Source organism: Marinomonas sp., assembly GCF_039940335.1.
Classification (GTDB): Bacteria; Pseudomonadota; Gammaproteobacteria; order Pseudomonadales; family Marinomonadaceae; genus Marinomonas.
This window is the reverse complement of record NZ_JBDVGW010000012.1, coordinates 1-230,686: the sequence shown is the minus strand read 5'-3', so window position 1 is coordinate 230,686 and position 230,686 is coordinate 1. Positions and strand designations below refer to the sequence as shown.

The 230,686-nt window shown below is 44.5% G+C and carries 214 protein-coding genes, 1 tRNA gene and 1 other RNA gene (1 of these 216 cut by a window edge); 146 read left to right on the top strand and 70 right to left on the bottom strand.

Features of this window, described 5'->3' with window-relative positions; translation table 11 throughout:
* The 3 genes in view from ABJF92_RS08485 to ABJF92_RS08475 are tightly spaced (at most 2 nt apart) and all read right to left on the bottom strand, a layout consistent with a single transcriptional unit that may run on beyond the window.
* Positions 1 to 445, bottom strand: partial view of an RluA family pseudouridine synthase gene (locus ABJF92_RS08485; protein WP_446815357.1) — the 5' portion only. 194 nt of this gene lie to the left of the window's left edge; the window shows 445 of its 639 coding nt (coding positions 1-445); its start codon is at positions 443 to 445; its stop codon lies off the left edge, out of view.
* Positions 446 to 447: 2 nt separating this feature from the next.
* Positions 448 to 3,276, bottom strand: coding sequence for an RNA polymerase-associated protein RapA (gene rapA / locus ABJF92_RS08480; RefSeq protein WP_446815356.1), 2,829 nt, complete (start codon positions 3,274 to 3,276; stop codon positions 448 to 450).
* Positions 3,277 to 3,278: 2 nt separating this feature from the next.
* Positions 3,279 to 3,896, bottom strand: a complete 618-nt coding sequence (locus tag ABJF92_RS08475) for a YigZ family protein (RefSeq protein WP_446815355.1) — start codon at positions 3,894 to 3,896, stop codon at positions 3,279 to 3,281.
* A gap of 66 nt (positions 3,897 to 3,962) precedes the next feature.
* Here ABJF92_RS08475 and rmuC point away from each other — a divergent pair, with 66 nt between their 5' ends.
* Positions 3,963 to 5,276 (top strand): DNA recombination protein RmuC, encoded by a 1,314-nt coding sequence (gene rmuC, locus ABJF92_RS08470; protein WP_446815354.1) that lies wholly within the window; start codon positions 3,963 to 3,965, stop codon positions 5,274 to 5,276.
* 1 nt (position 5,277) lies between these two features.
* On the opposite strand, the gene ABJF92_RS08465 is transcribed toward rmuC, so the two are convergent.
* The 5 genes from ABJF92_RS08465 to ABJF92_RS08445 form a co-directional block, all read right to left on the bottom strand.
* Positions 5,278 to 6,450, bottom strand: coding sequence for a cation diffusion facilitator family transporter (locus tag ABJF92_RS08465; RefSeq protein ID WP_446815353.1), 1,173 nt, complete (start codon positions 6,448 to 6,450; stop codon positions 5,278 to 5,280).
* An 11-nt stretch (positions 6,451 to 6,461) separates the two neighbouring features.
* Positions 6,462 to 7,373, bottom strand: a complete 912-nt coding sequence (locus ABJF92_RS08460) for a recombination-associated protein RdgC (protein ID WP_445975930.1) — start codon at positions 7,371 to 7,373, stop codon at positions 6,462 to 6,464.
* A gap of 2 nt (positions 7,374 to 7,375) precedes the next feature.
* Positions 7,376 to 7,954 (bottom strand): thymidine kinase, encoded by a 579-nt coding sequence (locus ABJF92_RS08455; RefSeq protein WP_446815352.1) that lies wholly within the window; start codon positions 7,952 to 7,954, stop codon positions 7,376 to 7,378.
* A gap of 62 nt (positions 7,955 to 8,016) precedes the next feature.
* A complete protein-coding gene (gene ybfE / locus ABJF92_RS08450) occupies positions 8,017 to 8,307 on the bottom strand; it encodes a LexA regulated protein (RefSeq protein WP_446815351.1) in 291 nt (96 codons plus the stop codon).
* 84 nt (positions 8,308 to 8,391) lie between these two features.
* Positions 8,392 to 10,440, bottom strand: coding sequence for a carboxy terminal-processing peptidase (locus ABJF92_RS08445; RefSeq protein ID WP_446815350.1), 2,049 nt, complete (start codon positions 10,438 to 10,440; stop codon positions 8,392 to 8,394).
* A 123-nt stretch (positions 10,441 to 10,563) separates the two neighbouring features.
* Between ABJF92_RS08445 and ABJF92_RS08440 the strand changes: the two genes are divergently transcribed.
* Positions 10,564 to 11,868, top strand: coding sequence for a M18 family aminopeptidase (locus tag ABJF92_RS08440; protein WP_446815349.1), 1,305 nt, complete (start codon positions 10,564 to 10,566; stop codon positions 11,866 to 11,868).
* Positions 11,869 to 11,940: 72 nt separating this feature from the next.
* On the opposite strand, the gene ABJF92_RS08435 is transcribed toward ABJF92_RS08440, so the two are convergent.
* Both ABJF92_RS08435 and ABJF92_RS08430 read right to left on the bottom strand, forming a co-directional pair.
* Complete coding sequence (locus ABJF92_RS08435; RefSeq protein ID WP_446815348.1) at positions 11,941 to 13,260, bottom strand: TolC family outer membrane protein; 1,320 nt, start codon at positions 13,258 to 13,260, stop codon at positions 11,941 to 11,943.
* A gap of 182 nt (positions 13,261 to 13,442) precedes the next feature.
* The gene (locus ABJF92_RS08430; RefSeq protein WP_446815347.1) at positions 13,443 to 14,690 is read right to left on the bottom strand and encodes a hypothetical protein; all 1,248 of its coding nucleotides are present in this window, start codon (positions 14,688 to 14,690) and stop codon (positions 13,443 to 13,445) included.
* A gap of 106 nt (positions 14,691 to 14,796) precedes the next feature.
* Here ABJF92_RS08430 and xni point away from each other — a divergent pair, with 106 nt between their 5' ends.
* Both xni and gltX read left to right on the top strand, forming a co-directional pair.
* Complete coding sequence (gene xni, locus ABJF92_RS08425; protein WP_446815346.1) at positions 14,797 to 15,588, top strand: flap endonuclease Xni; 792 nt, start codon at positions 14,797 to 14,799, stop codon at positions 15,586 to 15,588.
* Positions 15,589 to 15,759: 171 nt separating this feature from the next.
* Entirely contained in the window at positions 15,760 to 17,241 is a 1,482-nt protein-coding gene (gene gltX / locus ABJF92_RS08420; RefSeq protein ID WP_446815345.1) for a glutamate--tRNA ligase, read from the top strand.
* A gap of 343 nt (positions 17,242 to 17,584) precedes the next feature.
* Here the strand turns inward: gltX and ABJF92_RS08415 are convergent, their stop codons facing one another.
* From ABJF92_RS08415 to ABJF92_RS08375, 9 genes are all read right to left on the bottom strand, one after another.
* Positions 17,585 to 19,471: a methyl-accepting chemotaxis protein gene (locus ABJF92_RS08415; RefSeq protein ID WP_446815344.1), complete on the bottom strand. Its 1,887-nt coding sequence runs from the start codon at positions 19,469 to 19,471 to the stop codon at positions 17,585 to 17,587.
* Positions 19,472 to 19,612: 141 nt separating this feature from the next.
* Positions 19,613 to 19,927: a DUF3301 domain-containing protein gene (locus ABJF92_RS08410; RefSeq protein ID WP_446815343.1), complete on the bottom strand. Its 315-nt coding sequence runs from the start codon at positions 19,925 to 19,927 to the stop codon at positions 19,613 to 19,615.
* A 258-nt stretch (positions 19,928 to 20,185) separates the two neighbouring features.
* Positions 20,186 to 20,722, bottom strand: a complete 537-nt coding sequence (locus tag ABJF92_RS08405) for a flavodoxin (RefSeq protein WP_446815342.1) — start codon at positions 20,720 to 20,722, stop codon at positions 20,186 to 20,188.
* A gap of 20 nt (positions 20,723 to 20,742) precedes the next feature.
* Complete coding sequence (locus tag ABJF92_RS08400; protein WP_446815341.1) at positions 20,743 to 21,618, bottom strand: helix-turn-helix domain-containing protein; 876 nt, start codon at positions 21,616 to 21,618, stop codon at positions 20,743 to 20,745.
* Positions 21,619 to 21,737: 119 nt separating this feature from the next.
* A complete protein-coding gene (locus tag ABJF92_RS08395; RefSeq protein WP_446815340.1) occupies positions 21,738 to 23,111 on the bottom strand; it encodes a sigma-54-dependent transcriptional regulator in 1,374 nt (457 codons plus the stop codon).
* A gap of 1 nt (position 23,112) precedes the next feature.
* The gene (locus ABJF92_RS08390; RefSeq protein ID WP_446815339.1) at positions 23,113 to 25,185 is read right to left on the bottom strand and encodes a sensor histidine kinase; all 2,073 of its coding nucleotides are present in this window, start codon (positions 25,183 to 25,185) and stop codon (positions 23,113 to 23,115) included.
* 50 nt (positions 25,186 to 25,235) lie between these two features.
* Positions 25,236 to 26,186, bottom strand: a complete 951-nt coding sequence (locus tag ABJF92_RS08385; protein WP_446815338.1) for an AEC family transporter — start codon at positions 26,184 to 26,186, stop codon at positions 25,236 to 25,238.
* Between the two features lie 23 nt (positions 26,187 to 26,209).
* Entirely contained in the window at positions 26,210 to 26,887 is a 678-nt protein-coding gene (locus ABJF92_RS08380) for a response regulator (RefSeq protein WP_445975947.1), read from the bottom strand.
* An 18-nt stretch (positions 26,888 to 26,905) separates the two neighbouring features.
* Positions 26,906 to 28,315, bottom strand: coding sequence for an ATP-binding protein (locus ABJF92_RS08375; protein ID WP_446815337.1), 1,410 nt, complete (start codon positions 28,313 to 28,315; stop codon positions 26,906 to 26,908).
* Positions 28,316 to 28,533: 218 nt separating this feature from the next.
* Between ABJF92_RS08375 and ABJF92_RS08370 the strand changes: the two genes are divergently transcribed.
* The 3 genes from ABJF92_RS08370 (at position 28,534) to ABJF92_RS08360 (ending at position 30,602) form a co-directional block, all read left to right on the top strand.
* Positions 28,534 to 29,439: an acyltransferase gene (locus ABJF92_RS08370; protein ID WP_446815336.1), complete on the top strand. Its 906-nt coding sequence runs from the start codon at positions 28,534 to 28,536 to the stop codon at positions 29,437 to 29,439.
* A gap of 149 nt (positions 29,440 to 29,588) precedes the next feature.
* Entirely contained in the window at positions 29,589 to 30,305 is a 717-nt protein-coding gene (locus ABJF92_RS08365) for a YebC/PmpR family DNA-binding transcriptional regulator (RefSeq protein ID WP_446815335.1), read from the top strand.
* Positions 30,306 to 30,416: 111 nt separating this feature from the next.
* Positions 30,417 to 30,602, top strand: coding sequence for a DUF1289 domain-containing protein (locus ABJF92_RS08360; RefSeq protein WP_446815334.1), 186 nt, complete (start codon positions 30,417 to 30,419; stop codon positions 30,600 to 30,602).
* An 8-nt stretch (positions 30,603 to 30,610) separates the two neighbouring features.
* Here ABJF92_RS08360 and ABJF92_RS08355 read toward each other — a convergent pair whose 3' ends face one another.
* Positions 30,611 to 31,831 carry a glycosyltransferase gene (locus tag ABJF92_RS08355; RefSeq protein ID WP_446815333.1) on the bottom strand — a complete coding sequence of 407 codons (1,221 nt, stop codon included), beginning with the start codon at positions 31,829 to 31,831 and terminating at the stop codon, positions 30,611 to 30,613.
* Positions 31,832 to 31,990: 159 nt separating this feature from the next.
* On the opposite strand from ABJF92_RS08355, the gene fabV reads away from it, so the two are divergent.
* Positions 31,991 to 33,193 (top strand): enoyl-ACP reductase FabV, encoded by a 1,203-nt coding sequence (gene fabV, locus ABJF92_RS08350; protein ID WP_446815332.1) that lies wholly within the window; start codon positions 31,991 to 31,993, stop codon positions 33,191 to 33,193.
* 104 nt (positions 33,194 to 33,297) lie between these two features.
* Entirely contained in the window at positions 33,298 to 33,855 is a 558-nt protein-coding gene (locus ABJF92_RS08345) for a hypothetical protein (RefSeq protein WP_446815331.1), read from the top strand.
* A 56-nt stretch (positions 33,856 to 33,911) separates the two neighbouring features.
* Here the strand turns inward: ABJF92_RS08345 and ABJF92_RS08340 are convergent, their stop codons facing one another.
* Both ABJF92_RS08340 and ubiG read right to left on the bottom strand, forming a co-directional pair.
* On the bottom strand, positions 33,912 to 34,655 hold the full coding sequence (locus ABJF92_RS08340; RefSeq protein WP_446815330.1) for a YciK family oxidoreductase: 744 nt from the start codon (positions 34,653 to 34,655) through the stop codon (positions 33,912 to 33,914).
* A gap of 21 nt (positions 34,656 to 34,676) precedes the next feature.
* Positions 34,677 to 35,399, bottom strand: a complete 723-nt coding sequence (gene ubiG, locus ABJF92_RS08335) for a bifunctional 2-polyprenyl-6-hydroxyphenol methylase/3-demethylubiquinol 3-O-methyltransferase UbiG (RefSeq protein WP_446815329.1) — start codon at positions 35,397 to 35,399, stop codon at positions 34,677 to 34,679.
* 323 nt (positions 35,400 to 35,722) lie between these two features.
* On the opposite strand from ubiG, the gene gyrA reads away from it, so the two are divergent.
* The 6 genes from gyrA to rpsA all read left to right on the top strand — a co-directional run bounded on the left by gyrA (position 35,723) and on the right by rpsA (position 45,476).
* The gene (gene gyrA / locus ABJF92_RS08330) at positions 35,723 to 38,389 is read left to right on the top strand and encodes a DNA gyrase subunit A (protein ID WP_446815328.1); all 2,667 of its coding nucleotides are present in this window, start codon (positions 35,723 to 35,725) and stop codon (positions 38,387 to 38,389) included.
* Between the two features lie 91 nt (positions 38,390 to 38,480).
* Positions 38,481 to 39,560 (top strand): 3-phosphoserine/phosphohydroxythreonine transaminase, encoded by a 1,080-nt coding sequence (gene serC / locus ABJF92_RS08325; protein WP_446815327.1) that lies wholly within the window; start codon positions 38,481 to 38,483, stop codon positions 39,558 to 39,560.
* A gap of 5 nt (positions 39,561 to 39,565) precedes the next feature.
* A complete protein-coding gene (gene pheA, locus ABJF92_RS08320) occupies positions 39,566 to 40,684 on the top strand; it encodes a prephenate dehydratase (protein WP_446815326.1) in 1,119 nt (372 codons plus the stop codon).
* A gap of 47 nt (positions 40,685 to 40,731) precedes the next feature.
* Positions 40,732 to 42,927, top strand: coding sequence for a prephenate dehydrogenase/arogenate dehydrogenase family protein (locus ABJF92_RS08315; protein ID WP_446815325.1), 2,196 nt, complete (start codon positions 40,732 to 40,734; stop codon positions 42,925 to 42,927).
* Positions 42,928 to 42,945: 18 nt separating this feature from the next.
* Positions 42,946 to 43,629, top strand: coding sequence for a (d)CMP kinase (cmk, locus tag ABJF92_RS08310; protein WP_446815324.1), 684 nt, complete (start codon positions 42,946 to 42,948; stop codon positions 43,627 to 43,629).
* Between the two features lie 164 nt (positions 43,630 to 43,793).
* Positions 43,794 to 45,476 carry a 30S ribosomal protein S1 gene (rpsA, locus tag ABJF92_RS08305; RefSeq protein WP_446815323.1) on the top strand — a complete coding sequence of 561 codons (1,683 nt, stop codon included), beginning with the start codon at positions 43,794 to 43,796 and terminating at the stop codon, positions 45,474 to 45,476.
* A gap of 145 nt (positions 45,477 to 45,621) precedes the next feature.
* Here the strand turns inward: rpsA and ABJF92_RS08300 are convergent, their stop codons facing one another.
* On the bottom strand, positions 45,622 to 45,897 hold the full coding sequence (locus tag ABJF92_RS08300) for a hypothetical protein (protein ID WP_446815322.1): 276 nt from the start codon (positions 45,895 to 45,897) through the stop codon (positions 45,622 to 45,624).
* A gap of 231 nt (positions 45,898 to 46,128) precedes the next feature.
* On the opposite strand from ABJF92_RS08300, the gene ABJF92_RS08295 reads away from it, so the two are divergent.
* Positions 46,129 to 48,030 (top strand): PhoX family protein, encoded by a 1,902-nt coding sequence (locus tag ABJF92_RS08295; RefSeq protein WP_446815321.1) that lies wholly within the window; start codon positions 46,129 to 46,131, stop codon positions 48,028 to 48,030.
* Between the two features lie 51 nt (positions 48,031 to 48,081).
* Here the strand turns inward: ABJF92_RS08295 and tsaA are convergent, their stop codons facing one another.
* Entirely contained in the window at positions 48,082 to 48,807 is a 726-nt protein-coding gene (tsaA, locus tag ABJF92_RS08290) for a tRNA (N6-threonylcarbamoyladenosine(37)-N6)-methyltransferase TrmO (protein WP_446815320.1), read from the bottom strand.
* A 118-nt stretch (positions 48,808 to 48,925) separates the two neighbouring features.
* Here tsaA and ABJF92_RS08285 point away from each other — a divergent pair, with 118 nt between their 5' ends.
* The 17 genes from ABJF92_RS08285 (at position 48,926) to bfr (ABJF92_RS08205) (ending at position 66,261) form a co-directional block, all read left to right on the top strand.
* Positions 48,926 to 50,185 carry a glutamate-5-semialdehyde dehydrogenase gene (locus ABJF92_RS08285; protein WP_446815319.1) on the top strand — a complete coding sequence of 420 codons (1,260 nt, stop codon included), beginning with the start codon at positions 48,926 to 48,928 and terminating at the stop codon, positions 50,183 to 50,185.
* Positions 50,175 to 50,852, top strand: coding sequence for a nicotinate-nucleotide adenylyltransferase (gene nadD, locus ABJF92_RS08280; RefSeq protein ID WP_446815318.1), 678 nt, complete (start codon positions 50,175 to 50,177; stop codon positions 50,850 to 50,852). Before ABJF92_RS08285 ends, nadD begins: the two co-directional genes overlap by 11 nt.
* 14 nt (positions 50,853 to 50,866) lie before the next feature.
* Positions 50,867 to 51,220: a ribosome silencing factor gene (gene rsfS / locus ABJF92_RS08275; RefSeq protein ID WP_446815317.1), complete on the top strand. Its 354-nt coding sequence runs from the start codon at positions 50,867 to 50,869 to the stop codon at positions 51,218 to 51,220.
* A 10-nt stretch (positions 51,221 to 51,230) separates the two neighbouring features.
* The gene (gene rlmH / locus ABJF92_RS08270) at positions 51,231 to 51,698 is read left to right on the top strand and encodes a 23S rRNA (pseudouridine(1915)-N(3))-methyltransferase RlmH (protein WP_445975969.1); all 468 of its coding nucleotides are present in this window, start codon (positions 51,231 to 51,233) and stop codon (positions 51,696 to 51,698) included.
* 9 nt (positions 51,699 to 51,707) lie between these two features.
* On the top strand, positions 51,708 to 53,588 hold the full coding sequence (gene mrdA / locus ABJF92_RS08265; RefSeq protein ID WP_446815316.1) for a penicillin-binding protein 2: 1,881 nt from the start codon (positions 51,708 to 51,710) through the stop codon (positions 53,586 to 53,588).
* Positions 53,581 to 54,702: a rod shape-determining protein RodA gene (gene rodA, locus ABJF92_RS08260; protein ID WP_446815315.1), complete on the top strand. Its 1,122-nt coding sequence runs from the start codon at positions 53,581 to 53,583 to the stop codon at positions 54,700 to 54,702. The genes mrdA and rodA overlap by 8 nt, the downstream gene beginning before the upstream one ends.
* Positions 54,699 to 55,769: a lytic murein transglycosylase B gene (gene mltB, locus ABJF92_RS08255; RefSeq protein WP_446815314.1), complete on the top strand. Its 1,071-nt coding sequence runs from the start codon at positions 54,699 to 54,701 to the stop codon at positions 55,767 to 55,769. Before rodA ends, mltB begins: the two co-directional genes overlap by 4 nt.
* Positions 55,759 to 56,706: a septal ring lytic transglycosylase RlpA family protein gene (locus ABJF92_RS08250; RefSeq protein ID WP_446815591.1), complete on the top strand. Its 948-nt coding sequence runs from the start codon at positions 55,759 to 55,761 to the stop codon at positions 56,704 to 56,706. Before mltB ends, ABJF92_RS08250 begins: the two co-directional genes overlap by 11 nt.
* A gap of 77 nt (positions 56,707 to 56,783) precedes the next feature.
* Entirely contained in the window at positions 56,784 to 57,932 is a 1,149-nt protein-coding gene (locus ABJF92_RS08245; RefSeq protein ID WP_446815590.1) for a D-alanyl-D-alanine carboxypeptidase family protein, read from the top strand.
* Positions 57,933 to 57,954: 22 nt separating this feature from the next.
* The gene (locus tag ABJF92_RS08240; protein WP_446815313.1) at positions 57,955 to 58,260 is read left to right on the top strand and encodes a YbeD family protein; all 306 of its coding nucleotides are present in this window, start codon (positions 57,955 to 57,957) and stop codon (positions 58,258 to 58,260) included.
* Positions 58,260 to 58,904 (top strand): lipoyl(octanoyl) transferase LipB, encoded by a 645-nt coding sequence (gene lipB, locus ABJF92_RS08235; RefSeq protein WP_446815312.1) that lies wholly within the window; start codon positions 58,260 to 58,262, stop codon positions 58,902 to 58,904. Before ABJF92_RS08240 ends, lipB begins: the two co-directional genes overlap by 1 nt.
* 1 nt (position 58,905) lies before the next feature.
* A complete protein-coding gene (gene lipA / locus ABJF92_RS08230; protein WP_446815311.1) occupies positions 58,906 to 59,865 on the top strand; it encodes a lipoyl synthase in 960 nt (319 codons plus the stop codon).
* Between the two features lie 98 nt (positions 59,866 to 59,963).
* Positions 59,964 to 61,862, top strand: a complete 1,899-nt coding sequence (speA, locus tag ABJF92_RS08225; RefSeq protein ID WP_446815310.1) for a biosynthetic arginine decarboxylase — start codon at positions 59,964 to 59,966, stop codon at positions 61,860 to 61,862.
* A gap of 55 nt (positions 61,863 to 61,917) precedes the next feature.
* On the top strand, positions 61,918 to 62,805 hold the full coding sequence (locus ABJF92_RS08220) for a GNAT family N-acetyltransferase (protein ID WP_446815309.1): 888 nt from the start codon (positions 61,918 to 61,920) through the stop codon (positions 62,803 to 62,805).
* A 104-nt stretch (positions 62,806 to 62,909) separates the two neighbouring features.
* A complete protein-coding gene (gene parC / locus ABJF92_RS08215; protein ID WP_446815308.1) occupies positions 62,910 to 65,210 on the top strand; it encodes a DNA topoisomerase IV subunit A in 2,301 nt (766 codons plus the stop codon).
* A 103-nt stretch (positions 65,211 to 65,313) separates the two neighbouring features.
* The gene (bfr, locus tag ABJF92_RS08210; RefSeq protein WP_445975981.1) at positions 65,314 to 65,787 is read left to right on the top strand and encodes a bacterioferritin; all 474 of its coding nucleotides are present in this window, start codon (positions 65,314 to 65,316) and stop codon (positions 65,785 to 65,787) included.
* 9 nt (positions 65,788 to 65,796) lie between these two features.
* A complete protein-coding gene (gene bfr / locus ABJF92_RS08205; RefSeq protein ID WP_446815307.1) occupies positions 65,797 to 66,261 on the top strand; it encodes a bacterioferritin in 465 nt (154 codons plus the stop codon).
* Between the two features lie 4 nt (positions 66,262 to 66,265).
* On the opposite strand, the gene ABJF92_RS08200 is transcribed toward bfr (ABJF92_RS08205), so the two are convergent.
* The 3 genes from ABJF92_RS08200 to ABJF92_RS08190 form a co-directional block, all read right to left on the bottom strand.
* The gene (locus ABJF92_RS08200; RefSeq protein ID WP_446815306.1) at positions 66,266 to 66,466 is read right to left on the bottom strand and encodes a (2Fe-2S)-binding protein; all 201 of its coding nucleotides are present in this window, start codon (positions 66,464 to 66,466) and stop codon (positions 66,266 to 66,268) included.
* 168 nt (positions 66,467 to 66,634) lie between these two features.
* Positions 66,635 to 67,273 (bottom strand): DsbA family oxidoreductase, encoded by a 639-nt coding sequence (locus ABJF92_RS08195; RefSeq protein ID WP_446815305.1) that lies wholly within the window; start codon positions 67,271 to 67,273, stop codon positions 66,635 to 66,637.
* A gap of 40 nt (positions 67,274 to 67,313) precedes the next feature.
* Complete coding sequence (locus ABJF92_RS08190; protein ID WP_446815304.1) at positions 67,314 to 67,988, bottom strand: DNA-3-methyladenine glycosylase I; 675 nt, start codon at positions 67,986 to 67,988, stop codon at positions 67,314 to 67,316.
* A gap of 142 nt (positions 67,989 to 68,130) precedes the next feature.
* Between ABJF92_RS08190 and ABJF92_RS08185 the strand changes: the two genes are divergently transcribed.
* Genes ABJF92_RS08185 through ABJF92_RS08165 form a run of 5 tightly spaced genes read left to right on the top strand, consistent with a single transcriptional unit; the run spans position 68,131 to position 72,404 of the window.
* Positions 68,131 to 68,856 carry a pyridoxine 5'-phosphate synthase gene (locus tag ABJF92_RS08185; protein WP_446815303.1) on the top strand — a complete coding sequence of 242 codons (726 nt, stop codon included), beginning with the start codon at positions 68,131 to 68,133 and terminating at the stop codon, positions 68,854 to 68,856.
* Positions 68,857 to 68,864: 8 nt separating this feature from the next.
* Complete coding sequence (locus tag ABJF92_RS08180; protein WP_446815302.1) at positions 68,865 to 69,455, top strand: DTW domain-containing protein; 591 nt, start codon at positions 68,865 to 68,867, stop codon at positions 69,453 to 69,455.
* Between the two features lie 13 nt (positions 69,456 to 69,468).
* A complete protein-coding gene (locus ABJF92_RS08175; protein ID WP_446815301.1) occupies positions 69,469 to 69,765 on the top strand; it encodes a DUF1244 domain-containing protein in 297 nt (98 codons plus the stop codon).
* Entirely contained in the window at positions 69,737 to 70,444 is a 708-nt protein-coding gene (locus tag ABJF92_RS08170) for a transglutaminase-like cysteine peptidase (RefSeq protein WP_446815300.1), read from the top strand. Before ABJF92_RS08175 ends, ABJF92_RS08170 begins: the two co-directional genes overlap by 29 nt.
* A gap of 10 nt (positions 70,445 to 70,454) precedes the next feature.
* Positions 70,455 to 72,404 (top strand): EAL domain-containing protein, encoded by a 1,950-nt coding sequence (locus ABJF92_RS08165; RefSeq protein ID WP_446815299.1) that lies wholly within the window; start codon positions 70,455 to 70,457, stop codon positions 72,402 to 72,404.
* A 48-nt stretch (positions 72,405 to 72,452) separates the two neighbouring features.
* Here the strand turns inward: ABJF92_RS08165 and ABJF92_RS08160 are convergent, their stop codons facing one another.
* Positions 72,453 to 72,818: a hypothetical protein gene (locus ABJF92_RS08160; RefSeq protein WP_446815298.1), complete on the bottom strand. Its 366-nt coding sequence runs from the start codon at positions 72,816 to 72,818 to the stop codon at positions 72,453 to 72,455.
* 160 nt (positions 72,819 to 72,978) lie between these two features.
* Here ABJF92_RS08160 and ABJF92_RS08155 point away from each other — a divergent pair, with 160 nt between their 5' ends.
* The 14 genes from ABJF92_RS08155 (at position 72,979) to mobA (ending at position 91,701) form a co-directional block, all read left to right on the top strand.
* Positions 72,979 to 75,261 (top strand): type I secretion system permease/ATPase, encoded by a 2,283-nt coding sequence (locus tag ABJF92_RS08155; protein WP_446815297.1) that lies wholly within the window; start codon positions 72,979 to 72,981, stop codon positions 75,259 to 75,261.
* 1 nt (position 75,262) lies between these two features.
* Positions 75,263 to 76,588, top strand: coding sequence for an HlyD family type I secretion periplasmic adaptor subunit (locus ABJF92_RS08150; RefSeq protein ID WP_446815296.1), 1,326 nt, complete (start codon positions 75,263 to 75,265; stop codon positions 76,586 to 76,588).
* 106 nt (positions 76,589 to 76,694) lie between these two features.
* Complete coding sequence (locus tag ABJF92_RS08145) at positions 76,695 to 77,336, top strand: helix-turn-helix transcriptional regulator (protein WP_446815295.1); 642 nt, start codon at positions 76,695 to 76,697, stop codon at positions 77,334 to 77,336.
* A gap of 195 nt (positions 77,337 to 77,531) precedes the next feature.
* Positions 77,532 to 78,146: an ANTAR domain-containing response regulator gene (locus ABJF92_RS08140; RefSeq protein ID WP_446815294.1), complete on the top strand. Its 615-nt coding sequence runs from the start codon at positions 77,532 to 77,534 to the stop codon at positions 78,144 to 78,146.
* A complete protein-coding gene (locus ABJF92_RS08135) occupies positions 78,139 to 79,323 on the top strand; it encodes a CmpA/NrtA family ABC transporter substrate-binding protein (protein WP_446815293.1) in 1,185 nt (394 codons plus the stop codon). Before ABJF92_RS08140 ends, ABJF92_RS08135 begins: the two co-directional genes overlap by 8 nt.
* Before the next feature lie 389 nt (positions 79,324 to 79,712).
* On the top strand, positions 79,713 to 81,026 hold the full coding sequence (locus ABJF92_RS08130; RefSeq protein WP_446815589.1) for a CmpA/NrtA family ABC transporter substrate-binding protein: 1,314 nt from the start codon (positions 79,713 to 79,715) through the stop codon (positions 81,024 to 81,026).
* 83 nt (positions 81,027 to 81,109) lie between these two features.
* Positions 81,110 to 82,081 (top strand): ABC transporter permease, encoded by a 972-nt coding sequence (locus ABJF92_RS08125; protein WP_446815292.1) that lies wholly within the window; start codon positions 81,110 to 81,112, stop codon positions 82,079 to 82,081.
* Positions 82,082 to 82,095: 14 nt separating this feature from the next.
* The gene (locus tag ABJF92_RS08120; protein ID WP_446815291.1) at positions 82,096 to 82,944 is read left to right on the top strand and encodes an ABC transporter ATP-binding protein; all 849 of its coding nucleotides are present in this window, start codon (positions 82,096 to 82,098) and stop codon (positions 82,942 to 82,944) included.
* Positions 82,945 to 82,953: 9 nt separating this feature from the next.
* Positions 82,954 to 84,186: an NAD(P)/FAD-dependent oxidoreductase gene (locus tag ABJF92_RS08115; RefSeq protein WP_446815290.1), complete on the top strand. Its 1,233-nt coding sequence runs from the start codon at positions 82,954 to 82,956 to the stop codon at positions 84,184 to 84,186.
* A gap of 59 nt (positions 84,187 to 84,245) precedes the next feature.
* The gene (nirB, locus tag ABJF92_RS08110) at positions 84,246 to 86,804 is read left to right on the top strand and encodes a nitrite reductase large subunit NirB (protein WP_446815289.1); all 2,559 of its coding nucleotides are present in this window, start codon (positions 84,246 to 84,248) and stop codon (positions 86,802 to 86,804) included.
* Positions 86,805 to 86,815: 11 nt separating this feature from the next.
* Entirely contained in the window at positions 86,816 to 87,139 is a 324-nt protein-coding gene (gene nirD, locus ABJF92_RS08105) for a nitrite reductase small subunit NirD (RefSeq protein ID WP_446815288.1), read from the top strand.
* A 299-nt stretch (positions 87,140 to 87,438) separates the two neighbouring features.
* Complete coding sequence (locus ABJF92_RS08100) at positions 87,439 to 90,117, top strand: nitrate reductase (RefSeq protein WP_446815287.1); 2,679 nt, start codon at positions 87,439 to 87,441, stop codon at positions 90,115 to 90,117.
* Complete coding sequence (locus ABJF92_RS08095; RefSeq protein ID WP_446815286.1) at positions 90,114 to 91,112, top strand: glycosyl transferase family protein; 999 nt, start codon at positions 90,114 to 90,116, stop codon at positions 91,110 to 91,112. The genes ABJF92_RS08100 and ABJF92_RS08095 overlap by 4 nt, the downstream gene beginning before the upstream one ends.
* A gap of 7 nt (positions 91,113 to 91,119) precedes the next feature.
* On the top strand, positions 91,120 to 91,701 hold the full coding sequence (mobA, locus tag ABJF92_RS08090) for a molybdenum cofactor guanylyltransferase (protein ID WP_446815285.1): 582 nt from the start codon (positions 91,120 to 91,122) through the stop codon (positions 91,699 to 91,701).
* Here the strand turns inward: mobA and ABJF92_RS08085 are convergent.
* The 3 genes from ABJF92_RS08085 to purM are packed head-to-tail and all read right to left on the bottom strand — an operon-like array spanning position 91,688 to position 94,138.
* The gene (locus ABJF92_RS08085; RefSeq protein ID WP_446815284.1) at positions 91,688 to 92,416 is read right to left on the bottom strand and encodes a DUF3108 domain-containing protein; all 729 of its coding nucleotides are present in this window, start codon (positions 92,414 to 92,416) and stop codon (positions 91,688 to 91,690) included. The two genes, mobA and ABJF92_RS08085, sit on opposite strands and share 14 nt — an antisense overlap.
* 13 nt (positions 92,417 to 92,429) lie before the next feature.
* Positions 92,430 to 93,083 (bottom strand): phosphoribosylglycinamide formyltransferase, encoded by a 654-nt coding sequence (gene purN, locus ABJF92_RS08080; RefSeq protein WP_446815283.1) that lies wholly within the window; start codon positions 93,081 to 93,083, stop codon positions 92,430 to 92,432.
* Positions 93,080 to 94,138: a phosphoribosylformylglycinamidine cyclo-ligase gene (purM, locus tag ABJF92_RS08075; protein WP_446815282.1), complete on the bottom strand. Its 1,059-nt coding sequence runs from the start codon at positions 94,136 to 94,138 to the stop codon at positions 93,080 to 93,082. The genes purN and purM overlap by 4 nt, the downstream gene beginning before the upstream one ends.
* 115 nt (positions 94,139 to 94,253) lie before the next feature.
* Between purM and ABJF92_RS08070 the strand changes: the two genes are divergently transcribed.
* Both ABJF92_RS08070 and ABJF92_RS08065 read left to right on the top strand, forming a co-directional pair.
* Positions 94,254 to 95,345 (top strand): DUF2066 domain-containing protein, encoded by a 1,092-nt coding sequence (locus ABJF92_RS08070; RefSeq protein ID WP_446815281.1) that lies wholly within the window; start codon positions 94,254 to 94,256, stop codon positions 95,343 to 95,345.
* 7 nt (positions 95,346 to 95,352) lie between these two features.
* Positions 95,353 to 95,577: a hypothetical protein gene (locus tag ABJF92_RS08065; RefSeq protein ID WP_446815280.1), complete on the top strand. Its 225-nt coding sequence runs from the start codon at positions 95,353 to 95,355 to the stop codon at positions 95,575 to 95,577.
* 217 nt (positions 95,578 to 95,794) lie between these two features.
* Here ABJF92_RS08065 and gltA read toward each other — a convergent pair whose 3' ends face one another.
* The gene (gene gltA / locus ABJF92_RS08060) at positions 95,795 to 97,078 is read right to left on the bottom strand and encodes a citrate synthase (protein WP_446815279.1); all 1,284 of its coding nucleotides are present in this window, start codon (positions 97,076 to 97,078) and stop codon (positions 95,795 to 95,797) included.
* A gap of 569 nt (positions 97,079 to 97,647) precedes the next feature.
* Here gltA and sdhC point away from each other — a divergent pair.
* The 11 genes from sdhC (at position 97,648) to lhgO (ending at position 110,847) form a co-directional block, all read left to right on the top strand.
* Positions 97,648 to 98,025 carry a succinate dehydrogenase, cytochrome b556 subunit gene (gene sdhC, locus ABJF92_RS08055; RefSeq protein ID WP_446815278.1) on the top strand — a complete coding sequence of 126 codons (378 nt, stop codon included), beginning with the start codon at positions 97,648 to 97,650 and terminating at the stop codon, positions 98,023 to 98,025.
* The gene (gene sdhD / locus ABJF92_RS08050) at positions 98,019 to 98,366 is read left to right on the top strand and encodes a succinate dehydrogenase, hydrophobic membrane anchor protein (protein ID WP_445976012.1); all 348 of its coding nucleotides are present in this window, start codon (positions 98,019 to 98,021) and stop codon (positions 98,364 to 98,366) included. Before sdhC ends, sdhD begins: the two co-directional genes overlap by 7 nt.
* 3 nt (positions 98,367 to 98,369) lie before the next feature.
* A complete protein-coding gene (gene sdhA / locus ABJF92_RS08045) occupies positions 98,370 to 100,142 on the top strand; it encodes a succinate dehydrogenase flavoprotein subunit (RefSeq protein WP_446815277.1) in 1,773 nt (590 codons plus the stop codon).
* Between the two features lie 13 nt (positions 100,143 to 100,155).
* Positions 100,156 to 100,860 carry a succinate dehydrogenase iron-sulfur subunit gene (locus tag ABJF92_RS08040; RefSeq protein ID WP_446815276.1) on the top strand — a complete coding sequence of 235 codons (705 nt, stop codon included), beginning with the start codon at positions 100,156 to 100,158 and terminating at the stop codon, positions 100,858 to 100,860.
* A gap of 371 nt (positions 100,861 to 101,231) precedes the next feature.
* Positions 101,232 to 104,069, top strand: coding sequence for a 2-oxoglutarate dehydrogenase E1 component (locus tag ABJF92_RS08035; protein ID WP_446815275.1), 2,838 nt, complete (start codon positions 101,232 to 101,234; stop codon positions 104,067 to 104,069).
* 33 nt (positions 104,070 to 104,102) lie between these two features.
* On the top strand, positions 104,103 to 105,605 hold the full coding sequence (gene odhB, locus ABJF92_RS08030; protein ID WP_446815274.1) for a 2-oxoglutarate dehydrogenase complex dihydrolipoyllysine-residue succinyltransferase: 1,503 nt from the start codon (positions 104,103 to 104,105) through the stop codon (positions 105,603 to 105,605).
* A 104-nt stretch (positions 105,606 to 105,709) separates the two neighbouring features.
* Positions 105,710 to 107,149 carry a dihydrolipoyl dehydrogenase gene (lpdA, locus tag ABJF92_RS08025; protein ID WP_446815273.1) on the top strand — a complete coding sequence of 480 codons (1,440 nt, stop codon included), beginning with the start codon at positions 105,710 to 105,712 and terminating at the stop codon, positions 107,147 to 107,149.
* A gap of 90 nt (positions 107,150 to 107,239) precedes the next feature.
* Complete coding sequence (gene sucC / locus ABJF92_RS08020; protein WP_445976018.1) at positions 107,240 to 108,406, top strand: ADP-forming succinate--CoA ligase subunit beta; 1,167 nt, start codon at positions 107,240 to 107,242, stop codon at positions 108,404 to 108,406.
* A 2-nt stretch (positions 108,407 to 108,408) separates the two neighbouring features.
* Positions 108,409 to 109,281, top strand: coding sequence for a succinate--CoA ligase subunit alpha (gene sucD, locus ABJF92_RS08015; protein ID WP_446815272.1), 873 nt, complete (start codon positions 108,409 to 108,411; stop codon positions 109,279 to 109,281).
* Positions 109,282 to 109,375: 94 nt separating this feature from the next.
* Positions 109,376 to 109,570: a cysteine-rich CWC family protein gene (locus tag ABJF92_RS08010; protein WP_446815271.1), complete on the top strand. Its 195-nt coding sequence runs from the start codon at positions 109,376 to 109,378 to the stop codon at positions 109,568 to 109,570.
* A gap of 65 nt (positions 109,571 to 109,635) precedes the next feature.
* A complete protein-coding gene (gene lhgO / locus ABJF92_RS08005; protein WP_446815270.1) occupies positions 109,636 to 110,847 on the top strand; it encodes an L-2-hydroxyglutarate oxidase in 1,212 nt (403 codons plus the stop codon).
* An 86-nt stretch (positions 110,848 to 110,933) separates the two neighbouring features.
* Here lhgO and ABJF92_RS08000 read toward each other — a convergent pair whose 3' ends face one another.
* The gene (locus ABJF92_RS08000) at positions 110,934 to 113,087 is read right to left on the bottom strand and encodes a TonB-dependent siderophore receptor (protein ID WP_446815269.1); all 2,154 of its coding nucleotides are present in this window, start codon (positions 113,085 to 113,087) and stop codon (positions 110,934 to 110,936) included.
* Between the two features lie 231 nt (positions 113,088 to 113,318).
* On the opposite strand from ABJF92_RS08000, the gene ABJF92_RS07995 reads away from it, so the two are divergent.
* Positions 113,319 to 114,194, top strand: coding sequence for a helix-turn-helix transcriptional regulator (locus ABJF92_RS07995; RefSeq protein WP_446815268.1), 876 nt, complete (start codon positions 113,319 to 113,321; stop codon positions 114,192 to 114,194).
* 23 nt (positions 114,195 to 114,217) lie between these two features.
* Here the strand turns inward: ABJF92_RS07995 and ABJF92_RS07990 are convergent, their stop codons facing one another.
* A complete protein-coding gene (locus ABJF92_RS07990; protein ID WP_446815267.1) occupies positions 114,218 to 114,703 on the bottom strand; it encodes a MarR family winged helix-turn-helix transcriptional regulator in 486 nt (161 codons plus the stop codon).
* A 139-nt stretch (positions 114,704 to 114,842) separates the two neighbouring features.
* On the opposite strand from ABJF92_RS07990, the gene ABJF92_RS07985 reads away from it, so the two are divergent.
* From ABJF92_RS07985 to ABJF92_RS07965, 5 genes are all read left to right on the top strand, one after another.
* Positions 114,843 to 115,694 (top strand): EamA family transporter, encoded by an 852-nt coding sequence (locus ABJF92_RS07985; RefSeq protein WP_446815266.1) that lies wholly within the window; start codon positions 114,843 to 114,845, stop codon positions 115,692 to 115,694.
* Between the two features lie 133 nt (positions 115,695 to 115,827).
* Positions 115,828 to 116,424: a DJ-1/PfpI family protein gene (locus tag ABJF92_RS07980; protein ID WP_446815265.1), complete on the top strand. Its 597-nt coding sequence runs from the start codon at positions 115,828 to 115,830 to the stop codon at positions 116,422 to 116,424.
* Positions 116,425 to 116,445: 21 nt separating this feature from the next.
* The gene (locus ABJF92_RS07975) at positions 116,446 to 117,390 is read left to right on the top strand and encodes a D-2-hydroxyacid dehydrogenase family protein (RefSeq protein ID WP_446815264.1); all 945 of its coding nucleotides are present in this window, start codon (positions 116,446 to 116,448) and stop codon (positions 117,388 to 117,390) included.
* 112 nt (positions 117,391 to 117,502) lie between these two features.
* Positions 117,503 to 118,264, top strand: a complete 762-nt coding sequence (locus ABJF92_RS07970) for a diguanylate cyclase (protein WP_446815263.1) — start codon at positions 117,503 to 117,505, stop codon at positions 118,262 to 118,264.
* A 92-nt stretch (positions 118,265 to 118,356) separates the two neighbouring features.
* Complete coding sequence (locus ABJF92_RS07965; RefSeq protein WP_446815262.1) at positions 118,357 to 120,651, top strand: EAL domain-containing protein; 2,295 nt, start codon at positions 118,357 to 118,359, stop codon at positions 120,649 to 120,651.
* A 44-nt stretch (positions 120,652 to 120,695) separates the two neighbouring features.
* On the opposite strand, the gene ABJF92_RS07960 is transcribed toward ABJF92_RS07965, so the two are convergent.
* Positions 120,696 to 121,112: an RbsD/FucU family protein gene (locus ABJF92_RS07960; RefSeq protein ID WP_446815261.1), complete on the bottom strand. Its 417-nt coding sequence runs from the start codon at positions 121,110 to 121,112 to the stop codon at positions 120,696 to 120,698.
* Positions 121,113 to 121,646: 534 nt separating this feature from the next.
* Here ABJF92_RS07960 and ABJF92_RS07955 point away from each other — a divergent pair.
* From ABJF92_RS07955 to ABJF92_RS07925, 7 genes are all read left to right on the top strand, one after another.
* Positions 121,647 to 122,900, top strand: a complete 1,254-nt coding sequence (locus tag ABJF92_RS07955; protein WP_446815260.1) for a sarcosine oxidase subunit beta family protein — start codon at positions 121,647 to 121,649, stop codon at positions 122,898 to 122,900.
* Positions 122,901 to 122,912: 12 nt separating this feature from the next.
* Complete coding sequence (locus ABJF92_RS07950; protein ID WP_446815259.1) at positions 122,913 to 123,233, top strand: sarcosine oxidase subunit delta; 321 nt, start codon at positions 122,913 to 122,915, stop codon at positions 123,231 to 123,233.
* A complete protein-coding gene (locus tag ABJF92_RS07945; protein WP_446815258.1) occupies positions 123,230 to 126,247 on the top strand; it encodes a sarcosine oxidase subunit alpha family protein in 3,018 nt (1,005 codons plus the stop codon). Before ABJF92_RS07950 ends, ABJF92_RS07945 begins: the two co-directional genes overlap by 4 nt.
* Positions 126,240 to 126,911, top strand: a complete 672-nt coding sequence (locus tag ABJF92_RS07940; protein ID WP_446815257.1) for a sarcosine oxidase subunit gamma — start codon at positions 126,240 to 126,242, stop codon at positions 126,909 to 126,911. The genes ABJF92_RS07945 and ABJF92_RS07940 overlap by 8 nt, the downstream gene beginning before the upstream one ends.
* A gap of 94 nt (positions 126,912 to 127,005) precedes the next feature.
* Positions 127,006 to 127,872 (top strand): formyltetrahydrofolate deformylase, encoded by an 867-nt coding sequence (purU, locus tag ABJF92_RS07935; protein WP_446815256.1) that lies wholly within the window; start codon positions 127,006 to 127,008, stop codon positions 127,870 to 127,872.
* Between the two features lie 155 nt (positions 127,873 to 128,027).
* A complete protein-coding gene (locus ABJF92_RS07930; protein ID WP_446815588.1) occupies positions 128,028 to 129,509 on the top strand; it encodes a carboxypeptidase M32 in 1,482 nt (493 codons plus the stop codon).
* Positions 129,510 to 130,113: 604 nt separating this feature from the next.
* Positions 130,114 to 130,626: a hypothetical protein gene (locus ABJF92_RS07925; RefSeq protein ID WP_446815255.1), complete on the top strand. Its 513-nt coding sequence runs from the start codon at positions 130,114 to 130,116 to the stop codon at positions 130,624 to 130,626.
* On the opposite strand, the gene ABJF92_RS07920 is transcribed toward ABJF92_RS07925, so the two are convergent.
* Together ABJF92_RS07920 and ABJF92_RS07915 are read right to left on the bottom strand one after the other, a co-directional pair.
* On the bottom strand, positions 130,623 to 130,913 hold the full coding sequence (locus ABJF92_RS07920; RefSeq protein WP_446815254.1) for a type II toxin-antitoxin system RelE/ParE family toxin: 291 nt from the start codon (positions 130,911 to 130,913) through the stop codon (positions 130,623 to 130,625). The two genes, ABJF92_RS07925 and ABJF92_RS07920, sit on opposite strands and share 4 nt — an antisense overlap.
* Entirely contained in the window at positions 130,906 to 131,127 is a 222-nt protein-coding gene (locus ABJF92_RS07915) for a TA system antitoxin ParD family protein (RefSeq protein ID WP_446815253.1), read from the bottom strand. Before ABJF92_RS07915 ends, ABJF92_RS07920 begins: the two co-directional genes overlap by 8 nt.
* A gap of 357 nt (positions 131,128 to 131,484) precedes the next feature.
* Here ABJF92_RS07915 and ABJF92_RS07910 point away from each other — a divergent pair, with 357 nt between their 5' ends.
* Together ABJF92_RS07910 and ABJF92_RS07905 are read left to right on the top strand one after the other, a co-directional pair.
* Positions 131,485 to 131,829 (top strand): hypothetical protein, encoded by a 345-nt coding sequence (locus tag ABJF92_RS07910; RefSeq protein ID WP_446815252.1) that lies wholly within the window; start codon positions 131,485 to 131,487, stop codon positions 131,827 to 131,829.
* 56 nt (positions 131,830 to 131,885) lie between these two features.
* Positions 131,886 to 132,773, top strand: a complete 888-nt coding sequence (locus tag ABJF92_RS07905; protein ID WP_446815251.1) for a DMT family transporter — start codon at positions 131,886 to 131,888, stop codon at positions 132,771 to 132,773.
* A 135-nt stretch (positions 132,774 to 132,908) separates the two neighbouring features.
* Here the strand turns inward: ABJF92_RS07905 and ABJF92_RS07900 are convergent, their stop codons facing one another.
* A complete protein-coding gene (locus ABJF92_RS07900; RefSeq protein WP_446815587.1) occupies positions 132,909 to 133,253 on the bottom strand; it encodes a DUF2938 family protein in 345 nt (114 codons plus the stop codon).
* Positions 133,254 to 133,809: 556 nt separating this feature from the next.
* On the opposite strand from ABJF92_RS07900, the gene ABJF92_RS07895 reads away from it, so the two are divergent.
* Entirely contained in the window at positions 133,810 to 134,253 is a 444-nt protein-coding gene (locus tag ABJF92_RS07895) for a TM2 domain-containing protein (RefSeq protein WP_446815250.1), read from the top strand.
* Between the two features lie 89 nt (positions 134,254 to 134,342).
* Here the strand turns inward: ABJF92_RS07895 and ABJF92_RS07890 are convergent, their stop codons facing one another.
* Positions 134,343 to 134,834 (bottom strand): DUF2938 domain-containing protein, encoded by a 492-nt coding sequence (locus ABJF92_RS07890; RefSeq protein WP_446815249.1) that lies wholly within the window; start codon positions 134,832 to 134,834, stop codon positions 134,343 to 134,345.
* 77 nt (positions 134,835 to 134,911) lie between these two features.
* On the opposite strand from ABJF92_RS07890, the gene ABJF92_RS07885 reads away from it, so the two are divergent.
* The 3 genes from ABJF92_RS07885 to ABJF92_RS07875 all read left to right on the top strand — a co-directional run bounded on the left by ABJF92_RS07885 (position 134,912) and on the right by ABJF92_RS07875 (position 136,616).
* Positions 134,912 to 135,352: a helix-turn-helix domain-containing protein gene (locus ABJF92_RS07885; protein ID WP_446815248.1), complete on the top strand. Its 441-nt coding sequence runs from the start codon at positions 134,912 to 134,914 to the stop codon at positions 135,350 to 135,352.
* 105 nt (positions 135,353 to 135,457) lie between these two features.
* Positions 135,458 to 135,883, top strand: coding sequence for a GFA family protein (locus ABJF92_RS07880; protein ID WP_446815247.1), 426 nt, complete (start codon positions 135,458 to 135,460; stop codon positions 135,881 to 135,883).
* Between the two features lie 310 nt (positions 135,884 to 136,193).
* Complete coding sequence (locus ABJF92_RS07875) at positions 136,194 to 136,616, top strand: GNAT family N-acetyltransferase (protein WP_446815246.1); 423 nt, start codon at positions 136,194 to 136,196, stop codon at positions 136,614 to 136,616.
* Positions 136,617 to 136,766: 150 nt separating this feature from the next.
* On the opposite strand, the gene ABJF92_RS07870 is transcribed toward ABJF92_RS07875, so the two are convergent.
* The 4 genes from ABJF92_RS07870 to dctP form a co-directional block, all read right to left on the bottom strand.
* Positions 136,767 to 137,504 (bottom strand): helix-turn-helix domain-containing protein, encoded by a 738-nt coding sequence (locus ABJF92_RS07870; protein WP_446815245.1) that lies wholly within the window; start codon positions 137,502 to 137,504, stop codon positions 136,767 to 136,769.
* A 121-nt stretch (positions 137,505 to 137,625) separates the two neighbouring features.
* Positions 137,626 to 138,948, bottom strand: coding sequence for a TRAP transporter large permease (locus ABJF92_RS07865; RefSeq protein WP_446815244.1), 1,323 nt, complete (start codon positions 138,946 to 138,948; stop codon positions 137,626 to 137,628).
* On the bottom strand, positions 138,945 to 139,454 hold the full coding sequence (locus ABJF92_RS07860) for a TRAP transporter small permease subunit (RefSeq protein WP_446815243.1): 510 nt from the start codon (positions 139,452 to 139,454) through the stop codon (positions 138,945 to 138,947). The genes ABJF92_RS07865 and ABJF92_RS07860 overlap by 4 nt, the downstream gene beginning before the upstream one ends.
* Before the next feature lie 78 nt (positions 139,455 to 139,532).
* Complete coding sequence (dctP, locus tag ABJF92_RS07855; RefSeq protein WP_446815242.1) at positions 139,533 to 140,594, bottom strand: TRAP transporter substrate-binding protein DctP; 1,062 nt, start codon at positions 140,592 to 140,594, stop codon at positions 139,533 to 139,535.
* 531 nt (positions 140,595 to 141,125) lie between these two features.
* Between dctP and ABJF92_RS07850 the strand changes: the two genes are divergently transcribed.
* Positions 141,126 to 142,082 (top strand): ornithine cyclodeaminase family protein, encoded by a 957-nt coding sequence (locus tag ABJF92_RS07850; protein WP_446815241.1) that lies wholly within the window; start codon positions 141,126 to 141,128, stop codon positions 142,080 to 142,082.
* A 473-nt stretch (positions 142,083 to 142,555) separates the two neighbouring features.
* On the opposite strand, the gene ABJF92_RS07845 is transcribed toward ABJF92_RS07850, so the two are convergent.
* The 4 genes from ABJF92_RS07845 to zigA all read right to left on the bottom strand — a co-directional run bounded on the left by ABJF92_RS07845 (position 142,556) and on the right by zigA (position 146,070).
* Positions 142,556 to 143,431 carry an MYG1 family protein gene (locus ABJF92_RS07845; RefSeq protein WP_446815240.1) on the bottom strand — a complete coding sequence of 292 codons (876 nt, stop codon included), beginning with the start codon at positions 143,429 to 143,431 and terminating at the stop codon, positions 142,556 to 142,558.
* Positions 143,432 to 143,737: 306 nt separating this feature from the next.
* Positions 143,738 to 144,154, bottom strand: coding sequence for a phosphoribosyl-AMP cyclohydrolase (gene hisI, locus ABJF92_RS07840; RefSeq protein ID WP_446815239.1), 417 nt, complete (start codon positions 144,152 to 144,154; stop codon positions 143,738 to 143,740).
* A 39-nt stretch (positions 144,155 to 144,193) separates the two neighbouring features.
* Positions 144,194 to 144,871, bottom strand: coding sequence for a DUF1826 domain-containing protein (locus ABJF92_RS07835; protein WP_446815238.1), 678 nt, complete (start codon positions 144,869 to 144,871; stop codon positions 144,194 to 144,196).
* Positions 144,871 to 146,070 carry a zinc metallochaperone GTPase ZigA gene (gene zigA / locus ABJF92_RS07830; protein ID WP_446815237.1) on the bottom strand — a complete coding sequence of 400 codons (1,200 nt, stop codon included), beginning with the start codon at positions 146,068 to 146,070 and terminating at the stop codon, positions 144,871 to 144,873. The genes ABJF92_RS07835 and zigA overlap by 1 nt, the downstream gene beginning before the upstream one ends.
* Positions 146,071 to 146,291: 221 nt before the next feature.
* Here zigA and ABJF92_RS07825 point away from each other — a divergent pair, with 221 nt between their 5' ends.
* From ABJF92_RS07825 to eutC, 9 genes are all read left to right on the top strand, one after another.
* Complete coding sequence (locus ABJF92_RS07825; RefSeq protein ID WP_446815236.1) at positions 146,292 to 147,257, top strand: transposase; 966 nt, start codon at positions 146,292 to 146,294, stop codon at positions 147,255 to 147,257.
* Positions 147,258 to 147,747: 490 nt separating this feature from the next.
* Positions 147,748 to 148,146, top strand: a complete 399-nt coding sequence (locus ABJF92_RS07820) for a GFA family protein (RefSeq protein ID WP_446815235.1) — start codon at positions 147,748 to 147,750, stop codon at positions 148,144 to 148,146.
* Between the two features lie 171 nt (positions 148,147 to 148,317).
* A complete protein-coding gene (locus tag ABJF92_RS07815) occupies positions 148,318 to 148,869 on the top strand; it encodes a DUF3455 domain-containing protein (RefSeq protein WP_446815234.1) in 552 nt (183 codons plus the stop codon).
* Between the two features lie 90 nt (positions 148,870 to 148,959).
* Complete coding sequence (locus ABJF92_RS07810) at positions 148,960 to 149,532, top strand: sigma-70 family RNA polymerase sigma factor (protein ID WP_446815233.1); 573 nt, start codon at positions 148,960 to 148,962, stop codon at positions 149,530 to 149,532.
* Positions 149,529 to 150,257, top strand: a complete 729-nt coding sequence (locus tag ABJF92_RS07805) for an anti-sigma factor (RefSeq protein ID WP_446815232.1) — start codon at positions 149,529 to 149,531, stop codon at positions 150,255 to 150,257. Before ABJF92_RS07810 ends, ABJF92_RS07805 begins: the two co-directional genes overlap by 4 nt.
* Before the next feature lie 508 nt (positions 150,258 to 150,765).
* The gene (locus ABJF92_RS07800) at positions 150,766 to 151,287 is read left to right on the top strand and encodes an adenylate kinase (RefSeq protein ID WP_446815231.1); all 522 of its coding nucleotides are present in this window, start codon (positions 150,766 to 150,768) and stop codon (positions 151,285 to 151,287) included.
* Between the two features lie 64 nt (positions 151,288 to 151,351).
* Complete coding sequence (locus ABJF92_RS07795) at positions 151,352 to 151,891, top strand: DinB family protein (RefSeq protein WP_446815230.1); 540 nt, start codon at positions 151,352 to 151,354, stop codon at positions 151,889 to 151,891.
* 23 nt (positions 151,892 to 151,914) lie between these two features.
* Complete coding sequence (locus ABJF92_RS07790; protein WP_446815229.1) at positions 151,915 to 153,318, top strand: ethanolamine ammonia-lyase subunit EutB; 1,404 nt, start codon at positions 151,915 to 151,917, stop codon at positions 153,316 to 153,318.
* On the top strand, positions 153,318 to 154,169 hold the full coding sequence (eutC, locus tag ABJF92_RS07785) for an ethanolamine ammonia-lyase subunit EutC (protein WP_446815228.1): 852 nt from the start codon (positions 153,318 to 153,320) through the stop codon (positions 154,167 to 154,169). The genes ABJF92_RS07790 and eutC overlap by 1 nt, the downstream gene beginning before the upstream one ends.
* Positions 154,170 to 154,277: 108 nt before the next feature.
* Here the strand turns inward: eutC and ABJF92_RS07780 are convergent, their stop codons facing one another.
* Positions 154,278 to 154,766 carry an Lrp/AsnC family transcriptional regulator gene (locus ABJF92_RS07780; RefSeq protein ID WP_446815227.1) on the bottom strand — a complete coding sequence of 163 codons (489 nt, stop codon included), beginning with the start codon at positions 154,764 to 154,766 and terminating at the stop codon, positions 154,278 to 154,280.
* A gap of 138 nt (positions 154,767 to 154,904) precedes the next feature.
* On the opposite strand from ABJF92_RS07780, the gene ABJF92_RS07775 reads away from it, so the two are divergent.
* The 3 genes from ABJF92_RS07775 (at position 154,905) to ABJF92_RS07765 (ending at position 156,484) form a co-directional block, all read left to right on the top strand.
* Complete coding sequence (locus ABJF92_RS07775; protein WP_446815226.1) at positions 154,905 to 155,840, top strand: DMT family transporter; 936 nt, start codon at positions 154,905 to 154,907, stop codon at positions 155,838 to 155,840.
* Between the two features lie 68 nt (positions 155,841 to 155,908).
* Entirely contained in the window at positions 155,909 to 155,998 is a 90-nt protein-coding gene (locus ABJF92_RS07770) for a DUF1330 domain-containing protein (protein WP_446815225.1), read from the top strand.
* 177 nt (positions 155,999 to 156,175) lie between these two features.
* On the top strand, positions 156,176 to 156,484 hold the full coding sequence (locus ABJF92_RS07765) for a DUF1330 domain-containing protein (RefSeq protein ID WP_446815224.1): 309 nt from the start codon (positions 156,176 to 156,178) through the stop codon (positions 156,482 to 156,484).
* Positions 156,485 to 156,533: 49 nt separating this feature from the next.
* Here ABJF92_RS07765 and ABJF92_RS07760 read toward each other — a convergent pair whose 3' ends face one another.
* Positions 156,534 to 157,439 carry a DMT family transporter gene (locus tag ABJF92_RS07760; protein ID WP_446815223.1) on the bottom strand — a complete coding sequence of 302 codons (906 nt, stop codon included), beginning with the start codon at positions 157,437 to 157,439 and terminating at the stop codon, positions 156,534 to 156,536.
* Positions 157,440 to 157,567: 128 nt separating this feature from the next.
* Here ABJF92_RS07760 and ABJF92_RS07755 point away from each other — a divergent pair, with 128 nt between their 5' ends.
* Positions 157,568 to 158,491, top strand: coding sequence for a LysR family transcriptional regulator (locus ABJF92_RS07755; RefSeq protein ID WP_446815222.1), 924 nt, complete (start codon positions 157,568 to 157,570; stop codon positions 158,489 to 158,491).
* Between the two features lie 12 nt (positions 158,492 to 158,503).
* On the opposite strand, the gene ABJF92_RS07750 is transcribed toward ABJF92_RS07755, so the two are convergent.
* A complete protein-coding gene (locus tag ABJF92_RS07750; protein WP_446815221.1) occupies positions 158,504 to 159,214 on the bottom strand; it encodes a hypothetical protein in 711 nt (236 codons plus the stop codon).
* 121 nt (positions 159,215 to 159,335) lie between these two features.
* Positions 159,336 to 160,559: a hypothetical protein gene (locus ABJF92_RS07745; protein WP_446815220.1), complete on the bottom strand. Its 1,224-nt coding sequence runs from the start codon at positions 160,557 to 160,559 to the stop codon at positions 159,336 to 159,338.
* A 184-nt stretch (positions 160,560 to 160,743) separates the two neighbouring features.
* On the opposite strand from ABJF92_RS07745, the gene ABJF92_RS07740 reads away from it, so the two are divergent.
* From ABJF92_RS07740 to ABJF92_RS07695, 10 genes are all read left to right on the top strand, one after another.
* Positions 160,744 to 161,439 carry a VC0807 family protein gene (locus ABJF92_RS07740; RefSeq protein ID WP_446815219.1) on the top strand — a complete coding sequence of 232 codons (696 nt, stop codon included), beginning with the start codon at positions 160,744 to 160,746 and terminating at the stop codon, positions 161,437 to 161,439.
* A gap of 260 nt (positions 161,440 to 161,699) precedes the next feature.
* Positions 161,700 to 162,677, top strand: a complete 978-nt coding sequence (locus ABJF92_RS07735) for a dipeptidase (RefSeq protein ID WP_446815218.1) — start codon at positions 161,700 to 161,702, stop codon at positions 162,675 to 162,677.
* Between the two features lie 70 nt (positions 162,678 to 162,747).
* The gene (locus tag ABJF92_RS07730) at positions 162,748 to 163,293 is read left to right on the top strand and encodes a DUF5943 domain-containing protein (protein ID WP_446815217.1); all 546 of its coding nucleotides are present in this window, start codon (positions 162,748 to 162,750) and stop codon (positions 163,291 to 163,293) included.
* A 127-nt stretch (positions 163,294 to 163,420) separates the two neighbouring features.
* Positions 163,421 to 165,484 carry a dimethylglycine demethylation protein DgcA gene (gene dgcA, locus ABJF92_RS07725; RefSeq protein WP_446815216.1) on the top strand — a complete coding sequence of 688 codons (2,064 nt, stop codon included), beginning with the start codon at positions 163,421 to 163,423 and terminating at the stop codon, positions 165,482 to 165,484.
* 66 nt (positions 165,485 to 165,550) lie between these two features.
* Positions 165,551 to 167,521, top strand: coding sequence for a (Fe-S)-binding protein (locus tag ABJF92_RS07720; RefSeq protein WP_446815215.1), 1,971 nt, complete (start codon positions 165,551 to 165,553; stop codon positions 167,519 to 167,521).
* A gap of 1 nt (position 167,522) precedes the next feature.
* Positions 167,523 to 168,758: an electron transfer flavoprotein subunit alpha gene (gene etfA / locus ABJF92_RS07715; RefSeq protein WP_446815214.1), complete on the top strand. Its 1,236-nt coding sequence runs from the start codon at positions 167,523 to 167,525 to the stop codon at positions 168,756 to 168,758.
* A gap of 2 nt (positions 168,759 to 168,760) precedes the next feature.
* Complete coding sequence (gene etfB / locus ABJF92_RS07710; protein WP_446815213.1) at positions 168,761 to 169,555, top strand: electron transfer flavoprotein subunit beta; 795 nt, start codon at positions 168,761 to 168,763, stop codon at positions 169,553 to 169,555.
* A gap of 16 nt (positions 169,556 to 169,571) precedes the next feature.
* Positions 169,572 to 169,808, top strand: coding sequence for a hypothetical protein (locus ABJF92_RS07705; protein ID WP_446815212.1), 237 nt, complete (start codon positions 169,572 to 169,574; stop codon positions 169,806 to 169,808).
* A 216-nt stretch (positions 169,809 to 170,024) separates the two neighbouring features.
* Positions 170,025 to 171,653, top strand: a complete 1,629-nt coding sequence (locus tag ABJF92_RS07700; RefSeq protein WP_446815211.1) for an EAL domain-containing protein — start codon at positions 170,025 to 170,027, stop codon at positions 171,651 to 171,653.
* A 302-nt stretch (positions 171,654 to 171,955) separates the two neighbouring features.
* Positions 171,956 to 173,578, top strand: a complete 1,623-nt coding sequence (locus tag ABJF92_RS07695) for an EAL domain-containing protein (RefSeq protein ID WP_446815210.1) — start codon at positions 171,956 to 171,958, stop codon at positions 173,576 to 173,578.
* Between the two features lie 46 nt (positions 173,579 to 173,624).
* Here ABJF92_RS07695 and hpxO read toward each other — a convergent pair whose 3' ends face one another.
* Both hpxO and uraH read right to left on the bottom strand, forming a co-directional pair.
* Positions 173,625 to 174,797, bottom strand: a complete 1,173-nt coding sequence (gene hpxO / locus ABJF92_RS07690) for an FAD-dependent urate hydroxylase HpxO (RefSeq protein WP_446815209.1) — start codon at positions 174,795 to 174,797, stop codon at positions 173,625 to 173,627.
* Between the two features lie 297 nt (positions 174,798 to 175,094).
* Entirely contained in the window at positions 175,095 to 175,451 is a 357-nt protein-coding gene (gene uraH, locus ABJF92_RS07685) for a hydroxyisourate hydrolase (RefSeq protein WP_446815208.1), read from the bottom strand.
* 244 nt (positions 175,452 to 175,695) lie between these two features.
* Here uraH and puuE point away from each other — a divergent pair, with 244 nt between their 5' ends.
* Positions 175,696 to 176,607, top strand: a complete 912-nt coding sequence (gene puuE / locus ABJF92_RS07680; protein ID WP_446815207.1) for an allantoinase PuuE — start codon at positions 175,696 to 175,698, stop codon at positions 176,605 to 176,607.
* Between the two features lie 13 nt (positions 176,608 to 176,620).
* Entirely contained in the window at positions 176,621 to 177,148 is a 528-nt protein-coding gene (gene uraD / locus ABJF92_RS07675) for a 2-oxo-4-hydroxy-4-carboxy-5-ureidoimidazoline decarboxylase (protein ID WP_446815206.1), read from the top strand.
* Positions 177,149 to 177,244: 96 nt separating this feature from the next.
* Here uraD and ABJF92_RS07670 read toward each other — a convergent pair whose 3' ends face one another.
* The 5 genes from ABJF92_RS07670 to ABJF92_RS07650 all read right to left on the bottom strand — a co-directional run bounded on the left by ABJF92_RS07670 (position 177,245) and on the right by ABJF92_RS07650 (position 181,414).
* Complete coding sequence (locus ABJF92_RS07670) at positions 177,245 to 178,237, bottom strand: isopenicillin N synthase family dioxygenase (protein ID WP_446815205.1); 993 nt, start codon at positions 178,235 to 178,237, stop codon at positions 177,245 to 177,247.
* A gap of 148 nt (positions 178,238 to 178,385) precedes the next feature.
* On the bottom strand, positions 178,386 to 178,862 hold the full coding sequence (locus ABJF92_RS07665) for a nucleoside deaminase (RefSeq protein WP_446815204.1): 477 nt from the start codon (positions 178,860 to 178,862) through the stop codon (positions 178,386 to 178,388).
* A 6-nt stretch (positions 178,863 to 178,868) separates the two neighbouring features.
* A complete protein-coding gene (locus ABJF92_RS07660) occupies positions 178,869 to 179,660 on the bottom strand; it encodes an ABC transporter permease (protein ID WP_446815203.1) in 792 nt (263 codons plus the stop codon).
* Positions 179,638 to 180,426, bottom strand: a complete 789-nt coding sequence (locus ABJF92_RS07655; protein WP_446815202.1) for an ABC transporter ATP-binding protein — start codon at positions 180,424 to 180,426, stop codon at positions 179,638 to 179,640. The genes ABJF92_RS07660 and ABJF92_RS07655 overlap by 23 nt, the downstream gene beginning before the upstream one ends.
* A gap of 4 nt (positions 180,427 to 180,430) precedes the next feature.
* The gene (locus tag ABJF92_RS07650; RefSeq protein WP_446815201.1) at positions 180,431 to 181,414 is read right to left on the bottom strand and encodes an ABC transporter substrate-binding protein; all 984 of its coding nucleotides are present in this window, start codon (positions 181,412 to 181,414) and stop codon (positions 180,431 to 180,433) included.
* Between the two features lie 437 nt (positions 181,415 to 181,851).
* Here ABJF92_RS07650 and ABJF92_RS07645 point away from each other — a divergent pair, with 437 nt between their 5' ends.
* From ABJF92_RS07645 to xdhC, 4 genes are all read left to right on the top strand, one after another.
* The gene (locus ABJF92_RS07645; RefSeq protein WP_446815200.1) at positions 181,852 to 182,739 is read left to right on the top strand and encodes a DMT family transporter; all 888 of its coding nucleotides are present in this window, start codon (positions 181,852 to 181,854) and stop codon (positions 182,737 to 182,739) included.
* Positions 182,740 to 182,892: 153 nt separating this feature from the next.
* Positions 182,893 to 184,389 carry a xanthine dehydrogenase small subunit gene (xdhA, locus tag ABJF92_RS07640; RefSeq protein WP_446815199.1) on the top strand — a complete coding sequence of 499 codons (1,497 nt, stop codon included), beginning with the start codon at positions 182,893 to 182,895 and terminating at the stop codon, positions 184,387 to 184,389.
* Positions 184,382 to 186,703 (top strand): xanthine dehydrogenase molybdopterin binding subunit, encoded by a 2,322-nt coding sequence (gene xdhB, locus ABJF92_RS07635; protein WP_446815198.1) that lies wholly within the window; start codon positions 184,382 to 184,384, stop codon positions 186,701 to 186,703. Before xdhA ends, xdhB begins: the two co-directional genes overlap by 8 nt.
* Positions 186,703 to 187,575, top strand: coding sequence for a xanthine dehydrogenase accessory protein XdhC (gene xdhC / locus ABJF92_RS07630; protein ID WP_446815197.1), 873 nt, complete (start codon positions 186,703 to 186,705; stop codon positions 187,573 to 187,575). The genes xdhB and xdhC overlap by 1 nt, the downstream gene beginning before the upstream one ends.
* Positions 187,576 to 187,631: 56 nt before the next feature.
* Here the strand turns inward: xdhC and ABJF92_RS07625 are convergent, their stop codons facing one another.
* Positions 187,632 to 188,117, bottom strand: coding sequence for a YHS domain-containing (seleno)protein (locus ABJF92_RS07625; protein ID WP_446815196.1), 486 nt, complete (start codon positions 188,115 to 188,117; stop codon positions 187,632 to 187,634).
* Positions 188,118 to 188,316: 199 nt separating this feature from the next.
* On the opposite strand from ABJF92_RS07625, the gene ABJF92_RS07620 reads away from it, so the two are divergent.
* Positions 188,317 to 189,150 (top strand): AraC family transcriptional regulator, encoded by an 834-nt coding sequence (locus ABJF92_RS07620; protein WP_446815195.1) that lies wholly within the window; start codon positions 188,317 to 188,319, stop codon positions 189,148 to 189,150.
* Positions 189,151 to 189,217: 67 nt separating this feature from the next.
* On the opposite strand, the gene ABJF92_RS07615 is transcribed toward ABJF92_RS07620, so the two are convergent.
* Positions 189,218 to 190,486, bottom strand: a complete 1,269-nt coding sequence (locus ABJF92_RS07615) for an aromatic ring-hydroxylating oxygenase subunit alpha (protein ID WP_446815194.1) — start codon at positions 190,484 to 190,486, stop codon at positions 189,218 to 189,220.
* A 279-nt stretch (positions 190,487 to 190,765) separates the two neighbouring features.
* Here ABJF92_RS07615 and ABJF92_RS07610 point away from each other — a divergent pair, with 279 nt between their 5' ends.
* Together ABJF92_RS07610 and gbdR are read left to right on the top strand one after the other, a co-directional pair.
* A complete protein-coding gene (locus tag ABJF92_RS07610) occupies positions 190,766 to 191,893 on the top strand; it encodes an FAD-binding oxidoreductase (RefSeq protein WP_446815193.1) in 1,128 nt (375 codons plus the stop codon).
* Positions 191,894 to 192,402: 509 nt separating this feature from the next.
* Positions 192,403 to 193,509: a choline metabolism transcriptional regulator GbdR gene (gene gbdR, locus ABJF92_RS07605; protein ID WP_446815192.1), complete on the top strand. Its 1,107-nt coding sequence runs from the start codon at positions 192,403 to 192,405 to the stop codon at positions 193,507 to 193,509.
* Positions 193,510 to 193,563: 54 nt separating this feature from the next.
* Here the strand turns inward: gbdR and ABJF92_RS07600 are convergent, their stop codons facing one another.
* Both ABJF92_RS07600 and ABJF92_RS07595 read right to left on the bottom strand, forming a co-directional pair.
* Positions 193,564 to 194,997, bottom strand: a complete 1,434-nt coding sequence (locus tag ABJF92_RS07600) for an ArnT family glycosyltransferase (RefSeq protein ID WP_446815191.1) — start codon at positions 194,995 to 194,997, stop codon at positions 193,564 to 193,566.
* 3 nt (positions 194,998 to 195,000) lie between these two features.
* Complete coding sequence (locus ABJF92_RS07595) at positions 195,001 to 196,074, bottom strand: glycosyltransferase family 2 protein (protein WP_446815190.1); 1,074 nt, start codon at positions 196,072 to 196,074, stop codon at positions 195,001 to 195,003.
* Between the two features lie 158 nt (positions 196,075 to 196,232).
* On the opposite strand from ABJF92_RS07595, the gene ABJF92_RS07590 reads away from it, so the two are divergent.
* The 3 genes from ABJF92_RS07590 (at position 196,233) to ABJF92_RS07580 (ending at position 199,309) form a co-directional block, all read left to right on the top strand.
* Positions 196,233 to 196,913, top strand: coding sequence for a response regulator transcription factor (locus tag ABJF92_RS07590; protein WP_446815189.1), 681 nt, complete (start codon positions 196,233 to 196,235; stop codon positions 196,911 to 196,913).
* Complete coding sequence (locus ABJF92_RS07585) at positions 196,910 to 198,175, top strand: sensor histidine kinase (protein ID WP_446815188.1); 1,266 nt, start codon at positions 196,910 to 196,912, stop codon at positions 198,173 to 198,175. The genes ABJF92_RS07590 and ABJF92_RS07585 overlap by 4 nt, the downstream gene beginning before the upstream one ends.
* Positions 198,176 to 198,298: 123 nt before the next feature.
* Positions 198,299 to 199,309 (top strand): pirin family protein, encoded by a 1,011-nt coding sequence (locus ABJF92_RS07580; RefSeq protein ID WP_446815187.1) that lies wholly within the window; start codon positions 198,299 to 198,301, stop codon positions 199,307 to 199,309.
* On the opposite strand, the gene ABJF92_RS07575 is transcribed toward ABJF92_RS07580, so the two are convergent.
* Entirely contained in the window at positions 199,282 to 199,746 is a 465-nt protein-coding gene (locus tag ABJF92_RS07575; protein WP_446815186.1) for a GtrA family protein, read from the bottom strand. The genes ABJF92_RS07580 and ABJF92_RS07575 overlap by 28 nt on opposite strands.
* Before the next feature lie 125 nt (positions 199,747 to 199,871).
* Here ABJF92_RS07575 and ABJF92_RS07570 point away from each other — a divergent pair, with 125 nt between their 5' ends.
* The 3 genes from ABJF92_RS07570 (at position 199,872) to ABJF92_RS07560 (ending at position 201,830) form a co-directional block, all read left to right on the top strand.
* Positions 199,872 to 200,399 (top strand): NADPH-dependent FMN reductase, encoded by a 528-nt coding sequence (locus ABJF92_RS07570; RefSeq protein ID WP_446815185.1) that lies wholly within the window; start codon positions 199,872 to 199,874, stop codon positions 200,397 to 200,399.
* Positions 200,400 to 200,577: 178 nt separating this feature from the next.
* Positions 200,578 to 201,465, top strand: a complete 888-nt coding sequence (locus ABJF92_RS07565) for an EamA family transporter (RefSeq protein WP_446815184.1) — start codon at positions 200,578 to 200,580, stop codon at positions 201,463 to 201,465.
* 14 nt (positions 201,466 to 201,479) lie between these two features.
* Positions 201,480 to 201,830 (top strand): VOC family protein, encoded by a 351-nt coding sequence (locus tag ABJF92_RS07560; RefSeq protein WP_446815183.1) that lies wholly within the window; start codon positions 201,480 to 201,482, stop codon positions 201,828 to 201,830.
* A 33-nt stretch (positions 201,831 to 201,863) separates the two neighbouring features.
* Here the strand turns inward: ABJF92_RS07560 and ABJF92_RS07555 are convergent, their stop codons facing one another.
* The 3 genes from ABJF92_RS07555 to ABJF92_RS07545 all read right to left on the bottom strand — a co-directional run bounded on the left by ABJF92_RS07555 (position 201,864) and on the right by ABJF92_RS07545 (position 202,994).
* Positions 201,864 to 202,484: a hypothetical protein gene (locus ABJF92_RS07555; RefSeq protein ID WP_446815182.1), complete on the bottom strand. Its 621-nt coding sequence runs from the start codon at positions 202,482 to 202,484 to the stop codon at positions 201,864 to 201,866.
* Between the two features lie 132 nt (positions 202,485 to 202,616).
* Complete coding sequence (locus ABJF92_RS07550; RefSeq protein ID WP_446815181.1) at positions 202,617 to 202,820, bottom strand: DUF2986 domain-containing protein; 204 nt, start codon at positions 202,818 to 202,820, stop codon at positions 202,617 to 202,619.
* Between the two features lie 89 nt (positions 202,821 to 202,909).
* Positions 202,910 to 202,994: transfer RNA gene (locus tag ABJF92_RS07545), tRNA-Leu, on the bottom strand.
* Positions 202,995 to 203,151: 157 nt separating this feature from the next.
* Here ABJF92_RS07545 and queA point away from each other — a divergent pair.
* From queA to ABJF92_RS07515, 6 genes are all read left to right on the top strand, one after another.
* Positions 203,152 to 204,213 (top strand): tRNA preQ1(34) S-adenosylmethionine ribosyltransferase-isomerase QueA, encoded by a 1,062-nt coding sequence (queA, locus tag ABJF92_RS07540; protein WP_446815180.1) that lies wholly within the window; start codon positions 203,152 to 203,154, stop codon positions 204,211 to 204,213.
* A gap of 32 nt (positions 204,214 to 204,245) precedes the next feature.
* Positions 204,246 to 205,367, top strand: a complete 1,122-nt coding sequence (gene tgt, locus ABJF92_RS07535) for a tRNA guanosine(34) transglycosylase Tgt (protein WP_446815586.1) — start codon at positions 204,246 to 204,248, stop codon at positions 205,365 to 205,367.
* 67 nt (positions 205,368 to 205,434) lie between these two features.
* Complete coding sequence (gene yajC / locus ABJF92_RS07530; RefSeq protein WP_445976121.1) at positions 205,435 to 205,761, top strand: preprotein translocase subunit YajC; 327 nt, start codon at positions 205,435 to 205,437, stop codon at positions 205,759 to 205,761.
* Between the two features lie 71 nt (positions 205,762 to 205,832).
* Positions 205,833 to 207,686, top strand: coding sequence for a protein translocase subunit SecD (gene secD, locus ABJF92_RS07525; RefSeq protein WP_446815179.1), 1,854 nt, complete (start codon positions 205,833 to 205,835; stop codon positions 207,684 to 207,686).
* A 9-nt stretch (positions 207,687 to 207,695) separates the two neighbouring features.
* Positions 207,696 to 208,610 (top strand): protein translocase subunit SecF, encoded by a 915-nt coding sequence (gene secF / locus ABJF92_RS07520; protein ID WP_446815178.1) that lies wholly within the window; start codon positions 207,696 to 207,698, stop codon positions 208,608 to 208,610.
* 95 nt (positions 208,611 to 208,705) lie between these two features.
* Entirely contained in the window at positions 208,706 to 209,680 is a 975-nt protein-coding gene (locus ABJF92_RS07515) for a serine hydrolase domain-containing protein (protein ID WP_446815177.1), read from the top strand.
* Positions 209,681 to 209,732: 52 nt separating this feature from the next.
* Here ABJF92_RS07515 and asd read toward each other — a convergent pair whose 3' ends face one another.
* Positions 209,733 to 210,596, bottom strand: a complete 864-nt coding sequence (gene asd, locus ABJF92_RS07510) for an archaetidylserine decarboxylase (protein WP_446815176.1) — start codon at positions 210,594 to 210,596, stop codon at positions 209,733 to 209,735.
* Positions 210,597 to 210,611: 15 nt separating this feature from the next.
* Positions 210,612 to 212,078 (bottom strand): HDOD domain-containing protein, encoded by a 1,467-nt coding sequence (locus tag ABJF92_RS07505; protein ID WP_446815175.1) that lies wholly within the window; start codon positions 212,076 to 212,078, stop codon positions 210,612 to 210,614.
* A gap of 128 nt (positions 212,079 to 212,206) precedes the next feature.
* Between ABJF92_RS07505 and motA the strand changes: the two genes are divergently transcribed.
* Positions 212,207 to 213,088 carry a flagellar motor stator protein MotA gene (gene motA / locus ABJF92_RS07500; protein ID WP_446815174.1) on the top strand — a complete coding sequence of 294 codons (882 nt, stop codon included), beginning with the start codon at positions 212,207 to 212,209 and terminating at the stop codon, positions 213,086 to 213,088.
* 12 nt (positions 213,089 to 213,100) lie between these two features.
* Positions 213,101 to 214,015 carry a flagellar motor protein MotB gene (locus ABJF92_RS07495; protein ID WP_446815173.1) on the top strand — a complete coding sequence of 305 codons (915 nt, stop codon included), beginning with the start codon at positions 213,101 to 213,103 and terminating at the stop codon, positions 214,013 to 214,015.
* Here the strand turns inward: ABJF92_RS07495 and rsgA are convergent.
* Positions 214,012 to 215,046 carry a small ribosomal subunit biogenesis GTPase RsgA gene (rsgA, locus tag ABJF92_RS07490; RefSeq protein WP_446815172.1) on the bottom strand — a complete coding sequence of 345 codons (1,035 nt, stop codon included), beginning with the start codon at positions 215,044 to 215,046 and terminating at the stop codon, positions 214,012 to 214,014. The genes ABJF92_RS07495 and rsgA overlap by 4 nt on opposite strands.
* A 75-nt stretch (positions 215,047 to 215,121) precedes the next feature.
* Here rsgA and orn point away from each other — a divergent pair, with 75 nt between their 5' ends.
* Complete coding sequence (gene orn / locus ABJF92_RS07485) at positions 215,122 to 215,670, top strand: oligoribonuclease (protein WP_446815171.1); 549 nt, start codon at positions 215,122 to 215,124, stop codon at positions 215,668 to 215,670.
* Positions 215,671 to 215,724: 54 nt separating this feature from the next.
* On the opposite strand, the gene ABJF92_RS07480 is transcribed toward orn, so the two are convergent.
* Positions 215,725 to 216,474 carry a sulfite exporter TauE/SafE family protein gene (locus tag ABJF92_RS07480; protein WP_446815170.1) on the bottom strand — a complete coding sequence of 250 codons (750 nt, stop codon included), beginning with the start codon at positions 216,472 to 216,474 and terminating at the stop codon, positions 215,725 to 215,727.
* A gap of 139 nt (positions 216,475 to 216,613) precedes the next feature.
* Between ABJF92_RS07480 and tsaE the strand changes: the two genes are divergently transcribed.
* The 14 genes from tsaE to rnpB form a co-directional block, all read left to right on the top strand.
* Positions 216,614 to 217,084, top strand: a complete 471-nt coding sequence (gene tsaE, locus ABJF92_RS07475; protein ID WP_446815169.1) for a tRNA (adenosine(37)-N6)-threonylcarbamoyltransferase complex ATPase subunit type 1 TsaE — start codon at positions 216,614 to 216,616, stop codon at positions 217,082 to 217,084.
* A 149-nt stretch (positions 217,085 to 217,233) separates the two neighbouring features.
* Positions 217,234 to 218,499, top strand: coding sequence for an N-acetylmuramoyl-L-alanine amidase (locus ABJF92_RS07470; protein WP_446815168.1), 1,266 nt, complete (start codon positions 217,234 to 217,236; stop codon positions 218,497 to 218,499).
* 49 nt (positions 218,500 to 218,548) lie between these two features.
* Positions 218,549 to 220,471: a DNA mismatch repair endonuclease MutL gene (gene mutL, locus ABJF92_RS07465; RefSeq protein WP_446815167.1), complete on the top strand. Its 1,923-nt coding sequence runs from the start codon at positions 218,549 to 218,551 to the stop codon at positions 220,469 to 220,471.
* A gap of 1 nt (position 220,472) precedes the next feature.
* Positions 220,473 to 221,405 carry a tRNA (adenosine(37)-N6)-dimethylallyltransferase MiaA gene (miaA, locus tag ABJF92_RS07460; protein WP_446815166.1) on the top strand — a complete coding sequence of 311 codons (933 nt, stop codon included), beginning with the start codon at positions 220,473 to 220,475 and terminating at the stop codon, positions 221,403 to 221,405.
* Positions 221,406 to 221,496: 91 nt separating this feature from the next.
* A complete protein-coding gene (gene hfq / locus ABJF92_RS07455; protein WP_445976136.1) occupies positions 221,497 to 221,739 on the top strand; it encodes an RNA chaperone Hfq in 243 nt (80 codons plus the stop codon).
* Positions 221,740 to 221,774: 35 nt separating this feature from the next.
* Positions 221,775 to 223,064, top strand: coding sequence for a ribosome rescue GTPase HflX (gene hflX / locus ABJF92_RS07450; RefSeq protein ID WP_446815165.1), 1,290 nt, complete (start codon positions 221,775 to 221,777; stop codon positions 223,062 to 223,064).
* Positions 223,065 to 223,109: 45 nt separating this feature from the next.
* Positions 223,110 to 224,357 (top strand): FtsH protease activity modulator HflK, encoded by a 1,248-nt coding sequence (gene hflK, locus ABJF92_RS07445; protein ID WP_446815164.1) that lies wholly within the window; start codon positions 223,110 to 223,112, stop codon positions 224,355 to 224,357.
* Complete coding sequence (gene hflC / locus ABJF92_RS07440; RefSeq protein ID WP_446815163.1) at positions 224,357 to 225,226, top strand: protease modulator HflC; 870 nt, start codon at positions 224,357 to 224,359, stop codon at positions 225,224 to 225,226. The genes hflK and hflC overlap by 1 nt, the downstream gene beginning before the upstream one ends.
* A gap of 116 nt (positions 225,227 to 225,342) precedes the next feature.
* Entirely contained in the window at positions 225,343 to 225,540 is a 198-nt protein-coding gene (locus ABJF92_RS07435; RefSeq protein WP_445976140.1) for a DUF2065 domain-containing protein, read from the top strand.
* A gap of 13 nt (positions 225,541 to 225,553) precedes the next feature.
* The gene (locus ABJF92_RS07430; protein WP_446815162.1) at positions 225,554 to 226,729 is read left to right on the top strand and encodes an ATP phosphoribosyltransferase regulatory subunit; all 1,176 of its coding nucleotides are present in this window, start codon (positions 225,554 to 225,556) and stop codon (positions 226,727 to 226,729) included.
* 34 nt (positions 226,730 to 226,763) lie between these two features.
* On the top strand, positions 226,764 to 228,065 hold the full coding sequence (locus ABJF92_RS07425; RefSeq protein ID WP_446815585.1) for an adenylosuccinate synthase: 1,302 nt from the start codon (positions 226,764 to 226,766) through the stop codon (positions 228,063 to 228,065).
* Positions 228,066 to 228,279: 214 nt separating this feature from the next.
* Positions 228,280 to 228,978 (top strand): response regulator transcription factor, encoded by a 699-nt coding sequence (locus tag ABJF92_RS07420; RefSeq protein WP_446815161.1) that lies wholly within the window; start codon positions 228,280 to 228,282, stop codon positions 228,976 to 228,978.
* A 5-nt stretch (positions 228,979 to 228,983) separates the two neighbouring features.
* The gene (locus ABJF92_RS07415) at positions 228,984 to 230,297 is read left to right on the top strand and encodes a sensor histidine kinase (protein WP_446815160.1); all 1,314 of its coding nucleotides are present in this window, start codon (positions 228,984 to 228,986) and stop codon (positions 230,295 to 230,297) included.
* Between the two features lie 73 nt (positions 230,298 to 230,370).
* An RNA gene (gene rnpB / locus ABJF92_RS07410) (RNase P RNA component class A) lies at positions 230,371 to 230,686 on the top strand; the annotation flags it as partial.

Below are 230,686 nucleotides of genomic sequence, written 5' to 3'. Positions count from 1 at the left end.
AGCGCACTCGAGTGAGATCATTTTCGTAACTCAAATGCTCCCATAAGGTGATGGAATCTTTGCTCCACTGGTCAGTACAAACGATTTGACGTGGACGATTAGGCCAGTCGCATCTTAAGGGTTTGCGCACTTCACCGCGTTCTCCCATGAGCCTGCCGCGTACTAATGCACGGTAGTCTTTTTGTACTTCCCGTTCTCGAAAGTGAGCATACATACGCTTTTGGCATTCGTGGGTTTTTGCCACCAAGATAAGGCCAGAGGTGGCTTCATCCAATCGGTGAATCGCAAAAGCCTCGCCAAAAACGAGTTCAGCACGATGCAAAATAGAGTCTTGCTTATCTGGCCCTCTACCGGGCACAGATAAGCAATTAGCAGGCTTGTTGATGACCGCGAACCAGTCATCTTCATACAGAATGTCTAACATTGAGAGGTTAGTTTTACTCAAGGTTATTCCGGCTTAGTGGTCAATATGATGCGGATCGCATCCAAACGAATTTGGTGCTCATCGATACGTACTAAACCTTCTTGCATGTTTTTCTCAAGTTGCAGAATGTCTTCATTACTGATGGCGCTGTTATAAGTTTGTAACTCAGATAGACGCTCAATCTCATTTTGGCAACGATGCTGATAAGCCGCTTTGGCTGATTGCACAATAGGGCGAGCTTGATCTTGTGCATTCAGCTGGTGAGCTTGCAAGACTTCAATAAGGTCTTTTCTTAGGGCTGCAACCCATTGTTCTGCTACGCGGTTGGGGACACCTTTGAGCTTTTCTGCCCATTTATCCGCCGTAAACTGCTGATGGAGGAACTTACCGTTCGCATCCGACAATTGCCACATAGGGGTCATAGGCAGAGATTGCGCAAGTTTTAACCTTGGGTGGGCCGTGGCTTCAATGATAAACATGCTCTCCACCAGCACTGTACCCTCTGGCAGTGCAGCGATAGGTAAGATGGCCGAAGTTAGTTTGCCTGAATCAAAGCCCTGTACTTCATCCATTAGCATGGTGATTAACGGGTGCTCCCAGGTAGCAAAGGCAACATCTTCTCTTTGGCTTGCTTGACGGCGATCCAGCATCAGCATTTTGCCTTCCTCTTCGATGCCAGGTAAGGCTTCGAGCATCATGTCACTGGAAGGGCGTAAGAACCACGCACTCTTTTCAGGGTCATCGTTAATACAGTCTGCATAGATATTGAAAGCGTGAGTTACCTGTTCAATATAGTGATGCAGGCCTTTAGTGGCTTGGTCATTGATTTGATCGATCAAGGCTCGGGCTTGCTCAGGACGACACGAACTCATTTCGAGTAGACGATTGCGGCCTTCTTCCATTTGCTTAAGAAGGGCTTCATGGTAGAGATTAGCTTCTTGCAGTAAATCTGCATCGTCATCTTGGCCATGTAGGTAAGCATGCAAGCTATCACCGAAAGCTTCTTCTACTTTGTCACCGGAACCTGTAGTGCGACAGAAGGCATTTAGGGCATCGTGGTACCAGTGGAATAAACGTTGCTGGACACTTTCTTTAAGGTAAGGCACATGAATTTGTACGTCATTAAGCTGACCAAGACGATCCAAGCGACCAATACGTTGTTCTAAAAGGTCTGGGTGTTCAGGTAAATCGTACATTACCAGATGATGACTAAACTGGAAGTTTCGGCCTTCACTGCCTATTTCGGAACAGACTAGAATTTGCGCGCCTTCTTCATCGGCAAAATACGCCGCAGCTCTGTCTCTGTGTATTAATGGCATTTGTTCATGGAAGTCGGCACTTTGAAAGCCTGCAAAGGTCAGCTGATCGTTTAACCATTGGGCCATGTCGGCAGAGTGACAAATGACGAGCACTTTATCCGCTTGGCATTCCAAAAACTCTTTTAACCAAACCCAGCGTGGGTCTTGTTCCCATAAGCCATCTGCTACCTCAGATTCAGGCTGAACATGGTGATTCGCCGACACAAAGTGTTCGTTGTTATCCAGCGGGTAAGAATGCAAATGACGACTCGGGAAGCCACCCACTGCCGCACGGGTGTTACGGAACATTTCACGCCCCGTACCATGGCGGTCAATCAACCAGCTAATGGCTTCTGTAACCGCTTCACTATACTGACCAGTGCTGGCCGTTGTTAAACTGATAAACCAATCTTTGCTTTTTACTTCTTCTAAGTAGGCAGCAAAGACTTCAGGCCAATTTAAACCGGCTGCTGGACCATTTTGTTGAGTGTATGGCAGTAGCAATTCTGCAAGTTCAGCCGCTTGTTTAAACTCTTGTTGCTGGGCTTGGTAACGCTCAAAGCTATGGTAATGATCCGCGTCCAAAAGCTGCAGGCGAGAGAAATGCTCACGCTCACCCGTTTGCTCTGGAGTAGCACTTAGTAGTAATAATGACTCACTTGTGGCCGCTAGGCGTGCCACCACTTGGTAGCCAATGCTAGGCGTTTCAGGGTGCCAAGCTAGATGATGCGCTTCATCAACGATAACCATATCCCAACCGGCTTCTAGCATGTGCTGAGTAGCATGTGGGTGTTGGCTGGCCCAATCAATTGGTGCGATGACAAAAGGTTGCTGTTCAAAAGGATTGTCATCCCCTTCCATGTAGTCTTCGTAGACAGCTTCATTGATCAACGAAAACGGCTGATGGAAACGACGTAGCATTTCGACTAACCATTGGTGTTGTAAGTTAGTTGGCGTCAAGATTAAGGCACGCTTACATAAACCATTGAGCAGGCGATGGTGCAGTATTAAGCCTGCTTCTAGGGTTTTACCCATACCGACTTCGTCACACAACAGTGCTCGTGCTTGTGGGCGATTAGCAATGTCATGGGCTAGATAAATCTGATGAGGCAGCAACTCGGCTTTTAAGCCCATTAAGCCACGGACATCGGAAGCTGCATGGGCTGCTTGGTGCTCAAGAGTGTAACGACGTAAGTCAAACCACATACGACGTGCTGGGGATAAAGCCAGCAAGGAATCGAGTTCATTTTTGTCGTTGCGTGGGAATTGGATGATGGACTCTTCAAGCCAGTCGTCGTCATCACTAATGCGGTATTCGATTAAACCGTCAATTTCTTCTACTTCCAGAACGGTGTAAGTTTCGTCTTGGAAGTGCAGTTGATCACCAACGGTAAGGGTACGGCGTACTAAGCTGGTTTGCGTATTAGCATATTGACGATCGGCTTCAGCATCCGGGAAATGTAGGGTGAAAGACTTACCTTGTTTTTCGATAATCATGCCAACGCCGAGATCTGGCTCGTTGCGGCTACTCCATCTTTGTCCTGTTTGATACATGGTTATGCTTTATCCGGTTCAATTAAAGTTAAGCTACCCTGGCATAAGTCGATAAGTGCGACTTTTTGTTGGGGCCAGGTGCGTTCAATAACAGCAAGATCAATGACGATGCTGTCGCTGTAGGTTTTATTGTCAATTTCGATATCACTCTGTTCTAACCAATATTCCACTTTGCCCAATAAAGAGTAGGCGATTTTTAGTTGAACAGGTGATCTGGGGTAAATTTTTTCACTTAGGGTCTGACTCAACGCCTCTTGCACGGCTTGGCTATAGGCTCTCACTAAGCCACCTGCACCGAGTTTTATGCCACCAAAGTATCGCGTCACCACAAGCGTAGTTTCACCAAACTCTGAATGTTGTAAGACATTCAGCATGGGTTTTCCGGCGGTGCCTTTAGGCTCCCCATCATCACTTTGGTCCCACAAATGGGCGTTGTTAGGTACGCCTGCGGCAAAACACCAGCAGTTATGGTTGGCGTCTGGATATTCTTGTTTGATTTGATGAACAAAGGCTTTGGCCGCGTCACGACCCTTGGTGCGTGCAACATGGGTAATAAACTGACTATTTTTGATTTCAAGATCAAAGCGCTGAGTGTGTGTTGGGCTTAGATAGTAATCCATGTAAACTTATTAACTGAATCCCAGAATGATTGATTTCATTATAAAAAATAGTAGGTTGTTAAATATATGACAGATTGGCAATGGCAAGCCGCGTTAGTGTTGTCCGGCTTTTGCGTGAGTGCAATTTTGCTGTCGGGTGTTGCAGGTCTAATTGTACAGGCTATGCGTCGTCAGTGGCACCTCAGCGAAGCAAAAATGCTGCAACAAAATGAGGAATTACAGCGCCTTTTACAGCAATCTAAGGATCAGGTTCATTATTTAGAGAAAGAATCGCTAACCTTGGAGCAACAGTTTGCCGCGGCCCAAAGTGTCTGGCAAGAAAAGGAAGCCTTTTACCGAGAGCAAAAACGTCAAAATGAAACGGAGTTTAAGCAATTGGCCCAAGAGATTATGAGCCACCAAGGGCAACAATTAGCGAAAGAAAACGAGCGCCAGCTAGGCACCTTATTGACGCCTCTGGGCAGTCAGATTCAAAAGTTTCAAGAAAGTGTCGAGAAAAGTTACCAAGAAGAAGCCCGGGAGCGTTTCTCTTTAGTGAAGGAAATAAAAGGCTTACAACAGCTTAACCAAAAAATCAGTGACGATGCGCTTAATTTAACTCAGGCGTTAAAAGGGCAAAACAAACTGCAAGGAGGCTGGGGAGAGGTGATTCTGGAGCGCATTTTAGAGCGTTCTGGTCTGGAAAAAGGCCGCGAATATGAGGTGCAAGGCTCTTATAAAACCGAAGCCGGTAAACGCTTACAACCGGATGTGGTGATCTATTTGCCAGAAGGTAAACAGGTCATTGTTGACTCAAAAATGGTCTTGATCAGTTACCTTAGCTACATGGAAGCCCAAACCGATGAGCAAAGAGAAAAAGCCTTAAAGCAACATTTAGAAGCTGTTCGTCGGCATATGAAGGAGCTTAGTGGTAAGTCTTATCATGACTTACCTGGGATTACTTCGTTGGATTTTGTATTACTGTTTATCCCTATTGAAGCGGCGTTTGGTTTGGCATTACAAGGGGATAATGGTTTGTTTAGTGAAGCGTTTGAGCACAATATCATTATTGTTGGGCCTTCTAATTTATTGGCTACCTTACGCACCATTCAAAATATTTGGCGGAATGAAAAACAGAGTCAAAATGCGATCGAGATCGCGCGCCAAGCGGGCGCCATGTACGACAAGTTTTCTGCCTTTGTGCAAGACATGGATGAAATAGGCAGCAAGTTATCCGCGGTAAACCGTAGCCATGATGCGGCCTTGAAAAAACTCACCACTGGGCGTGGAAACCTGATGGCAAGAGCGGAGAAATTGCGCGTCATGGGAGCGAAAACCAGTAAAACCTTGCCTGACCATCACCGTCAAAATGCGTTAGGAGAATATGATCAAGAGGAGTGAGTTATGGGCTCGGATAACGCCAAAGTATTTCCACACCACTAAGGTAATGAGCCCCTTGTAGATCCATCATAATGCCCGCGTTTGCTTGCTGTTGGCTGGTCCGTTCAGCAAGCTTATTGCTGTTGGCAATCAGTTCAATGCTCAGCGTGTTGCCTAAATAATGCAACCGAGTTTGAGTTATGTCTAAATATTGGCTGTGTTGGCGTAATAAAAAACCTAGGTCCGCCATCACTTGGTGACGTGCTGGTAATTGTAAGTGCTTTGGTCTGACAGATGGATCCGTGGGACGAAAGCTATCCTTCTGAATACGATCATCTGTATCTATGTGTACCAAGACATCTTCCACTTGAGGGTGGGATTGTTTAATGGTGTAGGCCACTAGATCACCTAAATAGTGTCCTTCACTGACGCTTGCATGGCTAGGTACATGGATATGCATGTCTAAATAAATCTTACCTGCCATGGAGCGCGCTCGAACATCATGGGGCGCCACCACATTTTTTAAGCTGTCTGCCGTCGCTTTAATCTGCTCTATTAACTCTGGGCCGGGTGCCGTGTCTACCAATTCGGCAAGGTTATCCCAGATCATGGTGACGGCCATTTTTCCGATCAAAAAGGCCACAACAAGAGAGGCGACCATATCTGCCCACGGATAGCCTAGGTATACCCCGATGAGGCCAATTAATACGGCAATGGAAGACAAGGCGTCGCTACGACTGTGCCAAGCATTGGCTAGCAGTAGTTGGCTGCTAATTTTCTCACCAGCACGCTTGGTGTAGTGGAAAATGGCTTCTTTCACCGCGATGGTGGCAATCAGCGCAAGAATGCCATACCAAGTGAGCTGTGCTTGCTGGTGGCTATTAAAGGCTTCGTAACCTATGCCAATGGCCACTAACATGAGTACAAAGCCTAGAAACACCGTTGTGAGGGTTTCAAACCTTAGATGGCCGTAAGGGTGGTTTTGATCTGGGCCTTGGCGAGCATTGCTGGCCGCAAAGTAAACAAAGACATCCGTGACTAAATCCGATAGAGAGTGAATGCCATCGGCCATTAAGGCTTGCGACTGGGAAAAATACCCCGCAAGTATTTTCACAACACCCAGTACGGCGTCCCAAAATGCGCCAATGAGCGTGACTCGTTTAGCAATACTTTGTTCTTCTGCTAGCTTAGACATAGTGCTTTGGCCTAGGCCTCATGGGCGGCGTTAATTTCAAACCATAAGGAGTAAGAGGCAAAAAATTCTCTCAGGGTGAGGGACATCAATGAGAAGTTGGCATCCATATCTGCCAAACCACCCCCTTGGGAGTCATTGAAAGCCGCATCTTTTAGGGTGTCGTCAAACTTGATTTTGCGCAGGGTCAGATCATCATGGAGTACAAAGCTCAGCTTATCCGCCCAGCGTAAGGCAAGATTTTTTACCGCCATGCCGTCTGCTAGATGGCGAGTAACATCGTCAGATAAGGGCTCTAAGGCTTTAAAGCGAATCTTAGCTTTATCTTCGGAGCTGTCTTGGATTTCACATTCATCACCCGTTTCTAAGCTAGCAGGTACTTCATTTTTAACCAGCCAATCCGTCATTAAGGAAGCTGGAGAAACTTGTGCTTGCAGAGGCATCATTTGGAAGCTGCCTAAGGTTGTTTGCAGATGTTTGAAAAGCTCTTCCGTCATGCTTGCGTTGGTGCTGTTTAAAACAATGATCTTGGCTTCTAGATCAAGGTAAGCCCATATGTCGGTACGTTTTGCAAAGGCTCTAGGGCGTAGCGTAAAGACAAGTTCGTCTTTTAAATCGGTCTTTTCTTTACGACCTACTTTACGACCCTCAACCAATTCTATTTCGGCTACCTTGCTTTCTAATTCTTCACGGACCACAGCAGAGGGTAGGACTTTTTCTTCTTTGCCGGCGCGGAGCAAGATGCAACGATTGTTAACCAAGCTCCATTGTTCGCTGTTGCGGATAAGTGGCATCCAACCAAATGAAAACTCGTCTTGAGAGCCACATTCTTTTAGTGGGAAATCCGCTAAGCTGTCAATCAGCTTGTTGGTGTCCAGTGATTCAGTGTCTTTTAGATGGAATATTTGCGCGTTGTTGAACCACATAATTAGTTTCTCACAGCTTCTTTAAAATGTTTTCGACAAACAGAAAGGTAACGGTCATTACCACCTATTTGTACCTGATCGCCTTCTTTTACGGGCTTACCATCACTGTCTAGGCGGATAACCATGGTGGCTTTGCTACCACAATGACAGACGGTTTTTAATTCGATAAGTTTGTCCGATAGCGCCAACAAAGCTTGGCTGCCAGCAAACAGTTCACCCTGGAAATCCGTACGGATACCAAAAGCTAAGACGGGAATATTTAACACGTCGACAACGTCAGACAGGGCATAGACTTGTTCTTTTGTCAGAAATTGTGCCTCATCTATCAATATACAACTTAGTTCACTGTTTTGACTTTCCAACAGAACGGTTTGCATTATGTCGGTATCATTAGTGAACAAGCTGGCTTGGGCGCTAATGCCTATGCGAGAGGTGATCTGGCCTTGGGTAAACCTGTCATCTATGGCGGCAGTTAATAATAAAGGTCGCATACCGCGTTCTTTATAGTTGTGAGCCGATTGTAACAATACCGTGGACTTGCCTGCGTTCATTGCAGAGTAATAAAAATACAGTTTGGCCATAAATCCGTCTGTTCTGTCTATGCATTATGGGTTAGCAGGTGAGTATATCAAATTGGATTTGGCTAAGCGGTGACTTTTTTGTTTTTAATTTTTGAGTAACTTAACGCAATTTGCATGGTAAGCCACTCGGCACGTTTTATGTCGTTGCGTTCACATAGTTGATCCAGTTTTGTAATGGTTTCTTGATCCACCACTAATTCCAGACGTTTTAAGCCTTGAGCTTTTTCTTTTTGTCGCTGTACACGCTTATTAACCTTCAATTGATCTTTTCGAGTTAAAGGGTGCTTACGAGGACGACCTGGTGAAGTCGTAAATAAATCAATGGTGTTTCTATCGGATGACGCTTTAGCCATGGTGCTGTTGGTTCGCTGTTAAAATGAGTATAGGGGAAGTGATGCCCTAAAGGAGGTGAGTCCTTTAGGGCTTATGGTTCACATTTAATTTGCTTGCTCTTGCTGAGCTTTTTCTTGCTCGGCTAATTGGTTGGTGGCAATAAAGTCCAACAGAATTTCTGCCGCCTCTTTGCTGTAAACCAGCTTGTCGGTAGGTTCAATATCGTCAACAGACGCTATAGCTTCGAGACCTAAAGCTGCACGACGAGCATTCTCTCGGTCCAATTCACGCTTTTCTGTCTCTTCATTGAGTTGAATGCGGGTGTTTTCATTTAAAGAGAGCGTTTTGTATTTGTCCTCATTTTCTTTAAATTCTGCAATTTGATCATTCAACGCAATAAAGTCGGGGTCTTTTGCCATGCGTGTTTGGTGGCGAGGCTCAAGAATAGGCAAATAGGCAGGTATATCCCAATAAATAGGGTAACGAGTCTCGTGAATTTTATCCCATGGTAGAGGTCTGTCTAAGGAGCTTTCACCGACTTTTTCTGTGTCAAAAACACTAGGGAAAATAATGTCTGGTACAACGCCTTTGTGTTGCGTCGTTTCCCCTGATACACGGTAAAATTTTGCCTGAGTGATTTTTAATTGGCCTTTATCTACTTCTTGCAAAGCTTGAACTGTGCCTTTACCAAAGGTCTGTCCTCCTAAAATAAGAGCTCTACCATAATCTTGCAGTGCCCCTGCGACAATCTCAGATGCCGAAGCACTCATTCGGTTGGTCAGTACCGCCAATGGGCCACTGTAGGCAATTTTAGGATCACGATCGCCAAGGGGGGTAATGCGACCATTTTGATCTTGAATTTGTACCGTTGGGCCAGAAGGAATAAACAAACCTGTTAAGCTGTTGGCTTCTTGCAAAGAGCCGCCGCCATTGTTTCTAAGATCCAAAATTAGCGCCACGATACCTTCTTTACGTAGTTCCTCGATCAGTTTCTTAGTGTCTTTAGTCGAGCTTTTGTAGTTCTTATCTCCTGCCTGTTGGGCGGCAAAATCAGAATAGAAAGTCGGCAGTTCAATCACACCAACTTTATAGGTCTCATCGCCGCGAGTGACTTCGACAACTTCTTTTTTCGCGGATTGATCTTCTAACTTAACTTTTTCACGGACGATTTGAATGCGTTTACTGGTTTGCCCTGTTCCTTTACTTGGGATGATTTCAAGTGTGACGGTAGTACCACGCTCGCCACGAATCTTATCGACTACATCATCTAAGCGCATACCAACAACGTTAATCATCTCTTCGCCTTCTTGGGCGACACCGACAATCTTGTCATTTGGGGACAACTCGCCTTTCGCTGAGGCTGGGCCACCTGGGATCAGGCGGACGACCTTAGTGTAGTCATCTTCCATTTGTAATACAGCACCGATGCCTTCAAGGGATAAGCTCATATTGATGTTAAAAGTTTCTGAAGCTCGTGGGGCAAAATAGCTGCTATGAGGGTCTAAAGCCGCAGTAATGGAGTTCACAAATATTTGGTAAACATCCACAGCATCGGTTTGGTGAATACGTTTTAGCTGGTTCTTAAAACGGCTAGTGAGTACTTCACTGATGGCCTCGGCTGTTTCACCATTCAGTCTTAAAGTAAGAGCACGGTTTTTTAAGCGCTTGCGCCAAGTCTCATCCTGCTCTTGCTTGCTCTTTGCCCAAGTGTAGTGCTCTGAGTCTAAATCAAGGGATTCGTCTAGAGTGTAATCAAATCCTTCCAGCATAGCTGGTAGGTTATTTTCGAGATTGGTGAGCCTTTCCTCCACACGTTTTAAGTAGAGGTTGTAAATGGTGTAAGCGACCTGAGTGTCACCAGATTTTATGGCATCATCAAAACGCTGCTTATATACGGAAAGGGCGTTAATATCATTTTGTAAAAAGAAACTTTTCGTTGGATCGAGAGCATCGAGATAATCTTCGAAAGCTAATTCGGAGATTTGATCGTTAATACTTGGTTTGTTGTAGTGAGTGCCCTCAAGTATTTCTACGATTTCTTTGGAAACTTGTACATAATCATCTGAAGGTTGTAATTCTTGAAAAGCGAACGCCGGCGATGTTGCGACCGTGAAGCCAGTGAATAGGCAAAATAATAGACGTTTATAGTTCATCCGATAGGGGTTCTCTTGGTCTGTTGGTCAATCATAGGTAAAATCATATTAGACGTGGCGCATTAAGGCCAGCTTAACTGTTAAAAAGTCACTTTTTTTAAGGCATTGTCCTACTAGGAATTTATGGAAACTTCTAAGTTTAACGATCAACTCTTGTCTTTCTTACAGGCTTCACCAACGCCGTTTCATGCGACAAAAACCATGAGCGATGAACTGCGAAAAGCAGGTTTTGTAGAATTGTCCGAGAATGACAACTGGATCATTGAAGAGGGCGGCAAGTATTTCGTCACTCGTAACGCCTCTTCATTAATTGCTTTTACAACCCCAACCCTTGATGTCAGTCAAACTGGTTGGCGAATGATTGGTGCCCATACGGATAGCCCTTGTTTAAAGCTTAAGCCCAATGCCCACGTAGAGCGCTTTGGTTACCACCAACTTGGTGTCGAAGTGTATGGTGGGGTATTGCTGCACACTTGGTTGGACCGAGATTTATCCATCGCCGGTCGTGTCACCTTTAAAGATAACTCTGGTGCAGTCACTAGCCGATTGGTGGACTTTAAAAAGCCCATCGCTGTGGTACCTAACTTAGCAATTCATATGAACCGTGGCGTGAATGATGGTTTTTCAGTGAATCCACAAGAAGAGATTCTGCCGATTCTATGTGGGGTTGAAAACACCTTCGAATTGCATGCCTTATTGGTTGAGCGGCTTAAGAAAGAGCATGAAGGTTTAGACATTAGCCACGTTTTAGATTTCGAATTAAGTTTATACGACACTCAAGCGCCTGCTTTGGTGGGCTTGCATGAAGAATACATTTGCTCGGCTAGATTAGATAATTTATTGAGCTGTTTTGTGGGCTTACAGTCACTTATTGATTCAGACTTCCAGCGTCCTAGCTTACTTATCTGTACCGACCATGAAGAAATTGGCAGTTTGTCCGCATGCGGAGCCAACGGTCCTTTCCTTGATGACGTGCTGCGCAGGCTATCTCCTAATCCTGAGCAATTCGTACAAGCTATTCAACGCTCTATGTTGGTTTCCGCAGATAATGCGCATGCTTTGCACCCTAACTATGCGAATAAACATGACAAACTGCATGCACCGGGTATCAATAAGGGGGCTGTGATTAAGGTGAATGCGAACCAAAGGTATGCAACCAACAGTGAGACAGCCAGTGTGTACCGTGACATTGCCGCAGAGGAAAATTATGACGTACAGTGTTTTGTGGTGCGCAGTGACATGGCCTGCGGTAGCACTATAGGTCCTATTACTTCGGGTGAAATTGGGGTGCCAACCATAGATATAGGCTTGCCTACTTTTGGGATGCACTCTATTCGAGAGTTGGCCGGCAGTAAAGATGCATTTGGCTTGTACAAGGTGTTAGTTCGCTTTACCCAGCGGGATGCTTTAATCTCACGCCCCGCTTAAGTTCATGTCCATATATAACAAATAGGCCGCTTCTAAAGCGGCCTATTTTTTTGGACTAGATGGGAAGTACTGTTATTTCAGGACTAGCCATTTATCCAGAGCTTTGATTTCTTCTTCTGTCAGTTCGCCTGTTACCTCTAAAAGATTTAGGCGTTGCAGAATAAAGTTGTAACGGGCGGTTTCATAAGAGTTTTGTGCATCGTAAAGATTTGATTGAGCATCTAGTAACTCTACCAAGTTACGTGTTCCCACATCGTAACCCGCTTTGGTGGCTTCAAGGGCACTGGTCCTTGAACGAATTAACTGTTCTTGAGCGGCTATCTGGGCAACAGAAGTTTGTAACTCAAGCACTAAGGAGCGAATGTTTAATTCGATACTTTGTAACGCGCTGGCTCTCAATTCTTCTGCAGCGGTCGCGCTGGATTGAGCTTGTCTAACCGATGCATTGATTGCGCCACCGCTGTACAGTGGAATACTGACACCAAGGCCTACCGATGCATATTCGGTGTTACCATTCGTCGAAGTGCGGTTAGGAGAGTAGTCGTAGTTGGCGTGGGATAAGGAACCCGTTAATGACACAGTTGGAGTACGGCCACTGGCTTTTTGGATGCTGATATTGTTTTGTGCTGATTGAACATCAATATCTAGAGCCTGAATGTCTTTATTGTTACGACGTGCTTTATTAATGAGTGAATCAACCGTCATGTCAGCATTCAAACGAATTGGGAAATCATCCGCCAATTCTGGGATGCTACTAATAGTGCGCCCTGTTCTTTGGTAAAGGGCTTGCTGAGCATAAGCGACATCTGAGCGAGCGCTAAGTTCGGTTACACGTACAGAATCGTATTCCGCTTGGGTATCTTGCAGATCAGTGATAGACGCTAGACCAACTTCGTATTGTTTTTTTGCTCTGTCCAGTTGACTCTCTGTGGCTTTCACTTGTGCCTGAGTGGTTTTTAACGTGGCCTGAGCAATCAATAATTGAAAGTATTCCGTTAACGTTGTTAAGGCTAAGTCTTCTTCTGTGTTTTCAAGGGATAATTCAGCGCTTTGTGAACCAAGCTTTACACCGTCTACCGCATAAGTTAGTGCTGGAGAGTATATTGGGTAGTCCAAATCAAGGGACAGAGATTGAGCAAGACCAGTATCGTCGTAAGCTGGGCTGTTGGTTTTGTCGTAAGTTAAGCCGCCACTGAAGGTTAGGCTTGGATACAAATTACCTTCGCTGACTGTAACGCTTTCTTTTTGCGCTTGATAAGTGGCTTGAGCGGCTCTTAGACCTGGGTCACTTTGCTTGGCAAGTTTATAGACTTCGAAAAGAGTTTCTGCATGGCCAGTTGTAGTGTTCAATACGGCAGCAGTAATCAGTGAGGTTAGAATATGCTTTTTCATGGATATTAGTCGGCTCTTAGTATGAAATACAGTTATACTACCTTAGTTAACTAACCTGCGGCAGTGAGACATTGCTATATCTGTTATGAATATTGACAATATCATAACGTAACTTTTTGCATCTGCTTAGAATAGGAAATCATATTGTTCTAGTTTCCATATTTCTTAAACTTTTGATTGGTTTATTTTTGCTGTTGGAGAGTATATCGCCAAACACGCTTTTCATTAGCATTTAACGTACCAGTTATTTCAACACTGTTGGCAGTATTTTGTTGTAATCCCGTCTTTCCCTTCTCAATGCTTAACAAAGCATTACTACTTTGAATGATTTTATAGGCTTGGCGCTGACTTGAATGATTTTCTAGGGAAGCTTCCCAGATTTGTCTATTAGGTAAACTGGTAGAAGTGGAACTTATCAATTTCAGCTGACCACTAATATCTTGACTGGTGTTGGTGCTAATACTTGTTGTGGCACCATTACGCAGTTTATCTAGGGCAATAGGATTTGCTGGAATTAATAAGCCGTCATCGGTTTGCCAAAATACCTGATACACACCGGGCATAGAATCTTGGTTAACGGTGAAACTCAATTCACTGTTAAATTTCAGCTCTATGTCGCCACGACTATTGGCGTGAGTGAAAACTTGTGCCGAATGTTGCTTCTTATCGACCTGACTATGCCCCGTTTGCAAAGGGTATAAAGTATCTGAGTAAGCGGGTAGGGTAAGTGCCTGAGTTAAAGGGTAGGTCACTTCATTTTCATTGAATTGCACGGAGGCAGGTTGCGCGTCATTAAGCATTACTGCTTTGCCCATGGCTGCGCGTTCCGTTGGTCTTGCTGTATTGGAGTAATGCAGTAGGCTATTGTTTAGATCAATTGGTTTATCTGCATTGTTGTGGATCAGCGCTCGCTGGAAAAAGGTAAGCTCTTTTCCTTCAATAATTAGACTGAGCTGGGGTGTCCAAGAAAGTTGGTTGGTCTGATAGCTAATGCTTTGAGGGTATTTATCTTGTTGTGGTGTGAGGATGGATTTATCCAGAGGAACCAAATAGAAATCATTGATGGGTAATTCAACGATACGATTTTTTACCATCAATAAAAAATTCCCAGACTGGGGAGAGACTTTTTTCAGCACACCTGTGTAACTAAGCGTTTGTAAGCGACTATCTACACGAACTAATCGCTCAACCTCTTGTAACCAATAATTAAAAGGCGTTTCCTTGGAGAGAGGCATGCTTGAGAAATTGTCTTGTAAGGGCATTAGGGTATTGCGATTGGCCTCTAAGGTCAGTTTACCTGCTTTGGTGGTGTCGATAACTTGGCTGGAATTAAGGCCAATCACAGCTTGAATAGGGGCAGCGTAAATACTCTGTGCTGAGCAACAGATAGTCAATAAAGTGGCATAGGTAGTTAAAGGCCGAAACATCATTTAAATTCCTTTTCTCGGCTAAGTAAGACAGTTAGCCAGTTTCTAGTGGAAAACAGTTACAATAAACTAGTATCAAATAATTGTGACAAAAAGATAAGGTCTTGGGGTGGAAAAAAAGTTTTTAATTATCGACGGCATGAATTTAATTCGCCGACTGTATGCTGCTCTCGAGTCAGAAACGGATGCGGTCCGTAGAGTGGAGCGCTGTCAAAGCATTACCGTGGATGCGCTGGCCAAACTTAGTCAGCAATTTAACCCAAGTTATGCGGTGATAGTGTTTGATTCGAGTGGACAAACTTGGCGCCACAAACTATATCCAGAATACAAGTTGGGTCGTGTTCCCATGGACGACACTCTTCATGATGCCATTCCAAGTTTTGCGAAATTACTGCGCTTTAACGGCTTTCCTTGTTTACGGATGGAAGGCTGGGAAGCGGATGATTTAATCGCCACCTTAGCGGTAAAGGCTGCCGCGAACCAGATTAAGTCCTACATCATTTCCACCGACAAAGGCTTTACCCAGTTGTTAGAGAATGAACATATCTTGCAATATGACTATTTTGCCAAACTGGGGTATGACAAGGCTTGGGTGCCCGGCAAATATGGCGTAGAACCTCACCAATTATTGGATTATTGGGCTTTAGTGGGGGATACCACTAATCGTATTCCTGGAGTGAAAGGTATTGGGCCTAAAACAGCGGTGACCATTATTCAGCAACAGCCTACCTTAGAGGCGATTTATGCCCACCAAGATGCGTTTACGCCTCGCATTCAAGGCTTGTTAGCGGGTGGCTACGAGCAGGCGATACAATCCAGAAAGTTGGTTCAACTCAAAGTGGATGTCGACATAGGCGTGCGATTATCTCAATTACGTTATCACCACAAAACGGCAAACTAGCAGGCTCTATAAGCCTGCGCCTTGGCTTCTCGTTTTAATCTAATCGATTTACGCCCTCCATAGGGCGTTGCTGGGCAGTAAATCCCTAAAAGAGCGGTGTTTACCCCTTACCGAGAAGATCTCTGGAGACTATAATAGCGGCATTTGTAGAAACGGATAGATGAGATCAATATGTCTGAGGTTAGAACTCGTATAGCACCATCGCCTACTGGTGACCCACACGTAGGTACGGCATACATTGCCCTGTTTAATATGGCTTTTGCTCGTAAAATGGGCGGTAAATTCATTTTACGCATCGAAGATACAGATCAAACTCGTAGTACCCCAGAATCGGAAAAAATGATTCTTGATGCTTTACGTTGGTTAGGTCTGGATTGGGCAGAAGGTCCTGATGTGGGTGGTGAATACGGTCCCTACCGTCAGAGTGAACGTGGTGACATTTACGGTCAATACGCGCAACAGCTGGTGGAACAAGGCCATGCATTCTATGCCTTTGAAACCTCAGAAGAATTGGATCAGATGCGTATTGAGCAGAAGGAACAAGGTCTTCCTCAGAAATACGATGGCCGTGCTTTGACGCTTTCTGCCGAAGAAGTTCAAGCTAAGCTAGACGCTAATGTGCCTTATGTTATCCGTATGAAAATACCGGAAGAGGGCACTTGTGTTGTGCAGGATATGTTACGTGGCACCATCGAGATTGATTGGGCTCAAGTAGACATGCAGGTGCTTTTAAAAGCCGATGGCATGCCTACTTACCACCTTGCCAATGTGGTTGATGATCACCTAATGAAAATTACCCATGTGATCCGTGGTGAAGAATGGATCAACTCTGCGCCCAAGCATATCTTGCTTTATCAATACTTTGGCTGGGATATGCCGACACTTTGTCATATGCCTTTGTTGCGCAATCCAGATAAGTCTAAGTTGTCTAAGCGTAAAAACCCGACCAGTATTTTGTACTACCAACGTATGGGCTATATGTCTGAAGCCGTCATTAACTACCTAGGTCGTATGGGCTGGTCTATGCCGGATGAAAGAGAGAAATTCTCTTTGGATGAAATGATCGAGCATTTCGATATTCAGCGTGTATCTCTAGGCGGCCCGGTATTTGATGTGGAGAAACTGAGTTGGTTAAACGGCATGTGGATCCGCGAAAATCTTAGCCCTGAAGCCTTCGCTCAAAAATATGTTGAGTGGGCGCTAAACCCTCAATATCTTATGCAAATTCTACCTTTGGTTATGCCTCGGGTTGAAACCTTTTCCGATGTGGCGGACGTAGCAGGATTTTTCCTTAAGGGCATGCTGAACATTAGCAAAGAAGACTTTTCCAGTATTAAAATGGAAGAAGATACCTTGCGAAAAGCAATGCAATTCTCCTTGTGGCGTTTAGAAGCTCTCAATCAATGGAACAAGGATAATATCTTTGCTGAGCTTAAAGCCTTAGCGGTAGCGATGGAAATTAAGCCAAAGGACTTCTTTGCGCCTTTGTTTGTGGCTATTTCAGGTTCCACTGCTTCCGTTTCCGTGTTTGATTCTATGGCCATTCTTGGTTCAGATATTTCGCGAGCACGTCTACGTACGGCTGTGAATGTTTTAGGCGGGCCGTCTAAGAAAGAAGCTAAGCGTTGGGAAAAAGAGTATTCCGCGCTGTAATAACGTTAAGGAAGGTATGAACAAGTCCACTGGCTTCAGCGTGTGGATAAAACTTTATTATTCGAGGCAAGCTTCGCAGTCCAATATTGAACATATTGGCAAGAAGTTTAACAAAGAATAAAAAGTGTTTGGCCCATGCCCTTCGGGTCTTTCAGAGAAACGGCCTCTCTTTGTTAAGAGTGATTGAAAGGTATTAACATTCCTGCTCACTCTTGCCTTGATAGACCATTTCTCTGATAAGACTGAAGTTCAGAAGACTTAATCGTACCTTCCTTAAGTAGTTACAAAAAAAACCAATCTTGGCGAAAGCCAAGATTGGTTTTTTTATGACTATCAGAGCAAATTATGAAGTCGTAAAGACTCGAGTCTTATCATCTAGACTGTTGACCTGTTCATGGATATGACGAGTGTTTCCTTCAATACTATTGATGTTCGAGTTATCTCTTTGCAGTTGCTGAGCAATCTTGTCCATTTCTTCACTCATATGAATCGCTGTCTTCGCAACTTCTTGAATAGAGCGGGCCATATCAATAGAGGAAGTTGAGCTTGTTTGAGCGTTAAGTTCAATTTCGCGAATGGCTTGTTCGGCCTTTTCACTGTACTCCTCTATAGCATGTAAGCTGGTTTGGCCGTTTTCCATCGTTTCTATGGCGGTCTGTGTAGAGGTTTGAATAGTGCTAACGATACTGGTGATCTTAGCCGTCGCGTCTACTGTTTTTTCAGCAAGGGAACGTACTTCATCTGCCACCACAGAGAAACCGCGACCAGCTTCACCTGCCCGGGCCGCTTCAATGGCAGCGTTTAACGCTAAGAGGTTAGTTTGATTCGCTAAATCGTTGATCATGCCGATGACATTATCAATGTCTTTAGACAGCTTGCCCAGTTCGTTAAGTTGCACACTGGTTTGGTTAACGATGGTAATGGTGCCAGACAAGTTGGACAAAGCACCTTTGATGGTTTCTGCGCCGACTTTCGCTGAGTCGTAAGTATTTTGAGACTGCGAGCTGAGCTCTTCTGTTGTATTAGAAATACTGGTGATGGTAACGGAGATTTCTTCGGTTGCTGCGGCCACAGAGTTCGTCTGTTCACTCACTGAGCGGTTGCTGTTGGCGATATTGGTGACTGCAGAATTTAGCTCAGAGACCATGCTGTTAACATCTTGAGTGGTATGAACCACGTCACCAATAACAGAGCTAAGGCCTGTGGTCATTTCATTCACAGAAGAACACAAGGAATCAAACTCATCATTACGCTTGGTATTGACATTAAGTCGAGCGGTTAAATCTCCCCCTTTGACTTTTCCAAGGTCAGTGATGATTTGATTAAGCGTTTTATTAACACTGCGACCGATACCAAACATAAGCAAAGAAGCGATGGATGCAACTAGAATACTTACCAAAATCAAGCTGATGCTGGCCTTTTGTGAACTGTCCGCTGCTTGTTGCTGGGCTGCAGTGACCGCATTTTGCATGAATTCAGTGGCAGAAGCCGTGGTTTGTAGAAAATTAATTCGAGTACTTTCAAAGACTTGTTGAGCGTCTGTTAAGGCGAGATTTTCACTTGAAAAATTGTTAACAGAGGCAAGGTAAAGCTCAATGTTTGAACCAAAGCGCTCTTGTAATCCAAAGTTCACCACGCGCTCATTAAAACGTTCAAAGCGGGTCATGAATTGAGCTTTATTTTCGTTAGTAGGTTCGAAAATATAATTTTTTTCGGCTTCTCGTACAGGTAAGAATTCTTGCTTGATTAAGCTTAAAAATGAAATCTCTTCTGCTACCACCTCACCGGATGATGAAATCTTCCCTTTTAACCCAGATGAGCCACTGAAACCAACTTTGTGTTGCTGTGCGACCAGTTGCTGAAGAGATTCGCTGTATTGGTTCACGGCATTTTTTACATCAAGCATTTTTTGTCGACCTGCTTGGTCACTGAAGCTTTGGGTGTTGGCTTCCAGTGTTTGTAGTAATTCACTGTGATTGGTCTCGACTTTACCTATGAATTCATCATATAAGCTGTCATTAAGATTATTAATGGATTGATATTCTTCCATCAAAGTAATGATTAAAGAGGCGAGGTCTTTATCGACCTTTGTGAGGCTTTGGAATTTTTGTGAGGCAATGGTTTGATCTTTCAAACCACCTAGGGCAACTAGGGTAACCACAATAAAGCCCAAAATAGCAGAACTTAGAAGGGCAATAAGTTTAGTGCGAAAGCTTAGATTCTCTAGCATAGGTTTACCTATATTATTTTTTTTTAGAGTATTTAAAACCTAACAAATACGGACTTACAAAAAGTAACGATATTACTAATAATTTAACTATAACACTTTTTATTGATTTTACATCCCTGAAAACTATGTGGATTTTGGTGTTTAGAAGTGATGGGGGCTAACCCAAATGTCGGTTTGATAATTTCCGATATAGGTAATGGTTCCAGAATAGCGAGCCATACCAGTGGAGGTGAATTCAAATTGGTAGATACGCTTAATGCAAGGTTGGCCATATTGCCATGTTGGTCGCCATTGTTTTCCGGCGACGCTGCCGTCTAATAACTGTAAATTTAGATTTTTACAATGTTGCTTGGCTGTCTGCAAAGCTCTTTCACGAATGCTGGCGTTACGCCACCAAAAATAAACGACACAAGCTAAACAAAGAACGATAAACAGATCGGAAAGTTGTAGATTCATTTTTTGATCTCAAAACGCGGTCAGCCTCTATCATAACCAACTTGACGTTAAGTCACTACTAAGAATAAGTCCTGCAACTATAGAAAATACGTGGCTACTCCCAAGCAGGAGAGAAAGGAGGAGTAGCCACGGTCTTCACGCAAAAGGCAAATGTTATAATGATCGCATTGTGTTCGGTTAAATTTGGTCATTCGGGGCAGCGAATGAGTGGAAATCCAAATTGAGTCAATAACCTAAGCAATGGCCAGTCAGTGATCATTATGCCAATTCAACCGCCTTTTCTGCGTAAAGTTGGATGACCCACTGTTCAACACGTTGATCAGTTAGGTCGAATTGTTGGTCTTCATCTATCGCAAGACCGACGAAATGTTCTTTATCTTTTACACACGCTCTAGAGGCCTCAAAATCGTAACCTTCAGTTGGCCACTCACCGATAAAGCTGGCGCCTGTTGGCAAAAGTTTTTCATACAACCAACCCATGGCGTCGACGAAATAATCCCCGTAACCGAACTGATCTCCAAGGCCATATAATGCAATGGTTTTATCTTTCAGAGACAGCTCACTTAGGGCATCGCCTAAATCTTCCCAATCCGACTGAATACCACCAAAATCCCAAGTTGGAATACCTAAAATAAGCATGGAATACTGTTCTAATAGGCTAGGTTCAATGTCTTTTATGTTGAAGAGCTCAACTTCTTCGCCTAGTTCTTCCCATTGCTTCGCAATTTTTTGCCCAATTTCTTCCGTGTTATTGGTATCTGTGCCATAAATAAGGGCGATTGACGATTGCTCCATTGGTGCTATGTTCCTACTACTTAATGAATTTGTTTGTATTGCTGGCTGGTTACGCCAAATTGTTGCACGAATGCGGCTTCAAACTGGGCTTCTGAAAAGCCACTTTGAGCCAATACATGATCTTTTGCTGTCGGGTCTTCTCGTAATAAAGCTGCGGCGAGTTTAATGCGGCTGTTCAAGCAATATTGTTCAATAGGCTGACCGACTTGCTGATAAAAGCCGATCGCCAAGGCTTCTTTGTTGAGGCCTACGCGCTTCGCTAGTTGAGCTAGGTTAAAAGCGTCTTGATTTGGCACTTCCAAAAGGTTTTGCGCTTGAAATAGTTTACCTTGACAGTCTGGGCATTCTGCTAAATGGCTGGCCATTTGCAGTTGCTCGATTAAGCTGAAAATTAAGGTGTAAAGGTGTCCTGCTAGGCTAATGGAATGTCCAGAGTGGTCTAAAATGTCCTGACAAACCTTAGCTGTCTTGTGAGTGAAGGCGAGATTGATCACCCCTGATTCAGGCGCCAGTTTTTCACCCATGGTGACAAAGTGTTGAATGATTTGTTCTTCACTTTCCCCCAATACCCCAGCGAGATGCTCGCAGCTAATATGAACTTGTAATAAACTGCGCTGCTCATTTTCTGCCATCATAAAGTCGCCACTGATGTCCCGTGGCTGATAGCAAATTTGTACGGAGGTAACGTCATTCACACTGCGAATGGCCTGCTTGCCAACAAGCGTAAAATACAGACCTTTACGGGCACTCTCGTTGAAAGAAATAGCGGTTTTGCTGTGAATGTGCTGATCTATAAGCTCAAGGTTGGGCAGCAAAGTGACATGCTTTTTATGACCTGCTAAACAATGGCGTATGCTGCTGTTTACTTGGCCTTGCTTGTCATATACATCGTGCATATTAAAGTGCATCTCTTGCATCCCTTAACTTGATAATGGTTATCATTAAAAAGTATTTATGGGATTGATGCAAGTGATTCTCATTAATTTCTTTGAAAATATTTTGTCAACCTTCCGGGTTACTCTAAATAGTCTGCACGATTCAGTCCGTATTTCTGCATTTTTTGGTTAAGTGTGCGTCTAGGGAGTTGTAAGTGCTCTAAAACAGCCTGAATGTTGCCTTTTTGTAGGCGAATACTGCTTTCAATAAGGCTACGTTCAAACTCCTGAACTTTAACGCTCAGTGGAAGAGGGCTTAGGGTGTCTACATCATCTTGTGCTTGGTAGCCTGCAAGGATTTTCGCCACGCTGGTGTTGGGCTCCAAAGCATAGCGTAGTGCCACATTTCGTAATTCTCGAACATTGCCAGGCCAGCCGTAGAGAGTTAGAGTCTCGTGGTCAATGGGGCTGAGGGGTTTAAAATTACCGTTGCGTTCTTCAGCCGCAAGACGGCCAAAATGCTCAAATAATAGGGGGATATCAGCCCCGCGATGACGCAAATCCGGTAAATGGATTTGTGAGACGTTTAAACGAAAAAATAAATCTTGGCGAAAGTCTTCTAGTGTCTGCAAGTCAGTTTTAGCGGCGGCTACGACCCTAAGATCGATCTCAATGGTACTGTTGCTGCCAATACGTTCTAGTTGATTTTCTTGCAAAACACGAAGTAGTTTGATTTGCATGGGCAATGGCATGCTTTCTATTTCGTCTAAAAAAAGCGTGCCACCACTGGCATGTTCCAATTTACCGACTCGTTGCTTACTTGCTCCTGTAAAAGCGCCTGCTTCGTGCCCGAATAGCTCACTTTCAAACAGGTCACTGGGAATGGCGGCGCAGTTGATGGCAACAAAAGGTTGCTTAGATCTTGGGCTACAGTCATGTAGGGCTTTGGCAACCAGTTCTTTACCACAGCCGGTTTTTCCATACACGATGACATGAGTGTCCATGCCTGCAAAGGTTTGAATTTGATGGCGAACGCGAATTATTTGGTCGTCTTGACCTATGATAGTTTGTTCCAAGCCATGCAGTTCTCCTAAATATTGAGATTGGTTGGCTTGTTGATATTGCATTTTTCTTAGATGAATGGCTTTCTCTACCGTTTGAGTTAAGCGGTTAGGGTTGAAAGGCTTTTCAAGGAAGTCAAAAGCACCATCCCGTAAGGCATTTACGGCAGTGTCCACATCACCATGTCCAGTGATTAGCAGAATGGGGAGGTCTTTTTCTAACTTTAAGCATTCGTGCATCAAGGTTAAGCCATCGATAGGGCTCATACGGATATCACTGACAATAATACAGGGCAAACCTGCTGAAAATTGCTCTAACAACGTCTGGCCATCTTGAAACTCTCGCACATCGTAACCTGACAAACGTAACCACTGGGCTGTTGTTGAGCGGACAATGTCATCGTCATCTAAAAGCCAAATTTCTATAAGGGTATCCGCTGTTTTTGTGGTCATGTTATGCCTTTAGCAAAGTGAGTTGAAATGTCAGTTGTGCGTTGTCACTAAGGGTTGCGCTGAGGGTGCCGTTCATATCTTTCGCAAGGTTGGCGCTAATGGCCAAGCCAAGCCCCAAGCCTTTTCCAATGGGCTTGGTGGTATAAAAGGGTTCAAATAAATGTGGTAATTTGTCTTTCTCAATGCCACCGCCATTATCTGAATAGGAAAGCTGTATAGATCCCGCATGAGTAGTGGTTTGCATGCTAATGCTAGGGGCGATGTTGCGTTCAGCACAAGCTTGTAAAGTATTGCTAATAAGGTTTGCCAGAATGCGTTCCAACCTAGTAGGTTCAGCCATAACAAAGATGTCATTGTCTAGTTGGTGGTGCCATTTGATGTCTTCTGTGGTGTCACCAAGGCTCTTAATCGCTTTATTTAAACAATCTAACAGTGAAGTTGGGCTTAATTGTTCTGGCCTTCTATAGGCCAGTACTTTTAGCTCACTGGTGAGATCTTGCATCCTGTTGACGAGTGATTCGAGGTCATTAAGCGTTTTAATCGCCTGTTCAGTCTGCTCTCTTTTCAATAAGAGTTCTGCGGTGAAGGCTAGGGTACGAATGCCCGTAAGAGGCTGGTTCAATTCGTGGGCGATAGCGGTAGACATTTGCCCAATAGCCGCCAGCTTCTCGGTGCGTAATAACTCCTTCTGGGCTTTTTCTAATGCTAAGGTTCTTTCTAATACTCTCTCTTCTAAACGACTATTAACTTCTTTCAGTCTAAGTTCTGCTAGTTTACGTTTACTGATGTTGATAAGAGTGACTAGGTAGCCTTGGGAAGCACTCCATTCCAGTGACGATATAGAGAGTAAAGCTGGAAAGGTTTCACCATTGTCTTTCTGCAATATGACTTCTTGTTCCAAAAAGTGGTTCTCGTCAATTTGCTGATGAGATAACTGCTCTATAAAGCTTAATGCGGCGCTGTTTTCTGCGCGAGTGGGTAACAGGTCATGAAGGGATTGCCCTTCAAGGTGGATTTGATTACCAAAGTAGCGCATGCCCATAGGGTTTACAAAGGAGATTTTACCCTGACAGGTAAGTTGTAATAAGCCGACATGGGTTTTTTCTATCAGGGCTCGCTGTAATTGTGCGCTTTTAGCAATGAGGGCTTCATTTTCCAGTTTAGAGGCAATTTTTAACGATCGCTCTCGGCGGTAAAGCCAGAATACAAAAATAAGAATACAGATGCCAAGGCTCGAAAAAGCAATGTTTTGGGCGGTTTTTTCAATGCTTTTAAGGCCTGAGAAATAATGGATCTGCCATTTTAGGTCATCCAATATAACGTTTTGTAGCAGGTAGTTTTCATCGTTGTAACGATAGGTTTTAGCCCGGGTAAAATTTAGGAACTCAACATCTTTTGCCTCTTCAAACCAGTGCAAGTTAAAGGCATTGTTTAAACGATTGGCAAGAAAGACTAGGTTATTCTTATCTGTCATGATGACAAGATCCCCAGAAAGGCTCCAGCGCTCAATAATTTCACTGACGTTAATGCGAACGGCCACCGCCCCACTGAGTCCCTTTTGGGTATAAACAGGCGCAAGCACAAGGTGCACAGCTTCACTTAAGGTTTGATTGTATCCCGAAACAAGGATAGGTTCTCCCTGCTGTTCTTGAAGAATGTTTGCTAAGTATTGATCATCAAAGTAGTCGCTAAGTTTGAAGTTTGGGCTTTGCTCACTGGACAGTAATAGCTTGCCTTGCTTGGACAAGATTAGCCAGTCACGGGTTTTGGAAACATGCGTTAAATCTTCTAGATGACGCTGTAGTAATTGGCGGGTGTGGTTTTGCTCGTAGGGCGCTTCCATAAAGGCCAATAAAGTCGCGTTATCCGCTAAGGCATAAGGAAGAATTCGATAGTTTTTGAGTTCATTTCGTAGCTCAATCACATAGTCCAATAAACGGTTTTGGCCGGTGGCGTGGCGCTCGATAATGAGGCTTTGGTAGGCAAGGGTGTTAACGCACCAATATAAGAGAGTGAGTATAAGTAAGCCAATGGGTATGGAAAGAAAGCGTTGTCTTCGAAGGAGCTTATTCAAGAGTTTGATCCGTTGCAAAAAAGGTCAGTACCCAGCCTGATAACTCGGTACTACATTAAATTTAAGCCACGTAACAAGGTAACGCCAATACTGGTGGTTAGCAAGGAAGCAATGGTGGTTAAAACTATAATGTTAGCGGCCAACGCAGAGTTACCATTGATAGCGCGAACCATCACGTAGCCTGCTGATGCAGAAGGTGCTGAGGCCATCAAGAAGAGTACCCCAAGTTCCATCCCCCGGTAGCCTAGTAAATAGCCTCCTAGCGTGAGGACAACGGGAATAAAAACCAGTTTGCCTGTGGCGGCCAAAGCCGCTATGAAAATATCGTTTTTCAACTCGCTAAAGCGTAAGGAGGCTCCGGCACATAATAACGCTAAAGGCAGTGTCATTTGACCGAAGTAATTACCGGTTTTAAGTAGTGTGCTTGGTAAAGTTAAGCCGCTGGCTGAAAAAGCTAATGCTGCGATAATGGCTATTATTAGCGGGTTTTTGGCAAGACCTTGAATCGTTTTTAGTAAGCTGTTGTTTGTTCCCATCGCTCGATTCAGAGAGATAACAGACAGTACATTGAACAGCATGGTAACCCCACCTAGATAGATAGAAGCGATGGAAAAAACTTCATCTCCATAGGCGTTAACACAGTAAGCAAGCCCAATGATGCCCATGTTTGAACGAAAGGCACCTTGTACAAAGACCCCTCGATCGGTTTTTACTTTCACCCAATGATTGGCAAATAATTCAAGTAATAAGTAGGTAGCCACTACCGCCAGCATGGCATAGATGACTAATGAAAAATTAGCGTTTCTATCCAGACTTGTTTTAGAAATACTAATAAAAAGTAGGGCAGGTAAGGTAACGTTGAAGACGACCTTAGAAGCGCATTCAATGAAACTATCATTGATGATACGTAATCTATACAACACAACCCCCAGCGCAATAATGATTACGATGGGGGCAGTGATAGAGAAGGAAAACGCGAGCACGTCAAAAAAGTTACTCAAACTGTGAGCCTACTAAAATAGTGTTAGTCGTTGTTTTCGAAGCGGTAACCTGCGCCGTACACAGAGTGAATAACATTCAGCTCAGGTGCTACCGCAGAAATCTTCTTACGCAGCTTTTTGATGTGACTGTCAATCGTACGGTCACTTACCACGCGACTGTCAGCATAAATGCTCTTCATAATTAAATCACGACCGAACACACGACCAGGCTCTTTGATTAGAAGTTGAAGCAACTGGAACTCTACTGTCGTTAAGTCGATCAGTTCGCCTTTGTAGGTAGCACGTAAACGATCTACGTCTAGGTCGAAACCATCGGTGCGTGGTGATTCAGTTTGGTCAAGTTGTACACGTCGTAAGTTGGCTTTGACACGAGCAACAATCTCACGTGGGCTAAAAGGTTTGCACACGTAATCATCAGCGCCCATTTCTAAACCGATTAAACGGTCGATCTCTTCGGCTTTTGCAGTCACCATAATGATGGGTACACCACTAAATTGACGAACCTGCTTACACACTTCGATGCCGTCTAAACCCGGTAGCATAAGGTCTAGTAGAATAAGGTCAACTTGGTTGTTCTTAACATAGTTTACAGCGAGATCGCCACGGTCTAGGTGGTGATTATCGTATCCCGCTTGTGTCAGATAGGCTGACATTAATTCGGCTAATTTTGGTTCGTCTTCAATAATGAGTACATTGCTCATAATAATTATACTTCCATCTTAATTAATAGGGAGTTCGATTCTTATGCCTAGACCATTATCAGGTGAGTGATAGGCACTAATTTTACCTTGATGGCCGGCGACAATTTTAGAACATATTGCCAGACCAAGGCCGCGACCACCAGTAGCACGGTTACGAGAATTCTCAATTCGGAAGAAAGTATCGAATATTTTCTCTTTATTTTCTTCGCTCACACCCGGCGCTGAATCTTCAAAAAGAATCACGGCAGTTTTCTGAGCTTTGCTCAGAGTTACCGTTAATTTACCTGGTGCGTCTGTGTATTTTAATGAGTTATTCATTAGGTTGACAAATAGCTGATGCAATCTATCTGTGTCACCATTAATAATGATAGGGTTCCGGTTACTTGCTTTCATAGAAAGCTCAAGTCCCGCTTCATTGAAAGGCAAAACCATGGATTGCACTGCACTTTCAATAAGTTCATTTAAGTTCGCAGGCTCCATACTGTAGTCAATATTACCTACATCATGCATAGAGAGTTGGTTTAAATCGTCAATTAGGCGAGCGAGATGTAAGGTTTCTTGTTGAAGGGAGCCTAAACTGTCTGGCGTAACAGGAATGATACCATCCTGCATTGCCTCAATTTCACCTCGTAATATTGCCACAGGGGTGCGTAGTTCATGGGCAGTATCGGCAATCCAACGTTTTCGAGCTTCTCGAGTACTTTCCAGCGCACTGGCCAGATGGTTAAAGTCACAACTAAGGTGCGACAATTCATCTGAGCCTTTTACTTCAATTCGGGTTTCAAATTGCCCTGCTGCCAGTTTCTTGGTGGCATCCCGCATCACACATATTGGACGACTTAACCATTGGGCCAGTGGCCATGTAAGCAGAGCGGCAATGGTCAGCATAAAGGCTGAAATCAATAAGAAAGCTTCACCCTGTTGGCGAACAAAGCGTAAGGTTTGATCTTGAATTAACTCTTTTATTGAACGTAAGCCAACATAGCCAACGGTTTTTTTATTGACGATGACCGCTTCAGTTTCAGCATCTTGAAACTCTGTGGTGCCGATAATAGGAGCCTTGTCATGATCAAACAAAAGAAAGCGTTTACGGTAATATTGGGATGGATAAATCATATCCAAATTCGGCGTGCGCGGTGGTGGCGCTAGACTGTTGTAATTTTCAAGTTTGGCTTGAATCCAATCTTTTTCCATATCGTGCTCGCGAATAAGGAATGCCCAACTGTCGTAGTAGTGGTATAAATTCGCAGATCGATTTGACATCTGAGAGAGGAAATCTCGGTCACGTTCCGTCGCATAAGACACAAAGCCACGATCGAAGCTCCACTGAAATACCTGCCACATAGAACCGATCAGTAGAATGTTGCTTAATACAAACACCAGAAAGAGTTTATGGCGTATTTTAAACCCTTTGGCAATCGACATCATGTGAGTGTGTTTCCTATGGTCTTTGATCCGCGATTTGAACGGGAATAATTGAGTAAATGGCCAAGCTAATTAGATGTTTGACTTCTAGCTTATTTTATCAAGTCACTATAACGCTTTTTAGTGAAATATGGCTACGCCTTTCCGGTGTAAATAATGAGGATTTCCAATCCTTTAAGGCCTTTAGTACTATGATCAAAAATATAATCAGTAGGCTGAGTATGTCAGGTGTTTTTTTTCTTCGAGGGTTAGTGTCCGGCTTTATATTGGTATTCAACACCTTGTTTTGGTTTGTGCCCATAATGTTATTGGCGGTGATCAAAGTTGCGCTTCCTTTTAATTTTATTCGTGTCCCAATAAATAAAACCCTAGACGGCTTTGCGACTGTTTGGATAACCGTTAATGGTTTTTCTCAGCGTCTCCTTGGGTGTAGTCATCTCTTGGTCAGTGGTGGCGGTAAGTTAAACTTGAAAGGCTTTTATATGGTCACGGCGAATCACCAATCGTGGGTGGATATTTTAATCTTGCAGCGAGTATTTAACCGTCAAATTCCATTTATCAAGTTTTTCCTAAAGCAAGCGTTAATCTGGGTGCCTTTTATTGGTCTTGCTTGGTGGGCGTTAGATTTCCCTTTTATGAAACGCTATAGCCAAGCGCAGCTAAAGGCGCGGCCAGAATTAAAAGGTAAAGACATAGAGGTGACTCGCAAGGCGTGTGAAAAATACCAGTATGCTCCTGTCGCTATTATGAATTTTTTAGAGGGAACACGTTTCACTCGACTTAAACATGAGCAACAGGGTGATGGTTTTCAAGCCCTCTTGAAGCCCAAGGCTGGAGGCTTGTCCTTTGCTCTCACCGCCATGGGAGGCAAGCTAGAGCAGTTAGTGGATGTGACGATTGTTTACCCCGGTGGTATTCCAACTATGTGGGACTATCTTTGTGGTCGAGTGTCTCAGGTAAAGGTTCATATTCGATTGCTGCCAATTTCATCTGATTTGCTGGGCGACTACCAGCAAGATGCTGAATATCGAGCTAAATTTCAGGCCTGGGTAAATGATCTGTGGAAGGAAAAAGATCACAGGATCCAGTTATTGACAGAGGGTATGGGCAAAGTTGACCATAACTAGGCTTGCTTTGGGAACTTTTGGTTCAAAGGGGTTGTTTTGTTGCTGATGCTTAACGCTTTTATAGCCTTTATATGGGTCAAGCAGTTCCTTCTTTTGGGGTGACACGTTAGAATTGTTGCTTTCAAAAATGAATAGAATAGGAAAACGTAATGGGCAGAGCCTTTCAAAACCGCAAAGAGTCCATGGCAAAAACCTCTGATCAAAAAGCCAAGGTGTACAGTAAATACGGTCGTGAGATCTATGTGTGTGCTAAATCGGGTGGTATAGACCCTAATGGCAACCTTGCTTTGCGTGGCATGATTGAGCGCGCGAAAAAAGATCAAGTGCCAACTCATGTTATCGAAAAAGCCATAGATAAGGCGAAAGGTGGTGGCGGAGAAGATTTTGATACGGCTCGCTATGAAGGTTTTGGCCCAGGCAGCACCATGGTGATTGTGGACTGTTTGTCCGACAACCCAAACCGTACTTTTGGTGATGTGCGTACCTGTTTTAACAAGGTGAAATGTAAAATCGGTACCCAAGGCAGTGTGAGTCATATGTTTGATCACAGTGCTATTTTGGTATTCTCTGGGGACGATGAGGAGGCTGTGCTTGAAGCCTTGATGATGGCAGATGTCGATGTGGCCGACATTGAGCTTGATGACGGCAAAGTAACTGTTTTTGCGCCTAACACAGAATATAACAAGGCAAAAACCGCCTTGCTAGATGCCTTCGGTGAAATGGAGTTTGATGTGGATGAGATTCAGTTTGTGCCACAAAATACGCTAGAAATTAGTGGCGAAGATGCTGAGCAATTTGAGCGTTTCCTAGATTTATTGAACGATTTAGAAGATGTTCAGCGCGTTTACCACAACGCTGAATTCTAAGTGGTTTAGTATTGTCATCACGCCTCGATGGAAATTCTCTGTCGGGGCGTTTTGTTTTTAAGGCTGACGACGCGTGGTCGTTGGTGCTTGCTTTCCATCTAGGTATTTGTCATGAAGCAGACTATAAAGTCCCCCTGTGTGAACTTATGCTCATTAAATGATGAGGATATCTGTATTGGCTGTTTTCGTACCGGCCGGGAGATTACCCGCTGGGGCCGCCTAACCCAGCGAGAGAAGCGTGATGTGTTAATAAAAGTGCGCAAGCGAGAGTCTCAAAGCCCGTTTGTGAGCAAATAATGCCCCCGTTACTTGTTCTTCAACTCTATCCATTGAGACATATACTGGCTGCTTTTCAGGCTGTGGTGTCTTAGCATACTTCCCCAAAAATGGCGTTTGCGTAAGGCATCCTTCAATTTAAATTGATTTTCCAGTCGACGGATGAAGATAGGCTGCCAGTGACTGGCTAAATAGCGCTGGGAGAGAATTTGTGTGCCATTGTATTGCATCAGCTCCCAGCTGGTTCTGTCTTCGTAAAGGGAAACCGCTGCGTCACAAAACTCTTGTGCATCGTCTGTAGTTACGCCGTTCCAAGGTAGTGGTCCATGCATGGATTCCGCTCCCACCTTAGTTGTAATGCTGGGAGTGCCCATTTGCATAGCTTCCACAAGTTTACCTTTAATGCCGGCGCCAAAGCGTAAGGGTGCAAGACAAATTCTTGCTTCCTGCATGACGGTGAGGGCATTTTTAGCCCAGCCTTTAATCAGAAAGCCTTGATTTGGATTATGCAATTGAGTGGCTTTCGGAGGAGGGTAGGCGCCGTAAATGTGAAGCTCTGCTTGCGGGAGTTGTTGGCGAATCATTGGCCAAAGGGTGTTTTTCAGATATAGCACCGCATCCCAGTTAGGGGCGTGACGAAAGTTACCAATGCTAATAAAATGCTGGCGGTCTTCAAAGCTGGGTAATGCCTCCAAGTCTTGCGGAGTTGGTAGCATGAAGGGTAAATGCAGTAGGTGGCTTTCAGGGACGTGAAACTTATCGATTAGTAATTGCGTTTCAACCTCGGATATCATCAAGGTTAGGTCGCAGCGATGAATGGCGGCGACTTCTCGAATGGCCAATTCTGAGTGTAAGTCGTCCTCTTGAAATTCGCGATTCTGCTTCAGTGCGCTATGCCTTGCATTCCTTAATGAGTGTAAATCCTCGGTATTGAGTACTCGTAGGGCTTCTGAGCAGTGTTTTTCTACTCGCCAAGCAAATTGCTCCTCCATCATGAAGCGATCAAATATCACTATGTCGGGTTTGAGTTGCTGAATGAACTCATCAAAACTGGTGCAGTTTAACTGGATGGAAGTGCTGTGAATGCCCAATGAGGAAAGGTCGCTCATATGTTCGGTAGTTTGTGCTGGGCTGGCAAAGGTGACTTTCCAGTCTTGTTGTCTAAAGCATTGCAGTAGCTGCATCATGCGGCTGCCCGCTGCGGAAGAGTTAGGCTCTGGCCAGACGTAACCAATAACAAGTAAATTCACAGGATTCTCTTTAACTGAGGATTTTAATGGCGCAATGTTACGAGAATTGGGACATATTCATCAAGCTATTGTATCATGCCCGATAGATTTGTGTTGCCCGCCCGTCTGGATAGGCGTGAGGGTAGGACGTAAGCAAAACATGACGTTGAGAAAAAGATTATGATCATAAAACCTAAGATTCGCGGATTTATTTGTACAACCACTCACCCAGTTGGCTGTGAGCAAAACGTAAGGGATCAAATCGCCTTTACTAAAAGCCAAGGTGTTGTTCAAAACGGCCCTAAGAAAGTGCTTGTGATTGGTGCGTCGAGTGGTTATGGCTTATCTTCGCGTATTGCTGCGGCCTTTGGTTCGGGCGCGGCAACAATCGGCGTGTTTTTTGAAAAGCCAGGTACTGAGAGAAAAACCGGTACCGCAGGTTGGTACAACTCTGCAGCGTTTGATAAAGCGGCAAAAGAAGAAGGTTTGTACGCCAAAAGTATTAATGGCGATGCTTTCTCTAATGAAGCTCGTGATACAGTGATCAATCTGATCAAAGAAGATCTAGGTCAAATCGATATGGTGGTTTACTCTTTGGCATCACCTGTTCGTAAGTTGCCAGACACGGGCGAAGTGATTCGCTCTGTGTTGAAACCTATTGGTCAGCCTTATCGCTCGACCGCCATTGATACTAACAAAGATGTGATCATTGAGGCGGAGATTGAGCCTGCAACAGAAGAAGAAGTTGCGGCGACGACGACTGTAATGGGTGGTCAGGATTGGGAATTGTGGATGTCTGCTTTAAGTGAGGCGGGCGTGTTGGCAGAAGGTGTTCGTACTGTTGCCTATTCTTACATCGGTTCTGATATAACTTGGCCAATCTATTGGCATGGTGCGCTAGGTAAAGCCAAAGAAGATTTGGATCGTGCCGCCAGTGCCATTGATACTCAGTTGGCGCCACTTAATGGTGGAGCGAATGTGGCGGTTCTTAAGTCGGTTGTTACCCAAGCCTCTTCAGCTATCCCTGTTATGCCTTTGTACTTGGCGATGGTGTTCAAAATCATGCGTGAGAAGAATTTGCATGAAGGTTGTATGGATCAAATTTACCGCATGTTCTCTGAGCGTTTATACAATGATTGCAACATTGCAGAATTGACCGACGATAACAACCGTTTACGTCTTGATGATTGGGAATTACGCGAAGATGTTCAGCAAGCTTGCCGTGATTTGTGGCCAACAATCAATGACGAGAACTTGTTTGCCGAAACAGATTACCAACTTTACAAAGATGAATTCCTGAAGTTGTTCGGCTTTGGTGTGGATGGTGTAGATTACGAAGCAGAGGCTGACCCAGTCGCTGAGTTTGAAGTGATAGCTCTATAATTCAGGAAAATTTAGAATAAAAAGGGGCTGCATAATTTTTGTGTAGGCTCCTTTTTTATTGTCGTCATATCTCTTATAGTGGAGGTATGTTTTCTGAGGTGGCTATGAAAAAGTATCTTTTAGGCTTAGTTTTGTTTTCCACAGGTGTTATCGCTCAAACGGTCGAAATTCAAGCTGTGGATATCATTTATGGGGATCAGATTATTCGTGGTCGTCATCAGGTGGTGCTAAGTTCCCCAGAAGAAGTTACCGTGATTCCGGTTGAGCAAACTGCCGGCCCAATTGTTGCTCCTAATGTTGTTGTCTCTGCTTCCGGTCAGCAGCTTTCGTATTTGGAAGAGTCGCGATTGGCAGAAAATGAGCAGGCGATTTATGATGAGGTGAATCGTCGAACAGAAGAAAACCCCTTCACGGTACTGTTTACAGGCAGGATTCCAGACGAAATCCAAGAAAAACGTGTGCGCATGATGTCTGATGTGGGGGTATTTGCTGATCATCTAAACGAAGATAAAGCTAAGGTGGAAGAGTCTGTCCAGACAAGTGCTGTAGACCCGGGTGATTTTTCGGAAATAGCGCCTGCTACTGAGGTGCAGCAGCCAGAGACAGGGCAAGTTGATCAGCTATCAGAAGAAGAGCGTCTTGAGCGTTTAATTGGCGGTTAACTATCTTATGAGAAAGTGAGAGGGCACTGGATAGTAAAGCTATCCAGTGCCTTTTTTTATTGCTGTGCGTCGATGGATTGGCCGTTGGTGTTTTGGCTGTCTTGTCCCATTAGGAAAAGATACAGAGGCATAATGTCCTCGGCTGTGGCAAGTGTTAATGGATTTTCATCGGGGTAAGCATTGGCCCGCATGGCGGTACGAGTTGCCCCCGGGTTAATAGCATTGATGCGTGTTTGGCTGCTTTCAGGTGCTTCTGAGGCAAACAGTTGCATCATGGCTTCAGTGGCAAACTTGGAGACGGCATACGCTCCCCAATTGGGTTTGGCGGTGCGCCCAACCCCAGAAGAGGTGAAAATGATGCGCCCTTGCTCTGCTTTGTTAATCAGTGGCAATAAGGCTTGGGTGAGTAGAAATTGGCTGTGCACATTTACCCGCATGACCTGTTCAAATAGGTTAGGGTCATAATCCGCGATCGGGGTGCGTTGGCCAAGCAAGCTGGCGTTGTGTAGCAAGCCATCTAGGCGACCAAACTCGGCTTCAATGGTGTTGGTAATCTCCAGAAAGTCGTGCTCAGTGGCGCTTTCTAGATTGAGTGGGATGATGGCCGCTTGCGGGTAGCCTAGTTGATCAATTTGATCGTAGACGCTTTCAAGTTTTTGCGTGGTGCGGCCAAGCAGAATAATGGTGGCGCCGTGTTGGGCATAGCTAAGGGCGGCAGCCTTGCCTATGCCGTCCCCAGCGCCAGTGATGAGAATGACCTTGTCTTTTAGGAGTGTTTCAGGTGCTGTGTAGTCAAACATAATCTCTCCTGATGTGTCGGTTTATTCGGTCTCGGGGCGTTGTGTATGCATCATATAGTTAACAGAGACGTCTTTGTCGTTTAGTTTGTAGATTTTCGTTAAAGGGTTATAGGTAAGGCCTGTCATATGGGTGACTTCTAGCCCAGCATTGCGAGCGTAATTGTTAAGCTCGGCAGGTTGGATAAATTTTGCGTAATCGTGGGTGCCTTTAGGTAGCATATTTAGAATGTATTCTGCCCCAATAATGGCAAATAAATAGGCTTTTGGATTACGGTTAATGGTAGAGAAAAAAACGTGGCCGCCAGGTTTTACGAGCTTCATGCAGGCGTTGATGACAGAGGCTGGATCGGGGACATGTTCCAGCATTTCTAGGCAGGTCACCACATCGTATTGAGCGACTTCGCGGTCGGCGATTTGTTCCGCGGTAATGCGCTCATAGTCGACTTCTAAGTTGGACTCTTTTAGATGAAGACGTGCGACTTCTAACGGGGCTTCACCCATGTCGATGCCTTTTACCTGGGCGCCGAACTGCGCTAATGACTCCGATAGAATGCCACCACCGCAACCAATGTCGATTACCTTTTTTCCTTCTAATGAAGCACGCTCGTTAATGTAGTTGGCGCGTAAAGGGTTTATCTCATGCAAGGGTTTGAATTCACTGTTTTTGTCCCACCAGCGGCTTGCTAGCGCCTCAAATTTAGCAACTTCATCTAGATCTACATTCTTGTTCGCGGCGTCTGTCATGTTGATTTTTCCATTGGATTGTTAGTGGGCCTACTGTGTTCGATGTGCTGAATCGCGCCCGTGAATTGTTTGCTGCATTGGTGCAATGGTGAGTTATTGCACCTCATTATAGCGCTATCCAAGAGGGTGACCAACAGTAAACTTGTTTGTCTTAGGTGTTTACGAGATGAGCTACGGATTTGTATCACTTAGATGGGTGAGAATTGGCTACAAAAGCACTTAGTGTTAGAGGTTTATTTATTTCATTATGGTACAATGTAGCGCTTATAAAAAAGATATTAGGATGTCTCTCAGACTCCGACGCATAAGGATCGGTTGTATCTATGGGTGAATTAGCCAAAGAAATTATTCCCGTCAGTATCGAAAATGAACTAAAAGGCTCTTATCTAGATTACGCGATGAGTGTAATCGTAGGTCGAGCATTACCAGACGTTCGAGACGGTTTAAAACCTGTGCATCGTCGCGTTTTGTTTGCGATGAATGAACTTAAAAACGATTGGAATAAGCCATACAAAAAGTCGGCACGTATCGTTGGTGACGTAATCGGTAAATACCACCCTCATGGTGACTCTGCTGTTTACGATACAATTGTCCGTATGGCTCAGCCTTTTTCCATGCGCTACACCTTGGTGGATGGTCAAGGTAACTTCGGCTCGGTAGATGGCGATAGTGCCGCGGCGATGCGTTATACCGAAATCCGTATGGAAAAGATCTCCCACCATTTGTTGATGGATCTTGAGAAAGAAACCGTTGATTTTGTGCCTAACTATGACGGCACAGAGTTTATGCCGGAAGTTCTTCCTGCACGTGTTCCTGGCTTGCTAGTAAATGGCTCGGCAGGTATCGCAGTAGGTATGGCAACTAACATCCCGCCTCATAATTTAGGTGAGGTAATTGATGGTTGTCTTGCGGTTATCGATAACGCAGATATTTCCATTGAAGACTTGATCGAACACATACCAGGACCTGACTTCCCGACAGGGGCCTTCATTAATGGCCGTGCTGGTATCATCGAAGCCTACAAAACTGGTCGTGGTCGTATCTACATGCGTGCTCGACACCACTTTGAAGATATGGAAAAAGGCAATCGTCAAGCGATTGTGTTTACCGAGATTCCATATCAGCTAAACAAAGCCAAAGTGATCGAAAAAATCGCAGAATTGGTCAAAGATAAGAAGCTAGAAGGCATCAGTGAATTACGCGATGAGTCTGATAAAGACGGCATGCGTATCGTTATTGAACTGCGTCGCGGTGAAAACCCAGAAGTTGTCGTAAATAACATCTTCTCTCAAACCCAGCTTCAATCTGTGTTTGGTATGAATATGGTGGCTTTGGTGGATGGTCGTCCACAGCTGCTAAATTTAAAACAAATCCTAGAATGTTTTGTTAAGCACCGTCGTGAAGTGGTGACGCGCCGTACTATTTTTGAATTGCGTAAAGCCCGCGAACGTGGCCATATTCTAGAAGGTTTAGCGGTTTCTCTAGTCAACATAGATCGTGTTATCGAGCTGATTCGCACTTCGCCAACGTCTGCTGAAGCCAAAGAAAAATTGGTGACAGAATCTTGGCAGCCAGGTGATGTAATGGCCATGTTAGAGCGTGCAGGGGCGGATGCTTGTCGTCCTGATGATCTAGATGCTGCCTTTGGCTTTGTGGATGGGGCGTATCATTTATCTCCAGAACAAGCTCAAGCAATCTTGGATCTTCGATTGCATCGCTTAACCGGCTTGGAGCATGAAAAGCTGCTAGGTGAATACAAAGCCTTGATCGAGTTGATTGCTGAGCTGTTAGAAATCTTATCGAATCCTGAGCGTCTAATGGCTGTTATTCGTGATGAACTAGAAGAAGTACGTGATAGTTTTGGTGATGAGCGTCGCACAGAAATTCTGACGTCGCGTCAAGACCTGACCATCGCGGATCTAATCGATGAAGCGCCAATGGTAGTCACCATTTCCAATACAGGTTACGCCAAGTCTCAGCCACTAGAAGAGTACCAAGCTCAGCGACGTGGTGGGCGTGGTAAGTCTTCGGTAAGTATGAAAGATGAAGACCATATTGAGCACTTACTGGTAACAAGTAGCCATGACACCATCATGCTATTTAGTAATTTTGGTAAAGTTTACTGGTTGCGTGTTTTCGAAATTCCGGTAGCAAGTCGCAATGCTAAAGGTCGCCCAATTGTTAATTTATTGCCGTTGAGTGAGGGTGAGTCGATTTCTGCCTTGTTGCCTTTGGTGGCACCAGAAAAAGAAACAGATAGCGAAGATGCTGATGTTGAGCAAGAGGAATCTGGCGAAGAAGCATCAAGCTACATCTTTATGGCGACAGCAAATGGTACGGTGAAGAAAACCGCCATGTCACACTTTGCTCGCCCGCGTTCAACAGGTTTGATTGCGTTAAGCTTAGATGAAACAGATGAATTGGTTGGCGTGTCCATGACCAATGGCGATAACGACATTATGTTGGTCTCTTCATCGGGTAAAACAATTCGTTTCAAAGAATCTGACGTACGCGCCATGGGTCGTACTGCTGCGGGTGTTCGTGGTATTCGCCTTGCGGACGACGCAAAAGTGGTTTCTCTGATTGTGCCTCAAGAAGGTGCCGCGGTACTGATGGCATGTGAGAACGGCTACGGTAAGCGTACCCTAACGGATGACTTCCCAGTTTACGGACGTGGTGGTCAGGGGGTTATTGGTATTCAGGTTTCTGAGCGTAATGGCCCTGTGGTTGGTGCAACCCAAGTCGATGAAAGCGATGAGATTATCTTGATCACGGATCAGGGCACGCTAGTGCGTACACGTGTTACAGAGGTCTCTTGTCAAGGTCGTAACACACAAGGCGTGACCTTGATTCGTTTGACCAATGATGAACACCTAGTCGGAGTAGAGCGCGTTGTAGAAGACGACGAGACCGATGAGGTTGAAGGTGAAGAAGGCGCAGTAGAAACCAATGATTCTGCTGCACCAGATGCGCCAAGTGATGATGCCTAACAGTGTCAAATGAAAGCGGCGCACCCTAGGTGCGTCGTTTTTCGTTGTAGTATTTTGATATGGGTCTTAAATAGTAGAGGAATTAAGCGGCATGAGCCGAGTATATAATTTTTGTTCTGGTCCAGCGGCGCTTCCTGAAGCGGTATTGAAAAAAGCCCAAGCCGAGTTATTAGACTGGCATGGTACAGGCACTTCCGTGATGGAAATGAGCCATCGCAGTGCTGAATTCATGTCTATCCTAGCGTCCTGTAAGGCGCGTTTAAGTCGTTTGTTGGATATCCCTGAAAACTACGAAGTCTTGTTTGTACAGGGCGGTGCATCGACATTATTTGCCCAGATTCCTGCTAACCTTGCCAATGGCTTTGAATCTGCCAGCTACCTTGATACCGGTACATGGTCAGCGAAAGCCATTAAAGAAGCACGAAAATACCTAAAAGTAGACGTGGTCGGCTCTTCTAAAGAGGGTGGTTACCTAACAGTACCTGACATGCCAGCAGACACACTGAACACTGAAGCGGCTTACTTGCACATTACTCCTAATGAAACCATTGGTGGGGTGGAGTTTGACCACTTGCCTGATACAGATTTGCCAATAGTTGCCGATTTATCATCGACTATTTTGTCTCGCAAAATTGACGTCAGTAAGTATGGTTTGATTTACGCTGGCGCGCAGAAAAATGTCGGCCCTGCGGGTGTGGTTATTGTCATTGTTCGCAAAGACTTGTTAACGCGAAGCGCTGATGATTTGCCGAGCACTTGGAATTTTGCCAACTTGGCGAAGAATGATTCCATGATTAACACACCGCCTACCTTTGCTATTTATTTAGCAGACTTGGTATTTGAGTGGCTAGAAGCTCAGGGTGGCGTTGCGGCCATCGAAAAAGTGAATGAGCACAAAGCACAATTACTGTACGACTTTATCGATCAAAGTGCTTTCTACTCCAACCCAATTGATGTGGCCTATCGTTCACGTATGAATGTGCCCTTCATCTTGGCGGATGAGTCTTTAGAGACTGCATTCTTGGCTGAATCTGAGGCGGCTGGCCTGCGTACACTGGCTGGACATCGTTCAGTAGGTGGCATGCGCGCCAGTATTTACAATGCTATGCCATTAGAAGGTGTGCAGGCGTTGATCGCATTTATGAAAGCCTTTGAAGAAAAACACGGATAACGAGTATGTCAGATTCTACAAATAAAGTGCCGCAGACTTTGCCTTTATTGCGAGACCGTATTGACGCGATTGACTCGCAAATTCAGTCCTTGATTAATGAGCGCGCCCGCTGTGCTGAAAAAGTAGCGGAAGTGAAGATGGCGGATCAAGGGGATACTGCGGTGTTTTATCGTCCAGAGCGTGAGGCGCAAGTCTTGCGTCGTGTGATGGAACGAAACGAAGGGCCTTTGGGTAATGAAGAAATGGCGAAAATCTTTCGTCAAATTATGTCTTCTTGCCTAGCGCTTGAAAAGCCTATGCGCATTGCTTTCTTAGGGCCTGAAGGTACTTTTACTCAGCAGGCGGCCTTAAAACACTTTGGTAAGTCTATTGTCAGTGCACCGATGGCAGCGATTGATGAAGTCTTCCGCGAAGTGGAATCTGGTGCGGCTAACTATGGTGTGGTACCTGTAGAAAACTCTACCGAAGGAGTGGTAAACCACACTCTCGATAGCTTCCGTGACTCGAAACTAAAAATTTGTGGTGAGGTGGAAGTTCGCATTCACCACCACTTACTTGTGAGCCCAAATGTACGCTCAGAAGACGTCACCCATATCTACTCTCACCAGCAGTCGTTGGCCCAGTGCCGAGCTTGGTTAGACCGCTACTGGCCCCATGCAGAGCGCATTGCAGTGAGCTCTAATGCTGAAGCCGCTAGATTGGCGGCAGAGGCAGGTCTTGCTGGGCGAGCTGTTGCTGCGATAGCGGGTGAAGTGGCAAGCGAGTTGTATGGTTTAATCGCTGTTTCAGCCAATATAGAAGATCGTCCTGATAACACCACTCGTTTCTTGATTGTTGGTAATCAGGATGTGCCTGCTAGCGGTAAAGATAAGACCTCCTTGCTAATCAGTGCTAAAAACGAACCGGGTGCCCTTTACAATTTGTTGGAAGCATTCCAGCGTCAAGGAGTGGACATGACCCGTTTGGAAACTCGTCCATCTTTAATGAGTCGTTGGGGGTATATCTTCTATATCGATTTCCTAGGGCATCATCAAGATCCATTGAGCCGTGCTGTGATTGAAGATTTGCAGGGCAAAGCTTCAGAAGTCAAAGTGCTGGGTTCCTATCCTGTTGCTGTGTTGTAACAAGCTGACTGGCTTTCGGTGAGATGTATAAAAGGGTTGATGATTCGGTGAGTAAGTTTGGCAATGTCATGATTATAGGTCTTGGCATGATAGGTGGTTCCTTCGCAAAAGCACTAAAAGAAAAAGGTCTTGCTACCTTATATGGTGTTGATCGACGCAAAGGTGAGTTGGCGTTAGGTGTGTCCACTGGCGTGATTGATTATCCGGCAGAGTTGACCGCTGAATTCGTTTCTAAAATGGATGTGATTATGCTCGCCACACCTGTGCGTGCCATGTCCTCTGTTTTAGCGGAATTAAAACCTTTATTGTCTGCTAAGACCTTGCTGACAGATGCTGGCTCAACAAAAGGTAGTGTGGTGGCGTCGGCTCGTGAAGTTTTTGGTGAAGTGCCAAAGAACTTTATCCCCGGTCATCCCATTGCAGGGGCTGAAAAAAGTGGTGTGTTGGCAGCCAACCCAAAACTTTTTGAAAATCACATGGCCATAGTGACTCCACTGGTAGACAGCGACCCAGTGTTGTTAGATCGTTTGCATCAGTTATGGTCAGCAGTCGGTGCAGATGTTGTCAGTATGGAGGTGGATCATCATGATCATGTGCTGGCGTCATCCAGTCATTTACCCCATTTATTGGCTTACACCTTGGTAGATTCCTTGGCGAACAGTGAGCGCAGCCAAGATGTGTTTAAGTTTGCAGCAGGTGGCTTTAGAGATTTTACCCGTATCGCTTCCAGTGATCCGGTTATGTGGCGCGATGTTTTTATGGCCAATAAAGACGCTACTCTAGCGACCCTTGATCAGTTTACGGCGCGCCTTGCAGATATGCGCCAAGCGATTGAAGAGGGTGATGGTGCGACTATGTTTGGTGTATTTACCCGAGCAAAATCTGCCCGCGACCATTTTTTACGTCTATTAGAGCAGAGAACGGTAGGCTTAATCCAAGACACACGTCCAGTCTCTGTGACCGTTGCTGCGGCCTCTGCTATTAAAGGTAAAGTTTATTTGCAAGGTGACAGATCTTTGTCACATAAAGCCATTACAATGGCTGCCCTCGCTCAAGGGGTTAGTAATATCGACAACATAGAGCTGTCCGGTGAGGTGCGTATAACGTTGCAAGCTTTCCGTGACATGGGAGTGGTGATCGAGGAGCTGTCGAGCGATCGATTGCGTATTCATGGGGTAGGTTTACGCGGTTTAAAGGCGCCAATAGCACCGATTAATGTCCATACCTCGATGGAGAGCTTGGCCATTATGGTGCCTGTGCTGGCTGGGCAAGATTTTTCTGTGGTGATTAGTGCTGAGCAAGATTTATTAACTCAGCCGCAACCGGAGCTCATAGCCTTAGCGAGAAGTATGGGTAAGTTGGTTGAGTCGGCAGACGCGGATTGTCTGCCATTACGCTTTTCGCCGAATCCTTCAGTACAAAGCGATAATGTAAGTGTTGAGCTTGCGAGTCATGGTGCTTTTTCTGTGTTGCTGGCAGATTTGTATAACGCCGTTTCAGGCACGCCTTTGTCTATTCGAGGTGCTTTGACTCAAGCAGATACTTTGTTACTTGAAAGCTTTGCTGGCGCGACAGCAGAAGAATTGGATGAGTCATGTTTGCCGCAAGAATTAATAGGGCAGAATCTTGTCCTACCTGCGGATCTTGATCAAAGTGCATTTTTGGCCTTGTTAGCGACTTTACTCCCAGGTTCTGATTTGCTGCTTGAGAACGTGGCGAGTCATGAATTAGAAGCGGGCTTTCTGGGTTTTATGAATTCAATTGGCGCCAACATTGTCAAGAAAGAAAATAGTGTTGACGTCCTAGGTTGTCAGTCTGTGGTGGTGAGTTTTACCGCCTTAAAAGGTTTTGTTGTAACACCTGAACAAAGTATGGCCATGGCGAATAGCTTGCCTTTGCTATGTGCCGCAGCGGTATATGCTCAAGGTGACACCTGTATTCAGGGTATTAATTTACTGCCTTATTATTGTGAGGATCGTATTTTAGCTTTGGTAGATGCCTTGGGCTCTATGCAGGTGAACTGCTCATATGCGAATGGCGAGTTGAATATTTCCGGAGGCGTACCCCAAGGCGGTGAGCTGGACTGTGCAGGGGATGTTCCAATGGCTCTAGCTATGTTGGTTTTAGGTGTTCGCAGTCGTCAAACCACAAGAGTGAACGACTGTCAGAAATTATTAGAAGAATTTAATGGGTTAGAACGTGTCGTCATGCAGTTAGGTTTTCACTGCACAGTCACACAGTAGATTTTAAGAGGAAAAAATATGTTAAACCAAGCCCCGGTGATTGCGATTGATGGTCCAAGTGGAGCCGGTAAGGGGACAGTAAGTCAATTATTGGCTGAAAAACTCGGTTGGCACATTCTGGATAGCGGCGCATTGTACCGTCTTTTGGCATTGGCTGTATCCCATCACGGTATGGACAACGACGATGTGGATACTTTAAAAGTATTGGCAGAGCATTTAGATATTCAATTTCAGCCAACGGCGGATAATAAAGTTGAAATTATTTTAGAGGGTGAAGCGGTTACCCAAGCTATTCGTACCGAGGAAGTGGGCAACAGCGCATCAAAATTGGCCGCTATTCCTGAAGTACGCGAAGGCTTGCTATTGCGCCAGCGTGACTTTGCCCAGCAACCAGGCTTGGTAGCGGACGGTCGTGATATGGGAACCGTCGTGTTTCCTGATGCACCGATTAAAATCTTCCTAACAGCTTCTGCAGAAGAGCGTGCGCAACGTCGTATGCAGCAATTGCAGCAGAAAGGGGAAGCTGTTAATCTTGAAGAACTTGTTAAAATTATCAAAGAAAGAGATGAACGCGATGCTAACCGTAGCGTTGCTCCTCTAGTGCCAGCTGCTGGTGCCTTGGTAATAGACAGTACAGAGCTCACAATAGAGCAGGTTGTCGACATGGTTTTTGCTGAAACAGTAAAAGCCGGTTTCGCATAGCCTGTTCTTTTTTGCGTGAAATTTGTGCTAGAATAAGCAAAATTTTTTCAAAGTCGGTGAAGAGTCAGCAGGTCTTCACCGCAACATTTTTAAAATTGACCCGCATTTGCTGACAATGTGGTTATGGCTTAGATCTTTATTAAGCCAACTATATAGGAAATACAATGACTCAAAGCTTCGCAGAACTGTTTGAAGAAAGCCTGTTAACCGTCGAAATGGCGCCAGGTTCTATTGTTACTGGTATTGTTGTTGATATCGACAGCGAATGGGTAACTGTTCATGCAGGTCTTAAATCTGAAGGCGTAATTCCTCGTTCTCAGTTCCTAACGGAAAGTGGTGAGTTCAACGTTAACATCGGTGACGAAGTTAAAGTTGCACTTGATGCTGTTGAAGATGGCTTCGGTGAGACTAAATTGTCTCGCGAAAAAGCGAAACGTGCTGAAACTTGGGCTGTTCTTGAGAAAGCCTACGAAGAAAGCGCCATTGTTCACGGTGTTATCAACGGTAAAGTGAAAGGTGGTTTCACAGTTGATATCGCAAATATCCGTGCTTTCTTGCCTGGTTCTTTGGTAGATGTTCGCCCAATCCGCGATACTTCTCACCTAGAAGGTGTGGATCTAGAGTTCAAACTTATCAAGCTTGATCAAAAACGTAACAACGTTGTTGTATCTCGTCGCGCCGTTATGGAAGCGACTAACAGCGCTGAACGTGAAACACTACTTGCTTCTCTTGAAGAGGGTCAAGAAGTTAAAGGTATCGTTAAGAACCTTACTGATTACGGTGCGTTCGTTGATCTTGGTGGTGTTGATGGTCTTCTACACATCACTGACATGGCTTGGAAACGCATCAAGCACCCAAGCGAAATCATCGCTGTTGGCGATGAAATCGATGTTAAAGTACTTAAGTTTGACCGCGAGCGTAACCGTGTGTCTCTAGGTCTTAAGCAATTGGGTGAAGATCCATGGGTAGCTATTAAAGCTCGTTACCCTGAAGGTACTAAAGTAACGGCTAAAGTTACTAACTTGACTGATTACGGTTGCTTCGCAGAACTTGAAGAAGGCGTAGAAGGTCTAGTACACGTATCTGAAATGGATTGGACTAACAAAAACATCCACCCATCTAAAGTTGTTCAGATCGGTGATGAAGTTGAAGTTATGATCCTAGACATCGACGAAGAGCGTCGTCGTATTTCTTTGGGTATCAAGCAATGTACTATGAACCCATGGGAAGAGTTTGCTACTTCTTTCAACAAAGGCGACAAGATCTCTGGCGCAATCAAGTCTATCACTGACTTTGGTGTGTTCATCGGTCTTGACGGCGGTATCGACGGCCTTGTTCACCTATCTGACCTATCTTGGGACGAAGCAGGCGAAGAAGCAGTACGTCAATACAAGAAAGGCGATATGCTTGAAACAGTTGTATTGTCTATCGATGCTGAACGTGAGCGTATCTCTCTTGGCGTTAAACAGCTTGAGGAAGATCCATTCCTAGCTTACGTTGCTGAGAATGATAAAGGTGCTGTTGTTACTGGTACGGTTTCTTCTGTTGATGCAAAAGCAGCGGTTGTTGTTCTTGCTGAAGGCGTTGAAGCGACATTGAAAGTATCTGAAATCAGCCGCGAACGTACTGAAGATGCAAGTACTGTATTGAAAGAAGGTGACAGTGTTGAAGCTGCGATCATCAATGTTGATCGTAAAGCACGCACAATCGCTCTTTCTATCAAGCAGAAAGATGCAACTGAAGAAAAAGCTGCGATGAAGTCTCACTCTGAGAAACAGCAAACTGAAGCGAACGGTCCTACCACTATCGGTGATTTGATCAAAGCTCAGCTAGAAAACCAAAACTAAGTTTAGTTTTCTAAATGTGATTTAAAAAGCGGGCCTTGGCCCGCTTTTTTTTGTCTTTTTTTTATATCAAGTGATCTCAAACGATTGACAGAAAAACTATACATATAACATGTGGATAACCATGGGTATAGGCTTGGAGTATGTCTTATCTTAACGACTTTAATAGGGTTTGAATGTCATCTTCATCCCAGTCGGGTTTTTCTATTAACAGTTTAAGTTCTTCATTTTCATGAAGGTTTTCCTGATTTTTCTGAAATTTAGCAAAGTGCAAATCTTTAATGAGCCTTTCGTCTTCAGGTGAGCGATAAAGAGGCTTTGGGCTGGTGTTAGTCTCTTTCGTTTCTGGCTTGTTTTCAGTTCTGCTGGGGGCGTTTAAGTGGCTGACTTTTCGATAAGTGTCCAAAAATTGTTTTTTGTTCATAATAATACTGGCCAGTCAAAAATGGTTAAGAGCACTAATAGATTAGGTGCTTTACAGTGAGATTACCAGTGTCTACTTGTCATGATAGTGTCATCAAATTGTCTTAACTTGATCATCTAAATGCAATGAAAGCTTGGCTTAATAGCTCTACTTTAAAAAACATCATTGGTGCGCTTGTGGAAAAGTAAACCAATGTTTATTGATGATAATTTAAGACTTGAGGATATTACGATGCCAGTTAAGCAGGATCAGGTGTTTGGTTTTGACGAGCACGATGAGTTAGTAAGACCCGCGCCAGAGATGGTGGAATTTGAAGAAACTGCTAAGCGTATGGTTTCTCGTCGTGGCTTTTTATCAGGTGGTGCTGCTGTTGGTGCCTCCGCTTTTGTAATGGGCTCTACAACACTTGCTGCCAGTAAAGCTTTAGCGGGCGAAGAGATGAAAATGTCTCGCTTAGCGTTTGACATGGTCAAAGCAAATGCTGAAGACACAGTAACCGTTCCTGCAGGTTATAAGTGGGAGGTGTTGGCATCTTGGGGTGAACCATTATTCTCCAACGCTCCAGCATTTGATTCTACAAGTGGTGGAACCGGAGCTTCTCAAGAGGTGGCATTTGGTGACCACTGTGATGGGATGGCGCTATTTTCACACCACGGCCGTCAGATCTTATGTGTAAATAATGAATACACTAACCTTAAAACGCTACATGCTAACCGCGCTGACGGTGTGCCTACTTCTGCGGATGATATTCGTAAAAGTAAAGCAGCTCATGGTGTGAGCGTCGTAGAGGTTGCTCGTACAAATGGTAAGTGGGGGATCGTAAAAGACTCTGAATACAACCGTCGTATCACAGCAGATACTGAAATGGATATTACAGGCCCTGCTCGCGGTCATGATCTGCTTAAAACTAAAGCCGATCCTAAAGGTGTCATCGCGAAAGGTACTTGGAACAACTGTGGTAATGGTCAAACGCCTTGGGGTACTTACTTGACCTGTGAAGAGAACTTTAATGGTTACTTCTCTTCAACAAATGATAATGCGCCGTTAACACCGCAAATGAAGCGATACGGTATCAGTCATAAGGATTGGGGCTACAAATGGGCGATGGCAGATGCTCGTTTTGATATTTCTAAAGATCCACAAGAACCAAACCGTTTTGGTTACATTGTTGAGATTGATCCATTAAACCCTAATGCACGCCCGAAAAAGCGTACCGCACTAGGTCGCTTTAAGCATGAGAATGCAGAAGTAGAAGTGGCCGCAAATGGTCATGTAGTGGTTTACCTTGGTGACGATGAGCGTGGTGAGTTCTTGTACCGCTTTGTGTCTAAACACAAGTTTGTTGTGGGTGGGGATAACAGTGAATTGTTGGAAGAGGGTACGCTTTATGTGGCGAAGTTCTTCGATAACAACACAGGCATGTGGATTGCATTGACGCCAGAGTCTACTGGTATGACTGAGGCTGAAATTGCTATTTATACTCGTTTAGCAGCTTCTAAAGTAGGTGCTACGACTATGGATCGCCCAGAGTGGGTTGCCTCTAACCCTACTAAGGCTGAGGTATATTGCGCTCTAACAAACAATAAAAACCGTGGTGTTAAGCCTAATGCGGGTGGTGATGCAACGCCACCTCACGGTGCAAATCCACGGGTAAAGAACAACTTTGGTCAAATCGTTCGCTGGCGACCAGAGAATCAAGATCACACCTCTGTTAACTTCTCTTGGGACTTGTTTGTCTTGGCGGGTAACCCAGCGGTTTATGATGATGCCAATGCAGGTTCGAGCAATGTTAATAAAGACAATATGTTCAACTCTCCGGATGGTTTGAAATTCGATAAAACAGGTCTGCTATGGATTCAAACAGATGGTAATTACTCAAACGCGAAAGGTTTTGCGGGTCAGGGTAATAATCAAATGTTGGTTGGTGATCCTGAAACAGGTGAAATCAAGCGTTTCTTGGTTGGGCCTAAAGAGTGTGAAATCACCGGTGCTGCATGGAGTGCTGATCGCACTACTATGTTCATCAGTGTTCAGCACCCAGGTGAAAAAGGTAATTCTAACTGGCCTAATGGCGGCACACCACGCTCAAGTGTGATCGCGATCTCACGTGAAGATGGTGAAATTATCGGCTAATCGCTTACTTTAGCAATAAAAAAGGCACCCTAGGGTGCCTTTTTTATTGGGTTATGCAGGGTTTAAAGTAAGTATTTCAAGGTGTTCTTTTCTTGCGCACCACTTAATGTCTAAATCCCATAATAGGGTGCCATGCTCTCTATCGAGTTGGTCTTTAAGATAAGAGGGGCGGGGATCTTGTCCGATGACCTGTTCAATTAAGTCTTTAATGTTTCTATTGTGTTGCTGCTTGTAAGACTCGCATTGCTCTAGTGCTAACGCCGAAAAAAACACAGGTTTGGTTTCGGCTGCTTCTGGGGCAAAGCCGCCAGTTGCGTCCGGTAGGCTGTCTGCATAAGGCAGATAAGGCTTGATGTCTAAAATGGGGGTGCCGTCTAATAAATCGGCACCATGTAGATCTATGAAGACTCTTTTACCTTGTTGATGAATTTTGCCTAGCTTTATTACGGATAAGCCTATCGGGTTAGGTCGATGGGTTGCACGAGTTGCAAATACACCGACTTTTTTCTTTCCGCCCAATCTTGGTGGGCGCACTTTTGCCTTCCATTGTTCAGATAAACAAGCGTGAAAAATAAATTGCACCCAAATATGGGAGAAGCCTTCAAGGCCGTCCAGCGTGTCTAGCCTGTTATAGGGGGGGAGGAGTTCTATATAAGCGGTGGCTTGGTTTACTAAACCAGGTTGTCTTGGTATGCCAAATTTTTCTTTGTAACAAGAGTGAACCTTGCCAATAACGGACAAATTGAAAGTGTTTTGTAAACTTGAGGAGGCAACCATTTTACGCGAATCTACACTAAATCAATAAAAATAATATGTTAGTATACTGGCAAAGTAAGGCAGTCTGCGACTGTTTTGCATTCACACTGTGTTGTTTAACTTTGTTAGAGATCAAACTATGTCTTTAGAGTCCTATATGAATCAAATTGGTCAACAGGCTAGAGCAGCGTCTCGCCTACTGGCTAAAGCTTCAACTGCGCAAAAAAATGCTGCGCTAATGGCAATGGCAGAAGCCTTAGAAGCAGAACGACCTCGTTTGATAGCAGAAAACTCTAAAGACATGGAGAATGGCCGCGCCAAAGGCTTAGACGCAGCGCTATTGGATCGTTTGTTACTGAATGATGCTCGTATCGATGGCATGATTGAAGGACTTAAACAAGTCGCCACTTTACCTGATCCAATTGGTGAAATTTCCAATATGGTGTTTTTGCCTTCTGGCATTCAGCGCGGTCAAATGCGTGTGCCGTTAGGTGTGGTTGGTATTATTTATGAGTCGCGCCCAAATGTGACTATTGATGCGGCCAGTCTTTGTCTTAAGTCCGGTAATGCCACGATTTTACGTGGTGGTTCAGAGGCATTTCATTCCAACCATGCTATCGCTCAAGCGGTGTGTAAAGGTTTGGAAAAAGCAGGCTTACCGAGTGATGCAGTACAGGTGCTTAATACCACAGATAGAGAAGCGGTGAGCAAGTTGATTGGCATGCCTGAATATGTTGATGTGATCGTGCCACGCGGTGGTAAGGGGTTGATTGAACGTATTAGCCGTGACGCCAAAGTCCCTGTTATTAAACACCTTGATGGTAATTGTCATGTGTACATTGATGACGAAGCTGACATGGAAAAGGCCTTTAGAATTGCCTTAAATGCCAAAACTCGACGTTATGGTGTATGTAATGCCATGGAATCCTTACTGATACATCAAAATGTTAATAAGCAAGAAATATCAAAGCTGATTGCCGCCTTCGAAGAAAAAGGTGTGGCGTTGGTGGGTTGTACCCAAGTCCAGCAATTTGCCGATAGCATAGGCGCTGCCACCGAAGAAGACTGGTACACAGAATATCATGCCCCAAAGCTTTCTATTAAAGTTGTTGCGAGTATGGATGAAGCCATTGCCCATATTAATAAGTATGGCTCTCATCATACTGATGCTATTGTGTCGCAAAACTACACCAAAACCCGAGCCTTTATGACGGAAGTGGATTCTGCGTCCGTTATGGTGAATGCATCCACCTCATTTGCGGATGGTTTTGAATATGGTTTTGGGGCTGAGATCGGTATCTCAACCGACAAAATTCATGCCCGCGGTCCAGTTGGCCTGATTGGTTTGACGAGTCAAAAATACATAGTGTTTGGGGATGGTCATACCCGTGACAACTGAGTTGCATAAGCCGCTTGTGGATCACAAAAAAAACTCTGGCGTGGCGATTATGGGGGGCACCTTTGATCCTATCCATAATGGTCACTTACGTTCAGCGGTAGAAATACTCGATCGTTATGGTTTTGCCCAACTACGTTTAATTCCGTGTTATCAGCCAGTTCATAAGAGTCAGCCCAGTGTGTCTGCACAGCAGCGCTTGGACATGGTGGAAATGGCGGTGTCTAGTGATGAGCGATTAACGGTGGATCGTCGTGAAATAATACGCACAGGTCCTAGTTACTCACTAGATACTTTGCGTTCTATTAGGGAAGAGATAGGCGAAACCGAGCCCTTAGTGATGGTGTTAGGGATGGACAGCTTTTTGTCTTTACCGACTTGGCATGGTTGGCAAGAACTGATCAAGTATGCCCATATCTTTGTTGTCTCAAGGCCCGGTTGGGAGCCAGACCTAATTAGTGAGCTTAGCGAGTTCTGTGAAAACTATCGTGCCGCTTCGCCGCATGAGTTACAATGCGCGCCCTCAGGTCTGGTCTGCTTAGAAACACTAACACCTTTAGGGATTTCTTCTAGTTTGATCCGCTCTTTATGTCGCCAACAAGCGTCGATTGCGTATTTATTACCAGAGCCCGTACAAACATATATACAGAAACATCAATTATACCAATAGGAAAACGTAATAATATGAGTCAACCAAACCTCACAGCGGATCAAATTTTAGCCTTGGCTGTCGAATCACTAGAAGATGTGAAAGGTGACAAGATCACTGTGTTAAATGTGAGTAATCATACTGACATGATGGACTTTATGGTGATATGTACGGGTACTTCGAAACGCCACGTACAGGGCCTTGGACAAAATGTGGTTGAGCACCTTAAGCAAAATGGTCTGCAACCTCTAGGAGCAGAAGGGCGCGGTACCGCAAGTGACTGGATCTTGATCGACCTTCATGACGTGGTTGTTCATGTGATGACGGAAGAAGCGCGTGCTTTCTACGACTTAGAAAAGTTTTGGGACATTAAACCTGAAGTTTTATAAGGTTCTCTAGATGCGTGTTCGTTTAATTGCAGTCGGTAGTAAAATGCCTAAGTGGGTAACACAGGGCTATGATGATTATGCCAAACGCCTACCAAAAGATTTCAGTTTAGAGCTGATTGAAATTCCTATGGCGCCTCGTGGTAAGAATGCCGACATTGCCAAAGCGATTCGAAAAGAAGGGGATGCCATGTTAGAGGCTATCCCAGATGGCGATAAAGTCATTGCCATGGAAGTGTTAGGCAAAGAGTGGTCCACCGAACAGTTAGCCGACCAAGCTGAGCAGTGGCGCATGGAAGGCTTTAATGTCAGCTTATTGGTGGGTGGCCCCGATGGACTGGACCCAAGATGTACGGCACGAGCCGATCAAGCTTGGTCTTTATCTCGCTTAACCTTGCCACACCCTATGGTACGTATCATTTTGGCTGAGCAGATCTACCGTGCTTGGACGCTTATGAACAATCACCCGTATCACAGATAAGGAACACTTGTGAGCCTTAGGCATCGTAACTTTCGTAATTATCGTCAAGAGCGGTCACTGACTCAGTTTCGAGTCGTTGTGGCCGCTGTTGTGGTAGTGCTGTTAGTAGGTGTGCTCATTGCTCGTCTGTTTTATCTGCAAGTTCTTGAATACGACCTTTACCAGACCAAAGCTAACGAAAACCGGCTTATGTTGGTCACAGAGCAGCCCCCACGAGGCTTAATCTATGACCGGCATGGTCTAGTGCTCGCCGATAACCGACCTATCCACAGTTTGACCGTGATTCCTGAGCGAATAAAAGACTTCACTGAGCTAAAAGACGTTCTGTCAGGCATTATCGACATCAGTGATGCGGAATGGCGGCAGTTTGATAATAAGCGTAAAGAGTATCGTCGTCCTTACCAATCCATTACCTTAAAATCTCAGCTTAGTGATGAAGAGTGGGCGCGAGTCAGTGTGGATCTTTATAAATTGGATGGTGTACAAGTTGAGGCACAATTAACTCGTTATTACCCTTATGGGGAGGCCTTTGCTCATGCTATTGGTTATGTGGGGCGTATTACCGAAAGAGACCTAGAGCGGGTCGATAAAACCGCTTACCAAGGGGCGCTTTTTATTGGTAAAACCGGCATCGAAGGCTACTACGAAGATGTGTTGTTTGGCAAAACAGGGTTGAGCACAGTCGAAGTAAATGCCCGTGGCCGCATCATGTCGGAAGTGGACAGGCAAAATCCCACCCCAGGCAAGGACTTACACCTGTATCTTGATGCCCGTTTACAGCAGTATGCTTACGATCTCCTAGGAGAGTATCGAGGGTCCGTCATTGCGATTGACCCTGATACAGGGGGTATCTTGGCGCTGGTGTCAAAACCAGGTTTCGATCCAAACTTATTTGTGCGTGGCATTTCAGTAAAAGATTATTCTGTGTTACGGGATTCGAAGCAGTTACCACTTTTTAACCGTGCCCTACGTGGTGGCTACCCTCCCGCTTCTACTATTAAGCCCTTTATGGCCTTGGCTGGTCTTGAATACGGTTTCTCCTCATGGACAGAGCGTTATTACGCCCAAGGGTATTATCAAATTAATCCCGGTGGTCGTCGTTATCGCGATTGGCTAAGGGGAGGGCATGGTTGGATTAACCTAGAGCGCTCCATCATAGAGTCGGTGGATACCTATTATTACCAACTGGCTAATAAAATGGGTATTACACCGATTCATGACTTCTTGACACGTTTTGGCTTTGGTCAAGGTGTACTGTTGGACTTACATGGGGAAAGTAAGGGCTTGCTGCCCTCAAATGAATGGAAGAAAGCTAAGTATAAAGAGCCTTGGTATCCGGGAGACTCTGTCAATGTGGGGATAGGTCAAGGCTTTATGGTGTCCACACCTATGCAGGTCGCCACCGCAACGTCCATTCTTGCGAATCGTGGTCATTACTATCGACCTCGTATGACTCAGAGCATTAATGATGAGCCTATGCAGTTTAAAGACGGCACAGGGGATATGCATCAGGTGGTGCTCAAAGATCAACGTAACTGGGAAAAGATGGTTAATGCCATGCGTAAGGTAATTACCGATTCAAAAGGTACTGCCAGACGCTTGCGTGGCACGGATTACACCATTGCCGGAAAAACCGGTACAGGTCAGGTGTTTAGTCTGCAAGAAGATGAAGAATATGAGGCCGATAAACTGGCCCAGCGTCTTCATGATCACGCTTTGTTTATAGGTTTTGCTCCTTCGGATAAACCTAAAATTTCAGTGTTTGCCATCTTTGAAAATGGTGGCAGTAGCTCCAAACCTGCGGATTTATCTCGGCAGTTGTTTGACGCCTATTTAAGCGGTGAATACCCTGAAAAGTACGATTATTTAAAAGGTAAGTCTGATGAGTGATAGCTTATACCGACGCATAATCTCTTTCACCAATGCCCGACTCTGGCAATTGGTGCATATTGATGTGCTCTTGCTAAGCTCGTTATTAATACTCATAACAGGCGGCTTATTCGTACTTTATTCTGCTTCAGGCCAAGATATAGCGACGGTAGAGCGACAAGTTTTTCGACTGGCCATCGGCATGGGAGTATGTGTTGTTTTAGCGCAGCTTCCGCCTAAGTATATGCGTCGCGCCTCTCCCTTACTTTTTGTTGGCCTAGTTCTGTTACTGGTAGGGGTTTTACTGTTTGGGGTGGGAGCAAAAGGGGCTCAGCGATGGCTAGCGCTGCCAGGTGGTTTGCGCTTCCAGCCTTCGGAGATAATGAAGGTGGTGATGCCCATGATGGTGGCTTGGTATTTTGCGGATAGACAGCTGCCGCCAAGCTTAAAGCAAATTGCTATCGTACTGATCATTATTGTTGTACCTGTGTTGATGATTGCGAAGCAGCCCGATTTAGGGACGTCACTGCTGGTGGCTGTTTCAGGGATTTTTGCCTTATTCTTAGCAGGTTTGGGGTGGCGCTATATTATTGGTGCGGCGGCATTAGCGCCAATAGCGGGTTATAGTTTATGGCAAGTAATGCACGACTATCAGCGCCAACGTGTGTTGACCTTTCTTAACCCAGAAAGTGATCCACTGGGCTCTGGTTGGAATATTATTCAGTCTAAAACCGCCATAGGCTCTGGTGGAATGTATGGTAAAGGTTGGCTAGAGGGCACGCAGGCACAATTGGATTTTCTTCCTGAAAGCCACACGGACTTTATTATTGCTGTGCTGGCCGAAGAATTTGGTCTAGTAGGGTGTGGCGTACTCTTGCTGGCTTATCTACTGGTGATTGCTCGTGGTCTGTATATCTCTGCAATGGCGGAAGATAATTATGCCCGCCTTTTAGCGGGGAGTTTAACCTTGACCTTCTTCGTTTATTTATTTGTTAATATCGGCATGGTGTCCGGTATTTTGCCTGTGGTGGGGGTGCCTTTGCCACTGGTAAGCTATGGTGGCACATCCATTATTACGATTATGGCAACTTTCGGCATTTTGATGTCTATTCAGACTCATAAGAGAGCGAGATGATGAAACAGATATTGGGAATATTGCTAGCATTAGGATTAACGGCTTGTTCCGGTGTGAGTCAAAAAGGGCAAACACAGGCAGAGCAAGAAGGCATCGCAGGGGTAAGTGATAGTTTATTGGAGGATATGCCAGACAGTCTGGAAGACTCCTACGCAGCAAACCCTGAAGTACAAGTCTACATTAAGCGTATGGTGACAGAGCATGGCTTCGATAAAGCGATGTTAGAAACAGCGTTTTCACGAATTGAACAACGCCCTAAAGTCATTGAGAAATCTGATAATCAGCCTGAACAAATTACCCCATTTTATGAATACCGCAAGCGCTTTGTTTCCTCGGATCGTATTAAAGGTGGTTTGGCTTTCGCGAAAGAGCAGGCGGTTTGGTTAGAAAAAGCCCAGCAGGAATTTGGTATAGACCCCAGTGTTATCGTCGCGTTAATCGGTGTGGAAACCTACTATGGGCGCATTACAGGTTCCCGCGATGTATTCACCTCATTGACGACCTTGGCATTTGATTACCCAAGACGCAAAAGCTACTTCCAAAGTGAATTGACCAGTTATTTGTTGCTTGCTAGAGACAAAGGTTGGCCGATCGGTGCTACTAAGGGTTCTTATAGCGGGGCGATGGGAATGACCCAATTTATGCCAAGTAATTATCGAACTCTGGCGGTGGATTACGATGGCAATGGTGATATCGATTTGTGGGGGTCTCCTGCCGATGCCATTGGCAGTATTGCAAACTACCTGACACACCACGGTTGGCAGGTCAATAAACCGGCCTTTACTACCGCCCAAGTCATTGAACCTGAGCGTGTTGAAGGCTTAGTCAATAAAGGTCGAGCACCAACAGGCAGCTTTGCCTACTGGGCAGAGCTTAATGTTTTACCGAGTGCGCCTTTTATTGATGATAGAGTCGGTTTATTGGCATTACGCACCGCAGAAGAAGAGGTGAGTTATTGGCTTGCCTATGAAAACTTCTTTACCGTGATGGACTATAACCCAAGCCGCCGATACGCCATGTCTGTGTTTCAGCTTGCTGAGAGTATAAAGAATAATGATGAAGGCTAAATTAGCGCTATTACTGCTTGCTGGTAGCAGCTTGCTGTTAAGTGGGTGTATGAGTACCAAGCACGTCTTGGGGCAAGATGACATTGACTATGACAAAGCTTCTGGGGGCGGTCGTTATACCATCCTGCAGGATCATGCACCTACTGGTGATATTAAAGTAGACCATCTTCCTGATTTGGTCCCGAAATGGGAGCCGAAAAGTCGAGGTGGTAATAAAAGCCCTTATGAAGTTTGGGGTAAGAAATATTGGGTAATGGATTCAGCCAAAGGTTATACCGCAGAAGGCACGGCCTCTTGGTATGGTAAAAAATTTCACGGTCATAAAACCTCAAATGGGGAAATATATGACATGTACGCTTTTTCAGCGGCCCATAAATCCTTGCCATTACCCACCTATCTGAAAGTGACAAACCTTGATAATGGTCGGTCTGTCATAGTGCGAGCAAATGACCGGGGGCCATTTCATGGCGACCGCTTGATCGACTTGTCTTATGCGGCAGCAGCCCGTTTGGATTACCACAAAAAAGGCTTGGCACGGGTAAGAATTGAGGCAATTACCCCATCACAAAACGAAGTCTATCAACCTGCTAGTGTCGCCGCTCCAGTGGTTGTTACACCGGTTGTATCGGCGCCCGCACCAGTAGTTACAACCCCTGTAGCCGTACCTGTACCAACTCAAGAGGTGGTGGAAAATACAGCATTTAGTCATTTGCAGGTGGGGGCGTTTAGTGCTGAGGCTTCAGCGGAGCGTCTAAAGACGCGTTTGTTCGAAGCTTTTGATGCCGACATTAAGGTTATGGTAAATCATCAGAGTGATGGCCTTTATAAAGTCTTGGTCGGTCCCTATATAGAGGCTGCGGACTTAACGCTTTGGCAATCGAAACTTGAACAGGCAGGTTTTGGCCGCCCTGTCAGGGTTGCTCTAATCGCAAACTGACCATTATTCGGGCTAGAGATTAAGAGTATGCTCTAGTATCATCCCCTTACATTTTTTAATAGACGGCATTTATGAGTATGAAAAAACTCCTGGTTATTTTATCTGCAGTAATAAGCTTTGTTAGCACTCCATTATTAGCTGCCCCTTCTCTAATACCTGCGCCTCCGCAATTATCTGCAAGCAGCTATATCCTGATGGATGCTTACACAGGTGATATCCTCGTTGAGAAAAATGCAGACCAAGCTTATCCACCTGCTAGCTTAACGAAACTGATGACGGCCTACATAGTCGAATATGAATTAGCTCGTGGCAACTTGGCGATGACAGACCAAGTAACCGTGAGTGAAAAAGCTTGGCGTATGGGTGGCTCACGTATGTTTATTCGTGAAGGCACTAAAGTGGGTTTAGAAGATTTAATGCGAGGCATTATTATCCAATCGGGCAATGACGCCAGCGTTGCCGCCGCAGAGCATGTAGCGGGAAGCGAATCTGCTTTTGCTGACTTGATGAATCAACATGCCCAGTTACTTGGCATGAAAAACAGTCACTTCATGAATGCTACCGGTTTACCAGCAGAACAGCATTACTCAAGTGCTCACGATTTGGCGATATTGTCTCGAGCAACTATTTTACAATTTCCTGAGAACTACACCATGTACTCGGAAAAAAGCTTCACTTACAACGATATTCGTCAGCCGAACCGCAATAAGCTATTGTGGCGAGATAAAACCGTTGATGGTTTGAAAACAGGTCATACAGAAGAAGCTGGCTACTGTTTAGCCGCTTCAGCGGTCCGTAACGGTACGCGCCTTATTACTGTGGTAATGGGCACAAATTCTGATGAAGCTCGTGCTGCTGAATCACAAAAGCTGTTGAATTATGGCTTTAGATATTACGAAACACGCAAGCTTTACAGTGCTGGCCAAGTACTAAATAACGCTCGTGTTTGGGGTGGTAGCCAAGACACAGTTCAAGTAGGTTTTGTTGAAGATGTTTTGGTGACCATGCCACGTCAACAAGCAGACTCTGTTGCCGCTACATTAGACATGAACACTGAAATCGAAGCACCTATTGCCGTTGGTGATGTACTGGGTAAAGTAGTTGTTGCCGCGGACGGTAATGTGCTGTTGGAGCGTACGGTTGTTGCTCTTGAGCCAGTTGAAGAAGGCGGTTTCTTTAAGCGTTTGTTCGATACGATCAAACTGTTTTTCATGAATTTATTTTAGACCTTAGATAAGTGGTACAAGAATGGCTCTGATTACGAAAGATGGCGATCAAGCGGAAAAAACGGTAGATGCCCCTAAAATTGAATTTCCTTGCGACAATTATGTGATTAAAATTGTCGCCCTAGACGAGGCGGGTAGCTACGAGAGTATTTTGGAGGGCATGAAGAAACACGCCCCTGAAATGGATACATCGCAAGTGTCTACCAATCGCTCTAGTAAAGGACGTTTTATCAGCTACAGTTTTCGCATCCTTGCCACCAGTGAACAGCAGCTAGCAGATTTGCATAAAGATCTTATGTCAATCGGTGCTGTTAAGATGGTTATGTAATGGTCAATACTTTAATTTGCCGAGATCTAGGCGTCATTGACTACCTAGAAACTTGGGAACAAATGAAAGACTTTACCCAGCAGCGCGATAAGCAAGATGCGGATGAAATCTGGCTGTTGGAACATCCGTCTTTGTTTACCCAGGGTCAAGCTGGTAAGGAAGAGCATTTGCTCGCACCGGGAGATATTCCAGTGATTCAGGTCGACCGTGGCGGTCAGGTCACGTATCATGGCCCCGGCCAGCTTGTTGCCTATGTCATGGTCGATCTAAAGCGCTTAGGTATCGGCGTGCGAGATCTGGTCAGTGTGCTCGAAAATTCGGTGGTGAATGTCTTACAGGGTAATGACATTAGCGCTTACCCAAAAGCCGATGCACCAGGTGTTTATGTGGACGAGCAAAAAATTGCTTCCCTCGGACTACGTGTCCGTAGAGGTTGCTCATTTCACGGTTTGGCACTGAATGTCGATATGGATCTATCGCCTTTCGATCGCATTAACCCATGTGGTTATCAAGGGTTAAAAATGCTTGATATGAAAGCGCGCAACCATACGGTTAGTTTATCAAATGTTAAAATTCAGTTGGCCAATCAGCTGGCTGAACTACTCGGATACGAACATCCGACTATCCAACAAGGGTGGAAATAAAATGACGACAGAACGCAAACGCGTTGTCCAAGGTGAAAAACTTCGCGGTGCCGATAAAATGGCGCGTATTCCCATTAAAATCGTACCGACGGAAGAAATTCCACGTAAGCCTGATTGGCTACGTGTTCGTATGCCTGCTTCTCCAGAAATTGCTCGTATCAAGAGCACCTTACGTGAGCATAAACTCGCTTCTGTCTGTGAAGAAGCTAACTGCCCAAATTTAGGGGAGTGCTTTAGTAACGGTACTGCGACCTTTATGATTATGGGTGAAATTTGTACCCGTCGTTGCCCTTTCTGTGATGTGGCCCACGGTCGTCCTAATGCGTTAAGTCCGGATGAACCGAAAGAATTAGCCGCCGCTATCCGTGATATGAAACTTAAATACGTGGTTATCACCTCTGTTGACCGTGATGACTTACGTGATGGTGGTGCTCAGCATTTTGTGGATTGTATTACCCACACTCGTGAGCAAAGCCCAAATATCGAAATTGAGACCCTAGTACCTGATTTTCGAGGGCGTATGGAAGTGGCAATAGATACATTGCAAATTGCGCCACCAGATGTCTTTAACCATAACCTAGAATCAATTCCTCGCTTGTACCGTCAGGTGCGACCAGGCTCTGATTATCAATGGTCTTTAGACTTGCTGAAAAACTTCAAAGAGCGTTGCCCTGATGTACCAACAAAATCTGGTTTGATGGTTGGTATGGGTGAAACCTTTGAAGAAATCGTTGAAGTGTTAAAAGATTTACGTGCTCACGGAGTAGATATGCTGACCATTGGGCAGTATCTGCAGCCATCTAAGCATCACTTCCCTATGGCGCGTTTTGTACCGCCTGAGGAATTTGAGCGTTATGAGCAAGTAGCGAAGGATTTAGGCTTTAAACATGCAGCGTGTGGACCTTTAGTTCGCTCGTCTTACCATGCAGATAAGCAAGCTCATGGAGAGCGAGTGTCTTAATTGTTAATCTGTGCATATTAAAGCGGTGCTGAGATTAGCTTCTTGGCCCCGCTTTTTTTATTTTAAATAACCTATGTTTATTGTCGTTTGGAGATGCCATGAAGCCTTGGTCTGTAAAAGATTCGATAGAGCTTTATAATGTTAGCCACTGGAGCAGTGGCTTTTTCTCAATTAATGATAAAGGCCAAACCATCGCCTTGCCTGATAGAGAAAACCCTGTTGATCTAACTGAGTTATCGGCTGTCTTAAAAGCACAGGGTATTCCATACCCTTGCTTAGTCCGCTTCCCTGATATCCTGCATTCACGTATTGAGAAAATTACCAGCTCATTTCAGCAGGCGATCGAGCATTACGAGTATCAAGCTAACTACGCCATTGTGTACCCTATTAAGGTAAACCAACAGCGTCGCGTGGTGGAAGAAATTGCAGGTTGTAACCCTGGCAACCCAGCCTCGGTTGGTTTAGAAGCGGGTAGTAAGCCAGAGCTAATGGCCGTCTTGGCAATGCACCAAAGTCCAAATGGTATTATTGTTTGTAATGGTTACAAAGATCGTGAGTTTATTCATCTGGCACTAATGGCTGAAAAAATGGGGCATCAGGTGTTTATCGTGGTGGAGAAGCTTCACGAGCTGGACTGGATTCTAGAAGAAGCTGAAAAAATTGGAGTGAAACCACGTATTGGTATTCGCATACGTTTAGCGTCCACTTGTTCAACCCACTGGGGGAACAGTGGTGGAGAGAAATCCAAGTTTGGCTTAACAACGTCTCAATTGCTGCGTGCGGTAGACCGTTTACGTGAATTGGACCTATTAGATTGCTTGGAGTTGATTCATTTCCATCTTGGCTCTCAAATTACCCGTATTCGCGACATTCAAAACAGTTTAAAAGAGTGTGCTCGTTATTACTCTGAACTGCATAACATGGGCGTGAAAGTGAAGTGGGTAGATGTAGGGGGTGGTCTAGGGGTTGATTACGAGGGTACTCGTTGTCAAAACGCATACTCAGCGAACTACAGTATTGGCGAATACGCTAACAATGTGGTCTTTGCTTTCCATAATGTCTGTGAGCAGTACGATTTACCTCATCCTAATTTAATCTCTGAATCCGGTCGTGCGGTAACCGCTCATCACGCTATGATGATTGCGGATGTTTTCTCCCACGGTGCTGAATTGTTGCCAATTGAACAACCAGAAGAAGACAGTGTTTTGGAAATTCAACGTCTATGGGCGTCATACCAAAGCCTGAAGAGCAATGACGAAGACGATAGCCGCTCATTGGTAGAGATTTACCATGACTTGCTGGATGACTTTAACGACAGCTTAGCCTTGTACAATCATGGTCATTTGAATTTGGCGTTACGAGCTCAGGCGGAGAACCTCTTTCTGTCTGCGTGTCGTAACCTGTTACCGAAATTAGACAACCGTAACCGTGGCCATCGAGCGGTAATTGATGAGCTGAACGAGCGTTTAGCGGAAAAACTGTTTGTAAACTTGTCTATTTTCCAATCTATGCCGGATGCTTGGGGGATAGATCAGTTGTTCCCGGTATTGCCTTTGCAAGGCTTGGAACAAGCGCCGTCTTTCCGTGGCAAAATACAAGACGTTACTTGTGACTCAGATGGTTGTCTGTACCATTATGTTGATGGCCAAGGTATTGAATCTTCTTTGCCTTTACCGCCGCCGCCACCAAAGGGTGAGGACTATTTAATGGGCTTCTTTTTGGTCGGGGCTTATCAAGAAACGTTAGGGGATCTGCACAACTTATTTGGCGACACATCCTCTGTGGATGTGTATTTAACGGAAGACGGCTTCCGCATTGATCACGTGTTAAAGGGTGACAGTGTGCAGGATGTCCTTCGCTATGTGAGCTATAACGAAGGCGAACTTGTTAAGCGTTACCAAGATAAAGTAGCGGCCAGTTCGTTAGGCAAGGATGAGCAAGAGCGTTTACTTGCCACTTACGACAAGGTGCTGAAAGGTTCCACTTATTTGTCTTAGGTGTTGTGCAATGGCGGCTTAGGTCGCCATTTGTTTTGTGAAATTAAGGATGACTATGACGAGCTCTAATGGTCTGCTGGAAGAAACCTATTTTGGGGTCATGCTGTCAAGCAAGCTGCTTATAAACGATTTGTTGTATCGGATCATGACGGAGAAGTTATTGGCGCTTGCTGAGCAGCAACCAGGGTTTATTGACTCCGAGTGGGTGTCTGGGAAAACAGATGTTTGCATTATCTACTGGCAGAGCTATGAAAATGTGCAAGCCTGGCTGAATCATAGTGTGCAGATTAAAACCTTATCCCTAGGTCAACAATTTTGGTTTGAAAGTTATTCTCTTAAAATTTTTGAAGTCAGTTCAGATCAGAAGTTCACCCAAGCCAATCGTTCTTTACACGCCTCGCGCTTCCCTTCTATCAAGACACCTCATGGGGTGTTAAAAGTACTTGAAGAATCCCAAGCCTCTTTGTTATTTGATTATGTAAATGAGGAGCGTGCGTTTCTTAAGCCTTGGGAACCTGCCCGTAATGATGCTTACTATTCGATGTCGGTATGCGAGCTGAGGGTGCAGGAAATGCGCCGTGATTTCTTAGAAGAAAACGCTGTTGTCCTCTGTCTTTTGTCTGAGGATGAGTCACGTATGCTGGCGTATTCAAATTATTCGAACATTATTCGTGGGGTATTTTGTGCTTGCAGCCTAGGCTACAGTTTGCGAGAAGGTGAGCAGGGTAAAGGCCTCATTACCCAAGCCTTGAGTGCCGGCATAGACTACATGCATAAGCAACAGAACATAGATAGAATCCAAGCCAACTACATGCCACGAAATGAAAAAAGTGCGGCGGTGTTGGCAAGACTGAATTTTAAGAAGGAAGGCTTTGCCGAGCGCTATCTCAAAATAGATGGTGTTTGGGAAGATCATATACTTACGGCCTTAGTGTTACGTTAGCCGTTGTTTTAAGCCTGTTAATTGTTAAGGTTTGTGCGATAGTGCAGACTTATAAATTATTTTTTAATAGTATTCCTTATAAACGATAGTAGAAGGAAATCTCCTTGAGTGAGTTAGCAAACTTTGAGTCCAATGAGACGCTTTCATTAAAAGACTATACGGAAAAAGCGTACCTTAACTATTCCATGTACGTGATTTTAGATCGAGCCTTACCCCATATAGGGGATGGTTTGAAGCCAGTGCAAAGGCGCATCATCTATGCCATGAGCGAACTGGGTCTAAAGGCGACGGCAAAATATAAAAAATCGGCTCGAACCGTCGGGGATGTGTTAGGTAAATTCCACCCTCATGGTGACAGTGCCTGTTATGAAGCCATGGTGTTAATGGCTCAGCCTTTCTCTTATCGTTATCCTTTAGTTGATGGTCAAGGTAACTGGGGAGCACCAGACGACCCAAAATCCTTTGCCGCGATGCGTTATACGGAATCTCGCTTATCTAAATATGCAGATGTTCTACTAAAAGAAGTCAGTCAAGGCACAGTTGATTGGGTACCAAATTTTGATGGTACGTTACAAGAGCCCAGTGTCTTACCTTCACGTTTGCCGAATTTGTTGTTGAATGGCACCACGGGTATTGCCGTGGGCATGGCGACAGATATCCCGCCTCATAACCTTAGAGAAATTGGTCAAGCTTGCATTCATTTGTTGAATAATCCAAAAGCAGATTTAGACGAATTATTAGGCTATGTGCAAGGGCCTGATTTCCCCACTGGTGGTGAAATCATCACCAGCAAAGTTGACCTTCGTAAGATGTATGAAACCGGTAAAGGTCAGGTGAAAGCCCGAGCTCGCTTTACGATGGAAGAAGGTGAGATCGTGGTGAACGAATTGCCGCATCAGGTTTCAGGCAGTAAGATTCTAGAGCAAATTGCCGCCCAAATGCAGGCCAAGAAACTGCCAATGGTGGTGGATTTACGAGATGAATCCGACCATGAAAACCCTACTCGCTTGGTGATTGTTCCTAAGTCGAATCGCGTGGATATTGATGCTGTAATGACGCATTTGTTTGCGACCACAGATTTAGAAAAATCCTATCGCGTCAACATGAATGTGATTGGCTTGGATGGCTTACCGCAAGTTAAGCCTTTACAAAATTTCTTGTCAGAATGGTTACGCTTCCGTATTGATGTAGTACGTCGTCGCCTCCAATTCCGTTTAGATAAAGTGCTTCATCGTCTACACATTCTTGAAGGTCTGTTGATCGCTTACCTGAACATCGATGAAGTCATAGACATCATTCGCACTGAAGATAAACCCAAGTTGGAGCTGATGTCTCGATTTGGGCTGACAGACGTGCAAGCTGAGTCCATTCTAGAGCTGAAATTACGTCACTTAGCCAAGCTCGAAGAAATGCGTATCAAAGGCGAGCAGGACGAGCTTGAAGCGGAACGTAAAAAGCTTGAGGGCTTGTTGTCTTCTGATCGTAAGCTTAAAAAGCTAATCAGTGATGAAATTCAAGAAGCGGTAGACAGCTTCGGCGATGAGCGCAGAACCCCAATTGTTGAAAGAAAAGAAGCGCAAGCGTTCAGTGAAGAAGACTTGTTGTCTAATGACCCGATTACTGTAGTGATTTCTAAGCAAGGTTGGATAAGAGCGGCGAAAGGTCATGATATCGACGTTGAGGGATTGAATTACAAATCTGGTGATGAGTTCTTAGTCAGTGCGAAAGGGCGCTCTAATCAGACCCTCGTACTGGTCGCCTCTAATGGTCGTACTTACTCTATTAAAGCTCATACACTACCTTCTGCACGAGGCCAAGGTGAGCCCATTACCGGTCGTATCACCCTAGAAAAAGACGCCACGATTGTTTGCGCCGTTTTGGATGCTGAAGACAGTCATTATTTGTTAGCCAGTGATGCTGGTTATGGCTTTGTGTCACAGCTGAAAGATTTGTATGCTAAAAACAAAGCCGGTAAAGCTACTTTGACCTTGCCTAAGGGGGCACAAGTGTTAGCGCCTGTACTGGTTGATAACCCATCGTCTGGACGAGTTGTTGTAGTGTCTAATGAAGGCCGTATGCTGGCATTTGATGTTGCCTCCTTACCCAAGATGGCAAAAGGCAAAGGGAATAAAATGCTCAGTATTCCGAGTGCCCGTGCTGAGTTACGCGAAGAACTGATCGTTGCTATGGCCTGTATACAGCCAGAAGATCTACTGTTGGCCTATGCCGGTAAGCGCTTTGTTTCCTTCATGGAAAAAGACCTAGCGGCCTATTTTGGTGAGCGTGGTCGTCGTGGTCTAAAATTACCCCGAGGTTTTCAGCGCATTGACAGTCTTGAGGTTAAAGTAGGCGAAGGGAAAGCGGCGGGTAACGATGTAACTCGCAGTAGCCAAGATTTATTTTAGTGCTAAAAATGGCTTTTGTAAGTTGTTTTTAGAGTAAAGAGTCACCATAGCTTATGAGCTTAGTTGATTAAGCTCATAAATTTTCTGACCAAGAGGAAGAAATATGAAAGGTAGCAAAAAAGTAATAGACAGCCTAAACAGCTTGCTAGAAAACGAATTGGCAGCCATTGACCAATACTTTATCCATTCTCGTATGTATGACGATATGGGGCTGAACAAACTGTATGAGCGTCTTAATCACGAAATGGAAGAAGAGACTCAGCATTGTGATTGGTTGATCAAACGCATTCTTTTCTTGGAAGGAAAACCGTGCATGACTAAGCGTCGCGATCTTATGATTGGTGATGATGTACATTCTATGATGAAGAATGATCTGACCCTAGAGTTGGAAGTAGTAACCTGTGTTCGTGAAGTGATTGCGATTTGTGAAGAAGAGGGTGATTACCAAACCCGTGAGACACTAGAGAAGCTATTGTTCGATACCGAAGAAGATCACGTTTACTGGTTAGAGCAACAGCTAGGTCTAATGGAAAAAATCGGCATGCAAAATTACTATCAGTCACAAATGGGTAACTAGGGAGTTGATATGAAAGGTGATCGCGAAGTTGTTGCCAGTTTGAACAAGGTTTTGGCAAACGAATTAGTCGGTATTAACCAATACTTCTTACATGCTCGCATGTTCAAAGATTTCGGCTTTAGTGCACTCGACAAAGCAGACTATAAAACCTCCATTCAAAAAATGAAGAATGCTGATCGTTTGATTGAGCGTGTGTTGTTTTTAGAAGGTTTACCGAATCTGCAAGATCTTGGCCGTTTACGCATTGGCGAAACCAGCGAAGAAATGATTGAAGCTAACTTAGCGTTTGAATTAGATACAGTAGGAACGTTAAAAGCTGCGATTGATTTGTGCGAAAGTAAACTCGACTTTATGAGTCGTGATGCGCTAGAAAAAATTCTGAATGAACAAGAAGAACAGATTGATTGGTTGGAGACTCAGCAGCAATTGATCAAAAAATCTGGTTTGGAGAACTACTTACAATCGCAAATGTAAGAAGTTAGGCGACTTGTATTTGGACTTGAGCTTCTGCAATTTGTATAAGCTCATCGTTCAAGATGCTTTTCGCGCATTGACAGCATTTCCCGCACTGGCTACCAATGTTGTGCTCTTTGTAAAGGGCACGCATGGTGGTAGCACCTTCTTTTATCGATGCTTTTATCTCTTTATCGGTAACACCATTACAAAGACAAACGTACATAAATGAAAATCACTCTCACCAGTATTCTAATAATGCGATTCTATTTTTAATGTTAATGATTATCAACAATTAAAATATTATCTATTTCTCCTTTTTAATAGTTTTTTTGATGGTCTTGGTACCGCAAGCTTAATCAGCTGAAAAAGTGCGATACCAAGTCATCTTTCGTTAGGCTTTCTTGGCAAGATCAGTCAATACTTTGAGAAAGGACTCTGGGTCGTGGGCACCATGGATCATGTATTTATCATTGATCACGTAAGTCGGAGCGGACTCTATATCTAAGCTACGTAAATGACTAAGCTTCTTCTTAGTTAATGTGGCGGCTTTCTCACTCAGAGCATAGTCAATATCAGAGTCTTGTAAACCAATGCTTTTTGCTGTGTCTATCAGAACTTGCTTTAGTCCAATGTCCTGCCCTTGGGTAAAGTAGGCTTGATACAAAGCAAGTACGAAAGGTGTCGCGAGGCCAACCTTACCTGCCGCTAATACGAACTGGTGGGCCAGTATGGTATTGGGCATCCTGTCTTTCTCTGAAAAATTAAAGGTAATACCGGCTTCAACTCCAACCTGTTGCAGAGCGTGGGTTACTTCATTAAGTTTCTCAGCACTGCCAAACTTTTCTGTTAAATAAATATCTCTATCAGCGCCTGCTAGTGGCATGTCCGGATGTAACTCAAAAGGCTGCCAGCGAATGTCAATGCGATAGTCGTCCCCTAATTGCTCTATGGCCTGTTGGAGGCGGGTGTAGCCTAAATAGCTCCAAGGGCATACAAGGTCTGAAATAATGTCGATACGAAGATCGGCCATAGGGTCTCCTATTGATTTAAATAATGGTGTTAGCTTGGTGTTAATTCACGCTCAGAGCGATGCATTGGCTAATAGCGCAGTAGGGCATGCCTGATTGCTCATGCCAGTGGTTAAAAGCTTGCTGGGCTGCGCTCAGGGCGCTTTGGGTGTCTCGGCCAGTGGTGATAATCTCGTTATGGCGAAGATAACCTTCGACGTCTTTGGTTAGTAGAAAGGTGTCCTTGCCCATCGCTCTTAATGTATAGGGGCCTGTGTTGCCACCTAAGCGCTTACCGTGCTGTTTTAAATAGCGCCATAGACCCGTAATGTCATGAACAGGCCATTGCGCTATGAAGTTAGCAAAGCTTGTCTGTTGTACCTGACAGTCACTAATCATTAAGGCATTCTCACGTATGGTCATGACTTTCCCATAGTTGCGAATAATACGGGGGTCTTTGGCTTTGGCCTCCCACATTTCATCGCTCATCAAAAGCATCTTTTCGATATCAAATGCGAAGAAGATATCTTCAAATCCTGGCCATTTGTTACGTACGACTTGCCAATTAATACCTGATTGGAAGATTTTTTGGGAAAAGGCTGCGAGCCATCTGTCATCCCCAAGTTGATATAGTTCTTTGTCTGTTAGCGGTTGGGCTAATTTGGCTTCAAGGTTTTCTTCGCCTCCATGGCGCAAGGCCGCTCTGGCGAAAATAGAGGAAAAATCTTCGTACTGCATGCTAGGCTCCTGAAAACAGTCTCCAGTTTACCATAAGCTATTTGATCATGGTTCTGCGATGGAGAATAACTTCTGTTCTTTGGGTTCTGGAATGGTGAGCTTTGACTTATAATGCGCAAAACTAATGATCGAGAGATGGTGAATGACACACTTAAGCGTGAATTTAAATAAAATTGGTTTACTTCGAAATTCTCGAGGAAGAGACTATCCGAACATGGTCACCATGGCGCAAAGAACCCTATCATTAGGGGCTTTTGGCATCACTATTCACCCTCGCCCAGATCAGCGTCATGCGACCTATCAAGACTGCCATGACTTAAAAGCTTTACTTAAGCAATACCCAACAGCTGAATTAAACATTGAAGGCTTTCCTGATGAAGGCTTTATGAATGTTGTATTAGAAGTTCAACCTCACCAGTGTACGTTAGTTCCTGATGATCCAAATCAGCTGACCTCCGATCACGGTTGGAATCTTTTTCGAGATCAGGATGCCTTACGTCCGGTGATCGATAAACTCAAAGCGCAAGGCATACGTGTGGTTTTGTTTATGGACCCAGATGCCGATAACATGGCCATGGCCAAAGAAATTGGTGCTGATCGAGTAGAGTTGTACACAGAAGCTTATGCGAACGCTCATGGTACCGATGCATTGCCTGAGTTACTGGCGCAATATCATGGTGCGGCTCAGGCGGCTTTAGATGTCGGCTTAGAAGTGAATGCAGGCCATGATTTAGATTTACAAAATGTTGAAGCTTTATGCGAAACAGGCTTGATCAAAGAGGTCTCTATCGGGCATGCGTTAACCATTGAAGCTTTAGATCTTGGTTGGGACAACGTCGTCAAAGCTTATCTAAAAAAGTTAGGATAGTCACTTAAATGTCTGCTCGGAAGACGTGTTGTGGTTGTGGCTATCTGGCCACCCAATGCGTGTGTCCTTGGCTGCCTTCACTGGCTACTTCTTTACAAGTTGTTGTGTTGCAAGACCCTAAAGAAGCCGAACATGCCAAGAATACGGTAAATCTATTAAAATTAGCTTTGCCTTCCGTGCGGTGTTTGAACGCTCATGATGGTGACGCCATTGCGACCTTCATCCGATCTATTGATGTTCAGCGCTGGCGATTAATCTTTCCTACTCAAGAGGCTCAGGCAGTAGAGATGCAATCGGCTTCCGTTATGTCAACAATTGACGGGGTCATTTTATTGGATGCCACCTGGCGAAAAGCGAAAAAGTGTTACTGGTCTCATGAGTCTTTACAATCTTTGCAGGCGTGGAACTTTGCCTGTCCCCCAGAGTCAGAATATGTCATTCGTAAGTCGCCAGATACAAATGCACTGTCGACATTAGAGGCCTGTGCTTATATTGTTGAGCAAGTTACTGGTGATGATATGCAAGCGTTGCGAAATTTTATGACCTCTGCTCAAACATGGCAGTGGCGACATCAGCCTTTGCATCACCGTCAAAAATAAGGAACCCAGTCCTATGAGTAAAGACATCGAAATTGAAGCGGCAGTACTGCGCCGTTTACTGAAACATTTGGATGACAATAAATCCGTTCAGAATATAGATTTGATGAACCTAGCAGGTTTTTGTCGCAACTGTTTAAGTAAATGGTATATGGCGGAAGCCAATGCATTAGGTCAGGATATGGATTACGATCAAGCCAGAGAAAAAGTGTATGGGGAACCATACCAAGAATGGAAAGAAAAGTATCAAACGCCTGCGAGCACTGAACAACAGACAGCTTTTAATGAAAGCACTGCTAATAAAAAAGGCTAGTCAGCTTTCCGTGTTAGCCAGTAAGGCAGTCTTCAAAGTCTTACTGGGCTTAATCATCATAGTCGGGTTAACTCCCCAGAAATGGTTGTGGGCGGATGTCTCACAAAAATACAAAGACATAGCCTATCAAGCTGGTTTGAAATATGAGCCCAATGCAGAGAAACGCATTTTAGCTTGGCGTCGCCTTATCGACGAATCCCAGTCCTTATCTGTTGTGGATAAGCTTACCGTGGTCAATAAATTTTTCAACCAGATGGGTTTTGAGGATGATATTGACCTTTGGGGGCAAGAGGATTACTGGGCTACTCCCATTGAGTTTCTTGGTTTGCAGTCTGGGGATTGTGAAGATTTCACCATTGCGAAATACTTCACTTTGCGTGAGCTTGGGGTGCCGGACTCCCAGCTACGATTGGTATACGTTAAAGCGCTAAGGTTAAATCAACACCATATGGTTCTGGCTTATTATCATAAGCCAACCTCAGTACCGGTTTTGTTAGATAATTTGGATAAAGAATTAAAGCCAGCAATCAAACGTCGTGATTTGCTGCCGATCTACTCATTTAATGCAGAAAACCTGTGGTTGTCGAAAGAAAAAGGACGTGGTGTTTTGGTAGGTGGTTCATCTCGATTGAGCCTGTGGACTGACTTAAATAGTCGCCTTGATACGTTTACTAAGTAGGAGAATTGGGATGACACTGTTTCGCCAATTAATGATGACAATTGTGATGATTTTCACATTGATGTTGGTTGTTGTTATGGGCATAAACTTCAATACAACTAAGGGGTATCTGATTGGGCAATTGCAATCAACGACGCAAGATACTGCGACGTCCCTTAGTATGTCGGTTTCAGATTTTATGGCCCTTGAAGATTATGCCGCCGTTGAAAGTAATATTAATGCGGTGTTTGATGGTGGCTACTTCTCCAAAGTAAGGGTACACGTTTACGATACAGAGCAAGACATCACCCGTTCTAATGTGATGCATATAGAGGGCGTGCCAAGCTGGTTTATTAGTGCCATCGATTTTGATGTGCCAGAAGCTAATGCCATTATTTCGAATGGTTGGAGTGAGTTAGGTCAAGTTTACGTAACTGGTAGTGCGGGTTATGGGTATCAGCAGCTCTGGTTGGCTACTCGAGACTTATTGGTTTGGTTCTTATGTATTGGCGTGATTACTTGCGTGCTTGGTGCGTTTGCACTTCGTTTACTGTTCAGACCCCTTGTTGAGCTTGAGAAACAAGCGGAGGCCATTCAGCAACGCCGCTTTGTTAAGATGGCTAGCATCCCAAAAACTCGTGAGCTGAAATCTGTGGTTCTGTCCATGAACCGCATGGCAGAAAAACTCGAAAAAGAATTTGCTTCAGAAGTAGAAACTGCTAAATGGTTACAGGCAAAAGCGTTTAAAGACTCTGTAAGTGGTTTAGGTAATCGTCATTTTTTTGATAGCCAGGTTAAGGCGCACTTTGGCGATCGTTTCCGTGGTGTCGATGGTCTGGTGTTGGTGAGTCTTGCTGACTTGGCTAAGTTAAACAATGAACGTGGTTATGAAGCGGCGGATATGTTCATCCAGGCTGCAGCAGAAATTTTATCGAAAAAAGTCAATGAACTGTCGTCCGCTGCCACATTGGCTCGTTTATCTGGTGCTGACTTTGTGATCTTAGTGCCGAACGTCGATTATGATCAATTGCATACTGCTGTGACTGAGTTAATGGAAGAGTTGTTAGAACTTAATTTGGCACGTATTAGTTATTCTCACTATGTTGCTAACATAGGTGCAGTGACCATAGACAACGAAGTACAGCGCTCCAATGCTATGGCGCAAGCGGATACAGCCTTACGCGCAGCAAAAGCCATAGGGCCAAACGAAGTCGAAGTTTACGATTTAAAAACCAGCCAAGAGGTATCGATTGGGCGCATGGCTTGGAAAGACGTTTTGGAGTATGCGATTGAGCATCGAACCTTCCGTCTGCGTAAACAAAAGGTGTTTAATCTGGATGACTCCATGGAAGCACTCCATGAAGAGGTTTACACAAGCGTACTGTTCCATGGTAAAAGCTATCATGCAGGTTACTTTATTAGTTTAGCTGAGCAGTTTGATCTTGGAGACAGGGTTGATCAGGTAATCATAGAGACAGTAATTAAATTTATTGAAGAGGGTAAGGCAAAAGCACCATTGGCAATTAACTTATCCGCTTGTGCCTTGGTGAAGCCATCTTTCTCTAAGTGGTTGGAAAATCGCTTGTTGAAGCTAGATAACAAGGTTAAATCTAAATTAGCCTTCGAGGCCTCTGAGCAAACTATCTTGGCAACTGAAGAGCAAGCATTAGGTTTAGTGCACATATTGAAGAAACAAGAAGTGAAATTTGGCATTGACAATGTGGGTAAGCAATTCTCCGCCTTTGATTATCTGCAAACCTTGATGCCTGACTATGTGAAAATTGATTCTTCCTACACCCGGATGGTGACCGGTAAAGAGTCGGAAGCCTTCTTTATGCACACGCTATGTAAGATGTTTAATAGCCTAAATATTAGTGTGATCGCAACAGGAATAGAGAACGAGAAACAGCTTAAAACCCTTGAGCGTTTTGATCTGGCTGGTGGGCAAGGCTATGTCTCTGGAAGGGCGGAAGAAATGTAAATAAGTGAAAATTATTTACTTATAAAAATTACTAAAGGCGAAGCTTAATTAAATTAAGCTGTCGCCTTTAGTGCCGAAACTGTCCTCAGCTAGTAAACTTTCTTCTTGGCCACTGTGAACCCCACGAACCCATTTACGACTAAGCAGTTTTTTCTGAGCGGGTAAAGGAAGCTCAGTAAATTGAATGATGCGTTTTTCCACCAGTAATTCCACTAAATCCTCTAGAACCCTCATCATTTCGCTGTCAGAGCTAGTCAGCATTTGCTGCGTGCTGGCACTGTGACTATTTAATTTATCTTCTAGAATCAAGGCTACAATAGGATCATCAGGGGATACTAGTATAGCGTATTCATCTGTCTGCACTGTAGCTACGTCCAGTATATCGCCTGTTTCGTTTACCTTTGCGTAAAGCATGATGGTTTCCTTTATGTGTTGATTTGTAGCTTGAAATTAATTGTATAGTCTTGTTGCCTTGTCTTCCCATCTTACTTAATAAACATTATCCTAGGCTAGAGTCATCGCAGTATAAGTTCATAAACTTATTTGGTTTTTTGTAAAAGGGAGAAATAAGAGTATGTCTGACTCTGGTATTTCAGATAAACATTCTTCAACACAGATCAAAGATGCTCAAGCATCAGATGAGTTTAATGATTATAACGTTGAAGCGGAAGACTCTATTGAAGCTCCTGTCGCAAAAACCGAAAAATCTCAATGGAAAGTCGCCGCAACCTCTTTAGAATATCCCAATCCATTATTAGATTGTTTGGTATTGCTCAGTAAATTTTTCCATAACCCTTACACTGCAGATGCCATTGCGGCCGGGTTGCCAATTACCGATAATGACATGACCCCTGAGCTGTTCCAGCGCGCGGCAAAACGAATCGGTATTAGCTCACGTTTAGTGAAGCGTCCTATAAAGAAAATCCCTGACATGATCCTTCCAACGGTCTTGTTGTTAGAAGACCAGCAAGCTTGCGTGCTTCTTGAAGTTGACCATAAACAGGGCATCGCCAAAATCTTCCGTCCAGAATCAGGCGAAGGGGAGGTTTATCTCCCGCTAGAAAAACTTCAACAAAATTACAAAGGTTACTGCTTCTTTGTTAAGCCTATTTATCAATTCGACAAACGTTCAGAACAAAAAGACGATGAACAAAAGAAAAAAGGCCACTGGTTTTGGGGAACTGTCACCCGTTCTTGGCGTATTTACCGTGATGTGTTTGTCGCCTCTTTATTGATTAACATTTTTGCGGTTGCAAGCCCTTTATTTGTGATGAACGTTTATGACCGTGTGGTGCCCAATAGTGCCTTTGATACTCTTTGGGTCTTGGCAATTGGTGCGGTGGTTGTTTACTTGTTTGACTTCCTGTTACGCAGTTTACGATCCTATTTTATTGATATCGCAGGGAAAAAATCTGACATCTTGGTATCTGCTGCAATCTTCTCTAAAGTCAGTAACATCACCATGGCTGCTCGCCCTAAATCTGTAGGGGCCTTTGCGAAAAACCTGCAAGAGTTCGAAAGTATTCGTGACTTTATCACTTCCGCTTCGATTACCACCTTGGTAGATATTCCTTTCATGTTTCTGATTGTCGGTGTGATTTGGTTGATTGGCGGGCCTGTAGGTTACATACCTATTGTTACTATCTTCCTGATTATTGCCTATAGCTTGATTATTCAGATCCCACTGCGTAAATCGATCGAGGAAAGTCAAAAAACGGCGTCGCAAAAAAATGCGGTTTTGATCGAAAGTTTGTATAACGCAGAGAGCGTAAAGCTTAATAATGCAGAAGGCGTACTTCAGAAACAGTGGGAAAATGCGGTCGGTAATATTGCGGATTGGGGAGTTAAAACTCGCCAGCTGTCTCAGTCTTGTTCATCTTTTGCCATGGTTGCCCAACAATTAACCACAGTGATTATTGTAATTGTCGGAGTTTATCAAATCGCTGAAGGTACTATGAGTATGGGGGCCTTGATTGCGGCAGTTATGTTGACAGGTCGTGCTTTGGGCCCTATGGGGCAGGTTGCTAGTTTAGCGACACGTTATAACCAAGCAAAATCGGCATTCAGCTCCCTAAACGAAATCATGTCTTCACCCGTTGAAAAACCAGATGATGTGAAGTTTGTTCACCGTCCTAAATTTAACGGTGATTTTCAATTTGAGAACGTTAATTTCTCTTACCCTGAGCAAGAACAAGAAGCTATTTCGGCCATTAATATCAATATAACGAAGGGTGAAAAGGTTGCCATTATTGGTCGTATCGGCTCAGGTAAATCGACTTTAGGTAAGTTGATGACAGGGCTTTATACGCCAACGAGTGGTGCCATGCGCATTGATAGTGTTGACTTGAGGCAAGTTAACCCAACAGATCTACGGCGTAATGTGGGTACCGTGTCGCAAGATGTGAGTCTTTTTTATGGCTCGATTAAAGACAATATTGTGATGGGTGTGCCTTACATGGAGGATGAGGCCATTCTTCGCGCTGCAGAGCTTTCTGGTGTGGCGGAATTTGCCAACCGTAAACCCAGTGGATTAGACAGTATTGTGGGCGAGCGAGGTATGCAGTTGTCTGGTGGTCAGCGTCAGAGTATTGCGATAGCGAGGGCGCTATTATTTGATCCACCAATACTTATTCTTGATGAGCCGACAGCCTCAATGGACAACACGACGGAATCTCGAATGAAGCGTCGACTGATGGATGCAGTTAAAGACAAAACCTTAATTCTTATTACCCATAAGGCTTCGATGCTGGATATGGTTGATCGAATTATTGTAATGGATAATGGACGTCTTATAGCTGATGGTCCTAAGGCTCATGTACATGAAGCACTCCGTCAAGGTAAGTTGAAGGTTAGTTAATATGAGTGACAAAACATCACAAAATGATCTGGACTTTTTAAACGATCGTAACGCCGCCTTAATGCTTAAATCTCCTCGCGGCGGACGTATCATTTTATGGGCAATTTTCCTATTTGTTGTCTCAGGCTTAGTATGGGCCAATTATGCGTCCTTAGATGAAGTAACTGTGGGCGATGGTACGGTGATTCCGTCTAGCCAAGTGCAAGAAATTCAAAACCTGGAAGGTGGCATCCTAAAAGAAATCAACACCCAAGTTGGTCAAACGGTTGAACGTGGCCAGCTCTTGATGACCATTGAAAACACAGAGGCCTTGTCTTCGTTGCGCGAACAGCAAGCTGAATCGATAAGTTTGCGAGTTCGGGCTTCTCGTTTACAGGCCGAATCAACTGGTGACGAGCCTGTATTTGATGCTGAGATTCGCGCTTTATATCCAGATGTGGTTGGCCGTGAAATGGATCTTTACAATAACCGCTTAGAGTCCTTGGAAACCAATCAACTGGTATTTCAACAACAACTAGAGCAAAAGAAACAAGAGATTGTTGAACAGGAAGCGAAGTTAGCGAACTTGAGACAAAGTTTTGAATTATCTCAAGAGGAGTTAAACTTAACGCGTCCCGCTTTTGAACAAGGGGCAGTTTCACGAGTTGAATTGTTGCAGCTGGAGCGTGAAGTGAACCAACTTAAGGGCGACCTAGAGGCGACACAACTCGCAATTCCTAGAGCAAGGTCGGCTTTAAAGGAAGCACAAAACAAACTCAAAGAAAGTGAAGCAAAATTCCGCGCAGAATCACAAGAAGATTTAACCAATGTGCGTGGCAAACTAGACCAAATTCGAGAATCTAGCGTATCGTTAGAAGATAAGGTCTCGCGTACCCAAGTTCGTTCACCAGTAAAAGGGATTGTTAAGCAAATTCAGATTAATACGGTGGGCGGGGTAATTCGTCCAGGTATGAATCTGCTTGAAATCGTACCTTTAGAGGACTCCTTACTGATCGAAGCAAAAGTTCGCCCAGAGAATATAGGCTTTATTAAACCGGGATTAAACGCGGTAGTAAAACTAACAGCTTATGATTTTGCTATTTTTGGTGGCTTGCAAGCAAGTGTTGAGAATATCAGTGCTGATACAATTCTTGATGAAGAAGGTAACAGCTTTTATCTTATTCGTGTTAGAACAGATAAGAACTATTTAGGAACACAGGACGCTCCTTTGCCAATCATTCCAGGGATGCAAGCAAGTGTTGATGTCATCACCGGCAAGAAAACGCTGCTGGATTACTTGCTGAAGCCAATTTTGAAAGCAAAGCAGAACGCATTACGTGAGCGATAAATTTACAAGAATAATGACATTGTGTTGATTTGTAACAAATTTTAACACCTACAGAATAGTACTCTAGGTACACTGTAATTATAAGCTTGATATAGGCGTATTGATTTTGAAAATTTTGTGTTGGAATACAAATGAAGCGGTATGGAATCATTGGAATCAAGTGACACGTTCTGACATGACGTTGGTGCGTGCAAAAAACCTATCTGAGACCAACCAGTTATTAAAAAATGCAGCGGCAGATTTTGCTTACTGTTTCATCTATTTGGAAGATGAGAGTTTTTCAGAGCAAGTTGAACAGGTGGTGATTTTACACAACCAGTACCCTCAAAATAAGGTGATTGTGTTTCCCAATAAAGCCAGTCAAGAAGCGGCACTAAGATTATTGTCTGTGGGCATTAATGGCCAATGTCAGCCGTTCATTGGTCGACAGCAGCTCGAGTTAGTGCTAAATGTCATTGACTCTGGGGAGATCTGGGGCGGTAAAGTTTTTATTGAAAAACTTATCCAACAGACTGCTGCTGTCTTAGAGACGCAAGAGCGTGATGTTGAGCTTGATGGATTGTCTGAGCGTGAGAATAAAGTGGCGCACTTAGTTGCCCAGGGTCTCTCTAATAAGCAAATAGCCAATGATTTGAATGTTACTGAACGTACAGTAAAGGCTCACTTGACGGCTATCTTTAAGAAAACCTCTGCAAAAGATAGATTGTCTTTGGCAATGTTGGTGCAAAAGTCTCATAAAGTGCACTAATTTGGTTTTTTTTGGGTTTTGTTGTTGCCCTTTCTCAGGGCGAATCCCTCCCTTAACTAATAGGTTATCTAGTGCCGATTGATAACCTATTGATATTATTGTCTTTATCTTTATTTCCTTGTTTTTTAAATTTGCTTGTTTGTGGCGCATTTGTTGCATTTCTCTTGATGATACTTTGCTTCAAGAGAATGTAGTATGTCTGTACAGGCAGAAAATGAATTGACCGTAATGCTGGTGGATAATGAACCCGCCAGAGCAGCGATTGTTGAGCAAGCGATGCGCGATAATGGTTACCGTGTTATTAAACGCTTGGCCTCTGCGCGAAACCTTACCCAAGCTGTTAATGAGTCTCAGCCAGATATGGTGATCATTGACATCGAGTCCCCTGATCGTGACATGTTGGAAAATATGTCGCGTCTTACCAAAGACAACCCTCGTCCAATTGTAATGTTTGCTGAAGAAGATGACTCTCACCATGTTGAGGCCGCTATTCGAGCAGGGGTTAGTGCTTATGTGGTTGATGGTGTACAAAGTGGCAGTGTGAAAGCTCTGTTGCAGGTTGCGATTGCTCGCTTTAGAGAGTTCCAAGCATTGCGATCCGAGCTTGAATCCGTCAAAAGTCAATTGGAGGATCGTAAACTCATTGAGAAGGCTAAGGGCTTGATTATGAAGCATCAAGGCTGTGACGAGCCTGCGGCCTACCAAGCTTTAAGAAAGCTGGCAATGGATCGCAGTCAACGAATGACGGATGTCGCTCGTAACATTATTTCGGTCATGGAGTTGATGGGAGGGGACAATAAAAATGTTTAATGATGAAAAAGATCAGAATACCGATTATCAAGTTCGCATAGGCTTTATTCCACTAATTGATTGTGCACCTTTCGTGATCGCCAAAGAAAAAGGCTTTTATGAGCGAGAAGGCGTCGATGTGGTGCTATCCAAAGAGGCTTCTTGGGCAAGCATTCGCGATAAGGTAGCGTTTAATTTGCTGGATGGTGCTCACATGTTAGCTTCACTACCCATTGCAGCAAGTCTCGGAGCGGGTACGGTAAAATCTCCTATCCAGACCAGCTTTATCGTAAGTCATAATGGTAATGGCATCACCATAGGTAACCATCTGTATGAGTCCTTGGCAGACATCGCCGATGACCCAAATGAAATTCGCAATGGTCAAGCCCTTAAGCAATACATCGCTGCACGGGGTACTGAGAAAGCACCCCTTAGATTTGCCATGGTCTACCCATACTCTTCCCATAACTATCAGCTGCGTGACTGGCTTCACAGTGCTGGTATTGATTCGGACCGTGACGTGCAAATCATTGTTTGTCCTCCTACGCAAATGATCGATTACCTGAAGCAAGGTGAGATTGATGGTTATTGTGTAGGTGAGCCATGGAACAGTTTGGCGGTAGAGCAAGGCGTTGGCCACATGTTAGTGACTGGTTATGAGATTTGGGGGAGTACACCAGAAAAAGTTTTTGGGGTAAATTCCAAATGGGTGGATGCTCAGCCACAACAACATTTAGCAATGATACGGGCGCTAAATGCTGCTTGCACTTGGGTAGATGATGGGGCGAATCAAACTGAACTTCTTAATATCTTAAGCCGTTCAGAATACCTTAATTGTACCGTAGAGCAGTTGGTTTACGGTTTTGATAGTATCAAGCCAAAAGGTCAGTTTGACTGGCCGATGGAGGCTTACCAACGTTTTTCAGGTAATGATATAAACCGCCCTTTACCTAACTATGCCTTGTGGATCATGGGGCAAATGTATCGCTGGCAGCAACTTGGCAACATGTCATCATTAAATGAATTTGTTAATCAAGTGTATCGTCAGGACTTATATTTTGAAGCGTTGGGACTGCCGGTTCCTGAGACAAAAAGTTCCCTACTAAGTAAGGAGCAAGAGAGTAAGTGGCTTGATTCAGTGGCAAAAGGCGAGGTGTCTTTGCATGAGCAGGGGATCCAAAAAGGATTTGTCTTTTAGGGTGCATTATCGTGCACGGGTCGCCATGTTATAGGGCGAATCTGTGCGCTATAAAATTTCTATAGCGCACATGTTTTATAAAAACCTTTATAAAACATGCACTTGGTTTTTTTGGCACACATAATGCTTTTATTGTTCTGTGAGAATAAACATTGAGTAAAGTAGGCAATGATCGTCTGCTTTACCAACTAAATTTCCATTCCATTGCTGGAATGACGATGTGGCAAAGGCGCCTGCGAATACACAAGATGTATGTCGCATGCGCCTTTTTTTGTTTTTATTGTTTGATGCGGAGCTTAACCATGAAATTGCAAGCTGTTATACCTTTATCAAAATGGTCACTTACTAGTCGTGTGTTAGGAGCCTCTCTCCTAGTGGGAAGTGCACTGATGACGGGTTTGGCTCATGCTGAACTAGACTACGCAGAAAAAGAAGAGTTGAAATTTGGCTTCATTAAGTTGACCGATATGGCGCCTCTCGCGATTGCTTACGAGAAAGGCTACTTTGAGGATGAAGGCTTGTATGTCACCTTGGAAGCTCAAGCAAACTGGAAGGTTTTGCTAGACCGGGTGATCGATGGACAGTTGGACGGTGCGCACATGTTGGCAGGACAGCCATTGGGTGCAACCATAGGCTACGGAACAAAAGCCCACATTATTACCGCATTCAGTATGGACTTGAATGGTAATGGTATTACCGTTTCAAACGACGTTTGGGACGAGATGAAGAAAAATATTCCAAACGGACCTGATGGCAAGCCAGTTCACCCAATCAGTGCCAGCGCGTTGAAACCTGTTGTAGAGGGTTATAAAGCAGAAGGTAAACCGTTCAACATGGGCATGGTGTTCCCGGTGTCGACTCACAACTATGAGCTACGTTACTGGTTAGCCGCTGGGGGGATTCACCCTGGCTACTACGCACCACATAAAGGTGACACCAGTGGTCAGCTGAATGCGGATGCTTTCCTGTCCGTTACCCCACCACCACAAATGCCTGCGACCATGGAAGCTGGAACGATTTCTGGTTACTGCGTAGGCGAACCTTGGAACCAGCAAGCTGTATTTAAAGGCATCGGTGTTCCAGTTATCACGGATTACGAAATCTGGAAAAACAACCCAGAGAAAGTCTTTGGTGTGAGCAGTGATTGGGCAGAAGAAAACCCAATTACCCATATTCGTGTGGTTAAAGCCATGATTCGTGCAGCCAAATGGTTGGATGAAAATGACAATGCTAACCGTCCAGAAGCTGTGGAGATTCTATCTCGCAGTGACTATGTGGGGGCTGACTACGATGTTATTGCCAACAGTATGACGGGTACTTTCGAATACGAAAAAGGTGATAAGCGAGATATTCCTGATTTCAACGTATTCTTCCGTCATAACGCTACCTACCCATACTACAGTGATGCGATCTGGTACTTAACGCAAATGCGTCGTTGGGGACAAATTTCTGAGCCAAAATCTGATGATTGGTACATGAAAACGGCGAAAGAAGTGTACCGTCCAGACATCTATGCGCAAGCAGCTGAATCTTTGGTAGAAGATGGCTTGATGATGGCGAGTGAATTCCCAGATTTTGCAACAGAAGATGGCTTTAAAGCGCCGCAAAGTGATTTCATCGATGGTGTGACTTACGATGGTAAACGTCCTAATGATTACCTAAAAAGCTTCAAAATCGGCTTGAAAGGCGATGAGCAAATCTAACGTGAATAAGAGACCATAGCGATATGGTCTCTATTTATTGGTTTTTGTGTAAAGCCGTACTGTAAAAAAGAAGAGAGTAAAAAATGAACCTACCTAGCGTGTCGGCGACCTCAGTGAAAGACTGGATCTCAGGGATATCAATAAAAAGTCTATTGTTTCCTCTGTTTGGAATTTTGGCCTTTATCCTATTATGGCAAGTGGGTGCAAGCCGAGTGCATACTTCTTTAGGAGAGTTTCCTGGGCCTGTTGTCGTGTATGAGCAATGGGGTAGCTTGGTCGCTGATCATCAAAGAGAGAGAGTCAAAGAAGACAGTTTCTACGAGCGCCAAGAAAAACGCATAGCGGATCGTCAAGCGAAGGACCCAAGCTATGTGGGTAAGCTAAGAGAGTATACTGGTAAACCCACCTTCTTTGATCAGATTTTTACCAGCCTCTATACAGTATTGGCAGGCTTTGGTTTAGCCACCTTAATCGCCATACCGGTGGGCATATTGATCGGACTTAATAGTTCTGTATACAGTGCGCTGAATCCAGTCATTCAAGTGTTTAAACCGGTTTCACCGCTGGCCTGGCTGCCGCTGGTTACCATGGTGGTGAGTGCGACTTATGTGAGTGATGACCCTATGTTTTCTAAGTCATTCTTAACCTCTATGTTCACCGTAACCTTATGTTGTATGTGGCCGACACTGATCAACACTGCGGTAGGTGTCGCTGCGATTGAGAAAGACTTATTGAATGTCTCGAAAGTATTACGCCTGAGCTGGTTCACACACGTTATGAAGATTGTTATTCCGTCAGCTATCCCATTGATGTTTACCGGTCTGCGTTTATCGCTCGGTATTGCGTGGATGGTATTGATCGCCGCTGAGATGTTGGCACAAAACCCAGGCTTAGGTAAGTTTGTTTGGGATGAGTTTCAAAACGGTAGCTCAAATTCCCTGGGTCGCATTATGGTGGCCGTGCTGATGATAGGTTTTATCGGATTCTTGTTAGACCGAGCCATGTTAGTCATTCAACGCTTTGTGTCTTGGGATAAAACTCAAGTGTTACGTTAATTAAGGAGAAGATAATGTCGACACATCTTGATATCAGTAAAGTTTCAATTGAGTTCCCTACGCCTAAGGGGCCTTTTAAAGCCTTAGATGGTGTGAATCTAAAAATAGCCAAAGGCGAATTTGTTTCATTAATTGGCCATTCGGGTTGTGGTAAATCCACAGTTTTGAACATAGTGGCAGGGATTTACGATGCAACTGAGGGCGGTATTTTATTAGACGGTAAAGAAGTTCGAGGCCCAGGTCCAGAACGTGCCGTAGTGTTTCAGAACCACTCCTTATTGCCTTGGTTGACGGCTTACCAAAATGTTGAATTGGCCGTTAAACAAGTATTTAAGAAGACCAAGTCGAAAAAAGAAATGCATGAATGGATCTTGCACAATCTTGAGCTTGTGCACATGTCCCATGCTGCGGATAAACGTCCTGATGAAATATCCGGTGGCATGAAACAGCGTGTTGGTATTGCCAGAGCATTGGCCATGGAGCCAAGTGTGTTGCTAATGGATGAACCGTTCGGTGCTCTTGATGCATTAACCAGAGCGCATTTACAAGATTCCTTGATGGAAATCCAAAAAGACCTTAACAACACAGTTATCATGATTACCCATGATGTCGACGAAGCTGTTTTATTGTCAGATCGTATTGTCATGATGACCAATGGTCCAGCGGCGACAGTAGGGGAAATTTTGCATGTCGACCTAGAGCGTCCACGTGATCGCCTAGCGCTTGCTAATGACCCTAAATATGTGGATTACCGTGCCCAAGTTCTGCGTTTCTTGTACGAAAAACAGCGTAAGGTCGAGCCGATTGCTAAGCCTGTTAAAGCCTCAAAACCTCAATCGGGTTCGTCCCTAGAAAGCGCTTAAGGTAAAGGCATGAAGAGTTTTACGGGGAAACAGCACCTAGTGATTGTTGGCGGAGGGATGGCTGGTAGTAAGCTAGCAAGCGATCTTCTGGCGCAGCATGGGACAAGCTTCACCGTAACGCTGATTGGTGAAGAGCCAAGAGTGGGCTACAACCGAATTATGTTGTCATCCTTGCTGGCCAAAGAGATTGATGACGAGCAAATGGCCTTGGTCGATACCCGCCAGATGCTCGCAAATGGTGCCCAAATTATGGCTGGTGATCCAGCAATAGGCATAGATGCAGAAGCAAAGTGCATCGTTTTAGAAAGTGGCAAGACGCTTAATTACGATAAATTAGTGTTGGCAACAGGCTCAAGAGCACGGTTACTTCCTATCGCTGGGGTGGATGCAAGTAATGTTATGGGCTTTCGTAGTTGGCAAGATGTCGACCGGATGTCGAATTTACAAGGCGCCAAAGCCATTAGTGTGATCGGTGGTGGGCTATTGGGCTTAGAGGCCGCAGTCGGCTTGGTGAAACGTGGTCATCAAGTAACCTTATTTCACCGTAGCGGCTGGTTATTAAATCGACAGCTAGATGAAGAATCGGCACAACTTTTGCAGGTTAAACTAGAGAAAATGGGCGTAGTGTTTCGCTTGGGGGAATCTCCGGTTGCACTGACACAAGATCCACAGGGTTTGGTGAGCCATTGCCAATTGGCAAGTGGTGAATCGTTAAAAACCGATCTTGTTATCATGGCAGCGGGAATTACACCGGAAGTAACACTGGCTAAAAAATCTGGCTTGCACTGTCAGCAAGCCATTTTAGTTGATGCCCAAATGAAAACCTCCCAAGAGGATGTCTACGCTCTGGGAGAGTGTTGCGAATTTGAGCAACAAACTTTTGGGTTAGTGGCGCCTATTTGGACACAAATTAACGTACTTATATCAGTATTAGTGGGTAATGAAGCGGCATTTTGCATAGAGCCGACGCCAACTAAACTGAAAGTTTCCGGTGTGGATTTATTCTCGGTCGGAAAGATACAAGCAACTCAAAATGATCACTGCTTATACTTCAAAGATTTAGCAGGGCATCATTACCGCAAACTAGTAGTCAACGAGGGCTTACTGGTAGGCGCAATTCTTTATGGCAACGTCGCCGATGGTAGCTGGTATTTCCAGCTTATTCAAAATAAGACCAATGTCTCTGACATGCTTGATTTACTGGTCTTTGGTGAAGCGTACTGCCGACCAAAAATAGCCTGAATCAAGCTGTTCTAGACGTTGCTAGCCTAATTGGCCTATTAAAAGCAGGGGAACAGACGATGACTACTACCACTCCTTTATCCAGTGTAAAACCACATATTGTTGTTGTGGGAAATGGCATGGTCGGACACCATTTTGTTGAGCAATTGATTGCTCAAGGTGGCCATGAAAGATACAGCATTAGTGTGTTCGGTGAAGAGCCACATTTAGCCTACGACCGAGTCCATTTGAGTGAATACTTTACGGGTAAGGGCGCGGCGGATCTTGCCATGACAGACGGCAGCCTCTACGATGATAACGGTGTACGGTACTTTACTAATAGCCAGGTGACCGCTATTGATCGTGATAATAAGACTTTGTTGCTGGAAAAGGGTGACAGTCTTTCTTATGACAAGCTAGTGCTAGCAACCGGTTCTTATCCTTTCGTCCCACCAATTCCTGGTCATCAACGGGGCAATACTTTTGTCTACCGTACCCTAGAAGATCTCGATGCCATTCGTGATTGTGCTAAGCAAGTAACCCGAGGCACAGTGGTTGGTGGTGGTCTGTTAGGTTTGGAAGCCGCTAACGCCCTTAAAAACCTAGGTCTTGAGACCAGCGTGGTTGAATTTGCTCCTCGCCTAATGCCAGTTCAGCTGGATGAAAAAGGTGGTAGCGTTCTAAAAGGTATGATCGAAGGCTTGGATGTAAAAGTCTACACAGACACAGCGACACAAGAGATCGTTGATGGTGAATCCGCTTTCCATCGCATGAATTTTGCTGATGGTAGCCATTTAGAAACCGATTTAATCCTGTTTTCTGCTGGTATTCGCCCTCAAGATGCTTTAGCAAAGCAATCTGGTCTAGAAATGGGTGAGCGTGGTGGTATTACCATCAATAACCAGTGTCAAACCAGTGATGCAGATATTTATGCCATTGGTGAGTGTGCCCTATGGAATAATCGTATTTATGGTCTTGTGGCACCGGGTTACACCATGGCAAAAGCTGCGGCAGGTCATTTATTAGAGGATTCTAGTGTTGCCTTTACTGGGGCGGACATGAGCACAAAATTGAAACTACTCGGTTGTGATGTCGGCTCAGTAGGAGATGCCCACGGTCAGACGCAAGGCTGTAAGGTGTTTGTTTATCAGGACGAGCTTAGCCAAAGTTACCGTAAGATGGTGGTGTCTGAAGATGGCAGTAAGTTGCTGGGTGCTGTCTTGGTGGGTGACAACAGCTATTACGATACCTTGTTGCAATATTATCTAAACGCTATCGATCTGCCTGATCAGCCTCAGTCGTTAATTCTGCCTGCAATGGACGGTGCTCCAGCAGCGCTTGGCGTGGAATCATTGCCTGCCACGGCGTCTATTTGTAGTTGTCATAATGTCACTAAGCAAGACATCAATGAGGCGGTGTGTAATGGCGCTATGTCAGTGGGTGATGTGAAAGGTGTGACCAAAGCTGCAACGGGCTGTGGCGGTTGTGCAGCTCTACTTAAAAAGGTTGTCGACAGTGAATTATTAGCGCTAGGGGTTGAGGTCAGTACAGATATCTGTGAACACTTCGCTTATACCCGCCAAGATTTATACAATCTGGTTAAAATCGAAGGTATTAAAACCTTTAAAGAGCTGCTTGCCAAACACGGTAAAGGTCATGGCTGTGAAATCTGTAAACCAGCAGTGGGTTCTATATTGGCGAGTGTTTGGAATGACTATGTGCTCAAAAAAGATCACATCAGCCTGCAAGATACCAATGACCGTTTCTTAGCGAATATGCAAAAAGACGGTACATACTCCATCGTTCCTCGTATTCCGGGCGGAGAAATTACCCCAGAACGACTGATCGTATTGGGTCAGGTCGCAAAAGATTACAACCTTTATACTAAGGTGACGGGTGGTCAGCGTATTGATTTATTTGGTGCGACTTTACCTCAATTGCCGGAAATATGGGCAAAACTCATTGAAGCAGGATTTGAAACTGGACAAGCCTACGGTAAGTCTCTGCGTACCGTGAAATCTTGTGTCGGCAGCACCTGGTGCCGTTATGGTGTCAATGACAGTATGGGGATGGCAATTGATTTAGAGAATCGCTATAAAGGTCTTCGTTCCCCTCATAAAATAAAATTTGCCGTATCGGGTTGTACACGTGAGTGTGCAGAAGCACAGAGTAAAGACATCGGTGTTATCGCAACAGAAGGTGGCTGGAACCTGTATGTGTGTGGTAACGGCGGTATGAAGCCTAGACACGGTGATCTATTTGCCACCGACTTAGACGATGAAACCCTTGTTAAGTACATAGATAGAGTCTTGATGTTCTACACCAAAACCGCGGACCGTTTACAGCGTACTTCCGTTTGGATGGACGGATTAGAAGGTGGTCTAGATTACCTTAAAGAAGTGGTCATCGATGACAAACTGGGTCTTTGTGACGAGCTTGAAGCTCAGATGGCGCTAGTGGTTGATACTTTCCAATGTGAATGGAAAACCACCTTAGAAGACGAAGAGGCGTTGAAAACTTTCCGCCAATTCGTCAACTACGAAGGGGAAGATAGCAATGTTGTCTTTGTACAAGAGCGTGATCAAATCCGTCCAGCTACGGATCTTGAGAAACAACAATTGATCGCGAAAGCGGGTTAAGGAGAAAGCAGATGCAATGGCATTTACTCTGTAAAAAAAGTGATCTGATTGTGGATGCGGGTGTTGCAGCCATGGTGAATGGTGAACAAGTCGCTGTATTTTATGTGCCGGAGGCGGAACAGAAAGTTTTCGCTATCGCAAATTGGGACCCTATCGGCAAAGCGAATATTTTATCTCGTGGGCTAGTGACTCATCTTCAAGGTCAATGGGCCGTTGCTAGCCCTTTGTATAAGCAACACTACTCATTGTTGTCGGGAAAGTGTTTAGAAGAAGAGGTAACGACACCCGCTTGGCCAGTGAAGATTGAAGGGGAAGATGTCTTCATTGCCCAATGAAATAACGTTGAATACTAGAGATTTCCTACTTTACAACGCCCTATCATAGGGCGTTTTTTTTGGTTTTTTTTCAAGGAGTAAACAGTATTTTTTAATTTCAGGCTAAGATATTGAATAATAAGCGTTTTAAAAATCTCAAATAAGTAGGGTGTTTGGTCTGTTTTTTGCTTATTTATAGATATATTGCACAGGATCAATGTGGGTCCGAGTGTTTAAACAGATTTTTAAATTGGCAACGTAGCCCAATGAGCTTTCCACGGAAAGTTCATTGGGCTTTTTGCGTTTTAAGGAAGGTAGCTATGACGATCACCACTGGTAAAACCACCTGTCCATATTGTGGCGTAGGCTGTGGGGTAAAGGTAACGTTACCAAGTTCACCGGATGCAGCCATTGCCCCTGTGTCTGGGGATAAAGAGCATCCTGCGAATTTTGGTCGTCTCTGCGTGAAAGGCAGTAGTTTGGCACAAACCTTAAACCCCCAAGGGCGCTTGCTGAGCCCGATGATGAACGGACAGGTTTGTTCTTGGGACGATGCGGTGGCAACCATAGGCGATAAAATACGCCAGGTTGTGAAAGATCATGGCCCTGATGCGTTCGGTTTTTACCTCTCTGGGCAAATTCTTACAGAAGATTATTATGTTGCCAATAAGCTTGCTAAGGGCTTCATCGGGACGGCAAATGTAGATACCAATTCGCGTTTGTGTATGGCCTCGGCCGTGGTAGGTTATAAACGTGCATTTGGCTCCGATACTGTGCCTTGTAATTACGAAGACTTAGAGCTGTGTGACTTGCTGATTATGGTGGGTTCTAATGCGGCTTGGACTCATCCAATCTTATATCAGCGTATTAGTGCCGCCAAAAAAGCCCGACCGCAAATGAAAGTTGTGGTCATTGACCCAAGAGAAACCGCGACCTGTGATATTGCGGACCTTCATCTGGCCATTAAGCCAGGTAGTGATGGGGCGATTTTCTCCTACCTTCTTAATCACTCGGAACAGGCTGGCATTCTGGATGAAGATTTTATTGACAACCATACGGACAACTTTGCCGCCACCTTGGCGCAGGTGCAAGTCTCCACACCAAGTGCCAAAAGTACCGCTGAATTCTGTGGTATCCGTGTTGAAGATCTAAATTGCTTATGTCATTGGTGGACCAATAACGCCAAAACAATCAGCTTTTATTCTCAAGGGGTCAATCAGTCATCCTCTGGGGTGGATAAATGTAATGCCATTATCAATTGCCATCTGGCGACAGGCCGAATTGGCAAAGAAGGGGCGGGGCCATTTTCAATTACTGGTCAGCCGAATGCTATGGGCGGGCGTGAAGTGGGTGGCTTAGCCAATCAATTGGCGGCTCATATGGATTTTGCTACCCCCGGCGCTCAGGACTTGGTGCAACGTTTTTGGCAAGCCTCTAACATGGCGACGGAAAATGGCCTGAAAGCCGTGGATTTATTCCAAGCGATGGAAGAGGGTAAGGTAAAAGTGCTGTGGGTGATGTCCACCAACCCTATGGTGAGTTTACCCGATACGGCGCAAGTGCGACGTGCATTAGAAAAATGTGAATTAGTGATTGTCAGTGATTGTAAGGAACATACGGATACTACGGCTTTTGCAGATATTTTGCTGCCAGCAACAGGCTGGAGTGAGAAAGATGGCACAGTGACTAACTCGGAACGTCGTATCTCTCGTCAACGAGGGCTATTAGCGCCTCCCGGTGAAGCAAAGCATGATTGGTGGGCGATTTGTGCCGTCGCCAAGCAGTTAGGTTATGGAGCCGCATTTGATTATCAGCACCCACGAGATATCTTTGTAGAACATGCGGCCTTGTCTGCTTTTGAAAACAACGGCAAGCGAGACTTTGATATTGGCCATTTTAGTGACATGACGCGACAGGAATATGATGATCTAAGCCCTGTGCAATGGCCTGTCCCCAAAGGGCAGCCCCAAGGAACTAAGCGCATGTTTACCGATGGCCGTTTCTTTACGCCAAATGGTAAGGCTAAATTTGTGCCAATAGTGCCTGAGTTACCTAAGTTAGCGACCAATGAAGAATGGCCTTTTATGTTAAACACAGGCCGAGTTCGTGATCAGTGGCATACTATGACACGAACAGGGGATGCGGGCTCTTTAGCCAAGCACACGGATCAGCCTTATGTTGAAATTCACCCTAAAGATGCTCGTGAGCTGGGTATTAGGGAGCAATCCCTTGTGCGAGTCACGGCACCTTCAGGAGAAGCTCTGCTAAGGGCAAAAGTGAGCAGAGGAACCGCTCCTGGTGCGGTGTTTGCGCCGATTCACTGGACCCAGCAATTTGCCAATGCTGCGGTCGTGTCTAATTTAGTGCCTCAAGTGGTTGATGCTTTGTCGGGGCAGCCCGAATCTAAGCATGCCAGGGTGAAATTAGAGGCTCTTCAACACGTTAGTTACGGTTTTGTGATGTCTACTAGGCCCATTTCTCAGCTAGATTGTTTATACTGGTGCCTAGTGCCTTCCGAAGTAGACTTTTATTATCAGGTAGCCTGGTCACAACAGCAGAATACGACAAGTTGTCGCTCTATGTTTGTTGCAGGTCAAGAGAGTGCCCATTGGGAATGGTTGGAATATACCAATCCGTTAACAGGTCAACTAAGATTGGCCGCATTAGAAAACGATAAGCTGGTTGCCGTGGTGTATTCGAACCAGCAGCCAGAAACAACCTCTCCGGATTGGCTGGTGAGTAAAATGGCCAGTGGTGACAAAGTCACAGAACTTGAGCGTATCGCGCTGCTGGTGGGCTTACCTGCCAGTGTTGAAGACAAAGGCGCTATTGTTTGTTCTTGTTATCAAGTGGGCAGCAAACAAATAACCAAAGCCGTAGAGTCTGGCGTCACCAGTGTGGAAGCATTGGGCCATGCGCTGAAATGCGGCACCAATTGTGGTTCTTGTATCCCAGAACTCAAACACTTTATCCCGACGATTACGGAGTTGTCAGCATGAGCAAAGCCTTTACCCAATATGTCAAAATCCTTGGGCGAGGAAAAAAGGGCGCGCGTACTTTAACAGTAGAAGAAGCCGAACATGCTATGTCGTTAATGCTGACGGGGCAGGTTGCTCCCGAGCAGTTAGGGGCGTTTTGGATGTTGATTCGCATTCGTGAAGAAACCGTTTATGAAACGGTGGGTTTTACTAAAGCCACCCGTGAATTCTTGAGACAAAAAGAAACTCTAGATATTACGATTGATCTCGATTGGCCAGCTTATGCGGGCAAGCGTAATGAGTTACCTTGGTTTTTATTGGCTGCGTTAGCACTGGCCAACAGTGGCATTAAAGTATTTATGCACGGTCACGCTTTTGAAGGCGAAGGCCGTATCTATGTGGACGAAGCGATTACTGCCCTTGGTTTGTCTGTCGACAATGACTTGCAGCAAGCAAAGCAGCATTTGCAGAAAGATAACTTTGCTTTTATGCCCCTGGCAGACATAGATAATACCCTCGGTCGTATGATGGACTTGAAATACACCTTGGGGTTACGCTCTCCAGTGAATACCGTGGTGCGTATGATGAATCCATTTAATGCAACACACAGTGTTCACGGAGTGTTCCACCGTGGTTACGACATGCTGCATTTATCCGCGTGCGAGCAGTTAAAGGACTCTTCAGTGTTGGTGTTCCGCGGTGGTAATGGCGAAGCCGAGGTGAACCCTGAGCGGGATGTCACATTAGGAAAATGGCAAAATGGTGTCGCCAGTTGGACAGGGTGGCCAAAAGCCGAAACAGAACACAAGCGACTAAAAGATCAAATGGACTTAAGTCGTTTAGTCGATCATTGGAGCGGTAAACAAGTTGACCCATTCGGTGAGCAAGCGGTTCGTCAGACCATTGCATCTGTCGCAGGCTTAATTCAAGGAATTGCTTCTCACGATGAATGTTTGGCGTTGGCGGATGAAATCTGGTTCAAGCGAGATAAGTCTTGGTTAGGGGCTAATCAGTAGTCGTGCTATGTCAGATTTTTCAATAACAGGTGCTATTTTAGCTGGCGGCAAAGGTCAGAGAATGGGCGGTGTTAATAAAGGCCTGCTCATTTGGGCGGATCAGCCTTTGGTGATGCATGTCCATCAAGCCATGGAACAAGTCGTGGAAGACATAAGCTTTAATACTAATGATCACTTAGAGGCCTACCAAGTTTTCAGGGTGAAAGTGATCAGTGATCAAGATCACCAGAATAAAGGCCCACTTTCGGGGATATTCTCTTGCTTGCAAGAGGCTCAGGGCTCTCATTTACTCATATCCCCCTGTGATACCCCTTGTATCAGTCCTCAAGCGTTTAAGGTTCTACTCGAGTCTGCCCAAAAGCAACCTGATTGTATTGTTTATCTGAGCAGTGAGAGTGGTGATCACCCCCTGCATGGGGTAATCCCTAAGGCATCCATTAATGATTTAGAGAGATATTTGCAGGGAAATCGTTTTAATGTAATGGGGTTTTATCAAGTCTATGGAGCGCAAGCTGTAGACTGGCCACATGAATCGGAATTGTTAAATATTAATACTCAACAGTGCTTAGCAAGCCTTACGGATAGCTAACTTTATCGACATCTAAGCGATAGGATTCGCTGTCAGTCTTATGCTCAAGTTTCACTAACAAGTAATCAAATTTGGGTGCGAACCAGAAATAGGTGCGCTTACCGCTTTCAAGATTATCAATGCGTGTCATTTTGATAGTTGAGACTCTACCTAAAGCGGTTGAAATGGTTTCACGCTTCTCACGTTTAAAACGCCAGTTCTTAATGTATCCACCGTCCGCAATGCTGTAATCAAACTCATTTTTGCCCTGTTTCAGATCTTGTCGTACTTGTAGTTGAATCGACAATTTATCCAGGGTATTCAGAGGGATACTTAGGTACCAAGGCTTGTCCTTAATGTCATTAAGCACTTGATTATTTTTCCAGTCGAACGTGAGGTCTGCTGTCTTCTTTTTACCGAATACCTTGCTTTGATAGTGGTAGTGTCGTGGAATGATTTGATGGTCTTTGACATGGAAGGTGGAGGTTTCATTAAGGGAAGCGATGAAGTTATCGGCAGTGAATTTGAACTCCCAAAGATCAGCCGACTTCTTGCTCAATGTTTGTTTGCCTTCCACTTTAAGGCTAATGCCTTTTTTCCATACAGTACTGTAGGTGGCAGAATAGGGCGCTAAAAAACTTGTTTTGTCTTGGTTAGTTTCGGCAGAAAAAGAAAACACAGAAAAACTCATTAATACCAATGGGGTAAAAAGCGTCCTAATTGCTTGAGAGACCATGTTTTCTCCTGTTCTAGATTAACTCTGGATGATACATCACACCACTTTCAGCCAATATCTTATTATCTAAAACTGCGATGCCGTTTTTATAGGCAAGCCTTTCTTCGCTGAACCATTTCACCGCAAGTGGGTAAATGATGTGTTCGTAAGAATGTATCTTGCTTGCTAAGGTATCGGCCGTTTCTGTTTTTTCTATAGGGCAACTTGCTTGTAAAATGACAGCGCCAGCATCGAGTTCAGCACTGACAAAGTGTACAGATACCCCATGTTCTTTTTCACCTGCATCAATCGCTCTTTGGTGAGTATTGAGACCTTTATACTTTGGCAGCAAAGATGGATGAATGTTCAACATTCTACCTTCGTAATGTTGCGCAAAGGTTTCAGTGAGAATACGCATGAAGCCAGCCAAGACCACCAGCTTTGGCTGGTACTGGTCAATGATCAGTTGTAACTGCTCATCAAAGGCTTCACGGCTATCGAAACTCTTGTGATCAAGAGTATGAGTAGGTATACCTGCTTTCTGGGCACGTTGGAGTCCAAATGCATCGGCTTTGTTGCTTATAACCGCGCAAATCTCAACGTTTAGATTGCCTTGCAAGCTTTGATCAATCAAAGCTTGCAAGTTGCTGCCGCTGCCAGAAATTAAGACAACGATAGGAAATGTCATGCCTGGGCCTCAAGGTCCGAGATCAAAACATCTTTTCCACCGTTACGTGGGCGGATATCACCAATGATCCAAGCTTCTTCACCTGCTTCCTTCAGGATAGAGAGCGCTTCTGCTGCCTTGTCGTTATCAAGGCAAAGTACCATACCAACACCACAGTTCAGTACGCGGTACATTTCTTCTTGTTCAACATTGCCTTGCTCTTGTAGCCAATCGAAAACAGCAGGACGAGTCCAGCTCTTAGCATCGATAAAGGCTGCGGCATCTTCAGGCAATACACGTGGAATGTTTTCTAACAAACCTCCACCTGTAATGTGGGCAAGCGCATTGACAGGCATAGTGTCCATTAGTTTAAGAATGGATTTCACATAAATGCGTGTAGGTTCCATCAAAGCGTCTTTCAGCGCTTTACCATCAATCTCTTGGTTTAGGTCAGCTTCGCTAACTTCCAAAATTTTACGGATCAAGGAGTAGCCGTTAGAGTGAGGGCCAGAAGAGCCTAGGGCAATTAGTGTATCGCCAGCTTTTACATTCGTACCGTCAATGATGCTTTCTTCTTCTACCACACCAACACAGAAACCTGCTAGGTCGTAGTCGCCATCGTGATACATGCCTGGCATTTCAGCGGTTTCACCGCCAACCAGTGCACAGCCAGATTGCAGACAACCTTCACCAATACCCGTTACTACGTTTGCCGCGACATCAATGTCTAGTTTGCCTGTAGCGTAGTAGTCTAGGAAAAGTAGTGGTTCAGCACCGGCAACGATCAAATCGTTTACACACATAGCCACAAGATCGATACCTATGGTGTCGTGTTGGTTAAGATCCATAGCCAAACGCAGTTTGGTGCCCACACCGTCGGTGCCAGAAACCAAAATTGGGTTTTTGTATTTTGTTGGTAAGCGAGTTAAAGCGCCAAAGCCACCTAGTCCACCTAAAACTTCAGGGCGACGGGTTTTTTTGCTAACGCCTTTAATACGTTCAACAAGCTGGTTGCCAGCGTTAATATCAACGCCTGCGTCTTTATAACTAATCGATGCTTTATCCGACTTGGTCATTGCCTATGCCTTATCATGGTACGAGAAAAAAACGCATTTTAGCATAGTGACACATTAGGGCTATGGTTCTTTGTGATTAAGACAGTAGAATAGGCAAATAAACGAAGGAAGGGTGATGAAAATTCGTATTTTTTTATTTTTAGTCTGTGTTTTGAGTGGCTCGATTGCCAATGCGGTAACTGTGCAGGGGCTATATCGAGCAGATATAAAGGTGCCAGCGATAGAATCTGAATCGGCGATGTTGAATTCAGCTTTCTCTCAGGCCGTTAAGCAGGTCTTGATCAAGGTGTCTGGAAATGAACAAGCCATTCGTGGCAATTTGTTGGTCCAAGCGCAAAAATCTGCCGCCAGTTGGGTGGCGCAACACTCGGTAGTGGCCTTGCCGGACTTGTTGTCCACAGAAAGTGGTTTGGTGCCGGGTAGACAAGTGATGGTGACTTTTTATCGAGAGTCCATAGATGGTTTTCTGTCACAAAATAATTTACCTGTCTGGGCAGAGAACCGACCTTCCGTTTTAGTGTGGTTAGTAAATGACGACGGCGCTTCTCGACAAGTTTCTGGCGCGAACGCTCCTTCTGTCGAATTAAATGAATTTGCTCTGGCGATGACGCGAAAAGGTGTGCCTGTCTACGCACCACTGATGGACTCGGTTGATCAAAGTGAGATCAGTGCGGCTGATATTTGGGGTTTTTTTACCGACAGTATTCAGCAAGCCAGTCGTCGTTATCAAACAGATGTTGTCGCGGCGTTAAGGTTGAGTCGTTTCGGGGAAAGTGCTTCTGGTGATTTGTTATTGCTATTGCCGAGTGGTGATACTCAGCGATTCTCCATTGCCGGAGATGATTTAAACGCTCTGCTCGATACTGGGGCGGGTCACCTAGCGAAAGCCTTGTCAGATCGTTATGCTGCAGTGCGTAGTCGAGAGTCCAGTGCCCGTTTTGTTTTAGAAGTGCTTGGTGTTTCAGATTTCAAGCAAATGGACAAGGTACAGGCCTATTTGCAAAGTGTTGGGGTGGTGCGTGAAGTCCAATTGCAGCATGTAAAAGCCAACCAAGTAGCGTTTAGCGTGGATGTAGATGGTGGTAAGGATAAATTATTAAGCGCCATTGGCTTAAGTCGAGTACTCGTTCCGACGCAGCCACCAGTGTTAACAGAACCAACACAAGAAAGCCCAAACACTCAATACTTTCAATTTAATGGGGAGTAAACGTTACATGTCAGAAGAAAAAGTAGTTAGTCGAGATTTTTATGCTCGTTCATTAGAAGAGCAACAAGATTTTTTGACCCAAACTTGGTGTAACCAATGCCAAGAGATCGATCTGGGAATGAAAGATCCACAAGAATTTAGCTCTGAAAGCCGCTTATGGATTGAAGGTGACTGTCTTAAATGTGGTACAAAAACCATTACAGAGCTCGTGGAAGAAGAGGAAGATGAGTAGTGAGGGGTAGATCAAAGTAGCTTTTCTTGAGGGTTAGATTTTCCTCAATTCAGTACAGGGCGTGACCTCTTAAGTCATGCTCTCATTTCAGTTATGTTTCTTATATTCCTCAATACTTTTTTGAACTCCTCTCATTTCTTATTGGCAAAAAAATCCCCGCTAATGAGCGGGGATTTAGAGTCTTTCTATCACCTGAATTTTATCAGGAGGCGCCTAACTAGTCTTTAGTTGGGTAGTCGCGCTCTGGTTGACCTACGTAAAGTTGGCGAGGGCGGCCAATCTTGTATGGTCCACTGATCATTTCGTTCCAGTGAGAGATCCAACCAATGGTACGTGACATAGCAAAGATCACGGTAAACATACTAGTTGGAATACCAATCGCTTTCATGATGATGCCAGAGTAGAAGTCTACGTTCGGGTAAAGCTTACGCTGTACGAAGTAAGGGTCTTCTAGAGCGATTTGCTCAAGGCGCTTGGCGATTTTAAGTAGCGGGTCGTTAGACATACCCAATTCTGCCAATACTTGATCACAAGTTTCACGCATAACCTTGGCGCGAGGGTCAAAGTTTTTGTAAACACGGTGACCAAAGCCCATTAGACGGAACGGATCGTTCTTGTCTTTCGCTTTAGCGATGAATTCATCAATGTTCGACTCATCACCAATTTCTTCTAGCATGGTCAATACAGCTTCGTTAGCACCACCGTGAGCAGGGCCCCATAGTGTTGCGATGCCAGCCGCAATACAAGCGAATGGGTTGGCGCCAGAAGAGCCAGCTAGACGTACAGTTGATGTTGAAGCGTTTTGCTCGTGGTCAGCGTGCAAGATAAAGATGCGGTCCATGGCTTTCGCGAAAACTGGGTTCACAACGTAATCTTCACAAGGCGTTGCGAACATCATGTAGAGGAAGTTTTCTGCATAAGATAGGTCGTTACGTGGATACATAACGGGTTGATCTTTAGAATACTTGTAACAAGTTGCCGCCAGTGTTGGCATTTTTGATATAAGACGGAACGCAGCAATTTCACGGTGCCTAGAGTTGTTGATGTCCATGTGGTCTTGATAAAAAGCAGACAGTGCACCCACTAATCCACACATGATCGCCATAGGATGGGCATCATTACGGAAACCTTCGATGAACTTGTGCATCGATTGGTTAACCATGGTGTGTTTACCAACTGTTTTTACAAACTCTTCTTTTTCCGTTGCGCTAGGTAGTTCTCCGTAAAGCAACAAGTAACAAGTTTCTAAATAGTCAGAGTGCTCTGCAAGCTGAGCGATTGGATAGCCTCTATGTAATAGAACACCTGCTTCACCATCGATATAGGTGATGGCGGATTCGCAAGAACCCGTAGACATGAAACCTGGATCGTAGGTGAATATACCTTGAGAGCCTAATGTACGAACGTCGATTACGTCTGTACCAAGAGTCCCTGAAAGAACAGGAAGTTCGATGGTCTGATCCATCCCATCCACTGTAAGTTGCGCTTTTTTATCGGCCATTTATGGTCTCCTCCGAATACAAGTTTTAGATAAATTAAGTCGTAGATTGACGCTCTTCATCTAAAAGGTGCGGAAAAAATACTGTTTCTACCCTATAAAAGTCAATCTTGCTCGGTTTGTATGGATTGTGCTAGCAAATAGGGTTTTGTAATAAAGTAACGAAAAAACTAAAAGTAAAGACAGGTAAAGAAAATGCAAATAATATTAAACCATTGAAAACAAACGATTTTATTTTATCACCTATGTTGTTGGTTATGTAATTTAGCACCATTATTGTTTCGGCTTATGGTTACATTCATTTGGTGAATGCTGATCATTGAAAACCTGCTGCTCAGTCTATTTGTCATCGCAATTTTTGCTGGTTTATAATTGCCGCCCGATGATTTTATTGATTTGTCGACATGAACTTACTAAAAAGAGAGTCACTTTTTAGTCATGTGTTTGCAAATCGATGGGATTTTCAACGTAGGCCTAAAGTGCACTTTTTTACGTAAGCTGCGTATCAATAAGTGCAGGTTAGTATTGGGTCGTGGTTAACCATTCAATTGATAAAATGGTGTAAATAAATCGTGAACAAAAAAAGACCAGTCAATCTTGATATATCAACAATATCAATGCCCGTCACTGCAATTGTTTCCATCCTTCACCGTATTACCGGCATTATCCTTTTTGTAGGGTTAGTGTTTCTGTTTTATGCATTCGATCTTTCCTTAGAGTCTCAAGAAGGGTTCGATCAAGTGGCCGATGTGTTGCAAAATAACTTTCTTGCGAAATTTGTTATATGGGGCGTTGTTTCTGCATTGATGTACCACTTTGTAGCAGGTGTGAAGCACTTGTTTATGGATTTAGGGCATTTCGAAGAATTAGACAGTGGACGTAAAGCCGCCGTAGCAAACCTTGTGATTGCAGGCGTTCTTGTTGTGTTAGCAGGAGTGTGGATATGGTAACTCAAATTACGAGCTTTGGCCGTTCTGGTCTATATGATTGGATGATGCAGCGTGTTTCTGCATTAATCTTATCTTTGTACACCATTTTTATTATTGGGTATTTGGTTTCAAACCCTGATCTAACTTACGATCAGTGGAGTGCTTTGTTCGAAACTACTTGGATGCGTATATTTAGCTTGATGATGTTGTTGTCTATCGGCGTGCATTCATGGATCGGTTTGTGGTCTATCTCTACTGATTACATTAAACCAACTGGTATTCGTTTCTTTTTTCAATCTCTATGCGGCTTTGCAATGTTTGTTTATGTCGTTTGGGGAATTCAGGTTCTTTGGGGGCTATAAATAATGGCAAATATTCGTACTATCTCTTTTGATGCCATTGTTATCGGCGGCGGCGGCGCGGGCATGCGTGCGGCGTTGCAGTTAACGGAATCGGGTTTGAACACGGCTTGTGTAACGAAAGTGTTTCCAACACGTTCGCACACAGTTTCTGCACAAGGCGGTATTACTTGTGCGATTGCCAGTGATGATCCTAATGACGATTGGCGCTGGCACATGTACGACACCGTAAAAGGGTCGGACTACATTGGTGACCAAGACGCAATCGAATACATGTGTTCTGTTGGTCCGCAAGCGGTGTTTGAGCTTGAGCACATGGGATTACCATTCTCTCGTACAGAGCAAGGTCGTATTTATCAGCGCCCATTTGGTGGTCAGTCTAAAGATTTTGGTAAGGGTGGTCAGGCCGCTCGTACTTGTGCTGCGGCAGACCGTACTGGTCACGCGTTATTGCACACGCTTTATCAAGCCAACCTGAAAGGTGGTACGACTTTCTTCAATGAGTGGTACGCAACAGATCTTGTGAAAAATAGTGAAGATGCTGTGGTTGGTGTTATTGCAATTTGTATTGAAACAGGCGAAACCGTCTACCTGAAAGCCAAAGCAACGGTTGTTGCAACAGGTGGTGCGGGTCGTATTTACCAATCAACGACTAACGCTCACATTAATACTGGTGATGGTGTTGCCATGGCATTGCGTGCTGGCTACCCAATGCAAGATATGGAAATGTGGCAGTTCCACCCAACCGGTATTTACGGTGCAGGTACGCTTGTAACAGAAGGTTGTCGTGGTGAAGGTGGTTACCTGATCAATAAAGACGGCGAGCGTTTCATGGAGCGTTATGCGCCAAACGCTAAAGACCTTGCAGGTCGTGACGTGGTAGCACGTTCTATGATCCTTGAAATCCTTGAAGGTCGTGGTTGTGGTCCAGAAGGCGATCACGTATTACTAAAATTGGATCACCTAGGTGAAGAAACGCTGAATAAACGTCTGCCAGGTATTCTTGAGTTGTCTCGTACCTTTGCTCACGTTGACCCAGTAAAAGAACCTATTCCTGTCGTACCAACTTGTCACTATATGATGGGTGGTATTCCAACGAACGTTGGTGGTCAAGCGCTGAAGCAAAACGCAAATGGCGAAGATGAAGTAATTGATGGTTTATATGCTTGTGGTGAAGCGGCTTGTGTATCTGTTCACGGTGCTAACCGTCTAGGCGGTAACTCACTGCTAGATTTGGTTGTGTTCGGTCGTGCTGTGGGTCTACAGGTTAAGAAATCTCTAGATGAAGGTTTTGATTCCCTCAGTGCAGATGAGACAGATATCGATAAAGCGATGGCGCGTCTGAATCGTTTGAATGCTTCTACCTCTGGTGAGAATGTTGCTGAAGTACGTGCAGAGCTACAAAAAGTAATGCAACTTTACTTTGGTGTATTCCGCGACGGCGAATCCATGCAGAAAGGCCTGAAAGAGCTAGATGTTATCCGTAAGCGTGTTGAAAACTTGAATCTTGATGATAAGAGTCAAGCCTTCAATACTGCGCGTATTGAAGCACTAGAGCTTGAAAACTTGTTGGAAATTGCGGAAGCAACAGCGATTCCTGCGGAATACCGCAAAGAAAGCCGTGGTGCGCACGCCCGTAACGATTTCACTGAACGTGATGACGAAAACTGGTTGAAGCACTCATTATTCCATCCGGCGACTAAGTCCGTTACCAAGCGTGATGTGAACTTTGCTCCGAAAACAATGGAAGCTTTCCCACCTAAGATTCGTTCATACTAAGGAGTAATTCAGTATGTTAGTTAGTATTTATCGTTACAATCCAGAGGTGGACGACGCGCCATACATGCAGGATTATCAAATTGATCTTCCTGCTGGCAAAGACCTGATGGTGTTGGATGTTCTAAACTTGCTTAAAGCTCAGGACTCTACTATTTCTTACCGTCGTTCATGCCGTGAAGGTGTGTGTGGTTCCGATGGTATGAATATGTCTGGTAAAAACGGCTTGGCTTGTATTACGCCAGTGTCAGAAGCTTTGAAGAATGGCAAATTGATTTTGCGCCCACTGCCAGGCTTGCCTGTTGTTCGTGACCTAGTTGTCGATATGGGCCAATTCTACAAGCAGTACGAGAAAATTCGTCCGTACTTGATCAATGATACGCCAGCGCCTGCGATTGAGCGCTTGCAAAGTCCTGAAGAGCGTGAAAAGCTTGACGGATTGTATGAATGTATCTTGTGTGCTTGTTGTTCAACCGCTTGTCCTTCTTTCTGGTGGAACCCAGATAAATTCGTTGGACCATCTGGTTTGTTGCAAGCGTACCGTTTCTTGGCTGATAGCCGTGACAACGCAACGCAAGAACGTTTGAGCGAATTAGACGATCCTTTCAGTGTGTTCCGTTGCCACGGTATCATGAACTGTGTCAATGTTTGTCCTAAAGGGCTGAACCCGACGAAAGCGATTGGTAGTATTCGTACTATGTTGTTACAAAGAGCAACCTAATGCTCAGTGTGGCTAACGTTATTATTTATTAGTCACAAAAAAATGGCGGTTTGAGCTTTTTCAATACCGCCTTTTTTGCATTTTTCCTTTTTTGATAGTAGGAAATGCAATACAAAGAATTTAAAATTCGACCTTTGCGAGCATGGATGTACTTAGAGAAATTGCTGGTTCTGATTTAAGGAAATAGAGTGCTTTATGTTTTATGGAGTGCTTTCAGTAATTTGGTATTAAACGCAACAGGGCGAAGTGGTAGCAAGTAAATAAAAAAATCGAGGCTTTAACAGCCTTACGGGCCTGATCTTTCAATCGGTGAAAATTTTGGTTGATACCGGGGACTCCGGTAGCTGGCTCGAACATAAGGGTGATCGAGAATGCACGAAAGTTTAATGGAGTTGCTATGGAGCACTTCTCACTTTTCCGGTGGAAACTTGGAATATGTAGAGGGGATGTTTGAAAGCTACCTAGTCGATCCGAACTCTGTATCGGAAGAGTGGCGTAAATGTTTTGACCAATTGCCACGCGTAAGCGAAGCGCAATCAACAGATCTACCTCATTCCGTAATCCAAGAGCAGTTTTTGCAAATTGGTAAGAACAAGTTCCGTGCTATGCCTGCATCTTCAGGTCCAGCGGTAAGTTCTGATCATGAGCAGAAGCAAATTAGTGTTTTACAATTGATTGATGCTTACCGCGTTCGTGGTCATCAACATTCTTCACTAGACCCGCTAGGATTACAGAAGCGAGAAAAAGTCGCAGATCTAGACATCAGTTATCATCAGTTAACCGGTGCTGACATGGATACCAGCTTTAATACAGCTGCTTTGTTCTTCAACAAAGAAACCATGAAGCTAAGTGAGCTGATTGCAGAACTTGAAAAAACGTATTGCAGCAGCATAGGTTATGAGTTCATGCACATTGTTGATACTCAGGAAAAAGCCTGGCTTCAGCAACGAGTCGAATCCGTTCGCTCACATCCAGAATTCTCCAAAGAAACACGTCAAAACCTACTTGAGCGTTTAACCGCTGCTGAAGGCCTAGAGAAATACCTAGCGAGCCGTTACCCAGGTGCTAAGCGTTTTGGTCTTGAAGGTGCTGAAAGCTTAATCCCTATGGTGAATGAACTTATCCAACGATCTGGCGCATTAGGCGCGAAAGAAGTTGTGATTGGCATGGCTCACCGTGGTCGTTTGAACGTTTTGGTTAATACCTTAGGTAAAAACCCGAAAGACTTGTTCGACGAGTTTGAAGGCAAGAAGCTTGTTAACACCTCTGGTGATGTTAAATATCACCAAGGTTTCTCTTCAAATGTGATGACAGCCGGTGGCGAAGTTCACATTGCGTTGGCGTTTAATCCGTCTCACTTGGAAATTGTATCGCCAGTGGTCGAAGGCTCTGTACGAGCTCGTCAAGACCGCCGTGAAGACACAACAGGTAAGACTGTTGTCCCTATCTCTATTCACGGTGATGCCGCTTTTGCTGGTCAAGGTGTTGTGATGGAGACATTCCAGATGTCTCAAACTCGCGCCTACCGCACCGGTGGTACGGTTCATATCGTTATTAACAACCAGGTTGGTTTTACGACTAACCGTCAAGAAGATTCGCGTTCTACTGAATACGCAACTGATGTTGCTAAGATGATTCAAGCGCCGATTTTCCACGTTAATGGTGATGACCCAGAAGCTGTGTTGTTTGTGACTCAGTTAGCCCTCGACTACCGTTATGAGTTCGGTCGTGATGTGGTTATCGACATGGTGTGTTACCGCCGTCGTGGACACAACGAGACAGATGAGCCATCTGGTACTCAGCCATTGATGTACAGCATCATTAGTAAACTTAAGACTACTCGTACCTTATACTCAGATCGTTTGATTGCCCAAGGCATCGTTGATCAAGGTGTGTCAGATCAAATGGTTAATGAAAACCGTGAAGATCTTGATAACGGCCGTCACGTTGCTAAGAGTTTGGTGCTTGAGTCTCAAACGGGTTCGTTCGTCGACTGGAAACCTTATCTAGGTGTTGAGTGGACGGATGCCGGAGATACCAGCTATTCATTAGCTGATCTTCAGGAAGTTGCTAAGAAATTGACACATGTACCAGATGGTATTGTAGTACAGCGTCAGGTAGCTAAAATCTACCAAGACCGTGATAAAATGACCGCTGGAGCATTACCGCTCAACTGGGGTTATGCGGAAACGTTAGCTTTTGCGACTCTACTTGAGCAAGGCTACCCAATTCGTATTACAGGTCAGGATTCTGGTCGTGGTACTTTCTCACATCGTCATGCGGTTATTCATAACCAAAAAGACGGTAGTGCATACGTACCGTTGAAAAACTTGTCAGCTGATCAACCTACCCTTGATTTATATGACTCTTACCTTTCTGAAGAAGCGGTATTGGCGTTTGAATATGGTTATTCAACCACTTCACCAAAAGGTCTGGTGATCTGGGAAGCGCAATTTGGTGATTTCGCCAATGGTGCCCAAGTGGTAATTGACCAATTTATTACTAGTGGTGAGCATAAGTGGGGCCGTCTATGTGGTCTGACTATGTTGTTGCCACATGGTTACGAAGGTCAAGGCCCTGAGCATTCTTCAGCTCGTTTAGAGCGCTTTATGCAATTGTGTGCGGAATACAATATTCAAGTTTGTGTTCCAACAACACCGTCGCAAATCTTCCACATCATCCGTCGTCAAGCGATTCGTCCAATGCGTCGTCCGCTGATTATCATGTCACCTAAGAGTTTGTTGCGTCACAAGCAAGCAACATCCACATTAGAAGACTTGGCGGAAGGAAGCTTTAAGACGGTATTGCCTGAAGCGAATGAATCCGTTACGGCTGACAAAGTGAAACGAGTTGTACTTTGTAGCGGTAAGGTTTATTACGACTTGATCAACCGTCGTGAAGCGCTACAGAAAGATGATGTTGCAGTGATTCGTTTGGAGCAATTGTACCCGTTCCCATATGCTGATTTAGAAGCAGTGTTGGCGCCGTACAAAAATGTTGAAAACTTGGTTTGGTGTCAAGAAGAACCGAAAAACCAAGGTGCTTGGCATGCCAACCGTCACCGTATGAACCGAGTATTGGAAGAACTTTACCCAACGCTGAAAATTCGTTTTGCAGGTCGAATTTCGTCTGCAGCACCAGCGGCGGGTTATATGTCCATCCATGTTGAAGAACAAGAAGCACTGGTCAACGACGCACTAGTTGGTTAGTACCATAGCCTGTCAGAGAGATAAGGGTATAAAATGAGCATTGAAATTAAAGCACCTACTTTTCCAGAATCTGTAGCCGACGGAACCGTTGCTACTTGGTATAAGCAGCCAGGCGAAGCCTGTGCACGTGACGAGCATATTGTCGATATTGAGACAGACAAAGTTGTCTTAGAAGTTGTTGCCCCTGCAGACGGTGTATTAGAAACCGTTCTTAAAGCAGAAGGTGATATCGTCCTGAGCGATGAAGTTCTAGCAACATTCGTTTCTGGTGCAGCGGCTGCCGCAGCACCTGCAGCGGAAGCGGCTCCTGCTGCGGCTCCTGCAGCAGCGTCTGAATCTGTACAGATCAAAGCGCCAACTTTCCCTGAGTCTGTAGCAGACGGTACTGTTGCTGCATGGCACAAACAGCCAGGTGAAGCTTGTTCACGCGATGAGCACATCGTTGATATCGAAACCGATAAAGTCGTACTAGAAGTGGTTGCTCCGGCTGATGGCGTAATTGGCGACATCATCAAAGGCGAAGGCGAAACCGTATTGAGCGACGAAGTTCTAGCGAACTTCCTAGTAGGCGCATCTGGCGCAGCGGCGGCTCCAGCGGCAGCAGCATCTGCGGCGGCTCCAGCGGAAGCAGACGAAGATGGCGTTGCAGGTCCAGCGGCTCGTAAAGCATTGGCTGAAGCGGGTCTAAGCGCAGCACAAGTTAAAGGCACAGGTAAAGGCGGTCGTATCACTAAAGAAGACGTAGATGCAGCGGTGAAAGCTAAACCTGCAGCAGCGCCAGCACCAGCGAAAGCGGCAGCCCCTGCTGCTATGCCAGCATTGGGCGCAGATGGTCGTATCGAAAAACGTGTTCCTATGACTCGTCTACGTGCCACCATTGCTAAACGTTTGGTTGAAGCACAACAAACGGCAGCCATGTTAACGACTTACAACGAAGTTAATATGGGTCCTGTCATGGAGATCCGTAAGAAGTACAAAGATCAATTCATGAAAACCCACAACGGCACTAAGCTTGGTTTCATGTCTTTCTTTGTAAAAGCTGCGACAGAAGCGTTGAAACGCTTCCCAGCGGTTAACGCTTCAATCGATGGCAACGACATGGTTTACCATGGTTACCAAGATATCGGTGTAGCCGTTTCTACAGACCGTGGTTTGATGGTACCTGTATTGCGCAACACTGAAGCGATGGGTCTTGCTGACATTGAATCCACTATCATGGACTTCGCTCTACGTGGTCGTGACGGTAAGTTGGGCATGGATGACATGCAAGGTGGTACTTTCACCATTACTAATGGTGGTACTTTCGGCTCTCTAATGTCGACACCTATTATCAATCCACCACAAACCGCTATCTTGGGCATGCACAAAATCCAAGAGCGTCCAATGGCCGTTAATGGTCAAGTGGTTATTCAACCTATGATGTACCTAGCCTTGTCTTACGATCACCGTATGATCGATGGTAAAGAAGCGGTACAATTCTTGGTAACGATTAAAGAATTGTTGGAAGACCCACACCGTCTGTTGCTTGATATCTAAGCACTTGAAAATTGAGTATTCATACCCACTTTATAGTATGAATTGATTCTGTAGCGGCGCTCATAAAGCGCTGCTCGGTTTGACTGAAATAAATGGAACCTCTTATGTCTGATAAATTTGATGTTGTTGTAATCGGTGGCGGCCCTGGTGGCTATGTTGCTGCAATTCGTGCTGCTCAGCTGGGGCTGAAAACAGCATGTATCGAAAAATGGTTAGACAAAGATAACAAGGCTCGTTTAGGCGGTACTTGTTTGAATGTTGGTTGTATCCCATCAAAAGCTTTGTTGGATTCTTCACACAAATACCACGACGCTAAAGAAGCATACGGCGTACACGGTATTTCTGTGGGTGAAGTCGCTATGGATGTAAATGCCATGGTTGATCGCAAAGACAAGATCGTTGATCAACTAACCAGCGGTATTACGGGTTTGTTTAAAGCAAATGGCGTAACAAGCTTTGAAGGCTTTGGTAAAGTTCTGGCCAACAAAAAAGTTGAATTCACCGCTCATGACGGCACAGTAACGGTTATAGAAGCTGAAAACGTGATCTTGGCGACAGGTTCTATTCCTGTAAACATTCCGCCTGCACCACGTACTGGCGACATCATCGTTGATAACGAAGGTGCCCTAGATTTCCGTGAAGTGCCTAAACGTCTTGGTGTAATTGGTGCTGGTGTTATCGGTCTTGAATTAGGTTCTGTTTGGGCTCGTTTAGGCTCAGAAGTTGTTGTGCTTGAAGCACAAGATTCTTTCCTAAGTGTTTGTGACCAAGATCTAGCTAAAGAAGCGGCGAAAATCTTCAAGAAGCAGCATCTTGATGTGCGTTTAGGCGCTCGTGTAACGGGTAGCCAAATCAACGGTGAAGAAGTTGAAGTGACTTACCTTGATGCTAAAGGTGAAGAACAGAAGCAAACATTCGACAAACTTATTGTTGCAGTTGGCCGTAAGCCATTCACTCAAGGTTGTTTCTCTGACGATTCTGGCGTTAAGCTTGACGAGCGTGGTTTCGTTTTCGTTGATGAGCAATGCCGAACTTCTGTACCAGGTGTTTTCGCGATCGGTGATATCGTTCGTGGTCCAATGCTTGCGCACAAAGCGTCTGAAGAAGGCGTCATGGTAGCGGACATCATCGCTGGTCATAAAGCACAAATGAACTACGACTGCATTCCTTCTGTTATTTACACCCACCCAGAGCTTGCTTGGGTTGGTAAAAACGAGCAGGAACTTAAAGCGGAAGGCGTTAAATACAAAGTGGGTAAATTCCCATTTGCTGCGTCTGGCCGTGCTATGGCAGCTAACGATACAGATGGTTTTGTTAAGATCATTGCTTGTGAAGAGACTGACCGTATTCTAGGTTGTCACATCATTGGTGGTCATGCAGCCGATCTGATCGCACAAGCGGTTATTGCAATGGAATTTGGTTCTACAGCAGAAGACATTGCTTTGACTGTATTTGCTCACCCAACAGTAAGTGAAGCAGTACACGAAGCAGCGTTAGCAGTAGATAGCCATGCTATCCATATTGCAAACCGTAAAAAGCGTTAATAGAAATTTAGATTTGCCGGCTTAAAGCCGGCAATTTCTGTCTTAACAGGCAGAGCTTATGTCAATCATTAAGATGAGCGGAAGAATCAAATGAACCTACATGAATATCAGGCTAAACAGCTTTTTGCTGAATACGGCCTGCCAGTATCTACAGGGTACGCAGTAGACACGCCTGAAGCGGCGGTGGAAGCAGCGAAAAAAATTGGTGGTGACAAGTGGGTTGTTAAAGCTCAGGTTCACGCAGGTGGTCGCGGTAAAGCGGGCGGTGTGAAACTTGTTGATTCTTATGAAGAAGTTTCTGCATTTGCAGCAAACTGGTTAGGTAAGAACTTGGTTACTTACCAAACAGACGAAAATGGTCAGCCAGTTGCTAAGATCCTAGTTGAATCTTGCACAGACATCGACAACGAATTGTACCTAGGTGCCGTTGTTGACCGTTCTACTCGCAAAGTTGTTTTCATGGCGTCTACTGAAGGCGGTGTTGAAATCGAGAAAGTTGCAGAAGAAACGCCTGAACTAATCCACAAAGCGATCATCGATCCTCTAGTGGGTGCACAGCCTTACCAAGCTCGTGAAATGGCATTTAAAATGGGTCTTAACCCAGCTCAAATCAAGCAGTTCACTAAGATCTTCCTTGGTTTGTCTCAAATGTTCCACGACTACGATTTCGCCCTTCTAGAAATCAACCCATTGGTTATCACTGATGAAGGTAACCTTCACTGTCTAGACGGCAAGATCAACATCGACAGCAACGCTGTATACCGTCAGAAGAAAATGCAAGAGTTCCATGATCCATCTCAAGAAGATGAGCGTGAAGCACATGCTGCACAGTGGGAACTTAACTACGTAGCACTAGATGGTAACGTAGGTTGCATGGTAAACGGTGCCGGTCTAGCAATGGGTACAATGGACATCGTTAACATCCATGGTGGTAAGCCTGCTAACTTCCTAGACGTAGGTGGTGGTGCAACCAAAGAACGTGTTGCTGAAGCATTCAAAATCATCCTATCTGATGACAATGTTAAAGCCGTATTGGTTAACATCTTCGGTGGTATCGTTCGTTGTGACATGATCGCAGAAGGTATTATCGGTGCCGTTGAGCAAGTAGGTGTTAACGTACCTGTTGTTGTTCGTCTTGAAGGTACAAATGCTGAACTAGGTCGTGAAGTTCTTGCGAAATCTGACCTAGATATTATTGCTGCAGCAAGCTTGAAAGACGCCGCTGAGCAAGTTGTTAAAGCTGCGGAGGGCAAATAATAATGTCTGTCTTAATTAACAAAGATACTAAAGTAATCTGTCAGGGTTTCACTGGTGGCCAAGGTACGTTCCACTCTGAGCAAGCAATTGCCTACGGAACAAAAATGGTTGGTGGTGTAACACCTGGTAAAGGTGGTCAAACTCACCTAGGTCTTCCTGTATTCAATACAGTGAAAGAAGCTGTAGAGCAAACAGGCGCTGAAGCATCTGTAATCTACGTTCCTGCGCCTTTCGTTAAAGACTCTATCCTAGAAGCTGCGAATGCTGGTATCAAACTTATCGTTTGTATCACTGAAGGTGTTCCAACGCTAGACATGCTTGACTGTAAAGTTGCATGTGACGCACTTGACGTTCGTCTAATCGGTCCTAACTGCCCAGGTGTTATCACACCAGGTGAATGTAAGATCGGTATCATGCCAGGTCACATCCATATGCCAGGTAAAGTAGGTATCGTATCTCGTTCAGGTACTTTGACTTATGAAGCCGTTAAGCAGACGACTGACGCTGGTTTCGGCCAATCTACTTGTGTTGGTATTGGTGGTGACCCAATCCCAGGTACTAACTTCATCGACGTATTGGAAATGTTCCAAAACGATCCACAGACTGAAGCGATTGTTATGATCGGTGAAATCGGTGGTACGGCTGAAGAAGAAGCAGCTGCTTACATCAAAGCAAACGTTACTAAGCCTGTTGTCTCTTACATTGCGGGTGTTACGGCTCCTGCTGGTAAGCGTATGGGTCACGCTGGTGCGATCATTTCTGGTGGTAAAGGTACAGCTGATGAGAAATTTGCAGCACTAGAAGACGCAGGTGTTAAAACTGTACGTTCTTTGGCTGACATCGGTGTAGGCCTTAAAGAAATCACTGGCTGGTAAGTTGTTTGAAATAAACGCTTATTGATAGCTAATAAAATCCCTGCTTCGGCAGGGATTTTTTTTGCTTAATACTAATCGCGTAAGGAAAACATCAGTGCAATGTCCATTTTGTTCGCAAGATAATCAATGTTCGGTAGTAGGGCAGTGTTGGTGTTTCCAGCAAGAGATACCTGCCTCTTTGTTAGCCTTGTTACCACCAGAGTTGCAAGACCAGCGTTGCGTGTGTCAGTCTTGTGTGCAAGCGTATTTAACTGATGCGATGGGGTTTATAAAAAACTTTGCACGCTAACCCGAGCAGAGGCTAATTTCCTTAACGAATGTTTCATCATGATAATAAGGTCAGAGTGACGTTATATGCCAAAATCCTTTCATTATGATATTGCCATCATTGGCGCCGGCATCGTAGGTTTGTCTACCGCATGGCAATTAATCCAGCAATATCCAGACTATCGTATTTTACTTATCGAAAAAGAAAGCGATGTGGGTCTCCATCAAACGGGTCATAACTCCGGTGTGATTCATGCGGGTGTGTACTATGCCCCAGGCAGTTTGAAAGCGGATTTTTGCCAACGAGGTGCCGCCGCGACGAAAGCATTTTGTCAACAGCATAAGATCAAGTTTGACCAATGCGGTAAATTGTTAGTCGCCACGAACGACAAAGAGGTAGAGCGCATGCAGGCGCTTTATCTGCGTTGCCAGCAAAATAATCTAGAGGTTGAGCAGTTAGACCAACCAGCGTTAAAACAGCGTGAACCGAATGTGAAAGGGCTTGGTGCTTTATTTGTTCCCTCTACCGGCATCGTCAATTATCAGCACATTTGTAAAAAGTTGGCAGAGTTGTTTGTCGAGGCAGGCGGTGAACTTTGGTTAGACAGCAAGGTGATTGATCTTTCTGAAAGTCATGAGCAAGTCATCATCAAGTTGAACAATGATGTGGTGTGCGCCCGTTATTTAGTAAGTTGTAGTGGCTTAATGGCGGACCGTTTAACTAATATGTTAGAGATCGACACCGACTTCCAAATTATTCCATTTCGGGGGGAGTATTATAAATTACCCGCCAAACACAATACGCTAGTAAACCATCTTATCTATCCGATTCCAGACCCAGACTTACCTTTTTTAGGGGTGCACCTGACACGCATGATAGACGGCTCGGTGACAGTGGGGCCAAACGCAGTACAAGGATGGAAGCGGGAAGGCTATGGGCGTATTAATATTAGTCTAAGAGATATTCTCGATATGATTCGCTTTCCAGGCTTCTGGAAGTTGATTGCTCAGCATTGGCGTACAGGTGTAATCGAAACCAAAAACTCTTGGTATAAGCCCGGCTACCTTGCGCAGGTAAGAAAATATTGTGATCTGGTCGAGCTTGAGGATTTAGAAGATTACCCAGCGGGCATTCGTGCTCAAGCGGTTATGAAAGACGGTAGCCTAGTGCACGACTTTTTATTCGCTCAATCCCCTCGCACCTTACATGTGTGTAACGCACCATCCCCAGCGGCGACCAGTGCGTTTCCGATTGGTGAACATATCATTCAAAAACTGCAACAGCAGATGTCTGCTTAATGTCTTAACTAAAAAAAGGGAGCTGATTGCTCAGCTCCCTAATACTACTTGCTTCTACTTAATTGCTTGTAGAAAGGGGAATTAATTTAGAAAGTGTAAGTAGCATTCGCCATAAAGTTGCGAGATGGCCCGTAGAAGTTAAAGTTACCTGTTCCGCCAACACGCTCATAGTAATTTTCATCTAACAAGTTGTTAATGTTAAGCGACACTTTTAGGTTCTCATTTAATTGTTTACTAATTAAGGTGTCCACGACAGTGTATCCAGGTGCTTTAACGGACCCAGAACTTGTTTCAAAACTACCAACTGCCGTTAAACCAGCGCCAATTGTCAGTTCGTTAAGGATACTGTTTGAGGACTCACCAAAGTTGTATTTCGCCCAAGCATTGACAGAATGCTCTGGCATCAGAGCGAAAGTTTTGCTGCCACTCCCTTCAAGTACTTCAGTATCTAGGTAGGAGTAGCCAATTAAGGCGTCCCATTGGCCTAGTTGACCCGCAAGTTCAGCCTCGAAACCACGGACACGATATTCACCAGTGTTTTCGTAGAAGCTTTCACCATCAATTTGTTCTGAGCGATTTTTATCTGTTAACTGAAAGACTGTGACGCGACTGTTAAGTAAGCCATTAGCATAACTACCTTTTACACCAAGTTCATACTGTTCACCTTCACGGGGGTCAATAAAGTCGCCATTTTCATCTGTACTAGTTTGTGGTTTAAACACTTCAGAATAACTACCATAAAGTGCTTGAGACTCTGTTAAGTCATAAACAAAGCCACCATAAGGCGTGACGTGAGAACCACTACCTGAGTCTGTGCCACTTTCAATGCCGTAGTTACTGACACGAGCCCCCGTGATAAGCGCTAGGTCCGCAATTGGTCGGAAGGTCACCTTACCATAAACGGCTTGTTCATCTTCTGCAGATGTCGAGGTAGATGAACCTGTGTAATCGAAAAGACTCTTGGTTAGTAGAGAAGAATCAAAATTGTAAATACTGTAACTTTCAGTTCCTAAGTAGTTGTAAGAATCTGTCGTAGTACTAGAGTCTTCTCTCTTGAAGTCTGCACCAACGACGAATTCACTCACATTTCCCATGGTCTCGAAAGGCTGGCTATAGCTTGCATCAAATGCAAAGGCTGTCTCTTCAAATTGACCTACATAGCTTGAGAATGCATCTACTTCATTATTTGCATCAACTGAACCACTGGTATAAGCATAGTTGTAATCAGAGGATCTCTCTGAATAACGTGCCGCAATACGGCCACGACCACCGTTATCAAATTGACGTGTCAAATCAACGAATAAATCGGTACTTTCATTGTTAAACTCGTTCCAATCAGCACCAAAAAATGTTGATCGATCAATATCTAGCAAGGTTCCATCTGCATAGGTTGGCACACCGTTATTAGGTGTTATTGATTTAGATTGAGATAAGATCCCCAGTGATAGTTCTGTATCTTCATCTAAATCAATATCAAGTGTTCCATAGACACTTTCGTTGGTGTTGTCGTTACCATCTTTTTGGCTGGAAGCGTCATTATTAGAGTAAACCAATCTGCCACGAACGCTGCCATCTTCATTAAGTGGACCGGATGTATCCACTTCAGAATTGTATCTTCCCCAGCTACCTGTGCCTGCAGAAATAGAGGTTTGTGAATCTTCGGTGGCGCGTTTACGCTTAAGGTTTAGAATGCCTCCTAGCTCACTTGTACTACTAAATAGACCAGAAGGACCACGCATGATTTCTATGCTATCGAAGGCAGATAATGAAGGTAGTGTACCTGAACGGCTGCTGATCGGAGCAGAGAGGCCATCAATCAATACATCATCGTATTCATAACCCCGAGCAAAGATGGATGAACGTCCGCTGTCGTTAGATAGGGTGGTTAGACCTGGAGTCTTTTTCGAAATATCGTCTAGATAGACAAAGCCACGGTCTTCAATGTAGTCATTTGTTAAGACAGTGACAGATTGAGGGATGTCTTGTAGTGCTGAAGGGGTTTTGGTACCAACGGTTGCCGCTTCAACATTGTAGCCGGTTAATTCTTCACTAGATGAAGCGTCATATAAAGCGTTTCCTTCCACTGTTAGGGTTGGCAAGGCCGTGCTTGTCTCGATTTCCGCTGCAAGCAACGTCTTTGGGAAGGGAATCAATGCCAAAGCAAGGGTTGCGAAGGTTGCTGGTTTGGATATCTTGCGCATTGCAAGGCGTGTTGGTTTCACTTCTATACTACTTTTCATCTAGTTGACCTTTGTTATTACAGCTCGAATGTGAAAATTTCACAAAAACGTATATGCGGTTAATAATGCAAAAGATAATCAATTGCATTTGTGTTTTTCGGAGCTTATTATTCCATACATCGAAATGCTTTTGTTTATGCTATTCGATCAACTTTTTATGCAAATGATGCACGAAAGCATACTTCTAGGAAGAATTGGCTTTTTTAAGCATCCAAATGTACGGTTTAAACGATGAGCAATGTAAAGATTCATAACAGTCAAGATCGATTACAAGGAAGCGTGATTACGGAAACTTTACCCTCCGGCATGACCTTTCATATGGTGGATGCCAAAGCCGTCTCCGACTTTAGTTTTGAAGAAGAACTAAAACCTAACTTTAAGATTGCCATAATGTTTTCCAGCACCATGGATATGCGTTTTGGTGAGCAAAGAGCAAAGTTAGTGAGTCGTAATCATCATGCCAAGTTGATGAACTTCAAAGAGCCAGAATTGTGTAGCATGAAGGTAAGAAAAGGAGAGCAGCGTACTGCCTTGTACTTATCTGTGACACCTGATTGGTTTGAAAAAAATGACATCGCCAGCAGGCCAGTTCAGCAGGAAATCAACAAGCATTTTTCTCTTGAAGATTGGGCCTTGCCAGATATGTATTGGCAACAAGCAGAGAGTATATTGAAATATAATCGAGACGATTTTAACTGCTCTATGGCGCGTCAAGGATTTGCGATGTCACTTATGTCGACCTGGGTAGATATGGTCAGCCAGACCCGTCCAACGCGCATGAGAGTTAGTGATAAAAGAACCAGTCAATTCGAAGAACTCATGCGCAGTAATGACGTTCTTTATATGGACTTTGACACCATCAGTGACGAGTTAGGCATGAGTACGGCGACGTTACAGCGCTATTCAAAAGATGTGTTGAATATGAGCTTGTCCCAGTTCTTGCGAGTACGTCGTTTAGACGCGGCTAGAAAGGCCCTTCGATACGATGGTGCATCCATCATCGAAGCTGCGTTTATTGCTGGCTACAATCATCCCAGTAACTTTGCTACGGCTTTTAAACGCCACTTTGGTGTATCTCCAGCCGACCATCATTTAATCTTTGCTTAAGTTTTCTTATAAAGCGATTAAGCCTACTCCTTCTCGTGATGGCTCAACCATTTCGCTAGAATTTGAGCCAGTTGCGATTGCTCCTCCAAACTAAGGCTCTGCAGTAAATCCCGTTCATTGTTTACATGTTGCGTAACAATTGAGTCAATATTCTCTCGCCCGGTTTGAGTCAGCTCGATGGTGCAACTTCTTCTGTCTGACGGGCTAGGTTCCCTCTTGATCCAACCCTTATTCACTAGGTGCTCTAGGCGAGTGGACATGGCGCCTGAAGAGAGCATGGTGTCTTGATAAAGCTGTGTTGGCGTGAGTGGTCCATTGGATCGTCTTAGGGTCGCTAAGATATCAAACTCAATACGGGACAAATCAAAGCTGTGGATCAATGACTCAATGGCTGGCGCAAGGAACTTACTCATACGTTCAATACGGCCAATGACGCCCATGGGGGAACAATCTAGATCCGGACGGTGGTTTACCCATTGCTCTAAAATTCTTGAAACATGATCTGACACAAAACTTCCTTTTCAATATTTTGGTGAATTTATCTTTTCAAAAAGATACTTCGATTTGGCTTTGCGTTACAATATCTTTTCAAAAAGATTCTTTCAAGAAAGAATGATTCACGTATGGTCTCTGAAGGTAGCGTAATAAATGTTTTGGTTAGCAATGATAGTTCCGATTTTATGGGGTAGTACGTATGCTGCCATCGCCTTATACCTGCAAGATATGTCACCTTATTGGCTAGCGGTATGGCGAGCCTTGCCTGCTGGCTTATTGCTTTTATTATTGGTACGTCGCAAGCCCAACTTGGCTTTTCCTAAGCTGATGCAGTTAGCGGTGATGAATATCGCCATCTTCTTTGTTTTGTTGTTGGTGGCAGCGTATCGTTTGCCTGGAGCAGTAGTGGGAACATTAGGAGCGACTTTGCCCTTGCAGATCATTGTTATTCAGTGGCTTTTTTCTGGCAAAACGCCCAATAAAAAGGCCGCAATCAGTGCTTTGTTAGGATTGTTAGGCGTTGTCATTCTGCTCAATCCAAATGCGGATGTAGATTTCATAGGGGTTGGTGCCGCTTTGTTTGCCACGCTAATGGTCGCGATCTCAAGTTTAAACATGCAAAAGTGGGTGATTTCCAATGTGGCTGGCGTTGCCGCATGGCAATTGATTATAGGTGGTCTGCTACTGGTACCAGCCGTATGGATAATTGATGGGCCTCCAAGCCTGCCTACAGTGCAAATGTTACCAGGCTTAATATGGATCGTTGTATTAAACACAGCACTGGCTTATTGGCTTTTTATCAAGGCTATTCGTAGTCTTGGGGCGGCGACTTTTGGCTTGATCTCATTATTAAACCCAGTGACGGCTGTCATACTCGGTATATTTTTGGTAGGAGAAGGGATCGATTTTTACCAAACTATTGGCATTTTAATCATTCTGTTCTCTCTGTTTACACAGCAAGTCCGTTTTTCACAGATTCGTAAATGGTTCCCAGCAAGACGATAATAGAAAAGTGCCACTAGTTTAATTTTTCCTTCATACTTGCTACGTTATGTAATGATATGTCTTTCTGCTTGTGTTTTATGTAATGAGTGGGCATAAATAGAGTCTAGCACAGTAAAGGATGGGGAGGGCTAAGATGAAGGTGGCCATATTAACGTTTGACGGCTTCAATGAGTTGGACTCTTTTATTGCTGCGGGCATACTGAATCGTATGAAAAATACAGGCTGGGATGTTCAAATTACCAGTCCAACACCACGTGTTACCTCAATGAATGGCGTCGAAATTACCGCTCAACAACCTTTAGAGTTTGCGAATCATGCTGAGATAGTATTGGTAGGGAGTGGCATTTACACCAGAGACATTGCTGAAGATACCTCGATCTTAAACCAGCTGACCCTAGACCCAACTAAACAATTCATCGGTGCCCAATGTTCTGGCGCACTTATCTTATCTGCCCTAGGGCTCCTTAAAAACCTACCAGCCTGCACAGACCTCACCACCAAACCTTGGCTACAAGCCCACTCTGTAGAGGTTCTGGAACAAGCTTTTTATGCCAAAGGTAATATTGCCACCGCTGGTGGATGTTTAGCCTCTGTGTATTTAGCGACCTGGGTATTAAGTAAAGCCGTAGGGCAAGAGGCGACAAAGTCGGCACTGCATTATGTGGCTCCTGTAGGAGAGAAAGCGACTACCGTTGACCATTGTCTTGCTGTCGTATCGCCTTATTTGTAACCCTATTAGAAGGAACATCATTTGAAAATCGCCATCTTAGATGATTACCAAGATGAAGTCAGAAAATTAGACTGCTTTTCTCTATTGGCTGGTCATGAAGTCCAAGTATTTAATCAAACTTATTCAGAAGCTGAACTTATTTCTAAGTTGGCAGAGATTGAAGGTTTGGTATTGATCCGTGAGCGGACCGTTATCAGTGAAAACTTACTGGCGCAGTTACCTAATCTTAAAGTCATCAGTCAAACTGGAAAGGTCAGTAATCATATTGATGTCGCTCTATGCGACAAATATCAGGTCAAAGTGCTAGAAGGCAGAGGTTCCCCTATTGCGCCGGCAGAATTGTGCTGGGCGCTTATGATGTCAGCTTATCGGCATATCCCAACCTACGTGGAAAATTTGCGTCAGGGCCAGTGGCAACAAAGTGGTTCATTAGGTTTAGGTCGAACACTGAATGGAAAAACCCTAGGTATCTGGGGCTATGGCAAAATTGGCCAGCGCATGGCCCAGTTTGCTAAAACCTTTGGGATGCAGGTACTTGTATGGGGGCGAGAGCCATCCAGAGAGCTTGCTTTATCTCATGGCTTTATGTGTGCTGAAACGAAGCAAGCCTTTTTCGAAAACGCTGATATCGTGTCTTTGCATTTGCGTTTAAATGAGGCCACTAAACATTGTGTTAGCGCTGAAGATTTAGCCATCATGAAGCCAGACGCTATGTTGGTGAATATCAGTAGGGCGGAATTAATCGAAGAGGGGGCATTGTTCGCTGATATGCAGGCGAATAGCAGCAAACAAGCCGTGGTGGATGTGTATGAACAGGAGCCAATTATAGCGGATAGTGAAGCACTTCTGTCATTAGACAATGTGCTCTGTTCTCCCCATCTTGGTTATGTGGAGCAGGGCAGTTATCAATTGTATTTCAAAATAGCGTTCGAGAATTTGATAACTTTTAATGAAGGAAACTCGTAAAACGTAACGTAAAAATAGTAAATGATCGATACATTCACCGCATGATGCACAGTGTAATTTTCAAAGATGACAAAGGAGGGTACTGCTTGTTGAGGAACTCAACCAGTAGAGAATGATGTTTAGAAGTCTTGTTGTTAAATTTGGTCGAGTGAAGGTAACAAGTATTGTTACTGTGGTAACCATCTTTGCGTCGTTGGCGGTTACTTATGTAGCCAAAGGGCTGCTTGGGCTGCCAGTAAATTTGGATAACATTATTTTATCTATATTAAGCCCCGTTTTTATAACCCCGCCCATCAGTTGGATTTTTCTTGGGTTGACGCTAAAAATTCATAAGCTAGAAGAAGAGCAGCGTTATCTCGCCACCTATGACTCCTTAACCGGTCTTAGATCTCGGGGGGCTTTTTTCTCCAGTTATAGTGCCCTAGCAAAGCTTGTAGAACGCCAACAACAAAAGCTTTGTGTGGTGATAATAGATTTGGATAACTTCAAGAAAATTAATGATAAATATGGCCATGCCGCAGGAGATGAAACCTTAAAGGCTTTTTCCAGTATTTTAATACAGAATCTTCGAGCCAGTGATCTGGCCGGAAGAATTGGCGGAGAAGAGTTCGCTTTAGTGCTAGTGGATACAAATATCGATAATTGCATGCGCGTATTGGAAAATATTCGTCAACATTGTGAGTCGTGTGTGATTCGTCATTTAGATCATATTATTCATTTCACTATTAGTGTGGGGGTGACGATACCTGATGTTTCGGTGCCATTAGAAACCAGCGAGTTGTTACGTCAATCTGATGAGGCGTTGTATACGGCAAAAAGCACCGGCAAAAATCGCATTGTGAATTATCAAAAACAGCAAATGATTATGTCGTAGATAAGTTTGGGTGTTTATAAAGACTTGTCATTCAATCAACACGACATCGCGCATAGGTTGCATGATACGCAAAACATCTAAGGAATGCTTACATGGAAAATGTCACAGGCTATAACAAACGAACCATAGTCATAATTACTATGTTCGTTAGCGCAATTTGTAGCATAGGTTTGATCTTATTCGCTTATTTGACTGAACACCATAGTGTAGAAAACCTGCTTTTTGAAATTACCATTGTTTGGGTCACCTGTGGTGTATTGGCTGCTATTCTGCAGCGGTTGTTTGATCGAAATTTACTCATCATTGAGAATATCCTCAACTCAAACAACGACGCAATTATTGTCAAAGACTACGACAGTAAATTTGTTTTTTGTAATGTCTCTGCTGCCGAGCTTTATGAAACTGATCCAAAAAACATGGTGGGTAAAGATGACTATTACTTTACAAAGAATAAAGAGCAATCAGATTTCTTTTTAAAAAATACCCAAGAGATCATCGACAACTTTGAGGAAGCGACCGTTTATGAGTCTTTTGCAGATAAAATAAGTGGTCAAGTGAGCCATTACTCGTCTCTAAAAGTCCCTTTTAAAGACGTGAATGGCGAATTGAAAATAATCGTTTTTGCCAGGGACATTACAGATATTACTCAGTTGAAAGAGAGCTCTGAAAAAAATAAACAGCGCTTAGCGCAAATACTGGAGGTATCTGAGGAAGGCCTTTGGGAATGGAATACACAAACCAACCAAGTGGCTCATAACCCACAATGGGAAGCCATTATGGGGATAGAGTCTAGCCAGAACACCTTTGCAGAGTTTCTAGAATGTGTCCTTCCAGAAGACCGTCATAAAGTCGATGAAGCGCTTCATCAGTTGGCAGGCAATAACACCCCTTACAACATTGAATTCCGTATAAAAAAACCCAATGGCAACATCATCTGGGTATGGGACAGAGGCAGCGTTGCGGAATACGATGAGCATGGTGCTCCCGTGTGGCTGGTCGGTATCGTGTTGGACATTACCGAGCAAAAAGCCAACCAAATACAAGTTGAGCGACTGGCCTATTATGATCCTCTAACGGGGCTTAATAACCGTGCGCAGCTTGAAAAAATGATAAGCAAAACCATCACGGAAAAAGCCAAGAATCCATCTTATAGCGCTATTTTGTTCTTAGACTTAGACCGGTTTAAGCTGCTAAATGATAGCTATGGACACCAGATGGGGGATCAGCTGTTACAAAAAATGGCGGTGAGATTGTCTGATGAAATTTCCGGTGAGCACTTTTTAGGACGCTTTGGTGGTGATGAATTCATCATTATTTGTCCAGATATTGCAGGGGATGAAGAGAGTGTATTAACAAAAGCTGCAGACTACGCTAACCGTTTAGTTGGCTCCATTAGCAAAACCTTTACTCTTAACAATGGTCATCATGACGAAGACATTGAGTACGATATTGCGATCAGTGTTGGCGGTATTATCTTTAATACTCCCGATGTGGAAATGGGCTATTTATTGCAACTAGCGGATATTGCTATGTATCGAGCAAAAATAGCAGGTGGTCAGCAAAGCAAGATCTACACCCTTGATAGCCAGAGTGATCTCACTCACTCCAGCCAACTTATTCGTGACATGCGATATGCTATTCAGCAGCAAGACTTCCAAATGTATTTACAGCCAAAAGTGGATGGTAACGGACAGGTGATTGGTTCCGAAGCTCTAGTGCGCTGGATGCATCGAGAGCGAGGCATGCTTGTGCCTGGTGTCTTTATTGATCAAGCAGAAGAAAGTAATTTGATCATTAAAATTGGTCAGCAAGTACTGGAGCTGGCTTGCCAAAAGCTCAATCAATGGCAGCAAGATGATAGCACGAAAGATTTAACGATCTCCGTGAACCTAAGTGCGAAGCAGCTTTGGCAAAGCCATTTTGTAGAGCAGTTTGTTGAAACCCTTGATGCATATAACATCAATCATAATAAACTGATCATTGAAGTCACCGAGTCAGTACTGATCCAAGACATTAAAGATGCCACAGAGAAACTCATTAAACTTAAAAACAGCGGTGTGAGTATTTCCTTGGATGATTTCGGTACAGGCTACTCTTCCTTAAACTATCTTCATCGTTTACCGATTGATGAAATCAAGATAGATCGATCTTTTGTGCAAGACAGCACCCAAGACACACAAACTGAGCTAATGGTGAAATCAATTATTGATTTGGCAAATAATTTCGATTTGAGTGTAGTGGCCGAAGGGGTGGAAACGGTGGCGCAATTTGAATTGCTAAAAAGTCTAGGAGTGGATGTGTACCAAGGCTTTTTGTTTGCCAAACCTATGTGTGAAAAGGTTTTTGCAGAGTTTATTGATCATCAAGATGGTAGTTTAAAACACTAGCCCGCAGGGTGAAAATTTTACCTTGCAGGCCCGTGAAAACGAAGTTACTTAACGACACCAACGGTTAATAGGATATTAGCAAAACGACGTTGTTCGCCTGTCGCAATGACCAGCAGGGTGTCATCACTTCTTACCGCAGAATAAAAGGCACCACGTTCCACATAGTCAATGGGTGCCACCTCGGGCAACATGGCTTTGTATTCTTTAATAATAGTGTTCTCAAAGTCATCAGGGCAAGACATCATCAAAGCGCTTTCAATGTTCAGCATTTCACACACCCCTTCCATAACTTGCGTTCCGCTCAACATGCCAGCCGTGAAATTTAAGTAAATGATATTGGCGTTAGCAGGTGAATTAGTGACACAAGAGTAGTTACCATCAGCAATTAGAATCTGACTTTTATGGCCACATTTTGCTAAACAACTTAACAACTCAGGGTGAATGATTTTACTCTTGATCATGAAACTTCCTTATGAATTTATTATGTGTCGGTCATCAATTGTTCGATTTACTCAAACTAGATAATAACAGCTTGTCCTTCCTTGATGCGTATATTTATGTCGTAAAGAAAAACAAAAAAGTCGAACTTTCTTTTTAAGGAAAGCTCGGCTCGCCGTCACCTAAAGGTTTATTTGTCTCTCAATATGGCACGAATTCGATTTTTGAATAAGCCATGGGCCTCATCAAACGTCGCGGGTGACTTAAAGTTTGCTCGGCTCACCTTCTCTTCTGAATAGCGATGTTTCACACATTTACTGCTCTTTTTCTATTTCTATTAATCACTCTAAAGCAGACTTTAGAGGTCGCTATTTTACCTCTGTCGTTAATTGTCATTCGCTGGACGTTCTTAAGCATAAGAGGGTAAAACATTGTCTTTATTATCAGTTCAAACGCATACATGGTGAGGGTTTTAGACTGACTAATACTTCGCTATATCTATTCATTACAGCAGGACACTCTGTCGAGCTGGTTGGTTTTGTAAGGGAGCTGATCTAATGCAGCATTATTCAGGCTTTGGGTTGTTAAAACATAGTCTTAGCCATCATGAAAACTGGCAGCGTGTGTGGCGTAATCCAACACCCAAGAAGAAATACGACGTCATTATTATTGGCGGTGGTGGTCATGGCTTAGCAACAGCCTACTACTTGGCAAAAGAGCACGGCATTACCAATGTCGCGGTATTAGAAAAAGGTCACCTAGGGGGAGGGAATGCTTGTCGTAATACGACGATTGTTCGCTCAAATTACCTTTGGGATGAGTCTGCAGCGTTATATGAGCATTCAATGCAGCTATGGGAAGGTTTAGCGCAAGAGCTGAATTATAACGTCATGTTTTCTCAGCGCGGGGTTTACCACACATGCCATACGCTACAGGACGTACGAACCAATGAACGCTTGGTGGCGGCTAATCGCTTGCAAGGTATCGACAATGAAATGGTCGATGCGGAGCAATTGCAAAAAGAGATCCCAACCTTAGATTGCTCTAAGAATGCTCGGTACCCCATTTTAGGCGCTTCTGTCCAACGCCGTGCCGGTAATGCTCGTCATGACGCGGTGGCATGGGGTTATGCTCGTGCGGCCGATGCGTTAGGTGTTGATCTTATTCAAAACTGTGAAGTGATCGATATGGAAATCAACGATGGCAAAGTGACTGGTGTAAAAACCAAGCAATATGGCCTACTTAAAGCCGATCGTGTGGGTTGTGTCGTCGCCGGGAACAGTGGCGTATTAGCCAAAATGGCCGGCTTTGAGTTACCAGTAGAGTCTCACCCTTTGCAAGCGCTGGTGTCGGAGCCAATTAAACCCTTTCTAGACACCGTTGTAATGTCGAACCACGTACACGGTTACATGAGTCAATCCGACAAAGGTGATTTGGTCATTGGTGCAGGTATTGATGGCTGGGTTGGCTATGGTCAGCGTGGTTCATACGGCATTATCGAGCATACGCTACAAGCGATTGTCGAAATGTTTCCTTGTACCAGTCGAGTTCGTATGAATCGTCAATGGGGCGGTATCGTTGATGCGTGTCCAGATGCCAGCCCGATTATTTCTGAAACACCCGTCAAAAACTTATTCTTTAATTGTGGTTGGGGGACTGGCGGATTTAAAGGCACACCAGGTTCTGGCAACTTGTTTGCGCACACGCTTGCGGATGGTAAACCGCATCCAATTGCCGAGCCTTTCTCCATGAAGCGCTTTTATACCGGTGCATTAATCGATGAACACGGTGCTGCCGGCGTCGCACACTAACAGGGGGTTAACATGCTACATATTTACTGCCCGCATTGTGGGGAATATCGCGAAGAAGAAGAATTTCACGCTGTCGGTCAAGCACACATTGCTCGCCCTTTAGATCCAGAAGCCTGTACGGATGAAGAATGGGGAGAGTACATGTTTTTCCGCAAAAACCCACGTGGTCTTCATCATGAATTATGGGTGCATGCGGCTGGGTGTCGTAAATTTTTCAATATGACACGAGACACTCAGAGCTACGAAATCAAAGAAGTTTACAAGATTGGTGAGCAACCAACGGTTGTCGCCGACCCTGTTGAGCAACAAAATATGTCAGGAGTACAATCATGACACAAGCTAATCGCCTCAATAGTGGAGGTCGTATTGACCGCTCTACCTCTTTTACTTTTACCTACAATGGTAAAAAGTACCAAGGCTATAAAGGGGATACTCTAGCGTCGGCTATGTTGGCAAACGGCATCGATGTAGTGGCTCGGAGTTTTAAATACAGTCGCCCACGAGGCATTATCGCTGCTGGTGCAGAAGAGCCGAATGCCGTGTTACAGCTCGGTGCGAGCGAGGCCACACAAGTACCAAATGTACGGGCGACTCAGCAAGAATTGTTCGATGGTCTGGTGTCTTCATCGACCAATGGTTGGCCAAGTGTCGACACGGATGTGATGGGCGTATTGGGCAAAATTGGGGGCAACATGATGCCGCCAGGATTCTACTACAAAACCTTTATGTTTCCTGAGTCATTGTGGGAAACCTATGAATCCATGATTCGTAAAGCCGCTGGTATGGGGCGCGCACCTCGTGAAAGAGATCCGGATACTTACGATACTATGAATCAACATTGTGATGTCATGGTAGTGGGGGCGGGTCCTGCGGGTTTAGTTGCCGCACTAACGGCAGCCCGCGGAGGTGCGAGAGTCATCATTGCAGATGAACAAAACGAATTTGGTGGCAGCTTACTGAACAGCAACGAACCGTTAAATGGTAAGCCTGCTGTCGAGTGGGTACAAGAGGTGGTGGCTGAACTGAGCCAGCATGAGAATGTGACATTATTGCCTCGCTCAACGGTGAATGGCTACCACGACCATAATTTTTTAACCATAAATGAGCGTTGCACTGATCATTTAGGAGACATTGCGCCAGTTAAGAAAGTGCGCCAGCGGATGCACAGAGTTCGAACAAAATGGGTTGTCCTTGCAACGGGTGCTCATGAACGTCCTTTGGTGTATGCCAACAACGATGTACCGGGCTGTATGATTTCCACGGCGGTCTCTACCTATATTAATCGTTATGGTGTCGTACCGGGAAATGATCTCGTTGTCATGACAACCAATGATTACGGTTATCAAGCCGCGCTGGATTGGGCGGCTGCAGGGCGTAATGTCGTTGCTATTGTGGATACTCGTGAGACTTCTACTGGCGAACGTGCGCAACAAGCTCGTGAACTGGGTTTGAATATTATGTTGTCTGCTGGGGTCATTGAAGTGCAAGGCAGCAAACGTGTTACCAGTGTTTCCGTCGCACCTCTTAATGCTGATGGCAGTCAGGTAGTGGGTTCTATTACCAAACTAAGTGCCGACACGGTTGCTACCTCGGGTGGCTGGAGCCCAGTCATTCATTTGTCTTGTCATACAGGCTGTCGTCCTGTTTGGAACGAGTCTGTGGTAGGTTTTCTACCGGGACCTACTGTGCAAAAACAACTAACAGCAGGCGGTATTAACGGACAATATGAAACGGCCACGGTGCTGAAAGAAGGCTTAGCAGCTGGACAACAGGCACTTGCTAATATTGGCCTAGTAGCGGCAGACGTTGTGCTACCAGAGGTGAAAACCTTAAGCCTTACACCACCAATGAGTTTGTTCCATATTCCTCACATTAAGCCGACGTCTCAAGCGCCTAAGCAATTTGTCGACTATCAGACAGATGTGACGGCTGCAGGCATTGAAATAGCTTGTCGTGAAGGCTTTGAGGCCATTGAGCATGTAAAACGTTATACCGCCATGGGCTTTGGTACAGACCAAGGCAAACTTGGCAACATTAACGGCATGGCCGTGGCGGCTAAAGCGCTCAATAAATCGATCCCTGAAACCGGTACAACCATCTTCCGACCTAACTACACGCCAGTCGCCTTTGGCGCAATTATTGGTCGTCACTGTGGCGCATTATTTGAGCCAAAACGCTTTACCGCTATGCATTCTTGGCATGTGGAGCAAGGGGCACTGTTTGAAGACGTCGGCCAATGGAAGCGCCCTTGGTACTTCCCGAAAGCGGGCGAAAGTATGCAGCAGACACTTAACCGTGAATGCTTAGCAGTGCGTAATGCCGTGGGCATTCTCGATGCTTCGACACTGGGTAAAATTGATATTCAAGGTAAAGATGCGCGTGAATTTTTAGGCCGAGTGTATTCCAACGCATGGGCTAAATTAGCCGTCGGTAAGTGTCGCTACGGCCTCATGTGTGGCGAAGATGGTATGGTGTTTGACGATGGTGTGACGGCTTGTTTGGGAGAGAATCACTTTGTGATGACTACCACGACAGGTGGCGCAGCCCATGTTTATGAATGGTTAGAGCTGTACCATCAAACTGAGTGGCCTGAGCTAGAAGTCTACTTTAATACCGTGACGGATCATTGGTCTACCGCAACGATTACGGGTCCGAACAGCCGGAAACTTTTGGCCGAGCTAACCGATGCCGACGTGAGTAATGACAACTTCCATTTCATGGACTGGAAACAAATTACAGTCGGTGGTGTGCCCGCTCGTGTATTCCGCATATCCTTTACCGGTGAATTGTCTTTCGAGATCAACGTACAAGCGAACTATGGTATGGCGGTTTGGGAGCAGCTGATTGACGCTGGGGAAAAATACGGTTTAACGCCTTATGGCACAGAAACTATGCACATTCTTCGAGCTGAAAAAGGCTTCATTATCGCAGGGCAAGACACCGATGGTTCGGTAACACCTTACGATTTGGGCATGGGCTGGTGTGTGTCGAACCAAAAACCTTTTAGTTACATTGGTAAGCGTGGCATGAGTCGTGAGGACTGTGTGCGAGACAATCGTAAGCAGCTGGTGGGGCTAAAAACCAAAGATCCAAAACAGGTCATACCGGAAGGTTCGGCGGCGATCTTAGACCCGAATGCTGCCATGCCAATACCGATTGAAGGCCATGTTAGCTCTAGCTACTGGAGTGAGTGTCTAGGTCATTCTGTGGCGATGGGCTTTATTAAAGACGGCCTCAACAAAATGGGCGACACGGTCTATTACCCACTGGCCGATGGCTCCATGATTGAAGCCGAAATTTGCAGCCCAATATTCTATGATCCAAAAGGGGAGCGTCAAAATGTCTGACCAAACTCAAATGACGGCAGCCCAAAGTGCAGCGACTAAAGCCGCGGTAATGAATCAAGTACCGGGTGCAGATATCGCAGGGCAATCACCATTGCACCACGCCGACTTTGCGACACTTGCTGAACAAGGCCAAAAAATAGGCGGTATTCACCTTTGTGAGCACAAGTTATTGGGGCACCTAACCTTGCGTTGTAACCCAAATAATCCAGAGCAACTGGCTGCGGTAGAACGAGTGTTGGGCGTGGCACTACCGCTCACTCCACTCACATCGGTTGTAAAGGGTGAGTACTCCATTCGCTGGATGTCTCCAGATGAGTGGCTTATTTTGGTGCCGGGCTTAGCAACCTTCGACATAGAAAGTGCCTTTCGTGATGAAATGCCGGGGCACTACTCCTTAGTGAACAGCAGTGGTGGCTCAACCGTACTCGAAATATCGGGTGATGATGTGCTGTCCTTGCTGCAAAAGTCAGTGCCTGTTGACCTGCACATTACAGCCTTTCCAGTCGGCAAAGTAGTGTCGACGTTATTTGCGAAAACGACGGTGACCCTGCGTCGACTGGATGAAAAACGGTTTGAACTCGTTATCCGTCGTAGTTTTTCAGATTACGTCTGGTTGTGGATTCAAGATGCCAGTCTTGAATATGGATTAGTCATCGAAGTGTAGCGGTTTCGATGTTCCTTTATTACTGATGATACTAAAAGCTGGCCATGTCATGGCCAGTGATCCCCTTATTGTTTGATAGGTTAAGAGATTGATTATGAAATCAAAAGTTTCCCCTTGGATTTTTACTGCCCGTTGTCCAAGTAAAATTGGTACGGTCGACGTGGTTACCCGTTACATGGCAGAAGTCAAAAACTATGTGGATGAAATTCACTCTTTTGATGATCGCGAGTCTGGTTTGTTCTTTATACGCATTGAGTTTTTACCACCGAATGATGACTTTAGCGAACAAATATTTGCCGAACAGTTTGCCGATCGCGCGGCTCAATTCGATATGGAATGGTCATTAACGGCACCTAACCATAAACCTAAAGTAGCCATCATGGTGTCGAAATACGATCACTGTTTGAACGATCTGCTATACCGTTTTCGTACGGGGCAACTTAACGTCGATGTGACCGTTATTATCTCGAATCATCCAGACTTAGAGCCGCTGGCCAAATGGCATGAGATCCCTTATTACCATTTGCCGATCAGTGCAGAAACTAAGCTTGATCAAGAAGCCAAAGTACGAGAACTCATTGAACAATATGACACAGAGTTGGTGGTACTGGCGCGTTACATGCAAGTGCTATCGCCAAGTATGTGTGAATACCTAGACGGACGTGCGATCAATATCCATCACTCGTTATTACCAGGTTTTAAAGGTGCGAGACCTTATCATCAAGCATGGGAAAAGGGCGTGAAAATGGTCGGTGCGACGGCTCATTATGTGAACAATGATTTGGACGAAGGGCCGATTATTTCCCAAGGCATTCAAACCGTTAACCATGCTCACTTCCCAGAAGATCTGGTCGCAAAAGGCCAAGACATTGAACGGGTTACCTTGTTTAATGCGGTAAAATGTCATGTTGAAAAACGTGTCTTTTTAAATGGTAAGCGCACGGTTGTTTTTGGTGGCTAGGCAACTATGCTTAGTGACCAGCCCCCTAAAGCCGCTCTTATAGAGCGGCTTTTTTATGCCTGTAAAAATCGTTACTATGGGGTAAAACACAATGGCATAACAGAGCCATTCTAAAGCCTAAACACGGCAGGCCTTTAACATAAGAGACTTATATGATGTCCTACTACCAACAACTCACAGCACTTTGCCAAACCATCCATAACTTTAACCACGCTCAAGCCATGCTAGGTTGGGACGCTGCCGCTAACATGCCAGCTGGCGGCAACGAAGCACGCTCGGATGCCATGGCGGAATTGTCAGTACATGTACACCGACTATCAACCCAGCCACAACTGGGAGAATGGTTTGCCAATGCTGAGCAAGAAGCGTTAAGCATCGAGGAACAAGCCAGCTTGCGTGAAATGAAACGTCAATGGCAGCAAGCCACCGTTGTACCAGAAAGTTTGGTAGAGGCTCAATCGAAAGCAGGTTCTGTCTGTGAACACGCATGGCGTAGCCAACGCAAAGATAACGACTGGGAAGGCTTTGAGAAAAACTGGCGAGAAGTAGTGGCTTTGTCCCGTGAAGAGGCCAGCATTCGTGGTGAAGCGCTAGGACTGACCGCTTACGATGCCATGCTGGATAAATTTGAGCCGGGCACTACTACAGAGTCGTTAAATGTCTTGTTCAGTGAAGTGAAAACTTGGTTGCCAGAATTGATCGAAAAAGCCCTAGAGAAACAAGCCAGCCAAAGCATCATCATGCCTTCTGGACATTACCCTGCCGAGTCGCAAAAAGCCCTAGGGCTGGAAATTATGAAACTGCTTAAATTCGACTTTGACCATGGTCGTCTTGATCAGAGTGTGCACCCATTTTGTGGTGGTGTGCCAAGTGATGTGCGCATTACCACTCGTTACGATGAAAGCGATTTTGTACAGGCTCTCATGGGCATAGTGCATGAAACAGGCCATGCCAGATACGAACAAGGGCTACCAAAAGCCTTTGCTGGTCTACCCGTTGGCGAAGCACGATCAATGGGCGTCCATGAGTCTCAATCTCTGTTTTTCGAGATGCAACTAGGGCGCAGTAAAGAGTTTATCCGCCACCTATCACGTTTATCGGCAGAAGCCTTTAATGCTCATAATGACCCAGTATTCGCCGAGCAAAACCTTAGCCAGATATACACCAGGGTCGAGAAGGGCTTTATTCGAGTGGACGCCGACGAACTGACCTATCCTGCCCATGTTATCTTGCGCTATGAGATCGAGCGCGACCTGATAAACGGCGTGATCAAACACACAGACGTACCCGAACTGTGGCATGAAAAAATGCAAGCATCGTTAGGACTTTCAACCAAAGGCAACTACCAAAACGGCTGTATGCAAGACATCCACTGGACAGACGGCGCCTTCGGTTACTTCCCAAGCTACACACTGGGTGCCATGTACGCCGCGCAATACAAAGCCACCATGACCAACACAGTCGACATAGCCGCTGCCATTCAAAGCGGCGACCTAAGCCCGATTTTCCAATGGCTCAGCGACAACATCTGGTCACAAGCCTCGCTTCACACCACAGATGACCTCATCAAACGTGCCACAGGAGAAACCCTAAACGCCGCACACTTTAAAAAACACCTAGAAGAGCGTTACCTATAAGCTGAAAAACACCATAATCCCGTGATCAAGGTAAACATCAGCCTCCGAGCCACTCGCATTATTGACGACATTTGAAAATGACATTCCTCCTCGAAACTGCCGCCTACCTCGACGGAATGTCATTTTTCAAACGCCTCACATCGTTGGTCGCCTTTTATGACGAATACCAATATACGTGGCCCAAGCCAATGGGGTTGGCATTAACGGCTTAACCCAAAAATGTAGGTCGCCATTTATGGCGAATACCAACACACGAGATCCAAGCCAATGAGGTTGGCATTAACGGCTCAACCTCATATTCCGCGCTCAATCTCAAAATGTAGGTCGCCATTTATGGCGAATACCAACACACGTGACCCAAGCCAATTCCGTTTGTATTAACGGCTAAACCCTAAAATGTAGGTCGCCATTTATGACGATTACCAATACACGTGACCCAAGCCGAGGGTGTTTAATTTTACTCTACCCCCTTTTTCTCCTTCTCAATTTTCTCATCACTTAATTAAAACTGTCGTTTTTGTTCAATCTTTCCTATCTATCGTCACCTACTATTTCGGGCATATAAAGCAGCACGTTATTTCTGATATCGCTTCTTTTCATAATAATGCTCCACCGAAAATCAGGAAAAAACAACCATGTTAGAAATCAGAAAATCGAAAATATAGAAGGATTACGCGACTTTAAAAAACGCTACTTTGAACAGTCGACAGCACCGCTTGATGGCATGTGGCATTTTGGTTTTGTCCCTATGTCCTCGCATTATGGTTTTTATGAGGATGACTTATTAGTCGGCTATTGCTGTGTTAACGGTGAGGGCTATATGTTGCAATTTTACCTGTCAGAGTCGGCCCAAACTCAGGGGAGAGAACTATTTAACTTGATTGCAGAGCAAAATAGCTCAGTTGTCGACGCTATTAAAGGTGCATTTGTGAGCACAGCCGAACCTCGTTATTTATCTCATTGCTTAGATAACTCATGTTCATTTAAGGTAAATGCGCTAATGTATCAGCAAGTTGCTCCTTTTGAGTCTGAAAGTGAAATAGGTTTTTTGTCGAATCAAAAACATTTGAAAAGAGCTTTAAGGGATCTGACATCTTTAAAAAAATCGAGGCTTTAAAAGAGATTCTTAGTATCACGATAGAAATTCTCGTGAGATCCAAGTGCAATGAGTTCAAGTACCACAGTGCCATCTTCATAGCTGTAACCCAGCAAACTAAGCTGTTTTACCATTTTAAACTTATGCACCCGCATGAAAGATAGGTCGCCTTTCTTGAGTTCTCCAAGTAACGGATTTTCTATCAACTCACGAACCGCGTTATCAAGGTCGGCCTTTTGATTCTTATGGAGCTTCTTAACGGCTTTTTTGAAACTGCTGGATTGAAGTACATTGCGAATCTTAGCCAAAGTCGTAGCTCTCTAATTTGCCTGCATCTTTTTCTGCTTTCGCTATGATGGCTTGTTTAACAAACTCATAGGGTAAATCTGGGTTATCCTCCATCATTTCACCAATCTTAGCCCAATGCTCGATTTGCTTTGGGGGGGTTCTGTGGAAAGCTTTTGCCATGATAGTGGCTTTTTCTATTAGTTCTTGATCTAGTCTAATACTTGTCGTTGCCATAACCGTTCTCCTTAATCTATGAAATCCATTGTAGTGATTTGCCACACTTGTGGCAATGTGCTTCAGGTTTTGTATCAAGGGGTCGGAGTAAAATTAAATTAATGCACTACAGACAGAAAGTGGTGAAAATGTCCTCCTTACCCTGTCCAGAAGAGTAAGTGTTCGTTCTTGGTTCCACTAGCTATTTTCCCATCCAACAGGAGGCAAGATTTTAAAGTTATGCAACCAAAATGGTTTATAGAAGTGAAAGCCTATAGCGACTTGTAGCACTGTTCTTTGCTAAGCTCTCATCATCTATCAACAACAAGCCATACCTCATAAAATCCAGTGAAACAGATGTGACTTTAGGAAATTATCATGGATGTAATAAATATAAAAACATTTGTACCAAGCAAAGATTATGAGATATCTAAGTTGTTTTACTCCGAGCTTGGCTTTAACCCTCAGTTTGTAACGGACGATCTGACACTTTTTGAAAATGGTGATAGTTGCTTCTTCCTTCAGCGCTTCTATCACGAAGAGTTGGCAAATAATTTTATGTTGCAAATCTGTGTTTCAGATATCCTCACCGCATTCAAATTATGTTCTAGTTCCAAACACAAAACTAAAATCACCTCAGTTCAAGATGAGCCTTGGGGCAAGGTATTTTACTTGTGGGGACCTGCGGGTGAGTTGTTACACATTACCCAGCTTGGCAATTAGTCTTAAAAGGGCAGACCCTTTTCAATCACTCCCTTCAAATAAAATGGATCGCACTCATGGCTCACAAGTACACACCTACCTTTAAAGACTGGTTTTCTTTGCTGTTATTGATTCTGCTGTGGGGAACATCTTTTATGTTCACCGCGGTTTCACTGGAAAGCTTTAGTCCTTTGGCTATCGTTTCTCTTCGCGTCTTGATCGCAGCGATTATTCTCACGCTCTTTATGTATGCCAAGGGTTGGCGCTTGCCTACAAAGCCGTTAGCTTGGGGGGTATTTTTACTACTGGGAATTATGGGTAACTTGTTGCCATTTTTTCTAATCTCCACCGGCCAGAAGGATGTTAGCTCAGGTATTACCGGGTTGTTAATGGCGTTTATGCCACTGGCGACCATGATTTTGGCGCATTACTTTGTGTCAGGGGAAAGCCTCAACCGCTTTAAAGTCTTAGGGTTTGTACTCGGTATTTCTGGCGTGGTGATTGTGCTTTGGCCGTCGTTAGCTGGTGCTCACAGTGACTTATTGGGTGGTTTGTTGATTCTACTTGCCACGTTGAGTTATGCGATCAATGCTATTTTGGCGAGGCGTTTACCGTCTTTTAACCCTGTGGTGACAGCGGCAGGCGTGATGATTATTTCCAGCATGGTGATCGTGCCATTGTGGCTGTGGCAAGAGTTACCCTGGCAGCAAAGCTATTCTTTAAAAGCCAGCGTATCCATGTTGTGGTTAGGTGTTGGCCCAACGGCACTTGCCACTATTCTGCTTTTTGCTGTGATCGGTACAGCAGGCCCTACGTTTCTTTCGTACATTAATTACGTGATTCCTATTGTGGCCTATTTTACGGGGGCGATTCTGTTGGGTGAGGTGATTGAATGGCGAAGCCTAGGGGCGATGTTGTTAATCATTTTAGGCATTGCGTTAACCCGTAAACGGGTGACTGATTGAGTAAGGTGATCTCTCTAAATTGGAATAATTGATCCATGATGCAAAAGGTGTGTCTGTAAGGCTTTAGCAAATATTCTCGCTAAAGCCTTTAGGCTGTTATCTGTGTCTTAGCAGTGCCTTTGCTCTCTGAGGAATTCAAAAAAACTTCACTACCAGTGCCGAAAGAAATAACTTCAAGCCGAATACTGCATGATTGATAAGGTTGTGTAATCTTGTTGAGCTGGGGTTAGGTGTTCGTGAAGCCCTACTGCCAGCGCCCATACCCGGCTGCAAAATAATGAAGGGAGCGACAACGGTTACTATGCTCAGCATAAGGGCTGGCGTCAGCGTAGGGTTGTTGAACCAAGGTTGCCCGCAAAGAGAAATGAGTTGTACGGCATTACCAATGTCGATGACATAATGGGCGAACCATACAATCAGCTGTTCGCCGTAAGTAGGCTCAGCGTTTGTTATAGTCTTATGACAGAATTTTATCTTTATAAGTAAAGTGATGTTTTAGTGGCATAACAAGAACTTTAAAAGCCTTTCTACACTCTCAGCAGCCTATAAATGCTTCGACTTGTTGACCCAAGAGTAATAGAACGTAATAGTTGATTCAACTTATTACTGATCACTTCAATGCTCTCCGTATGGGGTAGGTGTAAGTTATGCTAAGAACTGAATAGGTCGAACTTAGTCTGAATTATTTTACTCTGTGTCATTTCAAATGTTTCCATCCTAATTTTAATTTATGTTAAAAACTAGTGGTTTTCTGAACTAATTGATTGTAATCTTTAGTAAAATAAGGATTTGGTGTTTTTCAGAAAGGATCTCAAAGTATACAAGTTAAATTTCCTCTCAAAGTATCTACTCCATTCTATATATTTCGTAATATAATTAATTGAACCACATTATTTAGTAATAAATATCAATCGATACATTTAGTATTTATTTGATTTTTGATTAAGGAGGTTAATTTTTTAAAAAAATATTCCATATTTTGAAAAACTCAGATTATTAACATGTGATTATTAAACTTGTACTTAAGGAATGGATGATGAAAGGTAAAATTCTTGGTTTTAGTGAAGAACATCGTACTGGAGTGATCTCGGGAAGCGATGCCGCTAGATACGACTTTGAGCTAGAGCAATGGAGAGGGGATGCCCAGCCAAAGGTTGGTAATAATGTTGATTTTTCCGTGAGTGATGGGAAAGCTGAGTCCATTTACTTGGATTCGCCAGTTAGCACCGGTTCATCAAAAAAGATTGCGGCTGCATTATTTGCATTTTTCCTTGGTGCCTTTGGAGCACATAAATTCTATTTGGGTTATACCAAACAGGGTGTGATTATGCTATCGGTTTTCATACTTGGGTTTATTCTGTTAGGCTTTCCATCTATGATTATTGGAATAATAGCTTTTATTGAGTTTATTTTATATCTGGTAAAAACAGACGAGGACTTTGAAGAAATCTATGTGACAAATAAAAAACCATGGTTTTAATTGATAGATAGATTTCTATAAAAAGCTGCGTATTTTTATATGTAGCTTTTTTCTTTGTTATATATCAAAAATCCGCAGTGTGTGTACCCTCATCGTAAAACAAAAGACTTCACTACCAGAGCCGAAAGAAATAATCCCAAGCCGAATACCGCATGATTGATAAGGTTATGTAGCCTAGTCGAGTTGGGGTTAGGTGTCCGTGAAGCAGCAATGCCAGCGCCCATACCCGGTTGCAAAATAAAGAAGGGCGCTATTACGGTTACGATACCCAGTATAAGCGCTGGTGCCAGTGTTGGCTTGTTGATCCAAGGTTGCCCGCAAACGGCAATGAGTAACACGGCATAGCCAATGCCGATGACATAATGGGCCAACCATCCAATCAGCTGTTCACCAGAAATAGGCTCAGCGTCTGTTATCGTTTTATGACGAAATTTCCCTTGTTTCATATAGGCGATCCAACGCCCGACCAAACCCCAATTGGTAGGATGAAGGCCGAATAAAGATTTTCTTAGTAAAGACCATAAGTCCATTACTAGGGTGGCGCCAATGCCGATTAATATAGTAAAAATGATGCTACTCATGACTGCTCCATAACTGGTGTTAATTTCAATAGGGTGCTAGGTTACAACTTCAAGCTAACTTTAAGTCAAGAGTGGTTATGGAAATATCTCAGGTAGCCAAACAATCTGGTGTACCCGCTTCAACGCTGCGTTTTTATGAAGAAAAGGGCTTAATTCATTCAATCGGCCGACGTGGCATACGCCGAGTTTTTGGTGCGAATGTTTTTGAGCGCCTTGAGCTGATTGCGCTAGGGCGTGCGGCAGGATTCTCGCTGGAAGAAATTGCCGGAATACTAGGGTCACATGGTAAGCCAAGTATTGATCGTGATTTGCTACTAAGCAAAGCCGATGAACTGGACGCTACTATTAAGCAGTTAACCGCCATGCGCGATGGATTTAAGCATGCAGCAGCTTGTACTGCCCCGAGTCATTTAGAGTGTCCAAGGTTTCGACGTCTAATGAACCTTGCTGGCTCGGGTGCTGTAAAAGCCGTGGCGTCAAATAAAGCGATAAAGTCAAAGAAAGCCAGTAAGCCTTAACTAGAATAGTATTAAGGGTTCGCTCAGTTCTATTCTCTCCTCTATAGTTAGTCTTACATGTTTTATGAGGTTATTTCGCCCCTAAAAGTGAAGGAGAGATCAACTATGCAAACGAAAGCAAGCTGCCTATGTGGCTCTGTAACATTTGATATTGAATTGTCTAGCTCTGAACCTGAAATGGCTGTCTGTCATTGTAGTATGTGTCGAAAATGGCTCGGTAGCCCCATGATGGCGATAGACAGTGGTAAGCTGAAAAACATCACCGGCGAGTCGTTTGTCTCACGCTATGCGTCTTCGGAATGGGCGGAGCGCGGCTTTTGTAATAAATGCGGTACTAGTTTGTTTTATTATTTAGCGCCCGCAGAGCAATATCATTTCCCAGTAGGGTTACTGGACGAGAGCCTAGAGTTTAAGTTCAGTCACCAGATCTTTATTGATGAAAAGCCCGACTATTATGAGTTTAAGAACGAGACTCATAACATGACGGGAGAGGAAGTGTTTGCGCATTTCTCTGGTGAAAGCGACGCCTAATCCGTCGCATTTAGCCGCTTTTCACTCTTTAGCCAGTCGGCCTTTCATCGGGCAGACTGGCTTTTGCGTTTCTATGGAAGGCTAGATTAACAAGCTTCTCACTTTTGCGGGATTTAACAAGACAGGCACCTAATGAGCTCAGTAAATTCAGCGGGATTTAACAAGACAGGCACCTAATGAGCTCAGTAAATTCAGTGCTTCCCGTCTTTTCGTTGGGAAGTTTAGCCGTGTATAAAGAGTAAAATATAGTTAGCAGGATAGGCACTGGCGCTTTACCCTAGTCGTTCAACTTATTAAGGAGTTTGCGTTGATGTCAGGTTACACAACGAGTTCAAATTTAAAGGATATGGATTTGGACGTAATACATGGTTTCATTTCGCATTCTTATTGGGCTAAAGGCATTCCATTAAAAACTATGGAAAAAGCCATCAATAACTCCTTATGTTTTGGTATTTTTACTGATAACGGAGATCAAGTGGCTTTTGCCCGTATGATCACAGATTCAGCAACTTTCGCCTATTTGGCGGATGTTTTTGTATTGAAAGAGCATCAAGGTAAAGGTCTAAGTAAGTTACTAATGCAAAGTATTGTTGAGCACCCTGATTTACAGGGTATTCGACGTATTGCGCTTGCAACAAGTGATGCGCATGGCCTTTATGCGCAGTTTGGCTTTAAAGCGTTAAGTTCTCCGGAAAATTTTATGGAACTGCATCAACCAGATGTTTATAAATGACGAACTTTCTTAAGACTGATATATCGAAACGTTAATAGATTCGTGTTGATGTTGTCATTCTTAGTACGGTTCGTTTAATAAGATAGGTTCTGATCTTAACAGAGCGGTGCAAGGGAAAGTGCGCATTGCTATGAGACGCTGAGCAGCAGATTAGTAACTACGAAGGTGTCTTGGCGTATGTCCATAATGGCGTTGGAACAGGTTTGTCATAGCGCTTTGGTTACTGAATCCGGCTTCTTCTGCCACAATCGATAAAGGCTTGTTGGTGGTTAAAATGAGGTCATAAGCTTTTTCTAGGCGTTTTCGTAAGATGAATTGATAGGGCGTTATGGACGCCGCTTTGGTGAAGAGTTCACTAAAGTGACCCGGGCTGACATGGTGCATTTCAGCGAGTAGAGCGATGGAAAGCTTTTGATCAATATGCTCTTCGATAAACTTTGATATTGAATCTATATCGAGCTTTTTACGATCTTTGTATTGGCGAGTATCGCCTAAGATTCTTGAATGTAGCGATGCAATTAAACCGAGGGTGCAACCTTGGCCTGCTTCTGGAAATAACTCAAAAGTATTAGATTCTCTTAATAGATAAGAGATCAGCATTTTTAAATTATCATCGGCAGAGAAATAATGAGGCTGCTCAAAGAGTGTTTCTAATCGACTGTTTAGAGGGAGGCTTGGTATATCAATAACGATGTGACTGTTTTCACCAATTCCTTCGAAATAATGTGTCTCACTGGCAGGTGCTACGCAACCGTGAAGGTTGTCAACAACCCCACCTTTGCCACCAATTTCAAATAATGCGTGTCCTTTTTCAGCGATAATTAATTGGTGATGATTGTGATTATGTTGGTCACTTTCATTTGCCAAGATAACATTTTTGATGTGCATTTCTAACCTAAAAATTATGTCAATATTAACACACTCGTTTATTTTTTAGGTGAAGTCAATAGGAATTGTTATCGATTACACAACTCAGCAAAATGGCTTCTGCTGAGTTGTGTTTTAGAGATTACCAGCTGGGCCCGCCAAGGACTCTTGGTAGCCATAAGGCCGTTTCTGGGAAAATCAGAATGACGAATAAAACGATCAACTGAATGATAATGAAAGGTATCACCCCTGCGTACATGTGTTTCAACGTAATGCTGGCGGGTGAGATAGCCCTTAGGTAGAAAATCGATGGCGCTAAAGGTGGTGTCAGATAGCTAGTTTGCAGTACCACTAAGAAGGCAACACAGAACCAGATGTCATCAAACCCTAGTAAGCGAACAATCGGGATAGCCACGGGGATAACGATGAGCACAACCGACATCATGTCTAATAAGAAGCCTGCGATAAAGGCAATAAACAAGATTAACGCCAGTACTGTGTAGGGGCTAAAACCAGATCCAGTTAGCAAAGATTGAACCGTTTGCATGCCGCCCGTAGCAAAGAAAATTCCTGCAAACATACCACCAGCCATGACAATCAATAAGATCATCGCAGTGATATTAACGGTGCGCAGCATAGAATCCCAAAGTACTTTTACACTACAGCTTTTATAACAAAGCGATAGCAATACGGCACCGAGGGCACCACAAGCCGACGCTTCTGTTGGGGTTGCAATACCCAATAGAATTGTACCCAGTACGGTAAAGATTAAGGCAGCAGCGGGTAAGATAGCGGTTGCCGTCACTTTTAATCGTTCTCCCAGAGGTACACCCACTTCTCCTTTTTCTCTTGGCGCAAGCTCAGGCTTGAAGTAAGCCAAGGCGATCACGTAGATCACAAATAGCGCCGCCATTAATAGCCCAGGAATCAATAGGCCATTAAACAGTTGACCAACTGAAATGCCTGCGACAGGACCTAATACGATCACGGTAATAGAAGGCGGAATCGCAGTGCCCAAAGAGCCACTGGCACAAATGAGCCCTGACAATAGACGTTTGTCATATTGGTGCTTAAGCATAATAGGGATGGTTAGCAAGCCAATAACGGCTTCGGTTGCACCCACCACACCACTGGATGCGGCAAAAATGGCCCCTAATAGAATAGTTCCCACACCTATGCCGCCAGGCAGGCGTTTAGTCCATAAGTGAATGGCATGAAAAAGTCGCTCTGCGATACCAGATTTTTCTAGCATGGCGCCCATGAAGATAAATAATGGGACGGCTGCAAGTATGGAGTTCGAGGCGGTTTCTTCGATTTTAGTCAACAGTTGATAGGCCGTGACATCACCAAACATCATTAGACCAAAAATCGTGGCGGTGAGTATCATGGCAAAAGCAATTTGCACACCTAGAAATATAAATAGGATGAGTACAGGGAACATTAAAATGGGTAGGAAATCACTCATGCAAAGTCATCCTCTTCCTTACTAAAAATGGTCATGATGGCTTTAAGGAGCTCGGCGATAAGTTGCAAAACGAGTAGTAAGAAACCTAAGAACCAAGTGAAATAAATAGGCCAAATAATCGGATTCCACGCAGATCGTCCTGATCTTTCACCGCTTTCGTAGGCTTCGTAAAAATAATGGGCAAGTTCCCATGTAAGCCAAGTAAGAATGGGTAGTAACATGAGATAGAAAATGGCTCGGATGCCGGCGGCTAATTTAATAGGCATTTTCATGGTAAGAAGGTCGACGCTAACGTGTTGCTTAAGACGCAAAGCGTTTGCCATGCCAAGCACAAACAGTGTGCCCATGACCATGTAGCTAATTTCAAAGGCCCAAGCGGTTGGCGACCCTAAAACATGGCGACTGAATACTTCGATGATTAATGCGCCGACAAGCGGAATGATCAATAGGGCGGCAATGGCTCCAAAGAAACGCGTTGTCATCTCTAACAGTTTTATAAGAATCATTGTTTTCCTGAAGGTACTGTTCTAAATAGTGGTCAACGAAAACAGAAGAGACGCCTTAGGCGTCTCTTCTCTCATTTATTAAAGTTCAGATTCACCAATGGTTAGGCGGTATTCTGACCAGTTTGTCATTTCTGCTTTAAACGTACGCTGTGAATTCAGCACTTTTGAAAACCAAGGGTTTTTAGCAGCGTTTTCATCTTCCCAAGCCGTCGTTTCTTCAAGAACTTTGGTGATAAAGCTAGGGTCTAGCTTAACGATCTCGTTCTTACCACTTTTTAGCTCTTCATAAGCCGCTAGGTCGGCGTAAGAAGATGCTAACCAAGAATCAAATACAGACAATTTGGCTGCGTTACGCAATACGGTTTGTTGCTTCTCGGTCAGTTTATCCCATTCGCGTTTGTTTACCTGACACTCAAGTACACCGCCAGATTGATGAACACCAGGCACCATTACGTATTTTGCAACTTCTTGGAAGCCTGTTGGCTTGTTTAGCTCAGGGCTTCCCCATTCTGCAGCATCAATTACACCACGCTCAAGAGCACTGTAAATTTCACTGCCCGCCATGACTACGGTAGAGGCCCCCAAACGCGATGCGATTTCCGCCCATGCGCCAGATGTTCTTAGGCGTAGGCCTTGGAAGTCTTCGAAGGTTTGCACTTTTTTATTGGAGTGAAGGAAGATCTCTGTGCCCAAAACAGAGCAAGGTAGGGCAACAACTTTAGATTTTTCTAAACGGAACTGTTCGTACAGTTCAAGACCGCCACCTTGATAAATCCACAGCATGAACTCTTCAGGAGTTAGGCCGCTTGAGTGACCTGCAAGCAGTGCCGCAGTTGGGTCAACACCGTAGTCATAGTTGATGTAGTTTTGGCTAATTTGCGCGACACCTGATTTTACGGTTTCCGTGACTTTAAGCGCACTACCCAATGTTCCGCCTGGGAAGACTTTGATTTCAAAGCCGCCGTCGCTCATTGAATTGACATGATCTGCAAAGCCTTGGGCATCACGTTCAAGCCAAGGGCCACCAGACCATGGTGTTGCCATACGCCATTCTTTATCTGCTGCACTAATGTTTACGCTGGCAGCCATAACCGCTGAGGCGATGAGAGTCGTTGATAAAACTCGTTTAATGGATTTCATATTCATTCCTTATATGCTTTGTCGTTTCAATAATTTGCTCTAATTAGGTCTGCGTCCTTACGAAATAAGAGGTCTTCCGTGAATCGATTTTTGCTTTAATCGTTAAGCCGAAGAGTGGAGAGCGGCTCAGCGATAGATCTGTTTTTCTGCTTTCAATAAGAGTGAAGTACTTAGAACTTTTTATGTTCTTTCATCTATTTCCTTGAGAGCGATAGATGAATGCGGGTTGAGAGTAATTATTATTAAACAACCGTTTTTCATAAGGTGTGTATCGATTGTATGGGGTTTTTCTGGGCACAATTTGTCAAAAAACCTGATGTTTTTGTCGAAAACTTGGTTTTTTTACAAAATGGGTAAGATTTTTCTCTGTTTTTGTTTACTTTTGACAGTGAGAAAAAGCAAACAGTCGGATCTAAGTATGAAACTTATCTGTATCAATAGGTTGATGTAGCGACTGGTTAAATCGATTTTGGTTATCTACTTCAAGTCATTCTTGAAAAATGAGCTGGAAACAGCATTAAGGGATCTTAAGTGAAAAATATTTTTGTGCAGTATGAAGACGGTTGTTTACCTTATGAAAAGGTTATTTCAGCATTAGATGATGCTTTTAAACTCGATATAAATTGCCCAATTAGACATCATCATTATATGAATGTGCCTAATAAAAAAGACGCGACATTACTCCTCATGCCTGCTTGGTTAGAAGGCTTGTACTTTGGGGTTAAGCAGGTGAGTGTATTTCCTAGCAACGGTGAAGAGGGGCTTCCTGGTCTAAACAGTATTTACATCCTTAGTTGTGCCAAAACAGGCCTACCATTAGCGCAATTTGACGGCAATGTCATTACCGCCAGACGTACCGCAGCGGCTGCAGCATTGGGCGCTAAATATTTGTCTCGTCCAGAGTCTAAAAAATTATTGATGGTTGGCGCAGGAAAAGTGGCTAGCCAAGTGATACCCGCGATGGCGACCGTGAGAGAATTAGATGAGATCAAAATCTATAACATTCATGAAGAGTCCGCAGCGAGATTAGCGGAAGAAGTTGAAAAGGAATTAAATATTAAAGCCAGTGTGGTTAGCAAAGAGGATTTACCGAGTGCCGTGGCTTGGGCGGACATTGTCAGTTGTGCGACATTGAGCGAAGACCCTATGGTACTGGGGGAATGGGTGACTCCAGGAACGCACATTGATTTAATTGGTAGCTTTACCCCCTATATGCGTGAAGTTGATGATGCGTTGATGCAAAAAGCTCAAGTCTTTGCTGATTTTAAAGCCGCAGCTTTGACGGAAACAGGGGACTTCATCAGCCCAATTAAAAGCGGAGCCATGACAGAAGATCACATCATTGGTGACTTCTTCTCATTGAGCCGCGGTCAACATGCAGGCCGAAAAGCCTTTAAAGATCCTGAAAATGACATATCTGTTTTTAAAGCGGTTGGCTCTTCTATCGAAGATTTAGCGACGGCAATGCTTTGGTATCAGCAGGATTAAATAAAATCATTGAAAGTTAAGAGTCAGAAGTCCTGGCTCTTCTATATCCCTCTTTTTTAACTAAGACAGGCACTCTTCAAGGCCAGTAAATTCATAGGTTTAGGTTGTGTAGATGCGGGAATTTAACGGTGAGGGTTGTTTTGCAGGGTTAGAGCTTTAATTAAGACAGGCACTCTTCAAGGCCAGTAAATTCATAGGTTTAGGTTGTGCAGATACGAGAGTTTAACGGCGAGGATTGCTTTGCAGGGTTAGAGCTTTAATTAAGACAGGCACTCTTCAAGGCCAGTAAATTCGTAGGTTTAGGTTGTGCAGATACGAGAACTTAACGGTGAGGGTTGCTTTGCAGGGTTAGCAGTCTAGGGAGCTTAGATGCTCCAGACTTTGTAAGTACTTTCTTTTGTTATTGATCAACCGCTCCCCACTAGAATGGGGGGCGGTATTTATAACGTTAGTTATGACGAACCAGATGGTTTTTAATAATCTAACGCCATTTGTGCCATTTTCATTGTGCTTTCAAATGAAGCACAACCAGCGATAAACAAGCCATTATGGCAGAACATGGCATCGTCTAAACCTGTTTCCTCTTGCAATGCCTTATCCGATAAACCTGCCCAAGGTGCAGGAAGCTTTTTCCTGTCTTCAAATGAGCCGAGTTCAACAGGTACGGTTTGTATTCTCCATTCTCCTGTTTGAGATGGATAAAGCATGTATAGTGCTTCATCGGATAGTTTGAGTACGGTGGTTTTCCAAGGGGTATATTGATCTAAAACAATTATTCTTGGGTCTACGGCTTTCTCTATGGCGCTGGCAACGATTGCCTTCGCGTTTACGCCACCGCTTGCTGCAGCAATAAATCGAGTTAATATTCTCGCTGCAAAGGCTACTGCTTCTTCAAAGCAGGTATCAAAGTCACCTTCTTCTTGCCATGTTGGATTAAACATCGAGATGGTTTGGCTCAAGCTAATACCTGTGGCAACACCTTCTACATGCCCACAATCAATGGCGTCTATTGTTGAGACTAAGTTTTTATCTAATGAATGAGCGATTTCTTGGTTGCCTTCGCAAACTTCAAGCCCGTACTTCTTCCATACTAAACCGAAGGACGAAAATGGAATACCATTCTCTCGTGCGCCAGCACCGCCTTTTTGATGATGGTCAAAACGCCCTTTGTCGGCATCGTATATACCACCTACGTCGAGCACAATATCCGCTTTGGCCATGACCTCTAAATCGCGTGTACGTATAAGCTTCGCAGATGGGTATAGGCTTTTAAGTGTAGCGACGGCAAATACATCGTCTGCATGAAAGTTACCATTGTGCGTTGCAATTACTTGAACTTGTTCGGTCATTCTATTGTCTCTTTTATGTATCTCATTTTACTAGGCAGTACAGACGTACTAAAAACCGGCATTCTACTGGGTTTTCATGAATGGTGACACCGTTCATTTGGATCGTGCCTCCCATACTAACAATGATATATATTTGAGACAGGCATTCTTAGAAGCGAGTAAATTCAACTGATTAAGCTTTTCTGATGAAAGGCATTCACTTAAAAGGTTTAAGCGTTGCATGTGACATTTCAGGTAGGGTGTAGATTTTTTGATGATCGGGGAATCTAGACGTCTAAAAAGCAGTTTTTTAATATGTACTGTTGTTTATGCGTCGCCTAATATCCTTACCTTAGATTGTTCAAAGTTTACATCAAGATAAAAGCATCCCTTTCTTCCAGTATGACATGCTGCGCCAATTTGGTCGACTTGACACAGAATAACGTCACCATCGCAGTCGAACGTCATCGAATTTACGGACTGTGTATGACCACTTGTCTCACCTTTTATCCATAGTTTATTTCGACTACGAGACCAATAGGTCATACGTTTCGTATCGATGGTTATTAGCAATGACTCTTTAGTCATCCACGCAAACATTAAGATATCTTTACTGGTCGTATCCTGGGTGATGACAGGAATCAAACCTTGCTCGTTAAAGGCTAGTTGCTCAATGATGTCCCATAGATCCATCGAGGTTTGATCCGGTAAATTTTCAAGTTTTTGAAAGTAATCTCGTTGCATGTTTAAAGACTCTATTTAGGCGCTTTAATTTTAGGTTGATTAAAAATCAATGAAGTCGAGTGTGAGTAATAAGCGTTTTTCTCCATCTGATATGGCGGGAGATCGATGAACTAAGCCACCACCAGAGGTTTCTTGCCAATTCTCACCTTTCAGCAGTGCCACGTCACCTTGGGTGAGTTGGTTTATGTTGCTTAGCTGTTTAAACAGACCAGACTCTTCATCACTTTTACCTTGATTACCCTGACCAAGCTTGCTTCGGTCGACTTCAGTGTTTTTTAGCCACTGTGTTGCAACACCTTGATAGGTTGTCACTAAACGACATGGTATGAGGTCCACATGGAATCGAGGACACATTGGGCGTTCTAAGACGGTGAGTCTCAAACCTGCTCGTTTTTGTTCAAACAAGCAGCAGAACATGTCTACGATCAATGCAATATCGTCAGCCAGTGTGGTGACATAAGGTGTTTTCCCGAAAGATTTATACATAACTTCGTGAGTTGTATTGGGAGTAACGGCGAGTCTTTTTGCTGTTTTTGGGTGTTGTTGAATGAAGTCTTCAATCGCAAGCATGACTTCGTTTGGATGATTTCGCTGCCATACCGCCATATTGACGTCTTCATCATAAATCGCGGTTAGAATATTGGGATCTTTGGCTAAAACCGCCTTACGATCTAAGAAGTCTGTCGGTTTTTCTAATACACTTTCGTGGGTGCTCATTATTGTTCACTCCAAATAGGAAAGGGATCGCTCAAGGTGGCCCAATAATCTTTACCTTTGAGTAATTCTTCTTCAGATAATAAACAGTTATCAAGAGCGCTGATCATGGCTTGTTTATCAAGGTTTTGCCCGATAAAGACTAACTCTTGACGCATGTCTCCAAAGGGTTCGACCCATTGCTTTTCTATTTCTTTCAGTGTTTCTTGGTCAACGTCCCAATCGCTTTTGGGAATCGCTTTCCAAAACATTCCAGCAAAACCATAACGTGCAATACCTCCAGCTTGGCTCCATTGGGCACAAAACTGAGGACGAGTTGCTAACCAAAAATACCCTTTTGATCGGATTAATTTGCCAAACCTTTCGGTGTTGTGAAGCAGGTCGTAAAATCTTTTAGGCGCGAAGGGCTTGCGTGCAATATAGTTAAAACTCCCAATGCCATACTCTTCGGTTTCTGGTACGTGCTCACCGCGCATTTCTTTTAACCAGCCCGGAGCTTGCTCAGCTCGCTCGAAGTCGAATAAATTGGTGTTAAGTACTTCGTTTATATCCACTTCACCATCACGAATAGGAATGATTTTGGCGTGAGTGTTGAGCACCTGTAAAATGGCGTGCAGTCTTTCCACATCGGCTTTAGATGCTAAATCTGTTTTGCTAATTAGGATTACATCAGCAAATTCAACTTGATCTACTAGTAGATCGGCAACACTTCGCTCGTCTTCTTCACCTAACGACTCGTCGGTGTCTTGTAGATATTGAGCGTCGTCATAGTCTTTTAGAAAGTTAACAGCATCTACCACTGTGACCATAGTATCCAGCCTTGCGACGTTAGAAAGTGATATGCCATCTTCGTCTGCAAAAGTGAAAGTTTCAGCCACAGGTAGAGGCTCTGAAATTCCTGTGGATTCAATAACTAGATACTCAAAGCGTCCATCTTTGGCCAGTTTATCGACTTCAATGAGTAAATCCTCTCGAAGGGTACAACAGATACAACCGTTGCTCATTTCGACTAATTTTTCATCGCTATGGCTAAGCGACACTTCGTTTTTAACAACGGCTGCATCAATGTTGATATCGCTCATATCATTCACAATGATAGCGACTTTTTTACCATCTCGATTATTTAGAATATGGCTAAGTACCGTTGTTTTTCCTGCACCAAGAAAACCAGAAAGTACGGTTACGGGTAATTTATTGTTCATAATTTGACTGTTTTATAGTTACGTTGATGTAATGTTATAATATAACGTAATGAAAATGATAGATCTTTGATAAAAAAAACGAAATGGACTATTGCTACCAAGCCTGGCTAAGACAGGCACTCTGAAAAGCCAATGAATTTAACGGTCTCAGCTGTTTCTGGTTTGTTCCTCAAATCCTTCCTATACTTAGTTTTATGTTCTCAAGGAAGAGGAGAAGGGTCATGCCAATACCTAGAAGCCAACAAGTTTGCTTAGAAGATACCCCTTATTATCATTGTGTTGCTCGATGTGTTCGCCGAGCTTTTTTATGCGGTCAGGATCCTTTTACTGGGGTCAGTTACGAACATCGACGAGACTGGATCGAGCATCGTTTGTTGTTTCTTGCGAGTGTTTTTTCGATTGATATTTGCGCTTATGCTGTTATGAGTAATCATTTGCATGTTGTGCTTCATATTGATGAAGATACAGCCAAAAATTGGTCCCCAGTTGAGGTGTTGGAGAGATGGCATAAGCTTCACAAAGGTACCCTCTATACTCAACAGTACGTGCGAGGAGATCAACTTCCGACGTATCTGCAGTCTCTAGTTGAGACCTTAGCGGAAACGTATCGCTCACGATTAATGGATATGAGTTGGTTCATGAAAGAGTTGAATGAGCCGATAGCGCGTAGGGCAAATTTAGAAGATAAATGTTCAGGTCATTTCTGGGAGGGGCGTTTTAAGTCTCAAGCCTTACTCGACGAAGCGGCTCTCGTTACTTGTATGGCCTATGTTGATTTAAATCCAGTCAGATCAGGCATATGTGATACACCCGAAAACTCAGACTTCACTAGTATCAAAAAGCGTGTGACGGCCATTGAAGGGCGTTTTCAATCTAAAGCTTTATACCCGTTTGTTGGTAACCCTCGAAAAGACATGCCTAATGGTCTTCCTTTTAAACTGAAAGATTACTTAGAGCTGGTGGATGTAACGGGTCGAATAATCGCGGGCGAGTCAAAAGCGGTAATTGACGCTTCGCTACTTCCGATCCTGCAGCGTTTAAATATCTTGTCAGAGAACTGGATATGTATTGTGACTGAGTTTGAAACCCTAACTGGAAGTATTGTTGGCAATGAATTATCAATTGATCGTTATTGTGCAACCCATCATCGAAAACTTAACCGTAAAAGCACTCGGCTGCTTGCCTAAGTGGTTTAAATGGCTCTTGACGACTTAGTAACTTTGGTTACGTTAGTTTTGTGGTTAATATCGACCAAATTGCTGCTTTATTGATCATGAAGCACTTAATGTTCTTTGTCGTCGCTCTCCTTTTGAATATTTTTGGTGCTAATCCTTCGTAAGCAAAAAATAAGGCTGATGTTATTTTGTTTCAATGGCTTCAGGCTCCTAATTTTTATGATGTTAAGCAGTGCCTGTCTTAAAAGTGTTACTCTGCCAATGCTGTTGTGTATTCGATCATTAGGATCGAATGCCTCACTGTTAAGCAGTGCCTGTCTTAAAAGTGTTACTCTGCCAATACTGTTGTGTATTCGATCATTAGGATCGAATGCTTCACCGTCAAACTGAACCTTCAAAGCAAGTTGATGCGCTAGGGTAAAACCTAATCAGGAAGGAAAATTATCTGTTCTTGCTGACGCATTCTCATGATGGTTCGCGATTTAATTAAGGTGCTGGGTTAATGATCAAGTTTATCGGTAATACTAAGATTCAAGAGAAACATCTCGCCACCTGTCATTGTGGTGCGGTTAAGTTAGAGCTATCGCTACCAAATGGGATAGAAAGCCCTAGACGGTGTGATTGTTCTATTTGTCGGCGCAAAGGCGCAATCGTGGGTTCCATTCCTCTGGATGCATTTCGCATTATTGAAGGGGCAGAGGTGTTAAGCCTTTATCAATTTAATACAAACATAGCAAAACATTATTTTTGTTCTAAATGTGGTATCTACACTCATCATCAACGACGATCTAGTCCCAATGAATATGGCTTTAATATCGGTTGTTTAGAAGGTGTTAACCCGTTTGACTTAGGCGAAATTTTGACGAACGACGGCGTCAATCACCCAGCAGATCGTCATTAGAGGTACAGATAAAGCCGATTTTTAGGTTATCTGTTTGAGTAAATGACTTTAATTTAAAATTATTTTGTTTTTTCTGCATCTAAATTCCTTTGTCGATTGTAGTACTTGATAACAGTAGGTAAATGGCTGTTTTTTCAAATTCGAAATCTACCGATAAATAGGGAAACGACAATGAAAAATCAATGTATGTTAAAAGCACTACACGTTACGGCAACTTCTGTACTGATGGTTATGGCGACTCAATCATTCGCGGGTAATTTTTCACAAGAGAATTTACCAAGTGAAGTACGAGTACCTGCAGGGAACAAGGTTGCAATATTTACCGCTGCAAAAGGCAATATCACGTGGGAATGTAAAGTAGACAGTGCTAATGCTGACAAAGCAAAGTGGGCTTTTGCTGGCCCTCGAGCCATTCTAAGTGATAATAAAGGCAATCATCTTGTCTCTTACTTCGGTCCACCTGCAACGTGGGAGTCGCTAGATGGTTCATCCATTACAGGCAAACAACTGGCGATTGCTCCTTCTGGTAAAGGAAGTATTCCAATGCAATTAGTGAAAGCAAATGAATCCGCTCGGTCAGGCGCATTAAAAGATGTGACTTATATACAGCGAATTAATCTAAGAGGTGGTGCAGCACCGGAAACCGGCTGTAATATGGATAAGCTTGGACATAAAGTCGTCGTTAACTACTCTGGTGAATACCTTTTTTGGAAACAAAAATAAGCCAGTTATAGGCGTTATTAGAAGAATTTCTAGGAAATGACTTAAAGCGCTCAGTTACGTATACTGAGCGCTTTGCATTAGGTAAATTTTGTGTCCCTATCTACAGAATTTGATTATGAAGGCGTGTTAAAAAATTGTGCCCAAGGCGACCGAGCAGCCTTAATGCAACTGTACCACCATGAAGCGACCAGATTGCTCACCGTTGTAATGCGTATTCTGAAAAACCGTCCTCTGTCTGAAGACGTAGTGCATGATGCTTTTATCAAAATTTGGCAGAATGCACATTCCTATCATGAAGAATTAGGGTCAGCTCGCGGCTGGTTGTATACGTTAACTCGTAATTTAGCGTTAAATGCTCTCAAACACTCTAATCGGCAGGTTCTTGCTGAACCGGATTTTCTACTCGACCTGTGTGATAACCAAGTCTTAGCCTCGGAAGAGCAACTTGATGATATTGCAGAGCTTGCAACAGACCCCCTAGCTCAATCGTCTCTGCTAACATGTTTGGAATATTTAGCACCGGAACGCAAACTGTGTATATTGCATGCATACGTCGATGGTTATACACAAGATGAAATCGCTACACTGCTCAATAAACCTTTGGGTACGGTAAAGTCATGGATTAAGCGTAGTTTGAATGCTTTAAAGGAGTGTTTGCAATGAACAAAAATATAAAACAAGCTCCTATTGATGATGACTTAGCAGGACAGTACGTACTTGGTACATTGACTGCAGAAGAACGAAGCGATTTTGAAAAACGTTTAGAATACAGCGTAGAGCTTCAAAAAGCCGTTAATCAGTGGCAAGAACATTTTTTAGCTGTGACTGATCGTTTGGAACCCGTTGACACATCACTGTCTTTATCAGCACGGATTACGCGTAGCGTGGATGAACTTGAAAAGCCCTCGCAACTTACTACACAAGTATCCTCTAATGCAGCATCCTCCTTTTGGGAAAGCCTATTTTTATGGCGTGGTATGTCAATAGCTTGCCTAGTGCTCGTCATGATATTAGGGTTTAAATTACAAACCATTGAGCCAACACTAAGTAAACCTACTTATATTGCGGTATTGGTTCAACCTGAAAGCAAGACTCCGGGTTGGGTAATTCAAACCAGTCAGTCCAATCAAATTCAGTTAGTGCCATTAGGTGCAGTGGAGATCCCAGAAGGTAAAGCTTTACAGTTCTGGACAAAAGCGGAGGGTTGGGATGCCCCTGTTTCATTAGGGTTAGTCAAAAAAGGTGAAACGTTAAATCTAGATATTGATAAGCTCCCACCACTTACCGAAAACCAGCTTTTCGAGCTAACCTTAGAGCAAGAGACAGGCTCTTCCACAGGTAAACCTACCGGTCCGATTACTTCGATTGGTCGAGGCTCTTCTATATAAGCTATACGGCGTCATGAAACACAAACTAAGGTGTTTATTTTCTAAATGGGATGAAGCTATCTATTTTAAACCTAAAGATAGCTCATCACGGAGACACCTTATGTTTTTACCGATTGCCGAAATCAGTGCTTTGTAGGAAAGCTTACCCGGTCAGTTTCAATATGAGTTGGACCTATTTTATACCCGACCTGCTTATGTTTTGTGGGCAAATAAGTCGAAGCCAACACCATTAGCGGCTGAGTTAATCCGCTCTATTGAAACGTGTGTGGAAAATACGCCTGCTCTGCAAGGTAAGCGTATTGATTTGTATTAACATGGATTGACTCATGAGCAGGGATTTTGCAGAATGTTTGTTATGCAGATAAATAACCTTACACGTCGTTATGCTCGAATTATCATCACTCCCTAGGAGTGGTGGGATTTTTGATACGTGTAATATATCAAACCCGCCTTAGAGGCGGGTTTTTTGTATCGGCTTCTTGGGTTCTTGAATGACAGGAGGCGTAAAATGAAGAGAATTGCGGTTTTTGGTAAGCCTGCAAGTGGCAAATCTACCTTTAGTAAACAGCTTGCGGAGCAGTGTGGTGTTCAGCTCTATGCCATGGACGCCATTTTGTACCAAGCCAATGGTGAAGAGATAGACAGCGAAACGTATAAGCAGACTCATAATGAAATACTGTCTAGTGAGTCATGGCTAATAGAAGGTTTTGCCCCCTTTACAGCGCTAGGGTCTTTTTATCAGCGTCTAGATGCGGCGGATACCCTGATCTATATCGATCTTCCCTACATTATATGCTATTGGCTGGTGGCTAAGCGCTTATTAAAAGGCTTGTTTAAAACGCCAGAGGGTTGGCCGAAAGGTGCATCTGTGTTCAAAGGGAGTATCGCCAGTTATAAAACACTTAAGCTATGCCCCAAGTTTTGGAACCAGCAATTCTTGCAAAAGCTGGAAGCCCAATCTGCTAATAAGCCGCTTTATGTTGTGCGCTCTCTTAGGGAATTGGACAAGTTAATGGACAGGCTGACCTGAAAGTGTGTACATTTTTTCTTTGTACCAAGCTCCAGTAAACATCTTAAGGATTATGGGAAATAAAATGTCGAAAATGGACCACTTTCAACTCATGTCTACCTATAACATAAGGATGAATAGGCAAGTCTATAATGCTGCATTGAGCTTGCCGGTAGCCCTTCTAGAGCAAGATATGGGGGCATTTTTCAAATCCATCAGTGGCACGCTAAATCATATTTTGGTGGGAGATATTATTTGGTATAGCCGCTTTGCTAAGCACTCCGAAAACTACTTATCGCTGGGGAAACTTTCCCAAATTGTCCAGCCCAAGACCTTGGATACGATTATTTCTAGTAACATTGATGAGTTATATGAAATGCGACAAGCAGTGGACGAGCTAATTCATCACTGGTTACATGCCGAGCTAAAAGAAGAAGATTTAGAAAAAGGCCTGCACTATACCAATTCAAAAGGTATTCTGGGGCATAAGCCTTTTGCAGAGCTGCTTTCCCATGTGTTTAATCATCAAACCCATCATAGGGGGCAGGTGAGCACACTCTTGTCTCAACATGGCGTAGATATTGGGGTTACAGATTTCCTGATAGACATCCCGAATTTAAATTAACAGGGCAAATTGAAGGCGAAAGAATGAGTCAGTTGTACCGCTATACGTTAGGCACTCAAACCTATCACTTTAAAAACTTGGCGCAGTTAATGGCCAAAGCCACTCCTCATCGTTCTGGGGATTGTTTGGCAGGGGTGAATGCCCAATCCGCGCAAGAACGTGCCGTCGCCCAAATGACACTGGCCGAGGTGCCCCTCAAGACTTTTTTAAATGAAGCGTTAATTCCCTACGAAGCTGATGAAGTGACGCGGCTGATTTTAGACGATCACGATACTCAAGCTTTTGCGCAAATTTCCCATTTAACCGTTGGCGATTTTCGCAATTGGCTATTAAGTGATTATGCCACACCTGAAGTGCTGGCTTCAGTAAGAGCGGGCATTACGCCTGAAATGGCCGCTGCGGTATCGAAAATTATGCGTAATCAGGACTTAATTCTGGTTGCTAAAAAAAGCCATGTGGTGAGTGCGTTTCGAAACACCATAGGATTACCCGGAAGGTTAGCCACACGATTACAGCCTAATCATCCAACGGATGATATTAATGGCATAGCCGCCAGTATGTTGGATGGTTTGTTGTACGGCAATGGCGATGCGGTAATCGGCATAAACCCTGCCACAGATAATGTCCCTCAGGCTATTAAGCTCATGCAACTGATGGATGATGTTATCCAAAAATATGAGATTCCGACCCAAAGCTGTGTACTCACTCATGTAACCAATACCATTGAATGTATTGAAGCGGGCGCGCCTGTGGATTTGGTATTCCAGTCCATTGGCGGAACAGAAGCCACCAATAGTAGCTTTGGTTTTAATCTCAGCACACTGGCAGAAGCTCAAGAGGCTGCTTTAAGTCTTAATCGTGGCACGGTTGGCAATAATGTAATGTATTTTGAAACGGGACAAGGCAGCTCCTTGTCGGCGGATGCGCACCATGGTTTAGATCAACAAACCTGTGAAGCGAGAGCATACGCCGTAGCTCGAAAATTTAACCCCTTGCTGGTCAATACCGTGGTGGGTTTTATCGGTCCTGAATATTTGTTTGATGGCAAAGAAATCACTCGCGCTGGTTTAGAGGATCATTTCTGCGGCAAATTACTCGGCGTACCTATGGGTTGTGATGTTTGTTATACCAATCACGCTGAGGCGGATCAAAACGATATGGATAATCTGCTAACCCTGCTAGGGGTCGCTGGTTGTTCATTTGTCATGGGGATTCCCGGTTCCGATGACATCATGCTGAATTATCAAACCACCTCTTTCCACGACGCCCTATACGTTCGTAGAGTGTTGGGCTCTCGTCCTGCGCCAGAGTTTGAACACTGGCTACAAAAGATGAACATCATGAAAGACACCCAACAAACTCTGTTAGCCGATGGCATGCCAGAGCGTTTTGCCCAGTCCTTAAAGCATTTGGGAGGTCAGTCCTAATGGCCAATAAAGACTCTTTATCTGATAAGGCGATCGAACAAGGCCAAGTGGTAGACAACCCATGGCGTCGTTTGCGTAGTTTTACCGATGCTCGCATTGGTTTAGGACGAGCTGGAGTGAGCTTACCGACTCAAGAGTTGCTGGCTTTTCAACTTAACCATGCGCAAGCGCGAGATGCTGTGCATTTGCCCTTAGACGTGACAGCCATGCAGTCACAATTGGCTCCTTATAGCGATGGTGAGGTGCTGTTAGCCCATAGCCAAGCGGAGAACCGCATAGGCTACTTGCAGCGTCCAGACTTAGGCCGAAAGTTGAGCCAAAACAGTCGCGATACCTTGTACCAATTTACCCAGCAAGCCAGTGCCAAGCCTAATTACGACATTGCCTTTGCGGTGGTCGATGGCTTGTCATCTTTGGCGGTAAGCCAAAATTCCGCGCCGTTTATCCAGCTGCTGAAAAGCCAGCTGTTAGAGGCTAATCCAGCCTGCAGTTTTGCACCCATCATTCTGGTGGAGCAAGGCCGTGTTGCCATTGGAGACGACATTGGCGAGTTGCTGAACGCACAAATTGTCATTGTGCTGGTGGGAGAGCGCCCGGGCTTGAGTTCACCGGACAGCTTGGGATTGTATCTCACTTGGCAGCCAAAATCTGGCCTTAATGATGCCAGCCGCAACTGTATTTCTAATATTCGTCCCGCGGGTTTGCCTTATGAAGAAGCCGCTAAACGCGCGCTTTATCTGATCACTGAGGCACAAAAACTTAAGCTCAGTGGTGTGAATTTAAAAGATCGCACCCAAGATGCGGTGATCGAGCATAAGCAAAGCAAACAAAACTTTCTAATCGCCGACTAACTCATTCTCGTTAAAATAAGAGCTACATAGGACAGGCATACTTAGAAGCCTGATTTTACTGGGTTCTAAAGGTGCCTGTCTTGTTTAGTCTTGGTTAATCAAGGGATTTTAGCTGTTTATGATTAGGCCATTTTCTGGCAGAGGAAGGGCGGTTTTATAGCGAACTTGTTTCAGGGCAAAGCTGGAGCGAATGTTTTCTACGCCGGGGATTTTGGTCAGTCTCGTTAAAATAAGCGTCTCTAAAGCTTGGATGTCTGTCACCAATACTCGTAGTAAATAATCCTCATCCCCCGTCATTAGATAGCACTCCATTACTTCTGGGCACTCTGCAATAGCCGCTTCAAAAATTTCGAGGGCTTCTTCATCTTGTTTTTTCAAGCGTATGTGAATAAAGACGTTCACGTGTAGGCCAAGCTTTTTAGCCGATACGAGAGATACCTTGCCATTCAATATCCCCATTTCTTCTAATCGCTTAACTCGGTTAAAGCAAGGCGTTGGCGACAAATTGACCAAACTTGCTAGTTCTGCGTTGGTGATATCACCGTTCGTCTGCAACTTGTTGAGGATAGCGATATCTTTATTATCAAGCTTTATCATATAAATTATCCTTAAAATTGAATATATAAAGATAATATATACTGAATATCGTGGTGTGACGATAAACAAAAGAAACTTTCTCTGCAAAAATATGGGTACTCTATTTCTAAGTCATTTCCTTACGAAAGCGAGCCCATTATGTCTAAGACCATTGCACCGAATTTAGTGAGAGAGCCTTGGAATGTTTCTTTGCTGTCGCCACAAAGCAAAGCGCTGTGTATTTTGTTTCTTGCGATTATTGTTTGGGGTGGGAATTGGCCAGTAATGAAAGTGGGGCTGGATCACATTACGCCAGTGTGGTTTTCCATGATGCGCTTTGCTCTTGGCGGGGCGGCATTATTTCTATTTCAGCTGATAACGAAAAGCTTGTACCTTCCTACTAAAAAAGACATACCTTTGATTCTAAGTATTGGTCTTTTGCAAATGCTGGTTTTTACGGTCTTGGGTGCTATCGCCATGACACAAGTGGAGGCAGGGCGCTCGGCGATTCTTGCTTACACCACCACCTTGTGGGTGTTGCCTTTATCCGTGGCTTTTTTCCGTGAGAGGTTGTCTGCAAAACAATGGCTTGGGGTAACCTTTGGCTTAGCTGGGGTGGTCACCTTGTTTAACCCTTTCAGTTTTGACTGGAGTAATTCTGCTTTGTTAATGGCCAATGGCCTATTATTGGGCGCTGCGTTTTGCTGGAGCTTAGGCATCCTTCATTTACGACACTCTAAATCCACCGCGACAGCGTACCAATTGGCGCCTTGGCAAATGCTGACGGCAACAGTGCCGTTAATCTTTCTGGCTCATTGGTTAGAGGGGCCGTTTACAGGGGATGGCAGTTTGGATTTTTGGATGATTTGTCTTTATCTAGGGCCTCTTGCTACGGCATTTTGTTTTTGTGCGGTGAATGGTGCTAGCAGGCGTTTATCAGGAACTTCCATTTCAACGTCTATGTTAGGAGTGCCAGTAACTGGGCTACTGTTTTCTAGCTATTTTTTGAGAGAAGCCCTAACCATGCCATTAATCCTTGGTACCTTATTGATTTGCAGCGGTATTTTGTTTGTGATCATGAGTACTAAAAAGTAACTAGGCCTGCCATTATCAAATTAGAACAGTCTATTTTTCTTTATGCTTATTTCATTGATAGTCTTTAGATGGAAAAAGCGGTGATCGAGTTCCCAGATGCAGACAGTGCCCGTAACTGGTACAACAGTGAGGCTTATCAAGCCATTCTGCCTTTATGAAATACCGGTATGCAGAGCCAGTTTCATTTGATTTAATCTGTACCAAATAATGTCACGCCCCCCTGCTGAGTTGATCACTGAGGAGGGGGGTTAAATTCCGGGTTTTAAATTCCGGACTTTGCGAATTGCCTGTCTTAAATTTCAGTCTTATATTTCACAGTCTAGTTTGGAGATTACATGCCATATGAAAGAATAATGGCCCTAGAGGTCACGGATGATAATGTGTATCAGCAGTATCGCGAGCATATGATGCCAATTCTGCATTCCTATGGCGGCAGTTTTGGCTTTGATTTTAAGGTCAGTGAGGTATTGAGATCGAAATCTACCGATCCGATTAACCGAGTCTTCACGATTGATTTCCCCAGTAAGGAAGCGATGGAGCAATTCTTTAGCGACTCTGATTACCTTGCAGTGAAAGCTAAGTTTTTCGAAAGCTCTGTGGGTGCTGTGACCACTATTTCGTTACATGAGAAAGATGCTCATTAAGTGAGTTATCTGGCGCGGCCTATATAGCTGCTAGCGGGGCTTTCACGATTTAGCGGCTTCTTAAAGAGGCCGCTAGGGTAGCAATAAGAATGCATGCGCCACCCAGTATTTGGATAGGTGCAAGCGTTTCACCCAGCCAGAAAATAGCAAACAAGGCGCCAAAGGCCGGTTCGGAGCCTGTTAACAAGGCAACTTTGGATGGTGACGTGTGTTTCACACCATAATTCTGCGCGAAAAAACAAAAAATGGTACAAAAAATAACCAGGTAAAAGGTTAGTCCCCAGAAGTTCAATTGGCTCGGTAGCCGTTCTAAAGCACTGTTATCGCTGATCATAAAAATAATCAGCACACCGATGGCGATGACATTAGCCTGAATGCAGGTAAGATTCATGGCAGAGAGTCGCTTGCCTTTCATAAGAATTTGCGTAGCGACGACCAAACAAGCCCGTAACAAGGCCGCCAGTAAAATACAGTAATCTCCTAGATTAAGCGCCACCCAGCCCCATTCTTTCTGGGTTAACAGAAGAACTCCTGTCACAGACAACACTGCGCAAGCAAAAATGCCTTTGCGTGGCCATTGCTGGCTCGTAATAGCCTCAAGAAACACCGTTAGCAGTATACAAAGACTGATCAAGAAGGCCGCTCTCGAAGCTGTGGTATGAAAAATGCCATAGGTTTCTGCCAACAGCGTCAAAAGCAAAATTAACCCTGTCGGCACACCATAACGCCAATCCTTAGTGCGGCCATTTAGGCTGTCTCTTAGAAAGCCGGGTAGTAACAATAGTGAGGTTAAGCCAAAGCGGATCAATAAAAAGGCCAAGACGCTTGTATAGGCAAGCGCGTCTTTCGTAATACCATAGCTACTTCCCCAAAACATTGCTGTGAGTAAAAGGGATAATTCAGCCATTGGGATTCTGCGGTTGATGATGGAATGGGGAAGTAATACTGTGTTCATAGTGCCTCGTAAGGTATTCACGGTAATGGTGTATTGGTTGACAAAAATCGCTGAAGGCGACTAGGGAATATGCTAACTTGTGTTTTATCTGATGATAATCTGTCAATTCAACAAAAGACTTGTGATTCATGGACACAAATAAAATAATTGCCTTGCTTCCAGATATGGCCGCTTATGTAGCGGTGGTAGAAACTGGCAGCTTTACTAAAGCGGCACAACAATTGGGAGTGACGCCATCGGCGGTGAGCCGTCAGATATCGCGAATGGAGAATGTATTAGCAGTGGTGCTGGTGGAGAGAACCACTCGTCGTCAGACCATTACCGCGGTAGGGATGACCGTTTATGAGCAGTGTCGTAATATGCTCGACAATGCCAAAGAGGCGGTGAGCGCTTCAGAAAGCACCTCCACAGAGGCGAAAGGGCGTTTGCGTATTGCAGTGCCTGATGGTTATGCCAGACAAGTGCTAGAACCGTTGTTACTGAATTTTATTCAGCAATTTCCAGAAATTTCTTTGCAAGTCAAAGTTACTGACTTAAGAATAGATCCTGCTTATCAAGATGTGGATCTGGTGTTTACCATTACCGAGCATCCTTATGAGCATCTCGTATGTAAAACCCTTGGTCAGGTGCGCTCAATTCTTTGTGCTAGTCCTAACTATTTAGCACGATACGGTTTTCCAGATTCCCCAGAGGCACTGACTCAACATAAGTGTATTCCGTTAGGTTTTTTTGACGGTGACAATCATTGGACCTTCCAGCAAGGCCAGCGTACTAGACAAGTAACAGTCGATGGACGCTACATTAATAACGATGCTCAAATGCGCCTGAATGCTGTAAAACAAGGGTTAGGGATTGCTCCATTTCCTGACTTTGTGGTTGCCGACTCCCTTGCGAATGGGGAGGTGGTGCCAGTGCTCATAGACTGGCTACTAAAAAGTGATTTCCAAGGTGGCGTGCATATGCAATTTCCCCCTATGCGGTATATGCCAAATAAACTCAGAGTGTTTATTGATTTTATGGAGGCACAGTTAGCTGGGGGAAATAAGCGTTAAATCTTGTAAGATTTAGCTGGGAAGTGCGGTTAAGAGCTGGTCGAGCGCTCCTGTAAAGACCCTGTCGCCACTTGCTGTGACATGCTCTAGTGTGAAGTTAAAGCGACGACATAAGGCTGCGCCATCGTCAGTATAGGCGAGTGCGATAAGCCCTTTTACTCGTGGGGCTAGAGCCACTTGTTGTTCTAGCTGTTGAATGAGGTGGGTGAATAATTTAAAAATTAAAGTCCCTTTTCGCCATTCGGGTTTGAGTACCACACTTGGAATATAGAGATATGTTGGGCCGTTAAATTCATCCGACACCCCTTGAATGTCTTTCTCTTCAAGTTGGCCGTTTCGTAGTTGCTGATACTCTTGCTCGTCCAACTTGATCAAACCAACCTGACCTATCAGTTCCCCTGCGGATATAGCACCACTGAACAAATGCAAGTTCTTGCTGCGTAAGCGGCACCAGTGGTCGATCTCATCGTTGTTGGCGTGGTAATTGGCAATACCACTGTCCGAGAGAAAAACCGACGAAATCACAATGTCTCTAATCTGCCAGCCTTGATCTAAAAGCTCAGGGTAGCTCATGCAACTGACGTTTTTTGAGCGAGCAACACTGGCGACGGTCTGGCTTAACCAATCTGGTAAATTAGACTGCATTGTCATGACAAAGTACCAATTAAACCACTCTAACCATTCAAGCTGGGTGAAGTTTGGCTGGTGTATCAACGTCTTCATTCGTTGCGCTTTAAACGAGCTTGAGTCCTTTAATAATGTGAGCAGCGCCTCTTTAACATCCGTGGGAAACTGCTCCAGCGGCAAATTAGAGGCGGACTCAAAAAATGTGCTAATCCTGTCATCAAGAGCCATGTTTTCCCTTACGTCGTTTGATTAAGGCGATAATGATTAACGCCAGTACCCCAGTGCTCAAGCCAGAACCTAAGATAGAGTAGATTTCAGACCATGTATACCAATCAGCGTCCAATAGGCGCTGATACATGGTGAAAAGATAGGGCGCAATTTCGAAGATAAACAGGATCATGGCGATGAGGAACAATATTTTGTCTTCGCTGCCTTGCTTTATGGCTTGGCGAATATTGATCTTATGCTCTAAGAATTCTTGGTTTTTATCGTACGTTTCAAAGTGCTTTTCAATGCCAAAGCTCTGATCCAACTTGTTGGCTAAGTTCTGTGCCGTAATGTAATGGAAGACACTGATGTCCCAAAACGGCATGGTGGTGGAGTATTCAGAAGTGAGTCTGTCCATTGTCGACATTTCGAGTAGACTGCTGTCGCTGATGGCTTCGATGGTTTTGGTGTTGGTGCGCAAAATTGCCGCCTCTTTAAAGGCCAAAATTTCTAAAATAAAGAGAAAGACACTATCCGATGCGAGGGTGGCAACTTGATGCTCCCCTGGACGACGGTCCAACCTAACGACGCAACTTTTACCTGTGTAGATTTCGCTGCTGTTGTATTGGGCTATGTTGATGGCAATCTGCGCTTTTATTTCTGGAGAGATAAGTTGTGCCGCCATATTTTCCGAGTCATAGGTCTCGCTGGCGAGGTAGCTGAGCATGATATCGTCTGGAATGTTTTGACGAGTGGATAAACAGGTTTTGGCCGCAGAGGATAATAATTGAATGCCAAACTGTTCTAACAAGTGGTCATTCAGGCTGAGGCTTAGGTCTTGTTCATTTTTTAGGATTAACTTATCCGCAGAAACCCGATCCAGTAGTTGAGAGACGACAAACGCTTTATCGTGAAGAACCAGCATCACAACGGCTAAGTGGGTGTTGCTATCAATGGTCGCGACCACTTCCATAGTTTCGTAGAGGCTATCTTCTGCACTGCATTCTAGTTCATCAAAACAGGCGAGTGGGTAGTTTCCTAAATGGTAGCGTTGCAAGGATTTATGTAAGTGCCCAGAAATTTCATTTTCAATTCGAAAAGACATTTCTTGGATAAGCTCGGACTCATTGGCGTTAGAGGCGTTGTCTAGATTTTTCTTAAGTTTGGTGTTGGCGACAAAAGATGGGATAACGATATAAACATTGCCGTTGAATTGCTCAGTTACTGCAGTCATTGTCCTACTCGATACAAAATAGTTAATCAGAATAATAACAAACACTCACAGAGTAAATTTATATTTTACGAAGGCCTTACTCACATATGGCGAGATCTAAGTGTTCAGCAGAGTAGTTCACTATGGGCTTTTGCTTTATGATAGGCGCCATTATTAGTTTTGAATTTTGCAAGGTTTATCAATTATGAATAGTACTCCTGAACATAAGCCACGTCCTATGGTGGACTTGCTTGTCAGTGTCATTTTACCGTCACTGATTTTAATGAAACTAAGTGGCGAAGATGCTCTTGGAGTTAGTGGTGGTTTAATCGTTGCACTGGCTTTTCCATTAGGTTGGGGCTTGTTTGAACTGGTGAAATACAAGAAGTTTAACTTCATTGCTTTGTTAGGTTTGATCAGTGTTTTACTTACGGGCAGTATCGGCTTGTTCGAGTTGGATAATAAGTGGCTAGCTATTAAAGAAGCATCCGTACCTGCCTTGATCGGCATCGCTGTATTGGTATCAACCTTTACGCCATATCCTTTGGTTCGTGCTTTACTTTTTAATGCCTCGATGATGGATGTGGAAACCATTAAAGAAAAACTTGCCGAGAACAACAGTACAGCACTGTTTGAAAAGAAGCTGATGAATGCGACGTATTTTATCGCGGGATCTTTTGCTTTTTCAGCGACGATGAATTATCTGTTAGCTAAGTGGATCGTGGTAAGTCCATCGGGCACAGAGGCATTTAATGAAGAACTTGGGCAAATGACCTTGTACAGTTACCCAGTGATCGCTATTCCTTCAATGATTATGATGATGGCGACATTCTATTACTTGTGGCGCGCGATCAATAAAGCCACAGGCTTGAAGCTAGAAGACTTATTGGTCAATAAATAACTCTCGTTTCAGAACAACATGAAGGTCATGCTTTTCGAGCATGGCCTTTTTTTATGCCCGCTACTTTATTCACCTCCGTTCCTTTGTCGAGAAAACCTTTGCAACACTCACTTTAGTCGTTCCTAGAAATCTTACTCTTCACGACTTTTGCCAAGTCGCTTTTAGTCTTTGTCTAGTCGCTTACAGCCTGCTTCCTTGTGCTGTGAAAAATTACACTGAGTTCAATCCTATTGAGCAACCTTAGTGGCAAGGAATACACCATGAATGCAGCAGAATTACATGACAAGGCCATAGTGATTGATGGTCTTATTTGTTCGAAGTGGAACCGAGAACTTTTTGAAGACATGTCCAAAGGCAAATTAACGGCGGCCAATTGTACCGTGTCCTTTTGGGAGAATTTTGAAGGCACAGTGCGCAATGTGGTGGAAATGAACCAATTGATCGAAGCCAACAGTGACCTGTTGACTAAGGTATATACCACCAAGGATATTCATCGTGCCAAGGCCGAAGGGAAAACAGGCGTGATGATGGGCTTCCAAAATGCCCACGCTTTTGAGGACCAAATTGGCTATGTGCAAATTTTCAAAGACCTAGGCGTTGGTATAGTGCAGATGTGTTACAACACGCAAAACCTTGTAGGAACAGGGTGCTATGAGCGTGATGGTGGCTTGTCGGGCTTTGGTCGTGAGATTGTGGCCGAGATGAACCGTGTGGGTATGCTCTGTGATCTCTCTCATGTCGGTCCTAATACTGCGAAAGAAGTCATTATAGAATCTAAAAAGCCGGTGGCTTATTCACACTGCCTGCCATCTGGTCTAAAAGAACATCCACGTAACCGCAGTGACGAAGAACTAAAGTTCATTGCTGACAATGGCGGCTTTGTGGGCGTGACTATGTTTACACCATTCCTCAAAGCCGGGGTAAATGCCACGGTGGATGATTATGTAGAAGCCATTCAATACATCTACAACATTGTTGGCGAAGACGCGATTGGTATTGGGACTGACTTTACTCAAGGCCATGGACAAGATTTCTTTGAATACCTTACTCACGATAAAGGCTACGCCAGACGCTTAACGCGCTTTGGTGAAATTATTAATCCTAAAGGCATTCGTACCGTTGGTGAGTTTCCGAATCTTACTGAGGCATTGTTGCGTCATGGTTTTAGTGAACGTCAGGTTTGTAAGATTATGGGCGAGAACTGGGTCAACCTATTAGCAGAAGTGTGGGGCGAATAACGCCCTCTAAGCGCTGTGAACCCGCGATGATATTGCCAATTATTCAAACGATTTTATTAAGGAAAAAATTATGGGAAGCCATGCACCTGAAATGCCAATTCAAGTTGATGATGAAACAGGCGTTTGGAGTACAGATGCTCTGCCTATGTTGTATGTACCAAGACACTTTTTCGTCAACAACCACATGGGGATTGAAGCTGAAATTGGTGCCGAACGTTATGCCGAAATTTTGTATAAAGCAGGCTATAAATCAGCCTATTACTGGTGTGAAAAAGAAGCTGAGCTTCATGGCTTTACCGGTGATGAGGTTTGGCACCACTATTTAAAACGCTTATCACAACGAGGCTGGGGCTTTTTTATCACTGAAGAATTGGACGTGGCGAGCGGCACGGCCAAAGTTCGTCTCGAGAATTCTGCTTTTGTCTATCAGTACATTAAAGAGCTGGGTGGCAAGAATAACGAGAAAGTGGATTACATGTTTACAGGTTGGTTTGCTGGCGCTTTGGATCAGATTGCGCAGAGCCAAGGCCTAGCTGTACGTACCAAGGCAGTACAAACCCAAAGCGCAGCACAAGAGGGTTGCGATGTGGGTTACTTCGAAGTCACGCCGCTCTAGTCAATGACTAGACTACTTGGTATTTGCCTTCGCGGGTAGGCGAAAGGCAAATAAGGCTGTAATAGAATTTTTAAAACGTGCGGTTTGTAACAAGCTCGCGGTTAGACAAGCTAAGCAGGGGTTTTTCATGTCCCAATATGATGTGTTATTTGAACCATTAAAAATTAATAAGCTGACCATACGCAATCGTATCGTTAGTACCGCCCATGCAGAGGTGTATGCCACAGACGGTGGCATGACAACTGATCGTTATGTGAAATATTACGAAGAAAAAGCCAAAGGTGGCTGTGGCTTGTGTATTTGTGGTGGTTCGAGTGTGGTATCGATTGATAGTCCCCAGAGCTGGTGGAGTTCGGTTAATTTATCAACGGATCGTATTATTCCGCACTTTCAAAACCTTGCTGATGCCGTGCATAAGCATGGTGGCAAGATCATGATTCAAATAACCCACATGGGACGTCGTTCCCGTTGGGACGGTGAAAATTGGCCGAACTTGATGTCTCCATCGGGTATTCGTGAGCCAGTCCATAGAGCGACTTGTAAAACCATTGAAGTAGAAGAAATTTGGCGTGTTATTGGTGACTTTGTGCAAGCAGCACGACGCGCCAAAGAAGGCGGCTTAGATGGTGTCGAACTGTCTGCCGTGCACCAACACATGATCGATCAGTTCTGGTCGCCTAGGGTAAACAAACGTACCGACGAATGGGGCGGAACCTTTGAAGGCCGCATGAAGTTTGGTATGGAAGTGTTAAAGGCCGTACGCGAAGAAGTGGGGCCAGATTTTGTCGTAGGTATGCGCATTACGGGTGACGAGTTCCATCCAGATGGCTTGAACCATGAAGAGATGAAGAAAATCGCCCAGTATTACGATGCTACTAATATGGTGGATTACTTTGGTGTAGTGGGTTCAGGCTGTGATACTCATAATACGCTTGCCAATGTGATTCCTAACATGAGTTACCCACCTGAGCCTTTCTTGTATTTGGCGGCGGGCATTAAAGAAGTCGTTAATGTGCCGGTGATTCACGCGCAAAACATTAAAGACCCAAACCAAGCCAAACGTATTTTAGAAGCAGGTTACGTGGATTTTGTTGGCATGACTCGCGCTCATATTGCGGACCCGCATTTCATTGCCAAGATTAAAATGAATCAAGTGGATCAAATTCGTCAGTGTGTGGGAGCCAACTATTGTATCGATCGTCAGTATCAAGGCTTGGATGTTTTGTGTATTCAAAATGCCGCGACCTCTCGTGAATACATGGGTTTACCGCATATTATTGAAAAAACCACTGGGCCTGTTCGTAAAGTGTTGGTGATCGGTGGAGGACCTGCAGGATTAGAAGCTGCCCGAGTGGCGGCCGAAAGAGGGCATAGTGTTACTCTGATCGAAAAAGCCAGTGAATTAGGCGGACAATTAGTGCTTGCGGCGAAGGCACCGCAGCGAGATCAAATTGCTGGTATTAGCCGCTGGTTAGTGATGGAAGTGGAGCGTTTAGGCGTGGAGATTCGCTTAGATAGTGCCGCAGATAAAGCTTTGGTGGATGAGTTAGCGCCCGATGTGTGTATTCTCGCCACTGGTGGTCGTCCGTTTATTGATCAGCATCCTGAGTGGGGGGCAGAAGAAGGCTTGGTGGTTTCCACCTGGGATATATTGAGCGGCAAGGTAGAAGCGGGCAAAAATGTCTTGGTATACGACACCATTTGCGAGTTTTCAGGCATGTCTGCCGCGGATTATTTAGCTTCGAAAGGTTCTCTAGTGGAGTTGGTTACCGATGATATTAAGCCCGGTGTTGGCATTGGTGGCACTACATTCCCAACTTATTACCGTTCTTTGTACGAGAAAGAAGTGGTCATGACCTCGGACTTTTTGCTGGAAAAAGTCTATCGCGAGGGTGATAAGTTAGTGGCTGTCCTTGAGAACGAATACACCGCCCAGAAAGAAGAGCGCGTCGTTGACCAAGTAGTGGTGGAAAATGGCATTCGCCCAAATGAAGGTCTGTATTATGACTTGAAAGAGCAATCCATAAATAAAGGTCAGATTGATGTGGAAGCCTTGTTTGATGTGGCACCACAGCCAATCTTGGCAGAGCCGACAAAAGGCATGATCTTGTGGCGCTTAGGGGACTGTGTTTCCCAGCGTAATACTCATGCGGCCATGTACGATGCTCTGCGTTTATGTAAAGACCTATAAGCCAGATACATAGGTGGCGCTTGTCACCTTGATGGCTTTCATGGCATTTGATCTTAAGGGTGCAACATGATTTTGGATTGGTTACTACCAGCGTTAATTTACATCATACTGATGTTGGCGGCAGTCGGCGCTATGCGCCGAGTGTGCTTATGGCGAGCAGGTCAAAAAGAGCGAGTGGATTGGCTAGCCGGTCTAATGGCCATGCCGAAACGCTATTTGCACGACCTTCATCATGTGGTGGAGCGAGACAAGTATATGTCTCGTACACACGTAGCGACGGGGGGCGGCTTTGTTTTAGCCATCTTGTTGGTGATCTTGGTACATGTAATTGGCATCGACAGTCAATGGTTAGCTTGGGCCTTGTTAGCGGCCTTAGGCATGATGTTTAGCGGTGCTTTATTTGTGTTTAAGCGCCGCTTAAACCCGCCTTCACGCCTGTCTAAAGGGCCGTGGATGCGCCTTCCGAAAAACTTGCTGATCTTCTCCGTGACGTTTTTTATACTCACTTTACCTTCCGCTGGCTGGTGGCCCGAAAGTATTGGGCTTGGGGACATTGGCGGTTGGCTACTGACACTCATTTTATCCGCATTAGTCATTATTAGTTTAAGCGAAATGCTGCTCGGCATGACTTGGGGTGGCCCCATGAAACATGCTTTTGCAGGGGCTTTGCATCTGGCTTTTCACCGTCGACCAGAGCGCTTTGGTGGTGGACGATCCACCGGGCTTAAACCGGTAAATTTTGAGGCCGTAGACCCTCAACAAAAAGTGTTTGGTGTGGGCAAACCCAGTGATTTTACTTGGAATCAATTATTAGGGTTTGATGCTTGTGTGCAATGTGGTCGTTGTGAAGCCATGTGTCCGGCCTTTGCCGCAGGCCAGCCACTCAACCCCAAAAAGCTGATTCAAGATATGGTGGTAGGCTTTGCAGGCGGCAGTGACGAAAAGTACGCAGGTAGCCCATATCCTTCAAAAGAAGTCGGGCAGGCCAAAGGCGGTACTGGGCAAATTATTACCGAAGGCTTATTGGACGCAGAAACGCTTTGGTCTTGTACCACTTGTCGAGCCTGCGTTGAAGAATGCCCAATGATGATTGAGCATGTGGATGCCATCGTGGACATGCGCCGCTTCTTAACATTAGAAAAAGGCGATACTCCTAATAAAGGCGCACAAGTGCTAGAAAACATCATTGCCACGGATAACCCTAATGGTTACTCGCCAAACAGTCGTAGCCATTGGGCGGTGGACCAAGACCTGAAGCTTATGGCCGATGTAAAACAAGCCGATGTGTTGTTTTGGGTATCGGATGGCGCCTTTGATATGCGCAGTCAGCGTATTTTGAAAGCTTTTGTTAGCTTATTGAAAGCCGCTAATGTGGACGTGGCAATTCTTGGTAATGAAGAACGAGACAGTGGCGATGTGGCGAGACGTTTGGGTGATGAAGCAACCTTTCAAAGTCTGGCCAAACGCAATTTAGCCACCTTATCGCAATATCGATTTAACACCCTAGTGACCACGGACCCTCATGCTTTTCACTGTCTGCGTAATGAATATAACGACTTTGATAGCGATGCTCTTAAAGGCGTTGAAGTACTTCATCATACGACCTTCTTAAATCGTTTAGTGAAGGAAGGGCGTTTTACGCTAGATGCCTTACAAGGCGCTAAAGTTACCTACCACGACCCTTGCTATCTAGGTCGTTACAACGGTGAGTATGAAGCGCCACGAGAGTTGCTAGCAAGCCTTGGTATTGAGCTGAAAGAAATGGACCGAAGTGGCTACCGATCTCGTTGTTGTGGTGGTGGCGGTGGTGCGCCTATTACGGATGTACCAGGAGAGCAGCGCATCGCTGATATGCGCATGCAAGATGTTGTTGAAACAGGCGCTGAACTTGTCGCGGTGGGTTGTCAGCAATGTACGGCAATGCTCGAAGGTGTGGTAGAGCCTCGCCCGGTGGTGAAAGATATCGCGGAATTGTTGGCTGAGCAGCTGGTGGAGGCTTCCGATAGCTCGGCATCTGGCAATGGGGCGGAGGGCTAATATGAGTGACGTATTACGCAAAGACCCAAGAACAGAGCGCATATTGCGCAATCGTTTGCACCCCTTACACGAAGCACTTATTGCTCGCCAAGTAGGGGAAACACGTGGACCAACAGGCTTACTGAGAAAGAACCCGCACAATAAGGGTTATATGGGCCCCAATGGCCTTAAGCGTATTGACCGCTCAAACGCCTCGGTGGGCTTACTTACTTCACATAAAGCCTCTAGCGCCAATCAACAGGTTGAGTTGCCTTTACACATAGTTGAGAACCCTGACTTTTACATCATGGTGGTGGCGGACATGGTGGGTGGGCGTTTAAGCGCCCACGATAAGGATATTGTAGGGCTTGCTCATGAGCTTATCGATGGGCGCAATGGCGCGGTAGCACTAGTATGTTTTGGTGAGATGAAGGAAAGCCACTTTGATACAGCGGGTGTGGACAGGTTGATTCATTTTGACGGACAAGACGTTGATGGTTTTGCGCCAGAACTACAAATTCAAAAGCTTCTACAAGTCGAGCAGCAATATTGTCCTGAGTTTTGGTTATTTCCAGAAAGTATTCATGGAGGAACCGATCTTGCCTGTCGTTTGTCGGCGAAAACCGGTGAGCGTGCTGTCAGCCAAGTTTGGTCTGCAAATCGACAAGAGGTGATTTCCAGAGGAGCATCAGCAAGCACAGATATTCACCGTAAAGCCTCACGGATTCTCGTTCTGCTTGAAGAGTGTGCCCAACCTATTGATGAAACTCGACATCAAGTGAAGGTGCTAACGGTGTCGTCTCAGGAGTTTAGTGAACCGTCACTTATTGTTGATCATGGTCTAATGGCAGTGGACCCGAATGCGGTTCCTTTGAGTGAAGCAGAGTTTATTTTGTCGGCCGGTAACGGTATAGAAGATTGGTCTGTTTTCCATCAAACGGCACAGATGTTAGGCGCAACAGAAGGGGCGAGTCGTGTCGCCGTGGATGATGGCAACATGCCACGCTCCCGACAAGTGGGCGCTAGTGGCACCTGGGTAACTGCCAGAGTCTACGTGGCAGTAGGGATTTCTGGCGCCATTCAGCACATGCAGGGCATTGGCCAATGTGACAAGGTGATTGCCATTAATACGGATGTGGGTTGCGACATGGTTAAGCGCGCCGACCTTGCTGTGATCGCAGACAGTACGGAGCTACTTCAAGCTTTAAATCAGTTGATGGTTCAGTATCAGCAAAACGCTGCTCAGGAGGAAATTTAAGGATGACTAATGCACAACGCTCACTTGAGTGCGGTAAGGTTCTCAGCTTAGTTGCTATTGGCCGTCACCCGCAGTCTGGTCGTCCGCGTCGGGGGGATCAAGATGCGAAAGCGGTTGAGATGGGGCTTAATCTATCTGCTGAAGAATTTTCAATCATACACGCGGGAAATCCGGATAATCCAGTGTTGCGTCACTACGCCGGCATGGGCGTCAAAAAAATGGTGGTGTTAAAACAAGACCAAGATGACGATGCCCTCCCCGTCTTTTTGGACTACATAGCCAAACATGACCCACAAATTGTTTTTACCGGCCAACGCTCAGAGAGTGGTGAGTCTTCGGGCATGTTGCCCTATTTACTGGCGGAAAAATTAGCTTGGCCTATGGTTTCTGGTGTGGCAGAAATCGTGGCGATTCATGATGATGAGGCTCAATTACTGTTGGCTTTACCTCGTGGTCAACGACGGGCCGTGAGCGTAAAAATGCCTTTCGTTGCGAGTGTCAGCTCGGCAGCTAAAGAGGCTCGACAATCGGCCTTTGCTGTTGGTTTGCGGGCTGGTATTGAAGAGCATGATGTGGCAAATTGTTTGGATCAAGCTACGACGCAGTGGCAAGTCGTACCGGCTAAACCAAGGGCTAAACGTATGAAGGTCGTTAAGACCAAAAATGCTGCTGAACGTATGAAAGCGGCTACCGCTAAAGCTCAGTCTAGTGGCGGCAAAGTGTTGTTAAAAGAGTCTGTTGATGAAAAAGCCCAAGCGGTATTTGATCTGCTCATTGAAGAAAAAGTGATTCGTTGAAGAGGTTATAACTATTATGATGATCGTAGATTTAGTGGATGAAACTGACCTCAAAGAAGGGTTAATAGGGATAGGCGTGCCAATCCAGTTAGACGATTCACTTGAACAGGTAAAAGAAGCGGTAGTGGCTTGGCAAGCCCACTCTCAAGCCCATGCGATTGAGCTGAAAAAAATATGTACAGAGCTAAATTCACCGACAGTTACTTTGTTGCCAGAAGTAACTGAGCTGGTTATGGCATTCATGTCGCTGTAACATTACTTTAATATGTACTTTGAAATAAAACCTTTTCGACCAGTTGTTTGTATTTATTTGTGAGCAAAAAAATGATGTTTTTTTGCTCTTTCCTTTCTGTGTAACATTAAAATACACGTTTTCTCCTCCTCTTAAATTACATTATTCATGTATGAGTCTAGCCAGTAATTTGGTTGGCATTTTTCAAATTTTCCTTTATTACGTTCGAGCTTGATTATGACCATAGGGATCACTAAAAATAATCAAATCTTGATGTCTTCCCTCTTCAAGAGTTTTGGCGGATCAAATCTATACGTGCTAATGATTACTTTTTTAAGTGTTTCTACTCTAACGTTTTTAATTGCTCATATTCTATTGGTTAAAAACGAAATTAAAGTGATGCATGACTATAGTTACGAAATTCTTGAAAGAACAGATAAGGCCGCACAACAAATTCAAGATGTTTTACTTCTTGCCGATGCAAAAAACCATTCATCATGTGCTAAAGAAGACCTTGGTGGGCTCAGAAGTATATTATCTCATTATTACTTGATTGAAGATGCTGGTATTATCGAAAATTATAAAGTGGCTTGCACTGCAAAAATAGGGGTTTTAGAAGAGCCAAAATTTATTAATCCTGCACTCTTTGTACAGAGTGCAATTGAGAAAATTGATGTTCTACTCTCGAAGGATGAACTTTTTTATGCTGGAGAAAAAAGAACTATTTTTAAATACAAAAACATTTTTATCACTATTGCTCCTAATCTATACATAGGTATTGATTTTCCAAATGAATACACTGGAGCTGTTATCATGAGCTCTGTGAGGAAAATAGTGTTCAGAGAGCACTATAACTTGAAGCTCAAACGGGTAAATATGAATACGGAACAAATTGGTTTTTTGAGTCAGTATGTTCCTTTTCCAAATCGCATCGTAAGTGTTAAAAACTGCTCTATTCGGTATACGTATTGCGTGAATGCAGTAGATTATAAAATAGGCGTATATGGTCTTCATAACGATATTCTTATGTTATTGATAAGTCTTTCAATTTTACTTTCTTATACTATTTTTATTTCTTTTTCTTATTTCAAAAGTACGAAAGAAACAATGAAATATCGTCTGATGCTGGCGATAAAAAAAGATGGATTTTATCCACTGTATCAACCCAAGATAAACCTTGAAACAGGCTCTGTTATTGGCGTTGAGGCGTTAGCTAGATGGGAAGATGATAAATTAGGATTTGTACCGCCAGATGAATTTATTGAACTGGCTGAAGATATGAAGATCATTCAGAAAGTTACCAAAAGTATCACCAAACTCGTATTGGACGAATCGAAAGAGCTGCTACATAACAACAAAGCATTTACCGTGAGTATTAATCTATCTGTACAGGACTTAGCGGGTCCTGATTTCTTAAATTTTTTGGAAGATGAAGTTGATAGACATGGAATATGTCGTCAACAAATTATTCTAGAAATTACTGAACGTTCAGCGACAGAAAGTGATGATTTATCTAACTCTGTACACGACTTCTATGAAAAAGGTTATCAAATTTCACTAGATGATTTTGGTACAGGTTTTTGTAACTTATCTTGGTTATCTAAACTAGAGTCGAATGAAATAAAGATCGATCGAATGTTTACCCATAGTATTAGTACAAAATCGATTGGGTTAGTGACTTTAGACAGCATCTGTATTCTGCTCAAAAATTTTGACATGAAAACCGTATTTGAGGGCATTGAGACTCAGGAAGAGGCTGACTACATTTTATCGAAATCTCCCAACGCTATAGGCCAAGGCTGGCTCTTTGCCAAGGCGATGACAATGGTGGAGCTTAAAGAGTTCATTAATCGTAAAGCACAATGAAAGTTTTGAAACCTTCGAACAAGGTTTTTGAGTGTTAAATTTCTTCAATTTTTTAATTCGTATTAGATTAATGGATTGCTCAAAAAAGGTCGATTTAGAAGGGGCTTAATTGTAATTTTTTGATTTTCACGTTCTATTTAAAGTTCATATAAATCAATATGTTATATGTTCTTTAAGGTTTTTTTACTGAGATTTTTTCATTTCTAGTAATTCTTAACAATAAACTACATCAAGCAATGGCTGTGTCAATTATCTTTAAGATTATAAAAATATAATAATTAGATTCTGATTAAGGTAAAGCCATGTTTTTTGAAAGTCATATGAAAAATAAAATTCACTTTTCTACTTTGTATGGTTTTTTAGAAAGAAAAAACCTCTTGGTTCTCTCCTTTATATTTCTACTGTCTTTGACATTTGTTTTTTATTTCTCTCACTTGTTCATAATTCAGCGTGAACGCGATAGCCTTAATAGCTATGTTGAAGAGGTTTTTTCTCGAGCTAAACAAGTCTCCTTACAAATCTATGGAAGCATAGACTTAATTGATCAATTGGGTGAGCCAAGCTGTGATCGCCACTACTTGAGAAATATACGAGAGATCTTATCGCATCATTATCTGATAGAGGATGCAGGGAAGATAATGGGTGATGAGATTATGTGTGCGTCAAAAATTGGTGTGTTTCAGCCACCGAAAAAAATTGAATATAAAATTTCTCCAGTAAATGCTATCAAAGACATTCGAATCCTAATAACAGATGATGGACTTTTTTATACTGGTGAGAAGCGCGCTATTTTAAATTACAAAAATATATTTATTACTCTAATGCCAACAATTTACCTTGGCGTAGACAGTCCAGATCAAAATTCAGGGGCAGTGTTTAAAAATTATGACACTGACAGAGTGATTCGAGTATTTCATAACGTAAATAAGGAAATGGTAGGGGAGTTAGAGAAGGAAATGAAAAAAAATTCGAATTTTTTTCCAGTTCCTAATAGTGTATTGAGTGTGGAGTTGTGCTCTGAAAATTATCGCTATTGTATTATTGGGTTTGATTATAAGTTAGGTATATATGACATCGCGTTAAGCGCAGTTATCTCTCTGTTATTCTTGTCGTTGATTATTACCTATGCCTTTTGTTTTTCGATGTATTATGTGAAGAATGTCAGGAGTACATTGAAATACCGACTCAGGCTTGCCATTCAGAACAATAAAATATATCCACTTTATCAACCTAAAATAAATCTTAAAACAGGTAGTATTGTTGGTGTTGAAGCATTAGCTAGATGGCAGGATGAAAGGCTTGGCGCAATACCTCCAGATACCTTTATTGCTCTTGCAGAAGATTTGAAGCTCATTAAAACTCTAACCAAACAACTCACCAGAACCGTGCTAGAAGACTCGAAAGGCCTGCTGGTAAATCATGAAAATTTTACCGTCAGTCTAAATTTATCAGTACAGGATTTAGTCGATGCAGATTTCTTAGGCTTTATAGAAGAGGAAGTCAAAAGACTTGGACTGTGCCGTAAGCAGATTATTCTAGAGGTAGCAGAGCGCTCTGCCACAGAGACTGAAGGACTTTCTTATTCGGTTCATGACTTTTACATGAAAGGCTATCAAATTTCTTTGGATGATTTTGGTACGGGGTTTTGTAACCTTTCTTGGTTATCAAAATTAGAGTCTGATGAAATTAAAGTTGATCGTATGTTTACTCACAGTATTAGTTCGAACTCTGTGGGATTAATAACGCTTGATGGTATTTGTCAGCTATTGGATAATTTTCAAAGGACTGTCGTGTTTGAAGGGATTGAGACTCAACAAGAAGTGGATTACATTTTGGCGAAGTCGCCTGATGCGATTGGTCAAGGGTGGTTGTTTGCTAAAGCCATGCCCATAGCAGACATCAAATTACTACTTGAAAGTAAGTAACTTGATGTCTGCTATGGGATTACGTTCAACTTGAATGATATTTTTGTTAGCCTAGTGGACCGCCTAAAATAGTCGTTTTTAACCCAGCAATAATGTTTTCACCCGTTTCGAGCTTTAGCTCATCGTACCAAGCTTGGGTTTCCTGCATGTTTTCACCATGGGTCACTTCGCTACGCTTACGCGCTTTAAGGACTAAGTCTTTTACGCGGTCACGACGTTGCTCTTCATAATCTTTAAGGGCAAGTGCTACGCTTTCATGGGTTAGGTTGCTGGAAAGCTTAGCGAAACATTGTCCTAATACGACTGAGTCTTCCATAGCAGAACAACCACCTTGACCAATATCTGGAGTGGTACTGTGAGCAGAGTCCCCAAGCAAGGCAATATTGCCTTTTACTAAAGTAGGGAAGGGCTCAATGTCATGGATTTCAACTCGGTTGGTTGTTTGTGGGTTGATACTATCAATCAACAGCTGAACTTGGTCTGACCAGCCTTTAAAATAGCTTTTTAAATCGTCTATCAAGGTGTCTCGGTTTTCTTCCAAGCCTAAAGGAAGTGGAACATCGAAGAAAAAGTAAAACTGTCCGCCAGCGATTGGCATGATGGATACACGTTTGCCTTCAGCCACATAGGTTGTCCATTGCTCTGCAGGGGCAATATTGGGATCGATATCTACTAATCCATTCCAGTTTACATAACCCGCATAACGACGCTCCACTTGATAGCCTAAGACATGATTACGAATGATAGATCGGCCTCCATCGGCAGCTATCATAAAGTCCCCTGTGGCACTGCTGCCATCTGTGAAATAAGCCGTAACACTGTCTTCGGTTTGAGACACGCGCTCTACACGTTTACCAAAGTGAATGTTTTTTCGTCCCCAGTACGCAATCATTTGGCTTTGGATTCCTGCTCGTGAAACAGGGCAAGGGCGTTCTCCCACGGCTTCAACTAAAGGCGCCAAACTAAATTCTGTCATAGCGGTGCCTGAAATCCCATCATGATAAGCCATGCTCAACATCGGACCACCTAGATCATCCATGATGTGTGCCATGCCCAAATGATTCATGCACTTTACGCCATTTGACCAGATAGAAAGTGCAGCACCCACAGGTTTAATCTCTTTAACGGCCTCAAAAATTTCACATTCAATGCCTTGCTGTTTTAATGCGGCGGCCGCTGACATGCCGCCAATCCCTGCTCCTATGATTAGTGCTTTCATACTTAGCTCCTTACTTTTCATTCTTGACTGGTTGCGATCAATTGAAACGGTTTACGCGATATGTTCATCACGTTCATGTTGGTTAGATCGCAAGATTTGTGCCATGAAACAATCGAAACATATTTTTTATATATGAAACTATCGTTCCAGCAAATGAAAGGGGTTCGCTGATTCATAACAAATCGCCGCTTGTTCCATTTGAGGAAAAAACTGAATTGTTGGTTTTTTTTGGTGCAAGCGGCTAGGGTTATGCTACATGATGGTGATTAAATTTCGTGCTTGTCTATCGGTAGCCAATTAGCTACCACGATAGGTACTGTATGAGTAGGGCGATACCAATAAAGGAATGTGGTAGTGACTGCTTTCATCATTGATACCAAAGCGAATCACTACTGTGTTGAGAAAGCCTGGTTCATCTACTATTGCTCCTTGCTTGGCAAAGTATTTGTCGATGGCGAATTCCAATTCATAAATGCCACTTTTAAAGTCATCTTCCGCTAGTAATGGGCTATCACAGCGACCATCATCATTGGATTGGGTACTGCAAATGAAGACCTTTTGACCATCTTGAGTGTATTTGAACAGCTGAATCTCGACCTCAGCAGCGGCAATACCTTTTGTGGTATCTAAAATATGCGTAGTTAAGTATCCCATTGTTTTCCCTCGATCATTTTTAAAATAATTAACGGTATTTGGTAATTCTAGCCTGTTTTTTGCAAGCTCTGTCTTTAGCTCTATTGTCAATTTAGAAACGTTTGTTTTAAAGTGATCAATAATTGTGCCAGTTGTTCCAATCTGTAAGCACCCCATGTATTGCATGCTAGCCGCTTAACATTCTGCCTAGTACTTCTTAATACCGTGTGGGTGTTTGCTATGCTGATTTTGTTAGGAGTTAAAAATGTCTGGGTACCCAAGAAACTTGGTTGGTTATGGTTCTAACCCCCCTCATCCTCAATGGCCGAATAAAGCCCGTGTTGCTTTACAGTTTGTACTAAATTACGAAGAAGGGGGAGAGAATTGTATTTTACACGGGGACCCTGCTTCAGAAGCCTTTCTATCCGAGATGGTTGGTGCGGATGCCCGTACTGGCGTTCGACACATGAGTATGGAGTCTATCTACGAGTACGGTAGTCGTGCCGGTGTTTGGCGTATCTTGCAATTATTCAAAGAAATGGACATTCCACTGACCATTTTTGCGGTAGCAATGGCGCTTGAAAGACACCCTGAGGTTGCAAAAGCTTTCCAGCAAGCGGGTCATGAAATATGCAGTCATGGCTATCGCTGGATTGATTATCAATATGTGGACGAAGCCACTGAACGCGAACACATGGAAAAAGCCATTGAGATTATTCGCCGAGTGACAGGAGAAAGGCCATTAGGTTGGTATACCGGTCGTACGGGTCCAAATACTCATAAACTGGTGGCACAAGAAGGGGGCTTCTTATATAACGCTGATGATTACAGTGATGACCTACCATTCTGGCAAGTGATTGAAGAAAAACCCCAGCTTATTATCCCTTACACACTGGATACTAATGATATGCGTTTTGCTGCAATGCAGGGCTTTAATACGGGTGAGCATTTTTTCCAGTATTTAAAGGATGCCTTTGATACTCTGTACGAAGAAGGCAAAGAAAGCCCTAAAATGATGTCGATTGGCTTGCATTGTCGCTTAATAGGGCGACCTGCGCGTATCGCAGGACTAAAACGCTTTTTAGAATATGTGAAGCAACATGATCAGGTTTGGTGTTGTCGACGTATTGATATTGCCCATCATTGGCGCGAGCACTTTCCTTATAAAGAAGCCTAACTGGAAGCAGATTATGACTATGCATTTATCCTTTAGCACAATGACAGAAGAAGAATTCATTGCTACTTTCGCCGATATTTATGAGCATTCTAGTTGGGTTGCAGAGCAACTGTGGCGTATGGTGTGTGAAAACCCCAAAGGTCATTTTGATGACATACAAAAAATCAAACAGGCTATGTACGATATTGTTGAGAATAGCTCTGATGAAGAAAAACTCATTTTACTTAGAGCACATCCAGACCTTGCGGGCAAAGCAGCTTTAGCGGGCGAGATGACGGATGCCTCGAAATCTGAACAATCAGGTGTTGGTTTAGATCAATGCTCTGAAGAAGAACTCACCCAGTTTCTGCAACTCAACGATGCTTATCATGAGAAGTTTGGTTTCCCTTTTATTATGGCGGTGAAAGGCGCCAGTAAAGAGCAAATTTTGGCGGGATTTTTGTCGAGAACACCAAATGACGTGGCGACAGAGTTTGCCATGGCTATGGCTCAAGTTCATAAGATCGCGGGCTTTCGTTTAGCTGCATTGGCAGAAAGTTAGCTTTCAATCTGCGCAAGTTGAATACAAAAAGCACCAATGAGGCAAACTCATTGGTGCTTTGTATTTTTGGGGAGAGGTGCGTGTGTCGCGAGATAATTACCGCTCTTTGTCCATGAAATTTGCCTGAATGCGTTGATTCAAGAAATCTTCCGCACTGATTGGTTGATAACGTTTTTCTGGCCCTTGAATAATTTGTGATTTATTCGCTTGGCAGAAAAAGGCAACTGAATGGCGGCTACCACAGTATTCATCGATTTTTGGCTGACGTACTCTGTGCAAATTGGACACCAGCTTATCATCGCTCCAGCGCATTAACATATCACCAATGTTGCAGGTAACCACATTGGCTAAGGGGGGAATATTCGTCCAACGTTTGCTGTCCGCTTCTTTCCCCGGGCAAACTTGCAAACCACCATGGCCTGGATGTTGGAACAGCAGAGTCAGGCAGTCAAAGTCCGTATGTGCCCCCGCTCGCCAGACCTTACCTTGTTCTGTAACGCCTTGCGTAGGGAAATAATGCAGCAGACGCAATGTACTTTGGTAGTCACTACTTTGGGGGTCGTGAGCGTTACTGAAAAAGTCTCGATCAAAGCCGAGCTTGTCAGCAAAACAGGACAAAACCTTCATGCCTAATTGCCAGCAGCGTTGTTCAAAGTATTCTGTGTTGGCTTGGAAAAATGGTAGGAGTTGCTGACTCGGCCATAGATTTTCCATGTGGTAACGAGTAATTTGGAAGGACTCTTTTTGATCTTTTGTGCCGGTTGAAGGTCGGATTTGACTGCGGCTTTCCCAGCCAGCATTGACCCCTTTGGGTCGAGGGAATTGAGCTTTAGTTGCTTCTGGTAGCTCAAAAAAACGCTTGGCTTCACTAAAGGCAGAAGAGATTTCTTGTTCACTGATACCGTGATTAGTGAGTTGGAAAAATCCGATCTGGGTGGCGGCTTGCCAGAGTTGTTCGCTGATTTCTTCGCGACGTTGCGCGAAATTGCTCATATCGATAAGTGGAATGTCGCGGTCATCGGCTTCGATGCCTGCACCACCAAACGTGGTTTCACGATTAAGTTCTTCTAATGCATAGTTGTGGCTCATAACTGCCTCCTAATAAATAAGTGTCTATTAAGGGGAGCAATGACCTAGTATAAGCGTTCGCTTAATACCTGCCAGCTTCTACTCCAGTTTCATTGGGTGTTTTCGCTTTTCTATTACCTTACATTTTTTAAGGGAAATTCAAGGTGTGTTACCACACACCTTGTTGTAACTCTGCTGCTTCATCTTCTAGGCAAGGCCCAATCACTTCTACATGGCGTTGACCTGAGTCAAATACCTGACGGCAGGGCAGGGCAAGCGTTGGGTTCTCTGGATGATTCCCGGTTATCTGCTTCAAGCGGTTTTCACTCAAACCATACACAAGACGCCCTAAGCCCGCCCAGTAAGCGGCCCCTGCGCACATGGCGCAAGGTTCTGCTGAAACATACATGGTGCATTTAGCCAAGAAATCCGGACGGTATTTCTTACTCGCTCGAGTCATGAGCTTGCGCTCAGCATGGCCTGTCATGTCAAGATCTGGCAAATAACCATTCACCTGAGTCATGAGTACTTCCCCATCTTGAGCCACTAAAAGAGCTGCAAAAGGGTGTATGCCTTGTTTTTTGGCCTCTTCTGCTAGAGCAAAAGATTGGCGCAGTAGATCGGTGTCTTTATCATTTAGTGTCATATTTAATCACTTCTTCTTAGGAAGGCTCCAAGGAAATAGCCATACTTGCACCCAATGAACAGATTTGAATAGCAGCAAGCTGATAACTGATAGGAAGATCAACCCAGCAAAGGCCTGTGGGATCTTAAAGAAAGAAGTGGAGAACTGGATGAAATACCCTAGACCCTCTTCAGCCGCCACAAACTCTGCAACCACCGCACCGATAATTGCTAAGGTTATGGATACCCGTAGACCACTGAAGATGTGTGGAATCGCATAAGGAATGCGAATTTGCCAAGTTTCACGGTAGCGAGGTGCACGTAAAGACTGACTTAATTCGATCATTTCTGGCGGTGTTTCCAACATCCCTGTGGTGGTTGAAACCACAAGAGGAAAGAAAGTAATCAGACAGGTGATCAACACTCGTGATGGGTCGTCCGTACCAAGCAAAACAATGATTAATGGGGCCACAGCTACCACAGGGGTAGATTGAATCACGATCAAGGCTGGGTAAAGTACCCGGTTCATCAGTTCTGAGCGCATCATGCCGATAGATAAAGGTAAAGCGATGCAAATAGACAGCACAAAACCCATTAGTGCAACGCGAAGTGTTGCCCAAAGGTGTCCCATCCAGCGAGATAACTCCACATCAAAAAACGCTGAAAAAATAGCCGAAGGTGACGGTAGGATATAATTTGGGACCTTACCCACTTGGCAGATTATTTCCCAAAGTAGAACCAGACCGATAAAAAACAGCCCAGGTGCAAAGCGATCTGCTTGTTCCACGATCCAGGGTCTAGTCTTGTACGTTTGGCTCATAGATATATCCTCTGATTAAATCCGTTAGTTCAGTAAAACGCTCTGACGCGATAGTTTTTTGTGAACGAGGGCGAGGCAGGTCTACCTCAATTAAATCTAATACTGTGCCTGGGCGCTTGCTCATCACTAAAATTCGGTCAGACAGCAACACGGCCTCAGTAATGGAGTGAGTAATAAAGAGCACGGTTTTTGGGTGATCACGCCAAATGTTTAACAAATCAAAGCCAATTTGTTCACGGGTTAAGGCATCCAGAGCAGAAAAGGGCTCATCCATTAATAAAATGTCTGGGTTCAACAGCAGGGCACGAACAATACCAACCCTTTGCTGCATACCACCAGACAACTCGTCTGGCATTTTGTCGGCGAATTGGGTCAATCCCGCCATTTCTAATAATTCACTGGCGCGTTTTTCATCTGCACTGGTGTAGCTGCCGTACTTATGTTTGAGCGGGAAAAGTACGTTTTTACGCACGGTTAACCAAGGCAATAAATTGGCCTTTTGGAAAACAATACCCACATCATCCCTAGGCTCTGTCACTTGGCGATCGAACACAGAAACCTTGCCTTGGCTAGGAATTAAAAGCCCTGCCACCATGCGCAGTAGAGTAGATTTACCACAGCCTGATGGGCCAACCACTGACACGAATTCGTGTCGGTGGATGCTGAGGTCTATGTTTTGTACCACCATGGGGGCCTCAGGGCGTGGGTCAAATTTATGACCCACCCCTTCCATGCTGACATAAGCTGATTTGCTATTTTGATCCATGGAATTACTCCGCAAAGAATGCGCTGTTAACAGTGGTTGCAGGGTCTAGGGAGTCAAGACTTAGGCCATTTGCTTCGGCCACATATCCCCAAGTTTTTTGAATACGCTCTGATGTGAAGTGACCAAAACCATCAGCTTTAGTAACATCGTTAAAGACTAGGTTCGTGATGCTCTCAATTTGCGCCTGTGCCACTTCAGCGTCTACTTCAGGAACGATGCTATGGATCGCTTCGCCTGCTTTGTCTGGGTGCTCATAGGTGAATTTGACCGCTTTAGCAAAGGCTTTCACAAAACGCTTTGCCACATCAGGACGTTCACTTAAGAATCGTTCTGACGCTAACAAAGAAGAACTGTAAAGAGATAAACCAGAATCCGACCATGGCATTTCGATGATTTCTTTACCTGCCCCTGCCGCTTGAGTTTTAAACAAAGCCGTATTCGTGACCCAAGCAATAATCGCATCCGTATTGCCTGTGATCATCATAGGAGAAAGGGCGCCTGGGTCAGATTTCACAAGATTAATATCATTTTCGGATAAGCCATTTTGCTTAAGTACTAATGGCAAGAAGGCATTAGATGAAGTGAAAGGAGAGGTGGCGATTTTCTTACCTTTTAAGTCTTTAATCGACTTGATACCGCTGCTAGACAAGGTAAAGAAAGCATGAGGAGCTTGGGTAAAGTAAGGTAGTACAGCCACAACCGGTACTTGGTCCTGAGCTCTTGCAGCCATTAGGGCACCAATATCAGAGCTACCGATATCGGACTGACCTGTTGCCATCTTGGTTAGTGCATCGGTAGAACCGCGGCCACTGGCAATTTTCACTTCTAAATCTACATCAGCAAAAAAACCTTCTTGGATGCCGACATATACCGGGGCTTTGTCGCCACCTGGTAGCCAGTCTAGCTGAAAGGTAACCTGATCGGCGGCCATAGCAGATGCACTGGCGATCATACTAGCAAGAACGGATAGACGAATGACTGCTTTCATATTTTTCTCCAAACCCTGATTAATTTAAGTGATAAAAGATGCGATTGTTTCATCTTGTTTTTATTTAGCAACAATCGTTCCAGTTTTTTAAGCTTCTCTAATCTGTTTTATAAGTCATTGTGTTTAATAGGGTTATTAATGGATTTGGAGGTGAAACATGTAAGAAATAAGAAAATCCTAGTGCTATAGAAAAGAGCGGAAAGCTGAAATAGAGAGCTAAAACTGCACACTTGTGGTTTGAAAATTAGACAAACAGGCCTTAAAGCGTGCACTTTTTGAATCCATATGATGGGCCAGCTTTAGAACTTTGTTTGAAACTAAGCCGTGCAGTGAACCGAGTTTGTTATATGATGCTAGAAAACTTGTTGAATACTAATCAGTAGCACATTGCGCCAAGGCTATCGACCATGGTGGTGTGAGAATGGAATAACCAACCTATGACAACCAACACTCATGGTACAAACGAAGCTTTCAAAGGCTATTTGTTTGCCTTAACTGCGGTACTGATTTGGACCGGCTTTATTTTAATTTCTCGTGCTGGTGCACTCGCTTCATTGGCATTGCCCGATATGATGATGGTGCGCTTTGGCACAGCCTTTGTGATTTTCTCACCCTTTATTTGGCGTCACCGTAAAGACATTTTCCATTGGCGCATGATGGTGCTGGGCTCTATCGGCGGTTTAGCCTATTCGTTTTCGGCTTTTTATGGTTTTCAATATGCTCCAGCGACCCATGGGGCACTATTGCTACCGGGTCTGATGCCCATCATGATCGCCGTGTTGGCTTATTTTCTAGCGGGAGAGCGCCATAGCTCCCAAGCTTGGTATGGTATTGGAATTAGTAGTCTGGGCATCCTGGCGCTATTGACCGAAACCTTATTGTCTGATGTTTCATACTTGCAGGGAGATATTGGCTTTGTGATTGCCTGTGTATTCTGGGGGATATTCACCGTACTGCTGCGCCGTTGGAAGTTCTCCCCTTGGCACACCATGTTAGGGGTAATAAGTGCCACCACCTTGTTATTTGCACCGGTTTATTTTGTCGCCTTGCCCAAAGCTTTCCATGAGGTCTCTACTAATATGATTGTGTTGCAAGCCTTTTACCAAGCGATAATGGCCATCGCTGTGCAGTTTGTGTGTTATGGACGAGCCGTGCACATTTTGGGTGCAACTACTATGGGGGCCTTGATGGCATTGGTGCCTTTATTGGCGAGCGTTATGGCCGTACCCTTGTTTGGTGAGCAAGTGACACTGGGTTTAATCATTGCGTTAGTCTGTATTTTATTGGGAACCGTTGTCGGTAATATGTCGTTATTTCGCCGATAAATACAATTGAATTAATCAGTTAGTGTAGATTTTGATAGTAATACTCAATAGCTAAACCTTTGACTCTCAGTGATTTTGTGTCCATTATTTAAAAATACTTGACCGATTGGCCAGATATTTGCATTTTAATTGGACTTGTACGAGGAGAGTGCTTTGAAATTCCTATTAAATGATACCCTGATTGAAGACAATAGTGTGGCCAGCGATTTTTCTGCCTTACGCTATTTACGTGAAAAATGTGGCCTGACAGGCACCAAAGAAGGCTGTGGCTCCGGTGATTGTGGCGCTTGCACTTTATTGGTCGGTCGCCTTGTGGATGGGGCGCTACAATACCAAACCATTAACTCATGTATTACTCCAGTGCAGTCTTTAGAGGCTTGCCATGTGGTATCTGTGGAACATCTTTCTCAGCAAGCCTCGTCTTTGCATCCTGCCCAACAAGCCATGGTTGATTGTCATGGTTCCCAGTGTGGCTTTTGTACTCCTGGTATTGTGTTATCTCTGACCAGCTTGTTTGAAGATAAACAAGGGTTAAAACAAGACATTGATCGTCAATCTGTATGTGACGCTATTTCAGGAAACCTTTGCCGTTGTACAGGCTACCGCCCAATCATTGAGGCGGGTCTGGCCATGGGGGATTTACCTCATGGGACGCTATTGGCACAAAATGCTGATGTTAAACAGCAATTGTCAGCGCTCGCTGAACCTTCTTCCATTACAGGTAATTACAGTCAACCGCAAAATCTAGCGCAATTTATACAGGCCAGAACCGCCAGCCCAGAGGCAATATTAGTGGCCGGTGCCACGGATTTGATGTTGGAAAATACCCAAGCTTATCGTGATTTTGATAATCTGATTGATGTCAGCCAAATTGCAGAAATGAAGGCCATTATGCAACAGGGTAATACGTTATCCATTGGCGCCGCGGTGACATACAGTGAATTGGAAAGCTTTTGCCAAGGTCAATACGAACCTATTCATTTATTGTTAAGCCGTATCGCCTCTCGGCAAATACGTAATCGCGGAACGCTAGGTGGAAACGTGGCTAATGGTTCACCTATTGCCGATATGCCACCACTATTATTAGCGTTGGATGCGGACATTCAGTTACTCAAAACAGATGGCACGACACGTATTGTTAACATCAATGAGTTTTATCTAGGTTACAAGTCTACTCAGTTAATGGCTGACGAAGTGATTGTCGACTTCCAGATCTCCCTTAGCAAACTGGCACAGTTCCAACGTTTCTACAAAGTCTCAAAACGTATGGAAGATGATATCTCCAGCGTTATGTTGGCAGTTCGCTTCGAGATCGAAGATGACAAACTCATCGATGCCAGACTGGCCTTTGGTGGAATGGCCGCAACACCCATACGAGCAGTAAACGCTGAACAGGCATTAATGGGCCAAGCAATTGGTGATGAGCAAGCGTTGTTTGGCGCTCTACAAGCAGTGTCCTCTGAATTAACACCCCTTAGCGATGTGCGAGCCAGCTCTTCCTACCGAATCGACATGGCACGAAACTTAATTCGCAAAGCTTGGTTAGAAGCCGCTGGTCATTCGGTTGTGACCTTTAGTGGTCATCAAGTTCCCGAGTCAGTACTGGCCGTCCCAGCGCTGACAGGTAAAGGAGGGCAAGACCATGCGTAAATTACCACAGGATTACATTACTCAAGGTAAAGGTAAGGCTCTGCCGATTCATGAGTCGGCGGTCAAGCATGTGACTGGTGACGCCATTTACATAGACGACATGCCTGAATGGCCTAATGAATTACACATTGCGACGGGACAATCCACTTATGCCCACGCCGACATCACCGCCATTAACCTTGATAAAGTACGTGCTTACCCAGGGGTAGTGGATGTTATCGTGCAAGGGGATATTCCGGGTGAAGTGGATGTATCACCAGTTTTAAGTGGCGATCTATTGCTGGCGGGAGATTTCGTCCACTACATAGGTCAGCCTATTTTTGCTGTGGCGGCAACCAGTCTACGAGCAGCAAAACAAGCGGTGGCCTTAGCGGAAATCAGCTATCAACCACGAGAAGCAACGTTAATTCCTCAGCAGTCCTTATCTCGCCAAGAGTTTGTATTGCCCACTCACACCATTCAATGTGGTGATGCCAGTGAAGCCATGGCAAGAGCGCCTCATAAAATCAAGTCGGATTTGTATATTAAAGGCCAAGAGCATTTTTATTTAGAAGGGCAGATCAGTGTGGCTGTCCCCAATGAAGATGGGGGTGTGATGGTCTATGCCTCATCTCAACACCCCGCCGAAGTACAAAAACTAGTAGCGAAAGTATTGGGCTTATCGGTAGCTCAAGTTCTGGTGGAAACCCGACGCATGGGGGGGGGCTTTGGAGGGAAAGAGTCTCAAGCCGCCGTATTATCTTGTATGGCCGCAGTATTGGCAGTACGCAACCGTCGTGCCGTGAAATATCGCATGCCGCGACAAGACGATATGGTGCAAACGGGTAAGCGCCATGATTTTTGGAACCGCTACGAAGTGGGCTTTTCAGAGCAAGGTGAGATCATCAGTGCCGAATACGACATGGTCGGCAAGTGTGGCTGTACGGCGGACCTTTCCGATGGTGTGGTGGATAGAGCCATGTTCCACGCGGACAACGCTTACTATTTACCCAACGCTCGCATTAGTGGCTATCGTGGTAAAACCCATACGGTTTCCAATACAGCATTTCGTGGCTTTGGTGGCCCGAAAGGTGTGCTTTTAGCGGAAACCGTGATGGAAGAAATTGCGCGAACAGTGGGCAAAGACCCCCTCGATATTCGTAAGCTAAATTGTTATCAGCAAAATAAAGACAAAACCCCTTATGGGCAAACGGTGGATGAAAATGTACTGCTGCAATTGATCGAAGAGTTAGAAACCAGCTCGGAGTATCGTGCTCGCCGTGAGGCGATTACTGCCTATAACCAAAGCAACCCATTTGTAAAAAAAGGTCTTGCTTTAACCCCTGTGAAATTTGGCATCTCCTTTACTTCCAAACACCTTAATCAGGGTGGAGCTCTGGTGCATGTCTATACCGATGGTAGTGTGCACGTGAGTCATGGTGGCACCGAAATGGGCCAAGGGCTTTACACCAAGGTGGCTCAGATCGTTGCCAAAACCTTTGGTATTGATTACCAAAGGGTCAATGTCAGTGCCACCCGTACCGATAAAGTCCCAAATGCGTCACCGACAGCAGCGTCGGCGGGGACAGATTTGAACGGCATGGCGGCGCTAGATGCAGTGACCACTATTAAGAGCCGTTTGTGTGAATTTGCTGTTGAGCACTTTGGCATTCGCCCAGAACAATTTTCGATCACGGACGATGTGGTGAGCGTAGGGGATGAGCAACTAAGCTTTCCTGAATTTGTAAAACTCGCTTATTTCAATCGGGTGTCGTTATCTTCTACAGGTTTTTATAAAACCCCAAAAATTGGCTACGACCGTAAAGCGGCCAAAGGTCGACCTTTCTTGTACTACGCCAACGGTGCCGCGGTATCTGAGGTGATAGTGGATACCTTTACTGGGGAATATAAGGTCACTCAGGTGGATATTTTGCACGATGTGGGGGAATCCATTAACTCAGATATTGATATTGGCCAAATTGAAGGGGCTTTTGTGCAGGGCATGGGCTGGCTGACCAGCGAAGAATTATGTTGGGACGACCAAGGTCGCATCACCACTAACAGCCCAGCGAATTATAAGATTCCAACCTCTGCGGATGTGCCTGAAAAGCTCAAGGTAAAACTCTTTGATCGCGCCAACAGTGAAGAGTCTGTGTATCGCTCCAAGGCAGTCGGTGAGCCACCATTAATGCTGGGTATCTCAGTTTGGTGTGCGTTAAAAGATGCGTGTGCCAGTGTGTGTGATTATGAGTTTTCGCCGCCTTTAGCTGTGCCTGCCACCCCTGAAGCGGTTTATTACTCAATGCAGGCTGCCAAAGAAGGAAAACGCCCGTGATGTCTTCTATGAATTGGATTCAAGCGCTGGCGGATGTGGAGAAGAGCGGACAAGCTTGGGTAATTGCCACTGTGATTGGGACACAAGGCTCTGCTCCTCGGGAGTCATCAAGTAAGATGATTATTACTCAGGAGCACAGCTTCGACACCATTGGTGGTGGGCAACTGGAGTACGCGGTTTGTCAAAAAGCCCGTACTATGTTGCAAGAAGCCAATAGACCAAGCCATGTGATTGAACACTTTCCATTAGCCGCCAAGGGCAACCAATGTTGTGGCGGCACAGTGAATGTACTACTGGAGTATTTTGCTGAACCGGCCACCAAGATTACTATCTTTGGTATGGGGCATGTAGCGACAACCCTAGTCAATGTGTTGGGTAACATGAAGGCGAAAGTGGCTTGGGTAGACAGCCGTTCCAATCTTGCTCAAGATCAACAATTGCAGGGCTTGCCATCAAATGTAACGCCCTATTTGTACTCCAGCATGTTGGATCATGTGGAGCAAATGTCCAGTAACGAAATTGTTTTGATCATGACCCATGATCACAGTTTGGATTATCAATTGGTGGAGGCATTATTGGATCGCAAAGATTGTCGGTTTATCGGCCTGATCGGCTCTCAAACCAAGGCTATGCGGTTTCGTAAACGCTTGGTTAGCGCATCGTTTAGTACGGAAGAAATTGACTTTGTGCAGTGTCCAGTGGGGTTACCAGACGTGGCAGGCAAGCAACCTTTTGAGATAGCGATATCCATTGCGGCTCAGCTCATTCAAATCACTCAGCAGGCGCCTAAAGCGGCGAAAAAACGCAGCGGTCTGAGCTGGAAACAAATCAATGCTTCATTACAGGATGCCCAACAAGTCGTCCTTGAATAAAAAATTAGGCAGACAATCCTAAAGGTTTGTCTGCCTAAGAAAATTGGCTTAGGGAATTAGCCGTTTTTTGCTTGCGCTTCTTCTGGCGTTAAGCCTTTTAGCTCAGGCCAGTTTGTTTCTGCTGTCTTGATATTACCCGGTACATCTCTTAACCAAGCTTTCTGTACGTCTTTATTTAGATTGAGATAAAGCTTGCCATCGACAACCTTCCAAGCGGTTGGGTCCACATCAAACTTTAGGTTCATAGCAGTACCCATGGCACAGAACCCACCAAATTGTGGCGCGTATTTTTCTTGGTTGGCTTTAAACAAATCACGATGTTCAGCCGAGACAAAATGATAGGTGGCATTTTTATAGTTAGCGCTATATTCCGCACTACCAAGAACAGGCTTACTCATAGTGAAATACGCCACGGTATCGTAGCCCTTAATGGCAAGATCATTAGCGTCAGCATTAGTATCAATGTCTGCGGCAAAACCGATAGCACTGGCCATTAACGCTGTCGCAGCAAGGGTACTTTTTACGAGTTTATTCAGTTTCATGGTGTTTTCCTTTTGGTCTTGGATTTATTTTTAAGCCCTTAAGGTAAGTGGTGAAAGACGATGAACTATTGGTTAAAGTCACTGACTAACAAACTCCCTCAGGAATGAAACCAGTATAGAGTTGGACGGAATGAGAAAGGCCTCTAGGCGTCCACAAAGTGACACCATTCGTCCAAAGTATAAGAAAAAGTAGGTTTGCGTGAATAAACTAGAAAACATCCTCGAAAACTTTTCGATACAGTCTGACGTTATTTTTAATGGCAATTTTTGTGGTCAGAAAACGCTTGGAGCAGAGTCAGCACCCAACAGTGGGCATTTGCATTATTTACGTTCTGGTAAAGTCAGCATTACCTGCCAGAGCGGTCATAAAATGCATTTTGATCAGCCCAGTCTGATTTTCCTGCCTGCTACCAGCCCTCATTACCTAATGGCACGCGATTTGGACCATGCTGAGCTGATATGTGCTCGGGTAGATTTTACGGCGTTAGAGCAGCAAAAAATGATTGCCAGTTTGCCTAAGTTAGTCAGTGTGGCTTTGGTGGGTAGTCCGATGGAAGCCACCGTAGATTGGTTGTTCCGGGAAATCGGTGGAGCAGGACTGGGGCAAAAAGCACTGGTTACCAAGTTGTGCGATATTCTGATGATACAAGTGTTCCGTCATTTAAGTGATGAAGGCTTAGTCATTCAAGGGGTGTTGGCAGGCTTAAGCCATCCACAGTTGTCTAAGGTAATGGTTAAGCTACAAGACTCTGTGGAGGAAGTGTGGAGTCTAGAATCCATGGCGGAGCAAGCGGGTATGTCGCGCTCAAAATTTGCTGAGGTGTTTCGAGAAACCGTCGGCCAAACGCCCAATGACTTTCTGACTGATTTACGTCTAAATCACGCCCAGCAATTACTACTAGAAAGTAAGCCAGTCAGCTTAGTGGCGAACCAAGTGGGTTACGAGCAAGGTTCTGTGTTAGCAAGAGTATTTCGAAAGAAACTAGGGATGTCGCCTAAAGAGTGGCTGAAGAAAAATAGCACAAAGGAATAGGGTTAAAACCAAAGAAAGAGGTCGCAGCATAACGCTTCATGTGATGAGTGCTATGCTGCTAGAGATATTATTTTAAGCCCTTCAACATGGTATCTGCGTACCAGTCTAAAAAGTTAATGACGCCAAATTCATAGGTTTCAGAGTAGGGGCCTGGTTGGTAACCAATGGAGTTGATGCCCAGCTGGTTGCGTTCTCCAAGCACCTTGTCTTGCTCATTGGTGGCATCCCATACATGACGTAGGTTATCGCTGTCATAATCTACGCCTTCGACTGCGTCTTTATGGACGAACCACTTGGTAGTGACCATCGTTTCTTGGGCAGATATTGGTAATACCCGAAAGACGATAAAGTGGTCCGATTGCATATGATTCCAAGAATTAGGCAAGTGCAAAATACGCATGGAGCCAAGCTGGCTGTTTTTAATACGTCCCAGTAGTTTCTTGCTGGCGTGTTTACCGTCCATGGTCATCACATGGGTGCCTTTTTTGAGAGGCATACGCACCATACGATTACGCTGCTTTTCACCAAAGCTTTGATGCAAATGAGGGATTCCCTCGGCATCCCACTGGGCAGCTTGCTCATTGTAGTGATCGTGGAATTCTTGTGGTGCTCTTGGGTCGTTAGTGTCGTCCCACTCTAATAGAGAGTTGAGCAACTCCGGATGACTGGCATTACAGTGATAACATTCACGGTTATTTTCGAGCACCAGCTTCCAGTTGGCTCTTTCATACATGTGAGATTCTGCGGCGAGCTTAGTGTTCTCAACTTGGTAAGGCTCCATATAAGTTTCGAGTGTGGCTAAAAAATCATCGAACTCATCTTCAGGTTGTTCTTTGCCAAGACACACGAAAATAAAGCCCCCTGCGGTTTTGCAGTGGGCGGCTTGTAGGCCGTGTTGTTTCAGGTCGAAACCTTCTTTCATTTCTGTGCCCGCAAATAATAGGTTGCCTTTTAGGTCGTAGGTCCATTGGTGATAAGGGCAGACTAGGTTGGCAACTTTGCCTCTGTGTTCCGTACAAATGAGAGAGCCTCGGTGACGGCATGTGTTGTGGAAGGCATTCACGTTACCCTCACCATCCCTAAGGACAAGAATAGGGTTTTGTCCGACTTCTATCGTGAAATAATCGCCTTTCTTGGGGATCTCACTGGTCATGCCCACAAATAACCACTGCTTCTGGAAGATTTCTTCCATATCTAAACGAAACATGTGCGGATCATTATAAAGCGGAGCATCTAGAGAATAGTTGGGACGGCGATTTTCTAGTAGCTCAGTCATAGCAATACGAGCATCCGCTAGGTTGGCGTGACGCACATTTAATAGATCGTTTGCTTTCATCTTTCGGACCCTAATGACAAAAAAGAGTGGGAGTTAAGTGGTTTTATTTCTAAGGCTATATTCCGCTAATGTAGGGGGCAAAAAATGCCTGAACACGACACCCTGTAGCATTTAAATCGACGCTAAGAGTCTGTCTATCTCAGCATCCCAATAGGCTTGACTGCAATGAGCAACTAATTGTCGTTTAGAGTTAATTCGTATTGCCTTCGTGCACTCAAAATGGCTCGAAATCATTCTTTATTTAGCGGACATTTTCGCGATACACCAAGGGAGCTATTTATGACTACGCCGACCCCTCCTGCTGATACAGCAGACTACTTTGCTCCCGTTAATACCCAAACTTGGGTTAACGGTCGCCATAATGTTCGTTGTGTGAAAGTCATTCATGAAACATGGGATGTGCGCACTTTTTGTTTTATGGCTCAGCAGCCCGTAATGTTTTTCTTCAAGCCTGGGCAGTTTGTTACTCTTGAACTAGAAATAGACAACAAGCAGGTGATGCGCTCCTATACAATCTCCAGCTCCCCGTCTGTGCCTTACAGTTTTTCCATTACCGTAAAGCGAGTGCCTGGTGGTGAGGTGTCTAACTGGTTGCACGATAACATGACGGTGGGTATGGAGCTGGCCGTGCATGGTCCAGTAGGACAATTTAACTGCATAGATTATCCGGCCGAAAAGGTACTGTTTTTATCAGGTGGCGTGGGTATTACACCAGTGATGTCCATGGCGCGTTGGTTGTTTGATACCAATGCTGAAGTGGACATTACCTTTATTCATAGTGCTCGCTCACCCCGAGATGTGATCTATTCCAGAGAGTTAGACCACATGGCGGCGCGGTTAGACAATTTTGGTTTGTATTTAATTGTTGAGCGCATGGAAAACGGTCTACCTTGGCAAGGTTATCGTGGCTACTTAGACGCGGCTAAGCTGGATATGATTTCACCTGATTTCATGGAACGTGAAATCTTTTGTTGTGGTCCTGCCCCTTATATGAAGGCGGTGAAAAAACTGCTCGAAGAACGGGGCTTTAATATGGCTCAATACCATGAGGAATCTTTCGGAGAAACGCCAGAAAGTGTTGTGGAAGATGCTATAGAGCAAGCGGAAGTTGCCCAAGCTGAAGCGGATGCGGTGAATCATGAAGATCTAATGCGCATTGAGTTCAGCGACTATGGTAAAAGCATTCAAGTGGCGCAAGGGGAGACCATTCATAATGCTGCCGCCAAGCTCGATCTAATGATCCCCAAAGCCTGTGGTATGGGAATCTGTGGTACGTGTAAAGTACTGGTCAAAGAAGGTGAGACTCAGATGGACCACAACGGTGGTATTACAGATGAAGATGTGGACGCTGGTTATGTGTTGTCATGCTGTACTGTCGCCAAATCCGACTTATTGATTGAGTATTAAGGAAGGTACGAACAAGTCCACTGGCTTCAGCGTGTGGATAAACCTTTATTATTCGAGGCAAGCTTTGAAGTCCAATATGAACATATTGGCAAGAAGATTAACAAAGAATAAAAAGTGTTTAGCTCACGCCCTTCGGGTCTTTCAGAGAAGCGGCCTCTCTGTGTTAAGAGTGATTGAAAGGTATTAACATTCCTGCTCACTCTTGCCTTGATAGACCGTTTCTCTGATAAGACTGAAGTTCAGAAGACTTAATCGCACCTTCCTTAAGTTTTATCTAAATAAGCGTTTAATAAAGACGCACTAATGGTCTATATTAGTGCGTATGGTTTGGTTATGAATAGCGGCACTTAATGTAACTTATGTGTTGCTATTAGTTTTTATTACTAAGCTAATGATTCATAACAAAATTATGAAAACCTTTAATAATAAAAAGGCGCTTATTTAAATACTGGTCTAGTTTTTGCCTACCCTTATTTTAGATAAAGACGCTTACAAAAGAGGGTATCTACATGGTTCCAGGTAATCTTTCCGCTTTGGCTAAGAAGCCAACCAACACGACGCGTGTGGGCTTCTTGTTACTTGATCATTTCACTATGATCGCCCTAGCTTCCTCCATTGAGCCTTTGCGTATGGCGAATCAGCTAGCCGCTGACGAACTGTACAGTTGGAGTTTGATTTCTGAATCAGGGGCAAGTATTTGCGCCAGTGATGGTCTGAGTTTGACCCCCGATACCTCTCTTGCGAACGCCGGTGAATATGACCTGATTATTGTCGCTGGTGGTTTGGATATCACCCGCGCCTACACAGAAAAACAAGTCTCTTGGCTGGTCAAACAAGCCCGCAGAAATGTGCGTATAGGGTCTATTTGTACTGGGGGTTATGTTTTAGCTCATGCTGGCTTATTGAACGATTACCACTGTAGTGCTCATTGGGAATGTCTTACGGCCTTACAAGAGATCTACCCCAAGGTGAAATGCAATAACAAATTGTTCTCTATTGACCGCGACCGTCTCACTGCTTCTGGTGGCAGCGCGCCCATGGACATGTTCTTGACCATGATAGGTAAGCAGCATGGCACCAAGTTGTCTAATGCCATATCCGATATGTTTATTTGTGAGCGCATCCGCAACGAGTCCGACCAACAGCGTATGCCTCAACGCCAATTCAGCACAGGCGGCATTTGTACCCCAAAATTGGTGGATGTGATTGAGCTGATGGAAAACAATTTAGAAGAGCCGATTGAACTCGATGAATTGGCCAATTTTGTTGATGTTTCCCGTCGTCAGATTGAGCGTATGTTCCATAAACATTTAGAATGCTCACCGTCCAAATACTACTTACGATTAAGATTAGAACGTGCCCGTATGTTATTGAAACAATCGAGTATGTCGATCGTTGAAATTTCAATGGCGTGTGGCTTTATTTCAACCCCACACTTTAGTCGTTGCTATCGCAAGCATATCGGCATTTCACCACGGGATGAACGTAAACTTGCTTGGAGTCATGGCCATGACGCAGACTCTAAAGCCAGTGCGGAGGTGTTATATATAAAACACGCTCAGCAAGCCTTAGACCATGCCCACGCGGAACCAAGTTTTGGTTCCGTCGCCATTTAATACTCTTCAGTTTCTTTTTTTGCTGCTCTAGTGCTTTGCCTTAGAGCGGCTTTTTCAATTTTTGCTAGAAGTGCAGAACAACAAGCGCTTTTTCTTATCTTCAGCTCGCTTTTGACACGACCAGTTTGGATAGTCCAGCACATTAGTGTTTCTCTCTATGATAAAAAAAGGTTTGGCTTGTTGAGGTAACCAGCCGTCTAAGTTAGCTGAACGTTGCTTAGCTTTGCCTGATGAATAAAATTGTCCAGAAAAAGGTCTTTTTTGTAGGAAATACAGGTCAGCACTGGTTGCTTCTGTTTGTTGCTTCCAAATGCCTAGAAGTGTTTTTTCAGTATGCTTATTCGTCAGGTTAAAGTGTAAGCCAATCACCACTATTGAAATGAGTAAGGGCGTGATAAAACCTATTCTATAAAGCCCATTCGGGAGTGTTTTTTGGCTGTGGTAATGCACTATCAATAATGCCATCGCTGGAAGCGCAGGCATAACATAACTGGCTAATATGTTGCCAGCAAACGTGAATAATAAAAGTGGCGCGAGCAACCAAAGTACAAGATAGCTAGCAAACCCTTCTCTACTTTCTTCTGTGTCTCGGCCCTCTTTAAGTGAGCGTAACCATTGCCAAATTAAAATAGGGCTCCAAGGAAGCATCGCACCAAAAGCGTATAACCAAATAGTGCCTCGTATTTCTTCATGGGCACTCCCGTAAAGGTCACCTTGCCAGCCACTCATCACAAAACGTTTAATGTGCTCGCCGATAATAAAATAGTCCAAAAAACCTGGTGTGCGAAGCTCTGCCAAGACATACCATGGAGCCGTTAGGAGTATGAAGAGTAGGCTGCCTTGACCCCAAGGCAATACAGAGGGTAACTTCTTCCAACGTTTATTTGAGATGAGCCAAATAGTTAAACTCATTCCAACCAAAACAACAGCCAAAGGTCCTTTAGAAAGCATTCCTAAAGTCAGGCCGAGAAAAAACAAATATCCCCATACTCTACCTTTTTGCTGCCATGCTTGCCAAAAACTGATCATACTTAAGGTAATGGAGAAGGTTAATGCCGTATCTGTCATTACCGCACCGCTAATGAGTAAGAAGGATAAGGTTGAGGCCAGTATTGTTGCTGCAAATACTCCCATTTTGGATTGATTAAAATGACTTTTCGCTAACGTGTAAGTTAACCAGAGGATACCGAATCCAACTAGTAGATGGGGGAGGCGAGCTGCGAATTCATTAATCCCAAATACACTAAAGCCTAAGCTACTTAACCAAGTGAATATTGGAGGCTTCCCCCAAAATGGCACATTATAATCAAACATCGGAGTGACCCAATTGCTTGTTTCAAACATGATACGAGCCATTTCACCGTAACGTGCTTCAGTCGTATCCATCAATGGGTATAACCCTAAACTAAGAAGGCGAAGACCAATACTCAGGAATAATAGGCTAAATAATAGCTTGCGTGATGGTAAAGGTGTTTTAATTGTAGACATGGGTTAGGCCTTTCTAATAGGTTGGAAACTATAGGTTGTGGAAGGGGTAGAACTTTCTAGTGATAGAGGCGTAATGACCTTGTTAGAAGTTGTTGGTTTAACCAGATGTTCTTCCATTAATACAAATAATGGTCGCTGCTTAGACTCAATAAATAAGCGACCCACATACTCCCCTAAAACACCTATGGATAAGAGTTGGATGCCGCCGAGGAATAAGATTGTTAGCATGGTGGAGGGGTAACCAATTACGGGATCGCCCCACATGAGGGTTTTTGTGAAAATCACTAGGGCCATAATGAAGGCTACGACAGAAGTGATTAACCCTGCCATAGTGGCTAATCGTAAAGGCTTTGTACTAAAGGAGGTAATTCCTTCAAGCGCCAAATGCAATAGTTTCGAATAATTCCATTTGGTATCTCCGGCCAAACGTGGATCTCGTTCAAAGTTGAGTACCACACGGGTAAATCCTGGCCATGCGAGTAAGCCTTTCATAAAACGGGTGCGCTCAGGTAAACGGTTGATGACCTCGACTACACGACGGTCAAGTAAGCGAAAATCCCCTACGTTTTCTGTGATGTTGTGATCACTGAGTCTTGCCATCAGGCGGTAAAAAGAGCGAGCAGTAGCACGTTTAAGCCAACTTTCCCCATGACGCTTATGACGTTGCATTTCCACTACATGGGCTCCTTTACGCCAAGCTTTAATCATTTCAGGAATGTAGTGCGGTGGATCCTGTAAATCGGCATCGAGCAATACGATACATCGTCCTGAAGCCTTGGAAAGGCCTGCGCTCATAGCGGCCTCTTTACCAAAATTTCGACTTAATTTAAGCCGACAAATTTGATGTTTAGGGTGCTTAAAATTACTCACAATCTGCCAGCTTTGGTCACTGCTACCGTCGTCAATATAGACGATTTCACATGCTTCACTTAGCGTGTCTAGCGTGTCACAAACCCTTTGATGACAGCGCTCAAGCACCGCCTCTTCATTTAAGAAGGCAATCACAACTGATACCAACGGAGGCTGCTGCTGATCTTGCTGTTTTTTATCTTGGTGAATAAAAGGAAGACTATTCATGATCATAAATCCACTTCATTTATTAGATTGGAGCAAGCTTAGTGGGTAAGATGTCGTAAAAAGGTGATTCACTTTTTTTTCACCTATTTGTGGCAGAATATTAAACAAGGGAAAGTTTGCTATGCAGAGCCCTTTTTTTACCAGACATAGAGTAGGTTATGAAATTATTGTTAGTTGAAGATCATAAAGACATCGCAGGGGTGATTTTCGATTATTTTGAGCTTAAAGAGCATGTCATGGATTATGCTCATAACGGCTTATTGGGTTATGAATTGGCGCTGAAAAATCATTATGATGCGATTATTCTCGACATTATGCTGCCAAAAATGGATGGTTTGAGTGTTTGTAAGTCCTTGCGTGAGCAGGGGATAGATACGCCTGTTTTGATGTTGACTGCGCGGGATACCAAAGAGGACGTACTAAGCGGTTTTGCTCATCATGCGGATGATTACCTAGTGAAACCTTTTGATCTGGATATTCTCGAAATCCGCTTACAGGCCATCGTGCGTCGCAGTAAAGGCAGTGTGGCTAATCGTCATTTACACTATGGCGAGCTGGTATTGGATATGAATACCCGAGTATTAGAGCGTGCAGGCAGTCGTTATTCTCTAAACCCTTCTCAATTCAGTATTTTAAAATGCTTAATGCAGCAAGCACCTAATGTAGTGAAAAAAGAGGTCGTGTGTGAGGCTTTATGGGGAGATGAAGAGCCAGATAGTAAGGTGTTACGCAGCCATATTTATCAACTGCGTAGCCTAATCGATCGGCCTTTCAAACATGCGTATTTACGCACCATTTCGAAAGTAGGCTTTCGTCTGGTGAAAGAGGGTGATCTATGAAACGTGTTAAAACCGCGAAACAGCTGACCGTCACCTATTTTTCCATTGTTGCATTTGCCATTGTTGGTTTTCACTTCACTATGCTGGACTCTATGCTGGAGGGAATTGAACAAATTTATGCCGAGCAGCGTATGCTGAAAGATAAACAAACCGCAATGGGTTTGTTAGAAGGGAGTGCCAAAACCCATGTATTTATTCCTCCTTTTACTACGGCCTATGTGGGCAAAGAGAATCTACCACCTCATATAGTGCTGGATGAGGACAGTGTTGATGATAAGCCTTTTGAGCTAGACAGTACTTCAGATGTTGACGTAGAAATGTTCTCAATGCGTTCTCAAGTGGTGCTTAATGGTCAGCCTCGTGAGTTGTACTTGATTCATTACGATGAAGTCTATGAGCACAGTGAAGAGCAGATGTTTAAAACCCAAACGACGCAACTGTTAATGTCTTTATTGTTATTGGCGATTAGTTTATTTGTTGTGATGAGAATATCGAATCGCTTGACTCGTCCGTTGTCGGAATTATCTCAAGATGTTGCTCGGCGTAGCCCGACCAATATTTCTACCATCCATGTTCCGCAAGGAGCGGTAACTCGCGAGATACACTTATTAGTAGAGCGTCTAAACAACTATCAAGATCAAATACGCGAACGTATAGAAAGAGAAAGAGCATTTAATCGTTATGCCAGTCACGAACTGCGAACCCCTTTGATGGTCATAAAAGGAGCAGCTACTTTACTATCACAGACACCTTCAACTGACTTTACAGAGCGTCAACGACGACGTATTAGCCAAGCCTGTAATGAAATGGAAGATTACATCGGCACCTTGCTGTCGTTAACGCGGGAGGAAGATATAGCCGCTTTACCATTACGCACCGTGGATAAAAGAGAGCTAGAAGCTATCTGTGAAAGTCACAGTGCTGCTATGTCAAGAGACGGTGTCACCTTGGAGATAAAAGTAAAAGAAACGCTACAAACCAAGGTAAGTGAAAGTATTTGGCATATTTTGGTGGGCAATCTTTTAAAAAATGCTTTGGCCTGTACCGACACCGGTAAAATTGAAGTTATCATGCAAGCAGATTATCTTGCGATTGTTGACAGTGGCTGTGGTTTACAGGGTAAGCCCGGAGGCGAAAGTTATGGCTTAGGCCTAATGATTGTTCGCGACATTTGCCATAAATATGGCTATGAATTCAGTTTGCGAGATAATCCTGAGCAAGGCTGTACTGCTCAGATTAAGCTGGCAGAAGGTAGCTGTTAGGGCCTTTACAGAGTTTAGTCCCTTGATTCAAAAATTGGATCATATGCATCCAAAATCATCATAAATTAATCACCTCATTGCCTGCTATGATGGGACTATTGTACCGCAAAGCAGGAAACCGTCATGAGTTCAGTCATTCTACAGCGCCTACCATTAGAGATGTTTTGGCCAACCTTTGATCCATTTTTATTTTGTGCTTTTCATAATGACCATTACCCCAAGGGCAATGGTGAAATGGGGCCTAAGTCGCCTTTATCTGGAAGGTCATTAGGGCAAGACTTTGCGGGAACAGACGGCTGGCGCATGTATCACGGAAAACGGGTGCCAGGCTTTCCTGCTCACCCCCATCGTGGCTTTGAAACAGTCACCATAGTTAATAAGGGCTTAGTAGATCATGCCGACTCTATGGGGGCAGCTGGTCGCTATGGTGAAGGTGACAGTCAATGGATGACGGCAGGTCAAGGTGTGCAGCATTCTGAGATGTTTCCCTTACTTAACGAAGAACAAGATAATCCAGTTGAGTTGTTTCAACTCTGGTTAAACTTGCCGGCAAAAAGCAAAATGGTGCCACCACACTTCACAATGTTATGGAATGAAGACACACCAGTGGTTTTGGTCGCCGATGAGCGAGGAATCGAGAGCCGTATCAAAGTCATCGCAGGGGATTTTGGAGAGGTACAAGCCTTGGCTTGCCCGCCTAATTCTTGGGCGGCTGATAAGTCCAATGGGGTTGTTATCTGGTTAATCGATATTCCAGCGCAAGGGCAATGTGTGCTTCCTGCTGGAGAAAGTAGCTTGAACCGCACCCTGTACTTTTTCGAAGGCGACCAAATGCAAGTGGATGGCACCTTAGTGGCGAGTAAACAGGCTTTGGTTTTAGATCCACAGCAAGTATTAACCCTCAATAACACGGGTGAGAGTGCTCGTGTGTTGCTATTACAGGGTAAGCCAATTGATGAGCCAGTAGAGCAGCATGGTCCTTTTGTGATGAACAGTCGTGAAGAGTTACAACAAGCCTTTGCGGATTATCAGCAGAGTCAGTTTGGTGGTTGGCCTTGGCCAAGAGCGGATCAAGTCCATGATAAGAATAAGCCACGTTTTGCGGATTATGGCTCCTTGGTAATTGATGACTGATTGTTTGCTATCTTACTCGGTGGAGTAAATACCCAATACCTAGCGAAGGCATAATTGATAAACATACCAATGATTACGCCGGGTATAAGGGAAAGGTAGGGCCATAGCATTAGTAGGGGCTGAATGCTGATATTTTGCGTAAGCGTGCTCAGATATAAATAACAGCCCCAATTAGGTATAAATGCAAGCATTGAGCTACCAATAAACTGAAGCCACTGGACTAATTGTCCTTTAGTCGAAAGCCTCGGATGGTTTTGAAAAGTTAGCTTTTTATTCCACCACCAATTAGAAGTGGCTGCCACCCAAAAAGAGAGCGCTCTGGCGAATAAGGGGGGAAGTAATAAAGCGAGTACTACAAAGCTTAACAAATCTAGTAGGAAACCTAGGCCTCCCACCAATGCAAAACGAATAAAAGAATGTTTGAATAGAGTTTTCATTCTGTTAGCTTAATGAGTTAGGCATCAAAAAAAGATGAAAATAGTTTTGTAAGTTGCTCAATTGATAGCTGGATAGATTGGTGGGCAAGGTTGCCTAATGGATAACTATAGAAAAAGGGTATGACATGAAAATAGTCGCATTTGCAGCAAGTTCTAGCCGCCATTCAATTAACAAAGCATTGGCCAGTTATGCAGGGAGTTTACTCCCTAAAGTAGACGTTAAGGTACTAGACCTTAATGATTTTGAAATGCCAATCTTTAGTGTCGACAAAGAAGCCACTTTTGGTGTGCCGCCAGCCGCTCATGAATTTCTGGCTGAAATAGCCAGCGCCGATGGATTGATCATCGGCTTTGCAGAGCACAATGGTAGCTATGCTGCCAGTTATAAAAATACCTTCGATTGGGCTTCGCGCGTTGAGACAAAGGTGTATCAAAATAAACCTATTCTCGCGTTAGCCACCTCTCCAGGACCGGGCGGTGCTCGCAATGTACTGCAGCTGGCTGAAAGCAACTTACCTCACTTCAATGGCCGTCTAATCGGCAGTTTGAGTGTGCCAAGCTATCATCAGGCTATGCAAGATGGTGAGCTGGTGGATGCGGAGTTAAAGCAAACCTTGCAATCTTTAGTGGATCAATTGGTGGCCAGTATCTAGCCTTATCATTCCTTTTTGGGTATGTCATCGTTTAGTGATATGGCCAAGAAGAAGGTTGAGAGTTTTTAAGAGTGTTCACATTCCTCGCAGGAATTCTCTAAATAAATGATATTCCTTGTACAAATCCTTTCTAAAGCCTCAGAATATTCGCTCACTCCTTCCTTCTAGGCGTTATTTTATGTGGATCTTCATTACCCTGTTTGCAGCCGCTTGTCAGTCTGTTCGTACTGCTTATCAAAATACGCTTGCTCGCGAATCGGGTTTTTTACATGCCACTATGTCGCGCTCTTTATTTGGTTTACCTTTAGTTACCTTGTATTTGGTCTTGTGTACTCTATTGTTTGGCTGGGTGTCCTTTGAGCCGGGCAGTGTGTTTTTGTGGGCCGCCACAGCCTGCGCTGTCGCGCAAATTTTAGCGACTTATCTTATGTTGAGGGTGTTCCAGTCTGGCAGTTTTGCCTTAGGTACCTTACTGGCAAAAACCGAAGCCGTGCTCGCCGCTTTGATAGGTTTGCCACTATTGCACTATAGCTTAAGCGCTATGGCCTGGTGGGGTGTTGCTATTGGTGTTTTAGGGGCGCTGGTGATGAGTGTGAAATGGCAAAATCTTAAATACCTTCATAAAGATGTGTCTTTGATTGCAGGCTTGGGCAGTGGTCTGTGTTTTGCGATTACCTCTGTTATGGCTTCAATGGCCAGTCATGAGCTGACGGGGTCTATTATTACTCGTGCAGGGGTCACTCTTTGGTATGTATTGGCCTTACAGTCTATTATTTTATGTGGCATTCAAATCTATAAAAGTGGTGATCTGTTGTCGCCTTTTCGTCACCAGTTAGGCCTTAGTTTAAAAGTCGGTGTGTTTAGCTCACTAGGCTCTATTGGTTGGTTTACGGGGTTTGCTTTGGTGAATCCCGCATTGGTGAAAACACTGGGGCAAATTGAAATTCTGGGCACCCTGTATTACTCAAAGGTTCGCTTTGCGGAAAAAATCAGTGTTCAACAAATGATGGGTGGCTTGATGATTATTGTCAGTGTGGTGTTGGTTGCCATGGCCAACTCAAATTAGATAAGGATAAGAAAATGACAGCGACAAAGATAAACTATGTGGAACTGCCTGCCCGAGACCTAGTCTTGAACAAAGCCTTTTTTAGTCAGGTCTTTGGCTGGGGGTTTACTGACTATGGTGAGCAGTACACCGCCTTTGAAAACGCGGGTTTAGATGGTGGTTTCTTTGAGGCGGATTTTACCTCACGACCTCAAACCGGTGCGGCCTTAGTGGTTTTAAAAAGTGATGACCTTGCGGGTCTAATTGAGAAAATCAAAGCCGCAGGTGGCTCTATTGAGCAAGAGATATTTGAGTTTCCTGGCGGGCGTCGTTTTCATTTTTTAGACCCATGTGGCAATGAATGGGCGGTTTGGTCAGAGCTCTAGAAGTTAACGCTGACCTTGGTTTAGAAAGCTCAATTAGTTCCAGCCACTTTTGGTGATGGTTGCAACGGCATGCACATGATAAGTGTGGTTATCGTATTTTACGTTGAAATCCACCGTACCATCAGCACTGGGCTTCACCCCTTGAATATAAAGGTTTTCTTTCTCACTGTAAGTGGCTCGATAGGTGAGAGGGAAATCAACGTTACTGGAATAAATAGTGTTTCTGATTAACTCGCCTCTGGTCAAAATAGTCCCCTGCGAACTGGCCGCACGAAAGTTATGAGGCGTTTGGGAAGTGACGGTGATTTTATTGAGGGATAGATAAGCTCTGTCGTTATAACCAGGGGAGTCTTTGCGAGATGCAACCCTTTGAGTCAAGGATAGCTTTTCTTCAATTAGCTCTAACGTATGCTCAACTAAGTTTCGCTTGTCGCTGTCGCGTTTGGCTTGTGAGATAGCATAATAGCTGGTTTGAACTGGCTGATAGGTGACTTCTGTACGTTCATTCAACTCTGCAATCAATGCTGCTTCAGACCTATTTAGGTCACTCAATGACATGGCTTCAAGTTGTGTTTTGTAGGAGTCTTGCGCCCAGAGGCTACTAACAATGAATGATAGCCCTAACATTACTAAGTTGAACTTGAAGTTTGCCACAGTGGTGAAGTCCTTTTGATTGATTGTTATCAAGCTTAAAAGCTTTCATAAGTTTACAAGGCCAGAGCGGTTTGTAATCTGAGTGCCAGTAAAAAAATCCTTTTGTTACCTATTCTGCCAGTCACTAAAAGCCTAGTATTGCTCTATAGGATCTTCGTTTGCTTCGGTGGCTGATGCAGCGACATTTTCGGAAATTTGAGTTGTTTCTTCTGATTCTAATTTGGCGCGTTCTGCCTTAGAAATATATTTAGGCTTTGCCTTTTTAGGATTGGCTTTTAAATTAGCCTGCTTAGAGCGCTTGGTAAGAATGGTTTTGATTTTTTTACGGCGATTCATGGTTTGGTTCTCAGTCGAGATAATGTACTAGGGGAAAACACTCTAGACGAAAAAAAAGCCCTGATCAACGATCAGGGCTTTTTTCATGTTGGTACCAGTAGGCGGACTCGAACCGCCACGCCTTTCGGCAACGGATTTTGAATCCGTCGTGTCTACCAATTCCACCACACTGGCCTTAAAAAGGTGAGGCGTATTCTAGGGTTTTTTCACTCTCTGTCAATACTTAGTGCAAATATATTTGTTGTTTTTTCATATGAGAGGCAATGGAAGTACCTTTTAGTGTCAATTTTCGCTATCATATCGGGTCGTTTTTCTAGGTAGTTTTCTTTCCATGCGTGTTTCCGATTATCACTTTGATTTACCCGATTCTTTAATTGCCCATTACCCTATGCCAGATCGTACTTCGAGTCGATTGTTGCATCTTGATGGGCCGAGTGGCGCTTTAAAACACGGCCAGTTTCCAGATGTTTTAGATCTGGTACAAGCTGGTGACTTGATGGTGTTTAACAACACGCGAGTCATTCCTGCCCGTGTGTTTGGCGTTAAAGAGTCTGGCGGAAAAGTTGAAGTCTTAGTGGAAAGAGTTATCGGCAGTCATGAAGCATTGGTTCATGTTCGTGCCAGTAAGTCCCCAAAAGCGGACAGTAAATTGTTCCTTGGGCAAGACAAAGGTGAAAACATTGAAGTGACCATGTTAGGGCGCCAAGGTGCACTGTTTCATTTAGCCTTTGCGGAACCCGTACTGGATGTCTTGGGGCGAGTGGGGCACATGCCATTACCGCCTTATATTGAAAGGCCTGATGAAGACAGCGATTTAGAACGCTACCAAACTGTTTACAATCAAAAGCCCGGTGCGGTCGCGGCACCTACTGCAGGCTTGCATTTCGATGATGCTTTGCTTGCTAAGTTAAAGGCTAAGGGCGTTGAGACGGCATTTGTTACGCTGCATGTAGGTGCGGGGACTTTTCAGCCAGTAAAGGTTGAAGAAGTAAAAGACCATATCATGCATGCCGAATATGTGGACGTAGAGCCTGCGGTGGTTGAGCAGATCAAAGCGACTAAAGCTCGTGGTGGTCGCGTGATTGCAGTCGGCACGACCAGTGTACGAAGCTTGGAATCCGCCAGCCAGAGTGGTGAAATTGCTCCAATGCAGGGCGATACCAGTATCTTTATCTACCCAGGTTATGAATTTAAAACGGTAGATGCCATGGTAACGAACTTCCATTTACCTGAGTCTACCTTGATTATGCTGATCAGTGCCTTTGCCGGCTATGATCATGTGATGGCTGCCTACAAGGCTGCGGTCGAGAAAGAATACCGATTTTTTAGTTATGGCGATGCCATGTTTATTACACGAAATGCGCAGGCCACTGGCCCGCAAAGTGAGGATTAATAGGAATGTCAGAAAAACGTCCAGAATGTTTTATGGATTTTGACCTTCACACTACATCAGGAAAAGCTCGCCGTGCAACGCTGACTTTCCCTCGTGGTAAGGTAGAAACACCTGCTTTTATGCCGGTTGGGACTTACGGTTCAGTGAAAGGTATGCTGACCAAAGATATTGAAGAAATTGGTGCCGATATTATTTTGGGTAACACTTTCCACCTTTGGTTGCGTCCAGGGACTGAGGTGGTGAAAGCCCACGGTGACCTGCATGACTTTACTCAGTGGAAAAAGCCTATCCTGACCGATTCCGGTGGTTTTCAGGTGTTTTCATTAGGTGAAATGCGCAAAATCACTGAAGAGGGCGTGAGCTTCCGCTCTCCCGTGAATGGTTCTAAAGTTTTCTTAAGTCCTGAGATCTCTATGCAGGTGCAAAAAGACTTAGGGTCGGACATCGTGATGATCTTTGATGAATGTACGCCATATCCTGCCACGCCAGAGCGCGCGGCTGATTCAATGCGTATGAGCTTGCGTTGGGCGAAGCGTTCTAAAGAAGCTCATGGCGATAGCCCTTCTGCTTTATTCGGTATTATTCAAGGCAGTATGTACGAAAATCTTCGTGATGAGTCTCTAGAAGGACTAACCGACATCTGCTTTGATGGCTATGCCATTGGTGGTTTGTCTGTTGGTGAACCAAAAGGTGAAATGATGAAGGTGCTTGATCATGTCACGGTAAAAATGCCGGATGATAAACCTCGTTACTTAATGGGCGTGGGAAAACCGGAAGATCTTGTGGAAGGTGTGCGTCGTGGCGTTGATATGTTTGACTGTGTGATGCCAACTCGTAATGCGCGTAATGGTCATTTGTTTACCTCGGAAGGTGTGGTTAAACTGCGTAACGCAAAATATCGCCATGATGTGACCCCATTAGACAAAGAATGTGACTGTTACACTTGTAAAAACTTTTCTCGGTCTTATTTACATCATTTAGATAAGTGTCAAGAAATGGTGGGTGCGCAATTAAATACCATACATAACTTACGTTATTATCAAACACTCATGGCGGGATTGCGTCTAGCGCTCGATGAAGGTAGATTTGACGCCTTTGTTGATGAGTTCTATGCAAAACGTGGCCTAGAAACGCCACCTTTGAGTGAAAAATAAACAAAATAAGCGGTTTGCTGGCAACGGTGAACCCAAAGAGTTTCATAAACCATTGGAGAGTTAACACATGATCGCATTGATCTCACCTGCTTACGCTGAAGGCGGTGCCCCTGCTGATGCCGGTATTTTTAACCTAGTTCTACTGGCTGGCTTTGTTGTCATTTTCTACTTCCTTATGTGGCGCCCACAGGCAAAACGTACGAAAGAGCATAAAAACTTGATCGCATCTCTAGCGAAAGGTACTGAAGTAGTCACTGGCGGTGGTGTACTAGGTAAAGTCACTAAAGTTGACGACAACTACGTTGTACTTGAAGTGTCAGAAGGTATGGAAATCAAATTCCAAAAATCTTCTGTGGCAGCTGTGTTGCCAAAAGGAACGTTAAAATCTATTTAACTTTCTGAGAAAAGCGCCGTTGGCGCTTTTCTTTTTCTGATATTTTCTTTTTTTGGTGTAAAGGATTTTTCATGCTGAACAAGTACCCCTTGTGGAAGTATTTGCTGATTCTTCTTGTATTGGCTCTGGGGCTACTCTATGCCTTCCCAAACTTATATCCGGATGATCCGGCCCTGCAACTTTCCACTCAAAAAGCCACGTCTGTGGTGGATGAAAAAGCCTTACAAACTGCGCAACAGGCCTTGGCTGAGGCAAACATAGAATTAAAAGCGGCAGAATTAACCTCTGCCGGTGGTACTCTGCGCTTCAATAGTGGTGGAGATCAATTGGCAGCGAAACCTATTGTGGCCGCTGCCTTAGGTGAAAATTACGTAACCGCTTTAAACCTAGTGCCAACCACGCCGGATTGGTTGGCTTCGCTAGGGGCTGGGCCTGCTAAATTGGGTCTTGACCTACGTGGCGGTGTGCACTTCCTACTCGAGGTGGATACGCCAGCGGCGCTGAAGCAGCGTTTAGAGGTGGCTTCCAGTGAGATGAAAGCGATTTTGCGTTCCGATCGTATTCGCTACCGTAGCGTTGAGATTGACGATGGCATCTTATCTATTCGCTTTTTGAAGGATGAAGATTTATCCCTAGCAGAAGATCGTCTTAAAGATGAGTTTCCAGAATACGTTTACTCAAGTCGTGAAGAAGGAAACAGTTTTTACCTAGAGGCAGGATTCACCGAAGCGTCTAAGGCAGAAATTGAAGCCTACGCATTACAGCAAAACTTAACCACTCTACGTAATCGTGTTAACGAGCTGGGCGTTGCTGAGCCTTTAGTGCAGCGTCAGGGCAGTAACCGTATTGTTGTTGAGCTACCAGGTGTGCAAGACACGGCGGCGGCGAAGCGTATTATCGGTGCCACAGCGAACCTAGAGTTTCATTTGGAAGCAGGCTTAGATGATAGCTCTGCCAATGTTGATACGTTAACTTTCCGTGACGGCAGTGGCCGTACTGCACGATTGGATCGAGACATTATCATCACGGGTGACAGTGTTTCTGATGCAACATCTTCTTTTGACGAAAACGGTCAGCCACAAGTAAACATCAGCCTAGACAGTAAAGGCGGCAAGCAAATGAGTAAGGTTACTCGTGCTGCAGTCGGTCGTAACATGGCGGTGGTGTTTATTGAACATAAATCTCGTAGCCGCTTTGTGGAAAATGAAGAAGGCAAGATGGAAGAGGTGCGTCGCAGCTATAGCGAAAAAGGCATTATCTCCCTAGCCACTATTCAAACGACTCTGGGTAACTCTTTCCGTATTACAGGCCTTGATAGCCCGCGTGAATCTTCTGAATTAGCGCTGTTGCTGCGTGCTGGTGCGTTGGCCGCGCCTATCTACTTCGTAGAAGAGCGTACTATTGGGCCGAGCCTAGGGGCTGAAAACATCAAGTTAGGGGTAGGTTCTGCACAGATCGGTTTGCTGGTCGTGATGCTCTTTATGTTGGTGTATTACAAAGTATTTGGCTTGTTTGCCAATATTTCTTTGGCGCTGAACATTATTTTACTGATGGCTTGTATGTCTATGTTGTCGGCGACGCTAACCCTTCCGGGGATCGCTGGTATCGTGCTGACTATGGGGATGGCGGTGGATGCCAATGTCTTGATCTTCTCTAGGATCAAGGAAGAGTTGGCGAATGGCTTGCCAAGTCAGCAGGCTATTCACTCAGGCTTTAACCGTGCCTTTACCACTATCTTCGATGCCAACATTACCACCTTGCTTGTGGCGGTTATCTTGTTTGCTGTGGGTACAGGCCCTGTGAAAGGTTTTGCAGTGACTCTGTCTTTGGGCATCATTACGTCTATGTTTACCGCAATCGTGGTGACTCGTGCGCAAGTTAACCTTGTGTACGGTGGTCGTAAAAACAAGAAACTTTACATTTAGGAGAGCGCCATGAAAGTGACAACTATTCCATTTATGGCGATGCGTAAGATCGTAGCCGTCTTTTCTATTTTGCTGATTTTGATTTCTATTGGCTCTTTAGCGACTAAAGGTTTGCAGTTTGGTCTGGATTTTACTGGGGGTACCTTGGTCGAGGTGGCTTATGAAAAAGCCCCCGATTTAGATAATATTCGTACCTTACTGGCGGATAATGACTACGACGATGTTGTTGTGCAGAGCTTTGGTTCACCCACCGATATCGTGGTGCGTTTGGCGAACTCATACACCGCAACCTTAGGGGATGAGGTGTTAACAACGTTGCAAGATGGTGGACAGCAAACCGTTACCTTACAGCGCTCTGAGTTTGTTGGTGCGCAAGTGGGTGAAGAGCTGCGTGAACAGGGTGGCCTAGGTATGCTGTTGGCATTGGCTATTGTCATGCTGTACGTTGCTGTACGCTTCCAGTTCAAATTCTCTATCGCGTCGGTAGCGGCTTTGGCTCACGATGTCATCATTACCTTAGGTTTCTTCTCTTTGTTTGAAGTGGAGTTTGATCTAACCGTATTAGCCGCCTTGTTGGCTGTAGTGGGTTACTCATTGAACGATACCATAGTGGTATGTGACCGAGTTCGTGAGAACTTTCGCATCATGCGTGATACCGAGCCATACGATCTGATCAATGAGTCCATTAACCAAACTCTAGGGCGTACTTTGATTACCTCCTTAACCACCTTGTTTGTGTTGCTGGTGCTGTTTTTTGCGGGTGGGGAAGCGATTCATAACTTCTCAATGGCCCTATTAGTGGGGATTGTGATCGGTACTTATTCTTCTATCTTTGTGGCGGCTAATTTGTTGCTGGCACTGAAAGTAACGAAAGAAGATTTGATGCCACCGATTAAAGAAGAGTTTGAAGACGAGATGCCTTAGTCATTCAGGCGACTGCTTTTCATTAAAAACCTGCTACGGCAGGTTTTTTTATGCCATCATGAAAGTCATATGCCGTATTTAGAAGAGGTTTTGTAATGGGTTACGGGTTACTAATATTGCTATTGGGTTGGGCTGTCTCTGCTAATGCTGCGGATTTAACCGCCATGGATGAAACCGCCAAGGGCTTTAGTAACATTAAGACGGTTCAGGTGGCGCACCAAGGGCAGCTTATTTGGTCCAAGGCATACAATGGCGCCGATATTAATGACGCGGCAAATATTAAGTCTGCTTCAAAGTCTGTGATGTCCGCCATAGTGGGGATGGCGATCGATAAAGGTGTTATAGAGAGCGTTAATGTTCCGGTCGCCGAAGTCTTGACCGATCAGTTACCCGCGAACCCAGATCCACAACTAAAAGATATCCAAGTGCAGCATTTGCTCTCCATGCAAGCGGGCTTAGAGCGTACCTCTGGCAGAAACTACGGGCGTTGGGTGGTCAGTGATAATTGGGTGAAAGCGGCCTTGGCCCGGCCTTTCGTGGCTCAAGTTGGTGGTGTGATGCAGTACTCGACCGGTAATACCCATTTGTTATCGGCGATCGTGATGAAGCAAAGCGGTCAACATACCTATAAATTGGCGAATCAATGGTTTAAAGGTTCGGGAGTGCACATTGAGAGTTGGGAGACCGACCCACAAGGGATTCCTATGGGGGGTAATCAAATGGGCATGACACCATTCTCTTTACTGGCCTTTGGTGAGTTATATCGCCGTGGTGGTGTGGCCGCAAACGGCCAACGTTATATTGCTGAGGATTGGATTAAAGAAAGCTGGCAGCCCAGGACTCAATCGCGCTTTCATCAGGGCTTGTATGGGTATGGCTGGTTCATGCAAGAGTTTGCGGGTGTGCAAGGCTATTATGGTTGGGGGTATGGCGGGCAGATGATTTATGTCTTTCCGCAATTAGCGCTGACGGTTGCCATTACTTCCCAAGAGCATTTGCCTTCTGGCAGGACCGGTTATCGTGATGCCTTACATAGCATGGTGAGTGAGTATATTGTCAGTGTTTTATAAAGAGTAGTGTAAGGGCTTTCCTGTGCTGGAAAGCCCTTGTTGTCTAGAGGCGTTATGACTCTTTTTTGATGACGCCAAACTCCATGCCCATTTGGGTAGGTGTTTCGGCTTTAAGGCTTTCTTGCCAAGCAATGGCGTCTTTGCCAAATAGTACGATAGCGGTCGAACCGAGCTTAAAGCGGCCCATTTCTTCGCCTTTCTTCAAGGTCACATCACTAAGTGCAGCATAATCCCAAGTTACTACATTCTTATTGAATGGAGTAACTTGTCCTGCCCATACTGTTTCAATGCTGGCAACAATCATTGCGCCCACCAAAATAACGGCCATTGGTCCGGCTTCTGTTTCGAAAAGACAGACAGTACGCTCGTTACGAGCAAATACATTAGGGATTTGTTCCGCTGTGACTTTATTGACTGAGAAAAGCTTACCAGGAATATGAATCATTTTAGTTAGCTTACCCGCTAAAGGCATATGAACTCGGTGATAGTCTTTTGGTGATAAATAGACGGTGGCAAATGAGCCCCCAAGAAACTGGTCAGACAAGGATGCGTCGCCACCCAATAAGCTGGTAAGGCTGTAGGTATGACCTTTGGCCTGAAATAACGTGCCGTGTTCAATGTCGCCTAGTTGGCTAATCGCACCGTCTGCAGGGCAGGCGATGGTGTTGTTGCCATCACAAATAGGGCGTAACTCAGGGCGAATTGCTCGGGTGAAAAAGTCGTTAAAGTTACGATAGGAAAGTGGGTCGCTGTTCACTGCTTGCGACATATCAACCTGATACTTTTTGACAAATTGGCTGATAAAGGTGTTTTTAACCCAGTTGTTTTCGCATTCCGCGATTCTACCTGCCACTCGTGAAAGCGCTTTTTGCGGTGTGATGTGTTGTGCGAAGGCGAAAAGTTGATCTTTGGTCACTTGGATTTCCTGTTGTTATTGGTTAGCAGCGTGTTCGCTGATTAACGTTATGATCTGTTTAAGGTGTTGATAATCTTTAGTGTTGAGTTGGTGTTGTGTGTCCAGCCAAAACAATAGGGTATCACCACGCTTTGTGGGCGCTGACGCCAGTATAGCATGACTGCTTAAGTCTAATATTTGATGAGCGTTTTCAGGCAGTCCAGCACGGATTTTTTGTAGCTTTTCTCCTGAAAGGTGGCTGGCAGAGCGTTGCGACTGCAGGCGTTTCATCACACTTGAAGGGCTGTTCCAGCGAATCTCTTTAAGTCCTGTAATATCGTGGCCAAATTGTAATACAGGCTGGATTTTTTGGTTGTTAGATATAAGCACCAGAGCACGCTCGGCATTGGGGATCAATTGTTTGATTGTTTGTATTGCCAACTTCGCCTGTAGCTTACTGTCTGCGGGTGTTTTGTTTAGGTTAGCTTTAAATGCTTCTAAAGGGTTGCGTTTGCGCTTGGTTGTTTTGGCGTTTTTAGCGGTATACAAATTAGGGTTTAGTAGTCGTTGGGCAAGCGGTATCTTAGCGCCTAAATCATACAGTTTGGCAGCTTCCGTGCAGGCAAGGTGTGTGCTGTGGATCGACTTGCCCAGTTGCCAATGCATGCAGCTTGCAAGGACTCGATAGTAAAAAGGTAGGTTTCTAGAGTCCCAATCGACTAGTGTGGCTTCGGCGGCGATTCTGCTGGCACAAAACGATAGGGTAAATGGACTGTTGGTGAGCTGAATTAAACGTCTATCGTCTGTGTAATCGGGTAATTCATCAGCATGGTTAGCCAGATGTGCCAAGGCTTGTTGTTCTTTATGGCTTGGTGTGTTTTGGGCTAGGAAGCATTGAATGATGGATTTGGGTGTATTCCAATGGCGATAAAGATGGGCGCTTAATTCATCTAGACGGCAACCCAAAATTTTGTTTTCCGCTTGCGCGAAGGTCAAGCCGTTGGCCAGTTGTTCATCCAGTGCTTGCATGCGCTCTAGAGCATAAAAACGCATGAGCCAGCGAGCGGCGTTTTTAAAGAAGGTGATCCAAAAGAAATCTTCCTGCTGGTTCTTAAATTTCGCCCCAATCCAGTGTTTGGCAATGGCGGCAGCTTCGTAGCTTGTTTGAAACTCTTTTAGTAGTGCTGCTCTACTCGGTGTTTTATCCATGGCAATCAGTGCAGAAAGTAGTGAAGCGGTTCTGTTAGCGCCCACCATGGAGGCTGCATGTGAAGGTGTTTTGATGTCGTTGTCAGAATTAGACACCATACGATTGGCTTCGTTGATGATTGCTAAGGCTAAAAACGGTTCTTGAGCAATGATCTGTTGGATACTGTCGACATTGTAGTCTTCTTCCATGTACAGGCGTCTTAGGTTGCGAAGACTACTTGCCCTAACTGGAAATTTTTGATTTTTAAGAAAAATTAGCCATTCATTGAGGCCAAAGGGTGACTTGTCTTTCATAGCTGAGTACATTAAAGCCTAGTTATGTATCTGTCTGATAAAACGAAAGCGCTCTGAGCTTCTTAAGTCTACTGATAATACTGTATATTGTTGGTTGAGCATACTTTGTTGGTGATAAGGAAAAAAATATGTTGGCAATCGTCGGTCTGTTGGTTGTAGTGGCAAGTGTCATCGTTGGCTATTTGGCCTCTCACGGTAACCTATTAACCTTATGGCAACCCTTCGAAGTATTGATTATTTGTGGTGCGGCTTTGGGGGCTTTCATGGTGGCTAACCCATTGTCGGTGCAGAAAAAGACGTTGCGCTTATTACCTCAAGTCATTAGGGGTAGTCATCACAACAAAGATTTCTACTTACAATTGCTAGGTTTGATGTATTGCTTACTGCAAAAAAGTCGTTTGGAAGGTTTTCTAGCAATTGAGGATGACATTGATTCCCCACAGCAAAGTGAGGTATTTAATCGCTTTCCGAAAGTGTTAAAAGATCATGAGCTAGTGGGTTTTTTAACCGATAACTATCGTATTTTTACTCTGACAGGCCTGCCTGCTTACGAAATTGAAGCCATCATGGACAATGAAGTCGAGCAGATCGCTGAAGAGCTGATGGAGCCAAGTCATGCGCTTCATCGAGTCGCAGAAGGATTGCCGGGGTTTGGTATCGTAGCGGCAGTCTTGGGTATCATCATTACCATGGGGTCAATTGGTGGTCCGTTAGAAGAAATTGGTACTCATATTGCCGCCGCGCTAGTGGGAACCTTTTTGGGTATCTTTTTCGCTTATGGTTTTGTAGGTCCTGTGTCTTCACATATGGACTCCTTAGGGACGCATGAATTAAAAGCCTACCTGTGCGTCAAAGCGTGCTTAGCTTCTGTTGTTTCTGGCTATTCGCCTCCAATTGCCGTGGAAACAGGCCGTAAATTATTGCCTCCAGAAATGCGTCCTAGTTTTATCGACTTGTCGGTAGATCTTAAACAATACCGCGTGCAAAGCGCTGCTGTAGAAAGCGAATAGAAGGGCGATACTATGCCGATAGGATCACAAAATCTCGTCATCCGCAGAGTTAAGAGAGTTAAGAAAGGAGGCCATCATGGGGGTTCCTGGAAAATAGCTTTAGCCGATTTTGCTTTAGCCATGATGGCGTTCTTCCTAGTGCTGTGGGTCATGCAGGTATCTACTCCACAGCAGCTAAAGTCAATACAGGGTTATTTTAACGACCCTCTTGGTGTCTCGACCGCAGGTTTTAGTGCCAATCCAATTGATCTAGGAGGTAGTCCTGCTATGAGCACAGAAGAAAAATTAGACCTGCAGTTACCAGATCCAGGCAGTGCAGATAACCTAGTCAAAGAGCGCTTAATGGGCAGTGATGCTCAGTCTCTACAGGCCATGAGTGGCATGATAGAAGAGCAGATGAAAAGCATAAATTTGCTAGTGTCGAAAGAGAATAATTTGCGCATTGATTTGACGCCTCAAGGGGTCAGAATCACCTTGGTCGATTCTCCAGATCAGCCTATGTTTGAATCGGGTAGTGCCGAGATGTTGCCTGATATTGTTAATATACTGCTGACGATGTCGCCAATTTTCACTCAGGCAGGCAATCCAATCGCCATTGCGGGTCATACAGACTCAACCAGTTTTAGTAATCCGAATAGGTTAGATAATTGGGATTTGTCTGCTCTTAGGGCAAACGCCACGCGGCGCATTTTGGAAGAGGGTGGTGTGCTCAAATCCAAGATTGCTCAAGTGGTGGGCTTAGCAGACAGTGTGCCCTATAACCCTGTGGATCTTGACGCGGCAGAAAATCGACGAGTAAGCATTACCTTACTAACGGATGAGGCTTATCAAGCCATGTTAAAGCGGAATGTGCGTGATTTTGGCCCAACAGCTGAAGAGCAGCAGCGAGCCAAAGATCTCGAACTTACCCCCGATACGGTGTTTTAGAAGGCATCGTTATCACGGATGGACTGCTTGATACGCAAATAGCTCTCGAATCTGTGAGGTGTGATTTGTCCCTTTTCTAGGGCTTCTAAAATGGCACAGCCTGGTTCTTTTTCATGGGCGCAATCTCGAAAACGACAATAGCCAATGTGTTCGCGAAACTCGATGAAACCAGACAATAGCTCGTCTTCAGAAATGTGCCATAGGCCAAATTCACGAATCCCAGGGGAGTCAATTAAGTCACCCCCTTTGGGCATATGGAAAAGCCTTGCTGTGGTGGTGGTGTGAGTGCCTTTTTTGCGCTTTTGAGACAGTTCGCCCACGCTGATTTCAATATCAGGCAGTAAAGTTCCAATTAAGGAGGATTTGCCAACTCCAGATTGCCCTACCAAAACGCTGGTTTTGTTTTCCAAGAAACCATAAAGAGATTCCATGCCAGCCTGATTTTTAATGGAGGTGCGGATGATGTGATAGCCCAAATCTTGGTAGGTCTTGAGCAGCTCGTCTAGTTGCTCTTTGTTGCTGTCATCGATTAAGTCACTTTTATTGAGCAGGATAACGGGAGGTATGCCCACCGTTTCTGCCGCAACAAGGTAGCGGTCGATCAGATTGGCATGGGCGACTGGTTCCGCAGCAATGACCACCACAATATGGTCGATGTTGGCGGCAACAGGTTTGAGCCGACCATGCATGTCAGGGCGTGACAAGATGGTGTGGCGCGGTGTGGTCGCTACCACAATGCCACCCTCATTCTGTTTTGGTCGCCAAACCACTTTATCGCCGGTGACTAGCTGGCCAAGGTTGGCTCTTAGGTTACAGCGTGTGGCAATCCCTATATAAGGTTCTTGGGTGCCTTCTACTTCTACTTGAGTGCCGAAGTGGGAAAGAATGATACCTTCCGTTTCAGGACCAAGGTCGGAAGACTGAAGGACTTCTTCTGCTCGGTTGGCCCTTTTTTGGGTGCGTTCAACGCGTTCTTTTTGAATGCGTTCAATACGCCAAGTTTGCTGTTTTGTGAGTTTTCTTTTCGACATTCGATTCGGCTAGTCATATAGTTAGGCGCATAGAGTATAATGCTTGGCAACGATAATAAAGGATTTGGCGGTTTTATGAGCTTTAGTGATGAAAATTTAGTTTGGATTGATCTAGAAATGACCGGTTTAGACCCAGATCAGAACACAATTATTGAAATTGCGACTGTGGTCACGGATAAGCATTTGAATGTTTTGGCAAAAGGTCCGAATTTAGCCATACATCAATCTAAAGCTGTCATGGATGGCATGGATGAATGGTGTACCCAGCATCATGGTGATTCTGGGTTAACCCAAAGAGTGTTGGATTCAAAAATTTCGATGGTTCAAGCCGAAAGCGAAACCATTGAATTTTTAAAGCAGTATGTGTCTGCAGGAGTCTCACCGATTTGTGGTAACAGTGTGGGTCAAGATCGTCGTTTCTTGTACCAATACATGCCAGCGCTGGAAGCATTTTTTCACTACCGCTACATTGATGTGAGCACGATTAAAGAGCTTGCTAAGCGTTGGAAGCCAGAAGCCCTTGATGGCTTCGTGAAACAAGGTTCACACTTGGCGCTGGATGATATTATGGAATCTATCGGCGAGCTTCAACATTACCGTAAAACCATGTTTGGCATGAGTTAACGGATTGCTTGTGATTTTGTACAAGCCCGATAGCCTTGCTGCTATCGGGCTTTTTTATAATAGTGCACTGACCCCATCCCAGATTAGCTTAAGTCCCGTCATGAATAAGAAGCAATACACCACTTTAAAGAATAGCTCGCTGGACAGGCGGTAATGTAGCCAGGCGCCAATTTGCACCCCAATATAAGCCACTGGAATAAAACCCAAAGAGAGTAAAACATTGCTCATGTTAAGCTGTCCTAATAACCCATAAGGAATAAGCTTTACATAGTTAATGAAGGCGAAAGTGGTGGCCGCGGTGGCTACATATTGGGTTTTGTCTAAATTCGCTCGTAATAAATAAACGCTCATTGGCGGTCCGCCAGCATGGGCAATAAAACTGGTGAAGCCTGCTAGGGCGCACCAAAATTTGCCAAAAATAGGCTTAAGAGGAGGGCGTTGCTGGGCGCTTTTTTTACCGGGCCAGGCATTGATAGTAAAACCAACAGCGATTAGGCCAACCATAATGCGCATCCAATCGGCAGAAAACCATGAGGCGCTGAGTGATCCGATAATGATGCCAATAATGGCGGCGGGTACGCATTTCATTAGTTGTTCGGGGTGCCATTTTCGCCAGAACTTCTGCACAGCAAAAATGTCCATAACACACAAAATGGGCAGCATGATGGCGGCAGCCATTGTCGGGGAGACCTGTAAGGAAATTAAAGGTACAGCGGCAATGCCAAATGCCCCAGAAAAGCCTCCTTTAGAAATACCTGTAATGAATACGGCGACGGCGATTAAAAATATTAAATACCAATCCATGTGTGTGATCTGCCCGTAAATAAAATTAATTCGCTAACTGCTTGCTTTATAACCTCGAGCATAACTTGTTTCGCTCGGTGGTTGTAATAGAATTGAATAAAATTTTAGCCAGATAAAGTGTTAGATAGGAAACCGCTAAATGGTCATAGAAAAAGATATATACGGTGAAGAGGCGATGGAGCAATTAGGCGCGCTGTTAGCCCCAGCGCTAGAGCAAGGTGGTGTCGTACACCTAGAGGGTAACTTGGGTATGGGGAAAACGACCTTAGTGCGTGGTATTTTGCGTGGTTTGGATTACATGGGACCAGTGAAGAGTCCTACTTATACCTTGGTTGAACCCTATGATGGGAAAGGTTTGGAAATTTTCCACTTTGACTTGTATCGAGTGGGCGACCCTGAAGAGTTGGAGTATATGGGTGTTCGAGACTATTTTCATGACAAGAGTTTGTGCCTAATTGAGTGGGCGGAAATGGGCCTGGGTATTCTGCCTCAGGAAGATATTGTCATACATTTAGACTTGATTCGTAATGGCCGTAAAGTCGTGATCATGGCCAACAGTGAGCGTGGTCGTCAGGCCATTGCAAGTTGGTCGCAAACCTTGACCGTATGATTCAACTAAGACTTTACGAGAAGTAGCATTGAGATCAGTTTAATCAGCAGTTATAGTGTGACAGATATACTAGCTAGCTGTCTGATATGCATACTAAAATTTACTCATATTTGTATTTTATACTCGTACTTTTCCTGGCAAGTGTGTCAATGGCTGCCAAAGCGGTCGAAGTGCAAGATGTTCGTGTTGCACAACAAGAAGGTGTGACGCGCTTGGTATTTGAGCTTTCTCAAGCATCAAACCATCGTTTGTTTCCTTTATCCAATCCAGACCGAGTGGTGCTGGACATTACCGGTGCTGACATAAAACAAGGCATTGGCGCTAAGCTTGAGGGGCTGAGCTCTGACGTACTCATTCGTGTGCGTTCGGCTAAACGAGAGAGCGGCACTCGCTTCGTACTAGACCTCAAGCAATCTGTGAGAGCAAAAAGTACAGTGCTTGCTGCTAATGGTACCTATGGCCCACGTATATTAATCGAGCTCGAGTACGGGGTTCAAAAGAGCGCCACTGTAGTGAAGAGCTTAGACTCTCTAGCGGGTAAAAAACGCGACATAGTGATTGCGGTTGACCCAGGTCACGGGGGCAAAGACCCAGGCGCTTTAGGAAAATTCAAAGTGCGAGAAAAAGACATCGTCCTGTCGATTGGTAAGGAATTGGCAAAGAACATTAATGCCATCGATGGTTTTAAAGCGGTTATGACCCGCTCTACGGATAAATACCTGAAATTACGGGAGCGATCTCTGGTGGCCCGTTCTGCCAATGCAGACTTGATGATCTCCATCCATGCGGATGCCTTTACTAAATCGAGTGCTCGTGGTGCTTCTGTGTGGGCGCTTTCACTAAGTGGTAAAAGTTCCGAGATGGGGCGTTGGTTGGCGCAACAAGAAAGCTCTGCTGATCTAGTGGGCGGAATTTCCCTTGACGATAAAGATCAGCTGCTCGCGGAAGTGTTATTGGATATGTCCATGAACTCAACAATTCAGATGAGTCTGAATATTGGTAAAAGTGTTCTGAGTGAAATGAAAGGCGTTGCTCACTTGCACAAAAATACCGTGCAACAGGCAGGTTTTGTAGTGCTTAAATCTCCAGATATACCGTCCATCTTGATCGAAACGGGTTTTGTATCGAATGCTACGGAAGCCAAAAATTTATCCAGTCGCACCTATCGTGTGAAACTGGCTCGATCCATTGCTGAAGGTGTAGTGGATTATTACAACCAGAATCCTCCTGATGGTACCCTGATCGCTTGGAAGAAAAACAAGCAAGAAGACTATGTTTATGTGGTCAGCAAAGGGGATACCTTGTCAGAAATTGCCCGTCGTAATCAAATCACTGTTGCCAAGTTGCGTCAGGTTAATTCTCTCAAAAATGACGCTATCTGGATCGGACAGAAATTAACTATTCCTGCCAGCTAAGCTGTTGTCTCTTAGTGGCAGGAAGTAGGACTTATTCAAAAGGTTATTGATGCAACGAATTAATTTATTATCACCGCGCTTGGCCAACCAAATTGCCGCCGGTGAAGTGGTTGAAAGGCCCGCTTCTGTTGTCAAAGAATTACTCGAGAACAGCTTGGATGCTGGTGCCACACAGCTAGATGTGGACGTCGAGCAAGGTGGTGTCAGGCGTATCAAAATACGCGATAACGGCACAGGTATCGTTAAAGATGATTTGCCGTTGGCGTTAAGCCGTCATGCTACCAGTAAAATCATTACCTTGGATGATCTTGAGGCGGTTTGCACTCTAGGTTTTCGTGGTGAGGCTTTGGCCAGTATTAGCTCTGTTTCGCGTATGCATCTTACGTCTCAGGCACAAGGTGAGCAGGATGCATGGCGAGCGGAAGCGGAAGGCAAAGACATGGCTACCTCCATTAGGCCGGCTTCTCACCCGCAAGGTACCACTATTGATGTGCGGGACTTATTTTTTAATACGCCAGCGCGCCGTAAGTTTCTCCGCACCGAAAAAACCGAGTTCACTCACTTAGAAGAAGTGGTGAAGCGGCTAGCGCTAAGTCGTTACGATGTGGGGTTTCGCTTAAGCCATAATAGTAAGCAAGTTTATGACCTGCGCCCCGTCACGGATCAATTGCATGCAGAGCATAGATTAGCCACTTTATTGGGTAAAAAGTTTATTGAAAACTCACTCACCCTCGATGTTGAGGCGGCAGGTTTGCGTTTATGGGGGTGGATAGGGCTACCTACTTTTTCGCGATCCCAGGCGGATTTACAGTACTTCTTTGTAAATGGTCGTGTCGTGAAAGATAAGCTAGTAGCGCACGCAGTACGCCAGGCCTACCGGGATGTTTTATACAATGGTCGACACCCAACCTTTGTACTGTACCTTGAATTAGACCCAGCGACAGTTGATGTGAACGTTCACCCGACCAAACATGAAGTGCGCTTTCGGGATGGTCGTTTGGTACATGATTTCTTATTTAGTAAAATACACAAAGCCATAGCGGATGTGCGCCCAGATGCAGAAGCAGCTCCTACGGGGTTGCATGAAACGGCAATGCCTGAACAGGAGGCTATTACTCAGCAATCTCCTCTGCCATTGGCTGCTCAGCGTCCAACAGATTCCTCTTGGATGTCAGATCGGGCAGAATCTTATCGCGGCGACAATGTGTCTAGCCAGCAGGTACGTGGACAATTGGAAGGGATGCAGTCTCTTTCGAATTACGCTGAACAATTTAGCCGGCAACAGGAAGAAATAAATCCTGAAACAGGGGAGATCATCACGCGTTCGCTTAATATTGCCGCGTCAAACATGCCACAGCAAGTGAGCGAAGGCGAGGGCTATCAAACGGTTCCACCGCTGGGGTTTGCGATTGCGCAATTGCACGGCGTTTATATATTAAGCGAAAGCGAGCAAGGGCTTATTCTAGTGGATATGCACGCGGCTCATGAGCGCATTGTTTACGAGCGCATGAAAACCGCCTTTTATCAGAAAAACATCCCCTCGCAACCCTTGCTAGTGCCGATTAATGTTTCTGTCTCCCAGAGTGAGGCAGACTTAGTGGAAGAAAATAGCGAGGTCTTTGCGTCTTTCGGCTTCAAAGTTGAAAGAACTGGGTTGGAAAGTGTCATGGTGCGCGAAGTGCCTATCATACTGATACGCAGTGATACGGAGAGTTTGGTGCGAGATGTGATTAGCGATCTAGCTACCAATGGTATTTCGGATATTATGGAAGCCAGAGCTAATGAGTTAATGGCTACTATGGCTTGTCATGGTGCTGTGCGTGCCAATCGTAAATTGACCATAACTGAAATGAATAGCTTGCTGAGAGATATGGAAGTCACCGAGCGCAGCGGCCAGTGTAACCATGGTCGACCAACTTGGACGCAAATGACTATGTCGGACTTAGATAAATTATTCTTGCGAGGACGTTAAGATGACCAAGCCAAAAGTGGTTTGTTTGATGGGGCCAACGGCGTCAGGAAAAACAGGCTTGGCTGTTGAGCTGGCAGAAAATCATAATTTCGATATTATCAGTGTTGATTCAGCGCTGGTATATAAAGGCATGGACATAGGCACGGCAAAGCCAGATGCCGCGCTTTTGGCTAGGGCTCCTCACAGGCTCATTGATATCATTGACCCTCTAGAGGCTTATTCGGCAGCGGATTTCGTCACGGACACCTTAGAGCATGTAGCGCAGATTCAAGCTCAAGGTAAAACGCCCTTATTGGTGGGCGGCACCATGATGTACTTCAATGCTTTGCAAAAAGGTTTGGCGCAAATGCCAAATGCCGACCAAGCTATTCGAGCTCAAATCGAAGAAGAGGCGACTCAATATGGCTGGCCTTGGTTGCACACCCAATTACAGAAAATTGACCCTCAAGCCGCGGAACGAATCCACCCTAATGACCCTCAAAGGTTACAGCGTGCCTTAGAGGTGTATCGTTTAACGGGTAAGACCATGACTCAATGGTGGGCGGAGCAGGGGGAGGTATCTTTGCCTTTTGATATGGTCAACTTGGCCGTTATGCCGAAAGAGCGCAGTGTTTTGCATCAGCGAATTGAACAGCGTTTTAACGAAATGATGGAGCAAGGCTTTTTGGCAGAGGTAGAGGGGCTTTATCAGCGTGGCGACCTTGATGGTGAGATGCCCTCTATGCGCTGTGTAGGCTATCGACAGTTGTGGCAATATCTAGACGGTAAGGATCTACTGGAAGATGCTATTTTTAAAGGTGTTGTAGCAACCCGTCAACTCGCCAAGCGTCAGTTAACCTGGCTGCGAGGTTGGGAAGATTTGAGAATATTTGACAGTTTGTCGCAAGATCTTGTACCAGAGGCCTTGAATTATATAGAAAGCAGAATTATATAAGGGGAAATGGAGTAAAACTTGGTGTATTATCTACGGTATTGTTTTACCGCGATTTATAAAAAATTATTTACACTCAATTAAGGAGATACCAATGTCAAAAGGGCAATCATTACAAGACCCTTATCTAAATGTGCTACGCAAGGAAAGAGTTCCTGTTTCTATCTTTCTAGTGAATGGCATTAAGTTACAAGGGCAAATCGAGTCGTTTGACCAATTCGTGATTCTATTGAAAAACACAGTAAGTCAAATGGTTTACAAACATGCCATTTCAACGGTTGTGCCTTCTCGCACCATCCGTATACCAACTGATTTGCCAGAAGATGCCGCAGAATAGTTTGGCTTTGAAAGGGCAAGCAGAGGAATTTAATATTGTTTTTTGAACGCCCTGAAAGTGGTGAAGTTGCTGTACTGGTCCATATAAACTTCAATGATCAAAGTGTTAATTATGGGCCAGAGGAATTTGTAGAGCTCGCCATCTCAGCTGGTGCTGATCCTGTTGCTGTTATTACAGGGTCTCGCCAGCGAGCTGATTCTCGTTACTTTGTTGGTACGGGTAAGCTCGATGAAATTAAAGAAATTGTAGATCGAGAAGAGGCACAAGTTGTTCTCTTTGATCATGCCTTATCTCCTTCCCAAGAGCGTAACCTAGAAAGCTTCCTACAATGTCGTGTACTTGATCGTACCGGTTTGATCCTAGATATATTTGCGCAACGTGCACGTACCCATGAGGGTAAGTTGCAGGTCGAATTGGCTCAGTTGCAGCATATGTCGACACGATTGATCCGAGGTTGGACGCACTTGGAGCGCCAGAAAGGCGGTATTGGTATGCGTGGGCCGGGTGAAACCCAGCTTGAAACTGACCGTCGTTTATTGCGTGAGCGAATTAAATCGATACAGCGTCGTCTAGATAAAGTAAATACTCAGCGAGATCAAAGTCGACGTTCCCGTTCGCGTTCTGATATGCCGACGGTCTCTTTGGTTGGTTATACCAATGCGGGTAAATCTACTTTGTTTAATCGCGCCACCGGTGCGGATGTGTATGCAGCCGATCAATTATTCGCTACCCTGGATCCAACCCTTAGACGCTTAGATGTTGAACAAATTGGCACTATTGTCCTAGCGGATACGGTAGGTTTTATTCGTCAATTACCTCACCGTCTAATCAAGGCCTTCCAGGCGACTCTTAAAGAGTCTTCTGAAGCAGACTTGTTGTTGCATGTTGTGGATGCCGCGGATATTTCACGTGATGAAAATATCAGTCATGTGGAATCTGTACTGGAAGAGATTGGTGCGGAAGATGTGCCAGTATTAAAGGTGTTTAACAAGATTGATGCTTTGCCAACAGGGGAAGCAAGAATTGACCGTGATGCAGGTGGGGTGCCGTATAGGGTTTGGCTTTCTGCCCGTGACGGTGTGGGTATTGATTTGCTTCAACAGGCCATAGCTGAACTTTTGGGCCAAGATGTGATCAATGAAACACTGTACTTGCCAACGGAATGTGGTCGCTTGCGAGCTATGTTGTTTGAGCAAGGTGCAGTGCGCTCGGAATCTTTTGATGATGCAGGGCGTTCAGTGCTACAGGTAAGATTGCCGAAAAAAGACTATTTACAAATTTTGGCGCGCGTTGGTATGTCAGAAAGTCAGATTGAAGCGGCTTAAATATTTACTCACAGATTTATCATTAAAATAAAGTGGAGATGTAGTATGGCCTGGAATGAACCGGGTAATAACGACAACGACCCTTGGAATCCAGACAAAAAACGTGATACGGGTGCTCAGCGTCCGGATGACGGTCGAGAAAAAGATTCCAATAACAGTGACCCGTGGGGGCGTAAGCCTGGTGGTAAAGAACAAGGACCACCAGATTTGGATGAGGCCTTTAAAAAGCTAATGGACATGCTGGGTGTTAAGAAAACCCGTAAAAGCGGCGGTTCAGGTGGTGACTCAGGTTTTTCTGGAAAAATGGGTGGTGGTCTAATTGCCATTCTGCTGATTGCACTGATCGCCTTATGGGCGGCAACGGGTGTGTATCAGGTTGACCAACAAGAGCGCGGCGTCGTATTGCGTCTTGGTAAATATCATTCAACTGTGATGCCAGGCTTGCACTGGAATCCACCAATGATAGACACCGTGAGCAAGGTAAACGTAACCAAAGTTCGTTCCCATGATCACAAAGCGCTTATGTTGACCCTAGATGACGCCATTGTTGAAGTAGGTGTTTCGGTTCAATACTCTGTTGATAATCCTAAAGATTTCTTGATCAATGTTCGTGAACCAGAAGAGTCTTTGGCTCAGGTTACGGAAAGTGCCTTACGTCATGTGGTGGGTAGCTCGGAGATGGACCAAATCCTAACGGAAGGTCGTGAGCTATTGGCTGAAGAAGTGAAAGCGCGTATTCAAGACTACAGCAGTGCTTATGGTACGGGCTTGTTGATTTCTAAGGTCAACGTTGAAAACACCCAAGCACCAACTCAAGTGCAAGAAGCTTTTGATGACGTAATCAAAGCGAAAGAAGATGAGTTACGTGTTCGTAACGAGGCTGAATCTTACGCTAACGGTATTATTCCTGAAGCTCGTGGTCGTGCTCAACGTATTCGTGAAGAAGCTGAAGCGTATCGTTCTGAGATCGTGGCTCGTGCCAGTGGTCAAGCAGATCGTTTTGATCGCCTGTACCGTGAGTATACGAAAGCCCCTGAGGTTACTCGCCGTCGTCTTTACATAGAAACGATGGAGTCTGTATACAAGAGCGCTAGTAAGGTGGTCGTGGATACAGAAGGTGGAAATAACATGATGTACTTGCCGTTGGATCAGTTGATGAAGCAAAACGCATCAAATGGTGCTTTGTCATCTAATTCCCTAGATTCTGCAAACATCAATGCGTTAACAGATCAGGTAATTAGTGAATTGCGTAAGCGTCAAACATCGACGGTTAGACGAGAGGGGAGAAACTAATGAAAGGTTTATCTTTTGCGGTTTTATTTGCTCTTTTAGTGGGTGTATTGGTCGCGTCACAAACTTTGTATGTAGTTAAAGAAACTGAGCGTGCCGTTGTGCTTAAGTTTGGTGAGATCGTTGAGGCGGATGTGCAGCCTGGTATCCACTTCAAACTCCCTGTGATGAACGAAGTGAAGAAATTCGATGCGCGAATTTTGACGATGGACTCTCGTCCGCAGCGTTACCTAACACAAGAGAAAAAAGCGGTTATCGTTGATTCTTACGTGAAGTGGAAAATTGACTCTGTAGATAAATTCTATCAAGCGACATCGGGTGACGAAATCGTTGCTAATCGAGTCTTGTCTTCTCGTGTTGATACCGGCCTACGTAACCAGTTTGGTGAGCGTAGCATGCACGAAGTTGTGTCAGGTGAGCGTGATACGCTAATGACAGAGCTACGTGACGACCTAAATGAAGTGGCAAAAGCGGAATTGGGTATCACGATTGTTGATATTCGAGTGAAGCGTATCGATCTGCCGCCTGATGTTAGTGAGTCTGTTTACCAACGTATGCGTACGGAGCGTGAGCGTGAAGCTCGTGAGCACAGATCGAAGGGTCTGGAATTGGCGGAAGGTATTCGTGCCGACGCTGACCGTCAACAAGTTGTTTTAGAAGCGGAAGCTCAGCGTGATGCGGAAATGATCCGTGGTGACGGTGATGCGCAAGCGGCCGCTATTTACTCAAATGTTTACACGCAAGACCCAGAGTTCTACGAGTTTTACCGTAGTCTACAGGCTTACCGTGCGAGCTTTGAAGGTAATAACGACTTGTTCGTACTGAAGCCTGATAACGAATTCTTCAAGTATTTGAATGGCGCAACTCAATAGGTGAATTATTCAAGTAATAATCCTTGTTGAGGCCTATTTGTTAAAATAGGAAACATGCTATTATTACGCAAACCGGGCTAGGCCCGGTTTTTTAATGGTCAAAACAAAGAGAGTTTATGCAAGATTTGTTGCAGGCGCTGTTGGTTGGTGTCAGCCTTTTATTGATCGCTGAGGGTATTTTGCCTTTTTTGGCTCCAGAGTTTTGGAGAAAAATTATGTTAAGTGCCGTGGCAAGTTCTACTACGAATTTGCGCATCCTCGGGCTGGTTAGTATGTGTCTTGGTTTATTACTCCTTATGTTGACTCGAAGTTAAGAGGATAGATTTAATGACATTAGCAGATCGTTGGCTGCTTCCTGAAGGTGTAGATGAAGCGTTGCCATTACAGGCCGCGAAGATCGAGCACCTAAGAAGAACCCTGCTGAACCTCCATGAAAGTTGGGGCTACCAACTTGTAATTCCTCCTCTCCTAGAATACTTAGACTCGCTGCTAACTGGTGCGGGATCAGATCTAGAAATTGAAACCTTTAAAGTAATTGATCAGTTGTCTGGTCGCCTTATGGGAATACGTGCAGATTTCACATCTCAAGTTGCGCGTATTGATGCCCATTGCCTTAAAGGTGAGGGTGTTCAACGTTTAAGTTATTGCGGTAGCGTATTAAGAACCATGCCGACTGGCCTAGATGGTAGTCGTTGTCCCATTCAGCTTGGCGCTGAAATTTACGGGCATGGTGGTGTTGAAAGTGATATTGAGGTGTTGTCCTTAATGTTGCAGACACTATCAGTAGCAGGTTTAAAAAACCTAGTTTTAGATTTAGGCCATGTGGACATAGTGAGCGGCATTTTATCCGTTTGTCAACTTGAAGAAGAGCAGCAGAGTAAATTGATTGAGCTTTATAAAGCTAAAGATTTACCTGAGCTTGATCGTTATGTTGAATCCCTTGACCTTGATGCCAAGCAAAAAGAGTGGCTAGTTAACTTGCCGCGTTTGTGTGGTGGGGCAGAAGTCTTGCAGCGTGCTGAAACATTGTTTGCGGGTGTGAGTGATTCCATTGCTCAAGCGTTGGCCTTGTTGTCACAAGTGAGTGATGCAGTCACAAAACGTTTTCCAGATGTTGGCTTACATTTTGATCTGAGTGATTTGGTTTCTTATAGCTATCACACAGGGCTTGTTTTTGCGGCCTATTTACCTGCCCATGGCAATGCCATTGCGCGCGGCGGTCGCTACAACAATATCGGACAAGTGTTTGGTCGTTCTCGACCAGCAACAGGATTTAGTACGGATGTAAAAGCGCTAGTAGGTTTGGTAGACGTTTCTGTCGAGCAAGCCAGCACCGTATTGGCACCAATTTGTTCTTCTGCTGAACTATGGCAAAAAGTTAATGAGCTAAGGTCTGAAGGCTATCGTGTGATTGAAGCTTTAGATGGTAGCGAATTAGCGCGCGCCGATTTTACGTTGGAACTGAGTGGCCAAATTTGGCAGCTTGTTCCAGTTAAAAATTAAACTATTTAGAACCATTAGAATGAGACCTGAAACTATGGGTAAGAACGTTGTTATTCTCGGCACTCAATGGGGTGATGAAGGTAAAGGTAAGGTTGTAGACCTGCTAACAGAAGACGTAGCGGCGGTTGTTCGCTTCCAAGGTGGCCACAATGCTGGTCACACCTTGGTAATTGACGGTAAGAAAACCGTTCTACACCTAATTCCTTCTGGCATTTTGCGTGAAGGTGTTCAATGTATCATTGGTAATGGCGTTGTATTATCGCCAGCAGCCTTGAAGAAAGAAGTTTCTGAGCTTCTTGAGCAAGGTGTGCCAGCGGTTGATCGCTTGAAGATTAGTGCGGCTTGTCCGCTTATCCTGCCTTACCACATTGCGATGGACCAAGCCCGTGAATTGGCTAAAGGCGAGAAGAAAATCGGCACCACAGGTCGTGGTATCGGGCCGGCTTATGAAGATAAAGTTGCACGCCGCGCGATTCGTGTGGGTGACCTGCTTGATTCTGAGCGCTTTGCAGCCAAGCTTAAAGAGGTGCTTGAGTACTACAACTTCGTACTAACCAATTACCACAAAGTTGAGCCAATTTCATTCGACGAAGTGTACGCTGAAGGTCTTGCAATGGCTGAATTCCTACGTCCAATGGTTGCCGACACCATCACGTTGCTGCATGACTTGCGCAAAGCTGGCGCAAACATTATGTTTGAAGGTGCGCAAGGTTCATTGTTAGATGTAGACCACGGTACTTACCCATACGTAACTTCTTCTAATACGACTGCTGGCGGCGCGCCTGCGGGTACGGGTTTTGGTCCTTTGTACCTAGATTATGTACTAGGTATCACTAAGGCTTACACTACACGTGTTGGGTCTGGTCCTTTCCCAACTGAATTGTTCGACGAAGACGGTGAGCGTCTTGGTACTCGTGGCCATGAATTTGGTGCGACGACAGGTCGTTCGCGTCGTTGTGGTTGGTTTGATGCGGTGGCGTTGCGTCATGCGGTTCAAATCAACTCTGTTTCTGGCATGTGTTTGACAAAACTTGATGTACTAGACGGTTCTTCTGTCATCAAGGTTTGTGTGTCTTATACCGACGAAGCGGGCAACCCTGTTGCGGGTTCTCTAGTGGACAGCGAAGGCTACGAAAAAGCTCAGCCAGTTTATGTAGAAATGCCAGGTTGGAGTGAGTCGACAGTGGGTGCAGAAAACTTTGAGGCTCTGCCTAAAAACGCTCAAGACTACATTCGCTTCCTAGAAGAGCAGGTTGGTGTGCCAGTAGATATTATCTCCACAGGTCCTGATCGTAACGAAACTATTGTTATCCGCGACCCTTTTAAGCAAGCGTAATAACAATGATTTCTCTAAAAGCCGCTTTATAAGCGGCTTTTTTATTGCTGAAAATAAGTAAATCGGCACTTAATTTCTCCCCTAGGTTTGTAAATAAGAAAGTTTGTAAATAGATTGAAAAGTGGGGATAGGGTTTTTTATTGGTTAGGGTAATATTTACAATTATGATTTCAGCTCACGCTGAAGAGACTCAGTAAATTGATGGGAAAAAATTATGGTTAAGTTATTGCTTGCGGATGATGATGCGCGTTTATCAGATTTGATTAAAGATTATTTTGTCGGTGAAGGTTACGAAGTGTCCCATGCTTGGAATGGTCGCGAAGCTTTGGCGTTGATGGCTCAAGACACGCCAGATATAGTTATACTCGATGTCATGATGCCTGAGCTGGATGGCTTTGAAACCCTAAAACAAATTCGTAATAAAAGCTCCTTACCTGTCATTATGCTAACCGCAAAAGGTGACGATATTGACCGCATTCTTGGTTTGGAAATGGGGGCGGATGATTACTTGTCTAAGCCTTTTAATCCCCGCGAACTTTTGGCGCGAATTAAAGCCATCTTACGCCGTGCTAGCCAAGAAAAAGAAGGCGATTCAACCGCAGATCTGGAATTGTCTGGTGTCTTGTTGCGTCGTAAGAACCGCACTGTGTTCTTAGAGGATGAGCCGGTAGAGTTGACAAGTTCCGAGTACACCTTGTTAGAATGCATGATGATGGTGCCTGGGCAGGTGTTGACCAAACAAGAGTTATCCGAAAAAGCGCTGGGTCGTAAACTCACCATGTACGATCGTAGCCTAGACATGCATATTAGTAATCTACGTAAAAAAATTGGTAACCTGGATAATTCCGAGCCAAGAATTAAAACAGTTCGTGGTGTGGGTTATATTTTTGTGGCGGAAGAAGAAGGCCTTTAAGTTTTATGAAAAACACTTTTCTGCGCGTTTTCCTAGTAGTGCTTTTATCTAATATTGTTGTGGTTAGTTTAGGTTTGGGTACTGTTCAGTTTGTGCAGAATCGTAATCAAGTCTCCGCGGATTTGCTAGGTGATGTTGGCGTGCAGTTGGTTGCAGGTTATGAAAAATTTGGCAAGGAGTACTTGGTTAAAGAGGCAAAAAAGGCAGAGCTGGAACTGATGGGGGTTATTTACCTTTATCGTGAGAATGGCCTGCCTTTGCTAAATCCACTGCCTCGTAATTTTCGTGAGCAAAACGCCACAGGTGTTAATCAACCTGGCCGACCAGCCGCTGAGTTTCTTCATAGTCAATTTATTCAAGTGATTGGCGCTGACAATGTTCAATATTTACTTATCTTTAAGCCACATCCAAGGCTTGAGGTGTTGGCTCCTGAGTATTTCATCGCACTACTTTTATTAGGTTTGTTGGTATCTAGCGCTATCTTGGCTTACTGGCTATTGGGGCCATTGTTGAAGTTGCAGAAGGTCGCAAGGGCCTTTGGCGGTGGTGATATGTCTGTCAGGGTTGAGCCAAAACTGGCGAGGCGACGAGACGCCATCGGTAAGCTCGGCCATGAGTTTAATGAAATGGCGGTTCGTATAGAGAATTTACTGTCTTCTAAAGAGCGTTTGATGCGGGATGTTTCTCATGAACTGAGAACCCCTTTAGCACGTATAGAGGTGGCGCTTACTATTGCAGAAGATAAATACGGGGTTGAGGTTCAAAAAAATTATCTAAACCGTATCCGCACTGAACTTCATGAGTTGGATGAATTGATTGGGCAGGTATTGACTTTGAGTCGTTTGGAAGAGGCTTCTCTGAAGAAAGAAAAAGTCGACCTACATGAATGGCTTGATGAAATTGTCGATGACGTGAATTTTGAGAGTCAGCTGAAAGGTGTGTCTGTAGAAAAGGTGGGAAGTTTGCCTAAAGAAATTTATGGGGACCCTTTGCAGCTTCGCCATGCGATCGAAAATATTTTGCGTAATGCTTGCTGCTATGCCGAAAGTGGCGGTCATGTGGAAGTAGCGACCAGTGAATCTCAGGGGCATGTATTGATTCATGTGCGAGATAATGGTCCGGGTGTACCTGAAGATAAGCTGGAAAAAATCTTCCATGCTTTTTATCGAGCCTCCGATGCGCGCGAGGGCGGCCAAGGTGGTTTCGGTGTTGGCCTGACCATAGCCCAGCGTATTATCCGTGCCCATAATGGTTTTATTACTGCCAAGAACCGTCCTGAAGGAGGGTTAGAGGTGTGTTTCAAGTTGCCTCTTTTTTAGTTCTAGATGATTGATTAGAAGATCCTCAGAAAAGGCTTGTCATTCTGCCTTGGGAAACGTACTATGCTCGCCGCAAGTTGGCCAGGCAGTCGCCGCCTCATAAGAGGGGGAGGAAAGTCCGGGCTTCGCAGGGTAAAGTGCCAGGTAATTCCTGGGGGGCGTGAGCCTACGGAAAGTGCAGCAGAAAATAAACCGCCTAAGCAGTTTACTGCCGGTAAGGTTGAAATGGTGCGGTAAGAGCGCACCGCGCGACTGGTAACAGTTCGTGGCAAGGTAAACCCCACTTGAAGCAAGACCAAATAGGAACTCTTTGGCGTGACCCGCGCTGAGTTCGGGTAGGTTGCTAGAGACGTGCAGTGATGTACGGATTAGATGAATGACTGTCCACG

Bases quoted from the DNA above. Each gene is read 5' to 3' on its own strand.
- rapA (WP_446815356.1), bottom strand. From the start codon at position 3,276: ATGTATCAAACAGGACAAAGATGGAGTAGCCGCAACGAGCCAGATCTC.
- ABJF92_RS08475 (WP_446815355.1), bottom strand. From the start codon at position 3,896: ATGGATTACTATCTAAGCCCAACACACACTCAGCGCTTTGATCTTGAA.
- rmuC (WP_446815354.1), top strand. From the start codon at position 3,963: ATGACAGATTGGCAATGGCAAGCCGCGTTAGTGTTGTCCGGCTTTTGC.
- ABJF92_RS08465 (WP_446815353.1), bottom strand. From the start codon at position 6,450: ATGTCTAAGCTAGCAGAAGAACAAAGTATTGCTAAACGAGTCACGCTC.
- ABJF92_RS08460 (WP_445975930.1), bottom strand. From the start codon at position 7,373: ATGTGGTTCAACAACGCGCAAATATTCCATCTAAAAGACACTGAATCA.
- ABJF92_RS08455 (WP_446815352.1), bottom strand. From the start codon at position 7,954: ATGGCCAAACTGTATTTTTATTACTCTGCAATGAACGCAGGCAAGTCC.
- ybfE (WP_446815351.1), bottom strand. From the start codon at position 8,307: ATGGCTAAAGCGTCATCCGATAGAAACACCATTGATTTATTTACGACT.
- ABJF92_RS08445 (WP_446815350.1), bottom strand. From the start codon at position 10,440: ATGAACTATAAACGTCTATTATTTTGCCTATTCACTGGCTTCACGGTC.
- ABJF92_RS08440 (WP_446815349.1), top strand. From the start codon at position 10,564: ATGGAAACTTCTAAGTTTAACGATCAACTCTTGTCTTTCTTACAGGCT.
- ABJF92_RS08435 (WP_446815348.1), bottom strand. From the start codon at position 13,260: ATGAAAAAGCATATTCTAACCTCACTGATTACTGCTGCCGTATTGAAC.
- ABJF92_RS08430 (WP_446815347.1), bottom strand. From the start codon at position 14,690: ATGATGTTTCGGCCTTTAACTACCTATGCCACTTTATTGACTATCTGT.
- gltX (WP_446815345.1), top strand. From the start codon at position 15,760: ATGTCTGAGGTTAGAACTCGTATAGCACCATCGCCTACTGGTGACCCA.
- ABJF92_RS08415 (WP_446815344.1), bottom strand. From the start codon at position 19,471: ATGCTAGAGAATCTAAGCTTTCGCACTAAACTTATTGCCCTTCTAAGT.
- ABJF92_RS08410 (WP_446815343.1), bottom strand. From the start codon at position 19,927: ATGAATCTACAACTTTCCGATCTGTTTATCGTTCTTTGTTTAGCTTGT.
- ABJF92_RS08405 (WP_446815342.1), bottom strand. From the start codon at position 20,722: ATGGAGCAATCGTCAATCGCCCTTATTTATGGCACAGATACCAATAAC.
- ABJF92_RS08400 (WP_446815341.1), bottom strand. From the start codon at position 21,618: ATGCACGATGTATATGACAAGCAAGGCCAAGTAAACAGCAGCATACGC.
- ABJF92_RS08395 (WP_446815340.1), bottom strand. From the start codon at position 23,111: ATGACCACAAAAACAGCGGATACCCTTATAGAAATTTGGCTTTTAGAT.
- ABJF92_RS08380 (WP_445975947.1), bottom strand. From the start codon at position 26,887: ATGAGCAATGTACTCATTATTGAAGACGAACCAAAATTAGCCGAATTA.
- ABJF92_RS08375 (WP_446815337.1), bottom strand. From the start codon at position 28,315: ATGATGTCGATTGCCAAAGGGTTTAAAATACGCCATAAACTCTTTCTG.
- ABJF92_RS08370 (WP_446815336.1), top strand. From the start codon at position 28,534: ATGTCAGGTGTTTTTTTTCTTCGAGGGTTAGTGTCCGGCTTTATATTG.
- ABJF92_RS08365 (WP_446815335.1), top strand. From the start codon at position 29,589: ATGGGCAGAGCCTTTCAAAACCGCAAAGAGTCCATGGCAAAAACCTCT.
- ABJF92_RS08360 (WP_446815334.1), top strand. From the start codon at position 30,417: ATGAAGCAGACTATAAAGTCCCCCTGTGTGAACTTATGCTCATTAAAT.
- fabV (WP_446815332.1), top strand. From the start codon at position 31,991: ATGATCATAAAACCTAAGATTCGCGGATTTATTTGTACAACCACTCAC.
- ABJF92_RS08345 (WP_446815331.1), top strand. From the start codon at position 33,298: ATGAAAAAGTATCTTTTAGGCTTAGTTTTGTTTTCCACAGGTGTTATC.
- ABJF92_RS08340 (WP_446815330.1), bottom strand. From the start codon at position 34,655: ATGTTTGACTACACAGCACCTGAAACACTCCTAAAAGACAAGGTCATT.
- ubiG (WP_446815329.1), bottom strand. From the start codon at position 35,399: ATGACAGACGCCGCGAACAAGAATGTAGATCTAGATGAAGTTGCTAAA.
- gyrA (WP_446815328.1), top strand. From the start codon at position 35,723: ATGGGTGAATTAGCCAAAGAAATTATTCCCGTCAGTATCGAAAATGAA.
- serC (WP_446815327.1), top strand. From the start codon at position 38,481: ATGAGCCGAGTATATAATTTTTGTTCTGGTCCAGCGGCGCTTCCTGAA.
- pheA (WP_446815326.1), top strand. From the start codon at position 39,566: ATGTCAGATTCTACAAATAAAGTGCCGCAGACTTTGCCTTTATTGCGA.
- cmk (WP_446815324.1), top strand. From the start codon at position 42,946: ATGTTAAACCAAGCCCCGGTGATTGCGATTGATGGTCCAAGTGGAGCC.
- rpsA (WP_446815323.1), top strand. From the start codon at position 43,794: ATGACTCAAAGCTTCGCAGAACTGTTTGAAGAAAGCCTGTTAACCGTC.
- ABJF92_RS08300 (WP_446815322.1), bottom strand. From the start codon at position 45,897: ATGAACAAAAAACAATTTTTGGACACTTATCGAAAAGTCAGCCACTTA.
- ABJF92_RS08295 (WP_446815321.1), top strand. From the start codon at position 46,129: ATGCCAGTTAAGCAGGATCAGGTGTTTGGTTTTGACGAGCACGATGAG.
- tsaA (WP_446815320.1), bottom strand. From the start codon at position 48,807: ATGGTTGCCTCCTCAAGTTTACAAAACACTTTCAATTTGTCCGTTATT.
- ABJF92_RS08285 (WP_446815319.1), top strand. From the start codon at position 48,926: ATGTCTTTAGAGTCCTATATGAATCAAATTGGTCAACAGGCTAGAGCA.
- rsfS (WP_446815317.1), top strand. From the start codon at position 50,867: ATGAGTCAACCAAACCTCACAGCGGATCAAATTTTAGCCTTGGCTGTC.
- rlmH (WP_445975969.1), top strand. From the start codon at position 51,231: ATGCGTGTTCGTTTAATTGCAGTCGGTAGTAAAATGCCTAAGTGGGTA.
- rodA (WP_446815315.1), top strand. From the start codon at position 53,581: ATGAGTGATAGCTTATACCGACGCATAATCTCTTTCACCAATGCCCGA.
- mltB (WP_446815314.1), top strand. From the start codon at position 54,699: ATGATGAAACAGATATTGGGAATATTGCTAGCATTAGGATTAACGGCT.
- ABJF92_RS08250 (WP_446815591.1), top strand. From the start codon at position 55,759: ATGAAGGCTAAATTAGCGCTATTACTGCTTGCTGGTAGCAGCTTGCTG.
- ABJF92_RS08245 (WP_446815590.1), top strand. From the start codon at position 56,784: ATGAAAAAACTCCTGGTTATTTTATCTGCAGTAATAAGCTTTGTTAGC.
- ABJF92_RS08240 (WP_446815313.1), top strand. From the start codon at position 57,955: ATGGCTCTGATTACGAAAGATGGCGATCAAGCGGAAAAAACGGTAGAT.
- lipB (WP_446815312.1), top strand. From the start codon at position 58,260: ATGGTCAATACTTTAATTTGCCGAGATCTAGGCGTCATTGACTACCTA.
- lipA (WP_446815311.1), top strand. From the start codon at position 58,906: ATGACGACAGAACGCAAACGCGTTGTCCAAGGTGAAAAACTTCGCGGT.
- speA (WP_446815310.1), top strand. From the start codon at position 59,964: ATGAAGCCTTGGTCTGTAAAAGATTCGATAGAGCTTTATAATGTTAGC.
- ABJF92_RS08220 (WP_446815309.1), top strand. From the start codon at position 61,918: ATGACGAGCTCTAATGGTCTGCTGGAAGAAACCTATTTTGGGGTCATG.
- bfr (WP_445975981.1), top strand. From the start codon at position 65,314: ATGAAAGGTAGCAAAAAAGTAATAGACAGCCTAAACAGCTTGCTAGAA.
- bfr (WP_446815307.1), top strand. From the start codon at position 65,797: ATGAAAGGTGATCGCGAAGTTGTTGCCAGTTTGAACAAGGTTTTGGCA.
- ABJF92_RS08200 (WP_446815306.1), bottom strand. From the start codon at position 66,466: ATGTACGTTTGTCTTTGTAATGGTGTTACCGATAAAGAGATAAAAGCA.
- ABJF92_RS08195 (WP_446815305.1), bottom strand. From the start codon at position 67,273: ATGGCCGATCTTCGTATCGACATTATTTCAGACCTTGTATGCCCTTGG.
- ABJF92_RS08190 (WP_446815304.1), bottom strand. From the start codon at position 67,988: ATGCAGTACGAAGATTTTTCCTCTATTTTCGCCAGAGCGGCCTTGCGC.
- ABJF92_RS08185 (WP_446815303.1), top strand. From the start codon at position 68,131: ATGACACACTTAAGCGTGAATTTAAATAAAATTGGTTTACTTCGAAAT.
- ABJF92_RS08180 (WP_446815302.1), top strand. From the start codon at position 68,865: ATGTCTGCTCGGAAGACGTGTTGTGGTTGTGGCTATCTGGCCACCCAA.
- ABJF92_RS08175 (WP_446815301.1), top strand. From the start codon at position 69,469: ATGAGTAAAGACATCGAAATTGAAGCGGCAGTACTGCGCCGTTTACTG.
- ABJF92_RS08170 (WP_446815300.1), top strand. From the start codon at position 69,737: ATGAAAGCACTGCTAATAAAAAAGGCTAGTCAGCTTTCCGTGTTAGCC.
- ABJF92_RS08165 (WP_446815299.1), top strand. From the start codon at position 70,455: ATGACACTGTTTCGCCAATTAATGATGACAATTGTGATGATTTTCACA.
- ABJF92_RS08160 (WP_446815298.1), bottom strand. From the start codon at position 72,818: ATGCTTTACGCAAAGGTAAACGAAACAGGCGATATACTGGACGTAGCT.
- ABJF92_RS08155 (WP_446815297.1), top strand. From the start codon at position 72,979: ATGTCTGACTCTGGTATTTCAGATAAACATTCTTCAACACAGATCAAA.
- ABJF92_RS08150 (WP_446815296.1), top strand. From the start codon at position 75,263: ATGAGTGACAAAACATCACAAAATGATCTGGACTTTTTAAACGATCGT.
- ABJF92_RS08140 (WP_446815294.1), top strand. From the start codon at position 77,532: ATGTCTGTACAGGCAGAAAATGAATTGACCGTAATGCTGGTGGATAAT.
- ABJF92_RS08135 (WP_446815293.1), top strand. From the start codon at position 78,139: ATGTTTAATGATGAAAAAGATCAGAATACCGATTATCAAGTTCGCATA.
- ABJF92_RS08130 (WP_446815589.1), top strand. From the start codon at position 79,713: ATGACGGGTTTGGCTCATGCTGAACTAGACTACGCAGAAAAAGAAGAG.
- ABJF92_RS08125 (WP_446815292.1), top strand. From the start codon at position 81,110: ATGAACCTACCTAGCGTGTCGGCGACCTCAGTGAAAGACTGGATCTCA.
- ABJF92_RS08120 (WP_446815291.1), top strand. From the start codon at position 82,096: ATGTCGACACATCTTGATATCAGTAAAGTTTCAATTGAGTTCCCTACG.
- ABJF92_RS08115 (WP_446815290.1), top strand. From the start codon at position 82,954: ATGAAGAGTTTTACGGGGAAACAGCACCTAGTGATTGTTGGCGGAGGG.
- nirB (WP_446815289.1), top strand. From the start codon at position 84,246: ATGACTACTACCACTCCTTTATCCAGTGTAAAACCACATATTGTTGTT.
- nirD (WP_446815288.1), top strand. From the start codon at position 86,816: ATGCAATGGCATTTACTCTGTAAAAAAAGTGATCTGATTGTGGATGCG.
- ABJF92_RS08100 (WP_446815287.1), top strand. From the start codon at position 87,439: ATGACGATCACCACTGGTAAAACCACCTGTCCATATTGTGGCGTAGGC.
- ABJF92_RS08095 (WP_446815286.1), top strand. From the start codon at position 90,114: ATGAGCAAAGCCTTTACCCAATATGTCAAAATCCTTGGGCGAGGAAAA.
- mobA (WP_446815285.1), top strand. From the start codon at position 91,120: ATGTCAGATTTTTCAATAACAGGTGCTATTTTAGCTGGCGGCAAAGGT.
- ABJF92_RS08085 (WP_446815284.1), bottom strand. From the start codon at position 92,416: ATGGTCTCTCAAGCAATTAGGACGCTTTTTACCCCATTGGTATTAATG.
- purN (WP_446815283.1), bottom strand. From the start codon at position 93,083: ATGACATTTCCTATCGTTGTCTTAATTTCTGGCAGCGGCAGCAACTTG.
- purM (WP_446815282.1), bottom strand. From the start codon at position 94,138: ATGACCAAGTCGGATAAAGCATCGATTAGTTATAAAGACGCAGGCGTT.
- ABJF92_RS08070 (WP_446815281.1), top strand. From the start codon at position 94,254: ATGAAAATTCGTATTTTTTTATTTTTAGTCTGTGTTTTGAGTGGCTCG.
- ABJF92_RS08065 (WP_446815280.1), top strand. From the start codon at position 95,353: ATGTCAGAAGAAAAAGTAGTTAGTCGAGATTTTTATGCTCGTTCATTA.
- gltA (WP_446815279.1), bottom strand. From the start codon at position 97,078: ATGGCCGATAAAAAAGCGCAACTTACAGTGGATGGGATGGATCAGACC.
- sdhD (WP_445976012.1), top strand. From the start codon at position 98,019: ATGGTAACTCAAATTACGAGCTTTGGCCGTTCTGGTCTATATGATTGG.
- sdhA (WP_446815277.1), top strand. From the start codon at position 98,370: ATGGCAAATATTCGTACTATCTCTTTTGATGCCATTGTTATCGGCGGC.
- ABJF92_RS08040 (WP_446815276.1), top strand. From the start codon at position 100,156: ATGTTAGTTAGTATTTATCGTTACAATCCAGAGGTGGACGACGCGCCA.
- ABJF92_RS08035 (WP_446815275.1), top strand. From the start codon at position 101,232: ATGCACGAAAGTTTAATGGAGTTGCTATGGAGCACTTCTCACTTTTCC.
- odhB (WP_446815274.1), top strand. From the start codon at position 104,103: ATGAGCATTGAAATTAAAGCACCTACTTTTCCAGAATCTGTAGCCGAC.
- lpdA (WP_446815273.1), top strand. From the start codon at position 105,710: ATGTCTGATAAATTTGATGTTGTTGTAATCGGTGGCGGCCCTGGTGGC.
- sucC (WP_445976018.1), top strand. From the start codon at position 107,240: ATGAACCTACATGAATATCAGGCTAAACAGCTTTTTGCTGAATACGGC.
- sucD (WP_446815272.1), top strand. From the start codon at position 108,409: ATGTCTGTCTTAATTAACAAAGATACTAAAGTAATCTGTCAGGGTTTC.
- lhgO (WP_446815270.1), top strand. From the start codon at position 109,636: ATGCCAAAATCCTTTCATTATGATATTGCCATCATTGGCGCCGGCATC.
- ABJF92_RS08000 (WP_446815269.1), bottom strand. From the start codon at position 113,087: ATGAAAAGTAGTATAGAAGTGAAACCAACACGCCTTGCAATGCGCAAG.
- ABJF92_RS07995 (WP_446815268.1), top strand. From the start codon at position 113,319: ATGAGCAATGTAAAGATTCATAACAGTCAAGATCGATTACAAGGAAGC.
- ABJF92_RS07985 (WP_446815266.1), top strand. From the start codon at position 114,843: ATGTTTTGGTTAGCAATGATAGTTCCGATTTTATGGGGTAGTACGTAT.
- ABJF92_RS07980 (WP_446815265.1), top strand. From the start codon at position 115,828: ATGAAGGTGGCCATATTAACGTTTGACGGCTTCAATGAGTTGGACTCT.
- ABJF92_RS07970 (WP_446815263.1), top strand. From the start codon at position 117,503: ATGATGTTTAGAAGTCTTGTTGTTAAATTTGGTCGAGTGAAGGTAACA.
- ABJF92_RS07965 (WP_446815262.1), top strand. From the start codon at position 118,357: ATGGAAAATGTCACAGGCTATAACAAACGAACCATAGTCATAATTACT.
- ABJF92_RS07960 (WP_446815261.1), bottom strand. From the start codon at position 121,112: ATGATCAAGAGTAAAATCATTCACCCTGAGTTGTTAAGTTGTTTAGCA.
- ABJF92_RS07955 (WP_446815260.1), top strand. From the start codon at position 121,647: ATGCAGCATTATTCAGGCTTTGGGTTGTTAAAACATAGTCTTAGCCAT.
- ABJF92_RS07950 (WP_446815259.1), top strand. From the start codon at position 122,913: ATGCTACATATTTACTGCCCGCATTGTGGGGAATATCGCGAAGAAGAA.
- ABJF92_RS07945 (WP_446815258.1), top strand. From the start codon at position 123,230: ATGACACAAGCTAATCGCCTCAATAGTGGAGGTCGTATTGACCGCTCT.
- ABJF92_RS07940 (WP_446815257.1), top strand. From the start codon at position 126,240: ATGTCTGACCAAACTCAAATGACGGCAGCCCAAAGTGCAGCGACTAAA.
- purU (WP_446815256.1), top strand. From the start codon at position 127,006: ATGAAATCAAAAGTTTCCCCTTGGATTTTTACTGCCCGTTGTCCAAGT.
- ABJF92_RS07930 (WP_446815588.1), top strand. From the start codon at position 128,028: ATGTCCTACTACCAACAACTCACAGCACTTTGCCAAACCATCCATAAC.
- ABJF92_RS07925 (WP_446815255.1), top strand. From the start codon at position 130,114: ATGCTCCACCGAAAATCAGGAAAAAACAACCATGTTAGAAATCAGAAA.
- ABJF92_RS07915 (WP_446815253.1), bottom strand. From the start codon at position 131,127: ATGGCAACGACAAGTATTAGACTAGATCAAGAACTAATAGAAAAAGCC.
- ABJF92_RS07910 (WP_446815252.1), top strand. From the start codon at position 131,485: ATGGATGTAATAAATATAAAAACATTTGTACCAAGCAAAGATTATGAG.
- ABJF92_RS07905 (WP_446815251.1), top strand. From the start codon at position 131,886: ATGGCTCACAAGTACACACCTACCTTTAAAGACTGGTTTTCTTTGCTG.
- ABJF92_RS07895 (WP_446815250.1), top strand. From the start codon at position 133,810: ATGAAAGGTAAAATTCTTGGTTTTAGTGAAGAACATCGTACTGGAGTG.
- ABJF92_RS07890 (WP_446815249.1), bottom strand. From the start codon at position 134,834: ATGAGTAGCATCATTTTTACTATATTAATCGGCATTGGCGCCACCCTA.
- ABJF92_RS07885 (WP_446815248.1), top strand. From the start codon at position 134,912: ATGGAAATATCTCAGGTAGCCAAACAATCTGGTGTACCCGCTTCAACG.
- ABJF92_RS07880 (WP_446815247.1), top strand. From the start codon at position 135,458: ATGCAAACGAAAGCAAGCTGCCTATGTGGCTCTGTAACATTTGATATT.
- ABJF92_RS07875 (WP_446815246.1), top strand. From the start codon at position 136,194: ATGTCAGGTTACACAACGAGTTCAAATTTAAAGGATATGGATTTGGAC.
- ABJF92_RS07870 (WP_446815245.1), bottom strand. From the start codon at position 137,504: ATGCACATCAAAAATGTTATCTTGGCAAATGAAAGTGACCAACATAAT.
- ABJF92_RS07865 (WP_446815244.1), bottom strand. From the start codon at position 138,948: ATGAGTGATTTCCTACCCATTTTAATGTTCCCTGTACTCATCCTATTT.
- ABJF92_RS07860 (WP_446815243.1), bottom strand. From the start codon at position 139,454: ATGATTCTTATAAAACTGTTAGAGATGACAACGCGTTTCTTTGGAGCC.
- dctP (WP_446815242.1), bottom strand. From the start codon at position 140,594: ATGAAATCCATTAAACGAGTTTTATCAACGACTCTCATCGCCTCAGCG.
- ABJF92_RS07845 (WP_446815240.1), bottom strand. From the start codon at position 143,431: ATGACCGAACAAGTTCAAGTAATTGCAACGCACAATGGTAACTTTCAT.
- hisI (WP_446815239.1), bottom strand. From the start codon at position 144,154: ATGCAACGAGATTACTTTCAAAAACTTGAAAATTTACCGGATCAAACC.
- ABJF92_RS07835 (WP_446815238.1), bottom strand. From the start codon at position 144,871: ATGAGCACCCACGAAAGTGTATTAGAAAAACCGACAGACTTCTTAGAT.
- zigA (WP_446815237.1), bottom strand. From the start codon at position 146,070: ATGAACAATAAATTACCCGTAACCGTACTTTCTGGTTTTCTTGGTGCA.
- ABJF92_RS07825 (WP_446815236.1), top strand. From the start codon at position 146,292: ATGCCAATACCTAGAAGCCAACAAGTTTGCTTAGAAGATACCCCTTAT.
- ABJF92_RS07820 (WP_446815235.1), top strand. From the start codon at position 147,748: ATGATCAAGTTTATCGGTAATACTAAGATTCAAGAGAAACATCTCGCC.
- ABJF92_RS07815 (WP_446815234.1), top strand. From the start codon at position 148,318: ATGAAAAATCAATGTATGTTAAAAGCACTACACGTTACGGCAACTTCT.
- ABJF92_RS07805 (WP_446815232.1), top strand. From the start codon at position 149,529: ATGAACAAAAATATAAAACAAGCTCCTATTGATGATGACTTAGCAGGA.
- ABJF92_RS07800 (WP_446815231.1), top strand. From the start codon at position 150,766: ATGAAGAGAATTGCGGTTTTTGGTAAGCCTGCAAGTGGCAAATCTACC.
- ABJF92_RS07795 (WP_446815230.1), top strand. From the start codon at position 151,352: ATGTCGAAAATGGACCACTTTCAACTCATGTCTACCTATAACATAAGG.
- ABJF92_RS07790 (WP_446815229.1), top strand. From the start codon at position 151,915: ATGAGTCAGTTGTACCGCTATACGTTAGGCACTCAAACCTATCACTTT.
- eutC (WP_446815228.1), top strand. From the start codon at position 153,318: ATGGCCAATAAAGACTCTTTATCTGATAAGGCGATCGAACAAGGCCAA.
- ABJF92_RS07780 (WP_446815227.1), bottom strand. From the start codon at position 154,766: ATGATAAAGCTTGATAATAAAGATATCGCTATCCTCAACAAGTTGCAG.
- ABJF92_RS07775 (WP_446815226.1), top strand. From the start codon at position 154,905: ATGTCTAAGACCATTGCACCGAATTTAGTGAGAGAGCCTTGGAATGTT.
- ABJF92_RS07770 (WP_446815225.1), top strand. From the start codon at position 155,909: ATGGAAAAAGCGGTGATCGAGTTCCCAGATGCAGACAGTGCCCGTAAC.
- ABJF92_RS07765 (WP_446815224.1), top strand. From the start codon at position 156,176: ATGCCATATGAAAGAATAATGGCCCTAGAGGTCACGGATGATAATGTG.
- ABJF92_RS07760 (WP_446815223.1), bottom strand. From the start codon at position 157,439: ATGAACACAGTATTACTTCCCCATTCCATCATCAACCGCAGAATCCCA.
- ABJF92_RS07755 (WP_446815222.1), top strand. From the start codon at position 157,568: ATGGACACAAATAAAATAATTGCCTTGCTTCCAGATATGGCCGCTTAT.
- ABJF92_RS07750 (WP_446815221.1), bottom strand. From the start codon at position 159,214: ATGAAGACGTTGATACACCAGCCAAACTTCACCCAGCTTGAATGGTTA.
- ABJF92_RS07745 (WP_446815220.1), bottom strand. From the start codon at position 160,559: ATGACTGCAGTAACTGAGCAATTCAACGGCAATGTTTATATCGTTATC.
- ABJF92_RS07740 (WP_446815219.1), top strand. From the start codon at position 160,744: ATGAATAGTACTCCTGAACATAAGCCACGTCCTATGGTGGACTTGCTT.
- ABJF92_RS07735 (WP_446815218.1), top strand. From the start codon at position 161,700: ATGAATGCAGCAGAATTACATGACAAGGCCATAGTGATTGATGGTCTT.
- ABJF92_RS07730 (WP_446815217.1), top strand. From the start codon at position 162,748: ATGGGAAGCCATGCACCTGAAATGCCAATTCAAGTTGATGATGAAACA.
- dgcA (WP_446815216.1), top strand. From the start codon at position 163,421: ATGTCCCAATATGATGTGTTATTTGAACCATTAAAAATTAATAAGCTG.
- ABJF92_RS07720 (WP_446815215.1), top strand. From the start codon at position 165,551: ATGATTTTGGATTGGTTACTACCAGCGTTAATTTACATCATACTGATG.
- etfA (WP_446815214.1), top strand. From the start codon at position 167,523: ATGAGTGACGTATTACGCAAAGACCCAAGAACAGAGCGCATATTGCGC.
- etfB (WP_446815213.1), top strand. From the start codon at position 168,761: ATGACTAATGCACAACGCTCACTTGAGTGCGGTAAGGTTCTCAGCTTA.
- ABJF92_RS07705 (WP_446815212.1), top strand. From the start codon at position 169,572: ATGATGATCGTAGATTTAGTGGATGAAACTGACCTCAAAGAAGGGTTA.
- ABJF92_RS07700 (WP_446815211.1), top strand. From the start codon at position 170,025: ATGACCATAGGGATCACTAAAAATAATCAAATCTTGATGTCTTCCCTC.
- ABJF92_RS07695 (WP_446815210.1), top strand. From the start codon at position 171,956: ATGTTTTTTGAAAGTCATATGAAAAATAAAATTCACTTTTCTACTTTG.
- hpxO (WP_446815209.1), bottom strand. From the start codon at position 174,797: ATGAAAGCACTAATCATAGGAGCAGGGATTGGCGGCATGTCAGCGGCC.
- uraH (WP_446815208.1), bottom strand. From the start codon at position 175,451: ATGGGATACTTAACTACGCATATTTTAGATACCACAAAAGGTATTGCC.
- puuE (WP_446815207.1), top strand. From the start codon at position 175,696: ATGTCTGGGTACCCAAGAAACTTGGTTGGTTATGGTTCTAACCCCCCT.
- uraD (WP_446815206.1), top strand. From the start codon at position 176,621: ATGACTATGCATTTATCCTTTAGCACAATGACAGAAGAAGAATTCATT.
- ABJF92_RS07670 (WP_446815205.1), bottom strand. From the start codon at position 178,237: ATGAGCCACAACTATGCATTAGAAGAACTTAATCGTGAAACCACGTTT.
- ABJF92_RS07665 (WP_446815204.1), bottom strand. From the start codon at position 178,862: ATGACACTAAATGATAAAGACACCGATCTACTGCGCCAATCTTTTGCT.
- ABJF92_RS07660 (WP_446815203.1), bottom strand. From the start codon at position 179,660: ATGAGCCAAACGTACAAGACTAGACCCTGGATCGTGGAACAAGCAGAT.
- ABJF92_RS07655 (WP_446815202.1), bottom strand. From the start codon at position 180,426: ATGGATCAAAATAGCAAATCAGCTTATGTCAGCATGGAAGGGGTGGGT.
- ABJF92_RS07650 (WP_446815201.1), bottom strand. From the start codon at position 181,414: ATGAAAGCAGTCATTCGTCTATCCGTTCTTGCTAGTATGATCGCCAGT.
- ABJF92_RS07645 (WP_446815200.1), top strand. From the start codon at position 181,852: ATGACAACCAACACTCATGGTACAAACGAAGCTTTCAAAGGCTATTTG.
- xdhB (WP_446815198.1), top strand. From the start codon at position 184,382: ATGCGTAAATTACCACAGGATTACATTACTCAAGGTAAAGGTAAGGCT.
- xdhC (WP_446815197.1), top strand. From the start codon at position 186,703: ATGTCTTCTATGAATTGGATTCAAGCGCTGGCGGATGTGGAGAAGAGC.
- ABJF92_RS07625 (WP_446815196.1), bottom strand. From the start codon at position 188,117: ATGAAACTGAATAAACTCGTAAAAAGTACCCTTGCTGCGACAGCGTTA.
- ABJF92_RS07615 (WP_446815194.1), bottom strand. From the start codon at position 190,486: ATGAAAGCAAACGATCTATTAAATGTGCGTCACGCCAACCTAGCGGAT.
- ABJF92_RS07610 (WP_446815193.1), top strand. From the start codon at position 190,766: ATGACTACGCCGACCCCTCCTGCTGATACAGCAGACTACTTTGCTCCC.
- gbdR (WP_446815192.1), top strand. From the start codon at position 192,403: ATGGTTCCAGGTAATCTTTCCGCTTTGGCTAAGAAGCCAACCAACACG.
- ABJF92_RS07600 (WP_446815191.1), bottom strand. From the start codon at position 194,997: ATGTCTACAATTAAAACACCTTTACCATCACGCAAGCTATTATTTAGC.
- ABJF92_RS07595 (WP_446815190.1), bottom strand. From the start codon at position 196,074: ATGAATAGTCTTCCTTTTATTCACCAAGATAAAAAACAGCAAGATCAG.
- ABJF92_RS07590 (WP_446815189.1), top strand. From the start codon at position 196,233: ATGAAATTATTGTTAGTTGAAGATCATAAAGACATCGCAGGGGTGATT.
- ABJF92_RS07585 (WP_446815188.1), top strand. From the start codon at position 196,910: ATGAAACGTGTTAAAACCGCGAAACAGCTGACCGTCACCTATTTTTCC.
- ABJF92_RS07580 (WP_446815187.1), top strand. From the start codon at position 198,299: ATGAGTTCAGTCATTCTACAGCGCCTACCATTAGAGATGTTTTGGCCA.
- ABJF92_RS07575 (WP_446815186.1), bottom strand. From the start codon at position 199,746: ATGAAAACTCTATTCAAACATTCTTTTATTCGTTTTGCATTGGTGGGA.
- ABJF92_RS07570 (WP_446815185.1), top strand. From the start codon at position 199,872: ATGAAAATAGTCGCATTTGCAGCAAGTTCTAGCCGCCATTCAATTAAC.
- ABJF92_RS07565 (WP_446815184.1), top strand. From the start codon at position 200,578: ATGTGGATCTTCATTACCCTGTTTGCAGCCGCTTGTCAGTCTGTTCGT.
- ABJF92_RS07560 (WP_446815183.1), top strand. From the start codon at position 201,480: ATGACAGCGACAAAGATAAACTATGTGGAACTGCCTGCCCGAGACCTA.
- ABJF92_RS07550 (WP_446815181.1), bottom strand. From the start codon at position 202,820: ATGAATCGCCGTAAAAAAATCAAAACCATTCTTACCAAGCGCTCTAAG.
- queA (WP_446815180.1), top strand. From the start codon at position 203,152: ATGCGTGTTTCCGATTATCACTTTGATTTACCCGATTCTTTAATTGCC.
- tgt (WP_446815586.1), top strand. From the start codon at position 204,246: ATGGATTTTGACCTTCACACTACATCAGGAAAAGCTCGCCGTGCAACG.
- yajC (WP_445976121.1), top strand. From the start codon at position 205,435: ATGATCGCATTGATCTCACCTGCTTACGCTGAAGGCGGTGCCCCTGCT.
- secD (WP_446815179.1), top strand. From the start codon at position 205,833: ATGCTGAACAAGTACCCCTTGTGGAAGTATTTGCTGATTCTTCTTGTA.
- secF (WP_446815178.1), top strand. From the start codon at position 207,696: ATGAAAGTGACAACTATTCCATTTATGGCGATGCGTAAGATCGTAGCC.
- ABJF92_RS07515 (WP_446815177.1), top strand. From the start codon at position 208,706: ATGGGTTACGGGTTACTAATATTGCTATTGGGTTGGGCTGTCTCTGCT.
- ABJF92_RS07505 (WP_446815175.1), bottom strand. From the start codon at position 212,078: ATGAAAGACAAGTCACCCTTTGGCCTCAATGAATGGCTAATTTTTCTT.
- motA (WP_446815174.1), top strand. From the start codon at position 212,207: ATGTTGGCAATCGTCGGTCTGTTGGTTGTAGTGGCAAGTGTCATCGTT.
- ABJF92_RS07495 (WP_446815173.1), top strand. From the start codon at position 213,101: ATGCCGATAGGATCACAAAATCTCGTCATCCGCAGAGTTAAGAGAGTT.
- rsgA (WP_446815172.1), bottom strand. From the start codon at position 215,046: ATGTCGAAAAGAAAACTCACAAAACAGCAAACTTGGCGTATTGAACGC.
- orn (WP_446815171.1), top strand. From the start codon at position 215,122: ATGAGCTTTAGTGATGAAAATTTAGTTTGGATTGATCTAGAAATGACC.
- ABJF92_RS07480 (WP_446815170.1), bottom strand. From the start codon at position 216,474: ATGGATTGGTATTTAATATTTTTAATCGCCGTCGCCGTATTCATTACA.
- tsaE (WP_446815169.1), top strand. From the start codon at position 216,614: ATGGTCATAGAAAAAGATATATACGGTGAAGAGGCGATGGAGCAATTA.
- ABJF92_RS07470 (WP_446815168.1), top strand. From the start codon at position 217,234: ATGGCTGCCAAAGCGGTCGAAGTGCAAGATGTTCGTGTTGCACAACAA.
- mutL (WP_446815167.1), top strand. From the start codon at position 218,549: ATGCAACGAATTAATTTATTATCACCGCGCTTGGCCAACCAAATTGCC.
- miaA (WP_446815166.1), top strand. From the start codon at position 220,473: ATGACCAAGCCAAAAGTGGTTTGTTTGATGGGGCCAACGGCGTCAGGA.
- hfq (WP_445976136.1), top strand. From the start codon at position 221,497: ATGTCAAAAGGGCAATCATTACAAGACCCTTATCTAAATGTGCTACGC.
- hflK (WP_446815164.1), top strand. From the start codon at position 223,110: ATGGCCTGGAATGAACCGGGTAATAACGACAACGACCCTTGGAATCCA.
- hflC (WP_446815163.1), top strand. From the start codon at position 224,357: ATGAAAGGTTTATCTTTTGCGGTTTTATTTGCTCTTTTAGTGGGTGTA.
- ABJF92_RS07435 (WP_445976140.1), top strand. From the start codon at position 225,343: ATGCAAGATTTGTTGCAGGCGCTGTTGGTTGGTGTCAGCCTTTTATTG.
- ABJF92_RS07430 (WP_446815162.1), top strand. From the start codon at position 225,554: ATGACATTAGCAGATCGTTGGCTGCTTCCTGAAGGTGTAGATGAAGCG.
- ABJF92_RS07425 (WP_446815585.1), top strand. From the start codon at position 226,764: ATGGGTAAGAACGTTGTTATTCTCGGCACTCAATGGGGTGATGAAGGT.
- ABJF92_RS07420 (WP_446815161.1), top strand. From the start codon at position 228,280: ATGGTTAAGTTATTGCTTGCGGATGATGATGCGCGTTTATCAGATTTG.
- ABJF92_RS07415 (WP_446815160.1), top strand. From the start codon at position 228,984: ATGAAAAACACTTTTCTGCGCGTTTTCCTAGTAGTGCTTTTATCTAAT.